Here is a 223,286-nt window from a genome sequence, read left to right on the forward strand (position 1 = left end):
GCCAGGGTCAGGGCCGCCGTCGTGGCCGGGAGGGCATGGCGGGCGGAGCGGAGGGAAGGGGGTGAGGGGGTCAAGGCGGACCTCCGTCGGTCGGGGGAGCCCGTGCTCCCGGACGCCGGCCCGACCGGTCGTCGTGCAGTGCGTGAGGGGAGACTATGCATCGCATGGGTCCCCGTCTAGCCCCCGGTGTGAGGGACGCCGGATGTGCGCTTCGCGCGCGGCGGGGAGGAGTCCTCAGGCGGCCGGTGCCTGACCCCGCACCTGCCGCAGCACCTCGGGGGCGACCGCCGCGGCCCAGTCCTCGTAGCCGGCGCCGTTGGGGTGGAACAGGTCCCGGGCCAGGCGGCTGACCTGGTGCCTCAGATTCCGCCGCCACGTGGCCGCGTGCACGTCCGCCACGCCGAGGCCGTGCCGGGCGGCCACCCGCCGCACCACCGTGTTCGCCCGGCACACGCGGGCCTCGAACGGCGGGATGCGGAACGTCGGGACCAGGCCCAGCGTGGCGCCGGCGGGCAGGGCGCGGGCGATCGCCTCGAGGGGCTCCTCGAAGGCGGCCTCGCGGAACCGCCAAGCCCAGGTGACGTCGTTGCCGCCGACGACGCACGTCACCGCGTCCACCCCGCTCGCCGGCATGAGGGGCAGCTGGTCGGCGAGCACGTCCTTCGCCATGGCCCCGCTGACGGCGAGGTTCACCACCCGCACGGGCCGGCCGGTCTCGGCGGCCACCCGCTCGGCCACCTGGGCCACGTACGTGCGCTCCACGCTCTCGGCCCCGATCCCGACGGCGGCCGAGTCGCCGAGAACCACCCACGTGAGGGCGTCGGGGTCCTCGTGCGCGGCGAGGGCGTGCCAGTGGGCACGGTAGTCGGCGTCGTGCTGGGCCTGCCAGCCGGAGGGGGAGGGCATGCGCGCCAGGCTACCGGCGCCCTGACGTGCGGACACGCGGGAGGGCCTCGACTCGGGCCACCTCATGGGCCAGGGTTGGGCCATGACGTGTCTCCGGGCCGTGGGCCGCTTCTACGGACGCTACGCGCAGTTCGGCGGCCGGGCCGGGCGCGCCGAGTTCTGGTGGGTGGTGCTGTACCTGTCCCTGCTGAGCATCGTGGTCACCGTGCTGTTCGGGGCCCTCGGGGCGGACACGACGACGGCCGCCCCCTCCGCCGTCGTGTTCCCCGGCTTCGCGGTCAGCGGTCTCAGCGTCCCCGCCGTCGACTCGATGACCGAGGCCTACCACGACGTCTCCGGTGTCCTCGGCCTGCTGCACATCGTCCCCATGCTGTCCCTCACGGCCCGCCGCCTGAGCGACGCCGGCCTCACCCCCGTCTGGATGCTCCTGGGTCTGATCCCGGGGCTCGGCGCGATTGCGCTGTTCGTGATGGTGCTGCAGCCGTCGGCTCCGCGCGAGAGCAGGGCAGGCGCGGCGTCGGGGGATCCGGTGCTGCGCCGGTGAGACCACCCGGTCCGCGCAGGACCGCGTCCTGAGGACACGGTCCTGCACACAGTCCGAGGTCTGGTCGAGGGGGCCGGCCCGTCAGGCCGCCCCCGCGCCGGCCACTCCGCGCCCCACCCGCCCCGGGCCCGTCGGCGCCGTACGCCGGTACCAGTCGAGGCAGAGCAGGGCGATCAGCATGAGGTCGATGTAATCGCCCCCGTAGTACATGAGCTGGGCGCCCTCCTGGGCCTCCGCCGCCCCGACACCCGCCGGCGGGTGCGCGTAGATGTGCTTCGAGAGGATGGCGTGCAGAGCCAGGAAGCCCACCAGCACCCCGGCCCGCAGCGGGTGCCCGTGCGGATGCGGCGCCGGGTCCACCTGCAGCATCGCGGCGGTGAACACCCACCCGGCCAGGAGCACGTGCCCGTGCACCACCAGGTGCCCCACCGCGGAGGCGTGCATCCACCCGTGCAGGGGCGTGGTGTAGAGCAGCCACAGTCCGCCGATGTTCAGCACCGCCGCCACCACCGGATGCGAGATCACCCGCACGTACGGCGTGGACAGCACGCGGGAGAGCCGCCGCGCCCACACCACGGGCAGGCCGCGCAGGGCCACGGTCACGGGCGCGGACAGCACCAGCAGCATCGGGGCCAGCATGCCCAGCAGCAGGTGGCCCCACATGTGCGCCACGAAGTCGTGGTGGCCGGCCACCCCCAGCGGCCCCACCGCGACGACGCCGGCCACCACGCCCGCCGCCGCGCTCAGGGTGCGCGCGTCGGACCAGGCGCGCCCTCGGCGTCGTCCGGCGCACACGAGCACCACGTACAGGATCAGGAAGAGCAGCAGCCCCCCGCCGATGACGACGCCGGCCAGCGGGAACGGCGCGCTCGCCGCCTCGGCCCCGAGCTCGGCGCCGAGGCCGTGCTCATGCACGGGCGGGAGCCGCGGCCGATCGGGAGCCGCGCCGCCACGCCAGGACGCCGACCACCAGGAAGGCGACGGCGATGGCCATCCACACGAGGTCGTACACGAGGATGTTCTCGATCGGCGGGTACGGGCCGGTGCCGCGCAGCTCGGTGGGGATCACCTCGTACCGGATCTGGTGGATCTTCATCAGCTTGTGCTGGACGGTGCCGTCCCACGCCTGGAAGGCGCCGGCGCCGATCAGCACGGCCGGCCACCACCGTCCCACGCCGGGCCCGCCCCGACGGCGCACGTCCGCGAACAGGAACAGCCCGGCCACGGCGGCGAACCAGCCGAACGCATGGAAGAGCCCGTCCGAGACGAGTCCGACGGCCGTGGTGGAGCGGTCGTAGAAGTGGTGCCAGTGCAGGAGCTGGTGCAGCACGGTCTCGTCCACGAAGGCGGCCACGCCCACCCCGAAGAGGAGCCCGGACACCAGCAGTCGGCGGTGGAGGTCGGGGGCGGAACGGCCGACGGGGCGAGCCGTGGCGGAGAGGGAGGCCATGCGGCCCACGGTAGCGCCAGGCCGCGGGGATGCGCAGATCAGGGGCGCGTTGCGGGCTCGCCGTCCAGCACGCGGTCGACGACGCCGGCCACCTCCGCCCGGTCCGCGGGTCCCAGCCCGAGCAGGGGACGGGGCAGGCAGCCCGGGGCGGCGTGGCCGAGGTGCTCGGCGGCCGCGGCGGTCACGCGCAGGCTCCCGTGCCGGGCGAACAGGTCCCACAGCGGTGCCAGCCGCTCCGACTCGGTGAGGGCGTCGGCGGGCCGCCCCTCCCGCACCGCGCGCGTGATCCGCACGGCGGGCTCCGGCAGGGTCCCGGCGATCACCGAGTACCAGGTGTCGCAGCCGGCGATCAGCCCCGCCGCCCCGAACGCGTCCCCGGAGACGCCCACGCCGACGTGCGTCGGCACCGCGGTGCGGATCTCCGCCACCCGCTCCGCCGCCGCCCACGGGTCCGCGGGCACGCCCGGGATCTTGAGGGACACGACGCCGGGCAGCGCCGCCACGCGCCCGTACAGGGCGGTGCTGAACGTGAAGCGCGTGGTGCCCGGGTTGTCGTAGACGACCACCGGCAGCTCCGTGGCGGCGGTGACGTCCGCGTAGAGATGCGCGACGTCGTCGTCGGTGAGGGGCTGGTAGGACTGGGGAGCGAGCAGCAGCCCCCGCGCCCCGGCCGCGGCGGCGTCCTCCGCGAAGGCGAGGGCGTGGGCGGTGCGCAGTGCGCTCACCCCGGCGTGCACGGGGACGTCCCCGGCGGCGTCGACGGCGAGGCGCACCACGCGCGCCCGCTCGGCGCGGTCGAGGTAGGCGCCGGAACCGGTGGAGCCGAGCACGGTGATCGCGTCGACGCCGGCGGCCGCGAGCCGCTCCACGATCCGCACGAGGGCGGCCTCGTCGAGGCGGTCGTCGCGCAGGGGCGTGAGGGGGAAGGCGTTCAGGGCCGCGCGTGCGGGGGCAGAGGGCATGGGGGGAGGGTAGCGGGGCCGGACCGGATCGTTGACGGATCAGGGCGCAGGGGGTGGACTGTGCCCCACATCCCCGGGCGCCCAGGAGGCCCTCATATCACATCAGCTCGAGCAGGAGATCATGGACGCCGCCCGCTCCTCGACGACAGGCTCCGGATCCCTGGCGGACGCGGTGGAGCACGAGCATGCGTGAGGAGGACGCGCAGCGGGTGGACCTCAGCCACCGGCTGACCAGCGGCGGGACGGTGTTCCCGGGCGACCCGCAGATCCGGCTCGCCCCGGCCGCCCGGATCGAGGTCGACGGGTTCGCCGTCACCTCGGTGACCATGGGGTCCCACTCGGGCACCCACGTGGACGCGCCCAGCCACACGGTGGCCGGCGGGCGGACGATGGACGACGTCGACGTGGCCCGCCTGATCGGCCGGGCGCACCTGCTGCGCGTGCCCGGGCTCGCACCGCGGGAGCGGATCGGCCTGGCGCGGCTGGAGGGTCAGCTGGCCGCGCTGCCCGACGGCGCCCGGATCGTCCTGCTCGTCACGGGCTGGGACCGATTCTGGGGCGACGCCGCCTACCTCGACCACCCGTTCCTCGACGGCCTGGTGGGGGAGCACCTGCGGGACCGCGGGGTCGACGTGCTGGGGGTGGACACCCTCAACCCGGACGAGACCGCCCCCGAGGGGTCCGCGCCCCTGCCGGTGCACGAGGCGCTGCTCGGAGCCGACCGCCTCATCATCGAGAACCTCCGTGGGCTCGCCGACCTGCCGGCGTCGGTCACGAGCCTGGAGCTCACCGCCCTGCCCCTCCCGCTCGGCGGCGCGGATGGGGCGCCGGTCCGCGCGATCGCGCGGATCCCCGCGGAGGCGTGGGCGGGTTGCCCCTGACCCCTGACCCCTGACCCCTGACCCCTGACCCCTGAGATCCGCGGGCCCGGCAGACCTCCCTTGTTCGTCAGGACCGAGTCGCACGGACGCGGTCCTGACGAAAAGGTGCGGTCCTGCGGATGTGGGGTGCGGCCGGGCTGGGCGTGCGCCGGGCCGGAGGAGTCCGCGTCCCGTCGGCGCGGTCAGCCCCGCACCGCCTCCACCACCAGCATGCGGTCTTCGGCCGGGTCGAACGGGGTGCGGCGCCAGTCCCCGGAGATCCGCTCCACTCTCAGCCCCGCCACGGCCAGGTCCGCCCGGACCTGCTCCGCGGAGCGGAACTGCAGGTGCTGGTCCAGCTCCAGCACGTCGCCCGAGTCGGGGAACTCGGTGCGCACGTGCATGGTCACCACGCCGTCCTCGTCCGGGGCGGAGGTGCGCTCCGACTCGATGAGGCGACCGGCCGGCGTCGTGCGCTCGGTGGGGTCCTGCTGCCAGCCCTCCCACGCGCGCCGGGCGGGGTTGCGCGTCTCGAAGACCAGCCGGCCGCCGGGGACGAGCCCCGCACCGATCCGCCGCAACGCGGCGTGCCAGTCGTCGCCGATCAGGTGCATGGCCACGTTGCCGCTCATCACCGCCAGGTCGGCGGAGTCCGGCTCGATCAGCTCCGCGGTGCCGCGCCGCCATGTTACGTCGTCCCCGTCTGGACGGGTGCGGGCGACCTCGAGCATGGCCTCGGCCGGGTCGATCCCGACGACGCTCCGCCCCTCGCCCGCGAGCGTCACCGTGAGGATGCCGGTGCCGCAGCCGAGGTCGACGATGCGGGCCACGGGGCCGTCGGTGACAGCCGCGACCTCGTCCGCCACGCGGCGGAAGAAGACGTGGTCCTCGACGGCGGCGTTGTCCACGTCGTAGACGGCGGCGAGGCGGGCGTCGTCGTAGGTGCGCCGGTTGGCCTCGGCGCGGGAGGGGGCGTCGGTCATGCGCGCAGTCTGTCACCCGGGCCGGGCGCCCCCTGCCGCAGCGCCTGCCCCACCACGACCAGCAGCATCGCCGCACCGGCGGCCGCCGCCCCGGCCGGCCCCGCGGCGGGCACGCCGAGCATCGCGACGAGCGCCCCGCTCAGGCCCAGGGCCAGCATCGACCCGCCGATCCACCGGAACACCGGGGCGCCGAACGCCCGCGCGAACGGCAGGAAGTGCCCGCCCACCACGGCCGCCACCAGGGCAATCTGCGCCGTCGGCGCGTCTGCGGCCCGGGCCAGCAGGTGCGTCACGGGGAACAGCAGCAGCATCACGACGACGGCGACTCCGTACACGCGCAGCGCCCCGGGCGTCGGGGGCGGCAGGGCGGGCAGGATCCGGCGGCGGAACAGGACCCCCACCAGGGTGAAGCCGACGAGGACGACCGCCAGCCCGCGGAGCGGCTCCTGCCACCCGGCGGGCAGGCCGGCGAGTCCGGCGAGCAGGAACGCCGCCCCGCCGACGACCCCGATCAGCCCGCCGAACACCACCGGATGCCGCAGATGGCCGATCCCGCGGACGCGCTGGCCGTCCACGATCTGCCTGTGAGCGTTGCCTGTGTGCACCCGTGTCATCGTTCCCCTCCTGCTGTGTGCGACCGGGGCCATCGTGTCACGGCCGTTAGCCTCCTCCCATGCCCTCCGCCTCGATCGACCACGTGCGGCAGGCCCGCCGCGTCCTGCTCCACGGGGTCACGGGGGCCGGGAAGTCCACCGCGGCCGTGCGGCTCGGCGCTGTGCTCGGCCTGCCGGTCACCCTCGTGGACGAGGAGTTCGGCTGGCTGCCGGGCTGGGTCCCGCGGCCGGAGGCCGAGCAGACCGCCCTGGCGGACTCGGTCACGGCGGGGGAGGCCTGGGTGCTGGACTCCGCCTACGGCTTCTACCGGCCGATGGTCATGGAGCGGGCCGACGTCGTCATCGCCCTGGACTACTCGCGGGCCCGGACCTTCACGCGCCTGGTGCGGCGCACGATCCGCCGGGTGGTGGGGCAGGGGGAGATGTGCAACGGCAACCGCGAGTCCTGGCGTCGGGTGCTCGGGGAGGAGTCGATCCTGCGCTGGCACGCCGCCACGTTCGACCGCAAGCGGGCATGGGCCCGGGAGCGGGAGGCCGCGGCGGAGGGGGCGCCGGTGCTGCGCCTGAGCACGCCGCGACAGTGGGAGCGGGTGCTGGCCCGGCTGGAGGGCAGGCGGCAGGCTCCCTGAAGCACGCTGCTCCTCCGGACCTCACGTCGTGCTCAGGACCGCGTCCTCAGGACACGGTCCTGAGCAGAAGGGGAGGTCCTGCGGCCGCCTCGCCCTTCGTCCCGCGCTCTGACAGGGTGGGGCCATGGAGGGGATGGAGCGGGAGAAGGTCTGGCACGTGCGGATCGCCGTCGCGGCGGCGCTCGTGGGATGCGCCGGCGTCGTGTCCGGACTGCGGCACGAGCTGGGGCTGGGATGGGCGGTCGGGCTGCTGACGGCGTGCCTCCTGGGCGTGGCCCTCGCCCTGCGCGACGTGCACCACCGGGTGGACCAGGAGGAGGCGGGGCGTCAGGTGTTCTACGCCGGCCGGGGGAGTACGGCGTGGTTCGCGGTGGTGATGGTGGGGGTCGCGATCGTGCCGGGCATGGTGATCCCCCTGCTCGCGGACGGGGCCGCCACGGCGCTGGGTGTGGGACTCTTCGCCGCCGTGCTGACCGCGGCGGCACACGGCGTGCTCGCGGCCACCACCACCGGGGAGCCGCAGCCCGAGCCGGTCCCGGTGCCGTTGCGCCGCGAGGACGGCTGAGAATCCGCTGCGGAAGTGACCCTTCTGAGGGCGGTGGCGGTCGCCAGAAGGGTCAGTTCCGCAGTAGATTCGGCGACGCCGGAGCACTCAGGAGAACGTCGGGCGCCGGGCGTCGGACGCTCCCGTGGCACTATCGGCTCATGCCCGAGCGCCCCGCCCCCACGCCGCCCGCCGCCACACCCGGCCCCGCCCCTGCCGTCCATGCCGCGGGCTTCGACGAGCTCGACCGGACGACGGCCTACCGCCTCTGGCAGCTGCGGTCGCTGGTGTTCGTCGTCGAGCAGGACTGCCCCTACCTGGACCTGGACGGCCGCGACCTCGAGCCGGCCACCGTCCACCTGTGGGTTGAGGACGAGGCGGGCACGCCCGTCGCCACGCTGCGGCTGCTGGACGACGGCGACGTCGCCCGGATCGGCCGCGTCGTCACCCACCCCGACGCGCGGGGCCGGGCCCTGGCCGGGGCGCTGTTGGACGAGGCGGTCGCCCGGATCGGCGGGCGGCCGAGCGTGCTGGACGCCCAGGCCCACCTGGCGCACTGGTACGCCCGCTGGGGCTACGCGCCGGACGGGCCGGAGTTCCTCGAGGACGGGATCCCGCACATGCCGATGCGGCGGGCGGGAACGGGTGCGACGGACGGGCGTCGCGCGCACATCTGAGAATCGACTACGGAAGTGACCCTTCTGGGGGTGTCAGCGGGCGTCAGAGGGGACACTTCTGCAGTCGATTCCGGACGCCGCCGTCCGACGTCGCCTGGACCACCGTCGTCTGCAGCTCCGCGGCGGTGCTCGTGTCCGGGGTCACCACGGTGAACCGCTGCCCCTCGTGCGTCGTGAGGACCAGCCCGGCGGGGCCGCCAAGGTCCAGGCGCACGCCGCGGCGGGAGCGGGCCCGCCCCGTCACCGGCCAGTTGATGTAGGCGACGCCCGGGCCGACGTCGTCCTGGACCTCCACCGTGGCCAGTGAGTCCAGGGGCAGCTCGCGGGAGTACAGCGGGGCCCGGAGGCGGAGTACGCCGGCGGCCGGGTCCATCGTCAGCTCGATGCGGGCCCGCAGGAACGCCGCGTGAACCAGCCACGCGACCAGCCCGAGGCTCGTGGCGCCGATCGCCAGGTAGCCCGGCGACCGCAGTTCCGGCTTCAGCAGCGGGAGCAGGATCAACGGGAGCGCCGTGACGAACACCAGCGCCCACCCCAGCACCCGGTAGCCGGCCGGCGGGTCGACGACGGCGGTGTGCTCCGCCTCGGCGGGTGCGGTGGTCATCGGTGCCCGATTCGGGCCGTCGTCCTGCCCATTCCCGCTCCGATGATGAGCAGGGCCAGTCCGAGAAGCTGGAGCCCCCAGCCGAGGAGACCGCGCCACTCGAAGCTCGTGAAGGACACGAGGAACGCACCTCCCAGGATGACCAGCACCGCCATGACCACGAGGAACACCCGTCTCGACCCTGTGTCAACCATGTAGGGGACGTAGCATGCGCGCATCGCGGGGTGGCCAGGGGTGCGGCCCGCGGGCGGTGGGGTGGGGTGTCATGAGACCGCGGACATGCGACGCAGCCGCTGCACCTGGCGGTGATAGCCGACGAGCGGAAAGCTCGTGTACACCAGGGCCACCGCACTCAGCGTCGCGGCCGCCATCATCGCCGCGCGAGGCCAGTCGACGGCCGTCATCACCAGCACGACCAGGAGCACGGCGGCGAGCGTCACTGCGGTGTAGCGCAGGAACAGGGAGCGGTTGTCGAGTGCCTCCTCGAGTCGTGACTCCGTGCCGGTATGGACGGGGGCGGTGCCCGGGACGGCCTTGAAGAAGTGGATGTGGCCGTAGGTGAGCACGGGCGTCCATCCGGCGGCCCGGAAGAGGTCGAGGTAGTCGTCGTCGGGGTCGGTCTCGTAGGCCATGTCGAAGATGACGTCCTCGGGCTCGGCGTCCTCGAAGCGCCAGCCGTGGGCGGCCAGGGAGAATCCGGCCAGCCGCTGGCCGCGGCGGGCCATGTCCTCGAACATCGCGAGGTCCTTCTCCGGGGTGAAGGCCAGCCCGCTGCTCATGCGTGTGGTGCTCATGTCGTCTCCATGATCTGGTCGGCCATCGCCAGGAGGCGGCGTCGGCGATCGATGTCACTCATCAGGACACCGCGTCCCCGGGGGGTGAGGCGATGGACGCGGCGGGCGTCGTCGCCGTCGAGCTCTTCGATGAACCCGGCGTCCCGGAGCTTCTTCAACGTGGTGTAGAGCGAGGCCGGGCCGAGGGTGAGGCGGCCATCGCTCCGCTCGGTGAGGAACTGCATGACGGCGTAGCCATGGCGTGGCCGGGTGAGGGCCAACATCACGTGCAGGGCGGCGTCCGTGAGCTCGCCGTGCGCAAGGGCGGAGGTGCGGCTCATCGGGGTCCCGCCCCTCTCTGACTATCACTCATGGATATATCCATGAGTGATAGTCAATCATCGACTGCACGCGAGGACAAGGGCATGCGGCATCGGATGCCGACCTCGACACCCCCGGTCGTGACGACGCCCCGGATGCGCTCGGCACCCGGGGCGTCGTCGGAGGGGGTGGGGCTCAGTGGCCGTAGCCGCCGTCGTCGTCGGCCACGGTCTCCTTCTCGGCCTGCTCCGCCTTCTCGGCGAGGCCGTCGACCTCGGCGGGCTGCTGCTGCGCGGCCTGGTCCTGGTCGCCGGGGGCGTCGGAGTTCTTCATCTCGGTGTTCGGCTGCTCGGTCATGGGTGCCCTCCTCAGGCGTGGTGGGTGACGGCCGGCCAGCCGTCACCGGGGTTCGACGAAGCGGGGGTGGGAGTGGATCGCCGTCGAGCCAGTCAACCAGGGGCGTCGTCGACGCGCCTATCGCTGGCCGCCCGGTCAGTCTCTGCCGGGCAGCACGTCACGGGCGGTGTCGGCTGCCCGCTGGAACAGGGACTGGTCCCCGCCGCCGGCCCAGGAGGGGTCGTGGGGCATCGGGCCCATCGGATCGGCCGCGTCCGGGTCCGCGGGCTCGGTCTCCCGCGGGTCCGCCAGGGACCGGCGGATCGACTCGTCCAGGCCCATCAGCTCGTAGCCCTGCGGCAGCAGGTCCCGCACGAAGTCCTGCTCCTGGCAGACCATGTCGTGGTGCAGGCTGTCGAGGAGGGCCTCCACCACGGGGGCGGGCACGTCCGTCATGCGCCCGGCGAGGACGCTCACCAGCTTTGTCGGCAGCAGCGGGACGTCCACCTGGGGCCGGGTGAGGCCGGCCAGCTCGGCGTAGCGGGAGAGCAGCTCGGGGTAGCGCAGCTGCTCGGGGCCGCCGATGTCGTAGCTGCGGGTGGGGGAGTCGACGTCGGCGGAGGCCACCAGGGCCTCGAGCGCGTCCACGATCGCGATGGGCTGGACGAGGTGGTCCATCCAGGTCGGCACGGTCTGCAGGGGCATGCGCTCGCTGATCTGGCGGATGACCTCGAAGGACGTGGAGCCGCTGCCCATCAGCACCGCCGCGCGCAGGGTGATCACGCTCGCCTGCGCCTGGCTGAGGATCCGTTCCACCTCCAGGCGGGAGGACAAGTGGTCGGAAAGCTCCTCCTCCGGCGCCTCCGGGGGGATCAGGCCGGAAAGGTACACGATGCGCCCGACGCCGGCCTCGTCCGCGGCGTCCCGCATGATCTCGGCGGCCTCACGGTCCTTCTCGACGAAGTCCTTCCCGCCCATCCCGTGCACGAGGTAGTAGACGACGTCGACGCCCTCGCAGGCCGCCCGGACCTGGTCGGCGTCGTTCACGTCCATGGTGACCGTCTCGACCCGGTCCGCCCACCACGGCTGCTCCTTGGACTCGTCGCGGCGGGTGGTGCGGACGCGGTGGCCGGCGTCGATCAGCTTCGGGACCAGGCGGCCGCCGACGTACCCGCTGGCGCCGGTCACCAGGATCAGGCGGGAGCCGCCGTCGGGGCCGGCGTCGTCGGGTGCGGTGGCGGGGGAGAGGGGGGCTGAGGTGGTCATGTCGTCCTCACGGGGGGTTTCTCGGCTGGGATGGGGTCAGAAGGGGGGGTGTTGGGAGTGTGGAGGGAAGTCCACCAAGCACGGCGGGGGAAGGCAATGCCGCAGCTCCCGCGGGGGTGGTGTGAGAGGTGCCACTGCCCCGACCACGTCTGCACCCGTTGCGGCATCCCTCAAGGAGCGCCGTCGATTCAGGGTCAGGGCAAGCGCAACTCCACCGAGTAGGCCAGGTGGTCGGAGGCGCCCACCTGGACGGTGCCGCAGGAGAGCACCTGGACATCGTCCGTGACGAGGACGTGGTCGATGGGTGCCCGCACCCACGGGGGTGCGCTCGCGGGCCATGTGCCCTCTGCAGAGCCGGGGCACTGCCGGGCGGTGTCTGCCAGGTGTGTCCGTGCGGCCAGAGGCCCATGGCGCAGGGTGGCGTTGAGATCCCCGGCCACGATCATCGGTCCCTCAGCGGCGGCGCGGTCCATCTCCTGCAGGCGGCTGAGGTCGGCGCGCCAGGAGTCCATCAGCCGCGGCAGCGGGGGTGCCGTGTGGACGCCCACGATCAGCGGGCCCTCCAGGGTGCCCGCCGGTTCCAGGGCCACGGTCCCGAACGTCATCGGGGTGGGAACGGCTGGACGGTGGGACCCCATGCGGGAGTGCATCGCGATCGCCGTGGGTGCCACCCCCGCCGGTCGGCCGCGGCTGAATCCGGCGTCGTCGCCCTCGTGGACGCCCTGGGCGAAGGCGGTCCCGACCAACGCGGTCCTCACGCGTGCTGGCGACGCCTCGAGCAGTACCAGCACGTCGGGGTTCACCACCGCGATGAGATGCTGCACGTCCGCCGCGGTGAGCGTGTCCAGACTGTTGAACACGGTGACGCGCACCTCGCGGCCAGCGTTCGCCGTCGCGGTGGAGGGGCCCGCCGCCCATGGCGGGCCATCGGGCCAGAAGAGCAGTCCCGTGCCCAGGAGTGCGAACATCACAGCGACGACGACGGCCCCGGCCTGTGCGCGCGCCCTCGCCCGCTGGCCCAGGGCGAGCACGCCGAGACCGAGAAGGACGAGTCCCGCTCCCGCGAGTCCTGGGAAGGCGAGGACCTGGGCGAAGAGGAGGCGCGTGCTCAGCCACTGCCCCGGGGTGCTCTGCGGCAGGAACACGGCGATCACACCCACAGTGAGCGCGAGGACGAGTCCGGCGGTGAGCACCCGGGTGAGCAGGCGGCGTACCGGCGTCCGAGCGTTCGCCCGAGATGCCGGTCCACGGCGATCAGCAGCCACGAGATCAGCCCCCGCCCTCAGCTGTGACCCAGCCCGAGGAAGAGCCGCAGCTCCTCGGCTCCCGTGATCCGCACCGGCTCGTCCCCGCGCACGAGCTCCTCCGGGCGCAGCTCGAAGTACACCTCGCCGGTCGGCACGCCGCGACGCTCAGCCTGGCCGCGGCCGGTCTCCCGGTAGCCGACCTTCTCGCTGACCCGGCGGGAGGCGGCGTTGTCCTCCCAGGCGGAGGAGGTGACGGCGTCGAGGCCCAGACCGTCGAACGCGAGCGCGCACATCATCCGCCGCATCCGGGTGCCCAGCCCCTGGCCCTGAAACGGCAGGCCCAGCCAGGAGCCGGTCTCCAGGCGGCGGGTGCCGGCGACGTCGGGGCCGTTCATGCCCTGCATGCCGATCACCCGGCCGTTCCGCCGCACCACAAGCTCGAGGCTCACGTCGCCGTCCACAGTGCGGGTGAGGGTGGAGGCGAAGAACCGCAGGTAGTTGGCGGGCATCTCCTCGGCCGGGGCGTCCGTCCATGGGAAGAGGAACGGCGTCCAGGAGGGGTCGTGGATCCCGCCGGCGACGACGTCGAGCACCTCCGGCACGTCGGCCTCGCGCAGCGCGGTCATCCGCAGGTCGCCGGCCTCGACGACGAGTCCGTAGGGCGGCCAGATCTCCTCGAGGGTGCGGGTCATGCCCGGGAATCCCCTGCAGAAATGACCCTTCTGGGGTCGGATGAGGGCCTCATAAGGGTCATTCTTGCAGTCGATTCTGAGGGCTGGCCGGCCGGCGCAGCGGCGCCGTCGCCTCCATCGCCGCCTCCACGAGGATCGGCCGGAAGCCGAGGGCCTCGTTGACGTCCAGCATGGGCCGGTTCTCCTCGGCGTTCCAGGTGATGATCGCGCGGGCCTCGGGCATCGCCTCGCGCAGCGCGATCAGGTTCGCGGCCTTCACGCGCATCCCCAGCCGGTGGCCGCGGTGCTCGGGCAGCACGATGGTGTCCCACTGGTCGACGACGCCGCTCGTCCGGGAGCGCGGCGCGACGAGTTCATTGAGCCCGACGATCCGGCCGGTGCCGCGGTGGCGGACCACGGCGCGGAAGAGGCGCCCGGTCAGGAGGATCTGCTCCTCCCTGCGGCGGACGCGCTCCGCATCCCACGTCTGCTCCGCGACGGTCAGGTCCCCGGCGGGCACGTCCGTGGACATGCGCGCCTTGAGGACGGCGAGGTCGGCGCGCAGGGACGCGTCGGCGTCGCCCTCCCAGGCGTGCACCTCGTAGTCCTCCGAGTGCCGCTCGGCCTCGCCGAGGGCCTCGGCCGGGTCGACGGCGGGCGCGGCGACGTCGTACCGGCTCACCCGCTCGACCTGGCCGAGGGAGAACCCGTAGGACTGGGCGAGGCGCACCCCGGGGTGGTCGGCCGGGACCGTGCCGGCCCTGCTCGAGGGGGTGAGGACCCGTGCACCGGGAACGGGCGGCGGGGTCATGGGCCAGGTCTCGAACCGGGTCTTGCCGGTGGTGTCCTGGACGAGCCTGTCGGCCAGTGCGCGGCCATGGCCCCGTCCGCGGTGCCGCGGGTGGACGTAGACGTTGAGGGCGGCCGCGTCAGGGTCGTCGACGTGGTTGATCAGGACGCGGGCGTAGCCGACCGCCTCGCCGTCGACGTACGCCAGGTAGCGGCGCTGGGTGTAGTCCGTCTCGGCGCGGGCCGCGATGAGGGTGTCCTCGGGGGAGTCGTCCCACTCGGTGGTGCCGAGCAGCTCGTGGTTGTACTCGTCTCCGAGGCGGCAGTAGGCCCGCCAGTGGGGGTCGTCCGACGAGGCGGGCAGGGGGAACTCGATGATGTCAGGCATGGGGTGATTGCTTTCTGCAGAAAGGGGTGGGCGCAGAGGCACCCGTCGAGCCGTGCTCGAGACGGGCGCGCGGGGAGGGCCGGTGGTGGGTCGTCGGACCCCCGGGGTCACTGCTGCTGCATCATGGGGTGAACTGTGTCACGACGCGGATCGGGGGGCAAGGGCCTTCGCTGTCGAGATGCAGCGCAGATTTCACCGGACGCGCGGGGAACTCTTGGCATATCGGGCGGGATCCGGTCGGGGTGACACTGGGTGTCCAGGTGGGCCCCCCGCGGGTCCCAGGGATCGCCCGAAACGTACGGGCGGCTGCGGCTCTGGCGGGTTGGTTGTGGCGAGTCATGTGGCGGGCGGACAGGGCCGGAGGTGACGCACACGGCGCACGGCGCGACCCCTCGCCACAAACGACCGATTTAGCCGAGCAGTACGAACGAAGGAAACCCCATGAGCGCCCACGATCCCCATCTGACTGTTGCGGAGCATATCGGGCTCTTCACCGTTGAGTGTGGTGTGTCATGTCTAACCCGCCGCCGATGAGGAGCATCCGGAGGCGGTAGTTGTCCCGGTTGCGGAAGCCTCGGGCGATGCGTCGGTGGAGTTCGATGAGTCCATTGATGGCTTCAGTGCCGCCGTTGCTGGCGCCGTTGGTGTCGAAGTAGCCGAGGAACTCGCGGCGCCATCTGTTCAGGGTCTTGCCCAGCCGTGCGACCTCGGGGATCGGACACGAGGTGAAGGTGGCGAGGATCTTCTCGGCGACTGCTCGCCCGGCGGCATGAGTGCCCTGACGGTAGGCGGAGCGAACCTTCTGGGCGCACAACCACGCGATTTCGACCTCGATGTGTTGCTCGTGAGCGGCCCAGGCCGTCTCGAGCCGATCGCGTTGCCGATCGGTGAGATTCTCCGCGCCGGCGCGCAGGACGTTGCGGACCCGGTACAGCGGATCGCTCTTGCGGCCGCGGTGGCCGTGGATCTGCTGCTGAACCCGCCGGCGGACATCATCGACGACAGTGGTGGCCAGCTTGACCACATGGAAGGCGTCCAGGACCGAGCGGGCGTCCTCGAGCTGGTCATCGATGGCGTTCTTGTACCCATGGAACGGGTCCAGGGTCGCCACCTCGATCCGGGCTCGGAAGGCGTCGCCGCGCTGGTCGAGCCAGTCCTTGTACACCCTGCCGGAACGGCCCGGCACCAGATCGAGCAACCGCGCCCTCGTGCGCCCGCCCTCGTCCCGGGTCAGGTCGACCATCCCGGTCAGCTCTTTGGGGCCGCGCCCGCCGTGATGGATGGGTTTGGTCGAGACGTGATGCCAGACATGCTCGTCAACCCCGAGGATCGCGACGCCCTCGAAGCGGGATGGGTCCTCGTCAGCGGCCTGCAGCAGGGGTTGGATCGAGTCCCACACTGTGCGCCATCCTGTCCCGAGCTGACGGCGGATCCCGTTGACGGAGGCGTGCTCTCGGCGGATCTGCTCGATCGCCCACCGGCACGCCCGGGTCGTCAGCACCGCTCGCGGTGCAGCGACCTTCTCGTCCTGCTCGATGAACGAGCCGACCTCGCAGGCTGGATCTGGACACAGCCACCGGCGCTTGCGCCAGATGATCCGCACCGGTCGCCCGAACGCTGGCGCGTCGACCAGGCTGACCTCGATCCGACCGTGACCACGGGCGATCACCCCGCAGGAGCGGCATCCCATCGGCTCCGGCGCGGACTCGACCGTCACCACCAGCCGGTCGTTGTCATCCCGTTCGGCGGTGAGCACATGCAGCCCGGGCAATCCGACCAGCAGATCGCAACACGTGCAGTAGTCGCCGCGCGCACGGCAGTACAACGTAGGCTCAGGCATGGTCGAGGTCCTTGTGATCAGGAGAGGTCAGAGTCCTCTGATCATCGAGGGCCTCGGCGCTTTCGAGCCCTCACCCCAGGCCCCGGCGCGTCACACCCCCACACTCAACGGCGAAGAGCCGCATATCGTCAGCCGTTCCACACCCGAAGAAGTCCGCACCGTGGTGCGCGTCCTGGACCGCTTGAGTGACGACGCGGGCGAGCAGGCGATGCACGGTGTGCTATTGGAAATCGGGGGCATTGGATACGCCCCCAGCGAGTCCGCGCGGAACTTGCGAGAGGTACTCACGCACGCGTCGCAGCTCGCCATTGCGCTGGACGATGCGCTAGACGCGACCGGCCACTAGCTACCGTCTGTGTCATCGGGACTGCTGGGTCCCACCGCTCGATGTCGCCGGGGATCAGCCGTTAGGACGTGGCGATCAGCGGACGCCGCGTGCCGTGGAATCGCGGTGGCGCGAGTTTCGGCGAAAATTCTGTCCGCCGCAAACCACCGATTCCGTCCCGTGCCGCCTCGGGAAGCCGGGGTGGTTCGCTTATCGGGCTGTCGGGTTGGGAGCCATACGCTTCCAGAGCTGGGCGTGGCCCTCGGCGTCGGGATGGACCCCGTCGGTGAACCGGTCCGTCCGACCTTCCAGGACGGGCCAGAGGTCTATGACGTCGCGGTGGGTCTGAGTGGCCCAGCAGATCAGCCGGTCACGGTAGTTCGCGGCGTCCTGAGGGCGTACCTGCATGCTGAACTGCTCGGAGGCGCGCTTGACGTCGAGCCACACGGGCGTCAGGACGACGGGTCGGCGACCGACGCCCTCCAGCCGGGTGCACATCGCGTCCATCATCGTCACGAGCTCGGCAGGATGGGCGGGGCCGTGGTTGGCGGCCAGGTCGTTGATGCCGGCCGCGATGACGACGGTGTCCACACGGCGCAGAGCAGTCTCAGCGTCGATGTGATGGGTGAGCTGTCGGAGAGTGAGGCCGGGGACGGCGAGATTCCATACCCGCCGCCCGTAGGTGTTGCCGTGCTGTCGTGTCAGTTGTCCGGCCCAGCCTCCGTCGGGGTCGTCAAGACCGAACGCGATCGAGTCGCCCACGACGGCGATGCGTTCAGCGGCGGTCAATGGGTCTGCGGCGACGTAGGCCCATGCCGTACCGGTGCGGGGTTCGTCCCCTGGACCGATCGTGGTGAGCTGCACCCGCCGGCGGACGTAGGCGTCCACTTCGTAGGCGTCGGCGGCGGCCAGTTGCTCGGTGCTCAGGGTGAGCACGTGGCCCTGAACGGCCTCCTCCACCCGTCGGGCCAGGCCCCGGTGCTCAGCGGCGCCAGAGAGACGGATGACATCGGGGTCCGTGATGGGGACGTACACCAGGCCATGGCCGGGGAGGCCGGCAGGCTGGGAGGGCACGGGTCCGCCGAAGAGAGCGTGTTGCACCTGCGGCTGGGTCAAGGTCCCGAAGGAGAAGAGCTGGGCCGGCTGAGTCTCAGGCATGGGGCGAGATTACCGGGGCTGAGATGTTCGCGAGTGAGGGTGAGAAGGGTAGATCCGCGCCCCTCCGATAGTCGTCCAGTCGGGTATACCCCTTTACACACCCCGTCCGCCCACGAGACCATCACGTCAGAGACGGTCCCAAACCGGTGTGGATGTGATGGCTTGGTGGCGGGTTTCTGTGATCGCTCAGTGGCGGTGCTGTCGCGCGTCAGACTTAGTGGCAGGGCCGTTATGTAGGTCCTGAAGGAGAGTCTGACATGGGTAGACCACCCTCGATTCCGGCGGAGAAGAAGACCCGGATAGTGCTGAGCGTGCTGGCCGGCGAGATGTCCATCGCCGAAGCGGCACGCAAGGAGAAAGTCAGTGAGCAGTCCATCGGACGGTGGAAGGCCGAGTTCCTGGAAGCCGGCAAGACCGCCCTGGTGGCCGGCAGGTCCGGACCATCCTCCCGAGAGGAACAGCTGGAGGCCGAGGTCGCCGAGCTGACCCAGGCCTTGGGCGAGGCACACCTGGAAGCCAGGGTGTGGAAGAAGTCCGCGGAGGGCCGGCTGGGCCCTTCGAGGACCTCGAGGTGATCCGCGTGGAAGCGGGCATGTCGACCGCGAGGTTCTGCCAGCTCTTCGACATGCCCGAGCGGACCTGGCGCCGCTGGCAGGCCAAGGCCCGCACCGGGACGGCGGTGAAGGGACCGTGGCCGCAACCGGGACGGCAGGCCGCCAGGGAACTGGTGGTCAAGCACGCGCTGGCCCATCCGGCGTGGGGGCATCGGAAGATCTGGGCAATGGTCCGCCACCACGGGCATGTGGTTTCCGAGGCGACCGTGCTGCGGATCCTGCGCGACGAGGGGCTGATTCTGCCCGCGCAGTACCAACGGGAGCGACGGAAGCTGGCCGAGCGGCGCAAGGCCGCGTTCGCCACCAAGCCCTCAGGCCCGAACCAAGTCTGGCAGCTGGACTTCAGTGAGTTCGAGACCACCACCGGAGGGACCTGGCGGCTGGCCGGGTGCCGGGACTACTGGTCCAAGTACGAGCACCCCTTCCACGTTTCGCCCACCGGGAACCAGCACGACGCGATCGACGCGATCGAGTTGGCCCTGGCCGACTACGAGGCTATGTTCGGTCACCCGCTGGTCGAGGCCTGCCCGGTCGATCCCGAGACCGGTGAGCTGTTGGCCGTGGTGACCATCGTGACGGACAACGGCGGGCCGTTCCGGTCCTTCCGCTTCGAGTCCTTCATCGCCGCCCACCCCGAGCTACACCACGTGCGTACCCGAGTGAAGACCCCGGGGCAGAACGGGTCCCGTGAACGCGGCTTCGGCACGCTGAAGTACGAGCGGCTCTACCTGGACGAGATAGACGACGCGATCGTGCTCGCCGAGCGGGCCGAGGACTACCGGATCGAGTACAACGAGCTCCGGCCCCACGAGGCCGTCTCATGGAACCGGCCCAAGGAGGTGCACCTGGGCCTGGCCGACCCCACCACCCCGACATTCAAAACCAAGGAAATCCTGCCAACTACTTGACGCGGGACAGTGCAGGCGCGGTCAGGTGTCGGTCGTGGTGCGGCGCAGCTCGCGGTAGATGGTGGTGCGGGAGACGTTGAACAGCTCGGCCAGCTCGGCTTGGGTGTGCTCGCCGGCGGCGTGCAACGTCAGCAGGTGCTTGCGCTGAGAGGGCGAGAGCTTGGGCTTCTTGCCTTTGAGTTTGCCCTTGGATCTGGCGATGGCCATGCCTTCGCGGGTGCGCAGGCGGATGAGGTCCGCCTCAAACTCGGCCACCATGCCGAGCACGTTGAACAGCAACCGGCCGACGGCGTCGTTGGGGTCGTAGACGCTGCCTCCGAGACTGAGCGCCACTCCCTTGGTGGTGAGCTCGTCGGCGATGTCCCTCGCGTCCGGGAGCGAGCGGGCCAGCCGGTCGAGCTTGGTCACCACCAGGGTGTCGCCGTCCCGGGCCGCGGCCAGCGCTTCGCGCAGCCCGGGCCGGGCGCGGGTCGTTCCCGTCAGGCCGTGGTCGAAGTAGATGTCCTTGTTCTCGACTCCGAGGCGCTCGAGTGCTTCCCGTTGGGCGGAGAGGTCTTACTCGAGAGTCGAGACGCGCGCGTAGCCGACATGGGTATCCCCATTGTTGCAGTTACCCTCCCCTCACCGCCCACGTCACCGTACGGGTCTTGCGTACATGACGATCCCTCACAAGACGTCGTCGAGGACTGAGCTCGCTTGACGTACGGTGAAGGATCCCCTTACGGGTATGCGATCTGGGCTGACGCCTGTGACCGAGTGTTCAGTGCGCGCTGTATAGTTCAGTCCATGCTGACTATTGCTTCGCGTCTCGACGTGATGAACCGCCTGGGTCGTGCACTGGCCGACCCCACTCGATCCCGGATCATCTTGACCCTGCTCGACCATCCCGCTTACCCGGCGGAACTGGCCCGAGATCTGGACCTGACACGCCCGAACGTGTCCAACCACCTGGCATGCCTGCGCGATTGCGGGATCGTCGTCTCCGAGCCCGAGGGTCGTCGGACACGATATGAGATCGCCGATTCGCACCTGGCGCAGGCGCTGACGGCACTGGTCGATGCCACCCTGGCAGTGGACGAAGACGCCCCGTGCATCGATCCCGCCTGCTCGCTTCCCGGATGCGACGCAGCTGGGGAGGGCGCATGATCCTCACCTCGGTCTTGCAGGCGATGGGCCTGTTCGCAGCGACCAACATCGACGACATCATCGTGCTCTCCCTCTTCTTCGCGCGAGGGTCAGGCCAGCGCGGCACTACCGCCCGCATTCTGGCCGGCCAGTACCTCGGATTCGCCGGCATCCTCGGTGCCGCGGTCCTGGTGACCATCGGCGCCGGAGCATTCCTGCCCTCGGCAGCCATCCCGTACTTCGGTCTCATCCCTCTGGGCCTCGGCCTCTGGGCCGCATGGCAGGCCTGGCGCGGAGACGATGACGACGATGACGACGAGGCCAAGGTTGCCGGCAAGAAGGTCGGCGTGTGGACAGTCGCAGGCGTCACCCTTGCCAACGGCGGCGACAACATCGGCGTCTACACCCCTGTCTTCCTCAGCGTGGAACCTCTCGCAGTAGTCGCCTACTGCATCGTCTTCCTCGCGCTCGTCGCGGTCCTGGTGGCCCTGGCAAAGTTCGTCGCCACCCGCCCCCCGATCGCCGAAGTGCTCGAACGCTGGGAGCACATCCTCTTCCCCATCGTTCTCATCGGCCTCGGCATCGTGATCCTCGTCAGCGGCGGAGCCTTCGGACTCTGACGTAGCGGCAGCGATCCAAACGGCCCCGACCGGGCGCACCCCTCTCGGTTCAGACCGCGACACCTACCTGTAGCCAGTCCTGCGTGATCGCGGCAACAAGACCGTCACGGAGCGCTGCAAAAACCCCGCCACCAAGCGAACGAAGCCACAGCCCCGTCGCATCCCGGACGCCCGCCACAAACGACCGATTTTGTCGCCCTGGACAACAAGCGCCAGCGCTCCCCATGGGCAGGGGCCGACCCTGTGCTCCAACGAGAACAGCGGGCCAGCCTCTGCAGAGGCTGGCCCGCTGTTCAGCGTTGAGTCAGGAAGTGCGCACCGTGATCGGGGTGCCTTCGCTGATGTGCTGGGCGTAGATGCTCAGCTCAGGATCACTGATGGTCCCGCTGATGCGGGACCACCGCGTCCGCAGCACCGGCTTGATCTCTTCCACCGGCGCACCGGCGTACTGCTGGCCCAACTGATCGAGCATCCTCTGGTAGTCCTTGGCCAACGTGGTCATCGTGTCCTGGACGGCTCGCTGCAGCTCGCGCTCCAGATTTCCCGAGATCTTCACCCGGGCGCTCATCGGGACACCTGCTGGGTGATGGTGGTTCCGGGGTGACGTGCGACGGTGGAAGTGGTGACGAAGCGGCCCGTGATGGCCGAACGGCCCACCGAACGGGTCGCTCCGCCGGGTGAGGGGATCGTCTCGGTAGTGGTGGTCCGCGGATTGCGCTTGGCCGTGGAGGTCTTCACGAACCGGCCCGTGCTGGCACTGCGGTGAACGGTCTTGCCCATGGGCTCGACTCCTGTTCTAGGGCGTGTCTGAGAATAGATGCACGAGTCAGCTGAGACCCTGGGGACATGTCCCGGTTCCAGATGCTCTCTGACACCCAATGGGAGTTGATCGCCCCGATGCTCCCGACCCGGACCGGCCGCGCCGGCAGGCCGTTCGCCGACGCCCGCGCCATGGTGGAGGCAATCATCTACCGGTACCGGTGCGGAATCGCTTGGAGGGATCTGCCCGAGGTCTACGGGCCCTGGCAGACCGTGTGGACCTGGCATCGGCGCTTGGCCGAAAAAGGCACCTGGGACACGGTGCTGGCCACGCTGACCGCCGCCGCTGACGCCGAAGGCCTGATCGATTGGTCGGTGGCGGTGGACTCCACGATCGCCCGCGCCCACCAGCACGCGACGAACATCACCCGCCACACAGGGGGATGGATCGAACTACAAGAATCCGCGTGAGGAGCCCGCCGATCACGGCATCGGGCGCTCCCGTGGCGGGCTGAGCACGAAGATCCATCAGCTCGTCGATGGGACCGGGCTGCCGCTGGTCAGCCTGATCACCCCCGGCCAGGCAAGGGACTCCCCGATGCTGCTTCCTCTTCTGGAGCAGCTGCGCGTGACCCGGCCAGTAGGGCGGCCCCGGACCCGCCCCAAGGCCGTGCTGGGCGACAAGGCGTACTCCTCCCGGGCGATCCGCACCCACCTGCGTGCCCGCCGGATCAAGGCGGTCATCCCCGAACCGGCCGACCAGCAGGACCACCGCAGACGCCGCGGCTCAGCCGGCGGGCGCCCCGTCGGCCTCGACGCGGACGCCTACAAGGGCCGCAACGTCATCGAGCGCCAGTACGCACACCTGAAGCAGTGGCGGGGCCTGGCCACCCGGTATGACAAGTACGCGATCATCTACAGGGCCGCTGTGGTGTTGAACGCTGTGATCGCATGGTCAAAACGATTGTCAGACATGCCCTAGTCCTCTCCGGTGAGCTTCGCTGATTCGCGTAGCGCTGGGGTTGTGGTGCTCTCAGGAGTCGCGCCGGTCGAACATGGTCTGGGCGTGGTGGACTTGGGTGAAGTGGTCGATGGACCAGGTTTCGAGGGCTTTGAGGGGGGCCAGGAGGGAGCGGCCGGCGTCGGTGAGCTGGTATTCGACGCGTACGGGCACTTCGGGGTAGGCGCGGCGGGTGAGCAGGCCGTCGCGTTCCAGGGCGCGGAGGGTTTGGGTGAGCATCTTCTGGGAGATGCCCTCGACGTGACGCAGTAGGGCGGAGAAGCGGGCGGGTCCGGGGCCGAGGGCTCCGACGACCAGGACGGTCCACCGGTCGCCGATGCGGTCGAGGATGCGCCGGGTCGGGCAGCCGGCCTGGTATGGGTCCAGAACCATCTCCTCGATGCTCATGGCGATCGTCCCCTCCTGGTTACCACCAAGTGCCTACTTACCAACGGAAACTAACTCTCCTACAGTGAGAGGATGGAGTAAAGGGGCTCTTCACCGTTGAGTGTGGTGTGTCATGTCTAACCCGCCGCCGATGAGGAGCATCCGGAGGCGGTAGTTGTCCCGGTTGCGGAAGCCTCGGGCGATGCGTCGGTGGAGTTCGATGAGTCCATTGATGGCTTCAGTGCCGCCGTTGCTGGCGCCGTTGGTGTCGAAGTAGCCGAGGAACTCGCGGCGCCATCTGTTCAGGGTCTTGCCCAGCCGTGCGACCTCGGGGATCGGACACGAGGTGAAGGTGGCGAGGATCTTCTCGGCGACTGCTCGCCCGGCGGCATGAGTGCCCTGACGGTAGGCGGAGCGAACCTTCTGGGCGCACAACCACGCGATTTCGACCTCGATGTGTTGCTCGTGAGCGGCCCAGGCCGTCTCGAGCCGATCGCGTTGCCGATCGGTGAGATTCTCCGCGCCGGCGCGCAGGACGTTGCGGACCCGGTACAGCGGATCGCTCTTGCGGCCGCGGTGGCCGTGGATCTGCTGCTGAACCCGCCGGCGGACATCATCGACGACAGTGGTGGCCAGCTTGACCACATGGAAGGCGTCCAGGACCGAGCGGGCGTCCTCGAGCTGGTCATCGATGGCGTTCTTGTACCCATGGAACGGGTCCAGGGTCGCCACCTCGATCCGGGCTCGGAAGGCGTCGCCGCGCTGGTCGAGCCAGTCCTTGTACACCCTGCCGGAACGGCCCGGCACCAGATCGAGCAACCGCGCCCTCGTGCGCCCGCCCTCGTCCCGGGTCAGGTCGACCATCCCGGTCAGCTCTTTGGGGCCGCGCCCGCCGTGATGGATGGGTTTGGTCGAGACGTGATGCCAGACATGCTCGTCAACCCCGAGGATCGCGACGCCCTCGAAGCGGGATGGGTCCTCGTCAGCGGCCTGCAGCAGGGGTTGGATCGAGTCCCACACTGTGCGCCATCCTGTCCCGAGCTGACGGCGGATCCCGTTGACGGAGGCGTGCTCTCGGCGGATCTGCTCGATCGCCCACCGGCACGCCCGGGTCGTCAGCACCGCTCGCGGTGCAGCGACCTTCTCGTCCTGCTCGATGAACGAGCCGACCTCGCAGGCTGGATCTGGACACAGCCACCGGCGCTTGCGCCAGATGATCCGCACCGGTCGCCCGAACGCTGGCGCGTCGACCAGGCTGACCTCGATCCGACCGTGACCACGGGCGATCACCCCGCAGGAGCGGCATCCCATCGGCTCCGGCGCGGACTCGACCGTCACCACCAGCCGGTCGTGGTCATCCCGTTCGGCGGTGAGCACATGCAGCCCGGGCAATCCGACCAGCAGATCGCAACACGTGCAGTAGTCGCCGCGCGCACGGCAGTACAACGTAGGCTCAGGCATGGTCGAGGTCCTTGTGATCAGGAGAGGTCAGAGTCCTCTGATCATCGAGGGCCTCGGCGCTTTCGAGCCCTCACCCCAGGCCCCGGCGCGTCACACCCCCACACTCAACGGCGAAGAGCCAGTAAAGGCCTGTTCGGTTGAGGAAGGGAATCAGTCATGGCGAACGTCGTCGTTCTGGGAGGTACGGGCTATACCGGGGGTCACATTGTGGCCAAGGCGGTGCGGGCGGGGCACCACGTCACGTCCTTCAGTCGCACAGGCCCGTCGGAGCCTGTCGATGGGGTCACCTATCGGACGGGTTCGTTGGGGGACGCGGCGATCCGTGAGCAGGCGGTGGCCGGCGCTGATGTCGTGATCGGTGCGCTGGCGCCGCGGGGTGAGCTGGAGGACTCCCTGGCAGGGGTGTATCGGGAGGTGGCCGGCCTGGCCGCGGCAGGCGGGGTCCGGTTCGGGGTGGTGGGCGGGTTCAGCGCGCTGCGACCTGTGGAGGGGGCTCCGCGGTTCTATGAGTCCGGGGAGCTGCCGCCGGAGTTCGCCGCTGAGGCGCGGGCGATGGGCGCGGTGCTGGATTGGTTGCTCAGCGACGCTCCGCAGGCGCTGGACTGGTTCTATGTCAGCCCGGCGGGGAACTACGGCTCCTACGTGCCTGGTGAGGACCTGGGCCGGTACCGGATCGGCGGGGAGGTCGCTCTGTTCGATGCTGAGGGGCAGTCGGCGATCAGCGGCCCGGACTTCGCCGCCGCGATCGTCGCGGAGATCGACACGCCCACCCACCGGCGGGCGCAGTTCTCCGTCGCCTACTGAGTCGTTCGGCTCTCGCGAGCCCAGCCGCATAAGCGCGCCCGCCCGGCAATCGTTACCGGGCGGGCGCATTCGTGCTGGCGTCCGGGGCGGACAAGCACGCTCAGGAGGCCAGGCCCGCCCGCACCGTCAGGGACCGATGGGGTCATCGGATGAGGAAGATGAGGATGGCCAGGCTCGCGGCGGCTGCGGTGAAGCACAGGGCGGCGATCGTGCCGCTGGGCTTGGTGTGGCCGGTGGCGTAGCGGTCGTAGAGGGTTTGCAGCCGGGCCCGGAGACGGTCGTGGTAGAGCAGGCCGACGATCAGGACCGCGAGGGTCGGCAGGGCGTAGATCGCGGTGTAGCCGATCAGCACGGGCACCGCGGTTTCGGGGGCGATGCCGGTGTCGATGAGGCGTTCGACGGCCAGGAACATCGGGAACGCGTTGGGGATGTCGCTGATCGTGGCGACCAGGCCGAGCGGAAGCGCGGTCCAGGCGTTCACCCAGGACGGCAGTCCGTACCCGCGCCGGGGACGCGCGGTGAACCGGCGGACGCCGAGAACGATGAAGACCACCGTGATGATCGTGAACAGGATGCGTCGTAGCCACAGCGTCAACCCGTCCAGCCAGGTCTCGGCGGCGTTGAGCCCGAAGTAGAGCAGCAGCGTGAAGGTCCCGAACGTCACGAACGCCCCGACCGTGTACGCCCACCCGGTGGCGGCGGGCCGCTTGGCGGCCAGCAGGATCACCACGACGATCCAGATCGTGGAGACGTTGACCGAGTCCAGCACTGCCAAGCCCACCAGGGTGAGCAGCAGCCCCGCCGTTACTGCTGCTCCCGCCCCGGCGTCGCGGTGACGGGGCTCTCGTCACCGCGAGTCATTTGCATCCTGGAGGATCCGCTCGGTCGCGGTACGGGTCCGGCGGGGGGCGAGGTCCCCGCGGCGGGCGAGCCAGATCTCCAGCGGGATCGTCACCAGCGGGGGAATCGCGGCGAGGACCGCCAGCAGCGCGATCCACCACCGCCAGCGCAGGATGACCGCCGCGGTGATGGTGACGATGAGGTAGACCAGGAACGCGATGCCGTGGGCCATGCCGAAGATCTGCACCCCGAGCTCGGTGGTGCGCGTGACGTACTTGAGGAACATGCCGATCAGCAGCCCGGTCCAGGTGCCGGCCTCGACGAACGCGACGATCGAGAACACACGACCGGTGCGGCCGATCGGGTGGCGGGATGAGGGGTGCTGCACGATGTGATCCTCCGGGATGACTGATCTGGGCGCGGACGCGCGGGAGCGTCAGGACGCCGGTGGGGACGGGCGGCGGGTGAGGTCGATGGTGCGGTTCTTCGGCAGGTGCAGCATCGGGTAGCGCCCGACGGTGGCGCGGATGTGTCTTTGGTGGGTGCCGGGGTCTCCCCAGATGATCTCCACCTGCGTTCCTTCCTGGGCGAGGGTCTCGTCCAGGAAGGCCAGCGAGATCATCGAGTGGTAGCTGCTGCTGAACATGCGGCCGCTGGAGATGCCGATGGGGTGGCCCTGGTGCAGGACGTCGTCGGCGAACACGATGGTGCTGTGCGCGGTCCAGATCGGGTTGGCCGGGAAGTCCATGAACTGGGCTTGCTGGCCGGGGGTGAACTGGCTGGCGTAGACGGCCACGACGTCCTCGGGGTTCCAGATCAAGGTGACGGGTCGGCGGGTGGCGGGTGTTGCTTGCAGGGCGTGTCTGCCGGTGAAGTCGTGGTTGAAGGCGACCATGTGCCCCCAGCCGAGCTCGAAGGGGGTGAAGTACCGCTTGGAGACGTCCGTTCCGGCGCTGCCTGGCAGTCGAGGGAACACATGCTCGGCGTCGACGCCCAGGAACGCCAGGAAGTCGGCGTCTTCGGTGTAGGCGGGCAGGAAGTGCAGGAACGACTGCGCGAACCCGTTCTCGGTGTGGTTGAGCCCGTAGGCGCGCAACCCCAGCCGCGTGATACCGAAGTCAGCCCCGGCGGCCATGAGCGCCTCGTACACCGCGGGGGCGTCGTCGGTGTTGCCGTGCACTTCGTACGCCAGCGTCCCGGCGACACCGAGGCGGAACACCCGCACCGGCAGCGGTTCCCCGGTGGTGGGATGGGCGATGGTGGATTCGCGGTGCCAGATGAACTCCAGGTCGGTGAAGTCCTCACCGGTGGCGGCCTGGATGATGTCCAACGACGCCGGACCCCCGACCTGGAACAGGAACAGGCTGCCGGACAGGTCTTGCCCGGTGACGTCGTACTCACCGGTGGCGACGAGGTAGTCGATGTAGGGGTTGAGGAAGAAGCTGACGAACTCCTCCTCGCCCACCCGCAGGACCATCCCGTCAGCCATGACGTGCCCGTTCGTGTTGCACATCACCGCGTGCTTGGACGCACCGACGGAGAACCGGGTGAAGTCGTTCACACACGCCCGCTCCAGCAAGCGCAGGGCGTCGGGGCCGGTGAGCCGGTAGGGAGAGGCGGGGTTCAGTCCGGCGTGCAGGTACGCGGTGGTCTTCCACGACTCTTCCTCGGTGCGGAAGTCGCTGAACTCATACGGGGTGAAGCTGCCCAGCGAGCTGCTGTACAGCGCGACCTAGGGGTCGAACGGCAGGTACGGGCTGTGACGAAGGGGGGTGGGCTGACTCATCGGGTCACGCTCTCGGTGTCGGTGGCCTGCACGGCCAGGTCGGTGATCGCTGCGGTGATCTGGGCACGCACGACCGTGGCCAGAGGCACGGTGGTGAAGGACTCGTGCAGCCAGAGCCCGTCGGCGGCGAGGCGGGCGATGACCTGGCGAAGCTGGGCCTGCGAGAGGTCCCCCTTCTCGGGCAGCGGCGGTGTCCACCGTGTCAGGACCGTGTTCCAGGTGGCGTGCATGTCGGGTTCGTTGGCCGTCTCGAGCATCAACAGCAACTCGGCGCGCGTGGCGCTCTGGGTCGCCACGCGGGCGTACGCCCCCAACCGCTCAGCCTCGGTGGCCTGCTCGGCCGATGATCCGGCCGCCTCGACCAGGCTCGCCTCCCACTGCCCCGCGAGGTGCTCGTGCAGCGCGTGGAGCAGCGCCTCCCGGGTCGGGAAGTGGTACAGCAGCCCGCCTTTGGTCATGCCCGCGGCCTCGGCCACGGACTCGAAGGTCACCGCGGTGACCCCGCCGGCCTCGATCACCCGCAGGGCGGCATCCAGGATCTCGGTCCGCTTGCTGGGACGCATAACCTCTGCCTCCAGTCCCGGGTCAGTGGTTGCCCGAGAAGGCCTGAGACTGAGTGCCCGGCCCGTGGTGGCGCAGCAACCGGCCGGTGACCGCGGCCCCTACGGCCAGGACCACGGCGAGGATGATCATCGTGACCAAGAATCCGGTGTCGAAGGCACTGCTGGCTGCCTCGATGATCGCCCGGTCTCCGCCGGCTACCGCCAGCGCATCCGACAGGCTCTCGTGCGCGCCCTCCGGTGCCCCGGCAGGGAGCCGAACGGTGGTGGTGTAGACGAAGGTGAGCAGGCTACCCAGCAACGCGACAGCGGTCAGGGACCCGAACTCATAGGAGACCTCCTCGACGGAGGAGGCCATCCCGGCGCGGCGGGCGGGCACGTTGCCCACGATCGCGGTCGAGGCCACCGACATCGCCCCGCCCAGCCCGGCGCCGGTGACTAGCAGCCCGGCGACCAGCACACCGAACACGTCGGCCTGCACGCCGATGATCACCACGACCACCCCGAGCGAGGCGACCGCAAGGCCCCCGGCGATCAGGGGCAGCAGGCCGATCCTGTGCAGGAACGCCCCGCCCAGCAGCGCCGTGGGCAGCGACCCGATCGCGACCGCCGCGACCAGCAGACCGGCCTGCAGCGGGGTAAAACCCTCCACGAGCTGATACCGCTGGGTGGTGACCAACTGAGACCCACCGATCGCGAACATCGAGAACGCCGCCGCCAGCACCCCGGCGCTGAACGCCGGGTTGCGGAAGATCGAGAACTCCAGCAGCGGCTGCTCTAGGCGCCGCTGCCGGCGCGCGAAGAGCACCGACCCGACCACCGCGGCCACCAAACCCGCACCAACGATCACCCAGTTCTGCGGGGAGTGCGCGAGCTCCTTGATGAAGAACACCGCACCCACCAGCGCGACCATCGCCTGCACCGAGGAGATCAGATCCCACCTCTTGGACGGGTCAGGGTCGTTGGCCGGTGCGATCAGCATCGCCGCGACCAGCGCGACGATGACCACGGGCACGTTGATTAGGAACACCGAACCCCACCAGAAGTGCTCCAGCAGCACCCCGCCCACGATCGGGCCCAGCGCCGCTCCGACCACGGCCAGGCTCCCCCACACCGCGATCGCGAAGTTGCGTTCGCGTTCGACCTCGAACGAGACGCGGATCAGCGCCAGTGTGGCCGGCATCATCGCCGCCGCGCCTACCGCCAGCACCGCACGCGCAGCGATCAGCAGCCCAGCAGACGGCGCGAACGCCGCCCCCAGGGACGCCAGCCCGAAGACCACCAGACCGATCAAGAACATGCGTCGGTGCCCGATCCGGTCCCCCAGCGTGCCCGACCCCAGCAGCAGACCCGCCATCACCACCGGGTAGGCGTTGATGATCCACAAGCTCTGCGACCCCGAGGCCCCGAGCTCCTCCACTAGCGTCGGCAACGCCGTGTACAGGATCGAGTTGTCCAGGGTGATCAACAGCAGCCCCGCCGCCACCGTCGCCAGCAGACCCCACCGCTGCCGCTTGCTCAAACTCACGTCATCACGCCTTCCTGGAACCGAACACAACCATCGTAACTATACCAGACGTCCGGTACAGTAAATGAGGACCGGTGGAACCGTCCGCGTGGTCCGTAGCATGAACGAAGCGCAGCCCCTTTTCCTGGGGGGCGGCGGGCCTCTGCGCAGGCGGGGCGAGGCGTGCGGGATCGACCGAGAGGACAGGCAGACCATGAACGAGCAGCACACGCAGAGCGTGTTCGTGACCACCCCGACCGGCAACATCGGCCGGCACGTCGCCGCGCAGCTCATCGAGGACGGTCACCCCGTCTCGGTGCTGGTGCGTGATGGGAGCCAGGTGCGGCTGCCCGAAGTGGTGCGTGAGCGCGCCCAGGTGTTCACCGGGGGTATGGATGACCCCGACGCGCTCACCCGCGCCAGCGTCGGCGCGACCGGGATGTTCCTGGCCCTGCCGCCCGACCCGCGCACCGAGGACCTGGCCGCGCAGTGGGCCTCCTTCACCGACGCGGCCGTCGCCGCGATCCGCGCCAACGCCATCACCCATGTCGTCCTGGTCTCGACGCAGGGCGCGGGCCCTGATCGGGGTCCGCCTGGTCACCAGTGACGCCCATGCCGGGCTCAAGGACGCCATCGCCGCCAACCTGCCCGGCGCCACCTGGCAGCGGTGCCGGACCCACTACGCGGCGAACCTGATGGGCATCACCCCGAAGTCCATGTGGCCGGCAGTGAAGGCCATGCTCCACTCGGTCTACGACCAGCCCGACGCCACGGCGGTGAACGCGCAGTTCGATCGGCTGCTGGACTACGTAAGCGAGAAGCTCCCGGCGGTGGCCGAGCACCTCGGTGATGCCCGGGCGGACATCCTGGCCTTCACGACGTTCCCGAAGGACGTCTGGACGCAGATCTGGTCGAACAACCCGGCCGAGCGGCTCAACCGGGAGATCCGCCGCCGCACCGACGCGGTGGGCATCTTCCCCAACCGGGCAGCCATCGTCAGGCTGGTCGGGGCGGTGCTGGCCGAGCAGACCGACGAATGGGCCGAAGGGCGCCGCTACCTCGGCCTCGAGGTCCTCGCCCGCTGCCGCCTCACCCCCGTCGAGGACACCGGAAGCGAGGTGGGCACCGACACCGACACTGCCCTCGAGCTCAGCGCCTGACAACCCCAACGAAGGATCCAACCGCTACACCACCACAAGGGGCTTGACCGTGCCAGCGCGGCAGGCGTACTCCCACTCGGCCTCGGTGGGCACCCGGTAGCCGTCGGCGGCGGGGTCCCACGTGATGGAGCGCCGGTCTGCCGCGTGAGCGTAGGCCGGCTGCAGGCCCTCGGTCGCGGAGAGCGCATTGCAGAGAGCGGCGGCGTCGAACCAGGTCAGAGGCGCGACCGGCAGGCCGGTGTCCGGGTCGTGGAGGGGATGGATGGCGATCTCGAAGGGCTTCAGCTTGACGTCCCGTGTGGTCCCGCGGCGTGCGTCGCGCAGGGTGATCCTGCCCGGGGGTAGGGGAGTCATTGCGGGCGGGGGCATGGGGCCAGCGTGACACACCGACGTGCAGATGCCGGGAGGTCTTCACCCCACGGCGAGTGGCTGGCTCGCCCCCTGCGTGTCAGGAAATTTCCCGTCGTACCTGCTCAGCCGGGGGCATGCGTCTGCGCCTCGTGGTGTTGCAAGCGCGTGACGATCTCGGTGGCCACCTGCTCGGGGCTCTGCCCCTCCGTATAGACGGTCGCGTCGGCGAGTTGCTCGTCCTGCTGGTCGGTGCACCAGCGGTGAATCCAGTCGACCCCGCCGATCTGCCAGTCCGTCCACTTCACGCGTCGGCTGTCCCGCGTCAAGTAGTTGGCAGGATTTCTTTGGTTTTGAATGTCGGGGTGGTGGGGTCGGCCAGGCCCAGGTGCACCTCCTTGGGCCGGTTCCATGAGACGGCCTCGTGGGGCCGGAGCTCGTTGTACTCGATCCGGTAGTCCTCGGCCCGCTCGGCGAGCACGATCGCGTCGTCAATCTCGTCCAGGTAGAGCCGCTCGTACTTCAGCGTGCCGAAGCCGCGCTCACGGGACCCGTTCTGCCCCGGGGTCTTCACTCGGGTACGCACGTGGTGTAGCTCGGGGTGGGCGGCGATGAAGGACTCGAAGCGGAAGGACCGGAACGGCCCGCCGTTGTCCGTCACGATGGTCACCACGGCCAACAGCTCACCGGTCTCGGGATCGACCGGGCAGGCCTCGACCAGCGGGTGACCGAACATAGCCTCGTAGTCGGCCAGGGCCAACTCGATCGCGTCGATCGCGTCGTACTGGTTCCCGGTGGGCGAAACGTGGAAGGGGTGCTCGTACTTGGACCAGTAGTCCCGGCACCCGGCCAGCCGCCAGGTCCCTCCGGTGGTGGTCTCGAACTCACTGAAGTCCAGCTGCCAGACTTGGTTCGGGCCTGAGGGCTTGGTGGCGAACGCGGCCTTGCGCCGCTCGGCCAGCTTCCGTCGCTCCCGTTGGTACTGCGCGGGCAGAATCAGCCCCTCGTCGCGCAGGATCCGCAGCACGGTCGCCTCGGAAACCACATGCCCGTCGTGGCGGACCATTGCCCAGATCTTCCGATGCCCCCACGCCGGATGGGCCAGCGCGTGCTTGACCACCAGTTCCCTGGCGGCCTGCCGTCCCGGTTGCGGCCACGGTCCCTTCACCGCCGTCCCGGTGCGGGCCTTGGCCTGCCAGCGGCGCCAGGTCCGCTCGGGCATGTCGAAGAGCTGGCAGAACCTCGCGGTCGACATGCCCGCTTCCACGCGGATCACCTCGAGGTCCTCGAAGGGCCCAGCCGGCCCTCCGCGGACTTCTTCCACACCCTGGCTTCCAGGTGTGCCTCGCCCAAGGCCTGGGTCAGCTCGGCGACCTCGGCCTCCAGCTGTTCCTCTCGGGAGGATGGTCCGGACCTGCCGGCCACCAGGGCGGTCTTGCCGGCTTCCAGGAACTCGGCCTTCCACCGTCCGATGGACTGCTCACTGACTTTCTCCTTGCGTGCCGCTTCGGCGATGGACATCTCGCCGGCCAGCACGCTCAGCACTATCCGGGTCTTCTTCTCCGCCGGAATCGAGGGTGGTCTACCCATGTCAGACTCTCCTTCAGGACCTACATAACGGCCCTGCCACTAAGTCTGACGCGCGACACGGCATCGCTCGCGAAGGATCTGCACGGAGCGGTCCGCATCGGGGGTGGGGCGCAGTAGCACGACGAACGCGCCCTCCAAGGCGTGGGCCACTCGCGGCCGGAGGCTCGGGTCGGTGGGGTGGGTGTGCCCGGCGCTGAGGCCTACAACGGCGCCGGGGTGTTCCTGGATGCATCGCTCCACGGCGTGGACCAGGGCGGGCTCGAAGGAGGCATGGAATCGCTCCCACCCGAGCTCCGAGGGCAGATCGGAGAGCATCGCCGGGCTCCAGCCGGCCTCGGCGTAGTGCGGCGAGGCGATCTCGTCGAGATCCACCCATGGGGATCTGAGGGCGGAGGCCACAAGTGGGGCCACGGTGCTCTTGCCGGTGGCGGGTGGTCCGATCAGCACGCACCGCGGATGGGGCTCGCACGTGCCTGAGGAAGGAGGAGGTACTTCGTCCATAGGTTCAGGAAACCATCAGAGACAGGCACAAGGCGTGTGGTCAGACGCAACGGCGGTCTCTTTATCTTTCGCGGCCTCGTTACGTCAATGTCTGGGGTGCTCGATGGCGTATGAATCAAATTGGCGCGTTTTGGAACTCTTCGCTGCATCTCGACAGCGTTTCTGAAATCGTCGTTGCATCTCGACAGTCGCATCAACGAAAATGCCCCCGACGGCCGCCGTTTCCCGAACGGAAACGAGGGGGCTACACTCCTGAACACCGTTCATTGAACAGCGTTCATCGCGTCACCTCGCCTCGCACCCAGGAGCACCATGTCCCGCACCGCCCCCGACGCCCCCGCCGTCGACACCCACCCCGCCGACGCCCGCCGCCGCACCGCCTCGCCCGGCGCGTCCCTGGCGAAGATCGCCGTGATGGCCGCGCTGATCGCCGTCATGGGCGCCATGCCCGGCATCCCGGTCCCCGGCATCCCCGCGCCCATCACCCTGCAGACCCTCGGCGTGATGCTGGCCGGCCTGGTGCTCGGGCCGTGGCGCGGGGCCGCGTGCCTGGCCCTGTTCCACGGGCTCGTGGCGCTCGGCCTGCCCCTGCTCGCCGGCGGCCGCGGCGGCGCGGCGGTGTTCGTGGGCCCCTCCGGCGGCTTCCTGTGGGGCTGGATCCCGGGGGCGCTCGTCGTCGGCCTGATCTTCCACGGCTACCTGCGTCGGCGCCGCGCCGGAGCCGGCACCGGCGGCCTGATCGGCTCCGCGCTGCTGGCGTGCGTGGTCGGCGGGATCGCCGTGATCTACGCGTTCGGCATCCCCGGCATGCACCTGCTCGGCGGCGTGCCGCTGGACGCCGCGGCGATCGGCTCGCTCGCCTTCATCCCGGGTGACCTGGTCAAGGCTGTCGTCGCTTCGCTCCTCGCGGCCGGCCTCTGGAAGGCCTACCCGCGCGCCTTCGCCTGAGCGTGCGCGCGGGGGAGCGGGTCGCGCCCGTGCGGGGCGCGGACCACGCGGCCGTCCTGACCCGCGCCCTCGCCCTGTGCGCGGCGGGGCGGGTGCCGCTGGTCCTGGATGAGCGCGTCGCACCGGAGGCCGCCGCCGGCCAGGTCGACGCCGCCGCCCACGCCCTGGAGGACCTCGCCGCCCGTTCCTCGGAGCGGGCGGCGCAGGTGGCCTGGGCCGCCGCCACGTCCGGCTCCACGGGCACGCCCCGCGTGGTGCTGCGCACGGACCGGTCCTGGTCCGTCGGCCACGCCCATGTCCGGGCGTGGCTCGGCCTCGAGCCCGGGGAGGGGCTGCTGGTGCCCGTGCACCCGACCTCCTCCATGGCCCTCAACGCCGCCGCGTTCTGCGCCGCCACCGGTGCGCGGCTCCTCGTGCCCGCCCGCGCCCGCGTGCGGGCCGAGGACCTCGCCGCCGCGCCGCACGCCCCTGCCCCGGCCGCCCTCCACGGCACGCCCGCCCAGCTGGCGGACGTCCTCGACCTCCTCGACGACGCCGCCCCCGCCCCGGCCCTCCGCGTCGCCCTGGTGGGCGGGGACCGGCTGCCCGCCGGGCTGCGCGCACGTGCCGAGGCCCACGGCCTCCGTCTCGTCCACTACTACGGCGCCGCCGAGGCCAGCTTCGTGGCCGTGGACCCGGACGGGACCGGGCTGTGCCTGCTGCCCGGCGTCGAGGCGGAGACCGAGGACGGCCTGCTGCTGGTCCGCTCGGACCAGCTGGCCGAGCCGGACGGCTCGTCCCTGCACCTGACCGGACCGGACGGCGCCGCGACCGCCCTGCCCCGCTGGCGCCCGGACGGCTTCCTCCGCACCGGCGACGCCGCCGCCCTGGACAGCGACCGCCTCACCCTCCACGGCCGGGCCGACGGGGTGATCCTCACCGCCGGGGCCACCGTCCACGCCTCCGCGGTGGAGGAGGTCTTCGCCGGCGTCCGGGACGACGCCGGACCGCTCGCCTCCGCCGTGCTCGTCGCGGGGGAGGCGGACGCGCGGCTGGGCCGGCGCGTCGTCGCCTGGGTGGAGCCGGCGCCCGGTCGAGACCCGGAGGACGTGCTCGCCGCGCTCCGGACGGCGGCCCGCGACCGCCTGACCTCGGCGGCCCGCCCGCGACGCTGGCACGCGGTGGACCGGCTGCCCCGCACGCCCTCGGGCAAGGTGCGCCGCGTGCCGCCGGGATCCGTGATGGACTCGGGCGCATGACCCCCGCCGCCGACGTCTGGATCACCGCCGCCGTCCGCACGGCGGTCACCGGCCGCTCCCGCGTGCAGGCCCACCGGGATGCGGGTGAGCTCGGGGCGGACGTCGTCGCCGCCGTGACCCGCGGCCGCGCGGAGGAGGGCGTGGCCGGCGTCGTGCTCGGCAACTGCTGGGGGCCGGGCGGGAACCCGGCGCGTGTGGCGGCCCTCGGGGCGGGGCTGGGCGACGCCGTCCCCGGCTGGACCGTGGACGCCCAGTGCGGCTCGGGGCTGCTGGCCGTGCTCCAGGCGGCCGGGCACGCGGCCCTCACGGGGCGACCGGTGGTGGGCGGGGGTGTCGAGTCCGCGTCCACGGCCCCCGAGCGCCTCCGGGACGGGGTGCCGTACACGCAGGCCCCCATGGTGCCGCGCGGCCGGCCGGACCCCGGGATGACCGCCGCCGCGGACGCCCTCGCCGCCGCCCGGGGGATCACCCGCGCGCGGCAGGAGGCCTTCGCGGCCCGGTCCCACGCCCTCGCGCTGGCCGCCGCGGAGCTGCGCGCCGCCGAGCGCGCCCGGGGGCAGGAGGGCGCATCCGCCCCCGACGACGACGGCCCCCGACGCCTGACCCCCGCCGCCCTCGCGCGGTTCACCGGTGTGACCCCCGGCGCCGACCCGGACACGGCCGTGACCGGGGGGACCGCCGCCCGCATCGCGGACGGCGCCGCGGCCGTGCTGCTGGAGCCGGGAGTGCCGGACACCGCCCCCCTGGCCCGGCCCGTGCGGCTCGCCGGGGGGACCGTCACGGGCGGCGACCCCGCCCTGCCGGGGATCGCCCCGGTCGCGGCCGTCCGCGCGGCCCTCGACGAGGTCGGCTGGGCACTCGAGGACCTGGCCGTCGTGGAGGTCGTGGAGGCCTACGCCGCCCAGGCCCTCGCCACGCTGGACGACCTGGGCCTGACCGACGGGGACGCCGGCGTCGATCCGCGCGTGAACGCCGCCGGGGGTGCGCTGGCCCTGGGCCACCCGTGGGGCGCCTCCGCCGCGGTCGCCCTGGTCCGGGCCGTGCACCGCCTGCAGGAGCAGCCGCCGGGCGCGCGGGGCCTTGTCGCGTGCGCCGTCGCGGGCGGCATGGGCGTCGCGGCCCTCCTGGAGGTGCGCTGATGGACGTGCAGGTCGGACGCGCCCCGCTGGTGCCCGCCCCCGCGGCGCTCGGCCCGTCAGTGGCCGCGATCCTCGAGGGGCAGGCGGTCGCGGTCGTACGTGATGTCCGTGTAGCCGTGGGGCTGGGGCCGGCCGTCCTCGTCGAGGGACACGAACACGATCTTGTCGATCGTCAGGATGACCTCACCGGTGACCATGTTCCGCACCTTCGCGCGCATGGTCATCGAGGTGCGGCCGAACGCCACGGCGCGCAGGCCCATCTCGATCATGTCGCCCTGCCGGGCCGACGCGCGGAACTCGATCTCCGAGATCAGCTTCGTCACCGAGCGCGGGTTGCCCAGCTGGATGATGGAGTAGATCGCGGCCTCCTCGTCGATCCACCGCAGCAGCGACCCGCCGAACAGCGTGCCGTTCGCGTTCAGGTCCTCGGGCTTGACCCACTTACGGGTGCGGTAGGAGACGTCGTCGGCTTCACGGGGGGTCAGGTTCGGTGCGGCGTGCTCGCTCATGGCCCCACGCTAGCCCCGCCGCGCAGCCCCGGATCGGGAAGGATCTCACCATGACGCGCACCGCTCGCCCGCAGGGCCCCACCGCCCCCGACGACGGCGCCCGCCCCGCCCCTGACGCGCACCGCGCCGCCGACCCGGGTACCGGAGCGGACCGCACCGTGCGCCTGCGCGGGGTGCGCGTGGAGGCGGCCGGGCCGACGTCGTCCGCCGTCCTGCTGGAGGGCGTGGACCTGGAGCTGAGCGCCCCGCGCGTCGCCGTCGTGGGGGAGAACGGCTCGGGCAAGTCCACCCTGGCCCGGGCCGTGGCGGGCCTGGCGGACGTGACCGCCGGCGAGGTGATCGTGCACGGCGTGGACGCCGTGCGGGACGTGAAGGGCCTGCGCCGCACCGTGGGCATGGTGTTCGCCAACCCCGCCGCGCAGATGGTCATGCCCACCGTCCGGGAGGACGTCGAGCTCACGGTCAAGGCCCTGCGCGGGCCCGACGGGCGCCGCCTGTCCACGGAGGAGGTCGCCCGCCGCACCGACGCCGCGCTGGCCGGGCACCGGCTCACCGCGCTCGCGGACCGTGCGTGCCTGTCCCTGTCCTCGGGGCAGGCCCAGCGCCTGGCCGTGTGCTCCGTGATGACCGCCGCGCCCTCCCTCGTGATCGCGGACGAGCCCACCTCCCTCCTGGACGGCCGGCACCGGCAGATCATCGCGGACCGGCTCCTCGCCGCGGACCCGTCCGCCCCAGGCGGCTTCCAACTGCTGCTCGTCACCCACGACCTCGAGCTCGCCCGCGCGTGCGACGAGGCCGTGTGGGTCCATGCCGGCCGCATCGAGCGCACCGGTCCCGCCGCGGACGTGGTGGCCGCCTACGAGGCCTTCCTGGACCGCGCCGTGGCCGAGGAGCTCGCCTGATGCTCTCCCTCTACGTGGACGGCGACTCGCCCCTGCACCGCTGCCCGGCCGGGTGGAAGATGGGCGTCTTCGCCGTGTGGGTGCTGGCCCTGACGCTGCTGCCGGCGTCCGTGGGGACGGCGGGCGCCGCCGTCATCGGGGCCGTGGTGGCGTACCTGGTGGGCTTCGGGGTGCGCCGCGGCGCGGGGATGCTCGCCGCCGACCTGCGCGGCCTGTGGATCTTCTACGCCGTCCTCTTCGCGGCGCAGTGGCTCTTCCTCGACCTCACGACGGCGGTCCTCACCACCGCGCGCGTGCTCGGCGTGGTCCTCACGGCCCAGGTGATGACCCGGACCACCCGGATCGCGGACATGGCCGGCGTCGCCGAGGCGCTGCTCACCCCGGTGCCGCACCTGCCGTGGATCGGGCCGGCCCTGGCGCGCGCGGGCGTCCGCCCGGACCGCGTGGGCCTGGCGATGGGCCTGGTGCTCGCCTCGATCGGGCACCTGCGCGCCCTCGCCGAGCAGATCCGCCACGCCCAGGCCGCCCGCGGTGTGCGGCTGGCTCCGTGGGCGTGGATCCTGCCGCTGCTGGTGCTCTCCCTCAAGCACGCCGACGACGTCGGGGACGCCCTCGCCGCCCGCGGCATCGAGTAGGTCGCCCGCTAGCCTGGCACCATGACCCCCGCACGCATCGCCTCCCTCGCCGTCGTCCTCGTGCTCACGCTCGTCCTGACCCCGCTGCGCGCCGACGACGGCTCGTTCGCCGGCGCCCTGGTGGTGGCGCTGCTCGGCGCCGTCCTCCTCGTGGCCGGTGCGTGGTTCGCGCCGCTGGCCCGCGCCGAGGGCACCATGGGCGGAACGCCGCGCGCCCCGTGGCGGCCCGAGTACGAGGGCCCCAAGACCACGCAGGTGGTCGGCGGCGGCCTGGTGGCGCTGCTGGTCGGGCTCATCACCGGCGGTGCGCCGTTCGTGGGGCCGCTGCTGGGCATCGTCGCGGCGGTCGCCGTCGGCCGGTTCCTGCACATCCCGTCCGCGGCGGAGGTCGAGGCCGTGGTCGGGTCGCAGGAGCAGGAGCAGGAGCAGGTCAACGACGACGGCGACGCCGCCTCCGACACGGCCCCCGTGCCGGTCGTCGAGGCGCCGGGCTCCGGTTCGACGGCCGAGGTGCACGGGAGCACCGCCGCCCCCGCCGCGGACGAGGCCGACCGGACCCCCTGACCGGGTCAGCCGGCCGCCTCGGCGATGAACAACTCCAGCTGGGGGATGCGCTCGGCGGCGAACTCCTCGAGGGGGACGGGCGACGGCCCGTCGAGGGGCTCGCGGGTCATCTCGTTCACGTTGATCCGGCCACCGGGCACGTAGGCCGTGCGCATCACCTGGTCCGTGGCGGACGTGGGGTAGCCCCGCAGGACCTTCTGGGTGACGGTCGCGTCCCCGGCCCCGACCGGCACGGTGGTCCGCTCGCGGCCATCCCCGCCCAGGCACTCCTTCCGCACACGGTGGTGCTCCTCGTCCACGGCCCGCCACGTGGCCTCGTCCCGCATGACCACCACGTTCATCATGTGGAACGCACCCGTGGCGCGGTCCGCGGTCTGGCCGAACGTCGCGCCCACCATCCCGTCGAGGATCTCCCGGGTGGCCTCCTCCCGGAGGCTGCGGCACGGCTCGACCACCCCCGCCGTCAGCGGCCCGAACGCGTCCACGTCGCGGGAGGCCAGGATCCGCCCGGTGGCCTCGGCGTCGTGGCTGCTGATCTGCGCGTCCTCGCCCAGTTCGGTGCGCAGGGCGCGCTCCACGCGCTCGTGGCCCGGGTAGCCGGCCCTGGTCGTGGGCGGCGTGGCCGGGTTCGCGGACGACGACGTCGACGCACCCCCAGCTACGGCACCGGTCCCCGGGGCGGCGGGTCCGGCGGGTGGGGCCTGCCCCGGGTCCGGGGCGGCAGACGTCGCGGAGGCAACAGGCGGCGTCGTGGTGCCGACTCCGGCATCGTCGGGGGAGAGCAGGCCGCAGCCGGTGAGGCCCAGCGCACCCGCCGCGAGCAGCACGCCGGTGCGTCGCGCACGTCGACGCCGACCCGGGGCGGGCGGCTCGGCGGGCAGGAGGCGGGGCGCGGTCACGGTCGGGTGCTCCCTCTGGTGGAGGCCGGGGGCTGTGCCGTCAACGGTAGGTGCCGGGGTGCGGATCATCCCAGGGGTGAGCGGCCGCCGGGCCGCGGGCGAAGTCCAGGGCCTCCTCGATGATCTGCACCACGACGTCGAGCTCGGCGTCGCCACGGGGGCCGTAGACCATCCATTCGGTGCCGTGCTCGGCGTGACCGTGCGGCTCGGCCCATCCCAGGGCGGTGAGACGGGCGCCGCGTTCGGCGGGCAGGACGAGGTGGACGGAGGTGTCGGCCACCCCGTGCAGGTGGACGGGCTCCAGCCGGCGCCCCGGGGCGAGGTTGGTCTCCGGGGAGCGCTCCGTGGGCAGATCGGTGACGAACAGGGCCCGTGAATCGGCGGGGGAGACCTGGCTGTGCCCCTCCTCCACGCCCTCGAGGGTCCGGGCTCGGGCCACCAGCTCACCCCACAGGGCGGGCGGGGCTTGCTGGTCCAACTGACGGTGGGGCCCCTGGTCGGAGGTGGCGGGTCGACGGCCGGGGCGGGGGGGCGTCGAGCAGAGGAGACGGCGGGCCCGGGGTGGTCACAGCATCAGCCTAGGGCCGGGAACGCTCCTGCCGAGCAAGGACCGGCGCCTCGGCCCGGCTGACTGACGGCGAGGGCGCCCCTCCCCCCGGCGTTTTCGAACGTGGAATAGGTCCTATTCCACGCTCGAAAGCGCCCATTCGCCCGATTCCACGTTCGAAAGCGCGGACTGGGGCGGCGGCGTCGACGGACCCGGGACACGGACCGCGACGCCGCCCAGCGTCGGAGATGGGCCCGCGCGTCGGGCCCGCAGGATTCCCCGACGACGAAGGAGAACGTCATGAACGAGTTCGACGGCAAGGTCGCCCTGGTCACCGGCGCCGGTTCCGGCATCGGCGAGGCGTGCGCCAAGGACCTTGCGCAGAACGGCGCGAAGGTCGTGGTCACGGACATCAACCTGGAGGCCGCCGAGCGCGTGGCCCGGGAGATCACCGAGGCCGGCGGCGAGGCCAAGGCCATGAAGCACGACACCGCCTCCCCGGAGGACAACCGGGAGGCCGTGGAGTTCGCCGTGCAGGAGTTCGGCGGGCTGCACCTGGCGGTGAACAACGCGGGCGTGGACGCCGGCCCGGACGCCGCCGGCGACCTGGCGCTCGAGGACTGGGACAAGGTCATCGACATCAACCTCAACGGCGTGCTCTACGGCATGCGGTACCAGCTGCCGGAGATCGAGAAGGCCGGCGGCGGTGCGATCGTGAACATGTCCTCCATCCACGGCTCCGTGGCCACGGGTGTGGGCGCCTCCGCCTACACGGCCGCCAAGCACGGCGTGGTGGGCCTGACCAAGCAGGCCGGCGTGGACTACGGCCCGCGCGGTGTGCGCGTGAACGCGGTGGGCCCGGCCTACATCGAGACCCCGCTGCTCGCGAACCTGCCCGCCGAGGTCAAGGACGCCCTCGTGGCCAAGCACCCGGTCGGCCGCCTGGGCCGGCCTGAGGAGGTCGCCTACCTCGTGAGCTTCCTGCTCAGCGAGAAGGCCTCCTTCATCACCGGTTCCTACCACCTGGTGGACGGCGGCTACACCGCCCCGTGATCCGGGGCGGACGTGGCCTCGTGGCGCGTCGCTGAGCCTCACCGAGCCGACGACGACGGCCGGGTCCCCGAGATGGGGCCCGGCCGCCGTCGTGCGTGGCTCAGTCCTCCCCGGCCTCCAGCGCCAGGAGACTCTGCGGGCTGAACGACACGCGGCTGCCGGGCCGCTCGTCGATGCGTCGGAGCACCTGCACGAGCCGCGCGCGGTAGGTGTCCCGCAGGGACGGAGGGTTGGCCGGGTCGGAGATCTGGCGGAACAGGCCGCGGGCCGTCTCGAGGTCCCGGAGCTCCTCGTCCGTGATGCCGGCGTCCCCGATCAGGCGCACCCGGGCGTCCGCGGCGAGCACCGCCTGCTTGAACGCGTCCACGGCCTCCCGGTAGGCGGCCACGTCCCCGGCGTCGAGCCGCCGCTCGGGGACGTCCTTGACCAGGTCCCACTCGTCCGCCGCGCGGCGGGCGGCGCCGTCCATGGCACGGACCTCGGGGATGTCCCGGTTGTGGAACTGCGGATAGGCCAGCTGCAGGTCGAAGTCGAGGTCGTAGGAGGCCACCTTCATGGTCATCTCCTCGTGCAGCGCCCGGGCCTGGGCCCGGCGCCGCGCGGCAGACCCGGCGTAGGGCTCGGGGGTCGCCGCCGGACGTCCCGCCTGGCGTGCGGGTGCGATCGGGCGGGGTGCGGCCGACGTCGGAGGCGTGCCGAGCTGGTGCTCGCGCAGATGCGCGGCCTCGGCGTGGCGACGGCGGGCGGTCGTGGAGGCGTAGGCGGGCAGCGGCGGACGCTCGGGGTGGACGCGGTGCTGGTGGGGGACCTTGTCCGCGGCCCAGTGCAGGCTGCGGAACTCCCAGTCCGCCCAGGAGGCGAGGTCCTCATCCGTGACGGGCGCCTGGGCCGCGGCGACGAGCCGCTCGGTCCGGCCGGGGTCGGTGGAGTGCGCGGTGATGACGGCGGCGATCTCCGCCGTCGCCCACCGGTGGTGGTGCTCTGCGCCGTCGCGGATGCGCTCCCGCTGCTCGGGGGTGAGGCCCACCCAGGCCTGCGCGGCGGCGGCACGGGCGGTCTCGAGCTTGGCGGCGTCCGTGGCGGCGTTCTCCAGGGTCCCGACTTGGCGGGTGCCCTCCACGTTGATCACGCGCTCCTCCACGCGTGCGCGGCGCTCGGCCAGGCGGCGCGCGGCCTTCCCCACGTCCGCGGACGCCTCGGACGCGGCGGCGGTCTCGGCCAGCCACCAGCCGCGGCGCCGGGCGGTGCGCACCCAGCCCTCCGCGTCCGCGGGGCGGTCGTTCTCCAGGGCCAGGCGCAGCTCCCGCAGGGCCTTGCGGAAGTGGTCCTGCGCCGGCACGCCCATGTGGTTCTGCAGCTCGAGCGGCGGCTTCTCTTCGAACCGGAGTCGACCGTAGAACCGCTCCTCGTGCCACACGAGCCCGCCGCCGATCAGGGCGGCGAGCAGCACGAGCGCGAGCAGGACCGCGAGGGCGCTGGGCATCGGGCGGGCTCCTGGGGGTCGGGGGGGGGCACGTGATACGCGATTCTGGCACGGCCCGCAGACACGAGAAGGCCCGGACTCGGGAGAACCCGATCCCCGACACAGCTTGACGACACCTCTAGATACGTCGTGTACTTAGATACATGATCCCGTTCCCGGACGACGCCGACCCCGCCGCGACAGGCCCCCGCCCCTGGCCCTCGGGCTGGGTGCGCGCCGCGCTCGAGCCCGCCATCCTCGGCGCGCTCACGGCCGGGCCGCTGCACGGCTACGGGATCGCCCAGGCCCTTGCCGCCCGCGGCTTCGGCACGCTCCGCGGCGGTTCGCTCTACCCCGTGCTCGCCCGCCTCGAGGAGGCCGGACACGTCAGCACCCGCTGGGTGGAGGGCCAGGGCGGCCCCGGCCGCAAGGACTACGCCCTCACCGCCGCCGGCCGCGCCGAGTACGCCGACGCCGTCGCCTCCTTCCAGGCCCTCGGCGCCGCGCTCGCGGCCCTGGGCGCTGAGGGGGAGGCCGGCGCCGACGGCGGTACCGCCGCATCCGTCCCCGCTCCCGTTCCGCAGGAGGCCGCCCGATGACCGACAACACCACTGCCCCCGCCGCGGCCCGTGCCGCGGAGGCCGCCTGGCTCCGCGCGGCCGACGCCGCGCTGGCCGCCGAGGAGGTCGCCCCGGCGCATCGTCGTCGCCTGCTGGCGGAGGCGCGGGCCGTCGTCGTGCAGTCCCAGGAGGGTCCGGAGGAGCTCTTCGGTGCACCCCAGGAGTGGGCTGCGCAGGCGTGCGTGGACTCCGCCGAGGCCGGTGAGCCCCTGACGGATGCGCGCATCACCACCGGCGCGGATGTGCTGACGGTGGGCCTGGTCCTGGCCGGCGCGGGGGCGCTGCTGGCCTTCGTGCTCACCCTGATGAAGAACGGACTCACCACGGACCTCTCCCTCGGCGTGCTGCTGGTGCCGCCGGTGGTCGGCGTGGGCGGAATGGGCGTGCTGTGTGCGTGGGAGCGGCTGCAGCGGCACGTGCCCACGGTGGCGGCCGCCGGTGCGGCGGTCTGCCTGGCCGGCGCGCTGCTCGCGGCCCTGGCCGTGCTCATGCTGGGCCTCGGCGACGCCGGGCTCACCGCGGGCGTGAGCTCCTTCGTGTGGCTCGGCGTCGCCGCGGTGTGCGGCGTGCTGTCCTGGGTGGCCGCCCGGGTGATCCCGGAGCGGGACGCGGATCAGGGGGCCACACCGGCCGCCGACGAGGAGTGGGCGGCCCGCCTCGCCTTCCTGCTCCGCTCCCGCGCGGACGTCCCCGAGCACCGGGTGGATGAGCTGGTGGCCGAGGCCCGCGCGCACGCCGCCGACGCCGGGTCGAGTCTGGCCGAGGAGTTCGGCTCGCCTGCCTCGTACGCCGCGCGGGTGCCGCGGGACCGCGTCCACCGGGCGCGCACGACGGCGGCACTCACCACCGTCGCCGCCGCTGCGGTGGTGGGCGCGATGTTCGGCGTCCTGCTGCCGAAGGGTGAGGCGCAGTGGTGGCACTGGCTGGTGACCGCATGCGCCGTGACGGCCGCGGCACTCGCCTGGACGGACGTCCGCCGCGCGGCCACGCGCAGCACCGACGAAGGCGGACGAGGATGACCCGCCACGAGCCACTCCTGCCGGCCCTGCTGGACCGCTTCGCCGCCGCGCGCGGCGTGTCGGCGGACAAGGACTGGGCCGCTGCGGCCGCGGGCCGCTTCCTGCTGGACGATGTCCGGGAGGAGATCGTCCTGCGGGAGCTGACGGAGGCGCTGGCCGCCGTCGAGGGGTCGGGCCAGGGGCCGGAGGAGCTCTTCGGCCCGCCCGTGGACTGGGCCCGGGAGCGCGCGGCGGAGGCGAGCGCGGCCGGGGAGCCCGTGCTGGACACGGACCCACCCCTGATGTGGCGGGCGGCACCGTGCAATGCGCTGATCATCGCCGCGCTGTTCTCCGTGCCGTTCGCCGCCGTGTTCGCGTTCCGGGACGGCCTCAGCGTGGACTACACGTGGGGGCACGTCCTGTTCTCGCTGGTGCTCGCCGTGGTGATGACAGTGGTCATCACCCTGTGGTCCCAGACCATCCTGCGGCGCTCCTTCTCGGCGACGGTGGGCATCGTGGCGGCAGGCGCGGTGCCGCTGGTGGTCGGGGCGGGGTTCCTTCTGCCCTGGCTCTCGGAGCAGCCCCTGTTCACCGGATCCGTGGGGTGGTACGCGGCCATCGTGGCCGGCTACCTCGGTCTCGGCGCGCTGGGCTTCTGGCTCCTGCCCACGGACGACGTCCCGGACACCACCACGCAGACCCCCGACGACGACGCCTGGGCCCTCGTGCTCGGCGGCGTGCTGCGCTCGAAGCTCGCGTACTCGGACGCGCGCGTGCGGGAGGTGGTGGATGAGGCCCGTGCGCACGCGGCGGCGTCCGGCCGTCCGATGGCCGAGGAGTTCGGCAACCCGCAGGACTACGCCGCGCGGTTCCGCCCGGACCGCGGCCGGCGGCTGCGCTGGGAGGCGATTCTGCTCACCGCGGTGGCCGTGTACTGGGTGGGCAAGCTGTGGGCGCACCTGGCCGACCGCGCCGCCCCGCTGGACTGGTGGACGGTGGCCGGCGCGGTGCTCATGCCGCTGATCGCATGGCGGATGTGGCGGATGCACCGGCGGGCAGTGTCGCCTCACCCAGGGTGAGCGGGTCAGGGCGGTCGTGACCGGCGGTCTCGGAGCCGACGATCACGACGGCTCGTCCCGCTAGGCTCCCCGCATGGAGCACCCCCTCATCTCCCCGCCCAAGGCCCGGCCCGGTGACCGGGTCGCGGTGGTGTCGCCGTCGTTCGCGGCGCCCGGCTTCGCCCCCGCCGTGCACGAGCAGGCGATGCGCCGGCTGGCCGAGGTGACCGGCCTGGTGCCGGTCGAGTACCCGACCACCCGGCAGCTCGGGGCGAGTCCCGAGGACCGGGCGCGGGACCTGAACGCGGCGTTCGCGGACCCGGAGATCCGGGCGGTGGTGTCGACGGTGGGCGGGGAGGACCAGATCACGGTGATCGGCCACCTGGACGCGGACGCAATGCGCGCGGATTCCAAGCCGTTCCTCGGCTACAGCGACAACACCAACCTCCACCAGTGGCTGTGGGCCCACGGCGTGCAGAGCTTCTACGGCGGTTCGACGCAGGTGCACCTGGGGCCGGGGCCGGCCGTGGACGCGGTGCACGCGGCGTCCCTGCGGGCTGCCTTGCTCACGGGGGAGCGGCTGGAGATCACGGAGCCGGGGGAGTCGGAGGACCACGGCGTCGACTGGCTCGACCCGCGCGCGCTGAGTGAGTTCGGCGAGCGGGAGCCGGTGCCGGGCCCGCAGGACGACGACGGCGGCGCGCCCGGCGCGGGCGCCTCGCCCTGGCGCTGGGCCGGGCCGCGGCGCGTGGTGACCGGCCGGACGTGGGGCGGGTGCCTGGAGGTGCTGCCGTGGGTGATGGCGGCCGGGCGCGGCCCTGCGGATGTGGCGGCGCTGGAGGGCGGGGTGCTGCTGATCGAGACGAGCGAGGAGCTGCCGAGCGCCGGCGAGGTGCGGCGGCTGCTGCGCATCCTGGGCGAGCGCGGCATGCTCGGCGCCGTGGACGCCGTGCTGGCGGCCCGCCCGCCCACGAGCTCCTTCGAGGTCCCGCGCGAGGCGGACGAGCGGGCGCGGCTGCGCGCGGAGCAGGCGGACGTGGTCGTGGAGACCGTGGCGACGTACAACCCGGACGCGGTGGTGTGCGTGGGCGTGCCGTTCGGTCACACCCGGCCGCAGTGGGTGCTGCCGCATGGCGGGGTGATGACCGTGGACGGGGCCCAGAGGCGGGTGTGGGCGGAGTTCGGGTGAGCCAGTTGATAGCCTGCGGCTCAGACGGTGGCCGGCAATGAGGCCCCACAGATGAGGGGGTTTCCCATGGCCGAACCAGAAGGTCTGCGCCATGCTGCGATTGCCTGGCTTGAGCAGCGCACCTTCGACCGGCAGATTCCCCTGAGTCGTGACGAGATCGCTGACTTCGAGTGGAACGGCCAGCCGTTTCGTCTGATCCCCTCCCAGCAGGGCATCTGGAAGCCGCGAGGTTTCGAGGCCACGCTCTCCATCGTCACGACCTACCGTTCGCCCGGTCAGAAACGCCCTTACGAGGACGAGGTCGGAACGGACGGGCTGATCCGCTACAAATGGCGCGGGGATGATCCGCACCATCCCGAGAACGTCGGGCTACGCCGGGCAATGCAGTTGCGGAAACCGATCATCTGGTTCATCGGCATAGGGGGCAAACCGCCGGAGTATCAGGTGGTAGCCCCCGTGTATCTCGTCAGGGAAGAGCCGGAACAGCAGCAGTTCGTCATGGCGCCGCTGGCGGAAGAGGACTTCGCCGTCGAGGAGTTCGACGAGGGGTTCGCGGTGCCCGCACTCAAGCGCTATCTCATGCGGGAGACGAAGGTGCGTCTGCACCAACCCGTCTTCCGCTCAACGGTGCTGATGGCGTACGAGAATCACTGTGCGGTATGCAACCTGGCGCATCCGGAGCTACTGGATGCGGCGCACATCGTCGATGACAGCCACGAGATGGGGACGCCGACGATCGGCAACGGCATGGCTCTCTGCAAGATCCACCACGCGGCGTTCGATCGACGGTTCCTCGGATTGCGTCCGACGCTAGAACGCCCCATCGTCGAAATCCGGCAGGACCTGCTAGATGAGGTCGACGGCCCGATGCTGCGCCACGGCCTGCAGGACCTGCATGGGAAGCCCCTCATGATGCTTCCCAAGGCGCGAGCGAACCGACCCGATCACGATAAGCTCGTGTGGGCCTACGACCGGTTCCGGACTGCTACCGCCGCCGACGTTGCGTAATGCTAATAAATACATAATTCCAAAAATGCATTAAAGCGGCCCTATCTGGACAGCTCGAAGAAATCTGCCGTTACCAATGACACCTACAAGAGTAGGATTCAGTTTCTCGAGCCTGCGGCACTCCCCAATCGACAATTGGAGGGATTAGGAATAGTGTTCTTAACTGTAAATTCTTCGGTATCAGACGCCGGGGTGGGGCCTGACTGGGTCGATGTTGGAACCCTTGCGCTCGCTCTCATAGCAGTCATAATTTCATTGTTTGCATACTTTAGTGCGCGTAAAGCGAATGGGATTGCGCGAGAGGCGAATGCAATAAATAGAGACATCGAGAGCGGTCAAGCAGCCCGAAGGGAACTACTAAGACAGAAGCTTTGCAGGCTTAAGGCTTCCCTTGTGGATCAGTCTCGTGTTCTAGAGTTCGAAGCAAAAGTTCTAGACGATGAACCTGCTGTCGGGTCTATTCAGGGTATCCCTGGTGTCGTTGCTAAACTCCGGGAGGCGATGCCATCCATTAACGGAATATGGGCTGAGGCAAAGAATTTGAGTAGCCGAGAAATCCGCACTAAGATCGAGGTGGTTGTGGAATTGGCTAGGGCCCAAGAGTCATTAATTGACTCAGCCGTCTACGTGGCTTCGCAGCAAATCCACGCCCAGCATCCTGGGCATGAGACGGGTCGGGATCTCCTAGCTATGGACTTCGGCCGCAAGCGGCGTGAGGTGTGGGACGGTCTCGGTGCTCTCGGGGGTGCGTTTGATCAGGCAATCGAGGCCATTGAGCGAGCCAATGCGAATAAAGCCCGTGACTGATTGGACTATGTGCAGATTCTCGTAGATCGAGATCAAATTTGTCAGCGACCCCGGCGAATTGCCGGGGTCCCCTGACCGGGCGGCACCGAAAGCATCTCACCCACGCGTGTTGCGTGAGCGAAAAAGAACCGCCCTGCCTCACCGCTTCCGGTATAGCCCCTTCTTCTGGAACTTCGGCTCGCTCGTCACGAGCATCCCCAGGGACCGGAAGATGCCCTCGTCCACAGAGCCGAGGATCGTCGTCGTGTGGACGTCGCAGCCGGCCAGGTTGGCCAGCTGGTCCACGGCGGCCTTCGCGTTCTCGTCGGTCGCGGCGGACACGGACAGGGCGATCAGCACCTCGTCGGTGTGCAGTCGCGGGTTCTGGGAGCCCAGGTGCACGGTCTTGAGCGTCTGGATCGGCTCGATCGCCTCGGGGGAGAGCAGGTGCACGTCGTCGGAGATGCCGGCCAGCACCTTGAGCGCGTTGAGCACCATCGCGGCGGAGCAGCCCAGCAGCTCCGAGGTCTTGCCGGTCACCAGGGTGCCGTCCGCCAGCTGCACGGCCGCGCCGGGCTCGCCGGTGCGCTCGGCCACGATCTGCGCGGCGCCCACCACGGGGCGGTCCTCCGAGCTCAGGCCCAGCTTGGACATCACCAGGGCCACGCGCTCGGACTCGGTGTCGTCCGCGCCCTCGAGCGCCTCGTTGACCTGCGCCTTGTAGTAGCGGCGGATGATCTCCTGCTTCGCGGCCTCCTGGCACACCTCGTCGTCCACGATCGCCGCGCCGGCCATGTTCACGCCCATGTCCGTGGGGGACTTGTACGGGGTGGCACCGGTGACCTTCTCCAGCAGCGCGGAGAGCAGCGGGAACACCTCGACGTCGCGGTTGTAGCTCGTCACCCGCTCGCCGTACTCGGCCAGGTGGAACGGGTCGATCAGGTTGATGTCGTCCAGGTCCACGGTGGCGGCCTCGTAGGCGGCGTTCACCGGGTGCTCGAGCGGCAGGTTCCAGATGGGGAACGTCTCGAACTTCGCGTAGCCGGCCGGGATGCCCCGCTGCCGGTCGTGGTACACCTGGCTCAGGCACGTCGCCAGCTTGCCCGAGCCCGGGCCCGGGGCCGTCACGACGACGAGGTCCCGCGTGGTCTCGGACCATTCGTTGGCGCCGAAGCCCTGCTCGGAGACGATCGTGGACATGGCGTGCGGGTAGCCCGGGATGACGCGGTGGCGGGCCACCTTCAGGCCGAGGCGCTCGAGCTTCTCCAGGAAGGCCAGCGCGCGGTGGTTGGCGTCCTCCAGCTGCGTGACCACCACGTGCTCCACCAGGAACCCGCGCTCCCGGAACACGTCCACGAGGCGCAGGACGTCGTCCTCGTAGGTGATGCCGAGGTCCGCCCGGACCTTGTTCCGCTCGAGGTCCTTCGCGTTGAAGCAGACCAGGATCTCGGTCTCGTCCTTGATGCGATCCAGCATCGCGATCTTGTTGTCCGGGGTGAAGCCGGGCAGGACGCGGGAGGCGTGCAGGTCGTCGAAGAGCTTGCCGCCCATCTCCAGGTACAGCTTCCCGCCGATCTGGCGCCGGCGCTCCTGGATGTGCTGGGACTGGAGCTCGATGTACGTCGCGCGGTCGAACCCGAGGGGACGCGCGGTGTACTGGGTGGCCATGGTGGGGGCGCTGTCAGCGGTGCCGGTCATGGACCTCCAGCATAGCCACTCTCAGCGCCCGTCAGCCCCGCGCCCCGCCCCGGTCCGGTCCGGTCCGGCGTCGTCCTCGGTGGTCCTGTCCGCCACCCAGTCGTCCTCCGGGTCGTCGTAGGAGCGGGTGCGGCCCGTGCGCAGGTCCGTGACGTCCATGATGCCGGTCTCCGGGTGGTAGCGGACGGACTGCCGGGTGGCCTCGTCCACCACGGTGATGGACTGCGTGTCCGGGTCGTAGTCCTCCACCCGCACCTGGTCCTCGTACTCCTCGGCAGGGCCGAACACCGGCCGCAGCGTGCGCTCCCGGGCGCGCGCCGCGCGTCGGGCCGCCGCGGCCTGCGCCTGCTCCGCCAGGCGACGCAGACGGTCCAGCTGGTCCTTGTCCTGGGTGACGTGTGCCCCGGGCAGCCGCCACTGGTAGCGGTACGCCACCATGCGCACCGTGAAGATCAGCAGGGCGATCAGAAAGCCCGTGAACGCGTTCAGGGCGCCGCGCTGCGCCACCAGCTCCGCCACGGCCGCCCCCACGAAGGCGGGCATCACGTACACGCCGCGGGGGTCGAAGATGGAGGGCACCTCATTGGCCACGATGTCCCGCAGCACGCCGCCGCCGAGGGCGCCCACGGTGGCCACCACCACCACGGACACCGGATGGATGCCCATGGCGTGCGCGATCATCACGCCGGACACCGTGAACAGGGCGAGGCCGGCGGCGTCGAACAGGGTGATGGTCAGGTTCAGCCGGTTGGGGCGGATCGCGCCCACGTACACCAGCAGGGACACCAGCACCGGCGGGGCCAGGTAGATCGGGTTCTCCAACGACGCCGGCAGGCCCCGGTCCAGGACGATGTCCCGCGTGAAGCCGCCGCCCAGGCCAGCGAACAGGGCCAGCGCCATGGAGCCCACCAGGTCGAAGTCCTTGCGGGCCGCCAGCAGGGCGCCGGAGACCGCGAAGAAGAACACCCCCACCAGGTCCAGCGCGGTCAGGAGCCACGGGACGTCGGCCAGGTCGGCGAACAGCTGCTGCAGGTCCACGGCGGCTCCTTCCGGGTCGGGGCACAGAGCGGGCCCGCCGCGACGTCGTCGGCGGCGGGCCCGGCCATTGTCGCAGGGCGTCAGGCGGAGGCGCCGTCCCGGCGGCCGTCCGGGTCCACGGTCGGCTGGGAGGAGGTGTCCGCCTCGCCCGGGTCCGCCGGCGGGCCGTCCTCGCCGTCGCGGTCCCGGATGTCCGGCACGGGCGGGGCGTCGTCCGGGTCCATGCGCTGGCGCTGGGTCTCCCCGGTGATCTCCGCGCCCGGGGCCATCCACTCCCGGCGCAGGGAGACCACGCGCAGCGCCAGGACCACGAGCATTACCGCGAGCATCGTATAGATGCTCAGCAGCTCGGCCTGGCCCAGCGCGGAGGTGGCGGCGGCGCCGATCAGCGCCGGCACGGCGTACCAGCCGCGCCCGCCGAACACGGCCGGGGGCTCGCCCGCCACCACGTCTCGCAGCAGGCCGCCGCCCACCGCCGTCACGAGCCCGAGCACCGCGGCCGAGACGGGGGAGAGCCCCCCGAGCAGCGCGATCCGGGTGCCGACCACGCAGTACACGGCCAGTCCCACCGCGTCCACGAGCATCACCGCGTGCTTGCCGCGCTCGCCGTCGAGGACCTTGAAGAACACGGCCAGCGACGCCAGCACCGGCAGGATCAGGTACCACGGGTTGCGGAAGGCGGCCGGGACGTCCTGGTTGACGATCAGGTCGCGGATCACGCCGCCGCCGGTGCCCACCATGAGCGCCAGCAGCAGGGAGCCGACGATGTCGTACCCCTTCCGGACGGCCAGGATAGCGCCGGAGATCGCGAAGAAGAACACGCCCACCAGGTCCACCGTCGTGACGATCTGGGTCACGGCCTCGGCCACCTGGCCGGTCTCGTCGACGGCGGAGGGCAGGTCGCGCTGGAGCTCTTCCGGGCTCTTGGGGGACGTGGTCAGCAGCCAGACGGCGACGGAGCAGGTCAGCATGGGGTCACGGTAGCGGGGACGCTCCTGTGGTGTCCCCGCAGCCCGGGCCGGCGCCCGTCATGTCAGGGGAGGCGGGTAGGCGCTCCAGTCGTCGTCCGGAGCCGACGCCGGGCCCCTGTCGGTCAGAGAGCGGATGTAGGCGCCGAGGTAGGGAAGGGCGAAGCGGAGGTACCCGTGTCCGTCCGGTTGCACGTAGCCGCTGTCGATGAGTCGGTTCCGATACTGATTCACATACTGGCTGTAGGAGCCGAGGCGCCCGGTGATGTCGCCGATGCGGGATCGCTCCTCGTCGACAGCCATGGCGCGGAGGAACTCCTGATCCTTGGCGGAGAGGTCGTTGAAGACCTTCGACAGCACGCGGTCCATCACCGCCTGCAGCCCCCGGTCGCGGGCTGCCTCGGCGGCAGACAGGTCGATCCGGGGCTGGTTCGGCCGGTGTCGCCACGCGTAGTCGCCCAGCAGCTGGACGAGGTAGGGGTAGCCCTGGGCCGCGGCGATCAGCATCTCCAGGGCTTCTTCGGTGAACTCCCGGCCGCCGAGGCGTGCCGTCTCCGCGAGGACGTGGCGGGTCTCCTTCGGGGAAAGTCGGTGGAAGTCGGCGGTCCGGGAGCGGCGGAGAAAGGTCGTGTGCTCCTGCCGTACGAGTTCGTCGAGGTCGACCTTGATGCCGGCGAATGCCACGACGATGTCTGCTCCGCGGCTGATGGCATGGGAGATCTCCCGTGCGACGGCGCTGACCTCTCGCAGGCGCGTCTTGCCCGAGGAGACCTCGTCGATCGTGATGAGGATTCCGCGCACCCCGGCATGTTGGGCAACGGTCACCAGATCATTGCGCATGAGTGGACGAGAGGGACGCTCTGTGACCTCCCACGCGGCGGAGAAGTGCCAGAGCCCCAGTTCCTTGAGCTCACGTTTGGTCTGCCGGGGTAGGGAATTCACGACGTCTGGCAACGTGCTCTCCACCAGCCGGCGTTGGAGGCCCGCGCTGGCATCCTCGCTGATCACGAGCCAACCAGCATCTCGGGCGAGGTCTTCGATCCGCTGCAGCATGGAGGTCTTTCCGGCGCCCCTCAGCCCGGACAGGAGGACGGACTGGTTCTCGCCGAAGTCATGGTCTTGGAAGACTCTGCCCATGTCGCGGAGCAGGTCTTCGTGGCCGCCGAACACGAGGGGACGCCGCCCGTACCCCGGCGTGAAGGGGCTGTTCGGCTGGTCTGGGCAGGGCACGGGATCGCGCATGCTCACATCGTATTTGTTTTTTTTGTTCGGCAGGCCCGTCAGCGGCCGCCGAACTCGGCGGCCAGGCGCGCCGCGAGGCCCGTGTAGGCGGCGGGCGTGAGGGCGAGGAGGCGCGTCTCGGCGTCGTCGGACAGGCCCAGGCCCTGGACGAACTCGCGCATGCGCGCGGCGTCCACGCGCTGGCCGCGGGTGAGCTCCTTGAGGCGCTCGTAGGGGTTGTCCATGCCCTCGACGCCGGCGATCGCCTCGGCGCGCATCACCGTCTGGACGGCCTCGCCGAGCACCTCCCAGTTGTGGTCCAGGTCCTCGGCGAGCACCGGCTCGGCGACCTGCAGCTGGCCCATGCCCTTGGTGACGTTGGTCAGGGCGAGCACCGAGTGGCCCAGGGCCACGCCGATGTTGCGCTGCGAGGTGGAGTCCGTGAGGTCGCGCTGCCAGCGGGACTCGATCAGCGTGGCGCCGAGGGAGTCCAGCAGGGCGCAGGAGAGCTCGAGGTTGGCCTCGGCGTTCTCGAAGCGGATGGGGTTGACCTTGTGCGGCATCGTGGAGGAGCCGGTGGCGCCGGCCACGGGGATCTGCGCGAAGTAGCCGATGGAGATGTAGGACCACACGTCCACGCAGAAGCCGTGGAGGATCCGGTTGAACCGGGACACGTCCGCGTAGAGCTCCGCCTGCCAGTCGTGGGACTCGATCTGCGTGGTCAGCGGGTTCCAGGTCAGGCCGAGGTGCTCCACGAAGGACCGGGAGAGTGCCGGCCAGTCCGCGTCCGGGGCGGCGCACAGGTGCGCGGCGTAGGTGCCGGTGGCGCCGTTGATCTTGCCGAGGTACTCGGTGCGCTCGACCCGGGCGATCTGCCGGCCCAGGCGGTGCACGAACACCGCCATCTCCTTGCCGAGCGTGGTGGGGGTGGCCGGCTGGCCGTGGGTGCGGGAGAGCATCGGGGTCTCGGCGGCGGTGGCGGCCATCGCGGAGATCGTGTCCACCGCGGCGCGGGCGGCGGGCAGCCAGACCTGCTCGACGGCGTCGCGCACGCCCACCGCGTACGCCAGGTTGTTGATGTCCTCGGAGGTGCACGCGAAGTGCACCAGCGGCTTCAGGTGCGCCAGGCCCAGGCCCTCGAGACGGGCGGCGATGAAGTACTCCACCGCCTTGACGTCGTGCACGGTGACGCGCTCGGTCTCGGCGAGCTCGGCCACGGAGTCCGCGTCGAAGTCCGTGACGATCGCGCGCAGCCCGGCCTTCTGCTCGTCCGTGAGCGGCTCCAGGCCCGGCAGCACGCGGCCCTCGGCGAGGTGCACGAACCACTCCACCTCCACGTGGATGCGGTTGCGGTTCAGGGCCGCCTCGGAGAGGTGGTCCACGAGCGGCTCCACGGCGGAGCGGTAGCGCCCGTCCAGCGGGCCGAGGGCGATCCCGGCCGCGCCCAGGGGCTGACGGTCGGCGGTGGAGGCGGGCGTGGCGGAGGGCTGCGAGGTCATGATCCCCATTCTGGCACCGCCGCCCGGGAGGCCGGGTCCCGCGTCACCGGTGCACCAGCCGCAGGAACGCCCCGATCATGGGCAGGTCCGCCGGGTTGGCGGGGAGCGCGTCCGCCAGCGCGGGGGAGTGGACCAGGTAGCAGGCCCACTTGCCGCGGGAGATGGACACGTTGAGCCGGTTGCGGTTCAGGAGGAAGTCCAGGCCGCGGGGGACCTCCTGCGGGCTCGACGCCGCCATGGTGAGGATCGCGACCGGGGCCTCCCGGCCCTGGAACTTGTCCACGGTGCCCACGGTGGTGGCCGTGAAGCCGGCGTCATCGAGTGCCGTCCGGACTGTGGCGACCTGCGCGTTGTAGGGCGCCACCACGATCACGTCTTCGGGGGTGAGGGCACGCGGACTGTCCCCGTCCTGGGGGTCCGTCCAGCTCCGCCCGACGACGTCCCTCACCAGCTCCACGACCCTCTTCGCCTCCTTTTCGGAGGACACCGCGTTGCCGGTGTGCTCGACTGGCCGGGGGTGCAGGCCCGGCGCGATCCCCCCGAGCCGGCGGGCGTCCGTGACGTCCTCTCGGGAGCGCAGCTGTCCCGCGTAGGACAGGTCGGAGACGGCCCGCGTGAGCGCGGAGTGCATGCGCCAGGACGTGTCCAGGAAGAAGCCGCGCTCGCCGGGGAGGACGGCGTGACCCTCCGCTATCCAGGTGAGGGCCGCCTCTCCGATCGGCTGAGGGTGCTCGCCCTTCTGCACCTGCGGGAGCTGCTGCGGGTCGCCCAGCAGGAGGATCGTCCTCGCAGAGGAGCCCGCCCCCAGCAGATACGCCAGGGACAGCTGTCCAGCCTCGTCCACGACGAGGAGGTCGACGGGGGAGACGTCGGCATGGGAGAACAGCCAGGACGTGCCACCCACCACCCGACCCGGTCCGGCGAAGTCGAGGTCTTCCTTGTCTCCCAGCGCGGTCCACGAGTGCTCCGCCGAGGGATCCTTCGGCTTCTTGCCGACCCGTTCCGGCTCCACCCCGATCTGGACGAGCTTGTCCAGGAAGTTCTCCACCACGGCATGGGACTGCGCTGTGACGCCCACGCTCCACCCGCGCTCCAGCAGTGCCTTCACCGCGTGACTGCCCACATGCGTCTTGCCGGTCCCGGGCGGCCCCTGCACAGCCACATAGGACCCCTGGGCCGAACCGAGCGCCTCAACCAGGCCGGTCACCCCGTCGAGGGCTCCGCTGCGGACGTCGTTCGAGATGTCCCGCACGCTGCGGCCCACGGCCGACGGGTCGCGGCGCGCCAGGAGATCGGACACGGCGCCCCCGGGAAGCGAGGCGGTCGAGGCTGCGGCTTCCGCCTCCTCCCGGATGCGGTCCAGGATGGCCCCGGGTGAGACGTAGTTCAGGTGGAAGACCCCCATGGGCACTTCGGCGTGCTGCGACTCGTACTTCACGCTCTGCCGCTGCAGGAGCCTCACTCGGAACCGCTCCCCGCCGATCCCCTCGACCTCGACGGCATCCAGCGGGCTCTTGCTCTGCCAACGCACCGCATTGGGCTGCAGGACGGCCCAGGCGGGCGGATCGTCGTAGAGGGCCTGGAGCTTGAACTGGTCGGACTTCCGCTCCCGCGGTCGGATCTCGGTGCCCGGTTCGAGCCGACCGGTGACCGTCAGCTCCCTCAACGGATTGCCCTTCCCCGGGGGCTTTTCCCACTCGCTCACCTGCTCCACCGCATCGAAGACGAGGTTCGCCCGCGGCTCCTGCCATTCGTCCGGAGCGGAGACCGCGCGGTCGAACATCGCCCACCACAGGGGCTTGTTCTCCCGGGGGAAGTACTCGAGCGCCGCGGCGAGCATCGCGAGGGCGCGCTGGTCCGCGTCGAGGACGGCGCCCGCCTCGCGGCACTCCTCCGGCAGCAGGGACAGCACGGCTCCGGCGCGCGTGATGTCCTCCTCTCGAGCGCTGGGTGCGGACTCGGCTGTGAGCGGGTCCGCGTCGACTTCGGCGGACGCGTCCGCCCCGTCGGCGGGCTCCGCCTCGCCGTCCACCTGGGCCCGCAGCCAGTCCCGCAGCCGGGCGGTGGAGACGCAGTCGTACCGGTTGTAGTCCTCGATGCCCGCGCGCAGCCGCCGGGCCTCGTCCGCGTCCCCCGCCGCGGCGTAGGCGTGGTACTCGGTGACGGAGTCCGCGGCGGTGGTCACCCCGTCCTCGCTGCGGTGGTCCGCGCCCATGTAGAGCGGCTCGAGCTTCTTGATGGAGTAGCTCTCCACGGCCGCCCGCAGGCTGGCGCGCACGGTGGCGTAGAGGTCCACGAACAGGCCGGCCCGCAGCCAGTCGTCCAGCTCCGCCTCCCCGACGCCGTGGCGCACCGTCAGCCGCTTCAGCGCCGTCACCTCGTACGCCGCGTAGTGGTAGATCCGCATGTCCGGGTGCTCCGCCCGGCGGGCCTCCACACACCGCACGAACTCCTCCAGCGCCGCCCGCTCCTGCGCCCGCGAGTCCGCCCACAGTCCCGTGAAGCGGAAGTCCTCGAACGCCGTGCCCGCCGTGTCCCCGTCCGGGGCCTTGACCCAGCCCCACAGGTACTCCAGCCCCTCCATGGCCCCGCTCGGGGCGGTCCACAGGGGGTCCCCCTCGAAGTCGAAGAACAGGTCGCCCGCGCTCGGGGCGGGCAGGCTGCGGATCGGCTCGGGGTCCACGATCCGGAACTCGGGCGTGCCGTCCGGCCGCTGCGGGGTCAGCTGCAGGACGGCCTGGTCCCGCAGCCCCCGCCACGTGCGCTCGGAGATCCCCGGGGGCGTCTGCTCCGACGCTGCGAGGTCCTCGACGGTCCGGATGCCGGCCTCCCGCAGCCGCGTGCGCTGCAGGCGGGTGGCCCCGGCGGTCAGGAGCACGTCCCGGTGCGCGGTGATCGCCTCCTCGCACGCCGGGCACGCCCCGCAGACCGCCAGGCCGTCGTCCCAGGACGCGGCCCGGCCGGCGTCGACGTGCGCCCGCAGGTCCCGCTCGAGCCGCGCCCGCTGATGCCGGTACACGGGGATCACGTCCGTGAGGTCCACCTCGTGCCGCGTGTGGTCCCCCAGCCAGAGGCTGCCGGTGCGCGTGCGCGGCACGCCCATCCCGTCCAGCAGGTCCGCGTACGCGGCGATCTGCAGTAGCGCCGTCACGCGGGCGTGGCGGGCGAGCTTGGTGTCCACCACCTCGTACGCGCCCTCCGGGTGCCCGGCGTCCCGGCGCAGGACCAGGAAGTCCGCGAGGCCGCCGAACGTGCCGTCGTGCAGCATCGCCTGGAAGACCACGGCCGGCCGGCCCTCCAGCGCCGCCGCCGTGCGGTCCCGGGCCGCGGCGATCTCCTCGGGGATCCAGTGCGAGGGCCTCTCCAGCACCGCCACCCGCTCCGCGCCGTGCTCGGCGGTCAGGCCCGCCAGCACCCGCGCCTCGTGCTCGTCCCCGAGCCCGGACACCCGCGTCAGGAACGGGTCCTCGTCCACCGGCTGCGGGGCGCGGCCGAGCGCAGGGTCCACCTTCAGGCGGTACCAGCCGTACTCGCACGTGGCGGCGGCCGTGACGTCGGAGGGGCTGAGGAGGAAGGAGCGGAGGTCGGGGGCGAAGGAGACCATGGGCCCACCCTAGGCAGGGGGAGCGGACGGGATAAGGGCGGGCTCTGCCGGATCCTGCGCGGGGGCGACCCGCCTCCCGCCTCCTCCCCGTCACACGCCGCCCCTGACTTGACGCAGGTCACATCGACGGAGTTACCTAATGATCGTTCAGTAAATCGCCGCGCGCCCGCGTGCCCGACCCCGGGGAGGACCATGGCCGACACCCCGCACCACCCCATGCTCGCGGACGACCGCGTGGCGCAGTGGCTCGGCGTGACCCTCGAGGCCGCGGAGAAGGACCACGCCCGCATCCGCATGACCCTGACCGAGGACCACCACAACGGCTTCGGCATGGCCCACGGCGGCGCCGTGTTCGCGTTCGCGGACTCGTGCTTCGCCCTGACCTGCAACGACCCGCACGGGGACGGCAGCACCATCACGGTCGCCTCCGGCGTGGACGTCAACTTCCTGGCCGGCACCCGTGCCGGCCAGACGCTGATCGCCGAGGGGCGCCTGGTCGCCTCCGCCGGCCGCTCCGGCGTCTACGACATCACCGTGACCACCGACGACGGCGCCCCCGTGGCCGCGTTCCGCGGCCGCTCCCGCACCGTCGCCGCGAAGGCGGGCTGACCGGCGTCGTCCTCCGACGACGTCCCGCCCTCCCCAGCAGACCGACCGACCCGTCCCATCCCCAAGGAGACCCCGATGCTCGAGGCGTCCGTCCCGAACCCCTACTCCCCGGCTCCGCTCGCGAAGAACCCCGACGATCGCGGGAAGCAGGACCCCGAGGAGACGATGAGCCGCGACCAGATCGAGGCGCTCCAGACCGAACGCCTGCGCTGGTCCCTGCACCACGCCTACGAGAACGCCCCGGGGTACAAGGAGCACTTCGACGCCCACGGCGTGCACCCCTCGGACTTCAAGGCCCTCGAGGACCTGGCGAAGTTCCCGTACACGGACAAGGAGTTCCTGCGGAAGAACTACCCGTTCAAGGCCTTCGCGGCCACCGGGTCCGAGCTCCGCCGCATCCACGCCTCCTCCGGCACCACCGGCCAGCCCACCGTGGTCGGCTACACCGACGACGACCTGGCCACCTGGGCCACGCTCGTCGCCCGCTGCTTCCGCGCCGGCGGCATCCGCCCCGGCGACAAGGTGCACAACGCGTACGGCTACGGACTCTTCACCGGCGGCCTGGGTGCGCACTACGGCGCCGAGCGCCTCGGCGCGGCCGTGATCCCGATGTCCGGCGGCCAGACCGAGAAGCAGGTGCAGCTGCTCACCGACTTCGAGCCCAGCGCCATCCTCTCCACCCCCACCTACCTGCTGACCATCGCGGACGGCTTCAAGAAGATGGGGCTGGACCCCCGCACGTCCTCGCTGAAGACCGCGATCCTCGGCGCCGAGCCGTGGACCGAGGAGATGCGCCGCGAGATCGAGCAGGCCTTCGACCTGGACGCCCTGGACATCTACGGCCTGTCCGAGGTCATGGGCCCGGGCGTGGCCGGCGAGTCCGTGGAGACCAAGGACGGCTCCCACATCTGGGAGGACCACTTCCGCCCCGAGATCATCGACCCGCTCACGGACGAGGTCCTCGAGACCGGCCGCCCCGGCGAGCTCGTCTTCACCTCGCTCACCAAGCAGGCGCTGCCGATCATCCGCTACCGCACGCACGACCTCACCCGCCTGCTGCCGGGCACCTCCCACCCGGGCCACCGCCGCATGGGCCGCATCACCGGCCGCTCGGACGACATGATCATCCTGCGCGGCGTCAACCTGTTCCCGTCGCAGATCGAGGAGCTGGCCCTCAAGGAGCCCGCCCTGTCGCCGCACTTCACCCTCGAGATCACGCGCCCGGACCGCATGGACCAGATGGCCGTGAACATCGAGCGTCGCGATCATGCGACCCTCGAGGAGGCCCAGGCCTGCGCCGCGCACCTGCAGAAGGAGATCAAGATCAAGATCGGCTCCTCCTGCACCATCAACGTGGTCGATCCGGAGACCCTCGCCCGGTCCTCCGGCAAGCTCAAGCGCATCTACGACCTGCGCGACAAGGACTGACCCCGGCCCTGCGGCCGAACCCGACGCCGGCGTGCCCGGTAGAGTGGATCGGTGCGCCGTCGTCGGCGTCCGCCCGCCCCCGAAGGAGCCCCGTGCCCCAGAGCAGCCCCACCCCGCGCCGCGGCCGGCCCGGCTATGACCGGCAGACGCTCCTGGCCGAGTGCGTCGAGCTCTTCAACCGGCACGGCTACGAGGCGACGTCCATGGGCATGCTCGCCGCGCACCTGGGCATCTCCAAGTCCGCGATCTACCACCACGTGGAGTCCAAGGAGGCGATCCTCGGCCACGCCCTGGACGACGCCCTCGACGCGCTCGAGGCGTCCATGGACCGCGCCCAGGCATCCGGGGTGGCCCCCGGCGGGCAGGTGGAGCGCGCCATCCGCGGCGGCCTCGAGGTCCTCGTGGAGAAGATGCCTGAGGTCACCCTTCTGCTGCGCCTGCGGGGCAACTCCGACGTGGAGCGCGCCGCCATGGAGCGCCGCCGCGACATCACGCGCCGCCTGGGCGAGATGATCGAGGCCGCCCAGGCCGAGGGCTCCGTCCGCGACGACGTCACCCCCCGCAACCTCGCCCGCCTCGCCCTGGGCATGATCAACTCGGTGGTCGACTGGTACCGCCCCGAGGGCGACGCCCCCGGGCACAAGACCGTGGACGAGATGGTCGCCGCGGTGACCGGTGTGGTGATGGGCGGCCTGCGCGGCTGAGTCCCGCCCTCAGCCGGACGCCAGGGCGTCCGCCACCTCCCGCAGGAGCGCGACGTCGGCGGTCCCGTCGGTCCGACCCGTCGCCTCCGATGCGGCGTCCGGGCCGTCCGTGCGCCGGTTGAGGACGTACTGCCGCCGTCCGTCCAGGACGTGCGCGGCCTGCATGCGGACCTCGCTCCCGTCCGGGCCCGGGATCCGGCGCGTGAAGACCACGGCCTGCCCGCCCTGCCCCGCCTGCGCGCCCTCCCAGGAGGCCTCCCGCGCGTCGAGCATGCCGAGCCAGCCGTCCTGGCCCGTGCAGGCCGCGCGCACCCGGCCGTGCCCCGCCCAGGACTCCCGCGCCGACGCCTCGTCAGGGAAGTCCGTGACGGTGAGGTTCACGTACCCCTCCGGGGACGCCGCGCCCAGGCCGCCGGCGGAACCCGCCCCGGCCAGCGCTCGCGCGCCCGATCCCGCCTCGAGTGCGGTGACCTCCCGGTTCGCGGCCAGGCAGGCCTGGGAGGCGTCCCGGGCGGTCTCCAGGGGGACGTCGTCGCCGAACACGGTCTCCTGCTGCCGCTGCATGGCCGCGGCGTATTCGGCCGGCGAGTACACGTCCAGGATGGTCATCTTCGCGCCCGTGCCCTGCTCGACGACGGCCCGCACCCGGGCCTGCGCGGCCGGGTCCACCCAGGGCGCGGACTCGGCGGGGGAGGCCGGGCCGGACGAGTCCCGGGCGTCACATCCGACGGTCAGCGGGGCCGCCAGCGTGCACAGGAGAAGGGCCGCGGCGGCACGGGAGCGGAGGCGCATGCCCCCATTCTCCCGCGCGCCGCGGCCGGGTCGGCCGCCGGGCCGGGTCGACCGGGCCGGTCAGGAGGCCGGGCCGAACTCCTTCGCGACCGCCTCGCGGACGCCCTGCGCCATCTCCACGACCTGCTCGGGCGTGGCCTTCTCACCGGCGCTGTCGAGCGCGGTGACGGCGATCAGGCGTGCGCCATCCCGCGTCATGACGCTGATGCCGGGCATCGGGCCCGCGCCGTCCTCGGTCGCGGTGGTGGTGGTGACGTCGTAGTCCACGCCGTCCACGGTGGTGCGCTCGGTGGTGATGGCGGCCGCGTAGTCCGCGTTGCCCTCGCAGGTCTTCGCCCGGTCCTGCTCGGCCTGCTGGACCTTCGCAGCCGCGGCCTCGTCCGGGAGCGTGGTGATGAGGGCGGACGTGTCCGGGCCCGTCTCCTCCGCACCCTCCGCAGGCTCCGCGCGGGTGCCCCCGTAGCTCACCTCGGTGCCGCCGGACTCCGCCAGCAGGCCGCTGACCTCCCCCTGCGCGGCCCAGCAGGCGTCGTCGGCGAGCGGGAGGGACGCCGCGCGCATCTCCTCGGCGTCGGTGGCCGTGGCGGCCTCCTGCTGCTGGGACCGGAGAATGGAGAACTCGCCCGTCGCGGTGGTGTCCACGGTGACGTCCCCCTGGAGGCCGAGGACCTCGGCCATCGGCTCCTTGAGGGCGAGCACCTTCTCGTTCTCCGGCAGCTCCACGTCCGCATTCACCCCGCCCGGCAGCGGGGGCGCCCCGGCGGCGGAGCTCGAGGAGGAGGTGGAGGCGGAGGTCGACGCGCTCCCGGATGCGGTGGACGTCGAGGAGGACGCCTCCGTGGGGGAGGCGCTGGTCGAGGACGCGGCCGCGGCCGCGGCGTCGGACGAGGAGGAGGTGGTCGCGCCGCCGTCGGACCCGCCGGCGCCGCAGCCGGTGAGGACCGCCGCGGAGGTCAGCAGGACCGCCGCGCCCAGGCGGGCGCGACGGGAGGGGAAGGGGAGGCGCGTGCGCGCGGGATCGAGGGTCATGGGCCACAGTCTCCGCTCACGCGAGGGCGGGGTCAATCCGGCGGCCGCCGGGCGGGGCGGGATCAGGCCTTCTGCTCGGTCTTCGGCATGGGCCAGGTCTTGGCCACGAGGGTCAGCACGTCGTACTGGGCCACCAGCTCGTCGTTCTGGTTGTGCAGCTGGCAGTCCCACGCGACCTCGCCGTACTCGTCCGTGACGCGCGGGGTGATCCGCTTGGCGGTCAGGGTCACGCGGATGGCGTCGTCGTAGGTGACGGGCGTGATGAACCGCAGGTCGTCCAGGCCGTAGTTGGCGAGCACCGGGCCCGGATCCGGGGCCACGAACAGGCCGGCGGCCCAGGAGACCAGCAGGTAGCCGTGGGCCACGCGGCGCGGGAAGAACGGGTTGGCCATGGCGGCCTCCTCGTCCGTGTGCGCGTAGAACATGTCCCCGGTCTCCTCGGCGAACTTCGTGATGTCCTCGAGGGTCACGGTGCGCAGACCGGAGGCGAACTGGTCGCCGATCCTCAGCTCGTCCAGCGCCTTGTAGAACGGGTGCGTGGCCGTGCCGGCCTCCACGTCCTCGCGGGTGACGGTGTTCGCGGCCGCGCCCTGGTGCCACACGCCGGTGATGGCGGTGAGCAGGTCCGGGGAGCCCTGGATGGCGGTGCGCTGCATGTAGTGCTTGACGCCGCGGACACCGCCGAGCTCCTCGCCGCCGCCCGCGCGACCGGGGCCGCCGTGCACCAGCACCGGCACGGGGGCGCCGTGGCCGGTGGTGGTCTTCGCGGTCTGGCGGTTCAGGAAGTGCACGCGGCCGTGGTGCGCGCCGATCCCCGCGGCGAACGCGCGGGCGGTCGCGCCGTCGTTCGTGGCGACCGTGGCCACCAGCGAGCCGGAGCCCAGCGCGGCGAGCGCGACGGCGTCGTCCACGTCCGTGTAGCCGATCACCGAGGTGACCGGTCCGAACGCCTCCACCTCGTGCACCGCCGGGGTGCGGGCGTCGGCGAAGGAGAGCACGGTGGGGGCGAAGAAGGCGCCGGCCTCGGCGTCGGCGTCGCCGGTGGAGCCGTCCGGGCCGCCCAGGCGGACCTGGCCGCCGGCGTCGACGAGCGTCTGCACGGCCTTGCGGACCTCGGACTGCTGCTCCTTGGAGGCCAGGGCGCCCATGGTGGTGCCCTCGGTGCGCGGATCGCCGAGCACGACCTTGGCGGAGAGGCGCTCGGTGAGGGCCGCGGTGACGTCCTCCACCATGGCCTCCGGGACGATCACGCGGCGGATGGCGGTGCACTTCTGGCCCGCCTTGACGGTCATCTCCTGGAAGACGACCTTCACGAACGCCTCGAACTCGGGGGAGTCCTTGTCCGCGTCCGGGCCCAGGATGGCCGCGTTGAGGGAGTCGGTCTCCGCGGTGAACCGCACGCCGCCGGTCAGGACGTTCTCATGCCTGCGGAGGGTCTCGGCGGTGCCGGCGGAGCCGGTGAAGGCCACGTGGTCGCGGTAGTCGAGGTGGTCCAGCAGGTCGCGGGCGGAGCCGGAGATGAGCTGCAGGGAGCCCTCGGGGAGGATGCCGGACTCGAGCATCATGCGCACGCACGCCTCGGTGACGTAGCCCGTGGGGGTGGCGGGCTTGACCACGGTGGGCACGCCCGCCACGAATGCCGGGGCGAACTTCTCGAGCATGCCCCACACCGGGAAGTTGAACGCGTTGATCTGCACCGCCACGCCCGGGATGCGCTGGTAGATGTGCTCGCCGATGAAGGAGCCGTCGCGGGACAGCGGCTCGACCTTGCCGTCCACGATCACGTTGGAGTTCGGCAGCTCGCGGCGGCCCTTGCCGGAGAACGTGAAGAGGGTGCCGATGCCGCCGTCGACGTCGAACGCGTGGTCGCGCTGCGTGGCGCCGGTGGCGAAGGAGAGGTCGTAGAGCTCCTGGATGCGGGAGTTCAGGTAGAGGGCGAGCTCCTTGAGCTTGAGCGCCCGCTCGTGGATGGTCAGCTCGCCCAGGCTCTTCTGGCCGACCGTGCGGCCGTACTCGATGACGGCGGCCGTGTCGATGCCGTCCGTGGACACCCGGGCCATGAGCTGGCCGGTGTTGGCGTCGAGGACGTCGGTGACCTTCTGGGGGTCCTCCGGGGCCCACCAGGAGCCGGCGACGAAGCTCGGGAGGATCTCGGTCTGGGTCTTGTCCGCGATGGCGGTCATGCGGTGCTCCTTCAGGACTCGAGGGCGTCGGCGCGGGTCGGCCCGGTGCGCAGGGAGGTGCGGGCAGGGGCGACTGACCGATCGTTCGGTTATTGTCAGGGTAACCCGGATCACCCGCCAGGGCGAGGGGGTGACCGCCGTCGGGGGCATGCGCCCTCCACGCGCCCCGTGGGTGCCCTCCCGCCCCGGACCGCCTGACCCCTGCCCCGGACCACCTGACCCCCGCCCCCTCCCGCCTGCCCCCTGCCCCCTGCCCCCGCCGAGTGTTGGGCCCGGCGGGTCTCCGGGCCGGAATCCATGCCCACCCCAACACTCGCGCACCGGCCCGGCGGCACCCCCGCCACCCCTCACACGGGTGCCCCGCGCTGCCGGAGGATCTCGCGGATCTGCCACACGACCAGGTCCCACCGCCCGTCGGCGAGATCCTCGCTCCGGACCCGGACCACCTCCCAGCCCTCCGCGCGCAGGGACCGCTCGCGGGCGGCGTCATCGCGGATCTGTCGGGGATCGGTGAAGTGCTGGGGGCCGTCGTACTCCACGGCCACCTTCCACGTCCGCCAGACGAGGTCCACCCGCAGCGTCTGCCCCGTGTCCAGGCGCACCGCCGGGTTCACCTCGGGCTCGGGGAGTCCGGCCTGCACCAGGCGCAGGCGGGTGCGGGTCTCCTGCGCGGAGTCGGACCCGGAGCGCATGACCTCCAGCGCGGCCCGCGCCAGCCGCACCCCTCGCGCCCCGGAGCGGGCGGCCACCCCCGCCCGTACCCGGTCCCAGCCCACGACGCCGGGCGGCAGGTCTGCGCGACGGCGCGCGGTGGGCGCCGTGCGCACCAGGGAGTCGCCGATCACCGCTGCGTCGTCGACCCCCGACAGCCCCGCCGCCAGATCGACGAAGGTCCACACCGGGTCCACGACGCGAATGCCCTCGTGCACCGTGGTCGGCGTCGTGGGGACGAGACGATGGAGCACGAGCCCGGAGCGTTCGAGCCGCATGCTGCGCGACGAGGGGACGGCGAGGTGGACCGGGCCGTCCGCGGGTCGGCGCCGGGGGAGCCAGAGGCCGAGGACGGCGGCGGCCGTCTCGTGGCTGAACGCCGCGTCCGGGTGGAGGTCCTGCAGCGCCCGCAGCCGGTCGAGGAGCTGCGCAGGTCGATCGCGGACGCGCCACAGGCCGCGGCCGGCGCTCTCCAGGTCCGAGGCCGCGAGGCGCCCGCGCGAGACCCCCGCCCGACGCGCGGCGAGTGTGGAGAAGACGGTCGCGTCGCGGAGTCGGCGGTCCAGGCCGGTGGGCACGGGCGGCAGGGGGGAGGGGCGACGCGGCATGGGGTCCAGCCTGAGGTGCCGCGGCAGTCCGGGGCCGGCGACGTCGTCGTTCTGTGGAGGGGGCGGTGCGGGAGGCGCGCTGTGCAGGAGAGGTCGAGGGCGCTCGTCGCCCGGGCCGGCCGCTCAGCCGCCAACCGAGGACGCGAGTGTTGGGGTGGGCAGGCTCTCCAGGCGGGAAGCCGGCGTACCCCAACACTCGCGGCTGGGGCGGGCGCGGAGTTGGGGCGGGCGCGGGGCTGGGGCGGGCGCGCGGCTGGGGCGGGCGCGGGGCTGGGGCGGGCGCACGGCTGGGGCGGGCGCGGGGCGGGGGCTCGCCGCGCCGCACCGGGCAGGTCCCCGACGGGGTGCGTAGAATCGCCGCAGTCCGCTCGGACGCCCCCGCACCCCACCCGGAGAGCCACGCCGCATGCTGCGCACCATGTTCCACGCCAAGATCCACCGGGCCACCGTGACCCAGGCGGACCTGCACTACGTGGGGTCCGTGACCGTGGACCAGGACCTCCTCGACGCCGCCGGCATCCTCCCCGGCGAGCTCGTCAGCATCGTGGACGTCACCAACGGCGCCCGCCTCGAGACGTACACGATCGCCGGCGACCGCGGCACGGGCGTGCTCGGCATCAACGGCGCCGCGGCCCGCCTGATCCAGCCGGGGGACGTGGTCATCCTCATCGCGTACGCCCAGATGGACGACGCCGAGGCCCGCACCTTCCAGCCGACGGTCGTCCACGTGGACGGACGGAACCGGATCGTGGAGCTGGGCTCGGACCCGGCGGAGGGCCTGCTCGACGGCGTCGCCCGCCCGCCGCAGTCACGTCGCCTGGAGGACGCTCAGGCGGAGCTCTGACGCCATGACCGGCTCCTGCCCCGTGCCCCACGGCCCCGCTTCCGGCGCCGGCGACCGCCGCAGCACCCGCCCGGGGGAGCCGGCCCGCCCGGAGGTGGAGCTCGTGGACGGCGTCTGGCACGTCCGCTCCCAGCGGCTGGTCCGGGAGGTGCTCCGCTCCGCGGACGCCACGCGGCAGGCCGGCTTCGGCGTCGAGACGGTGCGCGCGGGCCTGCCACTGACCCGCTGGCCAGTGCTCTACGCGGACGGGGAGGAGCACCGCGCCCAGCGCGCGAAGATCGGCCGCTACTTCTCCCCGGCCGTGGTCAACCGGGAGTACCGCGAGCTCATGGCCGCGGAGGCGGACGCGCTCGTCGGCCGCCTCGACGACGGCCTCATCCACGACCTCTCCGACCTCGCCCTGCACTTCTCCACGCGGGTGGCCGCCCGCGTGGTGGGCCTGACCGAGTCCGACCAGGAGGGCCTGGCCCGGCGCCTCGTGGCGTTCTTCGACCAGCCGGACGCCGTCCTCGGCGACCCGGCCACCGGCTGGCGGCGCCTCACCGCGTTCGCGGTCGCCCTCCCCGGGGCCCTCGACCTGCTGCGGTTCCACCTCGCGGACGTGCGCCCCGCGATCCGGACCCGGCGCACCCAGCGGCGCGACGACGTCGTCTCCCACCTGCTGGACGAGGGCTACTCGGAGATCGAGGTCCTCATGGAGTGCGTGACCTACGGTGCCGCCGGGATGGTCACCACGCGGGAGTTCCTGCAGATGGCCGCGTGGCACCTGCTGGACCGGCCCGCCCTGCGCGAGCGCTTCCTGGCCGCCCCCGGGCCCGAGCGGCAGGCCATCCTGCTGGAGGTGCTGCGCCTGGAGCCCGTGGTCGGGCACCTGTACCGCCGCGCCGACCAGGAGATCGACCTCACCGACGACGCCGGCACGCACCACCGCATCCCGGCGGGCGCCCGCCTGGACCTGGCCGTGCGGCCGGCCAACGCGGACCCCGAGGCGGTGGGGGAGGGCGGGCTGTGCCTGCGCCCGGACCGCGAGCTGCCCCGCGGCGTGCGCCCCGAGGTGATGAGCTTCGGTGACGGCGCCCACCGCTGCCCCGGCAACACCCTCGCGCTCGTGGAGACCGAGCTGTTCCTCGAGCGGCTCCTGGCCAAGGACGTGCGCCTGGTCTCGACGCCCCGCATCGAGTGGGAGGAGATCATCGCCGGGTACGCCGTCCGGGACCTCCGCCTGCAGCTGGCCTGAGCCCGCCGCCTGACACACCCCCGCCTCGCCCTCACCTCACTCCCGCCCGCCCGTGACCCCCACCCCCTTTCATCTGCACATCTGTGCAGGTATGCTCGCCGCACGACCCCCGACGTCGAGCAGGCCGCCGGCCTCTTCAAGGTGCTCGCCTCCCCCGTGCGCGTGGCCGCGCTGCTGCGCATGGCGGACGGGCCCGTGGGCGTGGGCGACCTCGCCGACCACGTGGGGGTCACGCACACGCTCATGTCCCAGCACCTGCGGGTGCTGCGGATGAGCGGTCTGGTGCGCTCCGAGCACGAGGGCCGGAGCCGCGCCTACTCCCTGACCGACGACCACGTCGCCCACATCGTCCGAGACGCGGTGCAGCACGCCGCGGAGGAGGCCCCTCATGACCGTTGACCACGGCGCCCACCCGATCCACACCGACCACGACCACCAGCACGGCCCGGACTGCGGCCACGAGGCCGTCCAGCACGCGGATCACACCGACTACGAGCACGACGGCCACCTGCACCACGTCCACGGCGACCACGTGGAGGAGTGCGACACCTGCTCGTGCGGCTCCTGCGCCGCCGACGGCGGGTGCAGCTGCGCCACCTGCGAGTGCGCCGACTGCACGTGCGCCACGTGCGACCACGCGCAGGCCTCCTGAGCCGCGCCCCGCACGCCCCCGCACACGACGGCGGCCGGTCACCCTCGGAGGTGACCGGCCGCCGTCGGCGTGTCCAGCGCCGGGCCGGCGTCGCTCAGCGGGAGGGCAGGGACGTCGCCCCGAGGGAGCGCCGGCCGGCGCGCATGGCCACCGCGTGGCTCACGCCCATGGCCGCGCGGCCGCCGGGGACCGCGGCGACGACGCGCATCCACCCGGTCCCCAGGGTCACCTCCTGGGTCCATGCCACGAGGCAGTGCCCGGGCGCCGACCCGCGCACGTCCACCCGCACCGTCCCCTCGAGGTCCCCGTGGAGGGCGGCCACGAGGACGCCGCGCTCGCGGTCGTCGACGATCCGCTCCATGAGCAGCCGCACGGGGACCAGGCCGACGAGGCCGACCTCGGCTCGCTCGCCGGCGGTCGGTCCACCGGGGGCCGACGCGCCCTCCCGCGGCAGCGGCACGGCCCGGGGGATGGCCGGCCACCACTCGGGGTAGCGCAGCGGGTCCCCCAGCAGCTCCATCACCTCGTCCGCCGGCCGCGGCACCGCCCAGCGGTGGCGGAACACGAACGGGCGGTCGGCGCGGGGGGATCGGGCGGAGCGGGGCATGGCCCCATTCTGCTGCCCCGCGCACACGACGGCGGCCGGTCACCCTCCGAGGTGACCGGCCGCCGTCGTGGTCCGTCCCCGCCGCCCGGCGGGGCGTGGCCGGTCAGGAGTAGTCGTAGAAGCCCTTGCCGGACTTCCGGCCGAGCTCGCCGCGCTCCACCATGTCCCGCATCAGCTGCGGGGGAGCGAAGCGCTCGCCCAGCTGGGACTCGAGGTACTCGGCGATGCCCAGGCGCACGTCCAGGCCCACGATGTCGGTCAGGGCCAGCGGGCCCACCGGGAACTTGTAGCCCAGCACCATGGCGTTGTCGATGTCCTCGGGGGAGGCCACGCCCTCCTCGACCATGCGGATGGCCTCGAGGGCGATCGCCACGCCCAGGCGGGAGGAGGCGAAGCCCGGGGCGTCCTTCACCACGACCGGGGTCTTGCCCAGGCCCTTGACCCACTCGGTGGACAGGGCCGTGAGCTCCTCGCCGGTCTTCGCGCCGATCACGACCTCCACGAGCTTGGAGGCCGGCACCGGGTTGAAGTAGTGCAGGCCGCAGAAGCGCTCGGGGCGCTGCAGGTGGCCGGCCAGCTCGTCCACGGAGAGGGAGGAGGTGTTGGTGGCCAGCCACGCGTCCTCGGGCAGATGCTGCTCCACCTCGGTGAGGGACTCGATCTTCAGGTCCATGATCTCCGGCACGGCCTCCACCACGAGGCCGCAGCGGGCGAAGTCGGCCTTGTCCAGGGAGATCGTCAGGCGCTCGGCCCACACGTCCAGGTTGCCGTCGAGCTTGCCGCGCTCGAGGGACTTGGCGAGGTCCGCCTCGATGCGCTCCTTCGCGGCCTCGGCGGCCTGCGGGTCGCGCTCGACGACGATCACCTCGTCCGCGCCGGAGGTCAGGAAGGCGTGGGCGATGCCCGCGCCCATGCGGCCGCCGCCGAGCACGCCGACGACGGAGGGCACGGAGCCATGGGGGGTGGTCTGGTTCTCGGTCATGGGTGGGTCCTCACTTCTTCTTGCGGTCCAGGAAGGCCTGCATGCGGTCGAACTTGGCCTGGGACTCGAACAGGATGGCCTGCGCGATCTCGTCCACGTGGGGGTGCGCCTCGCGGGGCAGGTGGAACACGCGCTTGGACAGGCGCACGGCCAGCGGGTCCTGCGCGGCGATCCGGTCCGCGAGGGCGTCCGCGGCGGCCATCAGTTCGGCCGGCTCGTGCAGCTCGGTGACGAGCTTGAGCTCGAGCGCCTCCTGAGCGTCCAGGATGCGGCCGGCCAGCAGCAGCTCCAGGGCCACGGGCTCGCCGACGAGCTCCTTGAGGCGCCACTGCGCACCCGCGGCGGCCGTGATGCCCAGGTTCGTCTCCGGCTGGCCCATCTTGAGCTTCGGGGTGGCGATCCGGAAGTCGGCCGCGTAGGCCAGCTCCGCGCCGCCGCCGAGCGCGTACCCGTCGATCGCGGCGATCACGGGCATGGGCAGGCGGTGGATGCGGTCGAAGATCTGGGAGTTCACCCCGCGCAGCGCGTCATCCCGCCGCCGCTCGCGCAGCTGGCCGATGTCCGCGCCGGAGGCGAAGATGCCCGAGGACTTCCCCGGTTCCTTGGCGGACTCCACCTCGGTGCCGGAGATGATCAGGATCTTCGGGTTCCGCTCGAGGTGGGCGCAGAGGGCGTGGAACTCGTCCACCATCGTCTCGTCGATGGCGTTGCGCACCGCGGGGCGGTCCATCTTCGCGTGGACGCGGTCCTCGCGCTCCTCGATCCGCAGGGCGGTGAAGCCGCTCGCGTCGAATCCGGTCACAGCGCTCACACCCTCTCCACGAGCATCGCGGTGCCCTGCCCGACGCCCACGCACATGGTGGCCAGGCCCTTGTCCGCGCCCTCGCGCTCCATGCGGCCGAGCAGCGTGACCACGAGGCGCGAGCCCGAGGAGCCGAGCGGGTGGCCGAGGGCGATCGCGCCGCCGTCGTTGTTGACGATCCCCGCGTCCAGGCCGAGCCGGCGGATGGAGGCGAGGGACTGCGTGGCGAACGCCTCGTTGAGCTCGACGGCGCCCAGGTCCGCCACGGACCAGCCGGCGCGGGCGAGGGCCTTCTCGGTGGCCGGCACCGGGCCGAGGCCCATGATGTGCGGCTCGAGACCGGCGGAGGTGGACTCGACCACGCGGGCCCGGGGGGTCAGGCCGTACTTCTCGGCCGCGCGCTCGGAGACCACGAGGATCGCGGAGGCGCCGTCGTTGAGGGAGGAGGAGTTGCCGGCGGTGACCACGCCGTCCTGCTTGATGATCGGGCGCAGGCCGGCGAGGACCTCGGGGGTGGAGCCGGGGCGGGGGCCCTCGTCGGTGTCCACCACCGTCTCGGCGCCCTTGCGGCCCTCCACCGTGACGGGGACGATCTCGGCCGCGAGGCGCCCGGCCTCGATCGCGGCCAGGGCCTTCTCGTGGGAGCCGGCGGCGAAGGCGTCGGCGTCCTCGCGGGTGATGCCGTCCACCTCGGCGACCTCCTCGGCGGTCTCCGGCATGGAGAAGACGAACTTGTCGCCGAACTCGCCCGAGGTGAAGCGCGGGTTGGTGAAGCGCCAGCCGATGGAGGTGTCCACGACCTCGCCCGGCTTGGCGAAGGCGGTGGCGGGCTTCTCCATGACCCAGGGGGCGCGGGACATCGACTCGACGCCGCCGGCGACGACCACGTCGGCCATCCCGGCGCGCACCATGGCGGTGGCGATGCCGATCGCGGACATGCCCGAGGCGCAGAGGCGGTTCACGGTGATGCCCGGGACGGTGTCCGGGAAGCCGGCCAGCAGCCACGCCATGCGGGCCACGTTGCGGTTCTCCTCGCCGGCGCCGTTGGCGTTGCCGAGGATGACCTCGTCCACCACGGACGGGTCGATTCCGGCGTCCTCGACCACGGCCTTGATGGTGAGGGCGGCGAGGTCGTCCGGGCGGACGGAGGAGAGCGCGCCGCCGTAGCGACCGACGGGCGTGCGGCGGCCGCCGACGAGCAGGGCCTGCGAGGGGGTGCTGGACATGGGGACTCCTTGGTTCGGCAGCGGCGGACGAGGGCGCGGCGAATTACTGACCGTGCGTTCAGGATTCAGTATCCCGGGCGGGTGTGACGCGGGTCAAACATGACGGTGCGCCGGGTTCGAGGGGCGGCCAGCGTGCAGGGGCGGCGAGAGTGAACCCGCCCCCGCGCGGCTAGTGGTGAGGACACACCGTCACAGGCCCTCCGCCCGGGGCTGATGGGGGTGTGTCCTCGCCAGTTCGTGACGGGGTGCGGTCTTCCTCGCGGGAACGACGACGCATCCGCCCCGGGACAGCAGGCCCAGGATGGGATTGACTGGGCGCACGTGCGGCACGCAACGCCGCGCCGTCGCTGACCTGGAACGCAGCCTCCCCCGAAGGAGCCCATCATGACCGAGGCGACCGCCTCCCTGACCTACGCCGACCTCCTGGCAGCGATCACCGCGCCCGAGGGCCAGGGTGTGGAGCTGAAGGACCCGGCCACCGGCGAGACCGTCGGTCGCGCCCCGCAGAGCACGCCCGCGGACCTGGACGCGGCCGTGGAGACCGCCCGCGCCGCCCAGAAGGACTGGGCGAAGCTCTCCCACGACGAGCGCTCCGCGCACCTGAACCGCGCGGCCGACGCCATCGAGGCGAACGCCGCCGCGCTCGCCGAGCTGCTCTCGCGTGAGCAGGGGAAGCCGATCAAGAACGGCCCGAACGCGGCCTTCGAGGTCGGCGGCTGCGTCGCCTGGACCCGGGCCAATGCCGCCTTCCCGATCGAGACCGAGGTGCTCGTGGACGACGAGTCCGGCCGTGCCGAGCTGCACTGGGAGCCCATCGGCGTCGTCGGCGGCATCGGCCCGTGGAACTGGCCCATGATGATCGCGGTGTGGCAGATCGCCCCGGCCCTGCGCATGGGCAACACCGTGGTGCTCAAGCCCTCCGAGTACACCCCGCTGTCCGTCCTGGGCCTGGTGCACGTGATGAACCAGGTCCTCCCCGAGGGCGTGCTGCAGGTGCTGGCCGGCGACGGCGAGCTCGGCAAGGCGTTCACCGCGCACGACGGGATCGACAAGATCACCTTCACCGGCTCCACCGCCACGGGCAAGGCGATCATGAAGACCGCCGCCGAGGACCTCAAGCGCCTCACCCTGGAGCTGGGCGGCAACGACGCCGGCATCGTGCTCGACGACGCCGACCCGGAGGCCATCGCCGAGGGCCTGTTCTGGGGAGCCTTCATCAACACGGGGCAGACCTGCGCCGCCCTCAAGCGCCTCTACGTGCCGGACTCCCTCTACGACGCCGTGTGCGAGGCCCTCGTGGCGGTCGCGGAGAGGATGCCGATGGGTGTGGGCATCGAGGAGGCCAGCGTCCTCGGCCCGCTGCAGAACAAGGCCCAGTACGACATCGTGGCGCGGCTCGTGCAGGCGGCCAAGGACGGCGGCGGACGCGTGCTGATCGGCGGCGACCCGGACGAGTCCCAGCCCGGCTACTTCTACCCGACCACCCTCGTGGCCGACCTGGACAACGACAACCCGCTCGTGGCCGAGGAGCAGTTCGGCCCCGCCCTGCCGATCGTGCGGTACTCGGACCTGGACGAGGCCGTCGAGATGGCCAACGCCCTCGACGTCGGCCTCGGCGCGTCCGTGTGGTCGTCGGATCCGCAGCGCGCCAAGGACGTCGCGATGCGCCTCGAGGCCGGCTCCGTGTGGATCAACAAGCACGGCGCCATCGACCCGCGCGTGCCCTTCGGCGGCGTGAAGCAGTCCGGGTTCGGCCGCGAGTTCGGCGAGCTGGGCCTGAAGGAGATGGCCGTGGCGAAGTCCATCAGCCTCTGACTCCCGCGGCCGGCCCGTCGGGGCCGTCCCGCGCATCTTCTGGTGAGGACTCACCCTCATCGGCCTCCGCAAGGGGCTGGTGAGGGTGAGTCCTCACCACGTCGTGGAGTGGGCGCGGGGTCAGGCCCGCGGCCGCCCCTGAGCGAACACGTCACCGAGCGTGCCCCACTCGTCCCGCCCGAGCCGGGCCACCGGGTCCAGCCGGGCCGGGTCGGGCAGGGTGCGGCCCCGTGCGTCGGTCACCAGGGTGTCCTCCCGGACCGCCACATGCACCACCCGGCCGAGCACGCAGTGCCCGTCGCCCACGGGGACCACGCGCTCGAGGGTGCACTCCAGCACGGCCGGGCTCGCGGCCACGCGCGGCGGCGCGACGACGGCGCTCGCCTCCTTCTCCAGTCCCGCCAGGACGAACTCGTCCACCTCGGGGCCCACCGGCGCGGACGTGGTGTTGCAGGCCTCCGCGAGGGCCCGGTCCACGAGGGACACCGTGAACTGTCCGGTGGCCTCGACGTTCCGCAGGGTGTCCTTGCGGCCGGTGGAGGAGAACATCACGATCGGCGGCGCCCCGGAGACCATCGTGAAGAAGGAGTGCGGCGCGAGGTTGGCGGCGCCGTCGTCGGCCACGGTGCCCACCCACGCGATGGGCCGGGGGATCAGGACGGACTTGAGCAGCAGGGCGGTCTCGGCATCGCCGAGGTCGGCGGCGGAGAACTCGGTCCGGGCGGGGTCACGCGGGGTGGTCTCGCTCATGGCCGCCAGTATGCCGGAGCCCAGCTTGCCCCGGCCGTCCCTGCCGAAACCCGAGCTTTCGAACGTCGTATAGGCCCTGTTCCACGTTCGAAAGTCTCCATTCGCCCGGAATCGCGCTCGAAAGTGAGGGGGTGCGGCGGGGGTGCGGTGGGGGCTGGGACGACGACGGCGCCGCCCCCTTCGCAGGGGACGGCGCCGTCGTCGAGGGGTGGGAGTGGCCGTCCGGCCGCCCACCGGAGGGTGGATCAGTGGTGCGCCTTGGCGTCGGCGATCACGTCCACGCCGAGCTCGTCGTGCTCGTGGTCGTGCAGGTTCCGGTCCTGGATGCCCTTGGGGACCATGGAGACGGCCACCAGCGAGATCAGGGAGATGACGATCATGTAGCCGGCCACCCAGGTCCAGCCGTTCGGCAGGAGCAGGTCGGCGATCAGCGGGGCGAACGCGCCGCCGATGATGGCGCCGATCGCGTAGCCGATGGACACGCCGGAGAAGCGCACCTTGGCCGGGAACATCTCGGCGTACATGGCGGACTGCGGCCCGTACGACGGGCCGAGGCCGAGGGTGAGGACGAACAGGGCCGCGGCGAACAGCGGCAGCGAGGCGGTGTTCATCATCAGGAACATCGGGATGGACCAGATGATCAGGAACGCGTAGCCGAGCTGGAAGGTGAGACGGCGCCCGATCTTGTCCGAGATCCAGCCGCCGAACAGGGTGAACAGGAACCAGCCCGCGCCGCCCACGAGGGCCGCGGTCAGGGTCTCGGTGGGCTCCATGCCCAGGTTCTTCTGGCCGTACTTGGCGAACCAGGCGATCACGAGGTATCCCACCGCGTTGTTGGCGGCGAAGATGAGCGCGGCCAGGACCACGGTCCTGGTGTGGTTGCGGAACAGGTCGCCGAGCGGGGCGGACTCGTCCTTCTTCAGCTGCTGCATCTCCTTGAAGACCGGGGACTCCTCGACGGCCTTGCGGATGATGTGGCCCACGAGGATCAGGACCACGGAGAGCAGGAAGGGCACGCGCCAGCCCCACTCGAGGAAGGCCTCCGGGCTCATGGACGCGCGGACGGCGAACAGGACGCCCGTGGCCATCAGCATGCCGAGCGGCACGCCCACCTGCGGGGCGGAGCCGAAGAGGCCGCGCTTGCCGTGCGGGGCGTGCTCCACGGAGAGGAGGGCTGCGCCGCCCCACTCGCCGCCGGCGGAGAAGCCCTGCAGCAGGCGGAGCAGGACGAGGAGGATCGGGGCCCACACGCCGATCTGGGCGTAGGTGGGCAGCAGACCGATGAGGACGGTGGCCGCGCCCATGCCGATCAGGGTCATCGAGAGGACGATCTTGCGGCCGAACCGGTCGCCCATGTGACCGGCGACGATCGCGCCGAGCGGGCGGACGAGGAAGGAGATGCCGAGGGACGCCCACGAGGCGATCTGGGCACCCTGCGCGCCCATGGGTGCGAAGAACAGGGGGCCGAGGATGAGGGCGGCGGCCTGGGCGTAGATGAAGAAGTCGTACCACTCGATGGTGGTGCCGACGAGCGTGCCGGCGAGGACCTTGCGCTCCTCGCGGGGGTCGCGGGCGGCCGAGGTGGCCGGAGAGGCGACGGTGTGGCTCATGGGTGCTCCTGGGGTGCGGGGCTTGATCGCGTGGCTCGAGACGGCGCGACGCGCGATGTGACCGACCGGTCGGTCGGGAAGTGACACGGGTCACCGTATACGACTTCCTGTGACTCGCACCACGCGCCCAGGTCATGACGGGATTGTGACGCCCGGCGTCCGGACGGAGACGACGACGGTGACACGACGACGCCGCCCGCACCCTCGTGCGGAGGGTGCGGGCGGCGTCGTGGTGCGGTCCGGCGGACGGACCGGGAGGCGGGATCAGCCGCGGCCGGTGAACTCGGGCTTGCGCTTCTCCTGGAAGGCCGTGAACCCCTCGGCGTAGTCGGCCGTGTCGCAGAGCTCGCCCTGGGCGACGTTCTCCGCGTCGAGGGACTCCCACAGGCCCACGCGCTGGTCGCGGATCTGCTGGACGAGCTCCTTGGAGGCCCGGAAGGCCAGGGTGGCGCCGGAGGCCACCTGCGCGGCCTTGGCGCGGGTGAACTCCAGCAGCTCCTCGGCCGGGACCGCGCGGGAGAACAGCCCCGCCTGCACGGCCTCGGCACCGGAGATCAGCTCGGCGGTGTAGATCAGGTCCAGGGTGCGGTGCGCGCCCAGCCGCTCGGTGAACAGCCAGTGGCCGCCCGAGTCCAGGGTGGCACCCAGGTTGGCGAACGGCGAGCCGATCTTGGCCTCCTCGGCCACGTAGACCACGTCCGTGGCGATCGCCAGGCCCAGGCCCACGCCCAGGCACGCGCCCTGCACGGCCGCGAACGTCGGGACGGGGCACTCGGACATGGCACGCAGCACCGGGGTGACCCGGTCGCGCAGGTAGGCGGTGGCGTCGTCGTCGGCGGGGACCACGCCGGAGATGTCCCGACCGGCGCAGAAGCCCCGGCCCTCGCCGCGCAGCAGCACCGCGCGGACCTCGCCGGTCTCGGCCCTGTCCGCGATCTCGGCGTACGCGGCGCCGAGGTCGGCCAGGGCCTGCTCGTCCAGGGAGTTCATCTTCTTCGGGGCGTTCAGCACCACCTCGGCGACGCCGCCGGCCACGGTCAGCTCGACCATGCTCATCGGGTGCTCCTGGCCGCTCACGCGTCGAAGTCGACGGTGATGGCGTCGCCGGTGGGACGGGTCTGGCAAGTCAGGATGTACCCGTTGTCCACCTCGTCCTTCTCGAGCGCGTAGTTCTCCTCCATCGTGAACTCGCCCTCGGTGACCTTGGCGCGGCAGGTGCCGCACACGCCGCCGGCGCACGCGAACGGGACGTCGGAGCGCACGCGGAGGGCGGCGTTGAGGATCGTCTCGTGCGCGGACTTCGGGGACTCGACCTTGCCGGTGGTGCCGTCGAGGGTGAACTCGATGGTCACGTTGTCGCCCGAGGGGTCGGCCTCGATCGGGCGGCCCGCGTCGCCCTGCGGGCGCTCCGGACGGCCGGTGGTGAACAGCTCGAAGCGGACGTCGTCGTCGGCCACGCCGCGCTCGGAGAGCGTGTCCCGGGCCATCTGGACGAGCTCGAACGGGCCGCACAGGAACCACTCGTCCGTGTTCTCCACGTCGATCACGCGGTCCAGCAGCGTCTCGAGCTTCTCGGCGTCGATGCGCCCGGACAGCAGCGGGGCCACCCGCTGCTCGCGGGAGAGCACGTGGTAGACGGCGAAGCGGGACGGGTACTTGTCCTTGAGGTCGCCGATCTCCTCCGCGAACATCACGTCCATGGCGGAGCGGTTCGCGTAGATGAGGCTGAAGCGGGCGGTCTCGGACGCGGCCAGCACCGACTTGGCGATCGCCATGATCGGGGTGATGCCCGAGCCGGCGGCCAGGGCCACCAGGTCGACCTGGCCGTCCTTCACGGCCTGCGCCGCCACGGCGTCCGGGTTGTTCATGGAGGTGATGCCCGTGCGGGACGTGAACGCGCCCTGCGGGTTCATCACGTCGATCCTCTCGCCGACCTCGAGGCGCTCGTTGGCCCACGTGGAGAACTTGCCGCCGAGGTCCTTCTTCACGGCCACGCGGATCTCGCCGCGCTGCGGCACGGCGCAGATCGAGTAGGACCGGCGCAGCTCCTGGCCGTCGATCTCCTTGCGCAGGGCCACGTACTGGCCGGGGAGGTAGTCGTAGTCGTCCGCAAGCTCGTCGGGGACCGCGAAGGTCACCTCCACGGAGTCGTCGGTGAGCTTGCGCAGCTCGGACACCTCGAGGGCGTTGAACGTCGCGCGGCGCTTGGCGGGGGCGGCGGTGGTCTCGGTCATCAGTGCACCTTGAAGTAGTCGAAGGGCTCCAGGCACTCCCGGCACGTGTACAGCGCCTTGCAGGACGTGGAGCCGAAGCGGGTGATCTCACGGGTGTTCAGGGAGTGGCACCGGGGGCACTTCACGGCCAGGCCGATCCGCACGGGTCCGTCCACGGTGCGGGCCGCGGGCGGGGCGATCCCGTACTCGGCCAGCTTGGCCTTGCCCTCGTCCGTCATCCAGTCCGTGGTCCACGCCGGCTGGAGGACCAGCCGCACCTCGGACTCCTCGAACCCCGCGCCCTTCAGGGCGCGGGAGACGTCCGTGGTGATGGTGTCCATGGCGGGGCACCCGGAGTACGTGGGGGTGATGACGACGACGGCCTTGTCGCCCTCCGCGTGCGCGTCCCGGAGGATCCCCAGGTCCGCGATGGACAGCACGGGGATCTCCGGGTCGTGCACGGTGGAGGCCGCATCCCAGACCCGCGCGTCGACGGGGTCGGCGGGGCGCAGCTTGCTGGCGGTGGTCACCAGGAGGCCCCCGGGTGACGACGGGCCAGGGACTGCATCTCGGCGAGGATGTAGCCGCGGTACTCGCTCATCTCGCCGGAGCGGTCGCCGCCGCGGGCCACGCCCGTGTCGGGGACCTGCAGGCCGGCGGCCTCGATGGCCGCGCGGATGCGGGTCATCGTGGGCTCCTCGAGCGAGGACGGCAGGACGGCCACCCCCTGCTCCGCGAGGGGGCGGGTCACGTCGTCGTCGTGGAAGAGCTCGGGCAGGTAGGGCCACAGCTCGTCCAGGCCGCGCTGCATGCGGCGCTTGGACTCCTCGGTGCCCAGGCCCAGGCGGTTCACCCACTGCTCGGCGTGGTCCTGGTGGTACAGGACCTCCTTCAGGGCCTTGTCCGCGATCGCCGCGAGGGTGGCGTCCGTGGACTCGCGCAGCCGGGAGTACAGCTCGTACGCGTAGAACGAGTAGTACAGCTGGCGGGCGATGGTCTTGCCGAAGTCGCCGTTCTCGGCCTCCACGAGGCGGACGGAGCGGAACTCCTCCTCGTCGCGGAAGTAGGCGAGGTCGTCCTCCGACGTGCCCCACGCCGTGCCGGCGTAGGACAGGAGGAAGCGGGCGTGGCCCACCAGGTCCAGGGCGATGTTGCCGAGCGCGATGTCCTCCTCGAGCTCGGGGGCCCGGGAGATCCACCAGGAGAGGCGCTGGCCGAGCATCAGGGCGTCGTCGCCGAGGTAGGTGGCGTAGCGTGCCACCTCCTCGGAGGCCCTCTGGTCGCCCGAGGCGATCTCCTCGGCCGTGATGGCCACGCCGGCGGAGTGCTTGGTGGCCGTGTCGTTGGTCGCGAAGCTCACAGGTGCGGCACCCCCTCGGACTTCTGGTAGTAGGTCGCGTGGCGGTAGGACTTGCCCTGCGGCGACTCGAAGAAGCCGCCCTTGGAGTCCGGATCGGACGCGGCCACGGCGTCCGCGGGGACGACCCACACGGAGGTGCCCTCGTTGCGGCGCGTGTACAGGTCGCGTGCGTTGCGCAGCGCCATGGTGGCGTCCGGGGCGTGCAGCGAGCCGGCGTGCACGTGGGAGAGGCCGCGGTTCGCGCGGACGAAGACCTCCCACAGCGGCCACTCGTTGTTCGCGGCGGTGTCGTCCTTGGCCGGCATCTGAGCCGCCTTGTTCTCGGTCATGGCTCAGGCTCCGATCAGCTGGGTGTCGGCCGGGACGTGCTGCTCGGCCTGGCGGCGGGCGTAGGCGGCGGCGGCCTCGCGGACCCAGGCGCCCTCCTCGTGGGCCTGGATGCGGCGGGCCATGCGCTGGGCGTTCATGGGGCCGTTGCCCTTGATGACGTCCGTGAACTCGTCCCAGTCCAGCGGGCCGAAGTCGTAGTGGCCGCGCTCCTCGTTCCACTTCAGGTCGGGGTCGGGCAGGGTCAGGCCCAGGGCCTCGGCCTGCGGGACGATCATGTCCACGAAGCGCTGGCGCAGCTCGTCGTTGGAGAAGCGCTTGACCTTCCAGGCCATGGACTGCTGGGAGTTCGGGGAGTCGGCGTCCGGCGGGCCGAACATCTGCAGGGCCGGGCCATAGGTGCGGTTCACCGCGTCCTGGGCCATCTGCTTCTGCTCCGGGGTGCCGTGGGAGAGCTCGAAGAGGATCTCCCAGCCCTGGCGCTGGTGGAAGGACTCCTCCTTGCAGATGCGCACCATGGCGCGGCCGTAGGGGCCGTAGGAGGCGCGGCACAGCGGGACCTGGTTGCAGATGGCGGCGCCGTCGACGAGCCAGCCGATCGCGCCCATGTCCGCCCAGGTGCGGGCCGGGTAGTTGAAGATGGAGGAGTACTTGGCCTTGCCCTCGAGCAGCTGGTCGTTCAGCACGTCGCGGGGGGTGCCGAGGGTCTCGGCGGCCGAGTACAGGTACAGGCCGTGGCCGGCCTCATCCTGGACCTTGGCCATGAGGATCGCCTTGCGCTTCAGCGAGGGGGCGCGGGTGATCCAGTTGGCCTCCGGCTGCATGCCGATGATCTCGGAGTGCGCGTGCTGGGAGACCTGGCGGGTCAGGGACTTGCGGTAGGCCTGCGGCATCCAGTCGCGGGGCTCGATGCGCGAGTCCTCGGCGATCAGGCGGTCGAAGTTCTCCTGGCCGGCCGCATCCTCGGGGGACGGCACGGACGCCAGGCTCGGGGAGCTGGTGGTCTGCGTCATGGGGTTCACCTCACGCTGGTGCGGATGTTCGGATTTCAGGGCCAGGGGTCGCGCCGCCGGGGCGACGAATTACTGACCGTTCGTTCAGGATAGGCACTGGTGTGAGCCCCGTCAACACCCCCGCGGGCGGGTTCCCGGGGGCAGGGCCGGGCGTCCGGTCCTGCACAGGGGCCCTCCTGCCGTGCCCCGTCCACACCGCCCGCGCAAGCCCCTCGCCCCGGCCCTCCGGGCGGCCTAGCGTCGCGGCCATGAGCCTTCCTCCCTCCATCGCGGCCCTGCTGGACGGCCTCGTGGCCGCCGGCCTGCACGACGACGCCGCGCGCCTCGGCGTCCGCCTCACCTCCGCCCACGCGGACCTGTCCGCGGCCCGGTCCGCCGAGGCCGCGCTGACCGTCCTGCAGGAGGAGCTGCGTCCGCTCTTCGCCGAGGCCCAGTCGCTGGCCGCCGGGGTGCGGGCCGGCGTGGACGTGGCGTGGCGCTCGGAGGCCGGGCGGCGCCACGCGGACACGGCCCGCGCCCTCCACGTGGCCGCCGAGGACCGTGTGGACGAGGTCCTCGAGTGGCTCGCCCTGCTCCAGGGCGCCCTGCACGAGGCCGGTCAGGCCCGCGCCGACGCGGAGGGCCGCGTCCGGCAGGCGGAGGAGACGGCCACGGTGGCCCTGCGCACGCTGGCGGCCGTGGCATGACCGCCGCGTCCGTCCCCTCCCTGCCGCCCGCCGCCGCGCCTGCACCGCCCTTCCGGACCGTCGGCGGACCGGCGTCGGTCTTCGCCGACCTCGACGCCCTCGAGGCGCTCGCCGCCCGACGGCGCGACCAGGCGGGCGCCGCCCTCCGGATGGCCACCGACGTCCGCCGGCTCCTCGACGGGGTCGCACCGGCCGTGGCCGTGGCCCCGTCCGCCGCGCGGCTGTCGGTGCGCCTGCCCGAGGGCGACCGGGCCTGCCGCGCGCTGGCGGACCGGCTCGAGGCGGCGGGGAACGCCCTGGCCCGCGCGGCGGAGGGGTACCGTGCCGCCGAGCGGGGTGCCGCCGGCGTCATGGACGCCCAGGACCTCGGCGTCGAGGCGCTGACCGCGTGGATGTTCGACGCGGGACGGGACGGGGTCACGGCCTCGGACATGGAGTTCGCGCTGCGCCAGACGCCGGACGCCCTCCTGGAGCGGCTCGCGGGCGAGGAGCTGGCGGGCCCGGCCCGGGCGGCCCTCTCGCGGCTCCCCTGGATCGGCCCGTTCGTGGCGGTGGCCCAGCGGATCCCCGGGGTGCGCGGGGTGCTCGAGAGGGCGTTGACAAAAGCCCTCGAGGCGACGGCCGACGTCGTGCTGGACACGCCCGCCGGGGACCTGGTCGACCATTCCACGCTCTTCGGCCTCCTCGCCCGCGTGGTGGACGCGGACGAGAACGCGGATGTCCTGGCCGTGGCGGCGGAGCCGGCCGCCGCGCCCCCGCGCCTCGACGGGAGCGTGACGGACCTGCTCTCCCTGGTCCCCGGCGACGACGCCCCGCGCGGCGCCGTCACGGTCACGGCCGTGGTGGACCCGGACACCGGGGAGCGGACCTGGGTGGTCGGGCTGCCCGGGACCCAGGAACGGGAGACCGCCGAGGACGGCTCCACGAACTGGATGGACGTCTACGGCGTCGCGGACGCGTACGCCGGCGGCTCCGCCCGCGCGGGTGAGGGACTCGCGCAGGCGCTCGAGCTGGCGGGCGTGCCGGAGGGGGCCACGGTGGTGTTCGTCGGCTACTCGGCCGGCGGCATGCACGCGGTGAACATGACGGGCCACTCGGGCATCACCTCCCGGTGGCGGGTCGGGGGAGCGGTGACGGTCGGCGCACCCGGCGGCTCCCTGACCCCGCGTCCCGGCACGCCCGTGCTCAGCCTGCAGCGGGAGGCGGACGTCATGACGGGACTGGACGGCGGTCCCAACGCGGCCTCGGCGGACTGGGCCACCGTGACCATGGCGGACACCCGGCCCGAGGCGGTGCGGGAGGGGGCCGCGGAGGCGCTCTGGCACGCGATGGCCGAGGACCCCGAGGGGCAGGTGCGGGCGCTGCTCGCCGCACCGGACCGCTGGGTGGACGCGGTCGCCGGCGGCGGGAGCGAGCACTCCCTCGAGGCCTACCGCGCCGCCGCGGCCGAGTACGAGGCCGCCGACCCGGCCCTGCGCGTCCAGGAGCAGGGCATCCTGGCCGCCCTCGCCGGGCTGACCGCCGGGCGGGTCGAGTCCGCCACCCGGGTCACCCTGCGGCGACGGCGGCGGGCCACCCGGGCGGACGTCGTCGGCCCCGACCGCTGGTACCCGTGAGCCGCCCCGCCCGGTCGCGCCCCTCCCCGGGGACGACGACGGCGCCGCCCCCGTCCGGGGAGCGGCGCCGTCGTGGGGTCCGCACGAGGCGGGGGGCGCAGGGCTCAGCGGGCGTCGAGCAGCACGCCGGCGAAGAACGCGTTGAGGCGCTCCACCTCGTCCAGGCCGAAGACGCCGGAGACGTAGTGGTCCGGGCGGACCACCACCACGGCGCCGTCGCGGCTGATGCCGCGGGCGTCGAAGATGTCCTCGCCGTGCTTGGCCCGGCACGTGGCGAAGATGTTGTTCAGGTCGATCAGCCCCAGGGGCCCGGTGGTCGGGCGGAACACGGCCGGGACGTCCGGGTGGGCGAACTCGGTCTGCTTCTGCTGGTAGACCACCTTGATGTCGAACCGCGCGTCCTGGGGGCCGTCGGCCGGGGTGTGCCGGTTCCGGAAGGACTGCGGGTCCTCCTCGACCGCCTGCGCCCACGCGGCGACCTTCGAGTCCGCGTCCTGCGGGGCGGCGGCGTCGGCGAAGACGTACACGCGCCAGCGCCCGTCCGCCCGGTGCAGATGGCCCAGGTGCTTGACGTTGGTGTCGCACGAGCGCTCCACCAGGGCGGACGTGAAGCGCTTGCCGATCGGGAAGCCCGTGGCCAGCTCCTGGCCGGTGCCGTCCGTGGTGAGGAGGGAGGGCTGGTACTCGGTCATGAAGCCCGCGGGGAACTCGGCGGTCTTGGTGTAGAACTCCGCCACCTCGTTGGGATCGCCCAGCTCGGAGGTGGGCTTGGCCATGAGCGTCGACCACTCCTTGTCGAAGTCGATCAGGTTCTTGGCGATGTCCTTGCGCTCGTCGCCGTAGGTCGGCACCAGCTCGACGGGTGCGATGCCGGAGAGCACCTGGCCCAGCTTCCAGCCCAGGTTCCAGCCGTCCTGCATGGACACGTTCATGCCCTGGCCGGCCTTGGCGGAGTGGGTGTGGCAGGCGTCGCCGAGCAGGAACACGTTCGGGCGGCCCACGCGCTCGCGGTTGTCGAACCCGGAGGTCAGGCGGTGGCCCACCTCGTACACCGAGTGCCAGGGCACCTCCTTCACGTCCAGCGTGTAGGGGTGGAGGATCTGCTGGGCCCGGCGGATGACCTCCTCCAGCGGGGTCTGGCGGACCTTGCCGCCGTCGTCCTCCGGGACCACGCCGAGGTCCACGTAGAGGCGGAACAGGTGGCCGCCCTCGCGGGGGATGAGCAGGATCGAGCCCTGGTTCGAGTGGATCGCGCACTTCGTCCGGATGTCCGGGAAGTCGGTCACCGCGAGGGTGTCCATGACGCCCCAGGCGTGGTTGGCGGCGTCGCCGGAGAGCGAATGGCCGATCGCCTTGCGCACGCGCGAGCCCGCACCGTCCGCGCCCACCACGTACCGGGCGCGCACCTGACGGAGCTCGCCCTGCTGCGGGTCCTCGAGCGGGGCGCCCTCGGCGTCGACGGTGCGGCGCAGGGTGACGGTCACGGGGTGCTCGCCCTCGCCGGAGTCGTCCAGGCCCTCGAAGGCCCAGCCGTAGTCCGGCCGGGCGCGGGTGGGGGAGTTCTCCATGTACTCGGCGAACCAGTCCAGGATCCGGGCCTGGTTCACGATCAGGTGGGGGAACTCGGAGATGCCCTCGGGGTCGTCCTCGGCGAGCTGCGTGCGGACGATGGTCGACGGGTTCTCCGGGTCCGGGTTCCAGAAGGCCATGGAGGTGAGGTCGAAGGCCTCGTCGATGATCTCGCTCGCGAAGCCGAACGCCTGGAAGGTCTCCACCGAGCGCGCCTGGATGCCGTCCGCCTGGCCGATCTCCAGGCGGTGGGGGCGGCGCTCCACGATGCGCGTGTGCACGTCCGGGAACATGGCCAGCTGGGCGGCGGCGATCATGCCGGCCGGGCCGGTGCCGACGATCAGCACGTCCATCTCGTCCGGGAGCTCGGCGGGACGGTCCAGGCCCACGCCCGCGGCCGGGTGGATGCGGGGATCGGTGGAGACGTAGCCGTGGTGGTGGAAGAGCATCGTGATCCTCTCCGGCCCGGGGCGGCGGGCGCGGGGTGTGTTCTCTCAGGGAACAGGGCGTTCGCAGAGGGAACGCGCGTGTGCCAGACTCTACGCGGACGTGATCCCGTTCACAACAGCGCCGCCGAGGAGGAACGTGCAGCCCGACCCGCAGGACGCCCCGCAGGCCCGCCCCGCCGGCGTCCGCCCCGACGCCCCCTCCCAGACGCTCTCCCGGGCCCTCACGATGCTCGAGGCGGTGGCCGAGCGCGAGACTCCGCCGAGCATCGCCGAACTCGCGGAGGCGGTGGACGTCCACCGCTCGGTGGCCTACCGGATGCTGCGGACCTTCGAGGTCCACGGGCTGCTGCGGCGCGACGCGGCCGGCCTGGTGCGCGGGGCCCCCGGCCTGGTCACCCTGGCCGGCGGCGTGGAGCAGGATCTGCGGGCGGCCGCCCTGCCGGAGCTCACGGCCGTCTCCGCGGACCTCGGCATGACCGCGTTCCTGGTGGTGTGGGACGGCCGGGACTGCCTGACCCTCACCACGGTGGAGCCGCCGCGCGGCAACCTCGTGACCCAGCGTCCCGGCACGCGTCATCCGCTGGGCGTCGGGGCGCCCGGCGTCGCGATCGCCGCGGCGCTGTCCGCGGAGGAGCGGGAGCGACTGGGACGCGCGGACGACGAGGCGGCCGGCCCGCTCACCGGCCCGAGGATCGAGGAGGCCCGCACGCGCGGCTGGGCGCAGTCCCGGGACGAGGTGATCACCGGCGTCGGCTCGGTCGCCGCCCCCGTCCCGGCGCCCGGGCGCATGCCGGCCGCGCTCGCCGTCGTCTTCACGGCGCCCTCGGTGGACCATGGGGCGGTGGGCGAGCGGCTGACGGCCGCCGCGCAGCGGCTCTCGGCCGCCCTCGGGGAGATCTGAGAGCGCTGTCACACTCACGTAACATCGGGCCCATGACTGATGCCGCCGTCGTCCCCGCCGAGGTCCGCCCCCACGCCAAGGTGGGCCTGCTGCCGCCCTACGCCGCGGGCAAGCCCCCGGTCGCCGTGCCGGGCCTGGCCCCGTTCAAGCTGTCCTCGAACGAGAACCCGCACGCGCCCGTGCCGGCGGTCCTCGAGCGCATCCACGAGGTCGTCACGGGCGCCCCCGGTGCGGCGAGCCCCGTGTGCCGCTACCCCGACCCGCTCTCCACCGCCCTGCGTGAGCGCCTGGCGGCGCACCTGGAGGTCCCCGCGGACGACGTCGTCACGGGAGCGGGGTCCCTCGGCGCGCTCTCCCAGCTGATCACCGCGTTCGCCGGCGACGGCGGCGAGTCCGGCGCCCCGGACGAGGTCGTCTTCGCGTGGCGCAGCTTCGAGGCGTACCCGATCGTGGTCCGCTCCGCGGGCGCGAAGGACGTGCAGGTCCCGCTCACCGCGGACCACCGCCACGACCTGCCCGCCATGCTCGAGGCGATCACCGACCGCACCCGCGTGGTGCTGCTGTGCACGCCGAACAACCCGACCGGCCCCGTCCTGACCACGGACGAGGTGGAGGACTTCCTCGGCAGGGTCCCCCCGCACGTGCTCGTGGTGATCGACGAGGCCTACGTGGAGTTCGTGCGACACCCGCAGGCCGTGAGCGGCCTGGACATGTACCGCCGCCACGCCAACGTGGTGGTGCTGCGCACCTTCTCCAAGGCCCACGGCCTGGCCAACCTGCGCGTCGGCTACTCCGTGTCCCGCCCGGAGATCACGGCGGCCCTGCGCACCGTGGCCGTGCCGTTCGCGGTGTCCACCGTGGCCGAGCAGGCCGCGATCGCCTCGCTGGACCACCTCGACGACGTCCTCGCGGGCGTCCAGACCGTGGTGGACGAGCGCGAGCGCGTGGTGGCCGCCCTGGCCGAGGCCGGCTGGGACGTCCCCGAGACCCACGCGAACTTCGTGTGGCTGCCCCTCGGCGAGCGCGCGGCGGAGTTCGCCGCGGCCGCCGGGGAGAAGGCGCTCTCCGTCCGCGCCTTCGCCGGTGAGGGCGTGCGCGTGAGCATCGGCGAGCGCGAGGCCAACGACCGCTTCCTCGAGGTGGCCCGGGCCTTCGGGGTCTGACGCGGGGGCGGGGTGGGGCTCGGGTGCTACGGTCGGGCCGAGCCGCCCCACCCCCTCTCGGAAGGACACCCATGCGTGAGCGCGTCGCCCTGATCGGAGCCGGCCCGTCCGGCATGTCCCTGCTGCGGGCCCTCGCCCTGGCCGAGGACGCGGGGGCGGCGGTCCCGGAGGTCGTGGCGTTCGAGCGCCAGGACGACTGGGGCGGCCAGTGGAACCTGGACTGGCGCACCGGCGCGGACCGCCACGGCGAGCCCGTGCACTCCGCCATGTACCGGGACCTGTGGATCAACGGGCCCAAGGAGTGCATGGAGTACCCGGACTACCCGTTCGATGCGCATTTCGGCCGCGCCGTGTCCTCGTACCTCCCGCGGGAGGCCATGCGGGACTACATCGTGGGCCGGGTGGCCGAGGTGGCCGGGCGCATCCGCCCGGAGATCCGGTTCGCCACGGCCGTCCGCTGGGTGCAGCCGCTCGAGGGCGGCGGGTTCGCGGTGACCTCGGAGGACCTGGTCACGCGCGAGGCCGTCACCGAGCGCTTCGACCGCGTCGTGGTGGCCACCGGGCACTTCCACACCCCGCACCTGCCGTCCTGGCCCGGCGTGGAGACCTTCCCCGGGCAGGTCCAGCACGCCCACGACTACCGAAGCCCGGAGCCGTACACGGGCCGTCGCGTGCTCGTGGTGGGCTCCTCCTACTCCGGGCAGGACCTGGCCCTGCAGCTGCACCGCGCCGGCGCCGCCCACGTGACCACCGCCTACCGTGCCCGCCCGCAGGACATCGCGTGGCCGGCCGGCATGGACGAGGCCCCCGAGGTGCAGGGGTTCGACGGTGCGGAGGTCACCTTCGCGGACGGCTCCACCGCCGAGTACGACGCCGTGCTGCTGTGCACCGGCTACCGCCACCACTACCCCTTCCTGCCGCGCGAGCTGGCGCTGGCCGGCCCGAACCTGCTGGCCCCGTTCGGGCTGTGGAAGGGCGTGGTCTGGCACGCCGACCCGCGCGTGCTCTACCTGGGTGCCACCCAGCAGCTGTTCACCCTGACGCTCCTGGACGCGCAGGCCTTCTTCGCCCGCGACGTGCTGCTCGGCCGCGTCCCGGTGCCCGACGAGGAGGAGCGTCGGGCCGACATGGACGCCTGGTTCGAGCGGATGACGCGGATCGACGGGCCGCCGGCCGCGCTGGCCTACCAGGGCGCGTACATCCAGGACCTGTCCTCCCACACGGACTGCCCGGAGGTGGACGTCGAGGCGGTGGCCCGCACCTTCCTCGAGATGCGCGACGCCCGGATCGAGGACGTCCGGACGTTCCGCGACCGGCGGCACCGCTCGACCGTGACCGGCACGCTGGCCGCGGCGCACCCGGTGCCGTGGATGGACCGCCCGGACGACTCCCTTGAGGAGTACCTCCACCGCTTCCCGGCCTGACCCCCCACCCTGCCCTTCCCGTTCCGAATCCACTGCACTTCCGACCCTTCTGAGGTCCGGAACGACCGTCAGAAGGGTCAGAACTGCAGTCGATTCGTGGGCCGGCGGCATTGCCGTCCGCATCCGGATCTCTGATTGACTGGTCGGGGCCGGGCGCCCCGGCCCCGACACGGCACCCGAGAACGACGGCGGCGCGCGCCGCGGAAGAAGAGGTCACCCCCATGGCACGCGAGATCAACGTGGGACCGGCCTCGGCCGTCCCGGAGGGCGAGTCCCTGGTGGTCCCCAAGGAGACCACCGGCACGAAGGACCACATCGGCGTCTTCCACGGGGAGGACGGCGAGTTCTACGCGATCGACAACACCTGTTCCCACCAGGACTACGCCCTGTCCGAGGGGTTCGTGGAGGGCGCCTGCGTCGAGTGCCCGCTCCACGGCGCGAGCTTCGACCTGCGCACCGGCGAGGCCCTGACCCTGCCCGCGACCACGCCCGTGGGCACCCACGCCGTGGAGGTCCGCGACGGCGACCTCTGGCTCACCGTGCAGGACGACGCGTGACCGACGCCGCCCGCCCGGGCTCCGTCCTCGTGGTGGGCGGAGGGGTGGCCGGGTTCGCCGCGGTGCGCGAGCTGCGCCGTCGGGGGTTCGAGGGCGAGCTGACCCTCGTGGACCCGGAGGGCCTGCCGTACGACCGCCCGCCGTTGTCCAAGGAGTTCCTCACCGGGGACGCGGACGCCCACCGCCTGCTCCTCGCCCCGCCGGCCTGGTTCGCCGAGCACCGCGTGGCGCTCGTGGCCCGCCGCGTCGAGCGACTCGAGCTCGACGACGACGCCCGCCCCCGCGCGGTCCTCGACGACGGCGCGGTGCTCACCGCCGACGCCGTGGTGCTGGCCCCCGGCGGCCGCCCCCGACCCCTGGCCGTGCCCGGCGGAGACCACCTGGACGTGGCCGTGCTGCGCACCCGGGCCGACGCCGAGCGGCTCGCCGCGCGCCTGCACGTCGGGGCGCGCGTGACGGTGATCGGCGGCGGCTTCACGGGGGCCGAGGTGGCCTCCGCCGCGCGGGCCGCGCTCGCGGAGGTGACGCTGGTCAGCGCGTCCGCCGCGCCCGCGCTGGCCGCGGTCGGACCCGCGCTGGCCGCGCGCCTGCACGGCATGCACGCCGCCCACGGCGTGGACGTGCTCGAGGGCGCCGTCACGGGGATCGACCATGCCGACGCTGCCGACTCCGCCGCCGACGTCCCCCACACCGTGCACGTCCGCCGCCCGGACGGTTCCGAGACCTCCGTGACCGCGGACCTCGTGGTGGCCGCCGTCGGGATCGTCCCGGACACCGCCCTGGCGGAGGCGGCCGGGCTCGCGGTCGACGGCGGGATCCTCGTGGACGCGGCCGGCCGCACGTCCCACCCGGCGGTGTTCGCCGCCGGTGACGCGGTGCGCCGCCGGAGAACCGACACCGTCCCGGCCCACGCCGCCCGGCACTGGGAGCCGGCCCTCCACTCCGGCCAGGACGTCGCCGCGGCGATCCTCGGGGAGGACGTCTCCGACCGCGGGGCGCCGTGGTTCTGGTCCGACCGGCACGGCGTGCACGTGGAGGGCGTCGGCTTGATGCTCCCCGTCCCCGGCGGGCGGATCGTGGACCGCTCCGTGCGCGGCACCGTGGTGGCCAGCTTCGCCCTCGACGCGGCCGGCCGCATGACCGGCGCCGCCTCCGTGGACGACCCCATGGCCGTCAAGGCGGCCCGCCGGATCATCGACCGCGGGATCGTCGTGGACCCGGACCGCCTCGCCGACCCGGACGTGCCCGTCAAGGCGCTGCTGCGGGGCTGACCCGGCCCCACGACGACGTCGGCCCCCTCCGGGCGGAGGGGGCCGCCGTCGTCGGACGGGCGGGGAGCCGCCGCGTGGTCAGCGGATGCGCAGCACCATGCCCGGGTGCAGCAGCGTGGAGGCGGTCATGCCGTTCAGGCGCTGCAGCTCGGTCATGGAGACACCGGTGCGCTGGGAGATGATCCACCAACCGTCGTCGGGCTGCACCGTGTAGGTGTCCGCCGAGGACACGGCGGAGGAGGTGCGCAGCACCATGCCCGGATGCAGCACGGTCTCCGCGGTCATGCCGTTCAGGCGCTGCAGCTCGGTCATGGACACCCCCGTGCGCTGGGCGATGATCCACCAGCCGTCGTTCGGCTGGACCGTGTAGGTGTCGGCAGGCGCAGGCGCAGGCGCAGGGGCGGGCGCGGGGGCGGGCCCGCTCTCGACGGTCACCAGGATCATCCCCGGGTGCAGCTCGGTGCTGGCGGTCATCCCGTTGAGGCGCTGCAGCTCGGCCATGGAGACGCCGGTGCGCTGGGCGATGATCCACCAGCCGTCCCCGGGCTGCACCGTGTAGGTGTCCCCGGTGTACGGCACGGGCGAGGGGGCGGGGGCCGGCGTCGTCGTGCCCTCGGCCGCGGCGGCGATGCGCGCGGCGCCCTCGCGGATCTCGTCCAGGCGCGGCATCAGGTACTGCCCGGGGCACGCGGTGTACTTGGTGGCCCGGTGCGGGAAGATCGTGTCCAGCGTGACCTGGGACCCGGCCGGCCACATGTCGGTGCCGCCGGTGGTGAGGGTGACGGTGCCGTGCGCGTCGAGGCCGTCCCGGTACACGTAGTAGGCGGCGGCCCGGGCCATCGCGTCCACGGTCTCCTGCGAGGGGGCCACGACGTCGTAGTTGCCGATGGTGGAGATGCCCATGGTGCCCGTGTTGAAGCCGCCGGCATGGGTGCCCAACGGGTTCGAGGTCAGCGCGCCGCGGCGGCCCTCGTAGATGTTGCCGAACCGGTCCGTGATCAGGTGGTACGGGAAGTCGCCCCAGTCCAGGGTCTTCGTGTAGTACGCGTAGATGCCGCGCATCTGCTCCACGGCCTGCGCGCGGGTGTACCCGTTGGTGCCGGCCGTGTGGTGGATGGTCAGCGCCTTGACGGTGGAGAACTGGCTGGAGTCCCGCGCCCAGGACTCGTCCGCGCCCCACTGGGCGCGCGTGATGAGGTCCGGGAGGATCTTGGCGCGGGCGTCGGCGGCACTCGCCGCCGTGGTGGCCTGAGGGACGGACGACGACGGCGTCCCCGCCCCGTCCTGCGCGGCGCCCGGGTGGGCGGCGGCCTTCACCCCGTGGGGGAGGGCGGCGGTCTCGGCGACCTCGTCCAGGGTGGGGGTGGGCTGGGAGGCGACGGCCTCGTCCGTGGCGGAGGTTCCCGGGTCGATCAGGGAGAGCTCGAAGCCCGCGGGCGCGGCGCCGTCGGCGGTCACCACGCGGACCTGCGCCCCGGTGGCGCCGAACGCCACGAGCGGGTCCGTGCCGGTGCGCTCGCTCGGCACGTCCTCGGTCCACACGGTGCGCTCGAGCTCCTGCCAGCCCGTCCAGGCGCCGTCCTGGTGCAGGCGGACCTGCACGGACTCGATGCCCTCGCCGGAGCCGGCCTCCCAGGCCGCGGCGACCACGGTGAACGGGGTGTCCGTGACCGGGGCGCTCAGCACGGCGAGGCGCTCGCGCTGGTCCGCGTCCAGGCCGGCCAGGGCGTGCTCGTCCCGGGCGGCGGAGTCCACCCCGGACAGGGCGATCTGCCGGCTGCTCTCGCCGCGGACCTCCGCGGCCGCGGCGGGGGCGTCCGCGGCGCGGGTCCCCGGCGTCGTGTCCGCCGCGGTGCGGCCGGCCCGGTCGGGCGCGGGGGCGGTGGCGGGGTCCTGCGGGGTCGGAGCGTGCGGCAGCAGGCCGCCGACGGCGGCGGACAGGACGGCCACCGCGAGGGCGGGGGCCAGGGCGCGATGCGGGCGGGCGCCGGGGCGCGGCGAGGACAGGTGCATGGGAAGCCTTCTGACGGACGGGCCGGGGGTGGAGTGCGAGGGGGTGACGGGGTGCCCGGTGCCCGGTGCGGCACGGGAGCCCGAGGGCGGCGCCGGGTGGGCGCCGTCCGTGATCGTATCGTGATCTGCGCTACCCCGGACGTGCTTTCCGGCGTCGCTGGTCGGTTCAACCGATGGCCTCCGGATGTTCACCTTCCGGGACGGATCACCCTCTGGCCCGCACGGTTCAGGTCCCGCAGAACGTCACGAAGGGCCGCTCGTCGGCGCCGGAGGGGAGGGCGAGGTCGACGGCGTCGGGACGCGGCGTGAACGGGTCCCGCACGGCTGCGAGGATGCGCTCCACGGGGGCGAGGTCACCGCCCTCGGCGGCGTCCAGGGCCTCCTGGAGCGGGCGGTTGCGCGGGATGTGACGCGGATTGACGGCCCGCATCCGCTCCGGGTCCGGCGCGAGGGCGAGCCAGTCCTCCCGCCACGCCCTGACACCCGCGGAGTCCGGAAGCCCGGCCGGCGTCCCCGGCGTGGGGCTCGGCCCGGGCACGACGTCCGCCAGGTCCGTCCAGAACGTCGTCCAGTCGGCCCGCGCCTCGGCGAGCAGCCCGAGCAGGCGCGCGGCGACGTCGTCGGAGGCCCGGGTGCGGGGCACGCCGAGCTTCGCGGCCAGGCCGGACTGCCACGCGGCGTCGAACGCGGGCGCGAACCCCTCGAGGGCGGCCGTGGCGGCGGCGACGGCGTCGTTCGGATCCGCGGCCAGGTGGGGCAGGAGCGCCTCGGCGAGCCGGTTGAGGTTCCACAGGGCGATCTGCGGCTGGGCGCCGTACGCGTAGCGGCCCTGGCGGTCGATCGAGGAGAACACGGCGCGCGGGTCGAACGCGTCGAGGAAGGCGCACGGGCCGAAGTCGATGCTCTGGCCGGAGATCGTCACGTTGTCCGTGTTCATCACGCCGTGCACGAAGCCCACGAGCATCCAGCGGGCCGTGAGGTCCGCCTGCGCGGCGACCACGGCCTCGAGCAGGGCCAGGGCGGGGACGTCGGCGTCGACGCGGTCGGCGTGGTGGCGGGCCAGGGACTCGGCGACCAGGCGCGGAACGAGGTCCTCCGGCGCGTGCCCGCCCTCGACCAGTGCGGCGGCGTACTGGAACGTGCCCACGCGCAGGTGCGAGTCGGCGATGCGTGCCAGCACCGCTCCGGGCAGCGGCCGTTGGCGGCGCACCGTGCGCCCCGTGGCGACGACGGCGAGCGCCCGCGTGGTGGGGATCCCGAGGGCGTGGAGCGCCTCGGAGACCACGAGCTCGCGCAGCATCGGCCCGACCGCGGCCAGCCCGTCCGAGCCCTCCCGGGAGAACGGGGTGAGGCCGGAGCCCTTCAGATGCAGGTCGCGCAGGGCGGTGAGGTCGGGGGTGGACGTCGCGCCGGCGACGTCCCGGGCGGCGTCGGCGTCGTCGGCTCGTCCGGCGCCGGGCGCGGTGAGCTCGCCGAGCAGGAGGGCGCGGCCGTCGCCGAGCCGGGGCGAGTAGCCGCCGAACTGGTGGCCGGCGTACCCCTGGGCCACGGGCCGGGCGTCCGGGCCGGGGGCCTCACCGGTGAGGAACCGGACGCCGTCCGCCGAGCGCAGCCAGTCCTCGTCGAGGCCGAGCTCCGTGGCGAGCGCCGCGTTGAGGTGCAGCAGGCGCGGCTCGGGGGTCTGCCACGCGCGGGACGGGGCGGACAGCTCGGGGAACGCGTCCGCGAAGTGCGAGGTCAGGGCGGGGACGGGGGAGCTCATGTGCCCACGCTACGGGGCACGCCGCGCTCAGTACGAGGCGCGCCCGCCGTCGTCGTCGCCCTCGGGCGCCGGGCACCACGTGTCCGCGAGGGCCTCGGCGGCCCGGGCCAGCAGGGCGACGTCGGCGCCCACGTTGACGAAGTCCGCGCCGGCCTCGGTGTACGCCCGCGCCTGCGCCTCGACGAACGCGTTGACGCCCACCACGGTGCCGACCTCGTTCGCCGCGCGGATGACCGACTCCACGGCGGCCACCACGTCGGGGTGCGACTGCTGGCCGAGCAGACCCATCGAGGCGGACAGGTCCGAGGGGCCCACGAAGATCCCGTCCACGCCGGGCGTCTCCGCGATCGCGCGGGCGTTCTCCACGCCCGCCGCCGTCTCGATCTGCACGAACAGGCTCACGTGGCGGTCGGCATCGGCGAGGTAGCCGGGGATCCGGTTCCAGCGCCCCGAGCGGGCGAGGGCCGAGCCGACGCCGCGGACGCCGTGCGGCGGGTAGCGCACGGTGCGGACGGCCTCCGCGGCCTGGGCGGCGTCGTCGACCATGGGCACGAGCAGGGTCTGCGCGCCGAGGTCGAGGAACTGCTTGATGAGCACCGGGTCCAGGGCGGGCACGCGCGTCATGGCGGGGACCCCGTACCCGGCGATCGTGCGCAGCTGCGCCAGCACGGACTCGAGCGAGAGGGGGGCGTGCTCGCCGTCGATCAGCAGGTAGTCGAGGCCCGCGCCGGCGCAGATCTCCGCGGCGGTGCAGTCGCCCGAGCTGAGGAACATGCCGGCGGCGGGGCGTCCGCCGCGGGCCGCGCGGGCCTCGGGTGTGAAGAGGTCGCGGACCAGGGGCTGGGGGTTCTGGCGGACGGGCACGGCGGTTCCTCTCGGGCGGGTCAGGCGAAGAAGCAGGTGACGGTGCCGAGCGGCCCGTAGTCGGCGGTGACGGTGTCCCCGGCGGACACGTGCATGGGGCGCGTGAAGGAGCCGGCCAGCACGATCTCCCCGGCGGCCAGCGCGTCGCCGTGGCCGGCCAGGCGGTTGGCGAGCCAGTGCACGCCGTTGCCGGGGTGGTTCAGCACGCCGGCGGCCACGCCGGTCTCCTCGATGGTCTGGTTGCGGGAGAGCGTGCCGGCCACCCAGCGCAGATCCACCGCGTCCGGGGCCACGGGGCGGCCGCCGAGCACCATGTACCCCAGCGCCGCGTTGTCCGAGATCGTGTCCACGATGGTCCGCCCCTCCAGCTCGATGTGCGCGTCCAGGACCTCGAGGGCCGGCACCACGTACTCGGTGGCGCGCAGGACGTCGAACAGGGTGACGCCCGGGCCGCGCAGCTCGTCCTTGAGGACGAACGCCAGCTCCATCTCGATGCGCGGATTGGTGATGCGCGCGGTCTCGAACTCATGGCCGGACTCGACCACCTGGTCGTCGAAGATCACGCCGTAGTCCGGCTCGGTGATGCCCGTGGCCGCCTGCATGGCCTTGGACGTCAGGCCGATCTTGTGGCCGGCGACGCGGCGCCCGACCTCCACCTGGCGCTGCGCCCAGATGCGCTGGATCGCGTAGGAGTCCTCCACCTCCATGCCCTCGTAGCGGGCGGTGAGAAGCGGGACGGGCGTGCCGGTCCGGCCTGCCTCGTGCAGCTCGTCGGCGATCTTCTGGTGCGTGGCCTGGTCCAGCATGGGGGCTCCTTCGACGGCGGGGCGGCCGGGCCGCGCGGCGCCGGCGTCGGAGTGTCAGCGGCGACATGCACGTGACCCAGGTCTCCCTGAATCGTATACGACGCCCCCGGGGCCGCCGAGAGTGCGGTGCCGCGCCCTTCCGTGCCGCGCCGCCCTCCCCTGCGCCGCCCGTCGTCCCTCCGGCCGAGTGCGCCGGAGCGTCAGCTCCCGGCGAGCATGTCCTTCACGAGGGGGACGACCTTCTCGCCGAACAGCTCCACGGAGCGGCGGTTGTGCTCGTGGGCGATCGGCCCGTGCTGCACCTTGAAGCTCACCCGGGAGGCGCCCAAGTCCTGGATGCCCCGGGCCACCTTCCGGGCCACGGTCTCGGGGGAGCCGACGGCCATGAGCCCGTGGTCCAGCTCGCCCCGCAGCGCCTGGGGGGTCATGCGCGGCCAGCCGCGCTCGGCGCCGAGCCGCGCGTGGTGGGACAGGTACGGCTGGGCGAACTGCTGGAACGCCGCGTGGTCCGTCTCGGCCACATGCCCGATCATGTGGAAGCCGACGCGGGACTCACCCTCATGGCCGAACTTCTCCCGCGCGTCGCGGTAGAGCTGCGCGAAGGGCGCGAAGCGGGAGGACGGGCCGCCGATGATGGCCAGCATGAGCGGCAGATCGTGCCGCGCGGCGCGCACCACGGACTGCGGCGAGCCGCCGACCGCCACCCACGTCCGCAGCGGCTCGCCGCCCTCGAGCGGCGGGTAGAGGGTGACGTCGTCGAGGTCCTGGGTGTGCCGGCCCGACCATGTCAGCGGCTGCTGCGTGCGCAGCTGCGCGAAGAGCTCGAGCTTCTCCTCGAACAGGTCCTCGTAGTCGTGCAGCGAGTAGCCGAACAGCGGGAAGGACTCGGTGAACGAGCCGCGGCCGAGCACGGCCTCGGCGCGGCCGGAGGAGAGGGCGTCGAGGGTGGCGAAGCGCTCGTGCACGCGCACGGGGTCGTCCGAGGAGAGCACGGTGACGGCGGTGCCGAGCCGGATCCGCTGGGTCCGGGCGGCGATGGCGGCCAGCACCATCTCGGGCGCGGAGACGGTGTAGTCGTCGCGGTGGTGCTCGCCGACGTTGAACGCGTTGAGGCCGGCCTGCTCGGCCGTCACGCCGAGGTCGACGACGTGCCGCACGCCCGCGGCGTGGGTCTCGAGCTCGCCGTCGGCATCCGCGGTCCGGTCGCCGAAGGTGTCGATGCCGAATTCCAGGTCCATGGAGTCCTCCGAGGGGTGTGGGGTGGATCGTGTCACCGGGAACAACGCCGGGCGCGCCTGAGTTATTTCAAACATGAAGAACCACCTCGCCAGCACCCCGAACGCCCCCGCCCTCGACGATGCCCACCCCGCTCCCGCCCCCGCGCGCCTGGCGGTCGGCCTGGTGGGGGTGGGCAAGCTCGGCGCCGTGGTCGGCCGGCTGGCCGCGGAGGCCGGCCACGAGCTGCTCGTGGCGGAGCGGCCGGGGAACCCGATGTTCGAGCTGGTCGTCGGCTCGATCCTTCCGTCCGCGCGGACCGTCCCCCTGGCCGAGCTACTGGCGCGGGCCGACGTCGTGGTCCTCGCGGTGCCCCAGCCCGCGCTCGCCGGCCTGGACCTCTCGGGCGTGCGCGGCGACGTCGTGGACGCGACCAACGCGTGGGACGCGGTGCCGGCCGAGGACGAGGGCGTGGACGCCGACTGGTGGGCGCGGCGGCTGCCCGGGACGCCCGTGGTGAAGACGCTCAACCACGCCGCCTACGCGGAGCTGCTCGCCGACGCCCGACCGGCGGGCGACCCGGGGCGCAGGGCCGTGGCGGTGGCGGGGTCCGACGCGGACGCCGTGGACCGCGTGGTCGCGTTCGTGGACTCCCTCGGCTTCGACGCCGTCCCCGCCCCGGCCGAGGCGGCGAGCCTGCTCGAGCCGGGGGCGCCCGTGTTCGGCGGCCGGTTCGACGCTGCCGGGATGCGCGAGGCGCTCGCGGGGGCGCCCGTCGACTGAGCGACGGGCCCTGTCTGATGCTGCTCGGGGGAGGACGTCTCAGAGCTGGTTGCCCAGCTTGTACTCGCCCTTCTTGTACTCCGGCATGGAGTCCTCGCCCTCCTCGGCGCGGGTGTAGGAGAAGCCGTCGGCGCCGATGGTCACGGCCATCTCGGACTCGTCGGTGCGGGCCACGACCTCCTGGACGTTGCCGTCGAGGTCCAGCACGAGCGAGGCGTCCGTGTACCAGGACGGCACGACCGGGGTGCCCCACCAGTCGCGGCGCTGGTTGTCGTGCACGTCCCAGGTGACCACGGGGTTGTCCGGGTCGCCGGTGTAGTAGTCCTGGGTGTAGATCTCCACGCGGTGGCCGTCCGGGTCGCGCAGGTAGAGGTAGAAGGCGTTGGAGACGCCGTGGCGGCCGGGGCCGCGCTCGATCGCATCGGACATGCGCAGGGCGCCGAGCTTGTCGCAGATCGCCAGGATGTTGTGCTTCTCGTGGGTGGCGAAGGCGACGTGGTGCATGCGGGGGCCGTCGCCGCCCGTCATGGCGGTGTCGTGCACGGTGGGCTTGCGGCGCATCCACGCGGCGTACACGGTGCCGTTCTCGTCCTGGATGTCCTCGGTGACGCGGAAGCCCAGGTCCTGCATGTAGCGGGCGGCGCGCGGCACGTCCGGGGTCACCTGGTTGAAGTGGTCCAGGCGCACCAGGGCGCCGGGGGTGTACAGGTCGTAGCGCCAGGCCAGGCGCTCCACGTGCTCCACCTCGTGGAAGAACTCGTAGGGGAAGCCCAGCGGGTCCTCGACGCGCACCGAGTCGCCGACGCCCTTCACGAATCCGTTCTCGTTGCGTTCCACGCGGCAGCCGAGCTCCTCGTAGAAGGCCACGGCCTTGTCCAGGTCCTCGGGGGTGCGGACGCGGTAGGAGAACGCGGCCACGGCGGCCACGTCGCCCTTGCGCAGGATCAGGTTGTGGTGGATGAACTCCTCCATGGAGCGCAGGTACACCGTGTCCTCGTCCTCCTCGGTGACCACGAGGTCGAGCACGTCCACGTAGAACCGGCGCGAGGCCTCGAGGTCGGTGACCACCAGCTCCATGGACGCGCAGCGCAGCACGTCCGGGGCCTCGGCCTGCGGGGTGGGGATCGGGTTCTCCGTCTTCACGGGGCCCTCCTGGCCCACGTAGAAGCCGGAGGAGGTCTTCTGGCGGTTCTCGAGGTTGCTCATCGGTGCTCCTGGGTGATGGGCGGCCGCGCCGAGGCGGTCGATGTGGCCTGGGACACGGTCACGGGGTTGATCGTATACGATCCCCGGGCGCAGGGGGAAGTGGGTGCTGCGGGGCGCCGTCGGGGGGCGTGGGGCGGTGGCGTGGGGTGAGGCGAGGGGCGCAGGGACGCGACCGGGCCGGCCTCCGGCTCGTCTGGGCGCAGTACTGCCACGTAGACCGGGCTCGACGTGGCAGTGCTGCGCCCACGTGCGGTGCAGGCGCCCCGCGGAGAGCGTCGGTCCCTCCCCACCACGACGACGGCGCCCGCACCCTCTCGGGGAGGGTGCGGGCGCCGTCGGGGTCGCCAGGGCCGGCCGCCGTCTCCCGAACGGAAGCGTCCGGGCAGCTGCCGTCTCCCGAACGACAACGCCGGGGTCAGCCGTCCATCTTCGCGGCGGCCTGCTCCTGCTTGCCGAACACCGGGTTGTGGACCTCGCCGAGGTTGATGTGCACGGCCTGCTGGTCGGTGTAGAAGTCGATCGAGCGGTAGCCGCCCTCGTGGCCCAGGCCGGAGGCCTTCACGCCGCCGAACGGGGTCCGCAGGTCGCGCACGTTGTTGGAGTTCAGCCACACCATGCCGGCCTCGACGTCCTGCGCGACGTTGTGGGCGCGCTTGAGGTCGTTGGTCCAGATGTAGGCGGCCAGGCCGTACTTGGTGTTGTTCGCCAGCTCGAGGGCCTCCTCGTCCGTGTCGAACGGGGTGATGGCCACGACCGGGCCGAAGATCTCCTCCTGGAAGATCCGCGCGTCGGGCTTGACGTCCGCGAACACAGTGGGGCGCACGAAGTTCCCCTCCGGGAACTCCTCCGGGCGGCCGCCGCCGGCCACGAGGCGGGCCTCGGACTTGCCGATCTCCACGTAGGACATGACCTTCTCGTAGTGCTCGGGGTGCACGATCGCGCCGACCTCGGTGGTCGGGTCGTTCGGCAGGCCGACCTTCACGCGGTCCGCCTGGGCGGCGTAGCGCTCGACGAACTCGTCGTACACCTCGCGCTGGACGAGGATGCGCGAGCCGGCGGTGCAGCGCTCGCCGTTGAGGGAGAACACGCCGAAGATCGTGGCGTCGATCGCGGTGTCCAGGTCCGCGTCCGCGAAGACGACCGCCGGGGACTTGCCGCCGAGCTCCATGGACAGGCCCTTCAGGTGCGGGGCGGCGTTGGCGAAGATGATCTGGCCGGTGCGGGACTCGCCGGTGAAGGAGATCAGCGGCACGTCCGGGTGCTTCACGAGCGGGTCGCCCGCGAAGCCTTCCTCGCCGAAGCCGTGGACCATGTTGAACACGCCCTTCGGCAGGCCGGCGTCCTCGAAGATCTCCGGCCACAGGGACGCGGAGAGCGGGGTGAACTCGGCCGGCTTGAGCACCACGGAGTTGCCGGTGGCGATGGCCGGGGCCAGCTTCCAGGACTCGAGCATGAACGGGGTGTTCCAGGGGGTGATCAGGCCCGCGACGCCGATCGGCTTGCGGTTGACGTAGTTGGCCTGGCGGCCGGGCACCTTGAAAGCGTCGTCGTGCTGGGCCACGATCAGGTCCGCGAAGAAGCGGAAGTTCTCCGCGGCGCGGGCGGCCTGGCCTCGGGCCTGCGCGATCGGCAGGCCGGTGTCGAAGCACTCCATGGCGGCCAGCTGGTCGCCGCGGGTCTCCATGATGTCGGCGATCCGGTGCAGCACGCGGGAGCGGGCGCGCGGCAGGGCCTGGGACCACTCGCCGCCCTCGAACGCGGCCTTCGCGGCGGCCACGGCGCGGTCGATGTCCGCGGCCTTGCCGGAGGCGGCCTGGATGTACGGCTGGTTGGTCACCGGGTCGAGGACGTCGAACGTGTCGCCGTCGATCGAGTCGACGAGCTCGCCGTCGATGTAGTGGCGGATGACGTCGGGCAGGCCCTCGGGCGCGCGGGCCTCGATGCTGGTCTTCTCCGTCATGGGGTCCTCTTCTCAGTTCTGGTGGTTGAGGTAGGCGTGCAGGGTGTTGAGTCGGTGGGCGCGGGCCGCGGCCTCGATCTCGGCGAACGGGGCGCCGGCCTCGATCAGCCGCAGCAGCTGCTCGTGCTCCTCCACGGAGGCGCGAGCTCGGCCGGGCACGTACGCGAACGTGGAGGAGCGCAGCGCGGCCAGGCGGGTCCAGCCGCGGTGCACGAGGTCGTGCACGTGCTCGTTCTGGTGGTGCTCGAACAGGATCGAGTGGAAGCGCCGGTTGAGCTCCGTGAAGGCCACCGGGTCCCACGTCTCGTCCGAGGCGGCCAGCTCCCGCATGGCCTGGTTCACCTCGCGGGCGGCCGCGATGTCCTGGGCGGTCACGTGCGGGGCGCACTGGGCGGTGGAGAAGCCCTCCACCAGCGCCAGCGTCTCCATGGTGTGGCGGTACTCGACCGGGTCGATCCCCACCACCGTGGCGCCCACGTTGCGCTCGTAGGCCACGAGCCTCTCGGACTGCAGGCGGCGGATGGCCTCGCGCACGGGGACCACGGACATGCCGAGCTCCGCGGCGATCTGGGAGAGCACCAGCCGGTCGCCCGGCTCGTGGCGCTGGTCCCGGATCCCCGCGAGGATCGCCTGGTAGGCGCGGTCCGCCTTGGAGGCGGTGGCGCCTCCCGGGCTCGCCTGTCCCGTGTCCGTGCGGGTCATGCTCGCCCGTCGCCCGCCGGCTGCGGGGCCTCCGGCAGGGTCTTGCGGTACTCGTCGAACGTGGCCTTCCACTCGGCGTTCGGGGGGAACATCCCGTCCACCGGGTGGCCGGCCTTGACCTGCTCGTACGCCCAGGCGTCCTGGAGCTCCTGCTCGTAGGCGTCGTCCACGACCTCCTGGAGCAGGGACGGCGGGATGACGACGACGCCGTCGTCGTCACCGACGATGATGTCGCCGGGCTGCACGGTGGTGCCGCCGCAGGCGATGGTGCCGCCGACCTCCCAGGGGATGTGACGGCGGCCCAGCACGGCCGGGTGCGTGGCGCCGGCGTAGACCTGGAGGCCGACCTCGGCCACGGCGGCGGAGTCGCGGATGCCGCCGTCCGTGATCACGGCGTTCGCGCCGTTCACCTGGGCGCGCAGGGCCAGGACGTCCCCGAGGGTGCCGGTGCCGTGCTCGCCACGGGCCTCCATGACCACCACGTCGTCCGGCTGCACCGAGTCGATCGCCCGCTTCTGGGCGTTGAAGCCGCCGCCGAACTCCTTGAACAGGTCCTCGCGCTTCGGGACGTAGCGCAGGGTCTTCGCGTAGCCGAGGACGCGCCGACCCCGGTGGATCGGGCGCGGGCCGTCGATGGTCGCGTTCTGGATGCCGCGCTTCTGCAGCTGGGCGGTGAGGGTGGCCACCGCGATGGCGTCGATCTTGGCGCGCAGCTCCGGGGTGAGCAGCGTCCGGTCCGGCTGCGGCGCCGAGGGCACCCAGTGTCCGTCCGCGTCCACCGCCGAGGAGGCGGCGGGGGCGTCGTCGGACTTCGGAGCGAGGCCTGCGGCCTCAGCGCCGGCGGGCAGGAGGCCTGCGGCCTCGCGCGACCCCCAGGCCTCCTCGCGCTGGGTGTCGTCCACCTGCGGGCCGTGGCCGTAGTCGGCCATCGGGTGCTCGGACTCGGTCACGTGCGTCACCAGGCGGCCCGTGGAGGGCGCGCCGGGGGCGGTGGGGGCGTCCACCTCCACCTCGACGACGTCGCCGGGCTGGGCCACGGACGAGCCGGCCGGGGTCCCGGTGAGGATGACGTCCCCCTCCTCGAGCGTCATGAGCTGGGAGAGGTCGGCCACGAGCTGGCCGAACGGGAAGACGAGTCCCTCGGTGGTGTCCTCCTGGACGACCTCCCCGTTGACCCACGTGCGCACGCGCAGCCCGGCGGGGTCCAGGTTCGCGGCCGCGATCACGGCCGGACCGAGCGGGGTGTAGCCGTCGCCGGACTTGTTCTTGACGTTCGAGCCCTTGTCTGCGTGGCGCAGGTCGTAGAGGCCCCAGTCGTTCGCGGCGGTGATCCCGGAGACGAACGACCAGCCCTCCTCGGGGCTGACCCGGCGGGCGGTGCGGCCGATGATCAGTGCGATCTCACCCTCGTAGGCCAGCAGCTCGGTGCCGGCGGGTCGCTCGACGGAGTCCCCGGAGCGGGCGATCGAGGTGCCGGCCTTGAGGAAGTAGCCGGGGAACTTCGGGGAGCGGCCGCGCTGGGCGATCCGGGAGGGGTAGTTCAGGTGCAGCGCCACGACCTTGCCTGGGCGGTTCTCACGGGCGGTGAAGTCCTGCTCGGTGACCGTGGGGGCGGCGGGCGATGTGCTCTGCGTCATGCGGCGGATCATATACGATCCGGTCGCGCGCGGGAAGGGGTCCCGGGCCGGCCTGTCAGCACCCGTCAGCGTCCGACGGCGCCGTTCAGGGGGCGTCCGTCTCCGCTGCTCCGGTGTCGGCGTCGCCGGTGTCCGGGGCGTCGGTCTCTGCGCCGCCCGTGTCCGGGGTGGCGGTCCCGGCGTCGGCAGGGGGCGACATGTCGGACGTGTCCGTCGTGTCGACGTCGACCCCGTCGGGGTCGGGGACGGCGTCGAGGGGCGCGGTGGTGGCGGTGGCGTCCGCCCCGTTCCAGCCGGTGGAGACGTCCGTGGGCGGCTCGGGCGGGGTGGTGACCCGTCCCTCGTCGGCGTCGGCGCCGTCCCCGGTGGGCCCGGCCTCGCCCGTGGTGGGCGCGACCGTGGGCTCGGCGGTCTCCTCGGCGGACGGCGTGGGCTCCGGTTCCGGCGTGGGCTCCGGGCTCTCCTCGGGCGTGGGCTCGGCGCTCCACTCCGGCGTGGGTGTCGGCGTCGGGGCGGGCTCGGGGGTCGCCTCCGCGGTCGGCTCCGGCTCCGTGGACGACGCCGGCGCCCCGCCCCCGGCCGCCGGCTCGCCGAGCGCCAGCGGCGCCAGGCCGAGGACGTCGTCGAGGTCCCGCCCGTCCACCTCGAGACGGACCCGTGCGGCGTCCGTCTGGGAGCGGGCCGTCTCGGCCAGCTGGGCGCGGATGCGCTCGGCCGAGCACGCGTCGGCGGCGGTGACGGTGCCGGAGAACGTGAACACCTCCGTGTCGCCGTCGCGTCGGTGGCCGGTGGGGGTGAGGGTCTCGGAGGTGGCCTCGACCTCGTTCACGAGGGTCGGGTCGCCGTGCTCGCCCTGGTCCTCGTCGAAGAGGAGGTCCAGGGCGGCGTCCGCCCGGTCCACCCCGCCGGAGGGCACGGTCTGCACGGGCACGAGCAGGTCGCCGCAGCCGAACGCGCGGCCCTCGAAGGACGGGTCCGCCTCGTCCTGGGGCACCACGAGGTGCACGGTCAGCGGCGCCATGTCCGAGGTGTCGTGGCCCAGCAGGTCCACGGGGCCGTCCGAACCCCCCACGGACGGCTCTCCCCCGGAGGGGAGCAGGCCGCAGCCGCCCAGCAGGACGCCGCCGGCGGCGAGGGCGGCCGCCGTCGTCAGGGCGGAGGACGGGGAGCGGCGCATGGGGACCTCTCAGGGGGGCGGGGCGGACGCGGCGGCGGGGGAGCGGCCGCGCGGGGGCCGTGTGATGGCCCCCATGCTACGGTCCGCCCGCTCCGGAGGGACCCCCGGATAGCATGGAGCCATGCCCCTGAGGAACCGCCGTGCCGCCGCGCTGCCCGCCAAGCTCAGCCGCACATGGCTGCTCGTCAACGCGGCGAAGCCCGAGGACTTCGCGCCCGGGCTCGCCTCCGAGGCGGACTCCGTGATCTTCGACCTCGAGGCCGCCGTGCCGGAGGACAAGAAGGACGAGGCGCGCCAGAACGTCGTCGAGGCCCTGTCCGGCGGCATGACCGCGTGGGTGCGCATCGGGGCGACCTCCACCGACCACTGGGCCCGGGACCTCGAGGCGCTCCAGGGCGTCGACGGCGTGCGCGGCGTGGTGCTCGCGGAGACGGAGGAGCCGGAGCAGGTGACCTTCACCGCCATGCGTCTGCGCGCCGGCACGCCCGTGATCGCGCTGCTGGAGTCCGCCCTCGGGATCGAGAACGCCACGGCCGTGGCCAAGGCGCCCGGCACGTTCCGCCTGGCGTTCGGCGTCAACGACTTCCGCAAGGACGTCGGTGTGGGGGAGGACCCGCTGGCCATGGCCTACGCGCGCTCGCGCATGGTGATCGCCTCCCGCGTGGGCCGGCTGCCCGGCGCGGTGGACGGCCCGCCCGGTGCGGGCGACGACGAGGAGGCCGTGCAGGAGTCCTCACGGGTGACCAACTCCATGGGCATGACGGGCCGGCTCTGCCTCAACCGCGGCCAGGTCGAGTGGATCAACCGGGGCCTGTCCCCGTCCGAGGACGAGGTGCGCTGGGCCCACGGCCTGCTGGACGAGCACGCCGCCGGCGCCACGGTGGGCGACGGCTCCTACCTCCCGCGCCTGCTCCGCGCCCAGAAGATCGCCGACCTCGCGGACTCGTACGGCCTCTGGAACGCCTGACCGGCGTGGCACCATAGACGGACCCCATCCCGACGACGTCCCCCGGGCTGCGCGCGTGCGCGTGGCAGGAGCCGGCGTCGTGCTGTCCCCTCCCGACCACGAGGAACCCCCATGAGCGACACCCCCGCGCAGTCCTTCTCCGCCTCCACCGCCGACGCCGCCGACGACGGCGCGCGCGGCACCGGCACCACCCGCGTGAAGCGCGGCCTGGCCGACATGCTCAAGGGCGGCGTCATCATGGACGTCGTCACCCCGGAACAGGCCCGGATCGCCGAGGACGCCGGCGCCGTCGCCGTGATGGCGCTCGAGCGCGTCCCCGCCGACATCCGCGCCCAGGGCGGCGTGGCCCGCATGTCCGACCCGGACCTGATCGACGGGATCGTGGAGGCCGTGTCCATCCCCGTGATGGCGAAGGCGCGCATCGGCCACTTCGTGGAGGCCCAGGTGCTGCAGGCGCTGAAGGTGGACTTCATCGACGAGTCCGAGGTGCTCTCCCCGGCGGACTACGTGAACCACATCGACAAGTGGGGCTTCGACGTGCCGTTCGTGTGCGGCGCCACCAACCTCGGCGAGGCGCTGCGCCGCATCACCGAGGGCGCGGCCATGATCCGCTCCAAGGGCGAGGCCGGCACCGGCGACGTCTCGGAGGCCATGAAGCACATCCGCACCATCCGCAAGGAGATCGCGCAGCTGCAGGGCCTGGCGAAGGACGAGCTGTACGTGGCCGCCAAGGAGCTCCAGGCCCCGTACGAGCTGGTCCGCGAGGTGGCCGAGACCGGCTCCCTGCCCGTGGTGATGTTCGTGGCCGGCGGCGTGGCCACCCCGGCCGACGCGGCCCTGATGATGCAGATGGGCGCCGACGGCGTGTTCGTGGGCTCCGGCATCTTCAAGTCCGGCGACCCGGCCGCGCGGGCGAAGGCGATCGTCAAGGCCACGGCCCAGTTCGACGATCCGGCCGCGATCGCCGAGGCCTCCCGCGGCCTGGGCGAGGCCATGGTCGGCATCAACGTGGGCGACCTGCCCGCACCGCACCGCCTGGCCGAGCGCGGCTGGTGAGCACGGCGCCCGCCGTCGGCGTGTTCGCGCTCCAGGGCGACGTCCGGGAGCACGTGCACGTCCTCGAGGCGCTGGGCGCCCGCACCCGTCCCGTTCGGCGGGCCGCGGACCTCGCCGGGCTGGACGGGATCGTCCTGCCCGGCGGGGAGTCGTCCGTGATGGACCGCCTGGCCGGGATCATGGGCCTCAAGGCGCCGCTCGCGGACGCGGTCCGCGGGGGACTGCCCGCCTACGGCACCTGCGCGGGGATGATCATGCTGGCCGCCGGCATCGAGAACCCCGCTCCCGGGCAGGGCAGCCTGGGCGTGCTGGACGTGACCGTGCGCCGCAACGCGTTCGGCACCCAGGTGGACTCGTTCGAGGCGGACCTGGCCGTGCCCGCGGTGTCCGCGGACCCGGTGCACGCGGTCTTCATCCGTGCGCCCGCCGTCGTCCGCGTGGGAGCCGGCGTGGAGGTCCTCGCCGCGGTGCCGGCCTCCCGGGCCGCCGGGGCGGACGACGACGGCGCCCCCGCCGCGGACCTGCCCGTCGCCGTGCGCGCGGGGCACGTGACGGCCACGAGCTTCCACCCCGAGGTCACGGGCGACTGGTCCTTCCACCGGGAGTTCCTGCGCGGGCTCTGACGGTCGGCGCGGACAGGACAAGCACCGCGCCAGCGCCCAGACACCACGACGCCGCCCACCTCGTGGAGGTGGGCGGCGTCGTGGTGGTCACCGGAGCGGAGCTCCGGCCGCCGGATCAGGCGTGGGCGAGGGCCGCGCGGCGGCGGGCCTCCGCGGACAGGAACCGCTCGTACGCCGGGAGGGTGAGGAAGTCCGGGAACTCCTGGGCGAGGGCCACCTCGGTGAAGATCTCCCGGGCGTCGTCGAACCGGTCGCCGTCGGCGCGCTCCAGCCCGGCGAACTCCTCCTCGGTCAGCTGCTCCACCCACGCGCGGGTCACGGTGCGCTCGCCGCCGTCGGCGGTCCTCGCCGTGGAGCCGGCGTCGATCCACTGCCAGATCTGCGAGCGGGAGATCTCGGCGGTGGCGGCGTCCTCCATGAGGTTGTGGATGGCGGCCGCGCCGTTGCCCCGCAGCCAGGACTCCACGTAGCGGATGCCGACCTCGATGTTCATGCGCAGACCCTGCTCCGTGATGGCGCCGGTGGTCGCCTTCACGTCCACCAGGGCGGCGGCGTCCGGCACCACGTCGTCGCGCCGGCGCGTGCGGATCTGGTTCGGCGCGTCCTGGAGGACGCCGTCGAACACCTCCATGGCCACCGGCACCAGGTCCGGGTGGGCCACCCACGAGCCGTCGAAGCCGTCCTCGGCCTCACGGGTCTTGTCCGCGCGGACCTTCGCCAGGGCGGCCTCGTTGGCCTCCGGGTCCCTGCGGTTCGGGATCTGAGCGGCCATGCCGCCGATCGCGGACGCGCAGCGGCGGTGGCACGTGCGCACCAGCAGCTCGGTGTAGGCCCGCATCATCGGCTGCGTCATCGTCACGTCCGCGCGGTCCGGCAGCACGAAGTCGGCGCCGCGGTCCCGGAAGACCTTGATGATGCTGAAGATGTAGTCCCAGCGCCCCGCGTTCAGGCCCGCGGCGTGGTTGCGCAGCTGGTAGAGGATCTCGTCCATCTCGAACGCGGCCGTGATGGTCTCGATCAGCACGGTCGCGCGGATGGTGCCCTGGGGGATCTCCAGGAGGTCCTGCGCCCTCACGAACAGGCAGTTCCACCACCGCGCCTCGAGGTGGGACTCGGTCTTGGGCAGGTAGAAGTAGGGGCCCCGGCCCCGGCGCAGCAGCTCCCGCGCGTTGTGGAAGAAGTACAGCGCGAAGTCCGCCAGGGCGCCGGACACTGGGGCGCCGTCCACCATGATGCGGTCCTCCATCAGGTGCAGGCCGCGCGGCCGCACGATGATGGTGGGGTGGTCCTCCAGCTCCGCGCCGGTGAGCCTGTACTCCCGGCCCTCCGGCGTGGTGAGGGAGATCGAGCCGCGGATGGCGTCCCGCAGGTTGACCTGGCCGGCGATCACGTTCTCCCAGGACGGCGTGGAGGAGTCCTCGAAGTCGGCGAGCCAGCACTTGGCCCCCGAGTTCATGGCGTTGATGGTCATCTTCCGGTCCACCGGGCCGGTGATCTCCACCCGGCGGTCGCGCAGGCCGGGGGCCAGCGGGGCGACGTGCCAGGAGTCGTCCTCGCGGATCTTGCGGGTCGCTGCCAGGAAGGTGAGCGGCTCGCCGGCGGCGATCCGGGCGCGCCGGTCGACGCGCTCCTGCATCAGCTCGCGGCGCCGGGGCTCCATGGCCCGGTGCAGGGCCGCGAGGAACTCGAGGGCGTCACGGGTGAGGATCTCGTCCTGGCCGGGGACCGGCTCACCGAGGATCCGGACGCCGTTCACGGTGGTGTCGCTGTGGGTGGTCTGCAGGGTCATCATGATGCGGACTCCTTCGTCTCGCAGAGGGGAGTGGGTCGACGTCGCCGGCTCAGTGGAACTGCCCGGCCTCCGTGGACTCCTTGAGGGCCACGGTGGAGGACTCGGGGTTGATGGCGGTGGACACGGCGTCGAAGTAGCCGGTGCCGACCTCGCGCTGGTGCTTGGTGGCGGTGTAGCCGCGGGCCTCGTCGGCGAACTCGCGCTCCTGGAGCTCGACGTAGGCGGACATCTGGCGCTCGTTGTAGCCCGTCGCCAGGTCGAACATCGAGTGGTTCAGGGCGTGGAAGCCGGCCAGAGTGATGAACTGGAACGTGTAGCCCATGGCGCCGAGCTCGCGCTGGAACTTCGCGATGGTCGCGTCGTCGAGGTTCTTCCTCCAGTTGAAGGACGGCGAGCAGTTGTAGGCCAGCATCTGGTCCGGGAACTCGGACTTGACGGCCTCGGCGAACTTCCTGGCCAGCTCCAGGTCCGGGGTGCCGGTCTCCATCCAGATCAGGTCCGCGTGCGGGGCGTAGGCCTTGGCGCGGGCGATGCAGGGCTCGACGCCGTTGCGGACCTTGTAGAAGCCCTCGGCGGTGCGCTCACCGGTGATGAACTCGGCGTCGCGCTCGTCCACGTCCGAGGTGATCAGGGTGGCCGCCTCGGCGTCGGTGCGGGCGATGATCACGGAGGGGACGTCGGCGACGTCGGCGGCCAGGCGTGCGGCGTTGAGCGTGCGGATGTGCTGGCCGGTGGGGATGAGCACCTTGCCGCCGAGGTGGCCGCACTTCTTCTCGGAGGCCAGCTGGTCCTCCCAGTGCACGCCGGAGGCGCCGGCCACGATCATGGCCTTCATGAGCTCGTAGGCGTTCAGCGGGCCGCCGAAGCCGGCCTCGGCGTCGGCGACGATCGGCACGAGCCAGTCCTCGACCGACTGGATGCCCTCGGAGTGCTCGATCTGGTCCGCGCGGAGGAGGGCGTTGTTGATGCGGCGGACGACCTGCGGGACGGAGTTGGCCGGGTACAGGGACTGGTCCGGGTAGGTGTGGCCGGAGAGGTTGGCGTCCGCGGCGACCTGCCAGCCGGAGAGGTACACGGCGCGGAGGCCGGCCTTGACCTGCTGGACGGCCTGGTTGCCGGTGAGGGCGCCGAGGGCGTTGGTGAACTCGCCCGTGCGGTGCTCCTCCGTGAGCTGCTTCCACAGCTTCTCGGAGCCGCGGCGGGCCAGGGTGTGCTCCTCCTGCACGCGGCCGCGGAGCGTGGCGACGTCCTCGGCGGAGTAGGTTCGCTCGATGCCGGCCCAGCGGGGATCGGTGTCCCAGCCCTGCTGGATCTGCTGCGCGGTGGTGTTCTGCTCGGTCATGGTCCTGGTCCTCTCGGGAGCGGTGCCGGGGAGGTTCGCCGCGGTGCCGCTGCGGTGCCTCTCCGGTGGGGGTGGAACCACTCTGGACGCGCCCGGCGGTGTCCGGGACCTGGAGTTGCGGAAAAGATCGCGACCATCTTCCCGATCCGTCAAGAACGGTGATTCTTCACGTCAGACCGCGCGCCGATGCGGCCTGCAGGTGCAGTTCTCCGACATCCCCGGGAAAGTTGACTCCGTCGCGCGGCGCGGGAGTGTGATCCCCGCTACCCTCATCGCCATGACCGCCCCCGCTGCCGCCACCCCCGAGGGCCCGCGCGTCGACGCCCTCGTGCTCGGCCGCCGGCTGCGCCACCTGCGCCGGGCGTCCGGGGCCACCCTGTCCGACGTCTCCGAGAAGGTCGGGGTGACCGCGTCCCACCTGTCCCTCGTGGAGAACGGCCACCGCGAGCCGCGGCTGACCCTGCTCACCGCGCTGGCCGACCACTTCGGCGTCGAGGTGGAGGACCTGCTGACGCGGGAGGCTCCGAGCCGTCGGGCGTCCCTCGAGGTGGCCGTGGAGCGGGCCCAGCGCGGCCCGCTCTTCCAGCGGCTCGGTCTGCCCGCGCTGAAGGTCGGCCCCCGCATGCCGGACGAGGTCCTCGAGGTGATCGCAGGGCTGCAGGCCGAGCTCGACCGGCAGATGGCCGAGCGGGTGTCCACCCCGGAGGAGGCGCGTCGGGCCAACAGCGCGCTGCGCGAGGAGATGCGGGCGTGCGGGAACCACTACGCCGACCTCGAGCGCACCGCCCAGGACCTGCGCGAGGCGGTCGCCGCGCCGGACGGCCCGTTGACCCACCACCACGTGTCCGTCCTGGCCGAGCATCTGGGGTTCGCCGTGCGCTTCGTGCCGGACCTCCCGCACTCGACGCGCTCGGTCACCGACCTCAAGAACCGCCGCATCTACCTGGCCCGCTCGCGGCGCCCGGACCACGACCCCCGGGCGGTCCTGCTGCAGGCCGTCTGCTCCTCCGTGCTCGGCCACGGGGAACCCGAGGACTACGCCGACTTCCTGCGCCAGCGGGTCCACACGAACTACCTCGCGGCGGCCATGATGATGCCCGAGGCCACCACCGTGAGCGTCCTGCAGGAGGCCAAGGAGCGCCGCGACCTCTCGGTGGACGACCTCCGGGACCGGTTCGGCGTCTCGTGGGAGTCCGCCGCGCACCGGTTCACCAACCTGGCCACCGAGCACCTGGGGTTGACGTGCCACTTCGCCAAGGTCCACGAGTCGGGGGTCTTCCACAAGGCGTACGAGAACGACGGCATCCCGTTCCCCACGGACCACATCGGGGCCATCGAGGGGCAGACGGCGTGCCGCCACTGGACCAGCCGTCAGGTGTTCGGCGTCGCCGACCACCTCGGCGCGTTCCCCCAGTACACGGACACCCCGGCCGGCACGTACTGGTCCGCGGCGGTGGTCGAGCCGACGTCCACCGGCTTCTACTCGCTCACCGTGGGCGTGCCCTTCGAGGGCGCCCGGTGGTTCCGCGGGCGGGAGACCAGCGCACGCACCCGCAGCACCTGCCCGGACCCCGAGTGCTGCCGCCTCCCCTCCGCGGATCTGGAGGCGGCGTGGGGCGGTCAGGCCTGGCCTGCGGCCCGCGCCAACGCGCACCTGCTGGCGGCGATGCCCGGCGGCGCGTTCCCGGGCGTGGAGGAGGTCCAGGTGTTCGAGTTCCTGCAGACGCAGGAAGGCCGGTGGCCACCGGAGGGAACCGCGGCGGAGTGACGGCGTCGCCCATACTGGGACCGTGACCCTCGCCGTGCTCGTCTCCGTCCTCGCCGTCCTGCTGCTGATCGTCGGCCTGGTCGGCACCGTCTACCCGATCCTGCCCGGCTCGATGCTGAACCTGGTCGTGTCCGTGGCCTGGGCGTGGATCCTGGGCTCCACCGCCTCGTGGACGTTCGGCCTCGTGGCCGCGGGCCTGTCGATCGCGGGCCTGAGCGCCTCGGCCGCCCTCACCGGGCGCCGGCTGGTACGGGAGCGCGTGCCGCGCGGGCCGATCCTCACCGGTGTCGTCGGCGCCGTGATCGGCTTCTTCGCCATCCCGATCGTGGGCCTGTTCATCGGCTTCGCGGTCGGCCTGTTCCTCGCCGAATGGCGCCGCCGCCGGGACGCCCGCGCCGCGCTGGCCTCCTCGTGGGGCGCCCTCAAGGCCATGGGCCTGGGCATGCTCGTGGAGTTCGTGTGCGCCATGGTGGCCCTCGCCGCGGTGGGCACGGGCATCCTGGTGCACTTCGCCACGGCCTGACCCGGGAGGACGGCGACGCCGGCCCGCGATGTTCACCGGCCCGTCACCCAGGCGGGGGTGAGCCGCACGCCCACTCCGGTCAGGCTGGAGCCGGGACCGGCCCCCCGCGGCCGTCCCGGAATCGAGGCGTCATGCTCCCGTCCCCCGCCCCCTACCGCCGCGGCACGACCTCGACCCTGCTCTTGAGCGCCGCCCTCCTGCTGCTGGGCGGGCCGGCCCTCGTGATGGGCGGGGCGGTCCGCTGGCTCGGGTGCCTCACCCCCGACGTCTGGGCCGTGGCATGCCCCATGCACGACGACGCGCTCGGCGAGCTGCCCGGCATCGACCTCCCGGTGGCGGCCGGCTACGCGCTCGTCGGCGCGGCGGCGCTGCCCGCGTCGTTCGGGCTGCGGCCGGGTCGGGGCGCCCGCGGACGGTGGGCGCTGCCCGCGCTCGGGCAGGCGAGCTCCCTTCTCGTCCTGCTGGTGACCCGTGCTGAGCGTCACCGGCGCGGCATTGGTGACCCTCGGCCGGGACGACACCCCCGGCCGCCTGACCGCCCGGTGGACCCGGGGGGACCTTGGCCGCCGTGGATCTCGCCCGCGGCATCGTCCCGATTGTGGTGCTGATCGGCGTCTCGGGCTCCCACGACGACCCTCCCGGCCTCTTCCTCCTTCCGGGGCTCGTCGCGCTGTTCCTGGCCGGCCTCCTGACAGCCGCCGCGGCTCGCGCCTCCCACCGGTGGAACCGGCGGGCACTGCCGGCGACGCTCGCCGGCGTCACCGCGGTCCTGGCCGCGGGCGCCGAGGCCGTCCTGGCCTCACGGGCGGGAACCGTCGTGCTCGCGGAGTCGGCCTTCGCCCTGGTCCTCGCCCTCCTCGGGATGGTCCTGGCCTGGCGGGCCGGTGTCAGCGGCCTGCACGGCTCCCGCGGATCTCAGTCCGCGAGGTCACCCGTCGCGAGTGCGTAGAAGCCCAGGATGTGCTCGCGCAGAGAGGCGGCGGCCAGCTCGCCGTCGCGCGCGTCGACCGCCGCGAGGATGCCGCGGTGCTCGTCCTGCAGCCGTCGGCGCACGGCGTCCCAGTCGGCCAGGGCACCCACAGCCTCGTGGACGTAGCCGACGACGGCCTGCCTCAGCGACGCCATGATGGTCTCCGTGACGACGTTGCCGCTCAGGGCGGCGAGGGTGATGTGGAACTGAGCGTCGAGCTCATGGAAGACGTCTCGTGGCAGGGCGGGGTCGTCCATGCGTTCCAGCAAGGTGGCCGCCTGGGCCATGGCGGCCCGTCGGGGGTCGTCGCCGAGCGCGGCGTCGCCGTGTCGGCTCGCGGCGAGGTGGGCCGCCTCGGTCTCGAGGAGCACGCGGGTGGCGACGATGTCCGAGACCGGAAGGGCCTGCGTGGCCACATGCATCCGCAGCGCCCATCCGAGGGCGGCCGAGGGCTCGGAGATCACCACGGCACCGGCGGTGGGGCCGGAGCCGGTGCTCAAGCGGACGAGCCCCATCGCGTCCAGGATGCGGGTGGCCTCCCGCACGGAGGCCCGGGAGATGCCGAAGCGTTCCGCCAGGGCACGCTCGCCGGGCAGCTTGACGCCCACCCGCACTCGGCCGCCGCGCAGCTCGTCCTCGACCCAATCGAGGATCACGGTGTGGGCGCGCGGGGCTGTGTCGGGCACGGGTGTCTCCTCCGAGGCGGATGGTGGCGTGTACTGCCCATCCTCGGACTCCGCCTCGGAGGAGCCGTGCGTCACGGAGCGGCGGGCAGCATCCAGGACAGGACCGTGGACTGCAGGTAGACGATCACGCACACGAGCAGCAGCAGGCCCACGGACCAGCCGACCACCCGGCGCAGGATCTCGCTCTCCCGGCCCTCCAGGGACACTGCGGTCGCGGCGATGGCCAGGGACTGCGGGGAGATCATCTTGCCCACCACGCCGCCGGAGGTGTTCGCAGCCACGAGCAGGGCCGGATCGGCGCCGATGTTGTGGGCGGCGGTCTGCTGGAGCTTGGCGAAGAGGGCGTTCGCGGAGGTGTCTGAGCCGGTGACGGCCGTGCCGAGCCATCCCAGCACCGGGGAGAGGAACACGAAGGCCGTGCCCAGGCCGGCCACCCATGTGCCCATGGCGATGGTCTGGCCCGAGAAGTTCATCACGTAGGCCAGGGAGAGCACGGTCATGATGGTCAGGGCGGACCAGCGCATGCGCCAGAAGCTGCGGCCGATCTCGGCCACCGCGTCCCCCATGCCCAGCCGGTAGCGGCCGCCCTCGTCGAACACGGAGTAGACCACGGTCATCACCAGGCCGGCGAACAGCAGCAGGGTGCCGGGGGAGGCGAGCCACTCCGCCTTGTACATGGTGTTGGCGATCGGGGCTCCCGCGGTGTCGACCAGACGGCCGTCCAGGCCCGGCCAGGGCGTGTTCGTGGTGGCGGAGGACAGAGCGGCCGTGATCGGCGGGACCAGCTTGGCCAGGCCGAAGACGGTCACCACGACGATGTAGGGCAGCAGGGCCATCCACACGCGGACGGGGGTGAGGGTGGAGGCGGTCGGGGCGTCGGTGACACCCAGCCGGGCGCGCGCCTCGGCCGCGCCCTTGGGCCGCCAGAAGCGCAGCATGACGACGGCCGTGCCCATGGAGACCAGGGCCGCGACCACGTCGGTGAGCTCGTAGGAGAAGTAGGTGGATGCGAACCAGATGGACAGGGCGAAGGCGGCGCCGATGACCAGCAGTGCCGGCCAGGTCTGACGGACGCCGCGGGCTCCGTCGATGATCAGCACGAGCAGGAACGGGACGAGGATGGCCACGAACGGGGCCTGGTGGCCGACGATGGCGCCGATGTGCTCGGCGGGGATGCCCGTGAGGGTGCCCGCGGTGGTGATCGGGATGCCGACGGCGCCGAACGCCACGGGCGCGGTGTTGGCCAGCAGCACGGCCGTGGCCGCGCGCAGCGGCGGGATGCCGAGCGCCAGGATCATGGTCGCCGTGATGGCCACGGGCGCGCCGAACCCGGCGAGCGCCTCGAGCAGGCCGCCGAAGCAGAAGGCGATGAGCACCGCCTGGATGCGGATGTCCCCGCCGCCGATCGAGTCGAAGATGGCCCGCATGTCCTCGAACCGCCCGGACAGCACCGTCACCTGGTAGAACCACAGCGCCATCACCACGATCCACACGATCGGGAACAGCCCGAAGGCGGCACCCTGGGTGGCGGACAACAGCGCGAGCTCGGCGGGCATGCCGAAGCCGACCACGGCCACGCCGAGGGCGACCGCCAGGGCGGCCAGGCCGGACTGCCACGCCTTGAGCTTGAGGAGCATGAGGGTGATGAAGAACGTCAGCAGGGGCAGGACCCCCAGCGCGGCGGACAGCCCGAGGCTGCCGGCGGCGTCGGGGACGGCGGAGTAGGTCTGCACGGATCCTCCGGGAGGGTCGGCGGCGGGTGCCGGGGCGGGGCGGCGACGCGTCGGTTCACGGGTGGCCGGGAAGTCGTGTGGTCAGTCCACAGCGGTCTGACCACGGAGCCTACTGTGAGCGGTGTCACCCTGCAAGGCCGGCATGGGCCGCCGCGTCAGGGGATGTCACCCGGGGAGGGCTGTGATGGGCGCCACGCGACTGGTATGGTCTGACCACACGCCGCCCCCACTCCTCGAGGAGGACCCATGCGGATCGCCCTGTTCGCCACGTGCATCGTGGACGCGATGTACCCCCGGGTGGCCCTGGCCACCGTGGAGGTCCTGGAGCGCCTCGGCCACGAGGTGGTCTTCCCCTCGGGGCAGGCCTGCTGCTCGCAGATGCACATCAACTCCGGCTACCTCGACGACGCGGTCCCCGTGGTCCGCAATCACGTGGAGACCTTCATGGCGGCCGACTACGACGTCGCCGTCGCCCCCTCCGGCTCCTGCGTCGCCTCGCTGGGGCACCAGCAGCCGATGGTCGCCCGACGCGCGGGAGACGAGGCCCTGGCCCGGGACGCCGAGACCGTGGCCGGCCGCACCCACGAGCTCTCCCAGCTGCTCACCGACGTCCTCGGTGTGACCGACGCCGCGGCGCAGCTGGGCTCCTGGTTCCCGCACACCGTCACGTACCACCCCTCCTGCCATGGCATGCGCCTGCTCCGTCTGGGCGACCGACAGCGGGACCTCGTGCGCACCATCGGGGGGATCGACTACCGCGAACTGCCTGACGCCGAGGAGTGCTGCGGCTTCGGCGGGACCTTCTCGATGAAGCTCCCTGACGTCTCCGGTGCCATGGCGGACGAGAAGATCGACAACGTCCGGAGGACCGGGGCCGAGGTGCTCACCGGGGGCGACGCCTCATGCCTGCTGCACCTCGGCGGCGCCCTCTCCCGCCGGGGCACGGTGACCGACGAGGGCCGACCGGTGCGGACCGTCCACTTCGCCGAGCTCCTGGCCTCCACCCGGGAGCGACCGCTCGACGTGGACGGGCCCGTGGAGCTCAGCATCCCCGGGGGGCGTCGCCGTCCTGCCGCCTGCGCCGCCGAGGAGGTCTCCCGATGACCCGCACCGCCCTGGGGATCCCCACCGTCCGCCCCGTGCACGGCCACGGCGCGATCGTCCTGGACCAGCCGTTCCGGCAGTCCGCGCAGGAGCAGCTGGCCAACGGGCAGATGCGCGCCAACATCCGCCACGCCACCCACACCATCCGGGGCAAGCGCGCCAGAGTGGTCGAGGAGCTGCCCGACTGGCAGGAGCTGCGCCGGGCGGGGTCGGCGCTGAAGCAGCAGGTCATGGCCGACCTGCCCGCCCTGCTTGAGCAGCTCGAGGCCAACGTCACCGCCCGCGGCGGCGTGGTCCACTGGGCACGGGACGCCTCCGAGGCCAACCGGATCATCACGGAGCTGGTGAAGGCCAAGGGGGTGGACGAGGTCATCAAGGTGAAGTCCATGGCCACCCAGGAGATCGAGCTGGAGGAGGCGCTCAAGGCGGAGGGCGTCGCCGCCGTCGAGACCGACCTCGCCGAGCTCATCGTGCAGCTGGGGCACGACAAGCCGTCCCACATCCTCGTCCCCGCCATCCACAAGAACCGCGAGCAGATCCGCGAGATCTTCGTGCGGGAGATGGCGGAGACGGACGAGACCCTGACCTCCGAGCCCCGCGACCTCGCCGAGGCCGCCCGGCGCCACCTGCGGGAGAAGTTCCTCTCCACCTCCGTGGCGATCTCGGGCGCCAACTTCGGGGTCGCGGAGACCGGCACCCTCGCCGTCGTCGAGTCCGAGGGCAACGGCCGCATGTGCCTGACGCTGCCGGAGACGCTCATCACCGTGATGGGCATCGAGAAGCTGGTGCCGACCTTCCAGGACCTCGAAGTGTTCCTGCAGCTGCTGCCGCGCTCCTCCACGGGTGAGCGCATGAACCCCTACACCTCGATGTGGACGGGGGTCACGGAGGGCGACGGCCCCCAGGAGTTCCACCTCGTGCTCTTGGACAACGGCCGGTCCGCGGTGCTGTCCGATCCGGAGGGCCGCTCGGCGCTCCACTGCATCCGCTGCTCGGCCTGCATGAACGTGTGCCCGGTCTACGAACAGACCGGCGGCCACGCCTATGGCTCCGTCTACCCGGGGCCGATCGGCGCGATCCTCTCCCCGCAGCTGACCGGTGTCGAGGAGGGGGCGAACGGCACTCTGCCGTACGCGTCCTCCCTGTGCGGGGCGTGCTACGACGTCTGCCCGGTGGCCATCGACATCCCCTCGATCCTCGTGCACCTCCGGGACGAGGAGGTCCAGGCCGCGCACGCCGCGAAGCGCGCGGCCGTCCGGGAGGCCGAGGGTCCCGTCGCCACGGCGCGGGCCGCCGTCCGGGCCGCGGTCCCGTCCCAGATGGACCTCATGATGGCGGGGGCGCGGACCGTGATGTCCTCCGGGGCGCGCATGGCCGCCGTCGAGCGGGGCCTGCCCGCCGGCCGCGCGGCGGCGGGGCCGGACCGTGTGCTCAGTTGGCTGCCCGGCATCGCGGGCGGATGGACGGATCAGCGGGACGTCCCCGCCCCGCCCCGGGAGTCCTTCCGGAACTGGTGGAGCCGCAACCGCGGGGCCGACGGCGTGCCCGCCCCGGCCGCCCGATCCGTCGAGCCGGCTGACGTGTCCGAGCGCGAGGAGGAGGACAAGTGAGCGAGGCCAAGGACGCGATCCTGAGCCGGGTGCGCGAGGCGCTCCAGGACCGGCCGGTCCCCGAGCCGGTCGCCCGGGGCTACCGACGTGAGTCCCTCCGGGACAGCGACGCGGTCGTCGAACAGCTCGTCGACCGGCTGGAGGACTACAAGGCGGCCGTGTTCCGCGAGGACCTGGCCACCGTGGCCGACCGGGTGGACGCCCTCCTCCGGCAGGCCCGCGCGTACGTGGTGCCGCCGGGGCTGGACGAGGCCTGGCTGCCCGGGGACGCCTGCGTGAGCGCGGCGTCGGAGCTCGTGTCCGAGGACGCGGGGGAGTCCCCCCGGGAGGCCGCGCTCCCCGAACGGGAGGGCCGGTGGCGGATCACCGAGCCCACGGCCGGAGACCGCGGCGCCCTCGAGGTGCGGGTGCTGAACGCCGTCGACGCCGTGGTCACCTCTTCCACCGTGTCCTGCTCGGAGACGGGCACGATCTTCCTCTCCGGACGGCCGGACGAGGGGCGCCGGGCGATCTCCCTCGTGCCGGACCACCATGTGTGCATCGTGCCGCTGGACACCGTGGTCGAGCTGGTGCCGGAGGCTCTGGCCCGGCTGGAGCCCACTGCCGCCATCACCATGATCTCGGGCCCGTCCGCCACCAGCGACATCGAGCTCGAGCGCGTGGAGGGCGTCCATGGGCCGCGGCGACTGGACGTCATCCTCCTGGACCGCGGACGCTGAGCGCCGGGCTCCGGGGCAGCGGCGGTCGACGCCGTCGCCCCGCCTGGCACCATGGACCGGTGCCCCGCCCCCTCACCGCCGCCCTGTTCGCCCTGAGCCTGGCCGCCCACCTGCTGGCGCTCTACCTGCCGGGCGACGACGTCCCGGACCCGGCCTTCGACGTCCCCGGCCTGGACAAGCTGGTCCACGTGGCGGCGTTCGGGGTCCCCGCTCTCCTGGCCGTGCTGCTGGTCCGCCGGCTGTGGCCGGCGCTCGTGCTGCTGATCCACGCCCCGGTCAGCGAGTCGCTCCAGACCGCCCTGGCCAACGGCCGCTCGGGTGACCCGGCGGACGTGGTGGCCGACGTCGTCGGGGTGGCCCTCGGTGCGTGGCTCGGCCTGGTCCTCGCGCGCCGGGGCCGGCCTCGTCCTCCGCAGCGGCGCGAGGCCGGGACATTTGGTCCTGACCGCGGGGAGCGCGTATGATTCTGGGGTGCCGTCGGAGCGATCCGACGTCTGGGGCTATAGCTCAGTTGGTAGAGCGTTTCGTTCGCAATGAAAAGGTCAGGGGTTCAATTCCCCTTAGCTCCACAGCACGGCAGGCCCGGGCGGTTCCGCCCGGGCCTTCGTCGTCCCTCCACATGGCGGAGCGGGTCCGCCACGGGATCCGGCGTCTTCCCGACCCCCCGCCCCCGGCGTACAGTCGGCGGGTACCGCCGAACGCGGTCGCCCCAGGTCAACCCCTGGGCCCCCGTAGTCGTGACCGGTGGCACCCCGCCGGTCCGGCCTCCGACGCCCGCAGGGGCCGGAAAGGAGTCACCGTGCGCCTCGCCGTCGTCACCCATCCGCTGCATCCCATCCGATCGCCCTACGAGGGCGGTCTCGAGATGCACACCGCCATGACGGTCGAGCACCTCGTCCGCCAAGGCCACGAGGTGACGGTGTACGGGCGTGAGGGGACGGACCTGCCGGGTGCCGAGGTCGTGCCGATCCTGCCGCCCGAGGGCGCCGGCCCGGACGAGGCCGGATTCGCCCTGCGGGAGCGGGCGCTCGCGGACGCGTGCGAGCGCATCCTCGTCTCGGACGTGGACGCCGTCCTCAACAACTCGCTCTCGCCCGCGCCGCTGCAGATGCTCGGCCCGCTGCCCATGCTGACGGTCCTGCACACCCCCGCCACCCTGGCCCCCGTCCTGGCCGTGACCGACGCCCCGGACTGGCACCCGCCCGTGCACCACCGCTGGGCCTCGGTGTCCATGTCCAACGCCATCGCGTGGCGGCACCGCCTGCCGCGCGTCGAGGTGGTGCCCAACGGGATCGACCTGGACCAGTGGGTCTCGGACGAGCGCCCCGTGCCGGGCCGCGCCGTGTGGTCCGGGCGGATCACCCAGGAGAAGGGCCTGCACGTGGCGATCGACGCCGCCCGGCAGGCCGGCATGGAGCTGCACGTGGCCGGGCCCGTGTCCGACCCGGCCTACATGGCGGACAGGATCCGCCCGCGCTTGGGCGACGACGTGGTGTACCACGGTCACCTCGGGCACGACACGCTGCCGGACCTGCTGGCCACGGGCGAGGTGTTCCTCGCGACCCCGCTGTGGGCCGAGCCGTTCGGGCTGGCCACGGTGGAGGCCATGGCCCTGGGCGTGCCCGTGGCGGCGCTGCTGACCGGGTCCATGGGGGAGATCGTGGCCCCGCAGGCCGGCGACCTCGCCGTGCACCACTCCGCCGAGGCGCTCGCCGAGTCCATCCGCCACGCCCGCCGCCGGGACCGCTCCCGCGTGGCCGCGTGGGCCCGCCGCTTCAGCGCGGACACCATGGTGGAGGGCTACCTCGCTCTGATCGAGCAGGCCTGCGAGGACCTGGAGGACGAGTCCGCCCGCGCCGCGGCGCCCGGGACCGCCGCGTGAGCGGGGGCGCGCGCCCGCGCGTCCTGCACTACGCGCACCAGCACGGCTCGGGGCACGTCCGCCACGCCGCGAACCTGGTGCGGGCCGACGTCGCGGACGTCACCGTGGCCACCGCCCACCCGGACGCCGCGGCGATGCTGCCGGCGGGCACGGAGACCGTGACCCTGCCCCCGGACCTCGTGGCCGGGCACGTCCAGCCGGCGCGCTCGCCCCTGCACTGGACGCCGGTGGCCCCCGCGATCCGGGACCGCTTCGCCGTCCTGCACGACGCCGCCCGCCGGGTCCGCCCGGACGTGTGCGTGGTCGACGTGTCCGTGGAGGCGGCGCTGTTCCTGCGGCTGGCCGGATTCCCGATGGCGCACCGGCGCATGCACGGCGACCGCACGGACGCCGCGCACCGGCTGGTGTACGCGGAGGCGGACGCCCTGTTCGCGCACTACCGCGAGCCCCTCGAGGACCCGGCATGGCAGGCGGAGTTCGGCGGGCGCACCGTGCACCTGGGCGTCCCGGACGTGGACGGCCGGCTCGGTCGGGCCGCGCGGCCCGCGCAGGAGGGGGTGGGCCTGGAGGCGGACGGGACGGCGTCCTCGGGCTCCGCCCCGCGGGTGGTGGCCGTCACCGGCACCGGCGGGGGAGGGGTGGCCGTCGTGGACCTGGCCCGCGCCGCCCGGCAGACGCCCGACGCCGAGTGGCACGTGATCGGCCCGGTGCGGGACGCCCCGGATCCCGACGCCGACGGCACCCCCGCGCTCCCGGCGAACCTCACGCTGCACGGGTGGACCGACGACGTCGCCACGGCCCTCGCCGGCGCGGACGCGGTGGTGGTCTCGGCCGGGCACAACGCCGCGGTGGACGCCGCCCGGTGCGGGCGGCCCGTGGTGCTGGCCCCGGAGACCCGGCCCTTCGCCGAGCAGCTCCGGTTCGCCGAGGCCGTGGAGCGGGCCGCGGGCGTGCCGTGGTGCGCGTGGGAGGACCCGGCGGCGGACTGGGCCGGCGCGCTCGGCCGGGCCCTGGGCGAGCCCGCCGCCGCGGACCGGATGGCCGCGGCGCTGCTCACCCCGCCGGCGGAGTACGCCCGCGCGTGGCGGCGCGTGCTCGAGACCGCCGCCGCGGCCGAGCGGCGCTGACCGGACCGGGCCCCGCCGCGGCCCTGACCGGGGCTCAGTAGGCGGCGTCCGCCACGCGGGCGGCGGCCACCTCCTCCTCGGTGGGCTCGCGCACCAGCTCGAGCCCGTCCCCGGCGGGGGTCCAGCGGATGAGACCGCGTTCGGCGAACGCGCCGAGCCAGCCCTCCATGGGCCACACCCCGTGCAGCTCGCGGAAGCGCCGGGCGTTCACCACGATGTCCGCCACGTGGTGCAGCGGCGGCCGGTGCACACCGTGGTGCTGGTGGAAGGCCTCGGCGGGGCTGACGCGCAGCTGCAGGCCGGCGTCGCGGGCGCGGAAGGCCAGGTCGGTGTCCTCGGCGCCGTAGCCGGAGAACCCCTCGTCGAACCCGCCGATCCGGGCCAGGTCCGCCCGGCCCACGGCCATCACCAGGGTCCACACGAGGTGCCACTCGTCCGAGGGGCCGGGGCGCAGGTGCGCGCGGCCGGCGTGCGGCACGGAGCGGGTGCGCAGGTCCCCGTCCGTGGGGGCGCGGCCGGGCAGCTCCGGGTCGGCGGCCACGCCCGCGGCGGCGAGGGAGTCCAGCCAGTCCGGGGCCAGGTAGCGGGGCGTGCCCATCACGAGCGCGCCGGGGTGCGCGGCGACCTCCGCGGCGAGGACCCCGACGGCGTCGGCGGCCGGGATGCAGTCCACGTCCAGGAACACGAGGACGTCCCCCGTGGCCAGGCGGGCGGCCTCGTTGCGGGCCGCGGCCAGCGGCAGGCCGTGCCCGGCGGGCACGTGGCCCACCGTGACGGGCAGGTCGGTGGCGGGGACGGCGCCGTCGGGCTGGCCCATGAACACCACCACCACCTGGTCCGGGCGGCGGAACGAGCGCTCGAGGCCCCGCAGCACGCGTGCCAGGTGGGCGTCCCGGTTCCCCGTGATGACCAGCGCGGACACCGTGGCGGCGTGGCCCCGGTGGCGGGCCAGGGCGGTGCGGTAGGCGGCCACGTGGGCGGCGGCCACCCGGCGGCGCTGCGCGGCCCGGTAGGCGGCGGGCGCCGAGCGCAGCCCCACCCGCGCCGCCACGAGACCCGACAGGGCGGCGGCCAGGGAGGAGGGCTCGGTCGGGTCGAACACGGCCAGCACATCCGTGCGGCGCCACGCGCGCGCCTGGTCCGCGATGTGCCCCACGTCCGCCACGGCCACCGGCACGCCGAGGTCCCGGCACATCTCCACCCAGCCCGAGTGGGTGCCGATCCGGTACGGCAGCACGGAGACGTCCGCGGCGCGCAGCGCGTCGTGCAGCTCCTCGTCGGTGAGCCGGGCGTGACGCCACAGCGTGAAGCCGTGCTCGGCCGCACCGGCCTCGAGGGCCTCCAGCGCCGCCGCGTCCCGGACGCCGTCCTGGACGTCGATCACGATCTCCACGTCCGTGCCCGCCCCCTCCAGCTCCTCGATGGCGGCCGCGAGCACCGGCAGCAGGCCCACCGGGTCCACCTGCGCGCGCAGGTCCTTGGCGTGCACCAGGATCCGCGCCGGACGGTCGACGCCGGGCACCGGCTCCGGCGCGCGGGCGGGCTCGCCCTCGGCGGCTGCGTCGCCGTCGACGTCGAGGGCGGCGATGCGCTCCAGCGGCACGATGTGCGGGTGCGGCACCACGAGGGCGCGGACGCCGTAGTCGCGCGCCACGGCCTCCGCCGCTCCGGGGGTCAGCGTGAACACCGCGTCCGCGTGCTCCAGCAGCACCCGCAGCCGCTCCCGGTGCGGACCCTGGTCCGTCAGGTGCGGGTTCTCCAGGTCGTGCACCGTCACGGCCACGGCGCCGCCGTGCGCGTGCTGGGCCTCGAGCGCCTCGGCCAGCTCGGCGGACGTGAAGTGCTCGAACCCGAAGTGCACGTGCAGCACGTCCGGGCGGTGCTCCCGCAGCCAGTCCGCCGTCAGCGCCTGCGGCGGCCACCACCGGTGCGCGGGCGCGCCGGGCACGGGCGGGTCGGGCCAGAAGACGACGTCGCCGGCGGCCTGCTCCTCGAGGGGCCGGACCGAGCGCGGATACGGGTGTCCCGCGGGGACGTGCTGGACGGTGATGCTCACAGGCGGTGCGGGCCTCTCAGGAGGGGACGGGACGGGGTGGTCGGGGCGGGGGACGACGCGGGCCGGCGCGGCCCGTCCGGACAGGATCGCACGGACCCGGCCCCAGGCGGGCCGGTCCGGCTCCGGCTCCGTGGCCCGCCGACGCGCGGGCACGGGCCGCGGCGGTCTAGGCTGACAGGGAATGTCGCGCAGCACGAGGCCAGGCCCGAGCCGCGCACCGCAGCCGAGGGAAGGACGGGTCGGCATGCCGCCACTCGAGCAGGGACGGGTGCTCTACCTGAGCGTCGGGCCGCAGGACCACGGGGTGGTCCGACACGGCCGGCAGACGGCGCAGGCGCTGGAGGACGTCGGCCTCGTGGTGGAGCCGCTGCACGCGGAGGACGCCACCGCGTTCGTCAGCCTCGCCCCCGCCCTGCAGCGGGCGCGCGACGAGGGCCGGGCCATGCACCTGGACGTCACGGACGCCCTGTTCGGACCCACCCCCGCCGCCGCCGCGGACGCGCTCACCCGGACGCTGCCGGACTGCGCCACCGTCACCCTGCACGACGTCCCCCAGCCGGCCGAGGGCCAGGCCCGCTTCGCGGCCCGCGCCGAGGCCTACGCGCGGCTCGCGCGGGAGGTGGCCGGCGTCGTCGTCTCCTCCGAGCACGAGCGCGCCCTGCTGCAGGACATCGTGGACGTGCCCGCCCACGTGGTGCCGCTGCCCGTGGAGGACCGCCGCACCGACGGCCCCGACACCTCCGAGCCCTTCCCGGAGGCCTACGCCGGGATCGAGGACGACGTGGTGATCTTCGGCCACCTCTACCCCGGCAAGGGCCATGCCGAGGCCATCGACGCCCTCGCCGAGCTGGACCGCCAGTGGGGCCCCGGCGCGGGCCACCCGCGGCGCGTCACCGCGCTCGGGCCCGTGGCGGCGCGCCACGAGGACCTCGTGGTGGAGCTGGCCGAGCGCGCCCGCGCCGCGGACCTGGACTTCCGCGTCACGGGGTTCGTCCCGGATGAGCTCATGGACCGGCTGCTGTGCGCCGCCGCCGTCCCCCTGGCCGCGCACCACAACGTCTCCGCCTCCGGCTCCCTGGCGTCCTGGATGTCCGTGGGACGCCGGCCGATCGTCCCCGCCGGCCGCTACAACGAGGAGATGGCGCGCCTGCGCCCGGGCACCCTGCGGATCGTCCCCGTGGGCCGCTCCGGGGTCGGGTTCGCCCTGGCCGAGGCGATCGCCGAGGCCCGCGAGCTGCCCGCCCGGACGTGGCAGGCCCCCGGCACCAGCCTCGAGCCCGGCCCGGCCGCGTGCGCATGGCTCCTGGCCCGCGTCCTCGCCGAGGTCCACGGGTGGCGGTGAGCGGGACCGGTCCCGTCGCCGGCGCCGCCGACGCCCCCGAGGTGTCCGTGGTGGTGCCCCACTACCGCGCCCAGGCGGACCTCGACCGGCTCGTGGCCGCGCTCGCGGCGCAGGACCACCCCGCCTCCCGCCTGCAGCTGGTGGTCGCCGACGACGGCTCGCCCGAGCCCCCCGTCCTGCCGGGCGACCTGCCGTTCGCCTCCGTGGTGGTGCGCCAGGAGGACCGCGGATTCCGCGCCTCCGCTGCCCGCGCGCTCGGCGTGCGCGCCGCGGAGGGACGGGTGCTGGCGTTCCTGGACGGGGACATGCTCCCCGAGCCCGGCTACCTGAGCGCCGCGTGCGCCGCGCCCGCGGCGAGCGCGGACGCGGTGGTGGTGGGCCGGCGTCGTCACCTGCGGCCCGAGGCCGTGGCCGCCGGCTGGCGACCCGGCGAGCCCGTGCCGGAGGCGGACCTGCTCGAGGAGCCGGCCTGGCTGCGCGGGGCCTACGCGGGCTCCGGGGACCTGGCGGTGACGGACGCGACCGCCTACCGGTTCGTGATCTCCGCCGTGCTCACCGTGGCGCGCGAGGTCTACGAGGACGCCGGCGGCTTCGACCCGGCGTTCGTGGGCTACGGCGGGGAGGACTGGGAGCTGGCGCACCGGCTCTGGCGCGTGGGTGGGGCGTTCCGGCACGAGCCGACCGCCGTGGCCTGGCAGGCCGGGGAGGACTTCGGCGGCCGCGAGGACCCGGCCGCCGCGCGCGCCGTGAAGCAGCGCGAGGCCCTGGTGCTCGCCTCCCGCATCACGGCGACGACGGCCCGCGGCCACGGGCTGGCCCTGGCCGGCCCGCAGCGGGTGGCCGTGCACGTGCGGGGACAGGAGGGCTGCGAGGCCGCGACGGTGGTCGGCGTGGACGCCGCCCTGCAGGCGGTCCCGGGCGCCCGGGTGGCGGTCACCGGGGTGGCCTCCGGCACCGCCCGGGCCGTGCTGGCCGACCCGCGGGTGCAGGTGGTCGACGGCGAGGCCGCCGGGTCCCAAACGTCTGAGGAGGTCCTGCCCGCGCCGCCCCCGCGCGGGGACCTGGCCGGCGTGCGTGCCGTGCCCGACTGGGACGTGGACGTGCGCGTGCCCCTGCGCCCGGCGGGCCGCGGTGAGCGTCCCGATCCGGCCCGCGCTGCGGACTGGCTGCTGCGGATCGAGCGGGCCGAGGTGGAGCGGGTCGAGGTGCTCGGCGAGCCCGACGACGCCGCCCGCCCCGTCCTGGCGACGCTCACCTCCTCCCGCGCCCTCTGGCGGTCCCGCCGCGGCGGCGGACCGGGCCGCGTGTGGCGCGTGCCGGCGTTGCGCCTGGGCTGGGCCCCGGTCCCCGCGGACGTGGACCTCGAGGCCTGGTGGGGCGGCTGGGCCTGACCCACCCCGTTTTCGTTCGGGAAACGGTCGCTCCGTACGCGTTTTCGTGTAAGAAACGGTGACGCTGGCCCGCATCGCGCGGCCACGCCGCCGTTTCTTGCACGAAAGCACCGGGGCGCCCCGCCGTTTCTTGCACGAAAGCGCCGGGGCGAGCCGTCGTCAGCCGGCGAGGACCTCGTCCGCCTCGCGCACGGTGACGTCGCCGAGCTCGCCCGCGAGCGCCTCGGCCACGGCGGGCTGGGTCAGCACGCCGGCGTGCGTGGACAGGCCGCCGGCGAACCCGGCGTCGGCGGCCAGGGCCTCGCGCCAGCCGCGGTCGACCAGGCGCAGCAGGTAGGGGAGCGTGGCGTTGGTGAGCGCCGCCGTCGAGGTCTGGGGGACCGCGCCGGGCATGTTGGTGACGCAGTAGTACACCTGCTCGCCGTCCGTGAAGGTCGGCTCCTGGTGCGTGGTGGGCTTCGAGCCCTCGAAGCAGCCACCCTGGTCGATCGCGATGTCCACGAGGACCGAGCCCGGCCGCATGGCCTGGGCCATCTCGCGCGTCACGAGCTTCGGGGCCGCAGCGCCCGGGATCAGCACGGAGCCGATCACCAAGTCCGCGTCCGCGATCTGCTCGGTCAGGGTCAGCGCGTTGGAGGCGAGCGTGTCGATCCGGCCCTGGTGCACGGCGTCGATCTGCGCGAGGCGCTCCAGGTCCACGTCCAGCACGGTCACCCGCGCGCCCATGCCCGCGGCCACGACGGCCGCGTTCTCGCCCGCCACACCGCCGCCCACGACGACGACGCGCGCCTTGCGCGTGCCCGGCACCCCGCCGAGGAGCACGCCGGAGCCGTCCGGGGAGGCCAGCTGCTGGGCGCCGGCCAGCGGCGCGAGGCGCCCGGCCACCCGGGACATCGGGGCCAGCAGGGGCAGGCCGCGACCGCCGGGGGCGGTGACGGTCTCGTAGGCGATGGCGGTGGTGCCGGCGGCCAGCAGGGCGGAGGTGAGCTCCGGCTCGGCGGCGAGGTGGAGGTAGGTGAACAGCAGCTGGTCGCCGCGCAGGCGGGCGAGCTCGGGGCCCACCGGCTCCTTCACCTTCACGATCGTCTCGGCGCGCTCCCAGAGCGCGTCCGGGCCGTCGACGAGCTCGGCGCCGGCGGCGCGGTAGGCCTCATCCGTGACGCCGGAGCCGATGCCGGCGCCGGACTGGACCAGCACCTGGTGGCCGCGGCCGGTGAGCTCGGCGACGCCGGCGGCGGTCAGGCCGACGCGGCGCTCGTTGTTCTTGATCTCTGTGGGGACTCCGATGAGCATGGCCCGGAATCTACGCGTTCTCTCGGCACATGTGGGCGGAGTCCGCAGGATATTCTGTCTGATCCGCCATACTGGACGTGATCGTCGGAACACACCTCACAGAACGGACCCCCGGATGAAGCATCTTCACTCCTGGGATGCCACCGACCAGCGACTCGTCTGGCTGCTCGCCGCCGACGCCCGCCGGACGAACGCCTCCCTGGCCGAGGAGCTGGGCATCGCCCCGTCCACGTGCCTGGCCCGGCTGCGGGCGCTGCGGGAGGCCGGCGCCATCCAGCGCTTCACGGTGGAGGTGGACCCGGCGGTGCTCGGCCGCGGGCTCGTGGCCCTGATCTCGGTGCGCATCCGGCCGGGCGCCCGGGATCGGATGGCCGAGCTGTTCGACCGCATGCAGGCCATGCCCGGCGTCCTGCAGGTGTTCTTCCTGGGCGGCGAGGAGGACTTCCTCCTGCACGTGGCCGTCAAGGACACCGCGGAGGTGTCCCGGTTCGTCCTGGAGAACCTCTCGGCGGACCCGGCGGTGGCCTCGACCCGCACCGCCCTGGTGTTCCGGCACGAGCACGGCACCCAGCCCTGGCGCGTGGCCTGACCCCGCCCCGGCGAGGCCGCGCGTCGGTGACCGGCCGGCGTCGTCCGTGGTGGGATGGGGCCATGACCGAGCGCACCACCCTGCCGCCCGACGACACCGACCAGACCGCCCCGCCCACCGGCACCGCGGCCCCCCACGAGGAGGACGCGCGCCCGCAGGGCGAGGGTGTCCCGGCTCCCGCGGACGCGGCCACGCCGACCCCCGCCCCCGCCGACGGACCCGCCCCGGCCCGGGGCGCCGCCGAGCGGGCGCCGTCCGAGGTGCGCGACGCGGACGAGGGCCGCCGCCGGCACTACGGGCACTTCTACGGACTCGAGCCGTTGCCGGAGGGGGACATCCTCACGGTGATGGGCGGCTGCCAGGCCGAGGCCACGCGCCGTCTGCTGTGCGGCGAGCCCGGCCAGGCGGAGGGCGGCACGCCCGCCTCGGTGCGCGTGCCCCCGATGTTCGAGCTCGGCCCGGACGACCTGCCCCACCTGCTGGCGCTGCTGGAGCGCACCACGGTGCTGGTGGTCAAGCCGGTCCGCGCGGACTACCAGGGGCTCCCGCTCGGCATCGACCAGCTGGAGTCGCTGATCCCGGACGGCGCCCGCTCGATCCGCGTGCCCGTCCTCTACGACACCTCCCGCTTCCCCTGGCAGGTCACCCTGCGCCACCCGCAGCGCCCGTGGGAGGACCCGCCCGTGGTCCCGTACCACGACCTCCGCACGGTGGCCGAGGCCGCCGCGCAGGAGGGCCTCATCCCGTGGCCGGCCGCGCTGCGCCGCCCGGGCCAGGACGACGACGCCGGCCCCCGCCTCCCGCTGTCCGCGGCGGCGATCCGCGGGTTCGCGGAGGAGTCCGTGCAGCGCCTGCGCGAGCGCGAGGAGCGGTTCGGCACCGTGGTGGTGTCTGACGCCGTGGCCGCCGAGCGCGGCGCCGGGTTCCACTCGGCGAACCACCCGGACAACCCCCTGCTGGAGCAGCTGGCGCGCGCGGTGCTGGCCGAGCTCGGCGTGGCCAAGGAGGTGCGCGCACCGGACCGACTGCTGCTGGGCCACGTGCTCTCCCCGATCGAGGGCCAGATCGTGGACGCCCTCGGCCTGGACATCGAGCCGCGCGAACACTGGCTGGTGGGCGGCGAGCCCGTCTCCGACGCCGACGTGCGGGAGGCCCACCTCGGCTGGTTCCGCGACAACCCGGAGGCGCTGGCCCCGGGCCTCGAGCGCCACGGGGCGCTGATGCGGCAGCTCGGCCTCCTCTGACCTGCGGAAGAGCGCGCCCCCGGGATGTCCCCGGGGGTCGGCGCCCTCTAGTCTCAGCAGGAGGACTCGGCGCACCGGCCGAGCACCCGTCCCGGCCGCGCGCCGGGCCAGATCCGAAGGAGCTCCTCATGGCCACCACGCCGAACGACCCCAGCCGCCCCGTCCGCCCGGGCGACGTGCCCTCCGGGGACACCGATCCCCAGGACCTCGCCGCCACCACCCGCGAGAGCACCGGCGCCGCGATCGACGGCGACACCCCGCCGGCCGAGGGCACCGGCGTGGGCCCCACGAACAACGCCATGGACCGTGAGCAGACCGGCGAGCGCTCCCTGGGCAAGATCCTCATCGGCCTGCTGGTCGTCCTCGTGGCGCTCGGCATCCTCCTGTTCGTCCTCGGCCGCATCCAGACGATCGGATGAGCGTCCATCCCGCGGCGGACCCTGCGGGCTCCACGGCGGTCGGCGCGGCCCGCGCCGACCGCACGCCCCTGAAGCGGTCCGTCACCACCACCGGCCTGTTCCTCTTCATCCTGGGCGACGTGCTCGGCGCGGGTGTGTACGTGCTCGCCGGCACGATCGCGGGCGCCTCCGGCGGGGCCGTCTGGGCGCCGCTGCTCATGGCGCTCGTCCTGGCGCTCTTCACGGCCGCCTCCTACGCGGAGCTGGCCACGAAGTACCCGCGCGCGGGCGGCTCCGCGCACTACACCACGCGGGCGTTCGGCCCGTTCGTGGGCTTTCTCGTGGGCTTCTGCATGCTCGCCGCCGGCATCGTCTCGGTGGGGGCGCTCGCCCTGGGCTTCGCCGGCGACTACCTGGGTGCGTTCGTCGACTGGCCGGTCGGCGTCGTCGTCACCGTGTTCCTGGCGCTGCTGGCCCTGCTGAACATGTGGGGCATCAGCCAGTCGCTGGCCGCGAACAAGGCCGCCACGATCATCGAGGTCGGCGGGCTCCTGCTGATCATCGCCCTCGGCGCGGTGCTGTTCGCGCGCGGTGCCGGCGACGTCGGGCGCCTCACCCAGGTCGGCACCCCGGAGAACGGGCCGGTCATGGCGCTGCTGGCCGGCGCCGTCCTCGCGTTCTACTCCTACGCCGGCTTCGAGACCAGCGCGAACGTGACCGAGGAGCTCAAGGACCCCACTCGCTCCTACCCGCGCGCGCTCTTCGGCGCGCTCGCGGTGGCGGGCGTCATCTACGCGCTCGTGGGCGCCGTGGCCTCCTACGCCGTCCCGACGGCGGAGCTCGCCGAGTCCTCCGCGCCCCTGCTGCAGGTGGTGCAGGCGACCGGGTTCGTCCCGCCGGTGCTGTTCAGCGTGATCGCGCTCGTGGCCGTGGCCAACGGCGCCCTACTCACGGGCATCATGAGCTCCCGCCTGACCTACGGCATGGCCCGCGACGGCCTGCTGCCGGGGTTCCTGGGGAAGGTGCTGCCGGGCCGGCGGACGCCGTGGGTGGCGATCCTCGCGACCACGGCCCTCTCCCTGGTCCTCGCCCTCACGGGCACGCTCGCGGTGCTGGCCTCCACGATGGTCCTGCTGCTGCTCGTGGTGTTCCTGGGCGTCAACACCGCCGTGCTCGTGCTGCGCCGCGAGCGGGTGGAGCGCCGGCACTGGCGTGCGCCCACCGTGCTGCCCGTGCTCGGCATCCTCAGCTGCCTCGTGCTGGCCACCCAGATGGACCCCTCCGTGTGGACCGTGGGCGCCCCGTTCCTGGCGGTGGCCGCCGTGCTCGCGGGCCTCGCCGCCTGGCGCCACCGCGGCGGCCCGATGAAGGATGGCATGGATGCAACCGAGAAGGACACGGCCGCCCCGGCCGCGCGCCTCTGACCCCCTGCCCCACGCCCGATGGAGGACCCCGTGACCGAGCAGTACGACATCCTGATCGTCGGTGCCGGCAACGCCGGCATCTCCCTGGCCGCGAAGCTGGCGCGCGAGGGTGCGGGGCGGATCGGCGTCGCGGACGGCACGCAGCTGCACCGCTACCGGCCGATGCTGAACTACGCGGCGGGCGGCCAGGCGGACATGGCGGCGTTCGAGCGGCCGATGCGGGCCGTCATCCCGTACGGGGTCAAATGGATCCCGGACCACGTCGTGGCCGTGGACGCCGAGGAACGGACCGCGGTGACGAGCACCGGGCTGACCGTAGGCTTCCGCCACCTGGTGCTATGCCCGGGGCTGACGCCGTGGTGGGGCGCGATCGACGGGCTGCGCGAGGCCTACGGCGCGGGCTGGGCGGCGAGCGCCCACGTGCCCGAGTACGTGGACTCCGCGCGCCGGCTCCTGGCGGGCGTGGCCGCGGGGGACCGCGTGGTGGCGAACGTGCCGCCCGAGCCGTCGTCGTGCGGCGGCACCGTGCTCAAGGCGCTGTTCCTGGCGTGTGCGGCGTGGGAGAGGGCCGGGATCCTCGGCGACGTGGACGTCCACCTGGTGACCCCGTACGCCCGGATCCTGGACCGCCCGACCATCGACGACGCCCTCGCCGCGGCCGCGGCGGAGTACGGGATCCACGTGCACGCCGGGGCCGAGGTGACCGCCGTGGACCACGAGGCCCACGAGGTGGTGCTGAGCACCGGCGAGCGGATCGACGACGTGGCCGCCGCGTACGTCACGCCCGTGGTGCGTGCGCCGGAGTTCATCACCGAGGCGGGCCTCGAGGACGGCGGGGACGCCGGCCTGGTGGCCGTGGACCCGGAGACCCTGCAGCACCGCGCGCACCCGCATGTGTGGGCCCTCGGCGACGCCGCGGCGCTGGACACCCGCCCCTCCGGTGGCGCGCTGCGCAAGCAGGTGAAGGTGATCGCGAAGAACATCCAGGCCGCGGACGCGGGGAAGCCGTTCCAGAAGTACGACGGCTACACCGTGATCCCCGTGATGGTCAGCCGCGACGAGCTGGTCCTGGATGAGCACGTCCGCGACGGCTCCGAGGACCGCTCGATTCCCGGCGTGGACGTGACGAAGCCGCGGAAGAGCCTGGCCGCCTTCGACCGCTTCGGCCAGCCCCGGATCTACTGGCACCGCCTGCTCAAGGGCAAGGTCTGACCCCAGCGTTGTCGTGCGGGAAACGGCGCCCCTCACAGCGCTTTCGTGCGGGAAACGGCATGTCCTCCGCCGGCACCGCCTCTGACGACGACGCCGGCCGGCTCAGTTCCGCAGCTCGCCGCGCCGGTGGCGCAGCTCCCGTTCGGCGCCGTTCAGCGGGGAGCCGTCGAACGGCAGCGCGCTGAGGTCGACGCGGTCGGCAGCGGCGAGCGCCTTCGACATGGCTGCTCGTGCGGCCCGCTGGGGAAGGCCGATGGCGTCCGCGAGGGCCTCCCAGTGCCGGCGGCGCAGGCCCTTCACCCGGCCGTCCACCGTCAGGGCCATCGTCATGTCCCGGTAGAGGACGGTGCACGGCACGTCGTAGACGGGGGCCACCTGCCACCGTCCGTCCGAGCCCTGCAGCACGGACACGTTCTTCGCGTGCAGGTCGCCGTTGCCGGTGAGCCAGGCGTAGAGGAACTGCAGGTACAGGTTCCGGGCCGCCACCGGCTGCGCCGCCGTCAATCCCGCCAGCGCCAGGATGACCTCCTCGGTGGTCACCGCGTACTTCTGGGCGGGGTAGATGTCCAGCGCCTGGGCGGCGTCCTCCAGCGCCAGGCGACGGAAGGAGCCGTCCGCCTGGCGCTCACGGTCGACGCGGGTGACCAGGAGCCCCGCCCGCCCGTAGCGGTTGTGGACGACGGCATGGTCGGCCACCGGGATCCGCAGCGCCCGGGCCCCGGCCAGGTGGAGCGCCTCGTTCTCCACGAGGTGGGGGTGGTCCGGCGGGTCGATCTTCAGCAGGGCACGGCTGCCGCGCGTCGCCAGCGGGGTGTTCACCATGGAGGCCGAGGCCTTGGCCTGGACGCCGGGCAGCCCGTGGCGGTCGGGTAAGTCCATCAGGGCGGTGAAGTCCAGGCCGGTGGAGTCGTCGGACGCCAACGGCTGCGGGTCTTCCGGGGCGACGCCGGCCGGGGCCACCTGGACGTCCCCCGGCAGGTCGTCGCCGGTCGCCAGGAGCAGGGTGAGCTCGTCGTCGGACGAGGTCTTGGAGGCCCGCCGGAGCACCGTCAGCCGGTGCCCCTCGGGCAGCAGCCCCGCGAAGAAGGGCGGCAGTCCGCCGCCCGGGCGCGTCACCGGGTCGACGCCGACGGGCAGGGTGGATGCGACGGCGTCGCCCCGGTGTCCGGGCAGGTAGGCGAAGGTGACTTCGCCCGTGGGGGAGCGGGTCAGGGTGGCCACGTGCGTGCCCGCCTTATGCACGTCCGCGGCGGTGACGCGCTTGAGCTGCGGCAGCGCGGGCAGGTCCGCGGCGCTCACCCGGTGACCTCCAGCCGCAGGCCGAGCACCGTGGCGACGGCGATGACCGCGCCGAGACTGGGGCTGCTGGAGCTCTTCTCGAGGTCCCGCACGGTGCGGTCGGACAGGCCGGCCAGGTCGGCGACCTCCTGCTGGGTCAGCCCGAGTCGGCGGCGAGCGGCGCGCAGCGCGGAGCCGATGTCAGAGGCGGTGGTCATGGGCGGAAGGATCCTTCTGTCAGGTCGGCGTGGAGAGGTGAGTCGACCCCATGGTGCCGCCTGTTACCTGGTGAGCGGAAGCAATCTTCCGTTTCTCCCCAATCCCCCGGGGCGGCATGGCTGCTGCCCCTGTAACGGCAGAATCCTTCCGAACTCCCATCCCGACGCCTCCAGCACCGCCTCGACGCGCGGTGAGGGTGCAGCCTCCGGGTGCCACGCTGGCTCCTGATCCAGCCGCACTCACGGAGGTTGCAAAACCTGCAAAACCTGCAAAACTCGCAAACGAGCGGGTGATCGGATCCCGCCGCGGCGTTGGGGTGCAGAGGGAAGGGGACCTGATGGCGAACCCGTTCAAGCCGTCCGCCGGGACGCAGCCGCCCCTGCTCGTCGGTCGTCGCGACGTCCTCGACGAATTCACCGAGTCGCTGGAGGACGGCCCGGGTGCGCCCGGGCGGCTGGCCTTCGTCACGGGCGCTCGCGGCGTGGGAAAGACCGTCATGCTCACGAAGATCGGGCTGCTCGCCGAGCAGGCCGGCTGGGTCGTGATCGATGAGACCGCCACAGCGGGACTCCTCGACCGGCTCACGCGGTCCGTCCGTGCGCGGCGCATCGAGACGGGGGTGACGGACCGCTCGCGGACGAAGGCGCTCAAGGTCGGCATCGGGCGGGCGTTCGAAGTCACCAAGGAGTTCGCCGAACCGCCAGCTGACGCCTTGGACCTGCGTACGGAACTCGGGCGGCTCCTGGAGTCCCCGCTCATGTCCGACTACGGGGTGCTGATCACAGTGGACGAGATCCACACGATCAACACGGTGGAGCTCGAGCAGCTTGCCGCCGTGACCCAGCATCTGCTGCGAGAGGGCCGGAACATCGCCCTGGTGATGGCAGGCATCCCCCAAGCGGTGGACCAGCTGATCGCGGACAACGCCCAACGCCCCCGGGTCAGCACGTTCCTGCGGCGGGCCGAGCGGATGGAGCTGGGGGCCGTCGAGGTCGCCGACGTCGCCGCCTCCTTCATCCAGATCGCCTCCGAGGCGGGCGTGGAGTGGCCGGATGACGTCGCCCAGGTCTGCGCCGCGGCGACGGGTGGCTACCCGTTCATGATCCAGTTGGTGGGGTACCACACCTGGCGTGCGGCGCGCGGCATGAAGGCGATTACCCGCGCCCACGCGGAAGCTGGGATCGCCGACGCCCGGCGCAAGATCGGCAATCTCGTTCATGCCCCCGCGTTGCAGGACCTGTCCGACGTCGACCGGACCATCCTCCTGGCCATGGCTCAGGATGACGGGCCGAGTCGACCCAGGGAGATTGCCCAGCGCATCGGCCAGGGGACGAACTACGTGTCCGTCTATCGGCGTCGGCTGGAAAGCGCGGGCATGGTCGAGATCCGTCCCGACGGCCGGTGGGCTTTCGCCACTCCCGAACTGCGTGAATACCTGCGTGAGCATGGTGCTCACCTCGCTATGTCCGACTTCGACGCCGATCGCGACGCCGACCGGCCGTCGCTCTTCTGAAAGGCCCTCATGCCCGCCCCCGTTTCCACCACGCCCGCCTCCCTCGCCTCGTTCGTTTGGGGGATCGCGGACCAGCTGCGCGGGGTGTACAAGCCGAACCAGTACGGCATGGTGGTGCTCCCCCTGACGATCCTGCGGCGCATGGAGCAGCTCATGGCTCCGCACCGGCAGACCATGCGGGACCTTGCCACGACCGCCCCGCCGGCCATCCTCCCGAGCCTCATCCACGACCGCACGGGCCTGCTCTTCCACAACACCTCGCCCTATGACCTGCAGGGCATCCTCGAGGACCCCGACGCCGCCGCCCAGAACCTGCGTGCGTACGTCACGGGCTTCTCCCCGAACGTCGCTGACCTGTTCCAGCACTACGAGTTCGAGAAGACCGTGGACAAGCTGGAGGACCATGGCCGCCTGCTGCTGGTGCTCCAGCAGTTCGCGGCCATGGACCTCGGGCCGGAGGCCCTGTCCAACGCGGACATGGGCACCATGTTCGAGGACCTGATCCGCCGCTTCGCCGCCGCGTCCAACGAGACCGCCGGCGAGCACTTCACCCCGCGGGACGCCGTCGCGCTGCTGGTGGACCTACTGCTGGCCGAGCGCACGGAGGAGCTCGACGCCGGCCGCCACGCCATCCGGCACGTCTACGACCCCACGGCCGGCACCGGCGGCATGCTCTCCATCCTGGAGGACCGCCTCACCGCGCGCTTCCCCAACGCGCGCACGGAGCTGTACGGGCAGGAGCTGAATGACCAGTCCTACGCCATCTGCAAGTCGGACCTGATCGGCCGCGGCAAGAACGCGGAGAACATCGCCCGCGGGGACACCCTCAAGGACGATCACCACGCCGGCCACCGCTTCGACTACGTGCTCTCCAACCCGCCCTACGGCGGCGACTGGAAGGCCTCGCAGAAGGCCGTGCTGGAGGAGATCGCCCGCGGCGGGGCTGCCAACCGCTTCCCGGGCGGGGCGCCGGCCATCAGCGACGGGCAGATGCTGTTCCTGCAGCTGGTGGCCTCGAAGCTGCGCCTGCCCTCGCAGGGCGGGGGGCGGGCGGGCATCGTGCTCAACGGCTCCCCGCTGTTCACGGGCGGGGCGGGTTCGGGTCCGTCGGAGATCCGCCGCTGGCTGCTGGAGTCGGACCTGGTGGAGGCGATTGTCGCGCTGCCCACGGACATGTTCATGAACACGGGCATCGCCACGTATATGTGGATCCTGGACAACAACAAGGCCGCCCGCCGCCGGGGGAAGGTCCAGCTGATCGACGCGCGGACGTTCTTCACCAAGCTGCGCCGCAACGTGGGCTCCAAGAACAAGGAGGTCTCGGACGCGGACCGGGAGCGGATCCTGCGCATCCACGCCGCGTTCGACCAGCAGACCGAGGAGGACGCCGCGTTCTCCCAGGTCCTCACCCCGGACGCGTTCGGGTACCGGGAGATCACCGTGGAGAGGCCGCTGCAGCTGCGCTTCGAGGTGGACGAGGCCACGGAGGCGGCGGCTCTGGCCACCAAGGCCGCGCAGAAGTTGGACGACGACGCCCGGGCGGCGCTCGCGGAGGCGCTCGGCGGGCTGCGGGGCCGGGTCTGGGACAACCAGTCCGTGTTCTCCCTGGACCTCAAGAAGGCCCTGCGGGACCACGATGCTCCGGCTGGCGCGCCACTGGTGAAGGCGCTGATCGGGGCGATCGGCGTGCACGACCCCGAGGCCGTGGTAGTGAAGGACGCCAAGGGCCACTTGGTGCCGGACCCGGCCCTGCGGGACACCGAGCTGGTGCCGTTCGAGCGCAGCGTGCACGAGTACGTCCAGGCCGAGGTGGCCCCGCACGTGCCGAACGCGTGGATCGACGAGTCCAAGACGAAGATCGGCTACGAGATCCCGTTCACCCGACTGTTCTACGTGTACGAGGCCCCGCGCCCGCTCGAGGAGATCGACGCCGAACTGAAGCGGCTGACCGCCGAGATCATGGAGCTGCTGCAGGAGGTGTCGGAGCGGTGACGGCTCTGGCATGGAGTGGCGAACTGCCCTCAAGTTGGCGAATTGAGAAGACCCGCCAGGTCCTTCGGAGGATCAAACGCCCTGTTCGGCCAGAAGATCAAACGGTCACAGCATTCAGAGACGGGCAAGTTACCCTTCGTTCGAACCGTCGGACCGAGGGGTTTACTGAGGCATTTGCGGAGATTGGTTATCATGGTATTCGTTGTGGAGACCTGGCGGTTCATGCCATGGACGGATTTGCTGGAGCGATCGGCGTAAGTGATTCCGATGGCAAAGTTAGCCCGGTTGTCCATCTTTATGATGCTGGTGACGGAGATGCGCGCTACTTCGCCTATGCGCTTCGAGAAGCCGCCCGTGCAGGTTATGTGACTTCGCTCGCTAAGGGCATTCGGGAGCGTTCAACGTCTTTCGATCCCCAGACGCTATCTGCCATGGACCTGCCGGTGCCGCCTCTTGCTACGCAGCGGCGCATCGCGGACTACCTCGACCGCGAGACCGCCGCGATCGACGCCCTGATCGAGAAGCAGCGCAAAGTCAAAAAATTGGGTACGGCACGTAAACAGGCCGTAATTGACAGTGCGGTGGCTTCACCCGAGGTTTTGCCTTTGAAGCGGGATGCTGCTCTTGTGACCAGCGGTCCTCGCGGATGGGCTCAGTTCTATGCTAGCTCGGGCCAACGGTTCATCCGCATCACGGATATTCAGCGGGACTCGATCAAGTTGGGTGACCAATCTGTTCGCTACGTGGACACACCCGACGCCGGGGAGGCGCAGCGCGCCTCTACTCGAGTGGGCGATCTCGTCGTTTCGATCACGGCTGACCTGGGTTCTGTGGGTCTTATTGACAAGGCTCATGCAGGTGCCGTGGTCAGTCAGCATGTCGCCATCGTGCGTCTTGCCGGTCGCCACTGGGTCTCGCGATTCGCGGCCTACGCCCTGAAGTCCTCGCCTTTGAAGGATCAATTCGCGGGTGCCGCGTATGGCGGTACCAAGGTGCAGTTGAGCCTCGGAGACGTCCGTGACTTGGAAGTACCAGCCCCGCCACTCCCCGAGCAGCGCGCCATCGCCAACCAGCTCGACCGTGAGACCGCGAAGATCGACGCCCTCATCGCCAAGGCGGAGCGGTTCATCGAGCTCGCGCAGGAGCGTCGGGCCGCCCTCATCACCGCCGCCGTCACCGGCCAGTTGGAGATCCCCGCAGAGGAGTCCTCCGCATGAGCACCCCGCACCTGCTACCGGAGGCCGCCTTCGAGCGGACCATCTGCGAGCATCTCGCTGACCACGGCTGGCTTCACTCGCCCAATGACGAGGGCTACGACAGAGTCCGCGCCCTCTATCCGCAGGACCTCTACGACTTCGTCGCCGAGTCCCAGCCGGAGGTGTGGGCCCAGCTGGTGGACGCGACGGCGTCGTCGGCCACCCAGCAGAACCAGCGCGAGCGCCTGCTGCGGACTCTCACCACGCAGCTGGACAACCCGAACCCGAAGGTCGGGGGCACCATCACCACCCTGCGCCGGGGACTCACGGACCCGGTGCGCGGCACCGTGCGCCTGGCCTACCCGAAGCCGGTCACGGAGAAGAACCCGGAGGCCGCCCGCCAGTACGCGGCCATGCGGGTGCGCGTCATGCAGCAGGTGCACTTCCACCCCACCTCCGGCGAGTCCGTGGACCTCGTGCTGTTCGTCAACGGCATCCCCGTCGCCACCCTCGAGCTCAAGACAGACCTCACCCAGACCGCCCAGGACGCGGTGAAGCAGTACCGGGACCGCAACCACCGGGCCACGCCGCTGTTCGGGCACGGCACCCGGGCCGTGGTGCACTTCGCCGTCTCGGACCGCGAGGTCATGATGGCCACCCAGCTGGACGGGCAGGGCACCGCGTTCCTGCCCTTCAACCTCGGCCACGACGGCGGCGCCGGCAATCCGCCCAACCCGGACGGCTCGGACACCGCCTACCTGTGGCAGCGCGTGCTGGACAAGGACGCCTGGCTCGGCATCCTCCAGAAGTTCGTGTTCACCGAGGAGAAGACCCGCACGGACGCGGCCACCGGCAAGCGCACCGTGAGCCGGCGGATCATCTTCCCCCGCTACCACCAGTGGGAGGCCGTCACCGCCGTCCTCGAGGACGCCGCCGAGCGCGGGGCCGGGCAGAAGTACCTGATCGAGCACTCCGCCGGCTCCGGCAAGACCAACACCATCGCCTGGACCGCCCACCAGCTGCTGCGCCTGCACCGCGGTGGGGTCAAGGAGTTCGACTCCGTCATCGTGGTCACCGACCGCACCGTCCTGGACGATCAGCTCCAGCGCGCCATCCTGGCCATCGAGACGACGCCGGGCACCGTCGTCGCCGTCAACGACCGCACCGTCCACGCCGCCGGCCACACCTCCAAGTCCCAGCTGGTGGCGGACACCCTGCAGCGCGGCAACCGCATCCTGGTGGTCACCCTCCAGACGTTCCCGTCCGTGCTGCAGGCTCTCCAGGACGAGCCCGCGCTGGCCGGGCGCCGCTACGCCGTCGTGGCGGACGAGGCCCACTCCTCCCAGACCGGCACCGCCGCCGCCAAGCTGCGCCGCGTGCTCAGTCCCGCCGAACAGGCCGACCTGGACGACGGCGGCGAGGTGGACGTGGAGGCCGTGCTCGCCGCCGAGGTAGGCGCCTCCGGCCCCGCCGCGAACATCAGCTACCTGGCCTTCACCGCCACGCCCAAGCCCAAGACGCTGGAGCTGTTCGGGCGGCCGGGGGAGCAGCGGTACGAGAACGGGGAGCCGATCCCCGTCTCCTTCCACCGCTACCCCATGAAGCAGGCCATCCAGGAGGGCTTCATCCTGGACGTGCTGCAGAACTACACCACCTATGAGACCGCCTTCCAGCTCGCCCGTCTCAGCGAGACCGGGCAGCTCGAGGAGTTCCACGCCCGTGGCCGGCTCCCCGAGGGCATGGCCGGCGAGGAGGTGGACCAGGAGGCCGCCGCCAGCCAGCTGCGCCGCTGGGTGAAGCTCCACCCGGAGACGATCGGCCAGAAGGTGGAGATCATCGTGGAGCACTTCCGTGCGAACGTCGCCCACCTGCTGAAGGGGCGGGCCAAGGCGATGGTGGTCACCGACTCCCGCCTGGCCGCCCTGCGGTACAAGACAGCCATGGACGCCTACCTGGCCGGCCGTCCCGAGCTGGGCTACGACACCCTGGTGGCGTTCTCCGGTGAGGTGCGGGACCCGGACACGCCCGGCGTCGACCCCGTCACCGAGGCCCGCGCCAACCCCGGCGCACCCGCGGACCTGGCCGCCGCCCTGGACACGGACGACTACGCCGTGATGATCGTGGCGAACAAGTACCAGACCGGCTTCGACCAGCCCAAGCTGTCCGCCCTCTACGTGGACAAGAAGCTCGACGGCGTCCTGGCGGTGCAGACCCTCAGCCGGCTCAACCGGACCATGACGGGCAAGCACAAGACGTTCGTGCTGGACTTCGTGAACTCCGAGGAGGACATCCTCGCCGCGTTCCGCCCGTACTACGAGGGCGCCGAACTGGAGAAGGTGACCGACCCGGCCCGGCTGGCCGAGGTGATGGTCAAGCTGGACGGCTCCGGGCTGTACACGCCCGAGGAGATGGACGCGTTCGTGATCGCGATGGTGTCCGGCGAGGGCGAGCAGCGGCTCAAGGGGCTGCTGAACCCGGTGGTCGCGCGGTTCCTGGCGGAGGTGGCGGACGCGCAGCAGCGTGAGGACGGCCCGCGCCTGGAGGAGCTGCGCATCCAGCGCAAGGATGTGCGGACGTACCTGAAGCTCTACGACTTCCTCTCCCAGGTGTACCGGTTCCACGGGACGGAGTACCTGCGGCACGCGTACTACCTGCGGGCGCTGGACCGCTACCTGCCCTCCGTGGGGGAGCGGGCCGAGGTGGTGGACATCTCGGACGTGCGCCTGGTGGGCATCCGGCAGGACGAGGTCGGGACCGCGGACCTGCGGATCGACCGCACCGAGGCGCTGCAGCCCAGCGAGGGGGCCGGCAGCGCGATGGTGCGGCAGAAGAAGATCGGCCCGCTGGACGAGGTGATCCAGCGGCTCAACGAGGCGTTCGCGGGGGCCGGGTTCGACCTGGTCGAAGCCGACTCGCTCAGCCGACGGACCGTGGGCCGGGTGAAGGAGCGCGAGGAGATCCGCCGCCAGGCCATGGACAACACGGAAGCGCAGTTCGTGGGTGGCGGCGATGTGGACTCGGCCATCACCCTGGCCATGTGGGAGCTGGTGCAGAACCAGGCGGGGATGAGTGAGTTCCTCAACCGCGACGGCGACGAGCAGCGGGCCATCCGCGCCGACTTCGCCCGGGCCGTGTGGCTGGCGGTGCGGGCGGAGCTCGAGACCGACGCCACCCCGGACGCTTTCGTTCGGGAAAGGGAAGGCGCTCGGGACGCTTTCGTTCGAGAAACGGGGGGTGGGGTCACCGCCACCACGTATCCAGCCCCCCGGCAAGCGGATGACCCCACAGTGACACGAGGAAGGCACTGACATGTCCCACCCCAAGACGCTCCAGGTGTTCTTGATGGACGGTGCACCCACCGGTCGGCTGAAGTGCACCCTCGACAACTGGACGGGCCTCGTCTACGTCGTGCCACGCACCAGTCTCAACGCGGACGGGCACCCCGAGGCGTTCGAAGGCACCGGTGTGTACCTGCTGCTGGGGCAGGACGCCGATTCCGGCGACGACGTCGTCTACGTCGGGCAGGCTGTCGGGCGGGCCAACGGCAACGGCATGGTAGGCAGGATCCGGGAGCACGTCCGGAAAGAGGCGCACGACTTCTGGAACCGGGCCATTCTCCTCTCCACCCTCGGGGACACCTTCGGCCCCACGGAGGTGACCTACCTGGAGCACTTCTTCCACCAGGCTGCATCCACGGCCGGGCGCTTCACCGTGGACAACGCGGTGGCGCCCTCCCAGGGCAACGTCACTGAGGAGAAGAAGGCGGAGCTGGAGGAGTACGCCGACAAGGCCAAGATCCTGATCAGTGCCCTGGGGCATCGCGTCTTCGAGAGCGCTGACGGCTCACATGCCGTGGTCGCGGCGGGCCGGACCACCCAGGCGCCCGAGGCGGTGCCGGAGCGCACCCTGTTCACCATGACGGTCAACGGCGTGGGTGCGCAGGGGCACCCGACGCCGGACGGGTTCGTCGTCCTGCGCGGCAGTGGTCTCATGGAGGGGCTGCGGCCCAGCGCGCCCGCGGGTGTCCGGGCGAGCCGCGAGCGCTTCGCCGGCCACATCGGCGCTGATGGGGTGCTGATCGAGGACGTCTCCTTCACCAGCTCCTCGGCCGCGGCCGGATTCGTGGCCGGCGGGAGTATGAGCGGACCGTCCTCATGGCGGGCGCCGGACGGGCGCACCCTCGGCGAGGTCGAGGCCGCCTCGGCCAAGACGGTACCCATCGAGGACGACGCCTGATGGAGATGCACTCGACCGCCGCGGATGCCGCCGTCGACCATCCGTGGGGTGCCCAGAATGACGCCCAAGGGCCGGGGACGGGGCGCTCCGGGTCGTTGACCGCGAACGTCATGACCGTCGCGGACGCACTGCGTGACCCGCGTCTCCGTGTCCCCGAATATCAGCGTCCCTATACGTGGTCCACGACGAACACGGGGCAGCTCGTCGAGGACATTCGTCGTTTCCGTGCGGCCGCGTCCTACCGGATCGGCACCATGATCGTTCACGTCGAGGACGGCTGGCTGGACATCGTCGACGGCCAGCAGCGGTACATGACCTTCGCCCTGATCGCACTCGCACTGCAGGAGGTCCTGGGCGACACCGCCGAGCGCGCCGAGCACCAGCGTGCGGCCCTGGACCGCGCGGCGGCCATCGAGCTGCCGCCGGGCCGCCGGGACGTGTCGGAGCGCCACATCGTCGAGAACCACCGCCTCATCCTGCAGACGTTCCGGTCCTGGGACAGCACCGAGGTCGAGGACTTCGCGGACTACTTCCTGGACCGTTGCACGCTGGTGCGCCTGATCGTCTGCGACCTCGACGCGGCCTTCCAGATGTTCGACTCGCAGAACACCCGCGGCCGGGCGCTCCTGCCCACCGACCTACTGAAGGCATACCACCTCCGCGCCTATGGTGAGGCCACATCGGACCGGGCGGCGATCCTCGCGGCCGTGCGGGAGTGGGAAGCTACCCCGCCGTTCGAGATCCACCATCTCTTCTCGCGTCTGCTCTATCCGATCCTCCGCTGGAGCGCCGGTGAGTCCCTGCCGCGCGACGGCTTCACCGCGTCCCGGATCGGAGCGTTCAAGGGGATCTCCGCGGGGCCGACGGGCCTCGGACGACTGCCCTGGGCGCACGGGCTTCTCATGGCCAAGGCCCACGTGGACGACTACAACGGACGCAACGCCGCGCTGATCGCGCACGGTGCCCTTCCTCCGCTGGAGTTCCCGTTCCAGCTGACCCAGCCTGTCATCGACGGCGAGATGTTCTTCCGCCTGGTGCATCACTACACCCGGCTCGCGAGGGCCCTCGGCGTCTCCGCGACGGACGCGGAGCAGACCGCCGGGGACGACGCCCGTCGTGGGAGGGAGAACAGGCGATTCCAGACGATCACCCGGCTCGTCCGGGCCACCGGTACCGGCGCTGGCTACCGCTACACACAGGAGCTCTACGGAGCGCTGCTGCTGGCCTACGCGGACCGGTTCGGCGACCACGACATCGAGCGCGCCGCTCTCGTGCTCGCACGGCATGCCTTCGCATTGAGAACACGGTTGACGCGGGTCTACCCGCGCTCCGTGGAACTTCACGCGCTGGGCCAGCACGGGGCGCCGGACCTGGAGGACCGGGTCAACCTGTTCCGCCTGATGAGGAGCAGCCTGGACCCCGCCGCCGTCACCGGGCGCGTGGCGGCCCTCCCCGGGCCGTACGTGGACGAGGCCTCCCCGGTGGAGCGTCTCTACTCGGACACGGAGGAAGCCCACGATGCAGACTGAGAAGCACGCGCCTGAGGCGCTGACGATCGAGGAGGTCTTCACCGCCGCCCGGCACTACCGGGTGCCGGTCTACCAGCGGGCCTACGCCTGGACGCAGGTTGAGATCTCGACACTGCTCGCGGACGTGCGCCGCGCTCGCCTCCGCTCGGAGAAACCGGATACGCAAGGAGCCTCGTCCGACTACTACCTCGGCGCGCTGGTGGTGAACCGAGCCACGACTCCTGAGGGCGTGCCGATGGACGAGGTGGTCGACGGGCAGCAGCGCCTGACCACGTTGACGGTGCTGGCGGCCGTCGCGGAGCGTGTCATCCGTGCCGGTGTCCTCGACCCCCGGGCGTTGGCCGTCCTGGATTACGAAGGGCGCCCCGAGGCCGGGGAGGACCTCGCGACCCTCCGCCGTCGGGGCGCCCCCGCCGGGACGTCGTTCCAGGTGGACGCCATCGGGGTGGCCGTCGAGACGATCGCTGCGGCCTGCCGGCGGGCCATGGACCGGCAAACCCCGGCAGACGATCAGGAGGTGATGTTCGACGGCGACGACCTCGCGTACCTCTGGAAGCATGTCCGGTTGCTGCGCACCGAACTTCCGAAGGGCACGGACCTCAACCACTATTTCGAGGTGATGAACACCCGCGGTGAGCAGCTCGCCAAGCACGAGATCCTCAAGGCCACATTGATGCGGCCTCTCCAGGACGCCACGGACCGGAAGGTGTTCGCGCACGTCTGGGACTCCTGCGCCGTCCTGGACCGCCACATCCAGCTCCAGTTCTCGACGGAGCGGCCGAAGGATGGCGGTGAGGCGGCAAGAGACGCCGTCTTCGGAGGGTCCTGGTCGGCCCTCCTCACACGGGATTTCGCGTCGCTGCGGGCAGCTCTCGCGCCGAGCCAGACCGCGACGGCGTCGGGCGCCCGCACCATCATGGGGCCTCTGCTGGCCGCCGGGCAGACCGCCGTGGAGTCCGGGCCCTCGTCCGACCAGCGCCAGGACGACGCCGATACCGGCGCCTACGGGACCATCGTCGACTTCCCGAACCTGCTGCTGCATGTGCTGCGCGTGATGCAGGAGAAGGGTGCGGGGGCCGAGCCCGGCCTGCCGCGGTGGGGCCAGGACTCAACGGGGGCCGTGCGACTCGAGGACGGCTCCCTGCTGGAGCAGTTCGCCCAGCACGGCCAGGCCGACGCGGCCTGGTCTCAGCGCTTCCTCGTCACGCTGCTCCGCATGCGCCTTCTGCTGGACACCTATGTGATCAGGACTCTGGCGACGACGGGAACACAGGCGGACGAGGAGAACTGGGTGCTCAGTCGAGCTCAGAAGCTCGAGACGGAGGCCGGCGAGCGCTCTCCCCGCCGACGGCTGGGTGTGAAGAACACCTTCCAGGATCCGCAGGTCCAGGACGCCGTCCGGAACCTTCAGGCCATGTTCCAGGTCACCGACACGCGCCGCACGTCCAAGTACTTCCTGTACCGCATCCTGCGATGGCTGGATGCGCAGCCGGTGGATGGTGTGGACGGTGTGGCGTTTCAGCTCATGCTGGAAGATCTGGCGCGGGAGCGCCTCGGTGCCTACGAGGCGGACAAGACCTGGGATGCCGGCGTCAACGTCCCCAACTTCGTCTTCAACGCCCTGGACTACATCCTCTGGGACGCCGGCCGGACATCGTCCATGGAACGGGAGCATCTGCGGGAGCCCCTCAGCGATGTCGAACAGGAGGTGCTCCGCCGGCGCGCCGACGGCTTCCGGTTCCGATACCGAACCTCGGTGGAGCACTTCTACCCCGTGGTCCCGGGTGAGGAGCAGGAGGCCTTGACCGCGGAGGACGTCAACCGTTTCGGGAACCTGTGCATCATGGGCCGACGCGAGAATTCTCAGCGGAACAACCTGATGCCCGTCTCGAAGGTGAAGCAGTACTCCTCGGACGAACAGAGCCTGAAGTTCCAGCTCATGGCCGGCATCCTTCACGCCGAGGGCGACTGGGACGTCTCCCAGATCAAGGAGCACGGGAACAGCATGCGGCGGGTGATCCAAGAGTGGCAGGGCAAGCGGCCCTGACACCTCTGGACGACCTGGCCTCAGAGCCCTCGTTAGGCTCGTCCCATGGTCGCCGCGCGTGAAGTCACCCTTCAGGAACTCCTCGGGGGCTCCTACCAGTACACGGTCCCGCTCTACCAGCGGACGTACTCCTGGGGCCGCCCGCAGTGGCAGCGCCTGTGGGAGGACGTCGTGGACGTCGCCGACCATCGGCGGGACAACCCTTCGGCGACCCACTTCCTCGGCTCCCTCGTTCTCGCCGGCTTCCGGGACAACGGGCCCGGTGGCGTCCAGCGGTGGCTCGTGGTGGACGGGCAGCAGCGGCTGACGACGCTGACGCTCCTCCTCGCCGCTGTCCGAGACCACCGGGCTGAGCACGAAGGCCCCATGCACGCCGATCGGGTCAACGAGAAGTACCTGGTCAACAAGTGGGAGGACGGCCATCTCCGCTACAAGGTCCTGCCCACCCAGGCCGACCGCGGCGCCTACCGCGGACGGATCGAGCACGCCCCGGACGCTGCCGAAGGCTCCAGGATCAGCGAAGCCCACCAGTTCTTCCGGACGAAGCTGGTCGAGTTGAGCCATCCCCCTGCCGACGGTGAAGAGGCGCCGCTGACCGTGGCGGAGGTCGAGTCCGCCGTCGTCGCCGGCCTGTCGATCGTGTCCGTGACCACCGGGGAGAATGACAACGCCCACCGCATCTTCGAGTCGCTGAACAACACCGGCCTCAAGCTCACCCAGGGCGACCTGCTCAGGAACTACCTGTTCATGCAGCTGCCCACACGGGCGGATGAGGTCTACACCACCCTGTGGCTCCCGTTGCAGAACCTGCTCTCCAATGAGGAACTGGAGACCCTGTTCTGGCTTGACCTGGTGCAACAGGATCCCAAGGTCCGCCAGACGGAGATCTACGCGGGGCAGCAGCGTCGCATGCGTGACCTGCAGGACGAGTCGCAGGTCAGGGACGAAGTCGAGCGGTTCCTGGCGTTGGGGCGTCTCTACGACGTCATGCTCCGCCCGGAGAAGGAGAAGGACGACGCAGTGCGCTTCCGCTTGGCACGCCTGCGCGCCTGGCGCACGACGACGACGTTCCCGATCACACTGCACCTGATGGAGCGCCGGTCGTTGGGGGACATCGACTCGGACGAACTGGCCCGTGCGCTCCTCTACCTCGAGTCGTACCTGGTCCGACGCCTCGTCTTCGGCCGCTACTCCGACGGTCTCAACACCACCTTGCTCGCGGCGACGGCGGACATCCAAGGTCAGGACGATCCGGCGGATGCCCTGCAGCGCTTCCTCTCCAGCGGACGGAAGCACTTCGCCTCCGACGATCAGATCCGCCAGGCCGTGATGACGGCACCCTTCTACACCACGGGCCGGGCAGCCCACCGGAAGCTGATCCTCCGGTGGATCGAGGAGTCCTACGGCAGCAAGGAGCCGGTGGACCTCGACAGCGCGACCATCGAGCACGTCATGCCGCAGACCCTCACGGAGGAGTGGGAGCGCGCTCTGGCCGACCAGCTCGCGGCGCACCAGGACCTTCGAGAGGTGCACACCGAGCTCCTGCACACCTTGGGCAACCTCACCCTCACCGGATACAACAGCGAGCTGAGCAACGGGCCATTCGCCGTCAAGCGTGCGGAGCTGGCCAAGAGCGGCATCCGCATGAACCAGGAGATCGCCGCCGAACTCGTCTGGGGTCCGGGGCAGATCCGTGCCCGCGCCGAGCGGCTCGCGGACCGGATCGTCGGCATCTGGCCGGGTCCCTCCGCGGAGGCCGCCTCCGGAGTCGCTCACACGGCCTGGCAGACGCTGACGGATGCCGTCGCGGCCATTCCCGATGGATCGTGGACCTCCTACGGCGAACTGGCACGGCTGATCGGCAGCCACCCGGTCCCCGTGGGGACCTACCACGCGCGCACGGCGCTGCCGCACGCTCATCGTGTGCTCCAGGCAGGAGGCACCGTGTCGCCGTCCTTCCGGTGGACGGACCCAGAACGCACGGATGACCCGCACGACGTCCTCGCCGCCGAAGGGGTGCGCTTCTCCGAGGACGGACATGCCGACGGCGGCCAGCGGCTGCTGGCGGAGCAGCTCGCCGAGCTCATCGACGTCGACGTCGACCTGACCGATCCTCGGTCGCTCGCCGCCCCGGGCAACGACCCTGCGCTGCGGGACCGCTGAGTCGACCGACTGTACGACCACAACGATCCCGAATCGGCCCGCGCACTGATCGAGGTCCAACGAGGCTGGGTCGAGCGCGGTGGCCGGGCGGAATTCGCGGACAATGCCGCCGGCGGTTGTTTCTTGGTCGTCCCGCGCACGTCGGACCGCAACATCTGGCCCGTGATCCTGTACCCGACGTACGGCGTCGAGGTCGTCTTCTACCACCTCGCGAAGTGGGCTCCGTTCACCGATGAATCGCTTCTCGACGAGTTCCGGGAGCGCCTGAACCTCGTCCCTGGCGTGGAGTTCGGCCCGGACGCTCTCCGCCGTCGCCCGACCATCAAACCGGAGATCCTCCAGCCAGCCGCCGCGCAGGAGGCGTTCCTCGACGCGCTGGAGTGGTTCCTGCACACGGTCCAGAAGCGCGACACGACTACCTGACGGCCCTGCCGGGGGGCAGGTCCTGACGAGGCATCGCAGTCGTTATTCCGTCCACCCCACCCACTAGCCTCCCCACCATGAAGATCGGATTCCGGAAGCCCTCCCTCAGGAAGTCCCTCAAGGCCCGCACCACGGGCCGCGCCAAGCGTGCGATCAAGCGCAAGGTCATCCCCGGCTACGGCCGCAAGGGGATGGGCTGGCTGCGCGATCCGAAGCGCGCCGCCTACAACGCGGTCTACCGGCGCACCACGTTCGGCCTCGGCGACGTCCTGAAGATGTTCCGCTGAGCACGCGCAGCAACATCCCCGACGCCGTCGACACGGACCGGACCGCCGGCACCGTCGAGCTCCTCGAGCCGCCCCGTGAGGCCGTCGAGTGGATGGCCTCGCCCGCCCCCGCGACCGACCTCTGGTGGTCCGCCACGGTCCGCGGGGAGGTGGACCCGGACTGGCACCGGCTGGAGAGCGCCGCCCAGATCGCGGACCTGGTGCACGCCCTCACCGACCCGCGGGACAAGCTGATCCTCGAGGACGAGCCGCCCACCCGGTACGCGCAGATCATGCTGCTGGGCGACGGGCTCTTCATGGTGGAGATCGCGAAGCGGTTCGAGGGGCGCGGGGCCTACAACTGGCGGATCGGCCGGGGCCGGGCCGCGGACGAGGCCGCCAACGACCCTCAGGACCTCGTCCAGTTCTTGCAGGAGCTCACCGCCGCCGAGACCATCGAGGTCCTCGTCAGCTGGGCACAGGGCCACGGCCTCCCGCTGCCCTACGGGGCGGCCCTGCGCACCTACGGCACCCCGCCGGACCCGGGGTTGGGCGTCTGACCGTGCCGAACGACGCCGGCTGCCGACTCCACGGGTGTGCGCGACCGGGCATCATGGCTCCATGACGCCAGCCCTGGAGCACCTCGCCGCCCTCCCGCCGCATGCCGCGATCGACCCGGCCGAGCTCGCCGCGGCCCTCACGCCGGTGCCGGAGCTCGCTGGCTGGCGCGTCACGCCGTCGTCGACACCCGCCGGCACCACCCCACCCGAGCTCACCATCACCTACGCCACCGACGACTTCGCCACGGCCCTGGCCCTGGCGAACCGGATCGGGGAGGCCGCCGAGGCCGCCGACCACCACCCGGACCTGACCGTCTCCTACGGCCGGCTCACCGTGGGCATGCACAGCCACGACGTCCGCGCCCTCACCTCCCGCGACGTCCGCCTGGCCCGCACCGTCGCCCGCCTCGCCAGCGAGGTCCTCGCCCCCCACGCCCTCGCCGCGTACGGCACCCTGGCGCCCGGCCGCTCGAACGCGCACGTCATGGACGGTGTGCGCGGCACCTGGATCCCCGGCACCCTCCGCGGCACGCTCCACGCCAGCGGCACCGGTGCGGCCACCGGCTACCCAGGCGTCGTCCTCGCCGGCGCCGCGCCCGCGCACGCGACCACCGACGTCCCCGCCCAGGTGCTCGTGTCCGCCGACCTCCCGGACCACTGGGACCGCCTCGACGCCTTCGAGGGCGCCGGCTACCGGCGGGTGCCCGCCGTCGTCGCCCTGGAGGACGACGACGCCGTTTGCCCCGCCTTCGTCTATGAGCTGGTGCCCGATGCCGTCCCGCCGTCCGCCTGAGCCCCCCGCCATGACACCGCACCTCGACACCCACCCCGACGCCCGCCCCGACCCCGGCTCCCGCCAGCGGGCCCTCGTCCGGCGCTCGCCCCTGATCCTCGCGGCCGTCGTCCTCCTGGCTGGAGCCGCCGTCCTCGCCGCCCAGGGACACCGCGAGGCGGCCGGCCTCAGCCTGCAGATCGTCACGGTGGTCCCCGTGCCGATCGCCCTCGAACGCGCCCACCGGGTCCGCCTGCCCACCGCGCTGCACGCGATGTACGCGGCCCTGCTGCTCGCCGCCCCGTGGGTGGGTGCCGCGCTCGGCGGCTACGACGCCTGGCCGTGGTGGGATGCCCTCGTGCACTTCTACTCCGGCGTGCCGATCGCGCTCGGGTGCGTCTTCCTGCTGGGCGTCGCGGCCGCGCGCCGTGGGCTGGTCCTGCCGCCCGGGCTCGAGGCGCTCCTCGTGATGGCCCTGCACTCGCTCGTGGCCCTGGCGTGGGAGATCGCCGAGTTCACCGCCGACCAGGCGCTCGGCGCGCAGACGCAGAAGGGCAACACGGACACCATGACGGACATGATCGTCGGCACGCTCGGGGCCCTGATCGTGGCGTTCGCCCTGTACGCGCACCGCACCCGCGGCCGCTTCGCCTGGCTCTCGCGCTTCACCGGGTCCTGAGCAGGCGGGCGCCTGCCACCGGACGCTGCGGTGCGGGCATCCCCTTCCCGGCGTCCTGTCAGCGGTCCGTCCTACCCTGCTGATCAAGCGGCCCCGCCCCGGGGCCGACCGACGGAAGGAACCCCCGGCATGCACCGCACCCCCCTCGCCCTGACGGGTCTGACCCTCGCCGCCGCCCTGACCGTGACCGGCTGCGGCACCACAGACACGGACGACACCCCGGCCGCCCGCGCGGACGCCGCCGCCTCCTCCGCGGGCACCGAGCCCTCGACGGCGGCCCCGACCACGGACCCGACCACCACCGGCTCCGCCCCCACCGGCGGCGCGCGGGACGGCTCGGCGTCGTCTGCGGCCCCGTCCGAGGCGTCCTCCACGGCCGCGGCCGAGGCGATCTCCGAGGAGCACGGGCTCGCGGACGTGATGTTCGCGCAGATGATGGTCCCGCACCACGAGCAGGCCCTCGAGATGAGCCGGATCGTTCTGGACAAGGAGGGCGTCCCGGAGGACGTGCGCGCCCTGGCCCAGCGGATCGAGGCCGCGCAGGCCCCCGAGATCACGCGCATGCAGGACATGCTCGCCGCGTGGGGCGTCACCGACGCCCAGCACATGGACCACTCCGGCCACGGCGGCATGGCCGGGATGCTGACGGAAGAGCAGCTGCAGGACCTGCGCGACGCCGACGGCCCCGAGGCCGCCCGCCTCTTCCTCGAGGGCATGGTCGAGCACCACCGGGGCGCCGTGGACATGGCCCAGACCGAGCTGGAGGACGGTGAGAACCCCCAGGCGCGCGCCCTCGCCGAGGACGTGATCGCCGCCCAGGAGGAGGAGATCGCGCAGATGGAGGACATGCTCGCCGGTCTCTGACCTGCCGGACGGGCCGCCGCGACACGCCCCGGCACACGACGACGCCGGCCCGCCTCCGGGAGGAGACGGGCCGGCGTCGTGGTGTCCGGGGCGCTGGCCCCGAGGCGGGTCCGTGGACCCGCCGGGGGCGCTCAGCGGCGGCGGCCGAGCTGGCGCTGCAGCAGGCGCATGCCCTCGCGCATCAGCATGTCGCGGCCGCCGGAGCGGCGGGCGTTGACGGACGGACGGCCGTAGGCGGTGCCGGTGCCGAAGCGGGCGCCGCGGCCAGCCCGGGCGTTGCCGCCGGAGAGCAGGCCGCCGAGCATGCCGCCCAGGCCGCCGGACCGGCCGGCGCTGACGTATCCGCCGCGGCCGCGGGAGGACTGGCCGTAGCTCCGGCCGCCGGTGGACTGGCTGCGCAGGGCGCGGAGGAGATCGTTCTTCAGACCCATGGTCATGCTCCTTCTCGAGTGCGCGCCGCCCTTCGCCGCGCGCAGTGCGTCCACGGTAGCCCGCGGGCACCCGTCACAGTCCAGGGCGGGGGCGCGCCCGTGCCGTCAGCGGGCGGACGAGCCGGATCCGCCGCGGGGCCGGCGCAGGGGGAGGCCCGGCCGGTGCAGCTCCTCGGGGGAGCCGGCGCCGTAGCCCGGCACCGTGCGCATCAGCTCGGTCTCGCCGTCCTGCCACAGGGGCACGTTCTTGGCCTCGGGCAGGTCGGACACGCGGAAGCGCGGGTCCTCACCGGCCTTGAGCTTGCGCTCGTAGTCCTTGAGCAGCTTCACGGCGAGCCCGCCCAGCGGGATGATCGCCACGAGGTTGATGGTGGCCATCAGGGCGGCGAAGGTGTCCGCGAGGTTCCACACGAGGTTCACGGTGCCCAGGGCGCCGCCCACCACGCACAGCAGCACGAGCACGCGGAACGCCGTGATGAACGCCGGCGCCCGGTCCCCGGCCAGGTACTGGATGTTCGCCTCGCCGTAGTAGGTGTTGCCCAGCACGGAGGACCACGCCAGGAAGAAGATCACCACGGTGAGGAAGGGGCCGGCCCACGCGCCCACGGCCTGCTGCAGGGCGCCCTGGGTGACCGCCATGCCGAGGGCCTCCTTGTCGCCGAACGTCGGCTCGGAGAGCAGCACGATGAACGCGGTGGCGGTGCACACCAGCAGCGTGTCGAAGTACACGCCGAGCGACTGCACGAAGCCCTGCTTGGCGGGGTGGGACACGGCGGCCGCGGCGGCCGCGTTCGGGGCCGAGCCCATGCCGGCCTCGTTGGAGAACATGCCGCGGCGCACGCCCTGCATCACCATCGCCATGCCGACGGCGGCACCCGCCACCTGCTCGAAGCCGAGGGCATGACCCACGATCAGCCCGAGCATCGCCGGGACCTCGGTGATGTTCACGGCCACCACGATCAGGGCCACGACGATGTAGGCCACGGCCATGATCGGCACGATCACGTTGGTCACCGCGGACAGGCGACGCACGCCGCCGAAGATCACCAGGGCGGTCAGCACGGCCAGGCCCACGCCCACGATCCACGCGGTGGTGGTGGAGGTGCCCCAGTTGGCCTGCACGGACTCCGAGATCGAGTTGGACTGCACGGCGTTGAACACGAACCCGTAGGTCACCGTGATCGCGACGGCGAACAGGGCCGCCAGCCACTTCTGGCCCAGCCCGTCACGGATGTAGTACGCCGGGCCGCCGTAGAACCCGTCCCTGCCCTTGCGCTTGTACAGCTGGGCGAGGGTGGACTCCACGAACGCGGTGGCGCCGCCGATGAGCGCCATGACCCACATCCAGAACACCGCGCCCGGCCCGCCCAGCACGATGGCGATCGCCACGCCCGCCACGTTGCCGGTGCCCACGCGGGAGGCCGCGGAGATGGTGAAGGCGCGGAAGGGGGAGACGCCGTCGTCGGCGCCGGTCTCGGGTCCCTTCGCCACCACGGAGCGCAGCATCTCCGGGAGCATGCGCACCTGCACGCCCACGGTGCGGATGGTGAACCACACGCCCGCGACGGCGAGCAGCGCCATCACCACGTACCAGTACCAGTTGTTGAACGCGCTGATGGCGTCGGTGAGAGCTTCCATGGGGAGAAGCTTAGGGGTTGACAGGACGGTCAGCGCACGGGGTCGTCCGCATCCTCGGCGAGGTCGCGACCCAGCGTGGTCTCCCACAGCTCCACGAGGTGGCCGATCCGCCGGCGCAGGTCCTCCGGCTCCACCCCGGCGGCCGTGTTGCGGGCGGCCGAGCGGGCGACGTCGTCGGCGAGCTCGTTGCCCCGGGTGCCGGCGTGGCCCTTGACCCACACCGTGCTCACCTCGACGCCCGCCGTCTCGGCGAGGTCGATGGCGGCCAGCAGGCGGCGCAGCGCGCGGCGGATGCGCTCGCCGCGGGCGTCGCCGAGGGTGAGGCGCTCGCGATGGGCGTCCCGCAGCAGGGCCAGGGCGGCGCGGGAGTCCGAATGGATGACGACGCGCTCGTCCGGGTGCCCGGACCAGGCGGCGAGCAGGTGGCCCAGGGCCAGCGCCTCGAGCTCCGCCTCGAGCGGCAGGGTGACGCCGGGCAGGGCGTGCGCGGCCCACGGACCGGAGGGCGTCACGGCCGCGGCGCCGCCGGTGCGGGTGCCGCGCAGCACCGAGCCGTCCACGTACACGTGGCGCACCTCGGCGGGGTCGGAGAAGGACAGGCTGTGCATGAGCTGCGGCGCCGTGCGCCGCAGGTGGCGCTCCACGCGGCGGCGGGCGAGCAGCACGCGGCCCGCGCGGGTGGCGTCCTCGGCGACCTGCTGCTCGGCGCGCAGGGCCTCGAGCGAGGCGCGGACCGCGCCCGAGGCGGCCACGGCGGCGGCGTCCACGTCCGGGAGCAGGTAGCTCGAGCGCTGGGAGCCCACGGGGGACTCGTCGAGCCGGTAGGAGACCACGTGCAGCTCCGGGGGTGCGAGCGCCCGCAGGAGGGAGAGCAGCTCGGCGTCCGAGTCCGTGCGCAGGCGCACGATCACGGGCCGCCCGGCGGGCAGGTCCTCGGCCACGGTGGCCCAGAACCGGTCCAGCTGGGTCACGGGGACCACACCGGTCAGGACCGTGCCCTTGACGTCGTCGCCGAGCTCGCGCAGCTCCAGGTGGCGGGCCACGAACACGATCCCGTCCTGCACCGGGTGCAGGTCCACGCGCAGCGCGCGGCCGTGGTCCACGCCGGGGAGCATCGCGAGGGGCCGGGCCACCACGCGGACGCCGTCGGTGCGCACGCGCATCCGCGGCGGCGCCGGGCGGGGCCCCGCCGGTCGGGGCAGTGCGGGCAGGGGCGGCGCGGGCTCCAGGAAGCCGGCGGGGGACCAGGGCGTGGCCGTGAGGTCCACGGCGGGCAGCCTCACGAGCCCGCCCGCGTGGCGGGAGGGGTGACGGATCAGGGCCGAGGAGCCCGCGTGTGCCCCGGGCCGTGCGGCGGGTCGCCCCGCCGTACGGGCCGCGGCCTGCGCGGAGAGGGAGGTCCGGAGGGCGTGGCTGCCGGGCAGATGGCTGCCGCTGCGGTCCTGGAGCGACTGGTCCGTGGGCCGGTCCGGGTCCACGAAGGCACCGTCGGGGGTCGGCGTGCCCATGAGCTGGGCGCCCGGGCCGGTGAAGGCCCAGAGCGCGTCCAGCAGATCGTCGGGGGTCGAGGCGTCGACGTCGAAGTGGAGGGACCTCACCTGCCCCTCCCGAGGATGATTGCTGAGTGCTCCCATGTCTCCACCGGCGGTCTGTGCGGAATCGCCCCGGACATGTGAGCCGGGTCCGGGGCGATGCGTTGGTCGGTGGGTCCCGGCCGGCGGGTCGATCACCGGCACGGCACCCGATGTCGGCTACACCCTAGTGAGCCGACTCCGCTCAGGGCAGGGCTGAGGGTCTGTGGATTCCCGGCCGCCGGTCAGAGAACGCCCGCACGTCGGCGCTGGACGTCCGGGCCGGTGGCCACGCCGAGGGCCTCGGCCTGCGCGCGCTGCTGCCGCAGGGACACGGTGCCCAGCACCAGCGCCAGGGCCCGTTCGCCCTCCGCCGGCGTGGGCGCGGCGGCGGTCAGCAGCCGGTGCAGGCCCAGCCCGCCCAGGCCCAGGGCGAGGGCCGTGGTGAGGACCTCGGCGCCGTCGCGGTGGCGCAGCAGCACCTCCTCGGCGGCCTCCGCCACCGCCTCCAGGTCCGCGCCCCCGCCGGCGGTCCCGGCGCGTGCGGCGACGGCGTGCTCGATCTCCGCCACGATCCGGTCCGCCACCCGGGCCAGCAGCGTCTGCTTGTCCGGCACGTGCCAGTACAGCGCGGAGGCCTGCACGCCCAGCACCGCGGCGACGCGGCGCATCGAGAGGTCCCCCATGCCGAAGTCCTGCAGGATCGCGACGGCGGCGTCCACCACGTCCTCCGCGCTCAGGCGGCCACGGGGCGGGGGAGGGGTCATGGAGGGCAGGCTACCCGGCCCCGCCTGCCGCTTCAGCTGGGGCGTCCGGGCCGGCGATCCCGTGGAGTACGCCGCCCTCGCCCATCCGCACGGTCCGGTCCGCCATGACGGCGGCCTCGTCGGCGTCGTGGGTGACCACGACGGCGCTCGTCCCCTCCGCCCGCAGCGCCGCCCGGATCTGGCGGGCCAGGCGGGCGCGCAGGTCGGCGTCGAGGGCGGAGAGGGGCTCGTCCAGCAGGAGCACGCGCGGGGCGGGGGCGAGCGAGCGGGCCAGGGCCACGCGCTGGGCCTGGCCGCCGGAGAGCGTCCGCACGGGGCGGCCCGCGAGCTCCGTCAGGCCCACAAGCTCCAGCAGCTCGGCCACGCGCGCGCGGCGGCGGACCCGGTCCCACCCGGCGGCCTCGAGCCCGTAGGCCACGTTGCGGGCCACCGTGCGGTGCGGGAACAGCTGCCCGTCCTGGAACACGAGTCCCACGCCGCGGCGGTGGACGGGCACGGGCCGGCCCCCCGCGGCGCCGGACACCTCCGTGCCGTCGATCTCCGCCGTCCCGGCCACCACGTCCTCCAGCCCCGCGATCCCGCGCAGCACGGTGGACTTGCCCGAGCCGGAGGCGCCCACGAGCGCCACGATCTCGCCCGGGGCCACGTCCAGGTCCGCACGGGTCACGGGCACCGAGCCGTCCGGGTAGGCCACGGCGACCCCGCGCAGGCGCAAGGCGGCGCCGGGGCGGGGCGCGTCGTCGTCGTGGTGGGCGGTGCGGTGCCCCGGGGTGGTCGGCTCCATCAGATCCCTCCCGATCCGGCCTCGCGCGGGCGCAGCCGCTCACAGGCCAGCATGACGCCGGCGCTGAGCACGGCCAGCACCGTGGCGGCGGCCAGCGCCATGCCGTAGTTGTCCGCGCCGGGCCGGCCCAGCAGGCGCGCGATGAGCACGGGCAGCGTGGGCCGGTCCGCGGCGGCCAGGAAGCTCGTGGCGCCGAACTCCCCGAGGGACACGGCGAACGCGAACCCGGCCGCCAGGCCCACCCCGCGCAGCAGGAACGGCCCGTCCACCGTGGCCAGCACGCGCGCCGGACCCGCGCCGAGGGTGCGGGCGGCCTCCCGCAGGCGCGGGTCCACCGCGGCGAGCACGGGCACGAGCGCGCGCACCGCCAGCGGCACGGCCACCACGGCCTGGGCGATCGGCACGAGCGCCCCGGAGGCCGCGAGCTCGGGGGCCTGCACGCGCAGGGACACCACGAACCCGAAGCCCACCGTCACCGCGGACACGCCCAGCGGCAGCAGCAGCGCCCCGTCCAGGGCGCGCTGGACGGCGCGGGCCGCGCGCGAGCGGAACGGGCGGGTGAGCAGCAGGGCCAGGGGCACGGACACGAGGAGCGTGACCACGGTGGCGTCCAGGGCCGTGCGCGCGGACTGCTCCAGGGCCTCGAGCGGGGTGACGCCGCCGGCGAACCCGGTGCCCGGGCTCGTGGCCAGCAGCGTGTAGTTGCGCAGCCCCCAGCCCTCCGGGGACCGGAAGGAGCGGATCACGAGCGCCGCCAGTGGGGCGAGGACCAGCGCGCCGGTGAGCGCGGTGGCGGCCGCCGGGAGCGCATCGGTGCGGGTCAGGGGCCGCAGCGGGGCGGTGCCGAGCCGCAGCGCCCGGCGCGCGCGGGCCGCCGTCACCCCGGACAGCGCCACCGCCGCCAGCACCACGGCCAGCTGGAGGATGGAGAACACGGCGGCGGTGCGCAGGTCCAGGTACACCGCGGTCTGCACCCAGATCTCGGACTCGAGCGTGCCGTACCCGGGCCGGCCGAGGGTCTGCACGATCCCGAACGCCGACGCGCAGAACAGGAACACCAGCGCCGCCGCGCCCGCGAGCGCCGGCCCCAGCTGCGGCAGGGTGACGGTCAGGAAGGCCCGGGTGGGCGAGGCGCCCAGCGTCCGGGCGGCCTCCGCCTGGCGGGGGTCCAGCGCGGCCCACAGGGCGCCCACCTGGCGGACCACCACGGAGACGTTGAAGAACACCATGGCCAGCACGACGGCGGCGGTGGTCTGGTCCAGCCCCGTCCAGCCGAAGGGTCCACCCGGGGCGAGCAGGGCCCGGAACGCCACGCCCACCACCACGGTGGGCAGCACGAAGGGGACGAGCACCACGGCCCGCAGCAGCGTCCGGCCGGGGAAGGCGCGGCGGTGCAGCACGAACGCGGCGGGCAGGCCGAGCGCCACGGAGGCCGCGGTGCCGGCGGCGGCCATCCCGAGGGTCTGGCCGAGGATCCGCCACGTCCGCTCCCGACCCAGGACCTCCGCGAACGCGCTCAGGTCCAGCGCGCCCGTGGGGTCCCCGGCGACGTCCACGCCCGCCACCCCGCGCCACAGCATCGCGGCCACGGGCCACGCGAAGAACACCAGCAGGAACGCCACGGGCACGACGCCGGCCGCCAGCCATCCGGCGCCCGCGCCGGTCCCGGCGGGGCGTCGGCGGGGCGGGCGGGCCGGCGTCGTGAGGGCGGCGAGGGGCATCAGGAGCCCTGGACCTCCTCGGCGAGGGCGGTCCACTCCTTCAGGAGGTCCTCGCGGCGCTCGTCGAACGCCGCCGGGTCCGGGGTGATGGGGTCCTCGACCAGCGGGGCGTTCTGCTCCCACTCGGCGGGCAGGGCGACCGCGTCGTCCACGGGGTACATGTACATGTTCTCCGGGATCGCGGCCTGCACGTCCTCGGTGAGCATGAACTCCACGAACGCCTGCGCGCCCTCGGGGTTCTTCGCCCCGGCCAGGACGCCGGCGTACTCCACCTGCGGGGTGCAGGAGTCCTCGAGGACCGCCGTCTCCGGGGCGAACGCGGGGGAGGAGGAGTAGGACAGCACGATCGGGAACTCGCCCTTCCCCTCGCCGCCGGAGAAGTCCACGGCGTAGGCGTCCGACCAGGACGCGTCCACCTTCGCCCCGCCCTCGAGCAGGTCCCGCCACCAGCCCTGCCAGCCGTCCTCGCCGTACTCGGCGGTGGTGGCGGCCAGCAGCGCCAGGCCGGGGGAGGAGGTGACGGGGGAGGTCACGGCGGTGAGCTCCGCGTACTGCGGCTCGCGCAGCTGGTCGAGGTCCGTGGGCTCGGCCACGCCGTTCTCCTCGAACCAGGCCGGATCCGTGTTGAAGCAGACCTGACCGCGGTCCACGGGGGTCATCGCGTCCCCCACCACGAGCTCCTGCGCCGAGGCCGGCAGGTCCGCGGGGGTGAAGGGGGCCACGGCCTCCTGGCCCACGAGGCGGTGCGCGGAGTGGTCCTCCACGCCGTACACGCCGTCCGCCACGGGGGCGTCCTTCGAGAGGAGCACCTGGTTCACGACGGCGCCGGCGTCCCCCGGCGCGGTGGTCACCAGGGTGTAGCCGGACTCCTGCTCGAAGCGGGCGATCAGATCGTCGGGGAGGGCGAACGAGTCGTGGGTGAGGATCGTGACGGTGCCCTTGTCCTGGGCGGGGGCGGACGAGCCGGAGCCGGAGCCGGACGCGGCGCCCGCCGCGGGCGACGAGCCCGCGCCGCCGGACGGGGCGGAGCCGCCGGACGGGGCGGAGACGGAGCAGCCGGTGAGGGCGAGCGCGGCCAGGGACAGCGCGGCGAGGCCGGCGCGGATGCGGACGGGACGGGACATGCGGTTTCCTCCTGCGATGCGGGAGGGGCCGGGGTGTCTCCGCGGCGGCGGCGCCGGGGCGCCACCGGCTCGGGGCCCCCGGGAGGAGGTCTCGACTTCCTTCGCCGGTGCTAGCCGGAGCAGGTTCGAGGGTCTGCGGCGGACCGCACTCTCAGCGCCGTGGCGGCGCTCCCCTGTCGATGTGTGTGCTGGGAGCCTATCGCGTCCCGGGCCGGGCCGTAGACTCCTGCGCGTGAGCGCCTCCGCATCCTCCGCCGACGCCGGTCCCTCCTCCTCCGGGGGCGTCTCCGCCCCCGTCTCCGACTGGGACATCCGCCGGCCCCACCGCATGTGGCCGCGCATGCTGGTCATCGTGCTGACCCTGGCCGGCCTCGTGGTGGTGGTGCAGTTCGTCCAGGGGATCTCCCAGATCGTCGCGCCCGTGTTTCTGGGCCTGAACCTCGTGATCGTCGCGTACCCGCTGCAGTCGTGGCTGATCCGCCGCGGCGTGCACCCCGTGCTCGGCGCCGCCGCCACGGTGCTGCTGGTGTGCTCGGTGCTGGCCGTCGTCGTCGGGATGCTGCTGTGGTCAGCGCTGGAGCTGATCACCGCGCTGCCGGAGTACGCGGCCCAGTTCGAGCGGATCGTGCAGGACGTGGTCGCCTGGCTGGGGACCATGGGCGTCACCCCGGACATGGTCAACTCGCGCCTGGCGCAGATCGACCTGCAGGCCGTCTCCGGGGCCGCGGTCACCGCCCTCACCACGATCGCCACCAACATCTACGCCGTGGTGGGCCTGCTGGCCACCGTGATCATGGGCATGTTCTTCCTCGCCATGGACTCCATGGCCGTGGAGCGCCGCGTGGACCTGCTCAACACCGCCCGCCACGAGCTCGGCCGCGCGCTGCGGGACTTCGCGCACGGCGTGCGCCGGTACTGGATCGTCACCACCGTCTTCGGCCTGATCGTCGCGGTCCTGGACGTGGTGGCGCTCATGGCCATCGGCGTGCCCATGGTGCTCGTGTGGGGGGTCCTGAGCTTCCTGACCAACTACATCCCGAACATCGGCTTCGTGATCGGCCTGATCCCCCCGGCCCTGCTGGGGCTCATGGAGGGCGGCTGGGGCGCATTCCTGGGGGTGGTGGTCAGCTACTCCGTGCTGAACTTCGTGCTCCAGTCCATCATCCAGCCGAAGGTCGCCGGGGACGCGGTGGGCGTGGTCCCCACCGTCAGCTTCCTGTCCCTGCTGTTCTGGGCGTGGGTGCTGGGCCCGCTCGGGGCCATCCTCGCCCTGCCCTGCACGCTGCTGGTGAAGGCGGTCCTGATCGACGCCGACCCCGGCTCCCGGTGGGTCAACTCGCTGATCGCCTCGGACCTGAAGGGCATGGAGATCCGCCAGTCCTCCCTGCTGGCGCTGCTGCGCCGCCCGAAGGACGTGGTGGGATCCCACGCCGCCGGCGAGGACGCCGACGCCGGCTCCGTGTCCCTGGACACCGCCGCACAGGAGCGCGTGCGCCTGGCCGCCCGGGAGGCCGAGCGGGAGGGCGGTCCGTCCTCGCCGCTGATGTCCCCCCGTGTGGACGGGGTCAGGCCGCCGGAGCCGGAGCGGGGGACGCCGGGCGCGGCTGGGACAGCAGCAGGTCGCTGAACGCGCCGAGCAGGCGCAGCACGGGCGGCTGGGGGAACGGCACCTGCTCCAGTCCCGGGTGCAGGCGGGCGGCCTCGGCCGCGGCGCGGGCGTCCGTCTCCGGGTCCGCAAAGGCCGGGCGCAGCACGTGGGCGGCGCCCAGCCGCACCGTGTCCAGCAGCGAGCGCGGCCCGGTGCCCTCGGGCGCGGCGCCGGGCTCGGGCACGGCCGGGGGCACCGTGTGCACCTGCAGCGTGCGGCCGCGGGCGTCGTGAGCGCCGGTGAGCACGTGCACGGCGGCCGCCCCCGGCGCGTGGTCCGGGTGCAGCCGGCCGGACTGCCAGTTCACCGAGACCGCGCCCGGGGCCGTGAACCGCACCCACGGGTGCAGATGGGCCAGCCCGCCGTGGGGCCCGGCCTCGCGATGGGCCGCCGCCGGCAGCCACAGGACGCGCTCGATCCCCAGCAGGTCCGCGAGGGCCTCCTCCACCTGGTCCCGCCCCCAGCCGTCGTTGAGGACCGGGTCCAAGAGCAGGGTGGAGGCGACCGCCGTCCCCTCCCCGTCCGCGGCCCACGTGGCCGGCGGCGCGGCCAGCAGCGGGGTGTGGAGGGGCAGGCCCGCGGCGCGGGCGACGACGGCGCCGGCCTCGGCGTCGCGGCCCTCCGGGCCGCCCTGGGTGGGGGAGGGCAGGCGCCAGTGGACGGCCTCCACCGCGTCCCCCACGGACACGAACGTGGGGCCGGTCCGCCCGAGCAGCGGTGTGCGCACACGGGCGGGCACCCGCTCGGCGGCGCGGGGCAGCAGGCGGGCCGCGCCCCGGTCCTCGGGGTCCACCAGGACGGCCACCTCGCCGACCGCCGACGCGGACTCGGCCAGCCCGGCGACGGCGTCCCGCGCCTCGTCCAGCGCGCCCGGCACGGGGTGCGCCATGGGCAGCGCGAGCCAGATCCGCTCCGGCTCGGCCCAGGGGGCGGCGGCGTGCGGACGGGGCCGGGCGGTGCCGGGCTCGGGCATGGCGGGGATGTCCTGTCGGTGGGGCGGATGCGGGGCGTGGGGACCTCCACTCTAGGGCTCCGGGACCGCCGACCGGCGGGCAGTCCACCGCCTCCGCACGGCCGCAGATTGGGCTCGGACGGCGTCAGGCGGCACAGTGGGGGAATGACCCAGCCGCTTTCCGCCCAGGACCACCAGGACCTCGACCGTCTGCTCGCCGCCACCGGCGGCGTGCCCGACCCCGCGCCCGTCCAGGATCTCGCTGACGAGGCCGTGGCCCAGGTGCGGACGTGGCTGCGCGAGGCGCGCGGTCACAAGGCCGACTTCGCGGCGACCCAGCTCGCCGCCGCCCTCAAGGAGCCCGGCGGCCTCGACTTCATCGTGCGCTTCGTGGACCACGTGGTCCGCCCGGAGGACCCGGCGATCGCCGCGCGCGCCCTGCGCGAGCTCGCCCGGCAGTCCCCGCAGTTCCTGCCCGCCGCGCTGAAGGTCGTCTTCGGCGTCGGGGGCCGCATCTCCCCGCTGGTCCCGAAGGTCGCGGTGCCCACCGCGCGTCGGGTGCTGCGGGAGATGGTCTCCCACCTGATCGTGGACGCCCGTCCGCAGCAGCTCGGCACGGCGATCGAGCGGCTGCGGGACGAGCGCACCCACCTGAACATCAACCTGCTCGGCGAGGCGATCCTCGGCCAGGGCGAGGCCGACCGCCGCCTCGAGGGCATCGCCGACCTGATCCGCCGGGACGACGTGGACTACGTGTCCGTGAAGGTCTCCGCCGCCACCGCCCCGCATGCCGCGTACGCGTTCGACGAGGCCGTCGAGGAGGTCACCGAGCGTCTCCTCCCGCTGTACCGGCTGGCGAGGCTGAAGCGCACCTTCATCAACCTGGACATGGAGGAGTACCACGACCTCGACCTCACCCTGAACGTGTTCATCGCGCTGCTGGACCGCGAGGAGCTGCGGGACTACAGCGGCGGCATCGTGCTCCAGGCGTACCTGCCGGACGCGCTCGCGGCCATGGTGCGCCTGCAGGAGTGGGCGGCCCGCCGCGTGGCCGCCGGCGGCGCCCCCGTGAAGGTGCGCGTAGTCAAGGGCGCCAACCTGCCCATGGAGCGGATGCAGTCCTCCCTCATGGGCTGGCCGCTGGCCACCGTCGGCTCCAAGCAGGAGGCGGACACCAACTACAAGCGCGTGCTGAACTACGCCCTCACTCCCGAGCACGTGGCGAACGTGCGCGTGGGCGTGGCGGGGCACAACCTGTTCGACGTCGCCCTCGCCCTGGGCGTGGTGCGCCGCCGCGGACTGTCCCTCGAGCAGCCCGCCGGGCGTGCCGAGGCCGGCGGCACCCCGCCCGAGGTCGAGTTCGAGATGCTCCTGGGCATGGCCACCGGCCAGGCCGAGGCCGTGAAGAAGGACGTCGGCTCGCTGCTGCTCTACACCCCCGTGGTGCGCCCCGAGGAGTTCGACGTGGCCATCTCGTACCTGGTGCGCCGCCTCGAGGAGGGCGCCTCGCACGAGAACTTCATGTCCGCCGTGTTCGACCTCGACGAGGACCCGGACCTGTTCGATCGCGAGGAGGCCCGCTTCCGGGCGTCACTGGCCGGGCTGGACGCCGCGGTGCCCACCCCCTCGCGCACCCAGGACCGCTCCGCGGGGGCGGACGGTGACACCCCCGCGCCCGTGGACGGGTTCGCCAACACCCCGGACACGGACCCGGCCCTGCCGGGCAACCGCGCGTGGGCCCGCCGCATCCTCGACGCCGTGCCGGGCTCCACGCTCGGCGAGGAGACGGTGGCGGCGCACCGGATCGCCACCGCCGAGCAGGCCCACGCCGCTGCGGACGCCGCCGAGCGCGCCGGCGCCGCATGGGGCCGTCTGAGCGGCGAGGAGCGCGCGGACGCCCTCGACGCCGTCGGCCGGGCCCTGCACGCCGAGCGCGGCCGCCTCCTGGAGGTCGCCGCCGCCGAGACGGGCAAGACCCTCGACCAGGGCGACCCCGAGGTCTCCGAGGCCGTGGACTTCGCCCACTACTACGCGCGCCTGGCCCGCGGCCTGGACCACGTGGAGGGCGCTCGCGCCGTGCCGGTGCGCCTGACCCTGGTGATCCCGCCGTGGAACTTCCCCGTGGCCATCCCCGTGGGCGGCGTGCTCGCCGCGCTCGGCGCCGGATCCCCGGTGGTGTTCAAGCCCGCCCCGCAGTCCGAGCGCACCGGCGCCGTCGTGTGGGAGCTGATCGTGCGCGGGCTGCGCGACTCCGGCCTGTTCGAGGCGGGGGCCGCGCTCGCGGACGTGGACCCCGAGGGCCTCGTGCGCCTGGTGACCCTGCGCTCCGAGGACGAGGAGGCCGCCGGCACCGCCCTGGTGACCCACCCGTCCGTGGACCGGCTGATCCTCACCGGCGCGCACGACACGGCGCGCCTGTTCAAGGGCATGCGGCCGGACCTGCACCTGCTGGCGGAGACCTCCGGCAAGAACGCGCTGATCGTCACCCCCTCGGCGGACCTGGACCTGGCCACGAAGGACGTGGTGGCCTCCGCGTTCGGCCACGCGGGCCAGAAGTGCTCGGCGTCGTCGCTCGTGGTGCTCGTGGGCTCGGTGGCCACCTCGGAGCGGTTCCGCCGGCAGCTGCTGGATGCCGCGGCCTCGCTGCACGTGGCGTGGCCGGAGGACGCCCGCGCGCAGATGGGGCCCGTGATCGAGGAGCCCGGGGACAAGCTGCGCCGCGGCCTCACCGAGCTCGGCCCCGGTGAGAGCTGGGCGCTGGAGCCGAAGCAGCTGGACGAGACCGGACGCCTGTGGAGCCCCGGCATCCGCGAGGGCGTCCGGCCCGGCGCGGACGCGCACCTCACCGAGTACTTCGGCCCCGTGCTGGCCGTCATGACGGCGGACACCCTGGACGAGGCCGTGGAGATCGTCAACGCCGTGGACTACGGCCTGACCTCCGGTCTGCACTCCCTGGACCCCGACGAGATCGGCCGCTGGCTGGAGACCGTCCACGCGGGCAACCTCTACGTCAACCGTGGGATCACCGGCGCGATCGTCCGGCGCCAGCCGTTCGGCGGCTGGAAGCGCTCCGTGGTGGGCCCCACCACCAAGGCCGGCGGACCGCACTACCTGCACGGGCTCGTGGACTGGGAGGACCGCCCCACCTGGATCACCAGCCCCGAGTCCTCCTCGCACGAGGTCGTGGACGGCCAGGCCGGCGGCGTGGACCCCTCGTGGCTGCGGACCGCCCAGAAGCTGGACGAGCGGGCCTTCTCCACCGTGTTCGGCCCGGACACGGACATCTCCGCCCTCGAGGCGGAGCGCAACGTGCTGCGCCACCGGCCGACCCCGGTCCTGGTCCGCTGGGACTCCGGCCCGGCCGAGCACCTGCTGCGCGTGGTCTCGGCGGGCCTGCGCGCCGGGGCGCGCCTGACGGTGTCCCTGTCCCCGGACGCCGCCGGGGGGCCCGCCGCGCAGACCGCCGGCGCCCCGGAGGCCGCCCACGCGGGGGAGACGCCGCTGTCCCCGGCGGCGGTCCGCGGCCAGGTCGAGGAGCTGCGGCGCACCGTCCAGGGCGGCGGCCCCGCCGACGCCGGCCCCGCCGACGCCGGCCCGGCCGGGCCGCGCCGCCGGGCGCGCCTCGACGTCGTGGTGGAGGACGCGGAGCACTTCCACGCCAGGGCCCGCCAGCTGGCGGCCGTGGCCCCGAGCGCGCCGGAGGGCGGCGACGCCCGCGTTCGCCTCATCAGCGACTGGGCCGGGGACCCGGAGGGCGCCCGCGCGGCGCTCCTCGCCCTGCACCAGGCCGTCGCCGGGACACCGGACCTGGCCGTGTACTCCGGGCCCGTGGTCTCCGCCGGCGAGGTGGAGCTGCTGCCGTTCCTCCACGAGCAGGCCGTCTCCATCACCGCACACCGGTTCGGCACCCCGGACCACCTCACCGAGGGCGTGCTCTGACGCCGCCGGGCGGGCCCGCCCGCCGGATCGGCCCCTGACCGGAGACCGGCGCGGACGGTGGTGTCCGCGCCGGTCGCGTGCCAGGGTGGGGCCATGCACCTGCTGCCCCGTACCCTGCTGGTCCTCTCGCGCGCCCGACGCCGCCCCCGCCTGGGGATCTGGGACCCTGCCTCCCTGCCCCTGCGCGCCCTGCCCACGGACGTGGACTTCGCCGGGCACGTGAACAACGGCCAGTACTTCGGGCTGTTCGACCTCGGCCGGTTCGACCTCATGGTCCGCACCGGGCTGTGGGACGCGTGCCGTGAGCGCGGCTGGCTGCCCGTGGTGCAGTCCGAGCAGATCGCGTTCCGCCGGTCCGTGACCCTCGGCACCGCGTTCTCCGTGGAGACCCGGCTCCTCGGCCTGGACGAGCGGGCCATGTGGATCGAGCACCGCGCCGTGGTGGACGGGGACGTGGCCGTGCGCGCGATCGTCTGCGGGCGTCTGCGTGCGAAGGACGGCACACCCGTGACCAACGACGACCTCCGAGCCCTCTGCGTCGACCTCGGGCATGACATGTCGGTGGAGCCCGAGCTGCCCGCGTGGCTGCACGAGTGGCGGGAGCGGATCGCCCTGCCGTCCGCGCGCACCCCGATGCCGCACGTGTGGGAGGAGCCGGCCGCACGCACCTGAGCGACGCGGGGCGGAGGTCTACCCTGGTCCCCGTGACACCCCCCGCCTCCCCCTCCGTCCGGCCGGCCCCGGCGGGGGAGCCCCGCGCCCCCGGCACCGCCCTGCTGCTGGTGCTCCTGGCCGCCATGGGCGTGGGCCCCCTCTTCAACTACGGCGTCTCGATGTCCTCCACCGTGGTGATCGACCGGCTCGGGGTGACCTCGGGCCAGCTGGGCACCGTGCTGACGGTGGTGTTCGCCTCGGCCGCCATGACCTCCGTGGGGCTGGGCCGGGCGGCGGACCGCCTGTCCTCCCGGGTGCAGATGAGCATCATCTTCGGCGGCTCGGCCGCGGCCCTGACGGTGGGCGCCGTCGCCTCCACGTTGGGGGCCCTGTACGCGGCGGCCGTCCTGGCCGGCGTGACGCAGGCGATCTCCAACCCCACCACCAACCGGATCATCCGCACGGCCGTCCCGGCGGACCGGCGCATCGGGTGGATTGGCGTGAAGCAGTCCGGCGTGCAGGTGTCCCAGCTGGTGGCCGGCCTGTTCTTCCCGGCGGCGGCGCTCGCCCTGGGCTGGACGGCCGCCTCCCTGGCCGCCGCCGGCCTCGCGGCGGTCCTGTGGGCGGCGGCGGTGGCCGCGGCGCCCCCGCTGCCCGGCTCGTCCGGCGCCCGCGCGGCCGCCCGGGACGCCGCTGCCCGGGGCGGCGTGGACCGCGCCGGGTCGACGCGTGCCCCGCTGCCGCCCACGGTCTGGTTCTTCGCTGCGATCGCGTTCCTCACCGGCCTGGGCATGCAGGCCACCAACACCTACCTGCCGCTGTTCGCGGTGGAGTCCCTGGGCCTGTCCCTCGTGGCCGGCGGCGCGGCCGCCGCGGCCTCCGGGGTGATCGGCGTGTTCTCCCGCATCTGGTGGGGCCGCCGGATGAGCGCCGGGCACCGGCCCACCACGCTGCTGGCGGGGATCGCCGTGGGCGCCCTGGCCGGCGTCGGGGTGTTCCTGGCCGCCGACCTGGCCCACGTGCCGGCGCTGCTGTGGGCGGGCGCCGCGGTGCACGGGCTCACCGTGCTGGGCGCCAACGTGGTCATCAACGCGGGCCTGATGGACGCCGTCCCGGCGGAGCACCTGGGCCGGGCCACGGGGGTGAACGCCATGGGCATGTACGCCGGCTTCGCGTGCGGGCCGCTGGTCATGGGCCTGCTGCGGGACGCCACCGGCGACTTCCGCCTGGGCTTCGCGGCGGTGGGGGCGGGGTACGCGCTCGCCCTCGTGGCGGTGCTCCTGCTGCGCCGGCACACGGACCGCGCCGCGGCCGGGTCCACGGGATGAGCGCGGGCGGCACCAGCGGAGACGGAGCGGCGTCCCCGGCGGGCCCCCGGGGTCTGGCGTGGCTGTGGGCGCTGGTGGCCGGCGCCGTGCTCACGCAGACCGCCCTCAACCTGGCCCGCCCGGTCACCAGCTACCATCTGCTGGCCCTCGGCGCCTCGGATGTGGCGGTGGGCCTGGCCACCGCGGCCTACGCGCTGCTGCCGCTGCTGGGCGCCCTGTGGCTGGGGCGGGTGACGGACCGGGCGCCGTCGGCCGTGCCCGTGGTGGCGGCCGGGGCGCTCGTGTTGGCCGCCGGCGGGGCCGGGCTGGCCCTGGCCCGAAACGTGGCCGGCGTGGTGGCGGCCTCGGCGGTGCTGGGCCTGGGGCACCTGGCGTTCACGATCGCGGGCCAGGCCGCGATCGCCCGCCGTGCCGCCGCCGCCCGCCTCGACGCCGGGTTCGGCTGGTTCACGGCCGCCTACTCGGTGGGCCAGATGCTCGGCCCGCTGCTGGGCGGCCGGCTCGTGGCCGGTGGCGGGGGCGCCGCGCCCGAGGTCACGGCCGCCGCCCTGTGGTGGTCCGTCGGGATCGCCGCCGCGGGCGTCGTGCCCGTCCTGATCACCCCGCAGGCCCGGCGTCGTCCCCCGAGGCCCTCCGCGAACGACGCCGGTCCGGCGGTGTCCCGCGCCGGGACCCCGCGCGCCGGGGCGATCCTGGCGCGGCCGGGGGTGCGCTCGGCCATGGGCGCCTCCCTGGCCCTGCTGGTCGTCCTGGACATCCTCACCGCGTTCCTGCCGCTCGTCGGCGAGCGGCACGGCGTAGGTGCCGGCTGGGTGGGCGTGCTCCTGGCCCTCCGCGGGGCGGGCTCGCTGGTGTCGCGCGCGCTGCTGCCGGTGGTGCGGCGACGGTTCAGCCGCGAGCTGCTGCTGCGGATCGCGCTGCTGGTGTCCGCTGCGGCCCTCGCCGTGGTGCCCTCGGCCGTGGCGAGGCCGGGGCTGCTGCCGCTCGCCGGGGCGGCCATGGTGGTCGGCGGGCTCACGCTGGGCCTGGGGCAGCCGCTGACCATGTCCCTCATCAGCGATGCGGTGCCGCGGTCCTGGCGGTCCACCGCGCTGGCCGTGCGCCTCATGGGCAACCGGCTGGGGCAGGTGGTCCTGCCGGCCGCCGCGGGCCTGGTCGCCGCCCCGCTCGGCCCGGGTGCCGCGGTGTGGTGCGCGTGCGGGGTGCTCGCGGTCTCGGGCGTCGAGCGCGTGGTGCGGGACCGGCGTCGTCCCTGAGGCGTGCCGCGCGGACATGCTGCGGCCCGGGTGCGTCCCCGGGGACGACGACGGCCCCCGACGCTCCGTGGGGAGCGGCGGGGGCCGTCGGGGATCCGGGGGAGTGCCCCGGGACGATCAGAGGAAGCTGATCAGATCTTGGTGACGTCCGCGGCCTGCAGGCCCTTGGGGCCCTGCTGGGTCTCGAACTCCACGCGGTCGTTCTCCTGGAGCTCCTTGAAGCCCGAGCCGGTGATGGCGGAGAAGTGCACGAAGACGTCAGCGGAGCCGTCCTCCGGGGCGATGAAGCCGAAGCCCTTCTCAGCGTTGAACCACTTGACGGTACCGACAGCCATGATGGTGTCCTTTCGATGTGCCCTCGTCAGAGCGAGAGCGGTGGGGACCACTGACGGGGTGTCAGCGGATGAAGCGGCAAGACTGAACCGCTTGCCCCACACCCATCGGGACCGGGAACCGGACCTGACAAGCACGGAAGTGCGATGTACAGCTAGATCAACTTCAGGCTCCATCATGGCACAGTCTGAGACGCTCGAAGACCACGGGTCGTCATTTCATCCGTTGTTCACGTGCCGCGGCCGCGGTCAGAGCCCTCGCAGGCCGTGGAAGAGGTTCCGGTGGAGCGTGGCCGGCGGGAAGTCGTCCGTGTGGTCGGCGAACCCGGTGACCTCGAGGAGCACCACGGTGTGGTCGCCCGCGGGGACCTCCGCGTGGAGACGGGTCTCGAGCCACAGGGAGGAGCCCTCCAGCAGCGGGGCGCCCGCGGGGGAGGCGTGGACGTCCACGCCGGCGAATCGGTCGCCGTCGCGGGAGGCGAGCTGCCGGCACAGGTGGGCCTGGTCCTCGGCCAGCAGGGAGATGCCGATGGTCTCCGCGCGGCGCAGACGCGGCCATGTGCGGGACGTGTTCTGCGCGGAGAAGGAGACGAGGGCGGGCTCCCACGAGATGCCGACGCCGAAGGAGGAGGACACCATCACCTCCGGGTGCCCGTCCACGTGGCCGCTCACGGCCACGACGCCCGTGGGGAAGACGGCGAGGCCGGAGCGCAGGGAGTCCTTGGAGACGTCGGTGTTCCACACGGCGCCGGGGATGCGGGTCAGGGTGGCGGTCATGGCGAAGTCCTCTTCCGATGACTTGCGCGGCTCCGCGGTGCGCGGTGTTCCACGCGGACCCGGGCGGGGTCCGCGGAGACGCGGTACTTGCCCGTCGGCGGTCACCGGGGGCCGAATCCTCACCTGGAGCACCCCGCTACGGCGTGAGAGGGTTGCCGCCCCGCCGGCCAGGGCCGTGATGACGGGGACTCGTGATTCTGGTGACCAGCCTACGGAGGGGTCTGCGGAGCGGTCAAAAACGGTCCGATTGCGGACGACGCGCGGGGTCACGATTGGTGGAGGTGAGGTCGGTGGCGGAGTGCTGTCCCCGGTCTGTGCTGGGCCGAGGCGCTGCATGAAAATGTGGTGCTTGACACATGGCCTGGCTCCCGCTGAAGATCATCTCACTCGAGAGGGGGGGGCTCGAGACCGCGACCCGCGGCCCCCGCAGGCGGTTCTTTGAAAGGGATCGGATCATGCGGATGGACATCAAGAAGAGGATCATGGCGGCGTCCACCGGTGCGGTGATGGCGGCGTCGCTAGCGGTGGCTCCCGCAGCAGGGGCTGCGACCGCGCCCGTGGGAGGGGAGCGCCCGTGGGAGGGGAGACTGCTACCCCGGACGCGTACTGTGCTGAGGAGTACTGGACAAGCACCACCGTGACATCGAACACGTTCAAGCAGTCGTACTCTGCCTACTCGTCAGTGTCCGGGGCTCCCGGAGTCAGGCTCACTATCGCCACCGGGCGCACGTTCGGTGTCAGCGGCGACATCACAGGCGAACTCTCTGGCGATGTGAGCGCCATTGTCGCCGGCGTCTCCGCCAAGGTCGGGACCCGTGTGGGAGTCAGCTACTCGTCTACGAATACCGTCAGCGGTGCTTGGACCGTGCCCAGCACCTACACGAACGATGGAAAGCTCGCCATCGGCGCTAAGCGGGCACAGGGAACATGGAAGCGTCAGATGCTGAACCGCAGCTGCGACGTCGTCACGCTGCGCAGCGGCTCGTTCTACACCCCCTGGCAGCAGTTCTACTTCCAGCACTTCAAGCTCTGATGCGGTGAGCGGTGCAGCGTCGGGCGCAGGGTGCCTGACGCTGCACCCCCCTATTCCCCCCTCTACGGATAGGCATGTCATGTTCCCTTTGTCTCCTTCACGTCGCTTGGCCGCCCTCGCCGCCGCTGTGCTCGTCGGCACGACGATCTCCGGGTGCTCCGCCTCTCAGTCCGACAATCAGACCCCCCCGGGCACTTCCACGGCTGCCGCCAGTGCGACCCCTTCGGAGTCAGCCGCCACGAGCGGCTCGTCCGATGCCGAGGCCCAGGCCCCGAACGCGGCAGAGGCTCTCCCCGCGGCTCTGTTCGAGGAGGGGGGCATGACCCTTGAGGAGTACGCACGTCAGAATCCAGACTCCGACTACATCGATGTGGAGCAGGAGTCCGTCCTGGAGGAGAGAGTCGGTCGGGGCACCCAGGAGATCACGGTGGATGCCCAGAAGGGCGCGGTCCTTCGGGTCGTCCTGCTCTGCCCCTCCGATGCGACTGGCAAGACGGACATCCACGTCTCGAGTGGCGATGGCGATGAGAAAACGTGGATGGCCGGATCGGAGGCCCTGTGCGGCGGGTGGTCCGCAGCGACGCCTCCCATAGAACAGGCCGGGCCAGTGACCTTCACGGTCACCGTGGACAATGACGAGCCCTACCGGGTGGCGTTGACGGTCCCCTCCGAATGACGTCCCGACCGCCCCAGAGCTCGCGAGTCCAGACGAGCACTGGTGAAGATTCTCGCCGTGTAGGACCAGCCTGGCCCTCCTTCCCCGCCGTGCGGTCGCTGCGCTTGGTGGCCGGGGCGCTCGCTGTGGTCCTGGTCCTGGGCCTTGGTGTCCAGGCCCAGGCCACACAGCGGCTCAAGGCCCTCGTCGACAGCAGCTGGCGCGGGTCCTATGACCTGATCGTGTCCGCACCTGCGGCCGCACCGGGCGCGGCCGCCCTCATGGCCCCGCTGGACACGGCCGTCTGGACGAGCTCAGCCGAGCGTCTCAGCCCGGCCGATCTCGACCGCATCCGGGCGGTGCCCGGTGTCGAGGTGGCCGCCCCGCTCGGCGACGTCGGCGTGCGCAGCGTGGCCAACCAGGACGCCGTCATGATCGGCTACCCCGCGGACGGCAGCGTGGAGGGTCCCCGCGCGTTCGACATGGACGCGCGGGTGAGCACGGACGACGGACTCGGCCCGCGCCCCGTGCTCGGCATGGACGCCACACTGATCGGCTCCTTCTCCGACGGGCCGATCGCGGACGCCCGTCCGCTGCTGGACGATCCCGCCCTCTGCGATCCGGCCCCTCCCGAGCCAGGCCCCTGCACGGACGTCGAGCTCCCCACCCTTGCCGTCGGGCCCCGCGGTCAGACGCCGCCGCCCGCCCAGCGTGAGGTCCCGGCCGGCACGTACTGGGCCGCCCCGTGGGCGGACTCCGACCCGCAGGGCAACCGGATGATCGTCGTGGACGCCGCGGCCGAGGCGCAGCTGCTGTCCCTCGGCGGGCACCCGGCCGCCGCCGACGCGTTCCGCGTGCTTGCGCAGTCCTCGCCGGCCGACTCCCTCCCGGCTGTCGTCGACAGGCTCTCCGGTGCCGCAACCGAGGAGGCGGAGGCGCTCGTCAAGGCGAAGGACCGGCTCCCTGCCTACCTCCAGAACCTGGCGGATGCGGCCGGACGCCCGGTGGACTCACTCACCGCCGTCCCGCTGCTCGCCACGAGCGTCGGGTCTGCACCCCTGACCCTCGAGGTGCGCGCGGCCCCGTACCGGGAGCCGGTCACCCGGCTCGATATCGAGCAGGCGCCGGTCGATCCGCGGAACCCCACCGCGCCCCGCGGCATCGTGGGGATGCCCGTGTGGGCGCTGCCCGCCGGCGGGACAGCGACGCAGGACGAGGTCTCCACCTCCGACGTCTCAGGCCGGTTCGGCGGCCTCGGACTCGGGGTCACCGTGGTGCCCGTGCCGGGGCTGACCACGGGCCGGGACCCGGTCCTGAGCTACGACTCGCCCCGCCTCTCCCTGGTGCAGGAGACGCGGACCCTGACCCGGCCGTCGTCCGCGGACGAGACCCTGGCCGAGGCCGCCTCCGTGGAGACCGCCTCCGGCACGCTCCCCGGCCGGCCCGACGTCGCGGTCACCCGGGCGCTGCCGGCCTCCACGTCCCGGGAGTCCGCGTACTACACGGCCACGGATGATGGCCGACGGTTCGGGACCGGGGACGCGCCCCTGCTGGTCAGCGTGGGCACCCTCACGCCGGAGCCGGACGCCGCACTCGCGGGGATCGCCCCGCTGCTCACGGACGTCGAGCTGCCCACCACCCTGGTGGCGGACCCCGACGGAACTCAGCGGGACGTCCGGCTGCGGCCCGCCTCCACCGGGTTCGGTCTCGCCAACCAGATGCCCGCCGCCTACGTCGACGCCGCCTCCGCGGGGGCACTCGGACTGGAGCGGCCCTTCAGCACCGTCCGCGTCCGGGTGGCCGGCGTGGGGGAGGACCTGACGCCGGAGAACCTCGCGACGATCGACGCCGTCGCCCAGCGCCTCGAGGCCGCCGGGTTCGCAGCGGTCACCGTGGCCGCCTCCAGCCTGGCGCCCCGCGAGATGCAGGTGGTGTCCTACCGGTTCGACTCCACGGAGGGTGATCCCCGGACGGGGCCGCTCGGCACCGTGCGCCAGCTCGGACCGGAGCTCACCGCCTCCCAGCGGGTCTCCGCGGCCGTCGGGACCGCGGGGACCTCACAGACGGTGACGGTGGTCGTCCTGCTGACCGCCCTGGCGGGGCTGTGCGTGGCCGCCGCGCTGCAGCCACGGCGCCACCAGGCGGGTGTGCTGGCGGTCCATGGGTGGACACGCAGCGCCACCGTGACCCGCCACCTCCGCGAGGACGCCGCCACACTGACGGTGCTCGTCGGTGTGGCAGCCGCACTCGCCGTCGTCGGCACGATGTCCAGGCGCCTCGGCGTGGCGCCCCCGTTGGTGGCCGTGGGCCTCGGGGCGACGGCGGGGCTTGCCCTGGCCGTGGTCCTCGCGGCGGTGCTCGCGGCCCGCCCCGCCGCGTCAGCGGTCCGGGAAGGCAGCGTCCGCACGGTCCGACCGGCCCGCACCCCGGCGGCGCTGCTGACCCGGTGGACCGCGCGCACGTGGCCGCGGCTGCTCACCGGCGCCGCGTACCGAGCGGCCGTGGCCGTCGGTGCCGGCCTGCTCGTGGCCGTCGTCCTGCAGGCCCGCCGCGAGGCCGGCCTCTCCGTGCTGGCCAGCGCCGCCGTGGCTCAGGACCTGCCGTTCCGCCTGGTGCTGGGTGCGCTGGCCGCCGTCGTGGGGATGGTCCTCCTGGTGCAGCTGCACCGGGTGGAGGGTCCGGCCGTCCGGGGGGAGGCCACCGTGCTCCTGCTCGCCGGCTGGACCCGTTCCCGGCTGCTGGGACGCCACGTGCCCGCCCTGGCCGTGGAGGCGATCGCGGCCGCGGTGGTGGCCGGCGTCGTCCTGGCGCTGCTCACCCCCCGCCCGGACCTTCCCCTCGTGGCGGGAGCGGCCGGCGTCGCCCTGCTCCTCACCCTCGTCATCACCCTGCTCACCCGGCGAGCCCAGCTCGCCCGCGCCTGGAAGGGGCAGCCCGCATGAGTGTGATCGCGCCCGTGCTCACCCTCGACCGCGTCCAGGTCGGCTACCGCCATCCCGACGGCGGCACCCGCGTGCTCGTCGAGTCCCTGGACTTGACCCTTGCGCCTGGCGACGTCGTCGGACTCTGGGGCCGCTCCGGCACGGGGAAGTCCTCCCTGATCCGCCACCTGGCCGGGCTGTCCCGCCCGCTGTCCGGACGGATCATCTACCGCAGCCCCGACGGATCACTGGCCGGGGAGGTCGCGGACCTCTCGGCCGGGGATCTCGCGCGGTACCGGCGGGTGCACCTGGGCTACGTGGACCAGTCCTGCGAGCTCATCGGCGAGCTCTCCGCGCTCGACAACGCGGGTGTGTGGATCCACGGCGGGCGCCTCGCGGGGTCTGTGCCCGAGGCACAGCAGACGGTCCGGGGCCAGCTCGAGCGACTCGGACTGGGGCACCGGCTCGGCGCGCCCGCCTCCCGGCTGTCCGGGGGAGAGGCCCAGCGGGTGGCGCTGGTCAGGGCCCTCTCCAAGCGGCCGCACCTGATCGTGGCCGACGAGCCCACCGGCCACCTCGACGGCTCTGCGGCCCGCGAGGCCATCGCGCTGCTGCGCGAGCACGCCGCGGCCGGGGCCGCTGTACTGGTGGCCAGCCACGACCCTCTGGTCCACGCGGCCGTCGACCGGGCCATCCGCGTCGGCGAGGACTGACGTGGCCAGGAAGCCGATCAGCCCCGCCCGGCCCCGTCCCGCCCGCGCAGCGCGTCCAGCTGCCGACGGTCCCGCTTGGTCGGCCGCCCAGCGCCGCGCTCGCGGACGGGCACGGCCAACAGCTCGCGCGGGATCGGCGCGGGGGAGTGGTCGATGTAGTTCTTCACCGCCACGGGGGCGCCGACGCGCTTGGAGATCAGCCCTGTGACCTCCAGGATCCGCTCCCGGTGATCCTTCCGGAGCCGGATCCGGTCCCCGACCGCCAGCGTGTGCGCGGCCTTGACGGGCTCGTCGTTGACCCGCACGTGTCCGCCGCGCACCGCCGCGGTGGCCGCCGAGCGGGTCTTGTACATGCGCACGGCCCACAGCCACGCGTCCAACCGCACGGCGCCGCCGCTCATGCGAACCGCGCCCGCACGGCCACCCCATGGGCGGGCAGGCGCTCGTCCTCGGCCAGCGCGGAGATCCCGTCGGCCACGCCCCGCAGTCCGGCCTCCTCGTAGCGGATCAGCTGCTGCGAGCGCAGGAACGTCACGGTGTTCAGGCCGGAGGAGAACCGGGCGGTGCCGGACGTCGGCAGCACGTGGTTGGAGCCGGCCGAGTAGTCGCCCAGCGGCACGGGGGAGTACGGGCCCACGAACACGGCGCCCGCGTTGCGCACGCGCTCGGCCAGGGCCTCCGGATCGCGCGTCTGGATCTCCAGGTGCTCGGTGGCGTACAGGTCGGAGACCTCGAGGGCCTGCTCCATGTCCCGCACCAGCAGCACGCCGGACTGCGGGCCGGTCAGCGCCACCCGGATCTGGTCCTCGTGGAACGACCCCGGCACCTGGGCCTCGACGGCGGCCAGCACGTCCCGCAGCAGGTCCTCGGAGTCGGTGATCAGCACGGACGCGGCCAGCGGATCGTGCTCGGACTGGCTGATCAAGTCCGCGGCCACCCAGTCGGCGCGCGCCGTGCCGTCCGCGATCACGGCGATCTCCGAGGGACCCGCCTCCGAGTCCACGCCGATCACGCCCTGCAGCGCCCGCTTCGCCGCGGCCACGTACACGTTCCCCGGCCCCGTGACCATCCGCACGGGCGCGCAGAGCCAGCCCTCGCCGTCGTCGTCCCGGACGCCGAGTGCGAGCATGGCCACGGCCTGGGCGCCGCCGGCCGCGTAGACCTCGTCCACGCCCAGCAGCGCGCACGCCGCGAGCACGGTGGGGTGCGGCAGCCCGCCGTGGTCCTTCTGCGGCGGGGAGGTGACCACGAGGGACTCCACGCCGGCCGCCTGGGCCGGCACCACGTTCATCACCACGGAGGACGGGTACACGGCGCGCCCGCCGGGCACGTACAGGCCCACGCGCTCCACCGGCACCCAGCGGTTCTCGACGACGGCGCCCTCGCCGAGCTCCACGACCGAGCCGGCCGGGATCTGCGCCTCATGGACCGTCCGGGCGCGGCGGATGGACTCCTCGAGCGCGGCGCGCACGGCCGGGTCGAGGTTCTCGAGCGCCGCGGCGAGCGCCTCGGCCGGCACGCGCAGGGCGGGCGGGCGGACGCCGTCGAACTCCTCGGCGAGGGCCAGGAGGGCCCGCTCGCCGCCGTCCCGGACGCGGTCGATGATCGGCTGCACCTTCGGCACCACCGAGGCCACGTCCACGTCCGCCCGCGGGATCACGCGGCTCAGGTCGGCGGTGGCGGTGTCGAGCTCACGCAGGTCGGTCACGGAGAGCACGGGTTCCTCCTGGTTGCAGGGCGCGCCGCCGGCCGGGGTGCCGCGGCGCGATCAGGATCCATTGTGCTCCGTCCCGGGGGGCGTCCGGCCGCGGGTGTCAGACTGTTGTCATGCCCGCCGCGACCGTGCTCCCCGTTGTCCCTCTCGCGTCCGCCGTCCGCCTGACCGCCGAGCAGGTGGTCCCCGAGTCGGTGGAGCAGGACGTGGCCGAGGGGGCGGACCGCGCCGCGGCCCTGCTGGGCGCGGAATGGGGCACGGTGGCCGCCGTCGCCGGCGCGTTCCTGACCGCCGGCCTCGTCACGTACGCCCTGTTCCTCCTGGCCCGGCTGGTCCTGTTCCGCCGGGACGGACTGCGCGCCCAGGTGGCGCGGCTCACCCTGCCGGTCGCCCTGTTCACGGGCCTGCTGGGGGCCCGCATCGCGCTCACCGTCATGGCGGAGGAGCAGACGTGGTTCCGGCCGGCGTCGTTCGTGCTGCTGGTGGCCGTGGCCGCCGCGGCGGCGTGGGCGGCGTGGCGGATCGTCGGCGCCGTGGAGGGGGCCGTGCTGGCGAAGTACCGCCACCCCGGCGTCAACGACCGCCGCGAGCGCAAGATCCGCACCCAGACCATCCTGATCCGCCGCGTCCTCAACGCCGTGATCGTGGTGGTGGCCCTGGCCGCGGTGCTGCTGGCCATCCCGGAGGTGCGCTCGCTCGGCGCCGGCCTCCTGGCCTCGGCGGGCCTCATCTCCGTGATCGCCGGCCTGGCCGTGCAGTCCACGCTGACCAACGTGTTCGCCGGCTTCCAGCTCGCCTTCACGGACTCGGTGCGTGTGGGGGACGTGGTGGACATGAAGGGCGTGTTCGGCACCGTGGAGGAGGTCACCCTGTCCAACGTGGTGGTCAAGCTGTGGGACGGGCGCCGCATGGTCTACCCGTCCTCCCACTTCACCACCGAGCCGTTCGAGAACTGGACCCGCGTGGGCTCGCAGGTGGCCGGCGTCGTCGAGATGGACGTGGACTGGCGCGTGCCCATGGACGCGCTGCGGGCGCGGCTGACCGAGCTGCTGGCGTCCACCGAGCTGTGGGACGGGCAGGAGAACGCCATGCAGGTGATCGACGCGGTGGGCGGCATGGTCCGCATCCGCGCCGTGGTCTCGGCGCGCAACTCCGGCGACCTCTGGGACCTGCGCTGCCTCGTCCGCGAGGACCTCGTGGGCTTCCTGCGCGCCGAGTACCCGGAGGGCATCTACACGCAGCGGCATGCGGAGGGCCCGTTCCCCCACCATCACGACGACGACGCATCCGCCTCCGCCACGACGTCCGGGGCCGCGGCGGGCGGGGCGTCCGCCGGCGGGGCGTCCGGGTCCGCCACGCGCCCGCTGCCGACGGTGGAGGGCGCCGGGGCGCCGCCGCGCCCGGCCACCGGGTCCGTGCCGCTGGCGCAGGCCGGGGAGAACGCCTCGCTCTACACCGGCTCGCTCCGGGCGGTGCGGCGCAACCACGAGATGGACGGCCCCGGCGAGGACGCGTACGCCGAGCGCCGGGCCCGGCAGGCGGAGGACGCTCAGACGGTGGAGGAGCCGCCGTCGCGGGGCTGAACGCCGCGGGTGCCCTCGTGCGGGTCCTGGGCGTGGGCGAAGGGCCGGGGGGTCTCGTACGGCTGGGAGGGGGCGGTGTCCCCGAGCGAGGGGTCCGTCTCCGCCACGTGGCTGACGGCGTCCGGGGTGGCGCCGCGGTACTCCTTGACGCACAGGACCGGCTGGTCCACCTTCTGCAGGAGCTCGTCGGCCAGCGAGCCCATCACGAACCGGCCGAACCCGCCGCGGCGGCGCAGGCCGATCACCACGAGGGAGGGCTCGAGCTCGGCGGCCACTGCGGTGATCTCGTCCGCCGTGGAGCGGTCGCGCGCGTACTGGCGGAACGTGGCGGGCACGCCCGAGGCGTCCAGGACGGCCTGCAGCTCGAGCTGCTCGGCCTCCGTGATGAGCGACTTGCTGCGGTGCTCCCCGCCCGGGCCGGCGTTGACCACCACGACCTCCTCGCCCGTCTCCCGGGCGATGTCCAGGGCGGTGTGCAGGGCGGCCTTGGCGGTGGTGCTGTTCTTGTAGGCGGCGAGGATGGTCATGACGGTCCCTTTCCGGTCCGCGGATGCGGGAGGCGTTCCCGCCGGTCGGGGCCACTGTAGCCCCGGGCCGTGCGCCTCAGTCCTCCCGGAGGTACGCCAGGTGGGAGGCCATGACCTGCTCGGCCACCCGTCGCACCTGCCCCTCGAGGCCCGGGTAGACCAGGGGCACGAGCTCGGCGGGGGTGATCGCGTCGGCGTCGTCCTCGGGCATGTCCTCCAGCACCCGCTCGATCTGGGCCAGGCGGCCCTCGCGGTGGTCGAGGTAGTCGCGGGCGATCGTCTCCAGCGGTGCGGGCACGGGCCCGTGCGCGGGCAGCACGGTGAGCAGGCCGGCGGCCTCGAGCCGCTCGAGCGAGTCGAGGTAGTCGGCCAGGGTGCCGTCCGGGTGGTCCAGCATGGTGGTGCCCTCGCCGAGGATCGTGTCGCCCGTGAGCACCGCGCCGCGCGCCCCGGAGGCCGGGAGCACGAAGCAGTACGAGTCCGAGGTGTGCCCCGGCGTGTGCCAGGCCTGGACGACGACGCCGCCCGCCTCGATCCGTTCGTCCGGCGTCAGCGGCGCGGCGACACGGCAGTGCGCGGGGTCGGCGGCCCGGACGGGGGCGCCGGTGGCGGCGTGGAACGCGTCGAGCCCGCCGGTGTGGTCCGCGTGCCGGTGCGTCACCAGGATCAGCTCCACGGAGCGGCCCTCCGCGGCGGCCATCACGCGCTCGGCGTGGCCCTCGGCGTCCTCCGCGGGCCCGGGGTCCACGACGACGGCGGTGGCGGCGTCGTCCGCGAAGACCACGTAGGTGTTGGTGCCGGCGAGGGTCATGGGGGAGGGGTTGCGTGCCGTCACGCACCGCACGAGCGGGGCGGGCGCCGGGCCGGGGGTCTGGGCGGTGTCGGACATAGGATCGAGTCTATGGAGAGCACCGAGCGCGAGGACCAGGCCGCGGACCGCGGCACCATCGAGACCCGCGACGGCCTGAAGGGCAACTATGTCCAGGCCGGCGCGGAGTTCACCCGGGACACGACCTACATCCAGGACCGGATCGTGGCCGACCCGGACGCCGTGCGAGCCCTGCCCCGAGAGGAGGGCACGAAGGTCGGCCGCGTCGGCGGTGGGCTGACCGAGGGCGCCGAGGCGTGGCCCGTGGAGGCCGGCCGCTACCGCCTCGTGGCCGCGCGGGCGTGCCCGTGGGCGAACCGCGCGCTGATCGTGCGGCGCCTGCTCGGCCTCGAGGACGCGATCTCCCTGGGCACCCCCGGCCCCACGCACGACGAGCGGTCCTGGACCTTCGACCTCGACGAGGGCGGGAAGGACCCGGTCCTGGGCACCGAGCGGCTGCAGGAGAACTATCTCGCCCGCTTCCCGGACTACCCGCGCGGGATCACGGTGCCCGCCATGGTGGACGTGCCGAGCGGCGGCGTCGTGACCAACGACTACCCGCAGATGACGCTGGACTTCAGCACCGAGTGGACGGCGCACCACCGCGACGGCGCCCCGCAGCTGATCCCCGACGCCGGGCCGGAGCGGGACGAGATGGTCGAGGTGATCGAGCGCGTGTTCACCGAGGTGAACAACGGCGTGTACCGGTGCGGGTTCGCCGGCTCCCAGGAGGCGTACGACGCGGCCTACGAACGCCTGTGGAGCGCGATGGACTGGCTCGAGGAGCGTCTGAGCACCCGGCGGTTCCTCATGGGGGAGCGGATCACGGAGGCGGACGTGCGGCTGTTCACCACACTCGTGCGGTTCGATCCGGTCTACCACGGGCACTTCAAGTGCAACCGGAACCGGCTGACGGAGATGCCGGCGCTGTGGGGCTACGCCCGCGACCTGTTCCAGACGCCGGGCTTCGGCGACACGGTCGACTTCGCCCAGATCAAGGCGCACTACTACGTGGTGCACGAGGACATCAACCCGACCCGGATCATCCCGCAGGGCCCGGACCTGTCCGGGTGGGTCTCGGCGCACGGCCGCGAGGAGCTCGGCGGCGACCCGTGGGGCGGCGGCACCGCCCCGGGGCCGGTGCGCGAGGACGAGCGGGTGGACCCGGCGCACACGCCGCTGCGCTGAACCCGCGCCGGGGTGGCGTCTGCCGGGTGTCCCGCCCGGCTCTCGTCCGGCCGGTCGTGGTCACGACACGCCGCCGGAGGTTCCCGTCCGACGGCGTGCCGTGACCACGACCGGCGCCGGGCCTCGCAGGTGGTGCCTCGTGCCGTGCGCAGGGCACAGGCTCCGCCCCGTCCGGGATTGTTGAACAATCCGCGCGGCTGGACCATGATGGGGTGATTCCGGTCATAGCATCGCGAGAGGACCCCACCATGCAGATCGACCTCAACTCCGACGTCGGGGAGTCCTTCGGCTCCTGGACCATGGGCGACGACGACGCCATCATGCCGTCCGTCTCCTCGGCGAACGTGGCGTGCGGCTTCCACGCCGGCGACCCCTCCGGCATCGCGGCCACCTGCCGCGCCGCCGTCGCCGCCGGCGTGTCGATCGGCGCCCACGTGGGCTACCGGGACCTGGCCGGCTTCGGCCGCCGGTTCCTGGACTGCTCGCCCACCGAGCTGGCCGACGACGTCCTCTACCAGATCGGCGCCCTCGAGGCGCTCGCGGGGGCCGCCGGCGCGACCGTCCGCTACGTGAAGCCGCACGGTGCGCTCTACAACACGATCGTCCACCACGAGGAGCACGCCCAGGCCGTGATCGACGGCATCGCCGCCTTCGGCGCGGACCTGCCCGTCCTCCTGCTGCCCGGCTCGATCGCCCTGGAGAAGGCCGAGCAGGCGGGCCTGCGCGGCGTGGCCGAGGCCTTCGCGGACCGCGGCTACACGCCGGAGGGCACCCTCGTGTCCCGCCGCGATTCCGGCGCCGTCCTGCACGACGAGGCCGAGGTGGCCGCCCGCATGGTCCGCCTGGCCACCGAGGGCGTCGTCACCGCGGTGGACGGCTCGGACGTCCGCGTGGCCGCCGAGAGCATCTGCGTGCACGGGGACACCCCCGGCGCGGTCTCGATGGCCGCGGCCGTGCGCCGTGCCCTCGAGGACGCCGGCGTGACGATCGCGTCCTTCGCATGAGCGCCCCGACCCCGGCCCGGTCCGCCGAGGGCGGTCCCCGCCCCGCCCGCGAGATCCGCTGGACGGGCACCCGCGGCTTCCTCGTGGAGTGCCCGGACCTCGCGGACGTCATGACCCTGCACGCCCACCTGGTGGCCCACCCCGAGCGCGGGCAGCGGCAGATCATCGCCGCCGCCCGCACCGTGCTGCTCACGTTCACCTCGGAGGCCGCCGCCGAGCACGCCGCCGCCCGCGTCAGCACCCTCGTGCCGGACGCCCATGACGCCGGTGCCGGCCGGACCGTGGAGATCGAGGTCGTCTACGACGGCGCGGACCTCGTCGCCGTCGGCGAGCTCACCGGCCTCGGCGCGGACGGCGTGATCCGCGCGCACACGGAGGCGGACTGGTTCGCCGCCTTCGGCGGCTTCGCGCCCGGGTTCATGTACTGCACCGCGGGCGCCCCGCCCTTCGACGTGCCCCGCCGGGACTCGCCGCGCACCGCGGTGCCCGCGGGCGCCGTCGCGGTGGCCGGGACCTTCTCCGCGGTCTACCCGCGCACCTCGCCCGGCGGCTGGCAGCTGCTGGGCCACACCGCCCAGCCGATGTGGGACCTGTCCCGCGAGCAGCCGGCCCTGCTGGCCCCCGGCGACCGGGTGCGCTACGTCCCCGTGCGCGCCTCCGCCACCGTCACCGCGCCCGCGTCGGACGACGTCGCCGCGCCCGACGACGCCCGCCCCGCGGACGACGCCGCCCCGGGTCTCGTGGTCGCGGACCCCGGCCTGCTGTCCCTGCCGCAGGACCTCGGCCGCTCCGGCCTGGGCGGCCTCGGCGTGGTCGCCTCCGGCTCCGCCGACCGCGACGCCGCGCGCCAGGCCAACCGCCTCGTGGGCAACGGCCCCGCCGAGGCCGTGATCGAGACAGTCCTGGGCGGCCTCGCGCTCACCGCGCGCGGGGACCAGGTCCTGGCCCTCGCCGGGGCCGAGGTCACCGGCACCGTCACCGCCCCCGACGGCGCCGCGCACCGCGTGGCCGCCCGCGCCCCCTTCGCGCTGCTGGACGGGCACACCCTCACCGTGGACGAGCCCACCGCCGGGCTGCGCACGTACGTGGCGCTGCGCGGCGGGCTCGACCTGCCGCAGACCCTCGGCAGCCGGGCCGCGGACACGCTCTCGGGCCTCGGCCCCGGTCCGCTCACCGCCGGCCAGGCCCTGCCCCGGCGCGTGGCCGCCGAGGACCGCGGTGCCGGCGTCGTGATGGTGGGCGACCCCGAGCCCGCCCTGCGCCCCACTCCCGCCGCGGGCGATGTCGCTGTGCTGCGCGTGGTCCCCGGACCGCGCGACGACTGGTTCGGCGACGCCGGCCTCGTGCGCCTGTTCACCCAGAACTGGGAGGTGAGCCAGCAGACCGACCGGATCGGCGTGCGCCTGGCCGCCCCCGCCGCCGGCGCCCCCCTCGAGCGCGTGCGCACCGGCGAGCTGGCCTCGGAGGGCGCCGTGCGCGGCGCGCTGCAGGTCCCGCCCTCGGGCGAGCCCGTCCTCTTCCTCGCCGACCACCCGGTGACGGGCGGCTACCCGGTGATCGGCGTCGTCGCCCGCGAGGACCTGGGCCTGGCCGCCCAGCTGCCCCCGGGCGCGCAGGTGCGGTTCGTCCTGCACCGCCGCCCCGGCCACCCCGAGGACGCCGAGCACACCCTCGGCCGTCCCGACGGCGCCCCCGGCGGCGCCGCCCCCACCCCCTCCGACACCGTCTCCCAGGAGCACACCGCATGAGCACCGCCACCCCCGCCGCCCGTCCCGTCACCCGGGTCATGATCGCCAACCGCGGCGAGATCGCCGTCCGCGTGGCGCGCGCGTGCCGCGACCACGGGATCGCCTCGATCGCCGTGTACTCCGACCCGGACGCGGACGCGATGCACGTGGCCGTGGCCGACGAGGCCCACCACCTGCCCGGCGCCTCCTCCGCGGACACCTACCTGCGGATCGACGCCCTGATCGAGGTGGCCCGCCGCGCCGGCGCCGACGCCGTCCACCCCGGCTACGGGTTCCTGTCCGAGAACGCGGACTTCGCGCAGGCCGTGATCGACGCCGGCCTCACCTGGATCGGCCCGTCCCCGGACGCGATCCGCTCGCTGGGGGACAAAATCACCGCGCGTTCGATCGCCCAGGAGGCCGGCGCCCCGCTGGTCCCCGGCTCGGACGGCCCCGTGCCCGACGCGGCGTCCGCGCGCGCGTTCGCCGAGGAGCACGGCCTGCCGATCGCCATCAAGGCGGCCTTCGGCGGCGGCGGCCGCGGCATCAAGGTGGTCCGCGAGATGGCGGACGTGGAGGGTGCCTTCGAGGCCGCCACCCGCGAGGCCGTGGCCGCGTTCGGCCGCGGCGAGTGCTTCGTGGAGCGCTTCCTGGACCGCCCCCGCCACGTGGAGGCGCAGGTGCTGGCGGACGAGCACGGCGCCGTGGCCGTCCTGGGCACCCGCGACTGCTCCCTGCAGCGGCGCAACCAGAAGCTCGTGGAGGAGGCTCCCGCGCCGTTCCTCACGGACGAGCAGCGGGAGCGCATCCACGCCTCCGCGCGCGCCATCTGCCGCGCCGCCGGGTACACCGGCGCCGGCACGGTGGAGTACCTCGTGGCCCCAGACGGGCTGATCTCCTTCCTCGAGGTCAACACCCGCCTGCAGGTGGAGCACCCCGTCACCGAGGAGGTGTTCGGCGTAGACCTCGTGCGCGAGCAGTTCCGGATCGCCGCGGGCGAGGCCCTCAGCATCCCCGAGGACCCCACCCCGCGCGGCCATGCGCTCGAGTTCCGCCTCAACGCCGAGGACCCGGCGCACGGCTTCCTGCCCGTGCCCGGCCCCGTGGAGGTGTTCGAGGCCCCCACCGGCCCCGGCGTCCGCGTGGACACCGGCGTGCGCACCGGCTCCGTGGTGCCCGGCGAGTACGACTCCCTGCTGGCCAAGCTGATCGTGCGCGGTGAGGACCGCGGGCAGGCGATCGCCCGCGCGCGGGACGCCCTGGCCGAGCTGCGCATCGAGGGCGTGCCCACCGTGGTGCCGTTCCACCGTGCCGTGCTCGAGGAGGACGCGTTCACCTCGTCCGAGGCGCTCGGGGTCTACACCACGTGGATCGAGTCCGAGTTCGCCGCCCCGCTGGCCGCCTCCCCCTACCTGGGCGCCACCGTGCCCGCGGGCGGCCGCACCACCGTCACGGTCGAGCTGGACGGCCGGGCCGTGCGCCTGGGCCTGCCCGCCGACCTGCACGCCGCCCTGCTGGGCGGCGGGGGAGCGGGCACCGCGTCCGCCCCGGCCGAGGCCGACGCCCCTGCCGAGGAGGAGGGCGCCGTCGTCTCCCCGGTGACCGGCACCCTGGCGTCATGGAAGGCCGAGGACGGCGCCCGGGTGGCTGAGGGTGACACCATTGCCATTGTGGAGGCGATGAAGATGGAGACCCCGATCCGGGCCGCGCGTGCGGGCCGGCTGGAGCGCGCCGCGGGCCCGACGCCCGCGTCCGTGACCCGGGGGCAGGTCATCGGCACCATCCGGTGAGCGCGGCGGGGGAGGGCTCGGCGGCCGCCGGTGCGGCGGAGGAGCTGCGACGGCGGATCGCGTCGGCGGGGTTGCTCCCCGGTGAGCGCCTCGGCGAGGTGGCCCTGGCCGCCGAGCTCGGCGTGAGCCGCAACAGCCTCCGCGAGGCCTTCACGGCGCTCGCGGGCGAGGGGCTGGTGGTCCGCCGCCCGCACCGCGGCGTGTTCGTGGCCGCCCCGGACGCGGACACCGTGCGCGGGCTCTACCGCATGCGGCGGATCCTGCAGCTCGGCGCGCTGGAGCAGGGCTGGCTCACCCCGGCCGCCGTCGCCCGCCTCGAGCGGGCCGCGGAGATCCTCGACGACGACCCCTCCCCGCGCCGCCTCGGCGACGCCAACCACCTCACCCACCTGGGCATCACGGACCTGGCCGCCTCCCCGGAGCTGACCCGCGTGATGTCCTCCGTACTGGCCCGCACCCGCCTGGCCTTCCACCCCCTGGACGAGCAGACCCGCCTGCACGCCCTCTTCGCGGACCGCAACCGGTGGATCGTGGCGCGGCTGCTGGCCGAGGACCTCCCCGCCGTGCGCGCCATGTTCGGCGACTATCTGGAGGAGGCGGAGGCGTTCGTCCTCCAGCATCTGGACGGCTCGGCCGCGGCCCAGGTCTCGGACGTCCCGGCCTGAGCCGCGAACGACGGCGACGCCTGGCCCCCGGCCGTCCCCGCCCCATTCCGCCCGGGCGCACTACTGCCACGTAGATCCAGGTTTACGTGGCAGTAGTGCGCCCGGGCGAGCCTCGAAATGGCCAGTCAAGCCAGTCTCGGCCAGAGACTCAGGAGAATGAGGCTGACACACCCGTCGCGCGACTCGGACATGAGAGAGTGGCGCCCGTCATACCAGCACCTGTCGAGGTTCCCCTCTCCAGAGGCACCTCTCACGCGCAAGGCGGGCCCGGTGAGCCATCCGTCCTCACCTCCCGTGCAGGGGGAGTCCGGGTTCAAGAAGACCCTCTCCACCCTGGACGCCTATGCCATCGGCTTCGGCGCCATGATCGGCTTCGGCTGGGTCGTCCTCGTGGGCGGATGGCTCAAGAGCGCCGGCACCGTCGGGTCGATCATCGCCATCGTGACGGGCGGCGTCATCATGACGGTCGTCGCCCTCGTGTACGCGGAGATGGTCTCGGCCATGCCCCGCGCCGGCGGTGAGCACCACTACCTCATGCGAGGTCTCGGCGCACGCTGGAGCTTCATCGGGTCGTGGGGCATCACGGGCGGCTACATCTCCATCGTGGCCTTCGAGGCCGTCGCCCTCCCCAGGACGGCCGCGTACATCTGGCCGCAGATCGAGTCGGTCCACCTCTGGACGGCCTTCGGCTCGGACGTCTCTCTGGTCTGGGCACTGGTGGGGGCGGTGGCCGCCGTGGTGATCACGTGGATCAACTACATCGGCGTGAAGCTGGCGGGCATCGTCCAGACCATCGTGGTCGGCGCCCTGCTGCTCGTCGGAGCCCTCCTCGTGTTCGGTGCCGGGACCGGAGGGTCGGTGAGCAACCTCGAGCCGCTCTTCACGAACGCCACCGGGCTCTTCTCGGTGATGATCGTGGTCCCCTTCCTGTTCGTCGGGTTCGACGTCATCCCGCAGTCGGCCGAGGAGCTCAACATGCCCCCGCGCCGCATGGGCGTCATGATCATCCTCTCGGTGGCCGCGGCCACCCTCTGGTATGTGATGGTCATCCTCACCACCGCCTCCTCCATGCCCCAGTCCGAGCTGGCGGCGGCGAAGCTCGTCACCGCCGACGCCATGGCCGCCCTCTTCGACAGTCAGGCGATGGCCACCGTGCTGCTCGTCGGAGGCATGGCCGGCATCCTGACGTCGTGGATCGCGCTCCTCATGGGCGCGGCCCGTCTGCTCTATGCGATGGGCGTCTCCGGCATGCTCCCGCGCTGGTTCGGCCGGCTCCACCCGACATGCCGCACCCCGGCGAACGCCGTGCTGTTCATCGGTGCGCTCTCCGTGGCAGCCCCGTTCTTCGGCGCAGGAGCCCTGGGCTGGTTCGTGGACTCCGGCTCCCCGTCCATCGTGCTCACCTACATGATGGTGTGCGTCGTGTTCCTCATCCTCCGCCGTCGCGAGCCGGACATGGAGCGTCCGTTCCGCGCCGGCGGGCCGGCGGTCGGCACGGTCCTCGGCGTGGCCGGGACGCTGCTCACGGCCGGTCTCCTGAGCCTCTACGTCCCGGGCATGCCGGCGTCGATCTCCACGATGGCGTATGTGTTCCTCGGTCTGTGGTGGGTCCTCGGCCTGCTGTTCCTGCTGCGCATCCCGCGCGGGATTGCCCCCGGCCCGGACGCGGAGGAACGTCTCCTGGAGCGTCTCGGTCGGCGGCACTGAGCTGCGTCCGCCCCTCCCGACCCCGGCACCCTGCCTGGGCGCACTACTGCCACGTAGATCCGCGTCTACGCGGCAGTACTGCGCCCGGGCGGGCCCTCCCGACGGCCCGGGTCAGGGGATCTGGAACATCCGGTCCGGCAGGTCCGTGATGAGCATGTGCCCGGGCGCGTGGCTGATGGCCAGCGGCGGGCGGGACTCCATGATCGCCGCCTGCGGGGTGACGCCGCACGCCCAGAACACGGGCAGGCAGCCCTCGGGCACCTCGACGGCGTCCCCGAAGTCCGGCGCGGAGAGGTCCGTGATCCCGAGGGCGGCCGGGTCGCCCACGTGCACGGGCGCGCCGTGCACGGCCGGGTAGCGGGAGGTGATGCGGACGGCGTCGGCCACGCGGTCCGCGGGGATCGGGCGCATGGACACCACGAGGGGTCCGCGCAGCGCACCGGCCGGTTCGCACCGGCGGGAGGTGCGGTACATGGGCACGTTGACGCCGGCGTCCTGGTGCGCCATCCGGATGCCCTCGGCCACCAGCGCGGCCTCGAATGTGAATGAGCAGCCGATGAGGAACGTCACCAGGTCGTCCCGCCACACGTGGGCCACGTCCGTGGGCCGCTCGACCTCCACGCCGTCCCGGTACACCACGTACTGCGGCGCGTCCGTGCGGACGTCCCCGGCCAGGGCGGGGCCGGACACCCGGCCGGCCTCGAGCACGCCCAGCAGCGGCAGGGCCTTGGGGTTGCGCTGCGCGAAGAGCAGGACGTCGAAGGCGAGGTCCTGCGGCACGATCATCAGGTTCGCCTGGGCGTACCCGTCGGCGATCCCGGCGGTGGGACGCACCAGCCCGGCACGGAAGCGCTCGCGCGCCTCGGCCGGGCCGGTGGCCCCGTTCAGGGGCTCGGTCATGCTCAGGCGCCCGTGAAGAGGGCGATCATCGGGCCGAGCGCGCGGACGGCGATGAACACGGAGAGCAGCCACGCGAGCACGCCCACGATGATGAGCCACTTCGGGTAGCGGTAGCCGCCGAGCAGATCCCGGCGGAAGGCCGCCACGATCAGCAGCACGGCGAAGCCGACGGGCAGGATCAGGGCGTTGAAGGCGCCGGCGAACACCAGCAGGGTGGTCGGGGCCTGGCGCAGCACCAGGTACAGCACGGCGCAGACCACGATGAACGCGACGGTGAGCAGGTTGCGGGTGCGGTCCGACGTCGTCGACGTCGTGATGAAGGAGACGGAGGTGTAGGACGCGCCGATCACCGAGGTGAGCGCGGCGGCCCAGAAGACCACGCCGAACATGCGCAGGCCGACCTCGCCGGCGGCCGCCTGGAAGGCGTTCGCGGCCTGGTTGGTGGTGCCCAGGTCCGCGCCGGAGGCGACGACGCCGAGGATCGCCAGGAACAGCAGCACGCGCATCAGGCCGGTCACCAGGATGGAGGCCACGGAGCTGCGGGTGATGGACGCGATGTCGTCGACGCCCTTCACGCCGGAGTCGATCATGCGGTGCGCGCCGGCGTAGGTGATGTAGCCGCCGACGGTGCCGCCCACGAGGGTGGCCAGGGCCAGGAACATGGCCGAGTCGAGGTTGCCCACGTTGACGGACTGCACGAGGGCGTCGCCGACCGGGGGCTGGGACACGATGGCCACGTAGACCATCAGGCCGATCATCAGGGCGCCGAGGAGCACGACGATGCGGTCGAGGGCGGCGCCGGCGCTCTTGGACAGGAAGATCGCGATGGCGATCAGCGCGGAGATCGCGCCGCCGATCAGGGCGTCGGCGCCGAGCATGGCGTTCAGGCCCAGGCCCGTGCCGGCGATGTTGCCGATGTTGAAGACCATGCCGCCGATGAACACGAGGCCCGCCAGCAGCCAGCCCAGGCCGGGCAGGACGCGGTTGGCCAGCTCCTGCGCGCGCAGGCCGGCGACGCCGATCACGCGCCACACGTTCATCTGCACGGCGATGTCGATGATGATCGAGACCAGGATCGCCAGGGCGAACGCGGCGCCCAGCTGGATGGTGAACGTGGACGTCTGGGTGATGAAGCCGGGACCAATGGCGGAGGTCGCCATGAGGAACATGGCACCGAGCAGAGCAGTGCGGCGGGTCGTGGGGGAGGCGTCGCGGCCGTGGCCCTCGGCGGGGGCCGAGGACGGCCGCGCGGAGTCAGCGTGGGACATGGGTGTCACCTTCCGGCGGGGGCGCCATGCGAGGTGACGGGCGTCACGGGGCGCACACGGCACAGTAGTGCTTGTTCAACAATCGGGGCAACACTGTTCAACGGCTGTCCCCGTTCAGGTTCGCCTCACCTACCTGGTGGGCCCGGCCCGGTCGGCACAGGATGGACTCATGTCCGCCGCCGCGCCCTCCTCCGCCCCCCTGTCCGACCCTGCCGAGCCCCACGGCCAGACCGGCCTGAACGCCCGCCTGAACTGGCTGCGCGCGGGTGTGCTCGGCGCCAACGACGGCATCGTCTCCGTCGCCGCCACCGTGGTCGGCGTGGCCGGCGCGACCACCGCCGTGACGCCCGTCCTGCTCGCCGGCACCGCCGCCGTCGTGGGCGGTGCCGTCTCCATGGCGCTGGGGGAGTACGTCTCGGTGTCCTCCTCCTCCGACTCGCAGAAGGCGCTCATCGCCAAGGAGCGCCGCGAGCTGGCGGAGGACCCGGCCGGCGAGCTCGAGGAGCTCACCGCGCTCTACCAGGCCGAGGGGCTCTCCCGCCCCACCGCGGAGACCGTGGCCCGGGAGCTCACCGCGAAGGACGCCCTCGGCGCCCACCTGCGCATGGAGCTCGGCATGGACGAGGAGGACGTGGTCAGCCCGTGGGCGGCGGCGGGCGCCTCGTTCATCGCCTTCCTGGTGGGGGCGCTGCTGCCGTTCCTCGCGATCCTGCTCTCCCCGGTGGAGGTGCGGGTGCCCGTCACCTTCGGCGTCACCCTGCTCGCCCTCGCGATCACCGGCTACCTGGGGGCCCGCCTCGGCGATGCACCGGCCGCTCGCGCCACGGTGCGCGTGGTGGTGGGCGGCGCGCTGGCCCTGGCGCTCACCTTCGGCGTCGGCACCCTGCTGGGCACCGGCGTCGCCTGATCCCGCCGGGGTCCCGGGTCCTGACGCCGCCCGGGGGCTCTGGAAGGGTGGACGACGACGGCCCGTCCCACCGGGCCGTCGCACCGACCCCGAAGGAGTGATCGTCCGTGACCACCATGCGTGCCGTCCGGTTCGAGGCCTACAAGCAGTTCCCCGCCCTCAAGGACGTCGAGAAGCCGGTGCCCGGGCCCGGTGAGGTCCTCCTGAAGGTGGCCGGTGCCGGCGCCTGCCACTCGGACGTGGCGGTCTACTCCGAGTTCGAGCCCGGCATGAACCCCCTCGTGGACCCCGAGTACACCCTGGGCCACGAGACCTCCGGCTGGGTCGAGGAGCTCGGCGACGGCGTGGTCGGCCTGGAGATCGGCTCCGCTCAGCTCGTCTACGGCCCCACCGGATGCGGCCGTTGCCCCGCCTGCTCGCGCGGCCAGGACACCTACTGCCAGAACGCCGGCGCCATGCGCGCCGCCGCAGTGGGCCTGGGCCGCGACGGCGGCATGGCCGAGTACGTGGCCGTGCCCGCCCGCAACCTCGTCCCCCTGGGCGACGCCGACCCGATCCCCGCCTCGGCGCTCGCCGACGCCGGCCTCACCCCGTACCACGCCGTGAAGCTGGCCCTGCCCAAGCTGGGCCGTCCGGGCGCGTCCGCGCTCGTGGTGGGCCTCGGCGGCCTCGGCCTCATGGCCGTGCAGATCATCAAGGCCCTCACCGGCGCCACCGTGATCGCCACGGACATGAAGGAGGAGGCCATGGCCCAGGCCGAGGTCTACGGCGCCGTGACCGTCCCCGGGGGCGAGGGCCAGGTGGAGCGCATCCGTGAGGTCACCGGCGGGCGCGGCGTGGATGCGGCCTTCGACTTCGTGGGCGTGGGCCCCACCGTGCGGACGGCGCTGGACACCGCCGCCATGCAGTCCCGCGTGACGATCGTGGGCATCGGCAACGGGTCCACCACGGACTGGTCCTTCCTCTCCACGCCGTACGAGGCGGAGCTGGTGAGCACCTACTGGGGCACCGTGGAGGAGCTGCACGAGGTGGCCCGCCTCTACCGGGACGGGAAGATCGAGCCGCTCTACACCACGTACTCCATGGAGGACGCCCTGCAGGCGTACCGCGATCTCGAGGCCGGGAAGGTCGCCGGACGCGCCGTCGTCGTCCCCCACGGCCGCCCCTGACCCCTCGTGGGGTCGGCGGCGGGGGCCGATCGCACCAGAGAACTCGCCGGTCACCGTTCTGACCTGCCACGATGGCCCGCATGACTCACGACGCTCGGACAGAGCATGACCAGGAAGTGCAGCGCGGCAGCATCCCCCCACCCGTGCTGGAGACAGAGAGCGACCTCGCCGGGCACATCGGCGCGTGGGGGAGTTCGTGGGTGTCCGCCATCCAGGTGGCCACCGCGCTGAACTCCCGGATCGAGTCGGACATGCACCGCGGCGGAGGGGCGACGCCGTTCGAGTTCGCGCTGCTGGCCACGCTGCGCCGTCAGCCGGAGGAGGCGCCCATGAGCCAGGTGGCCTACCAGCTGGACTCCTCGCTCTCCCGCCTCTCGCATGTGGTGCGGCGCCTCGAGACGCGCGGCTGGGTCACGCGACGGACGTCCCCCGACGACGCCCGCGTCACCCTGGTGGGCGTGACGGACGAGGGGCTCGCCCGGTTCCGCGCCGCCGAGGCGCCCTACCGGCGGCTCATGCAGGAGGTCTTCCTCGACCACCTCACGCCGGAGGAGCATGAGGAGTACGCCCGCCTGAACCTCAAGCTGCTGCGCGCCCTGCGCCCCGAGCACTGGTACGTGCGCTTCGTCGACCAGCGCCGGGAGGCCGACGCCTCGAGTTGATCGGCCCCGCCCGCTCGCGTACCATGGAACGGCGCACGCGCGTCGTTCCCGTGCCCCTCGGCGTTTCGCCGGAGGGCTCGCGGGTCGGAAAGGCGACACGCTCCCGCAGACCGGATCCCGACCCCGTCCTCCCGGACGGGTCGGGGCTCACCGTCCACACCAGCGATCTGTAAGGCACTTCGGTTGGCTCTCACCCAGCCTGGTTCACCTTTTCGAGAAGTCGCAGTAAGAGTGCGGTGCACACACCCGGGGCGGGGCTCACAGGCTGCCCGTGGAGGCCTCCGCGCGTCCACGGCACGCCGCCATGCGGGTTCCGCCCGTCCTTTTACTACTACTTGCCACGAGGAGTGATCATGGCAGCACATTGCCAGGTGACCGGGGCTGGGCCGGGTTTCGGCCACAGCATCTCCCACTCGCACCGCCGCACGAAGCGCCGGTTCGACCCGAACATCCAGAAGAAGACGTACTGGGTGCCCTCCCTGCGCCGCAACGTCACGCTGACGCTGTCCGCCAAGGGCATCAAGACCATCGACGTGCGCGGCATCGACGCGGTCGTCGCCGACCTCATCTCGAAGGGAGTGAAGCTCTGACATGGCCAAGGACAAGGACGTTCGTCCGATCATCAAGCTGAAGTCCACCGCCGGCACCGGGTTCACCTACGTGACCCGCAAGAACCGCCGCAACAACCCGGATCGCATCACTCTCAAGAAGTACGACCCGGTGGTCCGCAAGCACGTCGATTTCCGAGAGGAGCGCTGACATGGCCAAGAAGTCCAAGATCGCCAAGAACGAGCAGCGCAAGGTCATCGTGGCCCGCAACGCCGAGAAGCGCGCCGAGCTCAAGAAGACCCTGGTCGACCCGAACGCGACCGACGAGGCCCGCGAGGCCGCCCGCGTGGGCCTGCAGAAGCTGCCCCGCGACGCCTCCCCGGTGCGCGTGCGCAACCGCGACGCCATCGACGGCCGTCCGCGCGGCACCTTCCAGCGCTTCGGCATCTCCCGTGTGCGCTTCCGCGAGATGGCGCACCGCGGTGAGCTGCCCGGCGTGACCAAGTCCTCCTGGTGACCCCTCGCCCGCCTCGCGGGCGTTGACACCGGTCGACCGCACGGCCCCCTCCGAGAGATCGGAGGGGGCCGTCGTCGTCTCCGGGGCCGGGCGTGGGCGCGCGAGGCTGAGAACTCGCGGAATCAGGCCGATCAGATGGGGCGCGGCGCGGGCGCAGGTGGTACGTTCGCACCTGGAAGTCCGGGCCGCACCGGCCCGGACGCCTGTCACCGATGTCTTCAGGAAGGAACCATGGCCATGAACCGCAAGGAACTCGTCGCCGCCGTCGCTGAGCGCTCCGGCAACACCCAGTCCGCCGTGTCGGACGTGCTGGACGCCCTCTTCGAGTCGCTGTCCGCCCAGGTGAAGAAGGGCGAGAAGGTCTCCATCCCCGGCTGGCTGGCCGTGGAGCGCACCGAGCGCAAGGAGCGCACCGGCCGCAACCCCCGCACCGGCGAGGAGATCACCATCCCCGCGGGCTACTCCGTGAAGGTGACTGCCGGCTCCAAGCTCAAGGCCGCCGCCTCCGAGTGATCCGGCCCCGGTCGGCCTCGGCCGTCCGTGCGCGCCCCGGGCGCCCCGTCTCCTGGTGAGGCGGGGCGCCCGTCGTCGTCCGTAGGGCCGGGTCCAGGGTCAGGGACGCCGGCGGACCGAGTAGACTGGACGCCCACGGGCGACGACGCCGAGCCGCGTCCGTCCGCCGCCCGCCGAGCCGAGGAGGAGCGCATGGTCACCGTGACCCCGCCGCCCTCCCGCGCCGTCGCCGGGCCGGCCCGCCTGGTCCGCGGCCTGGCCGGCGCCACCGCGATGACGGTGCTCGCCGCCGCCTCCCACTCCGCCGCCACCGGCGGCCCCCTGCCGCCCCTGGCCCTGATGGTCTTCTCCGCGGTGCTGGCCGCCCCCGTGACCACCGCCCTGGCCGGGCGCACCCTCTCCCTGTGGCGCACCCTGCTGGCCGTCCTGGCGGCCCAGGGGATCTTCCACGTGCTGTACGGAGTCGCCGGCGGGGCGCACGCGGTGCACGTGGCCGCCGGGGTGGACCCCGCGCACGTGGGCCACCTCGGCGCCGACGCCGGCCCGGCCCTGGCCGTGACGGCCACCGGCGCAGTGGAGCACGGGCACGGCGCAGGCATGCTGGCCGCGCACGTGGTGGCCGCGCTGCTGACCGTGGCCGTGCTCCGTCACGGCGAGCAGGTCCTGGCCGCCGCGGCCCAGCAGGCCCTCGCGGCCGCTCCGGTGCTGCGCCTCCTGCAGTTCCTGCTGACCGGGACCGTGACCACCCCGCGTCCCCTCCGACTTCCGGCGGTCCGTGCTCCGCGCCCCGCCGGTTCGCTGCTCGTCCTCGGCACCCCCGGGCGGCGGGGACCGCCCGCCCTCGTCCTCGCGGCCTGACGCCCTCGGGCGCGGCTGCGCGCGTGCCCCCACCCCAGCGACTCGGCCCGCCGGCATCCGCCGGACCGGGCCGGGGAGGACCCCATGCACCATCAGTCACCCCTTCATGCCACCCTGGCCGCCTGCGCCGCCACCGCAGCGATCGCGGTCGCGGCGGCCGGACCGGCCGCCGCGCACGACGAGCTGATCGAGGCCGTGCCCGCGGACGGCGCCACCCTGACCGAGGCCCCGGAGGCCGTGACCCTCACGTTCTCCGGGGAGCTGATCGACGGCCAGGGGATCCAGAACCTCGTGCAGGTGACGGACGCCGCCGGACACCAGTGGCAGGACGGGGCGGCCACCGTGGACGGGCCCACCCTCACCGCGCCGCTGTGCGCGGACCTGCCCCGGGGGGAGTACGACGTCGCCTATCGCATCGTCTACTCCGACGGGCACTCCGAGGAGCGTGCCCTCGACTTCACGGTGGAGGACCCGCAGGCCCCGGCCCCCGGGACCGCCCCCTCCGGCTGCGGCATGGCCGCCGCCGGCGCCGCGGTCGACCCCGCGAGCGCGGAGTCGACCCCCGCAGGGGCGTCCACCGCGGACGACGCCGACGCCGACCCCGCTCCCTCCGAGGGCGGCTCCCAGGAGGTCACGGACACCACCGGCCCGGCCGTGCCCGGCTGGGTGTGGGTCGCCGGCCTGGCGGGCCTGGCCGTGATCGGCGTGGGATTCGCCGTGCTGGGGCGCAAGGCGCGCGCCCTCGACCACCGCTGAGCGGCCCCGCTCCGCTCCCTCCTCTGACACCGGTGGCCACGGTCCCCTCCCGGTGCAGGCCCTCGACGGGCCGCGCCGTCCACCGTCCGGCCCCTCCTGACAAGGACACCCACCATGACCACCCAGCACACCCCCCTCTCCACCCGCCGTCGTCTGTCCCTCGCCGCCGTGCTGGCGGCCGGTGCCCTCGGCCTCAGCGCGTGCGCCGGGTCCGGCGAGTCCGCGCCGGCCTCCGCGGCGTCGAGCGCGGCCTCAGCGGCGTCGAGCGCGGTCTCGTCCGCCGCCTCGGCGGCCTCCACGGCGGCCGCGTCGTCCTCGGTCGAGTCCACCGGCGCGGCCGCGTCTTCCGAGACCTCGGACGATGCCCCCCTGACCATGACCGACCCGTGGACCAAGGCCACGGACGGCATGATGACCGGCTCGTTCGGCGTCCTCGAGAACACCTCGGACCAGGATGTCCACGTCGTGTCCGTGACCTCCTCGCTCACCGACCGCGTGGAGCTGCACGAGATGGTCCCGGGTGAGGACGGGCAGATGGTGATGCAGCAGAGCCCGGACGGGTTCACCGTGCCCGCCGGCGAGACCTTCGAGCTGGTCCCGGGCGGCAACCACGTGATGCTCATGGGGCTGGCCGAGCCGATTCAGCCCGGCGACGAGGTGACCTACACCCTCGAGACCGAGGACGGGGACGTCCTCGAGGTCACCTCGGTGGCCCGCCCGTTCACGGGCGCCAACGAGTCGTACCACGGCGGCGAGGCCTCCGGCTCGGAGGGCGGCCATGGGGACAACTGACCCCGACCCGGCACGCGACCGGACCCAGAGCACGCCGGCGGGGGACGCCCCCGCCGCCGGGCCCTCGCGCCGCGGCCTGCTGTTCGGCCTCGGCGCGGCCGGCGGCGGGCTGCTCGGCGGGGCGCTCGGCTACGGGGCGGGGGCCGCGCAGGCGGCCCCCGCCCCGGGCGGACCCGTCCCCGGGGCGGACCCGTCGCCGTCGGGCGTCATGGAGGACACCGGGATCGAGGGCGAGGTCGGCCGTGCCGGCTGGGCCGAGCCCGGGGGAGAGGCCTCCCGCGTGGCGGTCAGCTCGCCCGTGGGCACCGACGTGGTGTCCTTCCACGGGCCCCGCCAGGCCGGGATCGACACCCCCGCCCAGACCCACGCCGTGTTCCTCGCCCTGGACCTGAAGCCGGAGACGGACCGGGACCGGATCGAGGCCCTGCTGCGCCTGCTCACGGACGACGCCGCACGCCTGACCCAGGGGCGCGCCACGCTCGCGGACACTGAGCCCGAGCTCGCCGCCGCGCCCGCCCGGCTCACCGTGACGTTCGCATTCGGCCCGGAGCTCGTAGCCCGCGTGGCGCCGGAGCGGGCGCCGGAGTGGCTGGGCCCGCTGCCGGCGTTCGAGCAGATCGACGCGCTCGAGGACCGCTGGTCGCACGGGGACCTGCTGCTGCAGATCTGCGGCGACGACCGGATCTCCGTGGCCCACGCCCGGCGCATGCTGGGCAAGGTGGCCCGGCCCTTCGCCGAGGTGCGCTGGGTGCAGGAGGGCTTCCGCGCCGCACGCGGCGCCCACCCCACCGGCACCACCATGCGCAACCTGTTCGGCCAGGTGGACGGCACCGCCAACCCCCAGGCCGAGTCGCCGGCGCTCGAGCGGATCGTGTGGGGCGCGGGACCGGAGGCCGCGGCCGCCGGCATCTCGCCCTGGATCGCGGACGGCACCTCCCTGGTGATCCGTCGGATCGACATGCTGATGGACACGTGGGACGAGCTGGACCGGTCCGCCAAGGAGAAGGTGATCGGCCGGCGCCTGGGCTCGGGCGCGCCCCTGACGGGCGAGCACGAGAACGACGCCCCGGACTTCTCCGCCGTGGCACCCACGGGCCTGCCCGTCATCCCGGACATCTCCCACCTGCGCCGGGCCCGCATGGACACCCCCGAGTACGGGATGCTCCGCCGGGGCTACAACTACGACGACGGCGCGGGCGCCTCCGGCACGGGTGCAGGCCTGATCTTCGCCGCCTTCCAGGCGGACGTGGACCGGCAGTTCGTGCCCGTGCAGACCCGGCTCGCCGCGTCCGACCACCTGAACATCTGGACCCGCCCGGTGGGCTCCGCGGTGTTCGCCGTCCCGCCCGGCTGCGCCGAGGGCGGGTTCGTGGGCGAGGCCCTCTTCGCCTGATCCCCGCCCGGGGCGCCCTCCGGCGCCCCGGGTCCCGCCCTGCGATGGGAGAATGGACCCCATGCCCGCCACCTCCGTCACGACGCCGCGCCCCGGGCGCGGCGCCTCCGCCCCGTCCCCCTCGAGCGGCTCCGAGGCCGCCGCCCGCCGCGGCGTGCCCCGGGCGGTGGGCGTGGCGGCCGCCGTCGTCGGCGTGCTGGCGCTGGTCACGGCGGCGTGGGTGACGGGGATCGCGGCCCCCCGGACCCTGTCCGACCCGGGGGTCCTGACGCGGTGGGGCGTGCCCGTGGGCAAGGCGGTCAACAACACCGCGATGGCCATGACCATCGGCGCGCTGATCTTCGCCGCCGGCATCCTGCCCCCGCACGCGGCCGGCACGGAGCGCTGGCACCAGTCCAAGCGGCAGCGCGAGCAGGCCGCCCGGGACGGGGAGGTGCTGCCCGAGCACCCGGCGTTCCGCCGGACCCTGCAGGTGGCCGCCGTGTCCGCGGGCGTCTGGACCCTCGCGGCGCTGACCGTGGGCGTGCTCTCCTACTCGGACCTGGCCGGCATCCCGGTGACGGCCGGCCCCGACTTCACCGCGGGCCTCATGGCGTACACGCTCGACATCTCCGTGGGCCAGGCCTGGTTCTGGGTGACCGTGGTGGCCGCCGTCGTCACCACGCTGGCCATCGGGGTGCGCTCCCACACCGGCCTGTTCTGGACGGGCATCCTGGCCATGCTGGGCATCGTCCCGCTCGCGCTGATCGGCCACGCGGCCGGTGGCGACGACCACTTCGGCGCCGTCAACTCGATCGGCCTGCACCTGCTCGGTGTGGTCGTGTGGGTCGGCGGGCTGCTCGTGCTCCTCGCGATCTCCGACACCCTCGTCGGCCCCAACGGGGCCCAGGGCCGCGGCGCCGCCCAGCGCCGCCAGGGTCCGGCGCCGCTGCTGCACACCGCCCTGAGCCGGTACTCCGTGCTCGCGGGTCTGGCCCTGGTGACGGTGGCGCTGTCCGGGGTGGTGAACGCGTCCGTCCGCATGGACGACCCGGCGCAGCTGCTCAGCCCGTACGGCCTCCTCGTGCTCGCCAAGGCCGGGGCCGTGCTGCTCCTCGGCGGCATCGGCCTGTTGCACCGCCGATGGATCATCCCGCGCCTCGCGGGGACCGCCGGGGCGGCCGGTCCGGGCGCCCCGGCGCCGCTCGAGGAGAGCCCGGCCCCCGCGCGTCGTCTGCTGTGGCAGCTGATCGCGGTGGAGGCCCTGGTCATGGCGGCGGTGATGGGCGTGTCCTCCGTCCTGGCCCGGACGGCCCCGCCCGTGCCCGAGGAGCTCGCCCCGGACGCCACCCCCGCCCGCATCCTCACCGGCTACGAGCTGCCCCCCGAGCTCACCGGCGCCCGCTGGATCACCTCGTGGCGCTTCGACTGGCTGTGGGTGGCGATCGTCGCGTTCCTGGCCCTCTGGTACGTGCGCTCCGCGTGGCGGCTGCACCGCCGCGGCGACGGCTGGCCCGTGGCCCGGACCGTGTGCTGGCTGATCGGCCTCGCGATCCTCACCTGGGCCACCTCCGGGGCGCCCGCCGTGTACGGCATGGTGCTGTTCAGCGCCCACATGGTGGGGCACATGGTCCTCACGATGATCATCCCGCTGTTCCTGGTGATGGGCGCGCCGATCACGCTGGCCCTGCGTGCCCTGCCCGCCCGCACGGACGGCACCCGCGGCCCCCGTGAGTGGATCCTGTGGATCGTGCACTCCCCGTGGGGTGCGGTCGTCACGCACCCGATCGTGGCGGGCGTGAACTTCGCCGGCTCGATCCTGGTGTTCTACTACACGGACTTCTTCCGGTTCTCCCTGGAGTACCACCTGGGCCACGAGTTCATGAACGTGCACTTCCTGCTCACCGGCTTCATCTTCGCCACCGTCATGGTGGGTGTCGATCCGCTGCCCAGCCGGCCCGTCTATCCCCTCCGGCTGGTCCTCCTGCTGGCCACCATGGTGTTCCACGCGTTCATCGGCGTGTCCATGACCGGCTCCACCGGGCTGCTGCAGGCCTCCTGGTTCGGCAACCTCGGCCGGGACTGGGGGCCCCCGGCCTTGGAGGACCAGCGGATCGGCGGCGCCATCATGTGGGGCATCGGCGAGTTCCCCACGGTGCTCATGGCGGTCACCGTGGCCGTCCTCTGGTACCGCAGCGACCGCAAGGCCGCGGTGCGGATCGACCGTCAGGCGGACCGCGACGGCGACGCCGAGCTGCACCGCTGGAACGAGATGTACGCCGCCATGAACCACCCGACCGCCGCCGCCCGGGAGGCCGACCGTGACCGCTGACGCCCGCACTCCTGCCCGCACCCCCGGCCGGCCGGACGGGCCGCACCCGCATCGCCGCCACCGGACCCGCGGGCGAGCGCTCGTGGCGGCGGCCGGCGTCGCCGTGCTGGCGCTGACCGGCTGCTCCGCGGAGGAGGAGCCCGCGGGCGCGCAGCAGGCGGGGACGCCGTCGTCGGCCGCCGGCGCCCCGGGCGGACTCGAGCTGGGCGACCGGCCGGACCAGGTCCGCGCCGAGGCCGCCGCCGCGCGCGCGGCCACGTTCGGCTTCACGCGCCAGGCCGCGGCCGGGGCCGAGGAGGTGGAGCAGGCCCGGCAGGACGCCCGCTCCCGCGCCACGGACGGCGGGCGGATCGAGGTGCAGCCTGCCGCGTGCAAGGCGCCGCTGGCGGCCCTGGACTTCTCCCCGATCCTGTTGGAGCAGGAGGAGGTCACACGGGTCGACGTCGGCGCGGAGACCTTCGCCGGTACGGGCACCGTGGAGGTCGCCGCGCTCGACGGCGAGGGGCGTCGTCGCGTGGAGCGCCATGTGCAGACCGTGGACGCGTTGCTCGCCGACTGCGGCACCATGGAGGTCACCTCCCGGGAGGACGGTGAGACCGCCACGTACACCCTGCGGATGCGGGAGGCGGACCTCTCCGAGGGCACACCCGCGCAGTCCGGCTACGTGTACACGCGCACACCGCAGGGGCAGGACGCGCCCGCCTCGGCGGCGCAGATCCTCACCGCGGTGGCCGGGGACCACGTGGTCATGGTGTCCTTCACGGGCCAGCCGGAGGCCGCCGAGCGCCAGTTCACCCTCATGGCCGAGGAGATGCTGGCCGCCGCCCTGAAGGGGCCGGCCGAGGGCTGACGCCCTGGCCCGGAGGAGGGGACGCCGTGTGACGCGCCCCGTCCGCCCGGGGCGCACACCGCAGGCGGGTGCACCACAATGGACGGCATGACCGAGCAGCACACCCCCGCCGAGGCCCCGTCCGTGCCCCGCGCCGCGTCCCGCGTGCGCGCCTCCTCCCTGGTGGGGCGGCGATGGCTGAACACCGGCGGCGATCAGGTCACCCTCGAGGACCTGCGCGGCAAGGTGGTGGTCCTGGACTTCTGGACGTTCTGCTGCATCAACTGCCTGCACGTGGCGGACGAGCTGCGCCCGCTCGAGGCCGAGTTCGAGGACGTGCTCGTGACCGTGGGCGTGCACTCGCCCAAGTTCGAGCACGAGGCGGACCCGGACGCCCTCGACGCCGCCGTGGAGCGGTACGAGATCGCCCACCCCGTCCTGGACGACCCGGAGCTCACCACCTGGCAGGCGTACTCGGCCCGCGCGTGGCCCACGCTCGTGGTGGTGGACCCGGAGGGGTACATCGTGGCGCACCTGTCCGGCGAGGGACACGTGGCCGGCCTGTACTCCCTCGTGCAGGAGCTCGTGGCCGAACACGAGGCCAAGGGCACCCTGCACCGCGGCTCCGGCCCGTACGTCCCGCCGGCCCCCGTGGCCCGCGACCTGAAGTTCCCGGGCAAGGCGATCGCGCTCGGCGGCCGCGGCACCGAGCCCGGCTCCCTCCTCGTGGCGGACACCGGCCACCACCGGATCGTCGAGGTGGCCTCGGACCTGACCACCGTCCTGCGCGCGGTGGGTGGTGGGGACCCGGCCCAGGCCCCCGCCGAGGCCGCCGAGCTCGCCCTCCCGACGCCGGGCATGCGCGGCCACCGCGACGGCGGACCCGACGAGGCCCTGTTCAGCGAGCCCAACGGGCTGCTCCTGCTGCCGGAGGACGTCGCGGCGGAGGTGGGGTACGACGTCGTCGTGGCGGACACCGTGAACCACCGCCTGCGCGGGCTGTCCCTGGCCACGGGCGAGGTGACCACGCTGGCCGGCAACGGCGTCCAGAAGCTGATCGACTCCGAGCGCGTCCGCGAGGCGGCCCGGGATGAGGAGGGCGTGGCCGTGGACCTCGCGGACATCGACGCCGACCCGCTCGCCGTCTCCCTCTCCTCCCCGTGGGACGTGGCCTGGGACGCCGCTGCCGGCCGCGTGATCGTGGCCATGGCCGGCACCCACCAGCTGTTCTCCTTCGACCCCGTGGCCCGCGTGCTCTCCGTGTGGGCCGGCATCGGCCTCGAGGGCCTCACCGACGGTCCCGCCGACGAGGCGTGGTTCGCCCAGAGCTCCGGCCTGTCCGTCGACGCCGAGGGCACGCTGTGGGTCGCCGACTCCGAGACCTCGGCCGTGCGCCGCGTGCGCACCGGGGACGACGGCGCCCGCACTGTGGACACCGCCGTCGGCACGGGCCTGTTCGACTTCGGCCACGTGGACGGGGACCCGGCGCAGGCGCGCCTGCAGCACCCCCTGGGCGTCACGGCCCTGCCGGACGGCTCCGTCCTCGTGGCGGACACCTACAACGGTGCGATCCGCCGGTACGCGCCCGAGTCGACCGACGCCGCCGGGCGCGCCGTGCCGGCGTCGGTGTCCACGGTGACCCGTGGCCTGGCCGAGCCGGCCGACGTGCTCGTGGAGCACGGGGAGGACGGCGCCCCGCAGGACATCGTGGTGGTGGAGACCAACGCGCACCGGCTCGTGCGGATCGCCGTGCCCGGGGAGTACCTCACCGTGGACGAGGGCGCGCGCCAGACCGCCCGCCCGCGCACGGACGTGGTGGCCGGCGAGCTGGAGCTCACCGTGGGCTTCGCCGCGCCCAGCGGTCAGAAGCTGGACGAGCGCTGGGGCGACCCCACGCAGCTGAAGGTGTCCTCCTCGCCCGAGTCGCTGCTGCTGGACGGGGCGGGCACGTCCGTGGGCCTGACCCGCACGCTGCGGCTGGACCCCGAGGCGACCGAGGGCGTCCTGCACATCACCGCGCGCGCCGCGGCCTGCGACGGCGAGCACGGCCGGCCGATCCCGGACAACGCCGCGTGCCACCTGTACCAGCAGGACTGGGGCATCCCGGTCCGCGTGCACGCCCGCGAGGCCGCTCCCGAGGGCGCGGAGACCCGCCTGGACCTGGACCTGCGCGGGCTACACTGAGCCCGACCTCCCCGCGACGCCGATCCGAAGGACGCCCGACACATGACCACCCTGATCGTGACCGCCTCCCACCACGGCTCCACCCGGGAGATCGCCGAACGCGTGGCCGAGGTGCTGCGCACCACGCAGCAGGTCGAGACCGTGGTGGAGGACGTGGCCGGCTCCGCCGCGTGGCTCGACACCGCCGACGCCGTGATCGTCGCCGCCCCGGTGTACGGCGGGAAGCTGGAGAAGTCGGCGAAGGCCTTCCTCGACTCGCGTCGCGCCGAGCTGGCCCGGAAGTCGCTCGTCATCCTGTACTCGGGCGCCGCCCCGCTGCCGGACCGCCGCCTGGCCGAGCAGCTGGCCACCTACGGCGCCCGCGAGGTCCGCTACGTCCGCGGCGCGCTCGTGGAGGAGCGCCTCAGCGGGCTGGAGAAGCTCAAGATCACGCTGGTCAAGGGCCAGTACGGCGACTTCCGCGACTGGAACGCCATCGAGCACTGGGCCAAGGGCCTGGGCGGCCACGGCGTCTCCTGACCTGCCCCTCGCTTTCGTTCGGGAAACGGTCCCTCCCACCCCGCTTCCGTTCGGGACACGGCGCCGACGACGACGGGCGCCCACCGCACCAGGTGGGCGCCCGTCGTCGGGTGCGGGGGGTCAGCGGAAGAGGCCGCCGAGCAGTCCTCCGCCGGAGCGGCGTCGGGTGCCGAAGACGCTGCGCACCACCTCGCGGCCGATCTGCGTGCCGGCTAGGCCAGCAGCAGCGCGACGGCGATCATCGCCGGGATCGCCACGATCGTGGTCACCAGGACGGTGTCCTTCGTGACGCGCTCGCCGGACTGGTAGCGCACGGCCGTGACATACGTGTTCTGCGCGGTGGGCAGCGACGCGAGCACCACGGCCACGAACACGCCGCGCGCGTCCAGGCCGAACACGAACTGCGCCAGGAGCCACGCGATCAGCGGGTGCACCAGCAGCTTCACCGCGGAGGCCAGGAGGGTGTCCGCGCGGCGTCCGCCGGCCCGGGACAGGGGAACGGACCCCACCAGGGACATGCCGAACGCCAGGAGCATGGCCGGGATGGACAGCCCCGCGATCAGCTCGACCGCCTCGTTCAGCGGGCCGGGCAGCGCCCACCCCGTGACGGAGAAGAGCAGGCCGGCGAGCGCGCCCAGGATCATCGGGTTCAGTGCGGTCTGGCGCAGCTGGGCGAGCACGGGGCGGGGGCGGGGCACCCGCCGGGGGCGTCCGTCGTCGTCGTCATCCCGCGCTTCGCGCGCCGTGGACCAGTCGAGGACGGCCACGTAGAGCGGGGTGTAGATGCCCAGCTGGAACATCAGGGCCGGCGCGGCCAGGGCGGGGTCCCCGAGGACGTAGGTGGCGATCGGGATGCCGAGGTTGGCGGAGTTCACCAGCGATGCGCTCAGCCCGGACATCACCCGCTCGGACACCGGGCGCGGGCGCAGCAGCGGGATCGACACCGCGAGGAACAGTCCGGCCGCGAGCAGCGCGGACAGCGTGGCCACCCACAGCTGCGGACCGAGCACCGTGAGCACGTCCGCGCGCGAGAGGGTGACGAACAGCAGCGCGGGGCTGCCCACGAAGAACGCCGTCCGGGAGAGCACCACGCGCGCCTCCGCGCCCAGCACCTCCGACCTCCCGAGGCCGAAGCCCACCGCGATGATCACCCACACGATCGCGAAGCCGGCGAGGACCTCGGACATGGCGGTGCCTCCTCGAACGGGTGGGGGGTCGGGTCCCTGCGAGCATACGCACGCCTGCGGTACCGTGACGCCCACGGCGTGCCCACCGCCGAGCGACCCCGCGGCCCAGCCCCGCGGACCGTCGCGAAGGGGAGTGGATCCTCGGGCCCGGCCGCCGCGCGCGGCCGGTGGCACCTGCACACGTCCGCACACGTCCGGGGGCACGACGACGTCGCCCCTCCGGTCCGGCACGGTCCCCGCGGCGCCCGGCGGCTGGGGAGGGCGCCCGGAAGGATCCCGAGATGACCGCCCACGCCGACCGCAAGGACCTCGCCCGCGCCCGCATGCAGCGCACGGGGGAGACCTACACCGCCGCCTCCGCCGCCCTACGCGCCGAGTGGGAGGAGGCCGAGCGCTTCCATGCGAAGACCGTGCACACCTTCTTCGACGGCCCCCGCCTGCGCTCTATCCCCGCCCGCCGCAAGGCCCGCGTCAGCGTGCTCTTCGAGCTGCTGCGCGGCTTCCGCGCGGGCCGGGACTATCCGGAGCGCGAGGTCAACGAGATCCTGCGCCGCGCGCACGACGACGTCGCCTCGCTGCGGCGCGAGCTCGTGGACTACGGGCTCCTGGAGCGCGAGGCCGGCGTGTACCGCGTGCCGGAGGAGCCGCCGGACCGGGACCCGCGGTTCACGGAGGACCTCCCCGCGGACCACGACCACCGGTTCCGCAGGACCGTCCGCGCGGGGGAGTGAGGGGCGGACGTCCCCCGGACGCGAACGGGGCCGGACCTCTGGGAGGTCCGGCCCCGGCGTCGTGCGGTGGAGCGGGCGACGGGAATCGAACCCGCGTATCTTGCTTGGGAAGCAAGCGCTCTACCATTGAGCTACGCCCGCGCAACCGGTCCGCAGTGCGTCCGGCGCTCGCCCTACCCTACACCAGAGGCGCCTCGCGCGTCCGGCGCTCCGCCCGCTCCCGGGCCGCGGCGGCCCGTCGCCGGCCGAACCCGTCCGCCGAGCGGGTGAGCACGGGTCCGGCCACGGCCAGGATCAGCACGTACGCGGTGGCGAAGGCGGAGACCTCGGGCGGCATGCTCCCGGAGGCCACGGCCAGGCCCGCGATCACGATGGAGAACTCGCCGCGGATGGTCAGCGCCGCCCCGGCGCGCCAGCGGCCGGCGATCCCGATCCCCGCGGCCCGCGCCGCGAGGTACCCGGTGAGCAGCTTGGTGGCGGCGGTGACCACGGCCAGCGCCAGGGCGCCGAGCAGCACGGGCGGCAGGGTGCGCGGGTCCACGTTCATCCCGAAGAGCACGAAGAACAGCGCCGCGAACATGTCCCGCAGCGGCTCCAGGACGGACCGGGCCTGCTTGGCCGCCGCACCCGAGACGGCGATCCCGACCAGGAACGCGCCGACGCCGGCGGACACCTGCAGCGCGCCCGCCACGCCGGCCACCAGCAGCGCGAGGCCGAGGACCTTGAGCAGGAACGTCTCCTGGTCCGGGGAGTGCACCAGGCGGGAGATCTGGGGGCCGAACCGCAGGGCGGTGAACAGCACCGCCGTCACCACCACGAGCGCGATCCCCACCGCCTGCAGACCCGCCAGGAACGCGCTGCCGGCCACCAGGGCCGTCATCAGCGGCAGGTACACGGCCATGGCGAGGTCCTCGAACACGAGCACGGAGAGCATCACCGGGGTCTCGCGGTTGCCCACGCGGCCCAGGTCGTTGAGCACCTTGGCGATGATGCCGGAGGAGGAGATGTAGGTGATGCCGCCCAGGACGACGGCGCCCACCGCGCCCCAGCCCAGCAGCCAGCCCGCCACGGCGCCCGGGGTGAAGTTCAGGGCCACGTCCAGCAGGCCAGCGCGCCACGACCCCCGCAGCCCGGTCATCAGCTCGCGGGCCGAGTACTCCAGCCCGAGCGTGAGCAGCAGCAGGACCACGCCGATCTCCGCGGCCAGCGTGCTGAACTCGTCGATCGCCCCCACGGGGCTGTGCAGGTCCCCGGAGGCGTCCACGCCGGAGACCACGAGCCCGCCGACGCCGATCATCAGGCCGCCGAGCAGGTACAGGGGCACGGGGGACATGCCGATCCGGGCGGCCACGCGCCCGAGGATCCCGAGCAGGAGCAGGACCGCGCCGAGCTCGATCAGCGCGAGCGTGGTGCCGTGCATCCCCGTCTCCTTCCTCCTCCGGGCGGCCGGGCGGGACCGCCCCGGCACCGCGACTCACACGGCCAGCAGCTTCTCCGCCTGCCGCACGCCCTCGCCGGTGCCCACCACGATCACGAGGTCCCCGCCCTCGAGCAGGAAGTCCGGCCCGGGGGAGGGGTGGGTGACGCCGGCCCGCACCACGGCCACGATCGAGACCCCCGTGCGGGTGCGCATGCGGGTGGAGCCGAGCTCCTCGCCCGCGTAGGGGGACTCGTGCGGCAGGATCAGCTGCCGCGTGGTGATGCCGGGCAGCTCGGCGTGCTCGTCCTCGAGCTGGGCCACCAGGCGCGGCCCGGCCAGCAGGGCTCCCAGGCTGGCGGCCTCGTCCAGGGTGAGCGGGATGGACGCGGCGCACGCGTCCGGGTCGTCGCGGTCGGAGAGGATCAGGTCGGTCTGCCCGTCGCGGTGGGTGACCACGCCGATCCGGCGCCCGGCGGCGATGTCGAGTTCGCGGCGCACGCCGATCCCCGGCAGCGGGGTCTCGTTCAGGCTCATGCGGCACATCGTAGACGCGCCGCTGCGCCGGTCCGCTCCGCCCGCCCCTGCGCTACCGTGATCCCGTGCTGCTCTCCGACCGCGACATCCGCGCCGAGCTGGCCTCCGGCCGCATCGGCCTCGACCCGCTCGAGACCTCGATGGTCCAGCCCGCGTCCGTGGACGTCCGACTGGACCGGTTCTTCCGGCTGTTCGACAACCACCGGTACGCGCACATCGACCCCGCGCAGGAGCAGGACGAGCTCACCCGCCTCGTGGAGGTCGACCCCGCCGAGCCGTTCATCCTGCACCCCGGCGAGTTCGTCCTCGGCTCCACCTACGAGCAGGTCACCCTGCCCGACGACGTCGCCGCGCGCCTCGAGGGCAAGTCCTCGCTCGGCCGGCTGGGCCTACTGACCCACTCGACCGCCGGCTTCGTGGACCCGGGCTTCACCGGTCACGTCACCCTCGAGCTGTCCAACGTGGCCACGCTGCCGATCACGCTGTGGCCCGGCATGAAGATCGGCCAGCTGTGCTTCTTCCGGCTCTCCTCGCCCGCCGAGACCCCGTACGGGGCCGGGGGCAACAAGAACCGGTACCAGGGCCAGCGCGGCCCCACCGCCTCCCGCTCGCACCGGGACTTCCACATCACCCGGATCGAGCGCTGACCGTGGCGGCCGCCCGGCTGGGCCACCGCCGGCAGGTGGCGGCCTGGGCCCTGTGGGACTGGGGGTCCGCGGCGTTCAACGCGGTCATGGTGACCTTCGTGTTCGGCACCTACCTGGCCTCGGACGCCTTCGGGCCCGACGACCGGGGCACCGCGTGGCTGTCCGCGGCCAACGCGGCCGCCGGCGTCGTGGTGGCCCTCACCGCGCCCGCCATGGGGCGCCGCGCGGACGGGGCGGGGCGGCGCCGACTGTGGCTGGGGCTGACCACCGCCGTGGTGATCGCGGCGACGGCGGCGTGCGTCCTCGTGGCGCCCGAGCCCGGACTGCTGTGGCTGGGGGTGAGCCTGATCGCCCTGGGCACCGTGGCGTTCGAGTTCGGGGAGGTGCACATCAACGCGATCCTCGTGCAGATCTCGACGCCGGCCACGATCGGCCGCGTCTCCGGCATCGGCTGGGGCGCCGGATACCTGGGCGGGATCGTCCTGCTGCTGATGGTCTACGTCGGGTTCGTCTCCGGCGACGCCCACTGGTTCGGCGTGCCGGAGGCCGAGGCCTGGAACATCCGCGTGGTGGCGCTCGTGGCGGCGGCGTGGTTCCTGGTCTTCGCGATCCCGGTGCTCGTGGCCGTCCCCGAGCAGCCCCCCGCCCGCCGGGCGGACGGCGCCGCACGCCGCGAGTCGTTCCTGGAGTCCTACCGCGGGCTCGGCCGGACCCTGGCCCGCCTGTGGCGCGAGGACCGCGTCACCCTGCGCTTCCTCATCGCCTCCGCCGTGTTCCGGGACGGGGTGGGGGCCGTGTTCGTCTACGGGGCCATCCTCGGGACCACGCTCTACGGGATCGACGCGGGGGACGTCATCCTCTTCGCGATCGCGGCCAACGTGGTGGCGGCCCTCGGCGCGTTCGTCGGCGGCCGCCTGGACGACGCACTCGGCCCCCGGCGGGTCATCCTCGTCTCCCTCGCCGCGATGGTGGCGGCCGCCGCCGGGCTCGCCCTGGCCTCCGGCCCGCGGGCCTTCTGGGTCGGCGGCCTCCTCCTGTGCCTGTTCGTGGGCCCCGTGCAGTCGGCCTCCCGGGCGTTCCTCGGCCGCCTCACCCGCCCGGAGACCGCCGGCGAGGCGTTCGGCCTCTACGCCACCACCGGACGGGCGGTGGGGTTCATCACCCCGGGGCTCGTGGCGCTCGCGCTCGCGGCGGTCCCGGACAACCGCGTGGTGATCCCCGTGATCGCGCTGGTCCTCACGGTCGGCGGGCTGCTCCTGCTCCGCGTCCCGGAGCTGCCCCGGAAGGGCGGACCGGGAGCGGAGCGGGGGGTCATGCCTGGTCGGGTCGGCTAAGGTCAAGGGGACCCTCGCCCCCGCCGCCGTCGAAGGGACTCCATGCTCGTCCTGCTGACCGCCCTCTTCGCCGTCGCGCTCCTGGCCCCGGTGATCTTCCGGCGGACGGGGCGGCGGGGCTTCCACGTGCTGGCGCTGGTGCCGGCCGCCGGGTTCGTCTGGGTGCTCACCCAGCTGCCGCGCGTCACCGCCCTCCAGGACGCCCTGGACCGCGGCGCGCCGGTGCCCGCCGGCTCCGCCCACCTCGAGCGGGTGGTCCCCTGGGTGCCCTACCTGGACATCGAGCTGACGTTCCGGATGGACGCCCTGGCCGCGTTCATGTCCCTGATCGTCCTGGGCGTCGGCGCGCTGGTGCTCGCGTACTGCGCCCGCTACTTCCGCGCGCACGAGCCGCGCAACGCGGTCTTCGGCGCCCAGCTGCTGGCGTTCGCCGGCGCCATGTTCGGGCTGGTCACCACGGACGACGTCATGGTGCTCTACACCTTCTGGGAGATCACCTCGGTGCTCTCCTTCCTGCTGATCGGCTACTCGGGGCACCGCATCTTCGCGCGCCGCTCCGCGATCCAGGCGCTGATCGTGACCACCTTCGGCGGTCTGGCGATGCTCGTGGGCCTGATCATGCTCGCGGTGCACGCCGGCTCGTGGCGGATCTCCGGCATCCTCACCGCCGCCCCGGGCCTCGTCGACGACGGGATGCCGCGCGGGCTGCTGGAGGCCGCCGTCGCGCTCGTGCTGGTCGGCGCCCTGTCCAAGTCCGCGCAGGTGCCGTTCCACTTCTGGCTGCCCGCCGCCATGGCCGCGCCGACCCCGGTGTCCGCGTACCTGCACGCGGCCGCCATGGTGAAGGCCGGCGTGTTCCTGGTGGCGCGGCTGGCCCCGGGCTTCGCCGAGCTGGGCTCGTGGCAGGTGCTCGTGCTCGGCGTCGGCCTGTGGACCCTCCTGCTGGGCGGCTGGCGCGCCCTGCGCCAGACCGACATCAAGCTCGTGATCGCGTACGGCACCGTGTCCCAGCTCGGCTTCCTGATGGTGGCCAACGGCCTGGGCACGCGGGACGCGGCCATGGCCGGCCTGGCCATGCTCCTGGCGCACGCGCTGTTCAAGGCGCCGCTGTTCATGGTGGTCGGGGTGATCGACCACGAGGCCGGCACGCGTGACCTCCGCCAGCTCTCCGGCATCGGGCGGCGCCACCCCTGGCTGGCCGCCGTGGGCGTGGTGGCGGGCGCCTCCATGGCCGGGCTGCCGCCCCTGTTCGGCTTCGTGGCCAAGGAGTCCGTCCTGGAGTCCCTGCTGCACCACGCCGAGCACACCGGCACGGCGTGGGGCTGGGCGCCGCTCGTGGGCCTGGCCCTGGGCTCGGTGCTGACGTTCGCCTACACGTGGCGGTTCCTGTGGGGCGCGTTCGCCACCAAGGGCCCGCGGGACTCGGAGGCCGGGGAGCCCGTCCCGGTCACCCGCTTCCACTCGGCCCTGACCCCCGAGGACCTCGCGCCCATGGCGGTGCTGGCCCTGGCGTGCGTGGCGCTGGGCATGGCCCCCGGCGCCGCCGAGGGCCTCATCCGGGCCCACACGCACGCGCTGCCCGCGCTCGAGCCCGGGAGCACGCCCGCCTACCTCGCCCTGTGGCACGGCCTGACCCCGGTGCTCGCGATCTCCGCCGGCATCTGGCTGGCCGGCGCGCTCCTGGCGCTCGCCCGCCGCCCGTTCGCCCGTCTCCAGGCCCGGACCGCGTTCCCGGTCGAGGCCGCCGGGGCCTACCAGCGGATCATGGCCGGCGTGGACACGGCCGCCGTGCGGGTCACCGGCCGCACGCAGACCGGCTCGCTGCGTCGCTACCTGTTCATCATCCTGACCACCGCCGCGGGCCTGCCCGCCCTCGCCATGGTCTTCCCCGCGGGGGAGGAGGGCCGGGTGCTGGCCCTGGCCTTCCTCGAGGCGGACCTGCGGGCGTTCGAGACCCCCGTCCAGCTGGGGATCGTGCTGATCGCGTGCTGCGCCGCCGTCCTGGCCGTCCGGGCCCGCCGTCGCTTCATGGCCCTCATGCTGGTCTCCGTGACCGGCTACGCCGCCGCCGCCCTCTTCGCGCTGCGCGGCGCCCCCGACCTCGCCATCACCCAGGTGCTGGTGGAGACGATCATCCTGATCACCGCCATCCTCGGCCTGCGTGTCCTCCCGCCCGACTGGCACTCCAGGACCACCGGTCGACGCCGGCTGCCCCGCCTCGTGCTCGGCGTCGGCTTCGCCCTCGTGATGATGTGGGTGGCCGCCACGGCGCTCGGCGCCCGCACCGCCGAGCGGGTCTCCCTGCCCATGCCCGAGCTGGCCTACGAGTTCGGCTACGGCGCGAACGCCGTCAACGTGACCCTCGTGGACCTGCGCGCGTGGGACACGTGGGGCGAGATCACCGTGCTGGCCGCCGCGGCCACGGGTGTGGCCTCCCTGGTGTTCCTGGAGCACCGGGACAAGCGCCGCCGGGACCTGGCCACCGTGGTCCCCGGCAGCGTGGGCAACTACGGCACCGACTCCGCCCTCGGCAGCCGCGAGCTGTCCGTGGTGCGCAGCTTCGCCGTGGACGACCGCAACGACCAGTGGCTCACCGCGGGCCACACGATGGCTCCGGAGCGCCGCTCGATCATCCTCGAGGTGGTCACCCGGTTCCTGTTCCCCGCACTCATGCTGCTCTCCGTGTACCTCCTGCTCGCCGGTCACAACACCCCGGGCGGCGGCTTCGCCGGCGGTCTGCTCGCCGGCCTGGCGCTGACCCTGCGCTACCTCGCGGGCGGGCGCTACGAGCTGCAGGAGGCCTCCCGCATCCCCGCGGGGGCCCTGCTGGGCCTGGGCCTGGGCGTCGCCACCGTCACCGGCATGGCCCCGCTGCTGTTCGGCGGCCAGGTGCTGCAGTCCTACAAGGTCGAGTTCCACGACCTGCCGCTGTTCGGGGACTCGGTCAAGCTCGTCACCGCCACCGCGTTCGACATCGGCGTGTACCTCGTGGTGATCGGTCTCGTGATCGACGTCCTGCGCTCCCTGGGCGCGGAGATCGACCGCCGCGGCGAGAAGTGGCAGGGCGCCCGGCAGCGGGCCGCCCGCCGCCGCACCCGGCCGCGGCCCCTGCGCCCGGGGCCGCGCCCCTCGCCCGAGCCGGCGCCCCGCGCCGCCGAGCCCCAGACCGATCCCGTCCGCCCCGAGGAGGCCACCCCGTGATGACTGTGGACCTCGCCCTCCTGCTGGTCATGGGCGTCATGTTCGCGTGCGGCATCTACCTGCTGCTCGAGCGCAGCCTCACCCGGATCCTGCTGGGGATCATGCTGGTCAACAACGCCGCGGTGGTGCTGCTGTTCCTCGCCTCCGGCGGCGTGGGCCGCTCGCCCCTGTACGAGGCCGGCACGGACCCGCGCGCCTACAGCGACACGCTGCCCCAGGCCCTGATCCTCACCGCGATCGTGATCGGCTTCGCCACCACCGCGTTCCTCGTGGCCATGATCTACCGCGGGTGGCAGCTGCTGCGCCTGGACGACGTCGCCGCGGACGTCGAGGACCTCAAGGTCGCCTCGCAGTCGTCCTGGGACGCCGAGGACGACTCGGTGCTCACGGAGGAGACGTCCGAGTTCATGGACGACGCCGCGGACCCCAACGCCGAGTACGAGCGGGCCACGGCGTCCGCCCCCCGTGCGGTGGACGCGGCCGCGCGGTCCCGGCCGCGCCACGGCCGTCCCGTGGTGCGCTCCGGCTCCTCCGAGGGGGGCGATCGTCCGTGATGATCGGAACGACGCCTCTGACGGACCTCGCGCCCCTCTCCGTGATGCTCCCCGTGCTCGGGGCGGCGGTCACGTTCGCGCTCGTGGGCCGCGCCCGCGCCCAGGTCGCCGTCACGGTGACCGCCCTGACGCTGACCCTGGTGCTGAACTGCCTCCTGCTGGCCGACGTCTGGACCTCGGGGGTGGCCGCCGTCGAGATCGGCGGGTGGGCCGCCCCGGTGGGGATCTCCCTGGTGGTGGACCGCCTCTCCGCCCTCCTGCTGGTGGTCTCCTCGCTGATCACGCTGGCGGTGCTCCTGTACGCCTCGGCGCAGGGCGTGATCAGCCATGACCAGGGCGGCCCCGTGAGCATCTTCCACCCCACCTTCCTGGTGCTGGTGGCCGGCGTGTCCACCGCGTTCCTGGCCGGGGACCTCTTCAACCTCTTCGTGGGCTTCGAGATCCTGCTGACCTCCTCGTACGTGCTCCTGACCCTCGGCGGCACCGAGCAGCGGATCCGGGCGGGCATCACCTACGTGGTGGTCTCCGTGGTCTCCTCGGTCATCTTCCTGATCGCGATCGCCATGATCTACGCGGCCACCGGCACCGTGAACATGGCGGACCTGGCCGTGAAGCTCGGCGAGCTGCCCACCGACGTGCAGATGGTCCTGCACACCCTCCTGCTGGTGGGCTTCGGCATCAAGGCCGCCGTGTTCCCGCTGTCCTTCTGGCTGCCGGACTCCTACCCGACGGCGCCCGCGCCGGTCACCGCCGTCTTCGCGGGCCTGCTCACCAAGGTGGGCGTCTACGCGATGATCCGCACGGAGACCCTGCTGTTCCCGGGGGAGCACGTGAACGACCTGCTGATGGTCTCGGCCGCGCTGACCATGATGGTGGGCATCCTCGGCGCGCTGGCCCAGACGGACCTCAAGCGCATCCTGTCCTTCATCCTGGTCTCGCACATCGGGTACATGATCTTCGGCCTCGCCCTGGCCACCCAGGTGGGCCTGACGGCCACGGTCTACTACGTGGGCCACCACATCACCGTCCAGACCGCCCTGTTCCTGGTGACGGGCCTGATCGAGCAGCGGGCGGGCACCGCCAACATCGACCGTCTCGGCTCGCTGGCCAAGGTCTCGCCCGTGATCGGTGTCCTGTTCCTGCTGCCGGCCCTCAACCTGGGCGGCATCCCGCCGCTCTCCGGATTCTTCGGCAAGGTGGGCCTGCTGCGCGGCGGTGTCCAGGACGGCGGCCCGCTGGCGTACACGCTCGTGGGCGTCTCCGTGCTCGCCTCTCTGCTCACGCTGCTCGTCCTCGTCCGCGCCTACACGCGCGCGTTCTGGCGCAAGGTGGAGGACGTGGAGCACCCGACGCCGCAGCTCGTGGCTGCCTACGAACGCGTCACGGCGCGCGGCAAGCGGCTCAAGCCCCTCGCGATGGGCCTCGTCCTGCCGACGGCCGGGCTCGTGGCCATGACCCTGGCGTTCACCGTCTTCGCCGGACCCCTGTACGACCTCGCCGACCGGGCTGCGACGGACATGCTGGACCGCTCGCCGTACATCAGCGCGGTGCTGGGGCCCGAGTCCGCCGAGCGCGCCGCCGTGAGCCTTCGCCACGACCCGACGGAGGTGCACGATGCCCGCAACTGACCCCACCGCCGTCGCCGCCGAGCGTCCGGCCCCCACCGAGGGCCGCGGGTCCCTCCTGCGGCAGTGGCCGCTGCTGCTGGGCATGGTGCTGCTGTGGTGCGCCGTGTGGCAGGACTTCTCCCCGCACGTGATGCTCACCGGCGTCGTGTTCTCCCTGCTGGTGCAGGTGCTGTTCCCCATGCCCCCGGTGCCCTTCGCGGACCGCTTCCACCCCGGGCACGCGCTCGTGTTCACGGGCCGGTTCCTGTGGGACGTGGTGCGCTCGTCCGTGTCCGTGACCGGGGTGATCCTCACGCAGGGTCGCCGCGTGCGCAGCTCCGTGGTGCGGGTGCCCCTGCGCAGCCACAACGACATCGTGCTGACGCTCGTCAGCCACGCGCTGGCCCTCATCCCGGGCTCGATCGTCCTGGACGTGGACCGGGCCGGCGCCGTCCTGTACCTGCACGTGCTGGACGTACACACGGACGCGGACATGGACGCGTACCGCGCCACCGCGCTGGACGTGGAGGCGGGCATCATCCGCGCGGTCGGCTCGCGGGCGGATATGGCCCTGCTGCGCGCGCATCCGCACTCCGCCCCCTCGTCCGAGGGGATGACGGACCGGCGTCGCCACCCCGCCTACCGCACCGAGCTGCTCCCGGACACGCCGGGCCCGGCCGGCCCCACCGACGCCGAGCGAGGAGGACCCCGATGACCCCGCCCCTGCTGGTGGCCGCCTGGGCCGGCGGAGCACTGCTCCTGATCGGCGCGGTCGCATCCGTCTACCGGATCGTGAAGGGACCCTCGCTGCTGGACCGGGTGGTCGCCACGGACGTGCTCCTGGTGGTGCTGTCCTCGGCGCTCGTCCTGGACATGGCCGTGCGGGAGCACACGGACACCGTGATCCTCGTGCTGCTGGCCGCCGCGGTCGGCTTCCTGGGCTCCGTCACGGTCGCCCGGTTCGTGGAGGACCGCCGACCGGACCACCCCCAGGAGGAGAACGCCCTGGTGCCGGGCACCTCGGACGTCCCCACCCGAGAGGAGGCCTGAGATGGACGGGACCTGGATCGACTGGCTGGCCGCGGCGTTGCTGATCGCGGGCGCCTTCTTCTCCTTCGTGGCCGGGGTGGGGCTCGTGGTGCTCCCGGACCTGCTCTCCCGCATGCACGCCTCCGCGAAGCCGCAGGTGCTCGGCCTCCTGCTCATGCTGACCGGCCTGGCCCTCGTGTGGGGCTCCTGGGCGTGGGTGCCCGTGCTGCTCGCGGCGTGGGTGATGCAGATGATCGCCGCGCCGGTGGCGTCCCACCTGATCAGCCGCACCGGCTACCGGACCAAGCACATGCGCCGGGACCTGCTGCACCGGGACGACCTCGCGGCGCAGGCCCGCCGCGTGCCCCGCGAGCCGCTGCCCGCCACCATGCCGGACGTCGAGGGCCACGGACCGCTGGGGGACCAGGAGGAGCGCTGACTCCTCCCTGCCGTGCGCCGGCCCCCGCGCGCCCGGGACGACGACGGCCGCCGCACCGGATCTCCTCCGGTGCGGCGGCCGTCGTCGTCGACCTCGGACGAGCCCTGCGCTCAGACCTCGTTGTCGACGCGCTTACCGGTCTTGTCCGCGATCTTGCGTACGCCGGAGGCGGCGCTGCGCTGGCCGACGACCTTCAGCACCGCGGCGATGCCCGCCGAGGCGAAGGTGAAGGCGAGGGCCTCCACGAGCGGCACGCTCTCGTCCGTGGCGTCCGAGGGCGCGTCGTGGCCGGTGGCCACCTTCCAGGCGCCGGCGACGAGGCGCGAGGCCACGATGCTGCCGCCGAGGGTGATGCCGGTGGCGAGGAGCTTCTGGACGACCTTCTCCATGCGGGCGTTCCTTCCGGTCGGGGGCGCCGCACCCGTCCGGGGAGCGGCGTCACGGGATCGCCGCGCGGAGCCCGCGCGGCCTGCGCCCCAGCGTAGTCGTCCGGGTCAGTGCTCGTCCCGGACCGGGTCCCCGGTCAGGTGGTCCCCGGGGTCGACGTCCGCGTCGAGCCAGCCCTGCAGGAGCTCGGTGAGCTCCTGGTCCACGGGGACCTCCCGGCCGTCCACCGCGCGGATGGGCAGCACCCCCCGGACCGAGGAGACCAGCCACAGCCCGTCCGCGCCCTCGAGGTCCGCCGGCACGAGCGGGCCGTAGCCCAGAGCCCACCCCTCGGCCTGCGCCGCCGCGAAGATCACGGACTGGGAGGTGCCGGCCAGGATGCCCTTCTGGCGCAGCGGCGTGACCAGGCGCCGGGCGCTGTCGGCCCCGCGGCGGGAGATCAACAGGGTGGAGGTCGGCCCCTCGAGGAGGTAGCCGTCCGCGCTCGTGAACACGACGTCGTCGGCGCCGTGCGCGCGCGCGTGCCGCAGGGCGGCCATGTTGACCGCATAGGAGAGGGTCTTGGCGCCGGTGAGCAGCCACGGGGCCCGCTCGGCCACGGTGGAGTCCAGGCCGCGGTCCAGCAGCAGCACCCGCACGCCCGCGCGGCGCTCGGCGGGATCCGGCCGCGCCGCGGGCGAGAGCAGGACCCAGGCGCTGGGCCGGGGCGGCTCGCCGGGGCCCACCTCGGGCCCGCGCGTGACGGTGAGCCTCACGGCCAGGCGGTCCCCCTCGGCGACCTCGTTGGCGTCCGCGTAGGCCGCCAGGCCCGCGGCGATCGCCTCCTCCCACACCGGCGCCTCCGGCACGGGCAGCAGGAGCGCCGCGGCCGAGGCGGCCAGGCGGCCCAGGTGGGCGCCCGGCTTGCGCATCGCGAAGACGCCCGAGGCGTCCGCCACGGCGAGGGCGGTCTCGAACAGCCCGTCGCCGCGGGTCGCGCCCTGGTCCGTGACGGTCAGGTGCGGGGCGGCGGGGTCGGCCAGGCGCGGGGTCGGCGCGCCGCCGGGGCCGGCGGTCAGCAGGACGAGGACGGGCTCGCCGGGGGCGGGGGAGTGGTCGGTGGACGGCATGGCGTCAGGATACGCGCGGCGCGTCCGTCTCCCCCTCCGCCGGGGCGGGGGCGTCCGCGTGCGCGGTGCGACGCTCCAGCTGGGCGCCCTCCACGTCCACGTCCGGCAGGATCCGGTCCAGCCAGCGCGGCAGCCACCACGCGGCGTCGCCGAGCAGGTGCATGAGCGCCGGCATCAGCAGCAGGCGCACCACGAAGGCGTCGAGCAGCACGCCGGAGGCCAGGCCGAAGCCGATCGGCCGGATCATCGCGTCGTGCGAGAACACGAAGCCGCCGAACACGGAGATCATGATGATCGCCGCGGCGGTGACCACGGCGCGCCCGCCGCGCAGGCCGCTCATCACGGCGTGCCGGGCCGGCTGGCCGTGGGCGTACGCCTCGCGCATGCCCGAGGCGATGAACAGCTGGTAGTCCATGGCCAGGCCGAACAGCACGCCGATCATGATGGTCGGCAGGAAGCTGAGCACCGGGCCGGGGTTGTGCACCCCGAACACCGAGCCGAGCCAGCCCCACTGGTAGATGGCGACCACACCGCCCATGGCGGCGAACACGGACAGGACGAACCCGCCGGTGGCGATCAGGGGCACCAGGATCGAGCGGAACACCAGGATCATGATCAGCAGGGACAGGCCCACGACGACGCCCAGGTAGAGGGGCAGTGCGTCGGAGAGCT

General features: G+C 73.1%; 212 protein-coding genes, 2 tRNA genes, 3 pseudogenes and 2 riboswitches (2 of these 219 only partly in view). Of the genes and pseudogenes, 117 read left to right on the top strand and 100 right to left on the bottom strand.

The genetic code is table 11. The annotated features are described in order from the left end of the window. Together BJ976_RS11925 and BJ976_RS00560 are read right to left on the bottom strand one after the other, a co-directional pair. Positions 1-74, bottom strand: the beginning of a protein-coding gene (locus BJ976_RS11925) for a hypothetical protein (RefSeq protein ID WP_229667472.1). It extends 721 nt beyond the left edge of the window; only the first 74 of its 795 coding nucleotides appear in the window; its start codon is at positions 72-74; its stop codon lies beyond the left edge, outside the window. Positions 75-234: 160 nt separating this feature from the next. Continuing rightward, positions 235-906 (bottom strand): SGNH/GDSL hydrolase family protein, encoded by a 672-nt coding sequence (locus tag BJ976_RS00560; protein ID WP_135030405.1) that lies wholly within the window; start codon positions 904-906, stop codon positions 235-237. An 82-nt stretch (positions 907-988) separates the two neighbouring features. On the opposite strand from BJ976_RS00560, the gene BJ976_RS00565 reads away from it, so the two are divergent. Next, the gene (locus tag BJ976_RS00565) at positions 989-1,450 is read left to right on the top strand and encodes a DUF805 domain-containing protein (RefSeq protein ID WP_135030404.1); all 462 of its coding nucleotides are present in this window, start codon (positions 989-991) and stop codon (positions 1,448-1,450) included. 81 nt (positions 1,451-1,531) lie between these two features. On the opposite strand, the gene BJ976_RS00570 is transcribed toward BJ976_RS00565, so the two are convergent. The 3 genes from BJ976_RS00570 to BJ976_RS00580 are packed head-to-tail and all read right to left on the bottom strand — an operon-like array spanning position 1,532 to position 3,862. Next, positions 1,532-2,365, bottom strand: coding sequence for a cytochrome c oxidase assembly protein (locus tag BJ976_RS00570; protein WP_135030403.1), 834 nt, complete (start codon positions 2,363-2,365; stop codon positions 1,532-1,534). Further along, positions 2,358-2,900 carry a DUF2243 domain-containing protein gene (locus BJ976_RS00575; protein WP_135030402.1) on the bottom strand — a complete coding sequence of 181 codons (543 nt, stop codon included), beginning with the start codon at positions 2,898-2,900 and terminating at the stop codon, positions 2,358-2,360. Before BJ976_RS00575 ends, BJ976_RS00570 begins: the two co-directional genes overlap by 8 nt. Before the next feature lie 38 nt (positions 2,901-2,938). Then, the gene (locus BJ976_RS00580; protein ID WP_135030401.1) at positions 2,939-3,862 is read right to left on the bottom strand and encodes a dihydrodipicolinate synthase family protein; all 924 of its coding nucleotides are present in this window, start codon (positions 3,860-3,862) and stop codon (positions 2,939-2,941) included. Positions 3,863-4,047: 185 nt separating this feature from the next. Here BJ976_RS00580 and BJ976_RS00585 point away from each other — a divergent pair, with 185 nt between their 5' ends. Further along, positions 4,048-4,743 carry a cyclase family protein gene (locus tag BJ976_RS00585; protein WP_135030400.1) on the top strand — a complete coding sequence of 232 codons (696 nt, stop codon included), beginning with the start codon at positions 4,048-4,050 and terminating at the stop codon, positions 4,741-4,743. Between the two features lie 182 nt (positions 4,744-4,925). Here BJ976_RS00585 and BJ976_RS00590 read toward each other — a convergent pair whose 3' ends face one another. Both BJ976_RS00590 and BJ976_RS00595 read right to left on the bottom strand, forming a co-directional pair. After that, positions 4,926-5,705, bottom strand: coding sequence for a class I SAM-dependent methyltransferase (locus BJ976_RS00590; protein WP_135030399.1), 780 nt, complete (start codon positions 5,703-5,705; stop codon positions 4,926-4,928). Next, positions 5,702-6,319, bottom strand: coding sequence for a hypothetical protein (locus tag BJ976_RS00595; protein WP_135030398.1), 618 nt, complete (start codon positions 6,317-6,319; stop codon positions 5,702-5,704). The genes BJ976_RS00590 and BJ976_RS00595 overlap by 4 nt, the downstream gene beginning before the upstream one ends. Positions 6,320-6,378: 59 nt before the next feature. On the opposite strand from BJ976_RS00595, the gene BJ976_RS00600 reads away from it, so the two are divergent. The 3 genes from BJ976_RS00600 to BJ976_RS00610 all read left to right on the top strand — a co-directional run bounded on the left by BJ976_RS00600 (position 6,379) and on the right by BJ976_RS00610 (position 8,169). Further along, complete coding sequence (locus BJ976_RS00600) at positions 6,379-6,948, top strand: P-loop NTPase family protein (RefSeq protein WP_135030397.1); 570 nt, start codon at positions 6,379-6,381, stop codon at positions 6,946-6,948. Between the two features lie 124 nt (positions 6,949-7,072). Next, on the top strand, positions 7,073-7,513 hold the full coding sequence (locus BJ976_RS00605) for a hypothetical protein (RefSeq protein WP_135030396.1): 441 nt from the start codon (positions 7,073-7,075) through the stop codon (positions 7,511-7,513). Positions 7,514-7,653: 140 nt separating this feature from the next. Then, positions 7,654-8,169, top strand: a complete 516-nt coding sequence (locus BJ976_RS00610) for a GNAT family N-acetyltransferase (RefSeq protein ID WP_135030395.1) — start codon at positions 7,654-7,656, stop codon at positions 8,167-8,169. A gap of 43 nt (positions 8,170-8,212) precedes the next feature. On the opposite strand, the gene BJ976_RS11930 is transcribed toward BJ976_RS00610, so the two are convergent. From BJ976_RS11930 to BJ976_RS00655, 9 genes are all read right to left on the bottom strand, one after another. Continuing rightward, positions 8,213-8,773, bottom strand: a complete 561-nt coding sequence (locus BJ976_RS11930) for a hypothetical protein (RefSeq protein ID WP_229667470.1) — start codon at positions 8,771-8,773, stop codon at positions 8,213-8,215. Between the two features lie 263 nt (positions 8,774-9,036). After that, positions 9,037-9,567 carry a DUF2812 domain-containing protein gene (locus tag BJ976_RS00620; RefSeq protein ID WP_135030394.1) on the bottom strand — a complete coding sequence of 177 codons (531 nt, stop codon included), beginning with the start codon at positions 9,565-9,567 and terminating at the stop codon, positions 9,037-9,039. Next, complete coding sequence (locus tag BJ976_RS00625; protein ID WP_135030393.1) at positions 9,564-9,887, bottom strand: PadR family transcriptional regulator; 324 nt, start codon at positions 9,885-9,887, stop codon at positions 9,564-9,566. The genes BJ976_RS00620 and BJ976_RS00625 overlap by 4 nt, the downstream gene beginning before the upstream one ends. 175 nt (positions 9,888-10,062) lie before the next feature. Beyond that, positions 10,063-10,224 (bottom strand): hypothetical protein, encoded by a 162-nt coding sequence (locus BJ976_RS00630; protein ID WP_167736945.1) that lies wholly within the window; start codon positions 10,222-10,224, stop codon positions 10,063-10,065. A gap of 135 nt (positions 10,225-10,359) precedes the next feature. After that, positions 10,360-11,469 (bottom strand): NAD(P)H-binding protein, encoded by a 1,110-nt coding sequence (locus BJ976_RS00635; RefSeq protein ID WP_221419374.1) that lies wholly within the window; start codon positions 11,467-11,469, stop codon positions 10,360-10,362. A 194-nt stretch (positions 11,470-11,663) separates the two neighbouring features. Beyond that, positions 11,664-12,662, bottom strand: a complete 999-nt coding sequence (locus BJ976_RS00640; RefSeq protein WP_135030392.1) for an endonuclease/exonuclease/phosphatase family protein — start codon at positions 12,660-12,662, stop codon at positions 11,664-11,666. A gap of 89 nt (positions 12,663-12,751) precedes the next feature. Continuing rightward, complete coding sequence (locus tag BJ976_RS00645) at positions 12,752-13,408, bottom strand: GNAT family N-acetyltransferase (RefSeq protein ID WP_135030391.1); 657 nt, start codon at positions 13,406-13,408, stop codon at positions 12,752-12,754. A gap of 58 nt (positions 13,409-13,466) precedes the next feature. After that, complete coding sequence (locus BJ976_RS00650; protein WP_135030390.1) at positions 13,467-14,564, bottom strand: GNAT family N-acetyltransferase; 1,098 nt, start codon at positions 14,562-14,564, stop codon at positions 13,467-13,469. A 490-nt stretch (positions 14,565-15,054) separates the two neighbouring features. Further along, entirely contained in the window at positions 15,055-16,404 is a 1,350-nt protein-coding gene (locus tag BJ976_RS00655) for an ISL3 family transposase (RefSeq protein WP_239286782.1), read from the bottom strand. Here BJ976_RS00655 and BJ976_RS00660 point away from each other — a divergent pair. Continuing rightward, a complete protein-coding gene (locus tag BJ976_RS00660; RefSeq protein ID WP_184231792.1) occupies positions 16,403-16,750 on the top strand; it encodes a hypothetical protein in 348 nt (115 codons plus the stop codon). The genes BJ976_RS00655 and BJ976_RS00660 overlap by 2 nt on opposite strands. 189 nt (positions 16,751-16,939) lie before the next feature. Here BJ976_RS00660 and BJ976_RS00665 read toward each other — a convergent pair whose 3' ends face one another. Next, entirely contained in the window at positions 16,940-17,887 is a 948-nt protein-coding gene (locus BJ976_RS00665; protein ID WP_167736980.1) for a GDSL-type esterase/lipase family protein, read from the bottom strand. A gap of 257 nt (positions 17,888-18,144) precedes the next feature. On the opposite strand from BJ976_RS00665, the gene BJ976_RS00670 reads away from it, so the two are divergent. Continuing rightward, on the top strand, positions 18,145-18,462 hold the full coding sequence (locus BJ976_RS00670; RefSeq protein ID WP_010080477.1) for a transposase: 318 nt from the start codon (positions 18,145-18,147) through the stop codon (positions 18,460-18,462). Positions 18,463-18,479: 17 nt separating this feature from the next. After that, positions 18,480-19,409 (top strand): IS3 family transposase, encoded by a 930-nt coding sequence (locus tag BJ976_RS00675; protein WP_221419375.1) that lies wholly within the window; start codon positions 18,480-18,482, stop codon positions 19,407-19,409. A gap of 21 nt (positions 19,410-19,430) precedes the next feature. On the opposite strand, the pseudogene BJ976_RS00680 reads toward BJ976_RS00675, so the two are convergent. Beyond that, positions 19,431-19,997 (bottom strand): annotated as a pseudogene (locus tag BJ976_RS00680) (recombinase family protein); the annotation flags it as partial. A gap of 198 nt (positions 19,998-20,195) precedes the next feature. Between BJ976_RS00680 and cmtR the strand changes: the two are divergent. Together cmtR and BJ976_RS00690 are read left to right on the top strand one after the other, a co-directional pair. Continuing rightward, a complete protein-coding gene (gene cmtR, locus BJ976_RS00685) occupies positions 20,196-20,555 on the top strand; it encodes a Cd(II)/Pb(II)-sensing metalloregulatory transcriptional regulator CmtR (protein ID WP_006590980.1) in 360 nt (119 codons plus the stop codon). Then, on the top strand, positions 20,552-21,154 hold the full coding sequence (locus BJ976_RS00690) for a cadmium resistance transporter (protein WP_135031010.1): 603 nt from the start codon (positions 20,552-20,554) through the stop codon (positions 21,152-21,154). Before cmtR ends, BJ976_RS00690 begins: the two co-directional genes overlap by 4 nt. A 304-nt stretch (positions 21,155-21,458) precedes the next feature. Here BJ976_RS00690 and BJ976_RS00695 read toward each other — a convergent pair whose 3' ends face one another. Together BJ976_RS00695 and BJ976_RS00700 are read right to left on the bottom strand one after the other, a co-directional pair. Beyond that, entirely contained in the window at positions 21,459-21,722 is a 264-nt protein-coding gene (locus BJ976_RS00695; RefSeq protein ID WP_036334322.1) for a hypothetical protein, read from the bottom strand. Continuing rightward, the gene (locus tag BJ976_RS00700; RefSeq protein ID WP_036334324.1) at positions 21,719-21,934 is read right to left on the bottom strand and encodes a hypothetical protein; all 216 of its coding nucleotides are present in this window, start codon (positions 21,932-21,934) and stop codon (positions 21,719-21,721) included. The genes BJ976_RS00695 and BJ976_RS00700 overlap by 4 nt, the downstream gene beginning before the upstream one ends. 66 nt (positions 21,935-22,000) lie before the next feature. Here BJ976_RS00700 and BJ976_RS00705 point away from each other — a divergent pair. Next, positions 22,001-22,895, top strand: a protein-coding gene (locus BJ976_RS00705) for an IS5 family transposase (protein WP_184231794.1) whose coding sequence is annotated in 2 segments (ribosomal slippage) — positions 22,001-22,357 and positions 22,359-22,895 — 894 coding nt in all. Because the reading frame shifts where the segments join, the coding sequence is not laid out codon by codon here. 51 nt (positions 22,896-22,946) lie between these two features. On the opposite strand, the gene BJ976_RS00710 is transcribed toward BJ976_RS00705, so the two are convergent. Both BJ976_RS00710 and BJ976_RS00715 read right to left on the bottom strand, forming a co-directional pair. Next, the gene (locus BJ976_RS00710; RefSeq protein WP_209281032.1) at positions 22,947-23,321 is read right to left on the bottom strand and encodes a winged helix-turn-helix transcriptional regulator; all 375 of its coding nucleotides are present in this window, start codon (positions 23,319-23,321) and stop codon (positions 22,947-22,949) included. 90 nt (positions 23,322-23,411) lie between these two features. Continuing rightward, positions 23,412-24,761, bottom strand: coding sequence for an ISL3 family transposase (locus tag BJ976_RS00715; protein ID WP_224356213.1), 1,350 nt, complete (start codon positions 24,759-24,761; stop codon positions 23,412-23,414). 156 nt (positions 24,762-24,917) lie between these two features. Here BJ976_RS00715 and BJ976_RS00720 point away from each other — a divergent pair, with 156 nt between their 5' ends. Continuing rightward, the gene (locus tag BJ976_RS00720) at positions 24,918-25,565 is read left to right on the top strand and encodes an NAD(P)-dependent oxidoreductase (RefSeq protein ID WP_135030984.1); all 648 of its coding nucleotides are present in this window, start codon (positions 24,918-24,920) and stop codon (positions 25,563-25,565) included. A gap of 142 nt (positions 25,566-25,707) precedes the next feature. On the opposite strand, the gene BJ976_RS00725 is transcribed toward BJ976_RS00720, so the two are convergent. The 5 genes from BJ976_RS00725 to BJ976_RS00745 all read right to left on the bottom strand — a co-directional run bounded on the left by BJ976_RS00725 (position 25,708) and on the right by BJ976_RS00745 (position 30,279). Then, positions 25,708-26,340, bottom strand: a complete 633-nt coding sequence (locus BJ976_RS00725; protein WP_167736978.1) for a GAP family protein — start codon at positions 26,338-26,340, stop codon at positions 25,708-25,710. 72 nt (positions 26,341-26,412) lie between these two features. Beyond that, positions 26,413-26,793: a DUF3817 domain-containing protein gene (locus BJ976_RS00730; RefSeq protein ID WP_135030982.1), complete on the bottom strand. Its 381-nt coding sequence runs from the start codon at positions 26,791-26,793 to the stop codon at positions 26,413-26,415. Between the two features lie 48 nt (positions 26,794-26,841). Then, positions 26,842-28,131: an aminomethyltransferase family protein gene (locus tag BJ976_RS00735; protein WP_209281026.1), complete on the bottom strand. Its 1,290-nt coding sequence runs from the start codon at positions 28,129-28,131 to the stop codon at positions 26,842-26,844. A 56-nt stretch (positions 28,132-28,187) separates the two neighbouring features. Further along, positions 28,188-28,754: a TetR/AcrR family transcriptional regulator gene (locus tag BJ976_RS00740; RefSeq protein WP_135030981.1), complete on the bottom strand. Its 567-nt coding sequence runs from the start codon at positions 28,752-28,754 to the stop codon at positions 28,188-28,190. Between the two features lie 22 nt (positions 28,755-28,776). Next, entirely contained in the window at positions 28,777-30,279 is a 1,503-nt protein-coding gene (locus BJ976_RS00745) for an MFS transporter (protein WP_209281025.1), read from the bottom strand. Between the two features lie 193 nt (positions 30,280-30,472). Here BJ976_RS00745 and BJ976_RS00750 point away from each other — a divergent pair, with 193 nt between their 5' ends. Both BJ976_RS00750 and BJ976_RS00755 read left to right on the top strand, forming a co-directional pair. Then, on the top strand, positions 30,473-30,865 hold the full coding sequence (locus tag BJ976_RS00750) for an NAD(P)H-binding protein (RefSeq protein ID WP_184231795.1): 393 nt from the start codon (positions 30,473-30,475) through the stop codon (positions 30,863-30,865). Next, positions 30,828-31,418: pseudogene (locus BJ976_RS00755) on the top strand (transposase); the annotation flags it as partial. The gene BJ976_RS00750 and the pseudogene BJ976_RS00755, both read left to right, overlap by 38 nt. 24 nt (positions 31,419-31,442) lie before the next feature. Here BJ976_RS00755 and BJ976_RS00760 read toward each other — a convergent pair. The 5 genes from BJ976_RS00760 to BJ976_RS00780 all read right to left on the bottom strand — a co-directional run bounded on the left by BJ976_RS00760 (position 31,443) and on the right by BJ976_RS00780 (position 33,728). Continuing rightward, complete coding sequence (locus tag BJ976_RS00760) at positions 31,443-31,787, bottom strand: SUMF1/EgtB/PvdO family nonheme iron enzyme (protein WP_229667521.1); 345 nt, start codon at positions 31,785-31,787, stop codon at positions 31,443-31,445. 104 nt (positions 31,788-31,891) lie between these two features. Next, on the bottom strand, positions 31,892-32,074 hold the full coding sequence (locus tag BJ976_RS00765; RefSeq protein ID WP_184231796.1) for a hypothetical protein: 183 nt from the start codon (positions 32,072-32,074) through the stop codon (positions 31,892-31,894). 17 nt (positions 32,075-32,091) lie between these two features. Next, complete coding sequence (locus BJ976_RS00770; RefSeq protein WP_221419377.1) at positions 32,092-33,021, bottom strand: IS3 family transposase; 930 nt, start codon at positions 33,019-33,021, stop codon at positions 32,092-32,094. A 17-nt stretch (positions 33,022-33,038) separates the two neighbouring features. After that, positions 33,039-33,356 carry a transposase gene (locus BJ976_RS00775; protein ID WP_010080477.1) on the bottom strand — a complete coding sequence of 106 codons (318 nt, stop codon included), beginning with the start codon at positions 33,354-33,356 and terminating at the stop codon, positions 33,039-33,041. A gap of 39 nt (positions 33,357-33,395) precedes the next feature. Continuing rightward, on the bottom strand, positions 33,396-33,728 hold the full coding sequence (locus tag BJ976_RS00780; protein WP_184231798.1) for a hypothetical protein: 333 nt from the start codon (positions 33,726-33,728) through the stop codon (positions 33,396-33,398). A gap of 441 nt (positions 33,729-34,169) precedes the next feature. Here BJ976_RS00780 and BJ976_RS00785 point away from each other — a divergent pair, with 441 nt between their 5' ends. The 3 genes from BJ976_RS00785 to BJ976_RS00795 are packed head-to-tail and all read left to right on the top strand — an operon-like array spanning position 34,170 to position 37,182. Continuing rightward, positions 34,170-34,805 carry a biotin transporter BioY gene (locus BJ976_RS00785; RefSeq protein WP_135029449.1) on the top strand — a complete coding sequence of 212 codons (636 nt, stop codon included), beginning with the start codon at positions 34,170-34,172 and terminating at the stop codon, positions 34,803-34,805. 2 nt (positions 34,806-34,807) lie between these two features. Beyond that, positions 34,808-36,043 carry an AMP-binding protein gene (locus BJ976_RS00790; RefSeq protein ID WP_135029447.1) on the top strand — a complete coding sequence of 412 codons (1,236 nt, stop codon included), beginning with the start codon at positions 34,808-34,810 and terminating at the stop codon, positions 36,041-36,043. Beyond that, positions 36,040-37,182 (top strand): thiolase family protein, encoded by a 1,143-nt coding sequence (locus tag BJ976_RS00795; RefSeq protein ID WP_135029445.1) that lies wholly within the window; start codon positions 36,040-36,042, stop codon positions 37,180-37,182. The genes BJ976_RS00790 and BJ976_RS00795 overlap by 4 nt, the downstream gene beginning before the upstream one ends. Before the next feature lie 56 nt (positions 37,183-37,238). On the opposite strand, the gene BJ976_RS00800 is transcribed toward BJ976_RS00795, so the two are convergent. Next, on the bottom strand, positions 37,239-37,691 hold the full coding sequence (locus BJ976_RS00800) for an acyl-CoA thioesterase (protein WP_135029444.1): 453 nt from the start codon (positions 37,689-37,691) through the stop codon (positions 37,239-37,241). A 50-nt stretch (positions 37,692-37,741) separates the two neighbouring features. On the opposite strand from BJ976_RS00800, the gene BJ976_RS00805 reads away from it, so the two are divergent. From BJ976_RS00805 to BJ976_RS00815, 3 genes are read left to right on the top strand one after another with little or no spacing between them, the layout of a single operon-like run. Continuing rightward, positions 37,742-38,593: an energy-coupling factor ABC transporter ATP-binding protein gene (locus tag BJ976_RS00805; RefSeq protein WP_135029442.1), complete on the top strand. Its 852-nt coding sequence runs from the start codon at positions 37,742-37,744 to the stop codon at positions 38,591-38,593. Further along, complete coding sequence (locus BJ976_RS00810; RefSeq protein ID WP_135029440.1) at positions 38,593-39,228, top strand: energy-coupling factor transporter transmembrane component T family protein; 636 nt, start codon at positions 38,593-38,595, stop codon at positions 39,226-39,228. Before BJ976_RS00805 ends, BJ976_RS00810 begins: the two co-directional genes overlap by 1 nt. Before the next feature lie 21 nt (positions 39,229-39,249). Next, complete coding sequence (locus BJ976_RS00815; RefSeq protein ID WP_135029438.1) at positions 39,250-39,792, top strand: hypothetical protein; 543 nt, start codon at positions 39,250-39,252, stop codon at positions 39,790-39,792. A gap of 5 nt (positions 39,793-39,797) precedes the next feature. Here the strand turns inward: BJ976_RS00815 and BJ976_RS00820 are convergent, their stop codons facing one another. Further along, a complete protein-coding gene (locus BJ976_RS00820) occupies positions 39,798-40,691 on the bottom strand; it encodes a hypothetical protein (RefSeq protein WP_135029436.1) in 894 nt (297 codons plus the stop codon). Between the two features lie 40 nt (positions 40,692-40,731). After that, a complete protein-coding gene (locus BJ976_RS00825) occupies positions 40,732-41,169 on the bottom strand; it encodes a luciferase domain-containing protein (RefSeq protein WP_229667253.1) in 438 nt (145 codons plus the stop codon). 369 nt (positions 41,170-41,538) lie between these two features. Here BJ976_RS00825 and BJ976_RS00830 point away from each other — a divergent pair, with 369 nt between their 5' ends. Next, positions 41,539-42,291: an SDR family NAD(P)-dependent oxidoreductase gene (locus BJ976_RS00830; protein WP_135029434.1), complete on the top strand. Its 753-nt coding sequence runs from the start codon at positions 41,539-41,541 to the stop codon at positions 42,289-42,291. Between the two features lie 100 nt (positions 42,292-42,391). Here the strand turns inward: BJ976_RS00830 and BJ976_RS00835 are convergent, their stop codons facing one another. After that, positions 42,392-43,774: a hypothetical protein gene (locus tag BJ976_RS00835; RefSeq protein WP_135029432.1), complete on the bottom strand. Its 1,383-nt coding sequence runs from the start codon at positions 43,772-43,774 to the stop codon at positions 42,392-42,394. A 143-nt stretch (positions 43,775-43,917) separates the two neighbouring features. Here BJ976_RS00835 and BJ976_RS00840 point away from each other — a divergent pair, with 143 nt between their 5' ends. The 6 genes from BJ976_RS00840 to BJ976_RS00865 all read left to right on the top strand — a co-directional run bounded on the left by BJ976_RS00840 (position 43,918) and on the right by BJ976_RS00865 (position 49,433). Beyond that, positions 43,918-44,352, top strand: a complete 435-nt coding sequence (locus tag BJ976_RS00840; protein WP_135029430.1) for a PadR family transcriptional regulator — start codon at positions 43,918-43,920, stop codon at positions 44,350-44,352. Next, positions 44,349-45,392, top strand: a complete 1,044-nt coding sequence (locus BJ976_RS00845; protein ID WP_135029428.1) for a hypothetical protein — start codon at positions 44,349-44,351, stop codon at positions 45,390-45,392. The genes BJ976_RS00840 and BJ976_RS00845 overlap by 4 nt, the downstream gene beginning before the upstream one ends. Then, a complete protein-coding gene (locus tag BJ976_RS00850; protein WP_135029426.1) occupies positions 45,389-46,450 on the top strand; it encodes a hypothetical protein in 1,062 nt (353 codons plus the stop codon). Before BJ976_RS00845 ends, BJ976_RS00850 begins: the two co-directional genes overlap by 4 nt. Positions 46,451-46,523: 73 nt before the next feature. After that, positions 46,524-47,618, top strand: coding sequence for a S66 family peptidase (locus BJ976_RS00855; RefSeq protein WP_135029424.1), 1,095 nt, complete (start codon positions 46,524-46,526; stop codon positions 47,616-47,618). A 66-nt stretch (positions 47,619-47,684) separates the two neighbouring features. Next, a complete protein-coding gene (locus BJ976_RS00860) occupies positions 47,685-48,626 on the top strand; it encodes an HNH endonuclease (RefSeq protein WP_229667255.1) in 942 nt (313 codons plus the stop codon). A gap of 153 nt (positions 48,627-48,779) precedes the next feature. Then, entirely contained in the window at positions 48,780-49,433 is a 654-nt protein-coding gene (locus BJ976_RS00865; protein ID WP_135029420.1) for a hypothetical protein, read from the top strand. Between the two features lie 138 nt (positions 49,434-49,571). Here the strand turns inward: BJ976_RS00865 and BJ976_RS00870 are convergent, their stop codons facing one another. The 6 genes from BJ976_RS00870 to BJ976_RS00895 all read right to left on the bottom strand — a co-directional run bounded on the left by BJ976_RS00870 (position 49,572) and on the right by BJ976_RS00895 (position 59,440). Next, entirely contained in the window at positions 49,572-51,110 is a 1,539-nt protein-coding gene (locus BJ976_RS00870; protein ID WP_135029418.1) for a DUF1846 domain-containing protein, read from the bottom strand. A 21-nt stretch (positions 51,111-51,131) separates the two neighbouring features. Beyond that, positions 51,132-52,148: a trimeric intracellular cation channel family protein gene (locus BJ976_RS00875; protein WP_135029416.1), complete on the bottom strand. Its 1,017-nt coding sequence runs from the start codon at positions 52,146-52,148 to the stop codon at positions 51,132-51,134. A gap of 80 nt (positions 52,149-52,228) precedes the next feature. Beyond that, positions 52,229-53,119 (bottom strand): trimeric intracellular cation channel family protein, encoded by an 891-nt coding sequence (locus BJ976_RS00880; protein WP_135029414.1) that lies wholly within the window; start codon positions 53,117-53,119, stop codon positions 52,229-52,231. A 57-nt stretch (positions 53,120-53,176) separates the two neighbouring features. Beyond that, positions 53,177-54,358 carry a DUF8462 domain-containing protein gene (locus BJ976_RS00885; RefSeq protein WP_135029412.1) on the bottom strand — a complete coding sequence of 394 codons (1,182 nt, stop codon included), beginning with the start codon at positions 54,356-54,358 and terminating at the stop codon, positions 53,177-53,179. Between the two features lie 38 nt (positions 54,359-54,396). Continuing rightward, positions 54,397-55,836 (bottom strand): adenylosuccinate lyase, encoded by a 1,440-nt coding sequence (purB, locus tag BJ976_RS00890; RefSeq protein ID WP_135029410.1) that lies wholly within the window; start codon positions 55,834-55,836, stop codon positions 54,397-54,399. A 43-nt stretch (positions 55,837-55,879) separates the two neighbouring features. Continuing rightward, the gene (locus BJ976_RS00895; RefSeq protein WP_135029409.1) at positions 55,880-59,440 is read right to left on the bottom strand and encodes a TM0106 family RecB-like putative nuclease; all 3,561 of its coding nucleotides are present in this window, start codon (positions 59,438-59,440) and stop codon (positions 55,880-55,882) included. A 192-nt stretch (positions 59,441-59,632) separates the two neighbouring features. Here BJ976_RS00895 and BJ976_RS00900 point away from each other — a divergent pair, with 192 nt between their 5' ends. The 3 genes from BJ976_RS00900 (at position 59,633) to BJ976_RS00910 (ending at position 62,181) form a co-directional block, all read left to right on the top strand. Continuing rightward, positions 59,633-60,049 (top strand): PaaI family thioesterase, encoded by a 417-nt coding sequence (locus BJ976_RS00900; protein ID WP_135029407.1) that lies wholly within the window; start codon positions 59,633-59,635, stop codon positions 60,047-60,049. A gap of 75 nt (positions 60,050-60,124) precedes the next feature. Next, complete coding sequence (locus BJ976_RS00905; protein WP_135029405.1) at positions 60,125-61,477, top strand: phenylacetate--CoA ligase family protein; 1,353 nt, start codon at positions 60,125-60,127, stop codon at positions 61,475-61,477. Between the two features lie 92 nt (positions 61,478-61,569). Beyond that, positions 61,570-62,181: a TetR/AcrR family transcriptional regulator gene (locus BJ976_RS00910; protein WP_135029403.1), complete on the top strand. Its 612-nt coding sequence runs from the start codon at positions 61,570-61,572 to the stop codon at positions 62,179-62,181. Positions 62,182-62,190: 9 nt separating this feature from the next. On the opposite strand, the gene BJ976_RS00915 is transcribed toward BJ976_RS00910, so the two are convergent. The 4 genes from BJ976_RS00915 to BJ976_RS00930 form a co-directional block, all read right to left on the bottom strand. Continuing rightward, positions 62,191-62,973, bottom strand: coding sequence for a hypothetical protein (locus tag BJ976_RS00915; RefSeq protein WP_135029401.1), 783 nt, complete (start codon positions 62,971-62,973; stop codon positions 62,191-62,193). A 60-nt stretch (positions 62,974-63,033) separates the two neighbouring features. Next, entirely contained in the window at positions 63,034-64,002 is a 969-nt protein-coding gene (locus tag BJ976_RS00920) for a hypothetical protein (protein ID WP_167736928.1), read from the bottom strand. A gap of 62 nt (positions 64,003-64,064) precedes the next feature. Then, positions 64,065-66,185 (bottom strand): phenylacetic acid degradation bifunctional protein PaaZ, encoded by a 2,121-nt coding sequence (gene paaZ, locus BJ976_RS00925; protein ID WP_135029399.1) that lies wholly within the window; start codon positions 66,183-66,185, stop codon positions 64,065-64,067. 347 nt (positions 66,186-66,532) lie between these two features. Then, positions 66,533-67,504, bottom strand: coding sequence for a DUF559 domain-containing protein (locus tag BJ976_RS00930; RefSeq protein WP_135029397.1), 972 nt, complete (start codon positions 67,502-67,504; stop codon positions 66,533-66,535). Between the two features lie 406 nt (positions 67,505-67,910). Between BJ976_RS00930 and panD the strand changes: the two genes are divergently transcribed. From panD to BJ976_RS00950, 4 genes are all read left to right on the top strand, one after another. Next, positions 67,911-68,348 (top strand): aspartate 1-decarboxylase, encoded by a 438-nt coding sequence (gene panD, locus BJ976_RS00935; RefSeq protein WP_135029395.1) that lies wholly within the window; start codon positions 67,911-67,913, stop codon positions 68,346-68,348. Between the two features lie 4 nt (positions 68,349-68,352). Continuing rightward, on the top strand, positions 68,353-69,585 hold the full coding sequence (locus tag BJ976_RS00940) for a cytochrome P450 (protein WP_135029393.1): 1,233 nt from the start codon (positions 68,353-68,355) through the stop codon (positions 69,583-69,585). A gap of 81 nt (positions 69,586-69,666) precedes the next feature. Further along, positions 69,667-69,984 carry an ArsR/SmtB family transcription factor gene (locus BJ976_RS00945; protein ID WP_135029391.1) on the top strand — a complete coding sequence of 106 codons (318 nt, stop codon included), beginning with the start codon at positions 69,667-69,669 and terminating at the stop codon, positions 69,982-69,984. Then, the gene (locus BJ976_RS00950) at positions 69,974-70,237 is read left to right on the top strand and encodes a hypothetical protein (RefSeq protein WP_135029389.1); all 264 of its coding nucleotides are present in this window, start codon (positions 69,974-69,976) and stop codon (positions 70,235-70,237) included. The genes BJ976_RS00945 and BJ976_RS00950 overlap by 11 nt, the downstream gene beginning before the upstream one ends. Positions 70,238-70,331: 94 nt before the next feature. Here the strand turns inward: BJ976_RS00950 and BJ976_RS00955 are convergent, their stop codons facing one another. From BJ976_RS00955 to BJ976_RS00970, 4 genes are all read right to left on the bottom strand, one after another. Beyond that, entirely contained in the window at positions 70,332-70,844 is a 513-nt protein-coding gene (locus BJ976_RS00955; protein WP_135029387.1) for an SRPBCC family protein, read from the bottom strand. Between the two features lie 103 nt (positions 70,845-70,947). Continuing rightward, entirely contained in the window at positions 70,948-71,826 is an 879-nt protein-coding gene (locus BJ976_RS00960; RefSeq protein WP_135029386.1) for a 3-hydroxyacyl-CoA dehydrogenase family protein, read from the bottom strand. Positions 71,827-71,836: 10 nt separating this feature from the next. After that, positions 71,837-72,637 carry an enoyl-CoA hydratase/isomerase family protein gene (locus BJ976_RS00965; RefSeq protein WP_229667261.1) on the bottom strand — a complete coding sequence of 267 codons (801 nt, stop codon included), beginning with the start codon at positions 72,635-72,637 and terminating at the stop codon, positions 71,837-71,839. After that, positions 72,634-73,854, bottom strand: coding sequence for a thiolase family protein (locus tag BJ976_RS00970; protein ID WP_135029382.1), 1,221 nt, complete (start codon positions 73,852-73,854; stop codon positions 72,634-72,636). The genes BJ976_RS00965 and BJ976_RS00970 overlap by 4 nt, the downstream gene beginning before the upstream one ends. A gap of 384 nt (positions 73,855-74,238) precedes the next feature. Between BJ976_RS00970 and BJ976_RS00975 the strand changes: the two genes are divergently transcribed. After that, positions 74,239-75,669 (top strand): aldehyde dehydrogenase family protein, encoded by a 1,431-nt coding sequence (locus tag BJ976_RS00975; protein WP_135029380.1) that lies wholly within the window; start codon positions 74,239-74,241, stop codon positions 75,667-75,669. A 120-nt stretch (positions 75,670-75,789) separates the two neighbouring features. On the opposite strand, the gene BJ976_RS00980 is transcribed toward BJ976_RS00975, so the two are convergent. The 8 genes from BJ976_RS00980 to paaA form a co-directional block, all read right to left on the bottom strand. Further along, entirely contained in the window at positions 75,790-76,419 is a 630-nt protein-coding gene (locus tag BJ976_RS00980) for a flavin reductase family protein (RefSeq protein ID WP_135029378.1), read from the bottom strand. A gap of 245 nt (positions 76,420-76,664) precedes the next feature. Continuing rightward, positions 76,665-78,029: an MFS transporter gene (locus BJ976_RS00985; protein ID WP_135029376.1), complete on the bottom strand. Its 1,365-nt coding sequence runs from the start codon at positions 78,027-78,029 to the stop codon at positions 76,665-76,667. Between the two features lie 264 nt (positions 78,030-78,293). Continuing rightward, positions 78,294-79,079, bottom strand: coding sequence for an enoyl-CoA hydratase/isomerase family protein (locus tag BJ976_RS00990; RefSeq protein WP_135029474.1), 786 nt, complete (start codon positions 79,077-79,079; stop codon positions 78,294-78,296). 23 nt (positions 79,080-79,102) lie between these two features. Further along, on the bottom strand, positions 79,103-80,263 hold the full coding sequence (paaE, locus tag BJ976_RS00995; protein ID WP_135029373.1) for a 1,2-phenylacetyl-CoA epoxidase subunit PaaE: 1,161 nt from the start codon (positions 80,261-80,263) through the stop codon (positions 79,103-79,105). Further along, positions 80,263-80,772 (bottom strand): 1,2-phenylacetyl-CoA epoxidase subunit PaaD, encoded by a 510-nt coding sequence (gene paaD, locus BJ976_RS01000; protein ID WP_135029371.1) that lies wholly within the window; start codon positions 80,770-80,772, stop codon positions 80,263-80,265. The genes paaE and paaD overlap by 1 nt, the downstream gene beginning before the upstream one ends. Continuing rightward, the gene (paaC, locus tag BJ976_RS01005; protein ID WP_135029369.1) at positions 80,769-81,602 is read right to left on the bottom strand and encodes a 1,2-phenylacetyl-CoA epoxidase subunit PaaC; all 834 of its coding nucleotides are present in this window, start codon (positions 81,600-81,602) and stop codon (positions 80,769-80,771) included. Before paaC ends, paaD begins: the two co-directional genes overlap by 4 nt. After that, on the bottom strand, positions 81,599-81,931 hold the full coding sequence (gene paaB / locus BJ976_RS01010) for a 1,2-phenylacetyl-CoA epoxidase subunit PaaB (protein ID WP_376698693.1): 333 nt from the start codon (positions 81,929-81,931) through the stop codon (positions 81,599-81,601). The genes paaC and paaB overlap by 4 nt, the downstream gene beginning before the upstream one ends. Before the next feature lie 3 nt (positions 81,932-81,934). Beyond that, complete coding sequence (paaA, locus tag BJ976_RS01015; protein ID WP_135029367.1) at positions 81,935-82,942, bottom strand: 1,2-phenylacetyl-CoA epoxidase subunit PaaA; 1,008 nt, start codon at positions 82,940-82,942, stop codon at positions 81,935-81,937. A 248-nt stretch (positions 82,943-83,190) separates the two neighbouring features. Here paaA and BJ976_RS01020 point away from each other — a divergent pair, with 248 nt between their 5' ends. Both BJ976_RS01020 and BJ976_RS01025 read left to right on the top strand, forming a co-directional pair. Beyond that, entirely contained in the window at positions 83,191-83,628 is a 438-nt protein-coding gene (locus tag BJ976_RS01020) for a hypothetical protein (RefSeq protein ID WP_135029365.1), read from the top strand. After that, complete coding sequence (locus BJ976_RS01025) at positions 83,625-85,244, top strand: hypothetical protein (RefSeq protein ID WP_135029363.1); 1,620 nt, start codon at positions 83,625-83,627, stop codon at positions 85,242-85,244. Before BJ976_RS01020 ends, BJ976_RS01025 begins: the two co-directional genes overlap by 4 nt. A 104-nt stretch (positions 85,245-85,348) precedes the next feature. Here the strand turns inward: BJ976_RS01025 and BJ976_RS01030 are convergent, their stop codons facing one another. Next, positions 85,349-87,262, bottom strand: coding sequence for an FAD-binding monooxygenase (locus tag BJ976_RS01030; RefSeq protein WP_135029361.1), 1,914 nt, complete (start codon positions 87,260-87,262; stop codon positions 85,349-85,351). Positions 87,263-87,398: 136 nt separating this feature from the next. On the opposite strand from BJ976_RS01030, the gene BJ976_RS01035 reads away from it, so the two are divergent. The 5 genes from BJ976_RS01035 to BJ976_RS01055 all read left to right on the top strand — a co-directional run bounded on the left by BJ976_RS01035 (position 87,399) and on the right by BJ976_RS01055 (position 92,578). Beyond that, positions 87,399-88,163, top strand: a complete 765-nt coding sequence (locus tag BJ976_RS01035) for an IclR family transcriptional regulator (protein ID WP_229667263.1) — start codon at positions 87,399-87,401, stop codon at positions 88,161-88,163. A gap of 32 nt (positions 88,164-88,195) precedes the next feature. Then, positions 88,196-89,326 (top strand): histidinol-phosphate transaminase, encoded by a 1,131-nt coding sequence (locus BJ976_RS01040; RefSeq protein WP_135029359.1) that lies wholly within the window; start codon positions 88,196-88,198, stop codon positions 89,324-89,326. 71 nt (positions 89,327-89,397) lie between these two features. Further along, a complete protein-coding gene (locus BJ976_RS01045; protein ID WP_135029358.1) occupies positions 89,398-90,750 on the top strand; it encodes an NAD(P)-binding domain-containing protein in 1,353 nt (450 codons plus the stop codon). A gap of 221 nt (positions 90,751-90,971) precedes the next feature. Continuing rightward, positions 90,972-91,307 carry a bifunctional 3-phenylpropionate/cinnamic acid dioxygenase ferredoxin subunit gene (locus tag BJ976_RS01050; protein WP_135029357.1) on the top strand — a complete coding sequence of 112 codons (336 nt, stop codon included), beginning with the start codon at positions 90,972-90,974 and terminating at the stop codon, positions 91,305-91,307. Next, entirely contained in the window at positions 91,304-92,578 is a 1,275-nt protein-coding gene (locus BJ976_RS01055) for an NAD(P)/FAD-dependent oxidoreductase (RefSeq protein WP_135029356.1), read from the top strand. Before BJ976_RS01050 ends, BJ976_RS01055 begins: the two co-directional genes overlap by 4 nt. Before the next feature lie 78 nt (positions 92,579-92,656). Here the strand turns inward: BJ976_RS01055 and BJ976_RS01060 are convergent, their stop codons facing one another. From BJ976_RS01060 to BJ976_RS01080, 5 genes are all read right to left on the bottom strand, one after another. Further along, positions 92,657-94,591: a LysM peptidoglycan-binding domain-containing protein gene (locus BJ976_RS01060; protein WP_135029355.1), complete on the bottom strand. Its 1,935-nt coding sequence runs from the start codon at positions 94,589-94,591 to the stop codon at positions 92,657-92,659. A 226-nt stretch (positions 94,592-94,817) separates the two neighbouring features. After that, positions 94,818-96,353, bottom strand: coding sequence for a protein adenylyltransferase SelO (locus BJ976_RS01065; RefSeq protein ID WP_135029354.1), 1,536 nt, complete (start codon positions 96,351-96,353; stop codon positions 94,818-94,820). 27 nt (positions 96,354-96,380) lie between these two features. Continuing rightward, complete coding sequence (locus BJ976_RS01070; protein WP_135029353.1) at positions 96,381-97,217, bottom strand: HpcH/HpaI aldolase family protein; 837 nt, start codon at positions 97,215-97,217, stop codon at positions 96,381-96,383. 20 nt (positions 97,218-97,237) lie between these two features. Beyond that, positions 97,238-98,023: an FAA hydrolase family protein gene (locus tag BJ976_RS01075; protein WP_135029352.1), complete on the bottom strand. Its 786-nt coding sequence runs from the start codon at positions 98,021-98,023 to the stop codon at positions 97,238-97,240. Positions 98,024-98,223: 200 nt separating this feature from the next. After that, positions 98,224-99,261: an LLM class flavin-dependent oxidoreductase gene (locus BJ976_RS01080; RefSeq protein ID WP_135029350.1), complete on the bottom strand. Its 1,038-nt coding sequence runs from the start codon at positions 99,259-99,261 to the stop codon at positions 98,224-98,226. Positions 99,262-99,334: 73 nt separating this feature from the next. Between BJ976_RS01080 and BJ976_RS01085 the strand changes: the two genes are divergently transcribed. Beyond that, complete coding sequence (locus tag BJ976_RS01085; protein WP_135029348.1) at positions 99,335-100,021, top strand: NADPH-dependent F420 reductase; 687 nt, start codon at positions 99,335-99,337, stop codon at positions 100,019-100,021. Positions 100,022-100,060: 39 nt separating this feature from the next. Here the strand turns inward: BJ976_RS01085 and hpaD are convergent, their stop codons facing one another. From hpaD to BJ976_RS01110, 5 genes are all read right to left on the bottom strand, one after another. Further along, a complete protein-coding gene (gene hpaD / locus BJ976_RS01090; protein ID WP_135029346.1) occupies positions 100,061-101,227 on the bottom strand; it encodes a 3,4-dihydroxyphenylacetate 2,3-dioxygenase in 1,167 nt (388 codons plus the stop codon). A 415-nt stretch (positions 101,228-101,642) separates the two neighbouring features. After that, positions 101,643-103,187 (bottom strand): 5-carboxymethyl-2-hydroxymuconate semialdehyde dehydrogenase, encoded by a 1,545-nt coding sequence (gene hpaE / locus BJ976_RS01095; RefSeq protein ID WP_135029344.1) that lies wholly within the window; start codon positions 103,185-103,187, stop codon positions 101,643-101,645. A gap of 12 nt (positions 103,188-103,199) precedes the next feature. After that, entirely contained in the window at positions 103,200-103,889 is a 690-nt protein-coding gene (locus tag BJ976_RS01100; RefSeq protein ID WP_135029342.1) for a GntR family transcriptional regulator, read from the bottom strand. After that, complete coding sequence (locus BJ976_RS01105) at positions 103,886-105,526, bottom strand: fumarylacetoacetate hydrolase family protein (protein ID WP_135029340.1); 1,641 nt, start codon at positions 105,524-105,526, stop codon at positions 103,886-103,888. The genes BJ976_RS01100 and BJ976_RS01105 overlap by 4 nt, the downstream gene beginning before the upstream one ends. 85 nt (positions 105,527-105,611) lie before the next feature. Next, a complete protein-coding gene (locus tag BJ976_RS01110; protein WP_135029337.1) occupies positions 105,612-106,703 on the bottom strand; it encodes a hypothetical protein in 1,092 nt (363 codons plus the stop codon). Positions 106,704-106,824: 121 nt separating this feature from the next. On the opposite strand from BJ976_RS01110, the gene BJ976_RS01115 reads away from it, so the two are divergent. From BJ976_RS01115 to pdxT, 3 genes are all read left to right on the top strand, one after another. Beyond that, a complete protein-coding gene (locus tag BJ976_RS01115; protein WP_135029333.1) occupies positions 106,825-107,670 on the top strand; it encodes an HpcH/HpaI aldolase/citrate lyase family protein in 846 nt (281 codons plus the stop codon). A gap of 111 nt (positions 107,671-107,781) precedes the next feature. Continuing rightward, entirely contained in the window at positions 107,782-108,726 is a 945-nt protein-coding gene (gene pdxS / locus BJ976_RS01120; RefSeq protein WP_135029332.1) for a pyridoxal 5'-phosphate synthase lyase subunit PdxS, read from the top strand. Next, positions 108,720-109,349, top strand: a complete 630-nt coding sequence (gene pdxT / locus BJ976_RS01125; RefSeq protein ID WP_221419448.1) for a pyridoxal 5'-phosphate synthase glutaminase subunit PdxT — start codon at positions 108,720-108,722, stop codon at positions 109,347-109,349. Before pdxS ends, pdxT begins: the two co-directional genes overlap by 7 nt. 115 nt (positions 109,350-109,464) lie before the next feature. On the opposite strand, the gene aceB is transcribed toward pdxT, so the two are convergent. Together aceB and aceA are read right to left on the bottom strand one after the other, a co-directional pair. Then, positions 109,465-111,138 (bottom strand): malate synthase A, encoded by a 1,674-nt coding sequence (gene aceB / locus BJ976_RS01130; RefSeq protein ID WP_135029466.1) that lies wholly within the window; start codon positions 111,136-111,138, stop codon positions 109,465-109,467. Between the two features lie 52 nt (positions 111,139-111,190). Continuing rightward, positions 111,191-112,483: an isocitrate lyase gene (gene aceA, locus BJ976_RS01135; protein ID WP_135029330.1), complete on the bottom strand. Its 1,293-nt coding sequence runs from the start codon at positions 112,481-112,483 to the stop codon at positions 111,191-111,193. 277 nt (positions 112,484-112,760) lie between these two features. On the opposite strand from aceA, the gene BJ976_RS01140 reads away from it, so the two are divergent. From BJ976_RS01140 to BJ976_RS01155, 4 genes are all read left to right on the top strand, one after another. Continuing rightward, complete coding sequence (locus tag BJ976_RS01140; protein WP_135029328.1) at positions 112,761-114,251, top strand: XRE family transcriptional regulator; 1,491 nt, start codon at positions 112,761-112,763, stop codon at positions 114,249-114,251. Between the two features lie 22 nt (positions 114,252-114,273). Next, positions 114,274-114,774, top strand: coding sequence for a DUF456 domain-containing protein (locus BJ976_RS01145; protein ID WP_135029326.1), 501 nt, complete (start codon positions 114,274-114,276; stop codon positions 114,772-114,774). Between the two features lie 131 nt (positions 114,775-114,905). Further along, complete coding sequence (locus BJ976_RS01150) at positions 114,906-115,382, top strand: hypothetical protein (RefSeq protein ID WP_135029324.1); 477 nt, start codon at positions 114,906-114,908, stop codon at positions 115,380-115,382. Further along, positions 115,343-115,723 (top strand): hypothetical protein, encoded by a 381-nt coding sequence (locus tag BJ976_RS01155; protein WP_135029322.1) that lies wholly within the window; start codon positions 115,343-115,345, stop codon positions 115,721-115,723. Before BJ976_RS01150 ends, BJ976_RS01155 begins: the two co-directional genes overlap by 40 nt. Here BJ976_RS01155 and BJ976_RS01160 read toward each other — a convergent pair. After that, positions 115,690-116,430 carry a FadR/GntR family transcriptional regulator gene (locus BJ976_RS01160; protein ID WP_229667265.1) on the bottom strand — a complete coding sequence of 247 codons (741 nt, stop codon included), beginning with the start codon at positions 116,428-116,430 and terminating at the stop codon, positions 115,690-115,692. The genes BJ976_RS01155 and BJ976_RS01160 overlap by 34 nt on opposite strands. Before the next feature lie 71 nt (positions 116,431-116,501). Continuing rightward, positions 116,502-118,163, bottom strand: coding sequence for an L-lactate permease (locus tag BJ976_RS01165; RefSeq protein ID WP_135029320.1), 1,662 nt, complete (start codon positions 118,161-118,163; stop codon positions 116,502-116,504). Between the two features lie 246 nt (positions 118,164-118,409). Here BJ976_RS01165 and BJ976_RS01170 point away from each other — a divergent pair, with 246 nt between their 5' ends. The 7 genes from BJ976_RS01170 to BJ976_RS01200 all read left to right on the top strand — a co-directional run bounded on the left by BJ976_RS01170 (position 118,410) and on the right by BJ976_RS01200 (position 124,605). Next, a complete protein-coding gene (locus BJ976_RS01170) occupies positions 118,410-119,267 on the top strand; it encodes a (Fe-S)-binding protein (protein WP_135029318.1) in 858 nt (285 codons plus the stop codon). Then, positions 119,264-120,877 carry a LutB/LldF family L-lactate oxidation iron-sulfur protein gene (locus tag BJ976_RS01175; protein WP_135029316.1) on the top strand — a complete coding sequence of 538 codons (1,614 nt, stop codon included), beginning with the start codon at positions 119,264-119,266 and terminating at the stop codon, positions 120,875-120,877. The genes BJ976_RS01170 and BJ976_RS01175 overlap by 4 nt, the downstream gene beginning before the upstream one ends. Next, complete coding sequence (locus BJ976_RS01180; RefSeq protein WP_135029314.1) at positions 120,874-121,596, top strand: LutC/YkgG family protein; 723 nt, start codon at positions 120,874-120,876, stop codon at positions 121,594-121,596. The genes BJ976_RS01175 and BJ976_RS01180 overlap by 4 nt, the downstream gene beginning before the upstream one ends. Before the next feature lie 59 nt (positions 121,597-121,655). Next, positions 121,656-122,060, top strand: a complete 405-nt coding sequence (locus tag BJ976_RS01185) for a VanZ family protein (protein ID WP_184231799.1) — start codon at positions 121,656-121,658, stop codon at positions 122,058-122,060. Between the two features lie 32 nt (positions 122,061-122,092). Continuing rightward, a tRNA-Ala gene (locus BJ976_RS01190) sits at positions 122,093-122,165 on the top strand. Between the two features lie 230 nt (positions 122,166-122,395). After that, entirely contained in the window at positions 122,396-123,478 is a 1,083-nt protein-coding gene (locus tag BJ976_RS01195; RefSeq protein ID WP_167736927.1) for a glycosyltransferase, read from the top strand. Further along, a complete protein-coding gene (locus tag BJ976_RS01200; protein WP_135029310.1) occupies positions 123,475-124,605 on the top strand; it encodes a glycosyl transferase in 1,131 nt (376 codons plus the stop codon). Before BJ976_RS01195 ends, BJ976_RS01200 begins: the two co-directional genes overlap by 4 nt. A 34-nt stretch (positions 124,606-124,639) precedes the next feature. Here the strand turns inward: BJ976_RS01200 and BJ976_RS01205 are convergent, their stop codons facing one another. Next, positions 124,640-126,661: a glycosyltransferase gene (locus BJ976_RS01205; protein ID WP_135029308.1), complete on the bottom strand. Its 2,022-nt coding sequence runs from the start codon at positions 126,659-126,661 to the stop codon at positions 124,640-124,642. 244 nt (positions 126,662-126,905) lie between these two features. Here BJ976_RS01205 and BJ976_RS01210 point away from each other — a divergent pair, with 244 nt between their 5' ends. Together BJ976_RS01210 and BJ976_RS01215 are read left to right on the top strand one after the other, a co-directional pair. Continuing rightward, a complete protein-coding gene (locus BJ976_RS01210; protein ID WP_135029306.1) occupies positions 126,906-128,003 on the top strand; it encodes a glycosyltransferase family protein in 1,098 nt (365 codons plus the stop codon). Continuing rightward, a complete protein-coding gene (locus BJ976_RS01215) occupies positions 128,000-129,394 on the top strand; it encodes a glycosyltransferase family 2 protein (protein WP_229667268.1) in 1,395 nt (464 codons plus the stop codon). The genes BJ976_RS01210 and BJ976_RS01215 overlap by 4 nt, the downstream gene beginning before the upstream one ends. Positions 129,395-129,553: 159 nt before the next feature. Here BJ976_RS01215 and ald read toward each other — a convergent pair whose 3' ends face one another. After that, on the bottom strand, positions 129,554-130,687 hold the full coding sequence (gene ald, locus BJ976_RS01220) for an alanine dehydrogenase (protein ID WP_135029302.1): 1,134 nt from the start codon (positions 130,685-130,687) through the stop codon (positions 129,554-129,556). A 115-nt stretch (positions 130,688-130,802) separates the two neighbouring features. On the opposite strand from ald, the gene BJ976_RS01225 reads away from it, so the two are divergent. From BJ976_RS01225 to BJ976_RS01245, 5 genes are all read left to right on the top strand, one after another. Then, positions 130,803-131,276, top strand: a complete 474-nt coding sequence (locus tag BJ976_RS01225; protein WP_135029300.1) for an Lrp/AsnC family transcriptional regulator — start codon at positions 130,803-130,805, stop codon at positions 131,274-131,276. A gap of 62 nt (positions 131,277-131,338) precedes the next feature. Continuing rightward, positions 131,339-132,520 carry a WcbI family polysaccharide biosynthesis putative acetyltransferase gene (locus BJ976_RS01230; protein ID WP_229667269.1) on the top strand — a complete coding sequence of 394 codons (1,182 nt, stop codon included), beginning with the start codon at positions 131,339-131,341 and terminating at the stop codon, positions 132,518-132,520. Between the two features lie 128 nt (positions 132,521-132,648). After that, complete coding sequence (locus BJ976_RS01235; RefSeq protein WP_229667271.1) at positions 132,649-132,939, top strand: DUF6480 family protein; 291 nt, start codon at positions 132,649-132,651, stop codon at positions 132,937-132,939. Beyond that, positions 132,936-134,342, top strand: coding sequence for an APC family permease (locus BJ976_RS01240; RefSeq protein WP_135029298.1), 1,407 nt, complete (start codon positions 132,936-132,938; stop codon positions 134,340-134,342). The genes BJ976_RS01235 and BJ976_RS01240 overlap by 4 nt, the downstream gene beginning before the upstream one ends. A 30-nt stretch (positions 134,343-134,372) precedes the next feature. Next, on the top strand, positions 134,373-135,554 hold the full coding sequence (locus BJ976_RS01245; protein WP_135029296.1) for an NAD(P)/FAD-dependent oxidoreductase: 1,182 nt from the start codon (positions 134,373-134,375) through the stop codon (positions 135,552-135,554). 102 nt (positions 135,555-135,656) lie between these two features. On the opposite strand, the gene BJ976_RS01250 is transcribed toward BJ976_RS01245, so the two are convergent. Both BJ976_RS01250 and BJ976_RS01255 read right to left on the bottom strand, forming a co-directional pair. Then, a complete protein-coding gene (locus BJ976_RS01250) occupies positions 135,657-136,853 on the bottom strand; it encodes a type II toxin-antitoxin system HipA family toxin (protein WP_135029294.1) in 1,197 nt (398 codons plus the stop codon). Next, on the bottom strand, positions 136,850-137,050 hold the full coding sequence (locus BJ976_RS01255) for a helix-turn-helix domain-containing protein (RefSeq protein WP_135029292.1): 201 nt from the start codon (positions 137,048-137,050) through the stop codon (positions 136,850-136,852). The genes BJ976_RS01250 and BJ976_RS01255 overlap by 4 nt, the downstream gene beginning before the upstream one ends. A 338-nt stretch (positions 137,051-137,388) precedes the next feature. Here BJ976_RS01255 and BJ976_RS01260 point away from each other — a divergent pair, with 338 nt between their 5' ends. From BJ976_RS01260 to BJ976_RS01320, 14 genes are all read left to right on the top strand, one after another. Beyond that, positions 137,389-138,564: a DUF8462 domain-containing protein gene (locus BJ976_RS01260; RefSeq protein ID WP_135029290.1), complete on the top strand. Its 1,176-nt coding sequence runs from the start codon at positions 137,389-137,391 to the stop codon at positions 138,562-138,564. A 9-nt stretch (positions 138,565-138,573) separates the two neighbouring features. Beyond that, complete coding sequence (locus BJ976_RS01265) at positions 138,574-140,556, top strand: type I restriction-modification system subunit M (protein ID WP_135029288.1); 1,983 nt, start codon at positions 138,574-138,576, stop codon at positions 140,554-140,556. 227 nt (positions 140,557-140,783) lie between these two features. Beyond that, positions 140,784-141,773 carry a restriction endonuclease subunit S gene (locus tag BJ976_RS01270; protein WP_135029286.1) on the top strand — a complete coding sequence of 330 codons (990 nt, stop codon included), beginning with the start codon at positions 140,784-140,786 and terminating at the stop codon, positions 141,771-141,773. After that, on the top strand, positions 141,770-145,060 hold the full coding sequence (locus BJ976_RS01275; RefSeq protein ID WP_135029284.1) for a type I restriction endonuclease subunit R: 3,291 nt from the start codon (positions 141,770-141,772) through the stop codon (positions 145,058-145,060). The genes BJ976_RS01270 and BJ976_RS01275 overlap by 4 nt, the downstream gene beginning before the upstream one ends. A gap of 1 nt (position 145,061) precedes the next feature. Then, positions 145,062-145,988, top strand: a complete 927-nt coding sequence (locus BJ976_RS01280) for a GIY-YIG nuclease family protein (protein WP_135029282.1) — start codon at positions 145,062-145,064, stop codon at positions 145,986-145,988. Between the two features lie 110 nt (positions 145,989-146,098). Next, positions 146,099-147,517 carry a DUF262 domain-containing protein gene (locus BJ976_RS01285; protein WP_184231800.1) on the top strand — a complete coding sequence of 473 codons (1,419 nt, stop codon included), beginning with the start codon at positions 146,099-146,101 and terminating at the stop codon, positions 147,515-147,517. Next, a complete protein-coding gene (locus BJ976_RS01290; RefSeq protein WP_135029279.1) occupies positions 147,507-149,564 on the top strand; it encodes a GmrSD restriction endonuclease domain-containing protein in 2,058 nt (685 codons plus the stop codon). Before BJ976_RS01285 ends, BJ976_RS01290 begins: the two co-directional genes overlap by 11 nt. Before the next feature lie 45 nt (positions 149,565-149,609). Next, positions 149,610-151,727: a GmrSD restriction endonuclease domain-containing protein gene (locus BJ976_RS01295; protein ID WP_209281003.1), complete on the top strand. Its 2,118-nt coding sequence runs from the start codon at positions 149,610-149,612 to the stop codon at positions 151,725-151,727. A gap of 162 nt (positions 151,728-151,889) precedes the next feature. Continuing rightward, the gene (locus BJ976_RS11880; RefSeq protein WP_209281002.1) at positions 151,890-152,150 is read left to right on the top strand and encodes a hypothetical protein; all 261 of its coding nucleotides are present in this window, start codon (positions 151,890-151,892) and stop codon (positions 152,148-152,150) included. Positions 152,151-152,227: 77 nt separating this feature from the next. Further along, positions 152,228-152,437: a hypothetical protein gene (locus BJ976_RS01300; protein ID WP_135029277.1), complete on the top strand. Its 210-nt coding sequence runs from the start codon at positions 152,228-152,230 to the stop codon at positions 152,435-152,437. A 92-nt stretch (positions 152,438-152,529) separates the two neighbouring features. After that, positions 152,530-152,976, top strand: coding sequence for a hypothetical protein (locus tag BJ976_RS01305; protein WP_135029275.1), 447 nt, complete (start codon positions 152,530-152,532; stop codon positions 152,974-152,976). Between the two features lie 61 nt (positions 152,977-153,037). After that, entirely contained in the window at positions 153,038-153,769 is a 732-nt protein-coding gene (locus BJ976_RS11885; protein WP_167736924.1) for a 4a-hydroxytetrahydrobiopterin dehydratase, read from the top strand. Positions 153,770-153,779: 10 nt separating this feature from the next. Next, entirely contained in the window at positions 153,780-154,427 is a 648-nt protein-coding gene (locus BJ976_RS01315; RefSeq protein WP_135029273.1) for a DUF2238 domain-containing protein, read from the top strand. Positions 154,428-154,556: 129 nt separating this feature from the next. Further along, positions 154,557-155,291, top strand: coding sequence for a DUF305 domain-containing protein (locus BJ976_RS01320; RefSeq protein WP_135029271.1), 735 nt, complete (start codon positions 154,557-154,559; stop codon positions 155,289-155,291). 131 nt (positions 155,292-155,422) lie between these two features. Here BJ976_RS01320 and BJ976_RS01325 read toward each other — a convergent pair whose 3' ends face one another. From BJ976_RS01325 to BJ976_RS01355, 7 genes are all read right to left on the bottom strand, one after another. Next, positions 155,423-155,722 (bottom strand): hypothetical protein, encoded by a 300-nt coding sequence (locus tag BJ976_RS01325; RefSeq protein WP_135029269.1) that lies wholly within the window; start codon positions 155,720-155,722, stop codon positions 155,423-155,425. Between the two features lie 105 nt (positions 155,723-155,827). Beyond that, positions 155,828-157,360 (bottom strand): alanine/glycine:cation symporter family protein, encoded by a 1,533-nt coding sequence (locus BJ976_RS01330; protein ID WP_135029267.1) that lies wholly within the window; start codon positions 157,358-157,360, stop codon positions 155,828-155,830. Between the two features lie 29 nt (positions 157,361-157,389). After that, entirely contained in the window at positions 157,390-158,958 is a 1,569-nt protein-coding gene (locus tag BJ976_RS01335; RefSeq protein ID WP_229667273.1) for an RNase H family protein, read from the bottom strand. Positions 158,959-159,176: 218 nt separating this feature from the next. Beyond that, a complete protein-coding gene (locus BJ976_RS01340; protein WP_135029265.1) occupies positions 159,177-159,698 on the bottom strand; it encodes a TetR family transcriptional regulator in 522 nt (173 codons plus the stop codon). 10 nt (positions 159,699-159,708) lie between these two features. After that, on the bottom strand, positions 159,709-160,482 hold the full coding sequence (locus BJ976_RS01345; protein WP_135029263.1) for an ABC transporter ATP-binding protein: 774 nt from the start codon (positions 160,480-160,482) through the stop codon (positions 159,709-159,711). Then, positions 160,482-162,203 (bottom strand): ABC transporter permease, encoded by a 1,722-nt coding sequence (locus BJ976_RS01350; RefSeq protein ID WP_135029261.1) that lies wholly within the window; start codon positions 162,201-162,203, stop codon positions 160,482-160,484. The genes BJ976_RS01345 and BJ976_RS01350 overlap by 1 nt, the downstream gene beginning before the upstream one ends. After that, complete coding sequence (locus tag BJ976_RS01355) at positions 162,203-163,327, bottom strand: thiamine ABC transporter substrate-binding protein (protein ID WP_135029259.1); 1,125 nt, start codon at positions 163,325-163,327, stop codon at positions 162,203-162,205. Before BJ976_RS01355 ends, BJ976_RS01350 begins: the two co-directional genes overlap by 1 nt. Positions 163,328-163,406: 79 nt before the next feature. After that, a riboswitch (TPP riboswitch) is annotated at positions 163,407-163,512 on the bottom strand. Between the two features lie 47 nt (positions 163,513-163,559). Between BJ976_RS01355 and BJ976_RS01360 the strand changes: the two genes are divergently transcribed. Further along, on the top strand, positions 163,560-164,954 hold the full coding sequence (locus tag BJ976_RS01360) for an AI-2E family transporter (protein ID WP_229667274.1): 1,395 nt from the start codon (positions 163,560-163,562) through the stop codon (positions 164,952-164,954). On the opposite strand, the gene BJ976_RS01365 is transcribed toward BJ976_RS01360, so the two are convergent. Beyond that, positions 164,893-165,948 (bottom strand): agmatine deiminase family protein, encoded by a 1,056-nt coding sequence (locus BJ976_RS01365; RefSeq protein ID WP_135029257.1) that lies wholly within the window; start codon positions 165,946-165,948, stop codon positions 164,893-164,895. The genes BJ976_RS01360 and BJ976_RS01365 overlap by 62 nt on opposite strands. Before the next feature lie 144 nt (positions 165,949-166,092). Here BJ976_RS01365 and BJ976_RS01370 point away from each other — a divergent pair, with 144 nt between their 5' ends. From BJ976_RS01370 to BJ976_RS01385, 4 genes are all read left to right on the top strand, one after another. Continuing rightward, positions 166,093-169,866: a bifunctional proline dehydrogenase/L-glutamate gamma-semialdehyde dehydrogenase gene (locus tag BJ976_RS01370; RefSeq protein WP_135029255.1), complete on the top strand. Its 3,774-nt coding sequence runs from the start codon at positions 166,093-166,095 to the stop codon at positions 169,864-169,866. Positions 169,867-169,959: 93 nt separating this feature from the next. Further along, positions 169,960-170,538 (top strand): acyl-CoA thioesterase, encoded by a 579-nt coding sequence (locus tag BJ976_RS01375; protein ID WP_135029253.1) that lies wholly within the window; start codon positions 169,960-169,962, stop codon positions 170,536-170,538. Between the two features lie 32 nt (positions 170,539-170,570). After that, positions 170,571-171,848 (top strand): MFS transporter, encoded by a 1,278-nt coding sequence (locus tag BJ976_RS01380; RefSeq protein ID WP_229667276.1) that lies wholly within the window; start codon positions 170,571-170,573, stop codon positions 171,846-171,848. Further along, positions 171,845-173,104, top strand: a complete 1,260-nt coding sequence (locus BJ976_RS01385) for an MFS transporter (RefSeq protein ID WP_135029251.1) — start codon at positions 171,845-171,847, stop codon at positions 173,102-173,104. The genes BJ976_RS01380 and BJ976_RS01385 overlap by 4 nt, the downstream gene beginning before the upstream one ends. A gap of 131 nt (positions 173,105-173,235) precedes the next feature. Here BJ976_RS01385 and BJ976_RS01390 read toward each other — a convergent pair whose 3' ends face one another. After that, positions 173,236-173,439 carry a cold-shock protein gene (locus BJ976_RS01390; RefSeq protein WP_135029249.1) on the bottom strand — a complete coding sequence of 68 codons (204 nt, stop codon included), beginning with the start codon at positions 173,437-173,439 and terminating at the stop codon, positions 173,236-173,238. A gap of 246 nt (positions 173,440-173,685) precedes the next feature. Further along, positions 173,686-174,213 (bottom strand): flavin reductase family protein, encoded by a 528-nt coding sequence (locus BJ976_RS01395; protein WP_135029248.1) that lies wholly within the window; start codon positions 174,211-174,213, stop codon positions 173,686-173,688. 78 nt (positions 174,214-174,291) lie between these two features. After that, positions 174,292-174,410, bottom strand: a riboswitch (SAM riboswitch). Positions 174,411-175,565: 1,155 nt separating this feature from the next. Here BJ976_RS01395 and BJ976_RS01405 point away from each other — a divergent pair. The 3 genes from BJ976_RS01405 to BJ976_RS01415 all read left to right on the top strand — a co-directional run bounded on the left by BJ976_RS01405 (position 175,566) and on the right by BJ976_RS01415 (position 179,535). Continuing rightward, the gene (locus BJ976_RS01405) at positions 175,566-175,922 is read left to right on the top strand and encodes a hypothetical protein (RefSeq protein WP_229667278.1); all 357 of its coding nucleotides are present in this window, start codon (positions 175,566-175,568) and stop codon (positions 175,920-175,922) included. Positions 175,923-176,011: 89 nt separating this feature from the next. Next, positions 176,012-178,843, top strand: a complete 2,832-nt coding sequence (locus BJ976_RS01410; protein WP_135029247.1) for a hypothetical protein — start codon at positions 176,012-176,014, stop codon at positions 178,841-178,843. After that, entirely contained in the window at positions 178,840-179,535 is a 696-nt protein-coding gene (locus tag BJ976_RS01415) for an ABC transporter ATP-binding protein (protein WP_135029246.1), read from the top strand. Before BJ976_RS01410 ends, BJ976_RS01415 begins: the two co-directional genes overlap by 4 nt. A 17-nt stretch (positions 179,536-179,552) precedes the next feature. Here BJ976_RS01415 and BJ976_RS01420 read toward each other — a convergent pair whose 3' ends face one another. Together BJ976_RS01420 and hisD are read right to left on the bottom strand one after the other, a co-directional pair. Further along, entirely contained in the window at positions 179,553-179,936 is a 384-nt protein-coding gene (locus tag BJ976_RS01420; RefSeq protein WP_135029244.1) for an Hsp15 family ribosome-associated heat shock protein, read from the bottom strand. Beyond that, positions 179,933-181,252, bottom strand: coding sequence for a histidinol dehydrogenase (gene hisD / locus BJ976_RS01425; RefSeq protein ID WP_135029242.1), 1,320 nt, complete (start codon positions 181,250-181,252; stop codon positions 179,933-179,935). The genes BJ976_RS01420 and hisD overlap by 4 nt, the downstream gene beginning before the upstream one ends. 110 nt (positions 181,253-181,362) lie before the next feature. On the opposite strand from hisD, the gene BJ976_RS01430 reads away from it, so the two are divergent. Continuing rightward, the gene (locus BJ976_RS01430; RefSeq protein ID WP_135029240.1) at positions 181,363-182,832 is read left to right on the top strand and encodes a mechanosensitive ion channel family protein; all 1,470 of its coding nucleotides are present in this window, start codon (positions 181,363-181,365) and stop codon (positions 182,830-182,832) included. On the opposite strand, the gene BJ976_RS01435 is transcribed toward BJ976_RS01430, so the two are convergent. Both BJ976_RS01435 and BJ976_RS01440 read right to left on the bottom strand, forming a co-directional pair. Then, positions 182,799-183,359 (bottom strand): universal stress protein, encoded by a 561-nt coding sequence (locus tag BJ976_RS01435; RefSeq protein WP_135029238.1) that lies wholly within the window; start codon positions 183,357-183,359, stop codon positions 182,799-182,801. The genes BJ976_RS01430 and BJ976_RS01435 overlap by 34 nt on opposite strands. A 76-nt stretch (positions 183,360-183,435) precedes the next feature. Continuing rightward, positions 183,436-184,248 carry an MBL fold metallo-hydrolase gene (locus BJ976_RS01440; RefSeq protein WP_135029236.1) on the bottom strand — a complete coding sequence of 271 codons (813 nt, stop codon included), beginning with the start codon at positions 184,246-184,248 and terminating at the stop codon, positions 183,436-183,438. Positions 184,249-184,260: 12 nt separating this feature from the next. Between BJ976_RS01440 and BJ976_RS01445 the strand changes: the two genes are divergently transcribed. The 6 genes from BJ976_RS01445 (at position 184,261) to BJ976_RS01470 (ending at position 192,308) form a co-directional block, all read left to right on the top strand. Continuing rightward, on the top strand, positions 184,261-185,415 hold the full coding sequence (locus tag BJ976_RS01445; RefSeq protein WP_135029234.1) for a glutathione S-transferase family protein: 1,155 nt from the start codon (positions 184,261-184,263) through the stop codon (positions 185,413-185,415). 248 nt (positions 185,416-185,663) lie between these two features. Beyond that, positions 185,664-186,419 (top strand): LamB/YcsF family protein, encoded by a 756-nt coding sequence (locus tag BJ976_RS01450; protein WP_135029232.1) that lies wholly within the window; start codon positions 185,664-185,666, stop codon positions 186,417-186,419. Then, entirely contained in the window at positions 186,416-188,167 is a 1,752-nt protein-coding gene (locus BJ976_RS01455; protein WP_135029230.1) for a 5-oxoprolinase subunit B/C family protein, read from the top strand. Before BJ976_RS01450 ends, BJ976_RS01455 begins: the two co-directional genes overlap by 4 nt. Then, entirely contained in the window at positions 188,164-189,936 is a 1,773-nt protein-coding gene (locus BJ976_RS01460) for an ATP-binding protein (RefSeq protein WP_135029228.1), read from the top strand. The genes BJ976_RS01455 and BJ976_RS01460 overlap by 4 nt, the downstream gene beginning before the upstream one ends. Next, positions 189,933-190,601, top strand: coding sequence for a GntR family transcriptional regulator (locus tag BJ976_RS01465; RefSeq protein ID WP_184231801.1), 669 nt, complete (start codon positions 189,933-189,935; stop codon positions 190,599-190,601). The genes BJ976_RS01460 and BJ976_RS01465 overlap by 4 nt, the downstream gene beginning before the upstream one ends. Positions 190,602-190,871: 270 nt before the next feature. Next, on the top strand, positions 190,872-192,308 hold the full coding sequence (locus BJ976_RS01470; RefSeq protein WP_268236479.1) for an APC family permease: 1,437 nt from the start codon (positions 190,872-190,874) through the stop codon (positions 192,306-192,308). 111 nt (positions 192,309-192,419) lie between these two features. On the opposite strand, the gene BJ976_RS01475 is transcribed toward BJ976_RS01470, so the two are convergent. Further along, a complete protein-coding gene (locus tag BJ976_RS01475) occupies positions 192,420-193,208 on the bottom strand; it encodes a putative hydro-lyase (protein ID WP_184231802.1) in 789 nt (262 codons plus the stop codon). A 2-nt stretch (positions 193,209-193,210) separates the two neighbouring features. Next, a complete protein-coding gene (locus BJ976_RS01480; RefSeq protein ID WP_135029926.1) occupies positions 193,211-194,476 on the bottom strand; it encodes an NRAMP family divalent metal transporter in 1,266 nt (421 codons plus the stop codon). Between the two features lie 169 nt (positions 194,477-194,645). Here BJ976_RS01480 and BJ976_RS01485 point away from each other — a divergent pair, with 169 nt between their 5' ends. From BJ976_RS01485 to BJ976_RS01555, 15 genes are all read left to right on the top strand, one after another. Then, positions 194,646-195,383, top strand: coding sequence for a VIT1/CCC1 transporter family protein (locus BJ976_RS01485; protein ID WP_135029924.1), 738 nt, complete (start codon positions 194,646-194,648; stop codon positions 195,381-195,383). A gap of 116 nt (positions 195,384-195,499) precedes the next feature. Further along, on the top strand, positions 195,500-196,552 hold the full coding sequence (locus BJ976_RS01490; protein ID WP_135029949.1) for an NAD(P)-dependent alcohol dehydrogenase: 1,053 nt from the start codon (positions 195,500-195,502) through the stop codon (positions 196,550-196,552). Between the two features lie 143 nt (positions 196,553-196,695). Beyond that, positions 196,696-197,214, top strand: a complete 519-nt coding sequence (locus BJ976_RS01495) for a MarR family winged helix-turn-helix transcriptional regulator (protein ID WP_167736936.1) — start codon at positions 196,696-196,698, stop codon at positions 197,212-197,214. Between the two features lie 353 nt (positions 197,215-197,567). Then, entirely contained in the window at positions 197,568-197,804 is a 237-nt protein-coding gene (gene rpmB, locus BJ976_RS01500; protein ID WP_135029921.1) for a 50S ribosomal protein L28, read from the top strand. A gap of 1 nt (position 197,805) precedes the next feature. Then, positions 197,806-197,973, top strand: a complete 168-nt coding sequence (gene rpmG, locus BJ976_RS01505) for a 50S ribosomal protein L33 (RefSeq protein WP_002858336.1) — start codon at positions 197,806-197,808, stop codon at positions 197,971-197,973. A 1-nt stretch (position 197,974) separates the two neighbouring features. Next, complete coding sequence (rpsN, locus tag BJ976_RS01510) at positions 197,975-198,280, top strand: 30S ribosomal protein S14 (RefSeq protein WP_135029919.1); 306 nt, start codon at positions 197,975-197,977, stop codon at positions 198,278-198,280. A gap of 231 nt (positions 198,281-198,511) precedes the next feature. Beyond that, complete coding sequence (locus BJ976_RS01515) at positions 198,512-198,793, top strand: HU family DNA-binding protein (protein ID WP_135029917.1); 282 nt, start codon at positions 198,512-198,514, stop codon at positions 198,791-198,793. Between the two features lie 192 nt (positions 198,794-198,985). After that, positions 198,986-199,651, top strand: coding sequence for a phosphatidylglycerol lysyltransferase domain-containing protein (locus tag BJ976_RS01520; protein WP_135029915.1), 666 nt, complete (start codon positions 198,986-198,988; stop codon positions 199,649-199,651). A gap of 84 nt (positions 199,652-199,735) precedes the next feature. Next, positions 199,736-200,407: a copper resistance CopC family protein gene (locus BJ976_RS01525; protein WP_135029913.1), complete on the top strand. Its 672-nt coding sequence runs from the start codon at positions 199,736-199,738 to the stop codon at positions 200,405-200,407. Positions 200,408-200,521: 114 nt separating this feature from the next. Further along, entirely contained in the window at positions 200,522-201,199 is a 678-nt protein-coding gene (locus BJ976_RS01530) for a copper chaperone PCu(A)C (RefSeq protein ID WP_135029911.1), read from the top strand. Then, positions 201,186-202,592 carry a Dyp-type peroxidase gene (locus tag BJ976_RS01535; protein WP_135029909.1) on the top strand — a complete coding sequence of 469 codons (1,407 nt, stop codon included), beginning with the start codon at positions 201,186-201,188 and terminating at the stop codon, positions 202,590-202,592. The genes BJ976_RS01530 and BJ976_RS01535 overlap by 14 nt, the downstream gene beginning before the upstream one ends. 52 nt (positions 202,593-202,644) lie before the next feature. Next, the gene (locus BJ976_RS01540; protein ID WP_376698695.1) at positions 202,645-204,903 is read left to right on the top strand and encodes a bifunctional copper resistance protein CopD/cytochrome c oxidase assembly protein; all 2,259 of its coding nucleotides are present in this window, start codon (positions 202,645-202,647) and stop codon (positions 204,901-204,903) included. Then, entirely contained in the window at positions 204,893-205,753 is an 861-nt protein-coding gene (locus BJ976_RS01545) for a hypothetical protein (protein WP_229667279.1), read from the top strand. Before BJ976_RS01540 ends, BJ976_RS01545 begins: the two co-directional genes overlap by 11 nt. Before the next feature lie 87 nt (positions 205,754-205,840). Beyond that, complete coding sequence (locus BJ976_RS01550) at positions 205,841-207,916, top strand: NHL domain-containing thioredoxin family protein (RefSeq protein WP_135029905.1); 2,076 nt, start codon at positions 205,841-205,843, stop codon at positions 207,914-207,916. A 42-nt stretch (positions 207,917-207,958) separates the two neighbouring features. Continuing rightward, positions 207,959-208,435, top strand: coding sequence for a flavodoxin domain-containing protein (locus BJ976_RS01555; protein WP_135029903.1), 477 nt, complete (start codon positions 207,959-207,961; stop codon positions 208,433-208,435). 212 nt (positions 208,436-208,647) lie between these two features. On the opposite strand, the gene BJ976_RS01560 is transcribed toward BJ976_RS01555, so the two are convergent. Beyond that, entirely contained in the window at positions 208,648-209,622 is a 975-nt protein-coding gene (locus BJ976_RS01560) for an AEC family transporter (protein WP_135029901.1), read from the bottom strand. Between the two features lie 281 nt (positions 209,623-209,903). On the opposite strand from BJ976_RS01560, the gene BJ976_RS01565 reads away from it, so the two are divergent. Further along, positions 209,904-210,353: a DUF2087 domain-containing protein gene (locus BJ976_RS01565; protein ID WP_135029899.1), complete on the top strand. Its 450-nt coding sequence runs from the start codon at positions 209,904-209,906 to the stop codon at positions 210,351-210,353. A gap of 67 nt (positions 210,354-210,420) precedes the next feature. Here BJ976_RS01565 and BJ976_RS01570 read toward each other — a convergent pair. From BJ976_RS01570 to BJ976_RS01580, 3 genes are all read right to left on the bottom strand, one after another. Beyond that, positions 210,421-210,494 (bottom strand) — tRNA-Gly (locus BJ976_RS01570). 37 nt (positions 210,495-210,531) lie between these two features. After that, positions 210,532-211,773, bottom strand: a complete 1,242-nt coding sequence (locus tag BJ976_RS01575) for a cation:proton antiporter (RefSeq protein WP_135029897.1) — start codon at positions 211,771-211,773, stop codon at positions 210,532-210,534. Between the two features lie 54 nt (positions 211,774-211,827). Next, a complete protein-coding gene (locus BJ976_RS01580; protein WP_135029895.1) occupies positions 211,828-212,307 on the bottom strand; it encodes a cation:proton antiporter regulatory subunit in 480 nt (159 codons plus the stop codon). 65 nt (positions 212,308-212,372) lie between these two features. Between BJ976_RS01580 and dcd the strand changes: the two genes are divergently transcribed. The 8 genes and pseudogenes from dcd to mnhG all read left to right on the top strand — a co-directional run bounded on the left by dcd (position 212,373) and on the right by mnhG (position 221,118). Next, the gene (gene dcd / locus BJ976_RS01585; RefSeq protein ID WP_135029893.1) at positions 212,373-212,954 is read left to right on the top strand and encodes a dCTP deaminase; all 582 of its coding nucleotides are present in this window, start codon (positions 212,373-212,375) and stop codon (positions 212,952-212,954) included. Further along, positions 212,885-214,288: pseudogene (locus BJ976_RS01590) on the top strand (MFS transporter); the annotation flags it as partial. The gene dcd and the pseudogene BJ976_RS01590, both read left to right, overlap by 70 nt. Before the next feature lie 42 nt (positions 214,289-214,330). Next, positions 214,331-217,489 (top strand): Na+/H+ antiporter subunit A, encoded by a 3,159-nt coding sequence (locus BJ976_RS01595; RefSeq protein WP_135029891.1) that lies wholly within the window; start codon positions 214,331-214,333, stop codon positions 217,487-217,489. Next, positions 217,489-218,043: a sodium:proton antiporter gene (locus BJ976_RS01600; RefSeq protein ID WP_184231880.1), complete on the top strand. Its 555-nt coding sequence runs from the start codon at positions 217,489-217,491 to the stop codon at positions 218,041-218,043. Before BJ976_RS01595 ends, BJ976_RS01600 begins: the two co-directional genes overlap by 1 nt. Beyond that, a complete protein-coding gene (locus BJ976_RS01605; RefSeq protein ID WP_221419380.1) occupies positions 218,043-219,671 on the top strand; it encodes a Na+/H+ antiporter subunit D in 1,629 nt (542 codons plus the stop codon). The genes BJ976_RS01600 and BJ976_RS01605 overlap by 1 nt, the downstream gene beginning before the upstream one ends. After that, a complete protein-coding gene (locus tag BJ976_RS01610; protein ID WP_135029885.1) occupies positions 219,658-220,365 on the top strand; it encodes a Na+/H+ antiporter subunit E in 708 nt (235 codons plus the stop codon). Before BJ976_RS01605 ends, BJ976_RS01610 begins: the two co-directional genes overlap by 14 nt. Then, entirely contained in the window at positions 220,362-220,700 is a 339-nt protein-coding gene (locus BJ976_RS01615) for an MrpF/PhaF family protein (RefSeq protein WP_135029883.1), read from the top strand. Before BJ976_RS01610 ends, BJ976_RS01615 begins: the two co-directional genes overlap by 4 nt. Position 220,701: 1 nt before the next feature. Continuing rightward, positions 220,702-221,118, top strand: a complete 417-nt coding sequence (gene mnhG / locus BJ976_RS01620; protein WP_135029881.1) for a monovalent cation/H(+) antiporter subunit G — start codon at positions 220,702-220,704, stop codon at positions 221,116-221,118. 110 nt (positions 221,119-221,228) lie between these two features. Here the strand turns inward: mnhG and BJ976_RS01625 are convergent, their stop codons facing one another. From BJ976_RS01625 to BJ976_RS01635, 3 genes are all read right to left on the bottom strand, one after another. After that, on the bottom strand, positions 221,229-221,507 hold the full coding sequence (locus BJ976_RS01625; RefSeq protein ID WP_135029879.1) for a DUF4235 domain-containing protein: 279 nt from the start codon (positions 221,505-221,507) through the stop codon (positions 221,229-221,231). A gap of 105 nt (positions 221,508-221,612) precedes the next feature. Then, positions 221,613-222,614 (bottom strand): aminotransferase class IV, encoded by a 1,002-nt coding sequence (locus tag BJ976_RS01630; RefSeq protein WP_135029877.1) that lies wholly within the window; start codon positions 222,612-222,614, stop codon positions 221,613-221,615. A gap of 4 nt (positions 222,615-222,618) precedes the next feature. Beyond that, positions 222,619-223,286: the end of an MMPL family transporter gene (locus BJ976_RS01635; protein WP_135029876.1), read on the bottom strand. Its footprint extends 2,557 nt past the window's final position; 668 of the gene's 3,225 nt are visible here — the last part of the coding sequence; the start codon falls outside the window, past its right edge; it ends in the stop codon at positions 222,619-222,621.

This window comes from Micrococcus flavus (assembly GCF_014204815.1).
Classification (GTDB): Bacteria; Actinomycetota; Actinomycetes; order Actinomycetales; family Micrococcaceae; genus Micrococcus; species Micrococcus flavus.

Excerpts from the sequence above, each read along its gene's own strand:
- BJ976_RS00775 (WP_010080477.1), bottom strand. The coding sequence starts at position 33,356 with ATGGGTAGACCACCCTCGATTCCGGCGGAGAAGAAGACCCGGATAGTG.
- aceB (WP_135029466.1), bottom strand. The coding sequence starts at position 111,138 with ATGACCCTGCAGACCACCCACAGCGACACCACCGTGAACGGCGTCCGG.
- pdxS (WP_135029332.1), top strand. The coding sequence starts at position 107,782 with ATGAGCGACACCCCCGCGCAGTCCTTCTCCGCCTCCACCGCCGACGCC.
- BJ976_RS00625 (WP_135030393.1), bottom strand. The coding sequence starts at position 9,887 with ATGAGCCGCACCTCCGCCCTTGCGCACGGCGAGCTCACGGACGCCGCC.
- BJ976_RS01375 (WP_135029253.1), top strand. The coding sequence starts at position 169,960 with ATGCACCTGCTGCCCCGTACCCTGCTGGTCCTCTCGCGCGCCCGACGC.
- BJ976_RS01515 (WP_135029917.1), top strand. The coding sequence starts at position 198,512 with ATGGCCATGAACCGCAAGGAACTCGTCGCCGCCGTCGCTGAGCGCTCC.
- BJ976_RS01525 (WP_135029913.1), top strand. The coding sequence starts at position 199,736 with ATGCACCATCAGTCACCCCTTCATGCCACCCTGGCCGCCTGCGCCGCC.
- ald (WP_135029302.1), bottom strand. The coding sequence starts at position 130,687 with ATGCTCATCGGAGTCCCCACAGAGATCAAGAACAACGAGCGCCGCGTC.
- BJ976_RS00830 (WP_135029434.1), top strand. The coding sequence starts at position 41,539 with ATGAACGAGTTCGACGGCAAGGTCGCCCTGGTCACCGGCGCCGGTTCC.
- BJ976_RS00785 (WP_135029449.1), top strand. The coding sequence starts at position 34,170 with ATGTCCCGCACCGCCCCCGACGCCCCCGCCGTCGACACCCACCCCGCC.
- BJ976_RS01140 (WP_135029328.1), top strand. The coding sequence starts at position 112,761 with ATGACCGCCCCCGCTGCCGCCACCCCCGAGGGCCCGCGCGTCGACGCC.
- BJ976_RS01355 (WP_135029259.1), bottom strand. The coding sequence starts at position 163,327 with ATGTCCCGTCCCGTCCGCATCCGCGCCGGCCTCGCCGCGCTGTCCCTG.
- BJ976_RS01075 (WP_135029352.1), bottom strand. The coding sequence starts at position 98,023 with ATGCTGGACCAGGCCACGCACCAGAAGATCGCCGACGAGCTGCACGAG.
- BJ976_RS01270 (WP_135029286.1), top strand. The coding sequence starts at position 140,784 with ATGGACGGATTTGCTGGAGCGATCGGCGTAAGTGATTCCGATGGCAAA.
- BJ976_RS00715 (WP_224356213.1), bottom strand. The coding sequence starts at position 24,761 with ATGCCTGAGCCTACGTTGTACTGCCGTGCGCGCGGCGACTACTGCACG.
- BJ976_RS00560 (WP_135030405.1), bottom strand. The coding sequence starts at position 906 with ATGCCCTCCCCCTCCGGCTGGCAGGCCCAGCACGACGCCGACTACCGT.
- BJ976_RS01520 (WP_135029915.1), top strand. The coding sequence starts at position 198,986 with ATGGTCACCGTGACCCCGCCGCCCTCCCGCGCCGTCGCCGGGCCGGCC.
- BJ976_RS01610 (WP_135029885.1), top strand. The coding sequence starts at position 219,658 with ATGCCCGCAACTGACCCCACCGCCGTCGCCGCCGAGCGTCCGGCCCCC.
- BJ976_RS00645 (WP_135030391.1), bottom strand. The coding sequence starts at position 13,408 with ATGACCCGCACCCTCGAGGAGATCTGGCCGCCCTACGGACTCGTCGTC.
- BJ976_RS00770 (WP_221419377.1), bottom strand. The coding sequence starts at position 33,021 with ATGTCGACCGCGAGGTTCTGCCAGCTCTTCGACATGCCCGAGCGGACC.
- BJ976_RS01305 (WP_135029275.1), top strand. The coding sequence starts at position 152,530 with ATGGCCTCGCCCGCCCCCGCGACCGACCTCTGGTGGTCCGCCACGGTC.
- BJ976_RS00740 (WP_135030981.1), bottom strand. The coding sequence starts at position 28,754 with ATGCGTCCCAGCAAGCGGACCGAGATCCTGGATGCCGCCCTGCGGGTG.
- BJ976_RS01480 (WP_135029926.1), bottom strand. The coding sequence starts at position 194,476 with ATGTCCCACGCTGACTCCGCGCGGCCGTCCTCGGCCCCCGCCGAGGGC.
- BJ976_RS01235 (WP_229667271.1), top strand. The coding sequence starts at position 132,649 with ATGGCCACCACGCCGAACGACCCCAGCCGCCCCGTCCGCCCGGGCGAC.
- BJ976_RS01240 (WP_135029298.1), top strand. The coding sequence starts at position 132,936 with ATGAGCGTCCATCCCGCGGCGGACCCTGCGGGCTCCACGGCGGTCGGC.
- BJ976_RS00815 (WP_135029438.1), top strand. The coding sequence starts at position 39,250 with ATGACCCCCGCACGCATCGCCTCCCTCGCCGTCGTCCTCGTGCTCACG.
- BJ976_RS00985 (WP_135029376.1), bottom strand. The coding sequence starts at position 78,029 with ATGAGCCACACCGTCGCCTCTCCGGCCACCTCGGCCGCCCGCGACCCC.
- BJ976_RS01555 (WP_135029903.1), top strand. The coding sequence starts at position 207,959 with ATGACCACCCTGATCGTGACCGCCTCCCACCACGGCTCCACCCGGGAG.
- BJ976_RS00915 (WP_135029401.1), bottom strand. The coding sequence starts at position 62,973 with ATGCGCCTCCGCTCCCGTGCCGCCGCGGCCCTTCTCCTGTGCACGCTG.
- purB (WP_135029410.1), bottom strand. The coding sequence starts at position 55,836 with ATGACCTCGCAGCCCTCCGCCACGCCCGCCTCCACCGCCGACCGTCAG.
- BJ976_RS00975 (WP_135029380.1), top strand. The coding sequence starts at position 74,239 with ATGACCGAGGCGACCGCCTCCCTGACCTACGCCGACCTCCTGGCAGCG.
- BJ976_RS00950 (WP_135029389.1), top strand. The coding sequence starts at position 69,974 with ATGACCGTTGACCACGGCGCCCACCCGATCCACACCGACCACGACCAC.
- BJ976_RS01230 (WP_229667269.1), top strand. The coding sequence starts at position 131,339 with ATGACCGAGCGCACCACCCTGCCGCCCGACGACACCGACCAGACCGCC.
- BJ976_RS00795 (WP_135029445.1), top strand. The coding sequence starts at position 36,040 with ATGACCCCCGCCGCCGACGTCTGGATCACCGCCGCCGTCCGCACGGCG.
- BJ976_RS01365 (WP_135029257.1), bottom strand. The coding sequence starts at position 165,948 with ATGCCCGAGCCCGGCACCGCCCGGCCCCGTCCGCACGCCGCCGCCCCC.
- BJ976_RS00590 (WP_135030399.1), bottom strand. The coding sequence starts at position 5,705 with ATGACCGACGCCCCCTCCCGCGCCGAGGCCAACCGGCGCACCTACGAC.
- BJ976_RS00920 (WP_167736928.1), bottom strand. The coding sequence starts at position 64,002 with ATGACCCTCGATCCCGCGCGCACGCGCCTCCCCTTCCCCTCCCGTCGC.
- BJ976_RS01065 (WP_135029354.1), bottom strand. The coding sequence starts at position 96,353 with ATGAGCTCCCCCGTCCCCGCCCTGACCTCGCACTTCGCGGACGCGTTC.
- BJ976_RS01295 (WP_209281003.1), top strand. The coding sequence starts at position 149,610 with ATGGTCGCCGCGCGTGAAGTCACCCTTCAGGAACTCCTCGGGGGCTCC.
- BJ976_RS01265 (WP_135029288.1), top strand. The coding sequence starts at position 138,574 with ATGCCCGCCCCCGTTTCCACCACGCCCGCCTCCCTCGCCTCGTTCGTT.
- BJ976_RS01050 (WP_135029357.1), top strand. The coding sequence starts at position 90,972 with ATGGCACGCGAGATCAACGTGGGACCGGCCTCGGCCGTCCCGGAGGGC.
- paaA (WP_135029367.1), bottom strand. The coding sequence starts at position 82,942 with ATGACGCAGACCACCAGCTCCCCGAGCCTGGCGTCCGTGCCGTCCCCC.
- BJ976_RS00835 (WP_135029432.1), bottom strand. The coding sequence starts at position 43,774 with ATGCCCAGCGCCCTCGCGGTCCTGCTCGCGCTCGTGCTGCTCGCCGCC.
- BJ976_RS00565 (WP_135030404.1), top strand. The coding sequence starts at position 989 with ATGACGTGTCTCCGGGCCGTGGGCCGCTTCTACGGACGCTACGCGCAG.
- BJ976_RS01025 (WP_135029363.1), top strand. The coding sequence starts at position 83,625 with ATGACCGCCGCGTCCGTCCCCTCCCTGCCGCCCGCCGCCGCGCCTGCA.
- BJ976_RS01060 (WP_135029355.1), bottom strand. The coding sequence starts at position 94,591 with ATGCACCTGTCCTCGCCGCGCCCCGGCGCCCGCCCGCATCGCGCCCTG.
- hpaD (WP_135029346.1), bottom strand. The coding sequence starts at position 101,227 with ATGAGCAACCTCGAGAACCGCCAGAAGACCTCCTCCGGCTTCTACGTG.
- BJ976_RS01150 (WP_135029324.1), top strand. The coding sequence starts at position 114,906 with ATGCTCCCGTCCCCCGCCCCCTACCGCCGCGGCACGACCTCGACCCTG.
- BJ976_RS01395 (WP_135029248.1), bottom strand. The coding sequence starts at position 174,213 with ATGACCGCCACCCTGACCCGCATCCCCGGCGCCGTGTGGAACACCGAC.
- BJ976_RS01455 (WP_135029230.1), top strand. The coding sequence starts at position 186,416 with ATGAGCGCCCCGACCCCGGCCCGGTCCGCCGAGGGCGGTCCCCGCCCC.
- BJ976_RS01445 (WP_135029234.1), top strand. The coding sequence starts at position 184,261 with ATGGAGAGCACCGAGCGCGAGGACCAGGCCGCGGACCGCGGCACCATC.
- BJ976_RS01405 (WP_229667278.1), top strand. The coding sequence starts at position 175,566 with ATGACCCTTGAGGAGTACGCACGTCAGAATCCAGACTCCGACTACATC.
- BJ976_RS00700 (WP_036334324.1), bottom strand. The coding sequence starts at position 21,934 with ATGGGCAAGACCGTTCACCGCAGTGCCAGCACGGGCCGGTTCGTGAAG.
- BJ976_RS00870 (WP_135029418.1), bottom strand. The coding sequence starts at position 51,110 with ATGACCGGCACCGCTGACAGCGCCCCCACCATGGCCACCCAGTACACC.
- BJ976_RS01350 (WP_135029261.1), bottom strand. The coding sequence starts at position 162,203 with ATGCCCCTCGCCGCCCTCACGACGCCGGCCCGCCCGCCCCGCCGACGC.
- BJ976_RS01565 (WP_135029899.1), top strand. The coding sequence starts at position 209,904 with ATGACCGCCCACGCCGACCGCAAGGACCTCGCCCGCGCCCGCATGCAG.
- BJ976_RS01600 (WP_184231880.1), top strand. The coding sequence starts at position 217,489 with ATGACTGTGGACCTCGCCCTCCTGCTGGTCATGGGCGTCATGTTCGCG.
- BJ976_RS01390 (WP_135029249.1), bottom strand. The coding sequence starts at position 173,439 with ATGGCTGTCGGTACCGTCAAGTGGTTCAACGCTGAGAAGGGCTTCGGC.
- BJ976_RS01045 (WP_135029358.1), top strand. The coding sequence starts at position 89,398 with ATGCGTGAGCGCGTCGCCCTGATCGGAGCCGGCCCGTCCGGCATGTCC.
- BJ976_RS01110 (WP_135029337.1), bottom strand. The coding sequence starts at position 106,703 with ATGCGCCGCTCCCCGTCCTCCGCCCTGACGACGGCGGCCGCCCTCGCC.
- BJ976_RS01105 (WP_135029340.1), bottom strand. The coding sequence starts at position 105,526 with ATGACGCAGAGCACATCGCCCGCCGCCCCCACGGTCACCGAGCAGGAC.
- BJ976_RS01540 (WP_376698695.1), top strand. The coding sequence starts at position 202,645 with ATGGACCCCATGCCCGCCACCTCCGTCACGACGCCGCGCCCCGGGCGC.
- BJ976_RS00635 (WP_221419374.1), bottom strand. The coding sequence starts at position 11,469 with ATGACCACCTCAGCCCCCCTCTCCCCCGCCACCGCACCCGACGACGCC.
- BJ976_RS00990 (WP_135029474.1), bottom strand. The coding sequence starts at position 79,079 with ATGGTCGAGCTGACCGTGGCCGGCGGCGTCGCCGAGGTGGTGCTGAAC.
- BJ976_RS01170 (WP_135029318.1), top strand. The coding sequence starts at position 118,410 with ATGCGGATCGCCCTGTTCGCCACGTGCATCGTGGACGCGATGTACCCC.
- BJ976_RS00580 (WP_135030401.1), bottom strand. The coding sequence starts at position 3,862 with ATGCCCTCTGCCCCCGCACGCGCGGCCCTGAACGCCTTCCCCCTCACG.
- BJ976_RS00850 (WP_135029426.1), top strand. The coding sequence starts at position 45,389 with ATGACCCGCCACGAGCCACTCCTGCCGGCCCTGCTGGACCGCTTCGCC.
- BJ976_RS01595 (WP_135029891.1), top strand. The coding sequence starts at position 214,331 with ATGCTCGTCCTGCTGACCGCCCTCTTCGCCGTCGCGCTCCTGGCCCCG.
- BJ976_RS01430 (WP_135029240.1), top strand. The coding sequence starts at position 181,363 with ATGCCCGCCGCGACCGTGCTCCCCGTTGTCCCTCTCGCGTCCGCCGTC.
- BJ976_RS00595 (WP_135030398.1), bottom strand. The coding sequence starts at position 6,319 with ATGACACGGGTGCACACAGGCAACGCTCACAGGCAGATCGTGGACGGC.
- BJ976_RS00760 (WP_229667521.1), bottom strand. The coding sequence starts at position 31,787 with ATGCCCCCGCCCGCAATGACTCCCCTACCCCCGGGCAGGATCACCCTG.
- BJ976_RS00930 (WP_135029397.1), bottom strand. The coding sequence starts at position 67,504 with ATGCCGCGTCGCCCCTCCCCCCTGCCGCCCGTGCCCACCGGCCTGGAC.
- BJ976_RS00855 (WP_135029424.1), top strand. The coding sequence starts at position 46,524 with ATGGAGCACCCCCTCATCTCCCCGCCCAAGGCCCGGCCCGGTGACCGG.
- BJ976_RS00805 (WP_135029442.1), top strand. The coding sequence starts at position 37,742 with ATGACGCGCACCGCTCGCCCGCAGGGCCCCACCGCCCCCGACGACGGC.
- paaE (WP_135029373.1), bottom strand. The coding sequence starts at position 80,263 with ATGACCGAGACCACCGCCGCCCCCGCCAAGCGCCGCGCGACGTTCAAC.
- BJ976_RS01580 (WP_135029895.1), bottom strand. The coding sequence starts at position 212,307 with ATGAGCCTGAACGAGACCCCGCTGCCGGGGATCGGCGTGCGCCGCGAA.
- BJ976_RS00900 (WP_135029407.1), top strand. The coding sequence starts at position 59,633 with ATGGCCGACACCCCGCACCACCCCATGCTCGCGGACGACCGCGTGGCG.
- BJ976_RS01085 (WP_135029348.1), top strand. The coding sequence starts at position 99,335 with ATGAAGAACCACCTCGCCAGCACCCCGAACGCCCCCGCCCTCGACGAT.
- BJ976_RS00690 (WP_135031010.1), top strand. The coding sequence starts at position 20,552 with ATGATCCTCACCTCGGTCTTGCAGGCGATGGGCCTGTTCGCAGCGACC.
- panD (WP_135029395.1), top strand. The coding sequence starts at position 67,911 with ATGCTGCGCACCATGTTCCACGCCAAGATCCACCGGGCCACCGTGACC.
- BJ976_RS01210 (WP_135029306.1), top strand. The coding sequence starts at position 126,906 with ATGCCGCCACTCGAGCAGGGACGGGTGCTCTACCTGAGCGTCGGGCCG.
- BJ976_RS00610 (WP_135030395.1), top strand. The coding sequence starts at position 7,654 with ATGCCCGAGCGCCCCGCCCCCACGCCGCCCGCCGCCACACCCGGCCCC.
- BJ976_RS01320 (WP_135029271.1), top strand. The coding sequence starts at position 154,557 with ATGCACCGCACCCCCCTCGCCCTGACGGGTCTGACCCTCGCCGCCGCC.
- BJ976_RS00670 (WP_010080477.1), top strand. The coding sequence starts at position 18,145 with ATGGGTAGACCACCCTCGATTCCGGCGGAGAAGAAGACCCGGATAGTG.
- BJ976_RS00960 (WP_135029386.1), bottom strand. The coding sequence starts at position 71,826 with ATGACCGAGAACCAGACCACCCCCCATGGCTCCGTGCCCTCCGTCGTC.
- BJ976_RS00620 (WP_135030394.1), bottom strand. The coding sequence starts at position 9,567 with ATGAGCACCACACGCATGAGCAGCGGGCTGGCCTTCACCCCGGAGAAG.
- BJ976_RS01615 (WP_135029883.1), top strand. The coding sequence starts at position 220,362 with ATGACCCCGCCCCTGCTGGTGGCCGCCTGGGCCGGCGGAGCACTGCTC.
- rpmG (WP_002858336.1), top strand. The coding sequence starts at position 197,806 with ATGGCCAAGGACAAGGACGTTCGTCCGATCATCAAGCTGAAGTCCACC.
- BJ976_RS00675 (WP_221419375.1), top strand. The coding sequence starts at position 18,480 with ATGTCGACCGCGAGGTTCTGCCAGCTCTTCGACATGCCCGAGCGGACC.
- BJ976_RS00940 (WP_135029393.1), top strand. The coding sequence starts at position 68,353 with ATGACCGGCTCCTGCCCCGTGCCCCACGGCCCCGCTTCCGGCGCCGGC.
- BJ976_RS01100 (WP_135029342.1), bottom strand. The coding sequence starts at position 103,889 with ATGACCCGCACGGACACGGGACAGGCGAGCCCGGGAGGCGCCACCGCC.
- BJ976_RS01450 (WP_135029232.1), top strand. The coding sequence starts at position 185,664 with ATGCAGATCGACCTCAACTCCGACGTCGGGGAGTCCTTCGGCTCCTGG.
- BJ976_RS01175 (WP_135029316.1), top strand. The coding sequence starts at position 119,264 with ATGACCCGCACCGCCCTGGGGATCCCCACCGTCCGCCCCGTGCACGGC.
- BJ976_RS01530 (WP_135029911.1), top strand. The coding sequence starts at position 200,522 with ATGACCACCCAGCACACCCCCCTCTCCACCCGCCGTCGTCTGTCCCTC.
- BJ976_RS00860 (WP_229667255.1), top strand. The coding sequence starts at position 47,685 with ATGGCCGAACCAGAAGGTCTGCGCCATGCTGCGATTGCCTGGCTTGAG.
- BJ976_RS01535 (WP_135029909.1), top strand. The coding sequence starts at position 201,186 with ATGGGGACAACTGACCCCGACCCGGCACGCGACCGGACCCAGAGCACG.
- BJ976_RS01275 (WP_135029284.1), top strand. The coding sequence starts at position 141,770 with ATGAGCACCCCGCACCTGCTACCGGAGGCCGCCTTCGAGCGGACCATC.
- BJ976_RS00605 (WP_135030396.1), top strand. The coding sequence starts at position 7,073 with ATGGAGGGGATGGAGCGGGAGAAGGTCTGGCACGTGCGGATCGCCGTC.
- BJ976_RS00600 (WP_135030397.1), top strand. The coding sequence starts at position 6,379 with ATGCCCTCCGCCTCGATCGACCACGTGCGGCAGGCCCGCCGCGTCCTG.
- BJ976_RS01435 (WP_135029238.1), bottom strand. The coding sequence starts at position 183,359 with ATGACCATCCTCGCCGCCTACAAGAACAGCACCACCGCCAAGGCCGCC.
- BJ976_RS11885 (WP_167736924.1), top strand. The coding sequence starts at position 153,038 with ATGACGCCAGCCCTGGAGCACCTCGCCGCCCTCCCGCCGCATGCCGCG.
- BJ976_RS00750 (WP_184231795.1), top strand. The coding sequence starts at position 30,473 with ATGAACGAGCAGCACACGCAGAGCGTGTTCGTGACCACCCCGACCGGC.
- BJ976_RS01340 (WP_135029265.1), bottom strand. The coding sequence starts at position 159,698 with ATGACCCCTCCCCCGCCCCGTGGCCGCCTGAGCGCGGAGGACGTGGTG.
- BJ976_RS01420 (WP_135029244.1), bottom strand. The coding sequence starts at position 179,936 with ATGAGCGGCGGCGCCGTGCGGTTGGACGCGTGGCTGTGGGCCGTGCGC.
- BJ976_RS01345 (WP_135029263.1), bottom strand. The coding sequence starts at position 160,482 with ATGGAGCCGACCACCCCGGGGCACCGCACCGCCCACCACGACGACGAC.
- BJ976_RS00895 (WP_135029409.1), bottom strand. The coding sequence starts at position 59,440 with ATGGTCTCCTTCGCCCCCGACCTCCGCTCCTTCCTCCTCAGCCCCTCC.
- BJ976_RS01040 (WP_135029359.1), top strand. The coding sequence starts at position 88,196 with ATGACTGATGCCGCCGTCGTCCCCGCCGAGGTCCGCCCCCACGCCAAG.
- BJ976_RS00800 (WP_135029444.1), bottom strand. The coding sequence starts at position 37,691 with ATGAGCGAGCACGCCGCACCGAACCTGACCCCCCGTGAAGCCGACGAC.
- BJ976_RS01630 (WP_135029877.1), bottom strand. The coding sequence starts at position 222,614 with ATGCCGTCCACCGACCACTCCCCCGCCCCCGGCGAGCCCGTCCTCGTC.
- rpsN (WP_135029919.1), top strand. The coding sequence starts at position 197,975 with ATGGCCAAGAAGTCCAAGATCGCCAAGAACGAGCAGCGCAAGGTCATC.
- rpmB (WP_135029921.1), top strand. The coding sequence starts at position 197,568 with ATGGCAGCACATTGCCAGGTGACCGGGGCTGGGCCGGGTTTCGGCCAC.
- BJ976_RS01475 (WP_184231802.1), bottom strand. The coding sequence starts at position 193,208 with ATGACCGAGCCCCTGAACGGGGCCACCGGCCCGGCCGAGGCGCGCGAG.
- BJ976_RS00980 (WP_135029378.1), bottom strand. The coding sequence starts at position 76,419 with ATGAGCGAGACCACCCCGCGTGACCCCGCCCGGACCGAGTTCTCCGCC.
- BJ976_RS00710 (WP_209281032.1), bottom strand. The coding sequence starts at position 23,321 with ATGAGCATCGAGGAGATGGTTCTGGACCCATACCAGGCCGGCTGCCCG.
- BJ976_RS01330 (WP_135029267.1), bottom strand. The coding sequence starts at position 157,360 with ATGGAAGCTCTCACCGACGCCATCAGCGCGTTCAACAACTGGTACTGG.
- BJ976_RS00880 (WP_135029414.1), bottom strand. The coding sequence starts at position 53,119 with ATGCTGACCTGCTCCGTCGCCGTCTGGCTGCTGACCACGTCCCCCAAG.
- BJ976_RS01485 (WP_135029924.1), top strand. The coding sequence starts at position 194,646 with ATGTCCGCCGCCGCGCCCTCCTCCGCCCCCCTGTCCGACCCTGCCGAG.
- BJ976_RS00970 (WP_135029382.1), bottom strand. The coding sequence starts at position 73,854 with ATGTCCAGCACCCCCTCGCAGGCCCTGCTCGTCGGCGGCCGCCGCACG.
- BJ976_RS01415 (WP_135029246.1), top strand. The coding sequence starts at position 178,840 with ATGAGTGTGATCGCGCCCGTGCTCACCCTCGACCGCGTCCAGGTCGGC.
- BJ976_RS01300 (WP_135029277.1), top strand. The coding sequence starts at position 152,228 with ATGAAGATCGGATTCCGGAAGCCCTCCCTCAGGAAGTCCCTCAAGGCC.
- BJ976_RS01460 (WP_135029228.1), top strand. The coding sequence starts at position 188,164 with ATGAGCACCGCCACCCCCGCCGCCCGTCCCGTCACCCGGGTCATGATC.
- BJ976_RS00630 (WP_167736945.1), bottom strand. The coding sequence starts at position 10,224 with ATGACCGAGCAGCCGAACACCGAGATGAAGAACTCCGACGCCCCCGGC.
- BJ976_RS00695 (WP_036334322.1), bottom strand. The coding sequence starts at position 21,722 with ATGAGCGCCCGGGTGAAGATCTCGGGAAATCTGGAGCGCGAGCTGCAG.
- BJ976_RS00955 (WP_135029387.1), bottom strand. The coding sequence starts at position 70,844 with ATGCCCCGCTCCGCCCGATCCCCCCGCGCCGACCGCCCGTTCGTGTTC.
- BJ976_RS00905 (WP_135029405.1), top strand. The coding sequence starts at position 60,125 with ATGCTCGAGGCGTCCGTCCCGAACCCCTACTCCCCGGCTCCGCTCGCG.
- mnhG (WP_135029881.1), top strand. The coding sequence starts at position 220,702 with ATGGACGGGACCTGGATCGACTGGCTGGCCGCGGCGTTGCTGATCGCG.
- BJ976_RS11930 (WP_229667470.1), bottom strand. The coding sequence starts at position 8,773 with ATGACCACCGCACCCGCCGAGGCGGAGCACACCGCCGTCGTCGACCCG.
- BJ976_RS01030 (WP_135029361.1), bottom strand. The coding sequence starts at position 87,262 with ATGCTCTTCCACCACCACGGCTACGTCTCCACCGATCCCCGCATCCAC.
- BJ976_RS01385 (WP_135029251.1), top strand. The coding sequence starts at position 171,845 with ATGAGCGCGGGCGGCACCAGCGGAGACGGAGCGGCGTCCCCGGCGGGC.
- BJ976_RS01625 (WP_135029879.1), bottom strand. The coding sequence starts at position 221,507 with ATGGAGAAGGTCGTCCAGAAGCTCCTCGCCACCGGCATCACCCTCGGC.
- BJ976_RS01605 (WP_221419380.1), top strand. The coding sequence starts at position 218,043 with ATGATCGGAACGACGCCTCTGACGGACCTCGCGCCCCTCTCCGTGATG.
- BJ976_RS01550 (WP_135029905.1), top strand. The coding sequence starts at position 205,841 with ATGACCGAGCAGCACACCCCCGCCGAGGCCCCGTCCGTGCCCCGCGCC.
- BJ976_RS00660 (WP_184231792.1), top strand. The coding sequence starts at position 16,403 with ATGGTCGAGGTCCTTGTGATCAGGAGAGGTCAGAGTCCTCTGATCATC.
- BJ976_RS01115 (WP_135029333.1), top strand. The coding sequence starts at position 106,825 with ATGCCCCTGAGGAACCGCCGTGCCGCCGCGCTGCCCGCCAAGCTCAGC.
- BJ976_RS00655 (WP_239286782.1), bottom strand. The coding sequence starts at position 16,404 with ATGCCTGAGCCTACGTTGTACTGCCGTGCGCGCGGCGACTACTGCACG.
- BJ976_RS01290 (WP_135029279.1), top strand. The coding sequence starts at position 147,507 with ATGCAGACTGAGAAGCACGCGCCTGAGGCGCTGACGATCGAGGAGGTC.
- BJ976_RS00720 (WP_135030984.1), top strand. The coding sequence starts at position 24,918 with ATGGCGAACGTCGTCGTTCTGGGAGGTACGGGCTATACCGGGGGTCAC.
- BJ976_RS00885 (WP_135029412.1), bottom strand. The coding sequence starts at position 54,358 with ATGCGCGATCCCGTGCCCTGCCCAGACCAGCCGAACAGCCCCTTCACG.
- BJ976_RS01575 (WP_135029897.1), bottom strand. The coding sequence starts at position 211,773 with ATGCACGGCACCACGCTCGCGCTGATCGAGCTCGGCGCGGTCCTGCTC.
- paaZ (WP_135029399.1), bottom strand. The coding sequence starts at position 66,185 with ATGACCGCCATCGCGGACAAGACCCAGACCGAGATCCTCCCGAGCTTC.
- BJ976_RS01490 (WP_135029949.1), top strand. The coding sequence starts at position 195,500 with ATGCGTGCCGTCCGGTTCGAGGCCTACAAGCAGTTCCCCGCCCTCAAG.
- BJ976_RS00665 (WP_167736980.1), bottom strand. The coding sequence starts at position 17,887 with ATGCCTGAGACTCAGCCGGCCCAGCTCTTCTCCTTCGGGACCTTGACC.
- aceA (WP_135029330.1), bottom strand. The coding sequence starts at position 112,483 with ATGACCGAGCAGAACACCACCGCGCAGCAGATCCAGCAGGGCTGGGAC.
- BJ976_RS00810 (WP_135029440.1), top strand. The coding sequence starts at position 38,593 with ATGCTCTCCCTCTACGTGGACGGCGACTCGCCCCTGCACCGCTGCCCG.
- BJ976_RS01440 (WP_135029236.1), bottom strand. The coding sequence starts at position 184,248 with ATGTCCGACACCGCCCAGACCCCCGGCCCGGCGCCCGCCCCGCTCGTG.
- BJ976_RS01260 (WP_135029290.1), top strand. The coding sequence starts at position 137,389 with ATGGCGAACCCGTTCAAGCCGTCCGCCGGGACGCAGCCGCCCCTGCTC.
- BJ976_RS01325 (WP_135029269.1), bottom strand. The coding sequence starts at position 155,722 with ATGGGTCTGAAGAACGATCTCCTCCGCGCCCTGCGCAGCCAGTCCACC.
- BJ976_RS01080 (WP_135029350.1), bottom strand. The coding sequence starts at position 99,261 with ATGGACCTGGAATTCGGCATCGACACCTTCGGCGACCGGACCGCGGAT.
- BJ976_RS01020 (WP_135029365.1), top strand. The coding sequence starts at position 83,191 with ATGAGCCTTCCTCCCTCCATCGCGGCCCTGCTGGACGGCCTCGTGGCC.
- BJ976_RS01255 (WP_135029292.1), bottom strand. The coding sequence starts at position 137,050 with ATGACCACCGCCTCTGACATCGGCTCCGCGCTGCGCGCCGCTCGCCGC.
- BJ976_RS01285 (WP_184231800.1), top strand. The coding sequence starts at position 146,099 with ATGACCGTCGCGGACGCACTGCGTGACCCGCGTCTCCGTGTCCCCGAA.
- BJ976_RS00575 (WP_135030402.1), bottom strand. The coding sequence starts at position 2,900 with ATGGCCTCCCTCTCCGCCACGGCTCGCCCCGTCGGCCGTTCCGCCCCC.
- BJ976_RS00650 (WP_135030390.1), bottom strand. The coding sequence starts at position 14,564 with ATGCCTGACATCATCGAGTTCCCCCTGCCCGCCTCGTCGGACGACCCC.
- BJ976_RS00840 (WP_135029430.1), top strand. The coding sequence starts at position 43,918 with ATGATCCCGTTCCCGGACGACGCCGACCCCGCCGCGACAGGCCCCCGC.
- hpaE (WP_135029344.1), bottom strand. The coding sequence starts at position 103,187 with ATGACGGAGAAGACCAGCATCGAGGCCCGCGCGCCCGAGGGCCTGCCC.
- BJ976_RS00585 (WP_135030400.1), top strand. The coding sequence starts at position 4,048 with ATGCGTGAGGAGGACGCGCAGCGGGTGGACCTCAGCCACCGGCTGACC.
- BJ976_RS01560 (WP_135029901.1), bottom strand. The coding sequence starts at position 209,622 with ATGTCCGAGGTCCTCGCCGGCTTCGCGATCGTGTGGGTGATCATCGCG.
- cmtR (WP_006590980.1), top strand. The coding sequence starts at position 20,196 with ATGCTGACTATTGCTTCGCGTCTCGACGTGATGAACCGCCTGGGTCGT.
- BJ976_RS01225 (WP_135029300.1), top strand. The coding sequence starts at position 130,803 with ATGAAGCATCTTCACTCCTGGGATGCCACCGACCAGCGACTCGTCTGG.
- BJ976_RS01370 (WP_135029255.1), top strand. The coding sequence starts at position 166,093 with ATGACCCAGCCGCTTTCCGCCCAGGACCACCAGGACCTCGACCGTCTG.
- BJ976_RS00845 (WP_135029428.1), top strand. The coding sequence starts at position 44,349 with ATGACCGACAACACCACTGCCCCCGCCGCGGCCCGTGCCGCGGAGGCC.
- BJ976_RS01280 (WP_135029282.1), top strand. The coding sequence starts at position 145,062 with ATGTCCCACCCCAAGACGCTCCAGGTGTTCTTGATGGACGGTGCACCC.
- paaB (WP_376698693.1), bottom strand. The coding sequence starts at position 81,931 with ATGACCGAGAACAAGGCGGCTCAGATGCCGGCCAAGGACGACACCGCC.
- BJ976_RS01315 (WP_135029273.1), top strand. The coding sequence starts at position 153,780 with ATGACACCGCACCTCGACACCCACCCCGACGCCCGCCCCGACCCCGGC.